Below are 222,307 nucleotides of genomic sequence, written 5' to 3' on the forward strand. Positions count from 1 at the left end.
CTTCAGTTCGCCGTCAGCGACTTCCAGCGGCTTGTATTCTTTACGCAACAACTTGCCGCAATCGCACTTATCTGGAATGGGCCGCTTCCACTGGCGGAAACATCCATCGCACGTCACTGGCGGCGGTGGTGCGTTGTCATTCGCGGCCTTCACTTTAGCGCGGCCATGCCAGTATTCGAACCAGTCGCGCTCGTCTTCTGGGAAGCCGTGCCGATTACTGTTGCCTGCGTGGTCCAGCAGCCTGCCAGTTTCACCTGGTCGCAGCCCACGCCCCCAGCGCTGCAGCACTTGCGACAGCGACGTGGACGGCGCGCAGTCGATGACGACTTTCACCTGCACGTCGCGCTGGGCCACGGATGCGATGTCGAAGCCTTCCGCGAAAAGCCCTTTGTTCCACAGGACTTTAATCTGGCCATCTGCATACGCCTGGATGACGCGGCGGCGCTCGGCCTTGTCGGTGTTGCCGTCCAGGTGTGCCGATGGAATTCCTGCGGCGTTGAACTGGTCGGCCATGTACTGGCTGAAAGCGAGGGACGGCGCGAACGCGATGCCCAGCAGTCCGTCGCCGTGCTGGCGGTAGTGCGTTATGCAGTCGCCCAGAAGCTTCGGCTTATCCACTTTTGCTTCGATGTCTCCCGCGATATACTCGCCCATTCGTTTGCCAACGCCGGTGACATCCATGCCGCCATTCGGGACCCACATACGATAGTCGGACAGAAAGCCTTGCTGCATCAGCCATGCTGGTGTCGGGCCTGGTATCAGTTCGTCGAAGTGTTCGGACAGGCCGCCGCCGTCCAGACGCCAGGGTGTGGCGGACAGGCCGATTACAAGCGTGCCGCTGTCGGTTAACCACTTGATGACGGCAGCCCATCCTGCTGCGCCGCCGTGGTGGCATTCGTCAATGATTGCGATGCGTGGCGCGCGCAGTTTTTGCAGTCGGCCTTTCAGCGTGTCGATGCTGCAGATTTGTACCAGCATGCGATTATCCATCGGCATGCCTGCTGCAATGAAGCCATGCTGGATGCGGAACTTCGCAAAAGTCTTACTTGTCCCGTCCAGCAGTTCGACGCGGTGGCAAATGAACCAGGTGTCTGCACCTCTCGCGGCGGCTTGACCTGCCATGTAAGAGGCCATGACGGTTTTGCCGCTGCCAGTTGGTGACTGCAGCAGTACGCGGCGATTACGTTTCAGCGCGGCGCGTGTTCGGCTTACCAAATCTTCCTGGTCTTCGCGTAGTTGTATCTGCATAATTCTGGCTGTTGGGAAATCACCAATTATAACGCGCAACTAATTCGTGCGAGCAACGTCTATCTGATTTGGGGAGTGCGTGAAATGCCCCAGGCGAGGAAGGACAGGCCCGGATATGTGGTGGCGAAGCTTTTGCTGGACATGTCGCGGCTCATAGCAACTGCGTTCCTTGACTCCGAGTACCCTGCATCCGATGCGGACGCGTTACTGCTGTGCGCGGCTATCTACATAGGTCAATGCGAACGGCGCCCGATGACTGCGGGCAAGCTCGCCGAGTTCATCGGCATGCCGCGTCCAACAGTGACGCGTAAACTCTCCAACTTGGAAGCGCGCGGACTGGTCATAGCCAATAGTCGTAAGCAGTGGTGCATATCGACACATAATCCAAAAGTGACTGCGCGAATTGCCGCGCTCAATAATGCGCCTTTGCAACTTATCCACGGGTCGTCAGCGATGTTGTCCAAAATGGACAGGTCTAAGATTGCGTCGAAACCGCGACAGGAAATAGACAGAAATCAATCGCGGTGATTTGCAAGTAAGCAACAGTGCAACGAAGCACGCATCATTCACGCGAAATAATTTTGCATCGATAAACGTAACCGCACGCAACGGTTGTGCTATCATGCAATCTTTCCAAACATCATTAAGAGGCAGGCGAAAAGTGAATCCGGGTATCTATGACGACATCCCGAACGCCGATTATCACGGCGGTGAGGGCATCAGTAATTCAGGTTTGCGCATCGTGCGCGAAGACACGCCGCTGCATTACTACGCGCTGCGCACGGCTGCGAACGACAACGAGCGCGAACCGACGCCAGCGCAGGCACTGGGGACGGCGTTTCACGCGCTGATTCTGGAGCCAGAACTTTTTTACAAAGAATACTGCCTGGGCATTCGCAAGTCGGATTATCCCGATGCTGTGGATGGCAGCGAACAGCTGAAGGCGATGATTGCCAAGCTGAACGAAGGCCGCCTGCCGAAGCTGTCTACCACTGGCGCAAAATCTGAACTGGTGGACCGCATCATGGAAGTTCAGAAGTTGGCCGACGAAGGCACGCGCATGTCACGCGAAGAACTGGAGGGCCTGAAGGGCGCGGAATTGAAGGCGATACTTGAAGGTGCGAACGCTGGCCGCCAGGGCTTACTGTCCACCAGCGGCACAATTGAGCAGATGGCTACGCTGCTGCGCGCTGAAGGCGTCCAGTTCACGCTGTGGACAGAACTGAAGGACGAATGGCTGCAGAACAACGGCCACCGCAACGTGCTGGAGCCGGAACAGTGGGACCAGCTGATGAACATGCGCGACGCTGTTATGGCACACCCGATTGCGCGCGCCGTATTACTGAAGCCAGGCAAGGCAGAACGGTCTGTGTACTGGGTTGACCCTGAAACTGGCGAACTGTGCCGCTGCCGTCCCGACTGGTGGACAGACGACGACATTGTGCTGGATGTGAAATCAACGGAAGACGCCAGCCTGGAGGGCTTCAGCAAGTCGATTGCGAATTTCGGGTACGACACACAAGACGCGTTTTATCACGATGGATGCGAAGCCGTCGGCCGCCCTCTGCGCGCGTTCCTGTTCCTGGCTTGCGAAAAGACCGCGCGTGTTGTCGATGGTAAGCCGCTCGGCGTCGCGGTGTATTGCCTGGACGAAGCGGGCCGCGAACTGGGTCGCGCAAAAAATCGTGCAGCCCTTGCCACCTACGCGGAATGCAAACGCACCAAAATTTGGCCAGGCTACAGCGAGAAGGTGCAAACCATCAGCCTCCCGCAGTGGCACATGAACCGCAACGCCCACCTGGTCGAAGGCGTCGCATGAAGGGCCGCGTTGACTGGTGCGGCGTCGGCTTCTTTGCGATCTGCCTTGCGTCTGCCGCCGTCACGGTGACGACGCTCTACAAACTCATTTTCTAAACCGAAAGCATCACGACACATGACAATCTTTACTATCGAAGAAGCGCAACGGGAAGGCGCGCGCCTGGTTATCGGCCTGGACGGCATCAGCGGCGGCGGCAAGACGCGCACGGCTGTCGAACTCGCATATGGCCTGGCGAACTACAACGCCAAAAAAGTCGGCTTCATGTGCACGGAAAATAAGCGCGGCCGTCTGTATTCCGACTGCCTGATTGATCCGAAGACCGGCGAAGTGCAGCGTTTCCTGATTGGCGATCTGACTGCGCCGTTCTCGCCGCAGCGCTACATTGATGGCATCCAGGCGTTCGAAAAAGCCGGTGTCGAAGTGCTGGTGATCGACAGCGTTTCGCACGAATGGGAAGGCATCGGCGGCTGCGAAGACATCGCCCAGGCTGGCAATCCGAAGAACCCGAACTGGGCGCGGGCAAAGGGCGAGCACAAGCGCTTCATGAACGCGCTGCTGCAGTCGCCCATGCACATCATCGTGTGCACTCGCGCACGCGAGAAAGTGAAGCTGGTCAAGGATGCCCAGGGCAAGACTCAATACGAACCGCAGGGCGTCCAGCCGATCTGCGAAAAGAATTTCGTGTTCGAACTGACGGCGAGCCTGCGCATGTGGGACGGCGGACGCGCACAGGAAGCGCTGAAGGTGCCCGAAGAACTGATGCCGATCCTGGGCCGTGGCCAGGGTTACATCACTGCCGCCGACGGCGCGGCACTGCGTGCCTGGGTCGATGGTGCAAAGCAGCTGGACAACGAAGTGGAGCGCGCCCGCAGCAACCTGAACTTGGTTTGCGAACAGGGCATGGACGCGCTGGTGAACGCATGGAAGGCGCTGCCTGCCGCGATCCGCAAGGCAATCAGCCCTGACGGCAAGTGCCCTGAAGTGTTCAAGTCCAGTGCTGCTGCCTTCGACAAGCAGCGCACCAGCGACGACCAGGCCGCAGTGAACGACTTGAACGCAGAACTGGCAGGGCAGGCCGCCTAAGATGACCGCAGCAGCACAGAAATATTTGACCAGCAAGGAAGCCGCAGAACTGCTTCGCACGAAGGTGGGCACGCTCGCGAACAAGCGCGTGAAGGGCGAAGGCCCGCCGTTCGTGAAGTTCGGTTCGAAAGTCCTGTACGAAGCCGAAGCGCTGACTGCATGGCTGAAGGCTTCCAATGACCACGCGAACGACAACGAAAAATGAACCATACCCCAGCACTTTCCGTCCAGGTGGGCGGCACTCACTATAAAGACTGCGCCATTCAGCCAATCCAGTATATCGAGGCAAACCGCCTGGACTTCCTGGAAGGCTGCGTGGTCAAGCGCCTGACGCGCCACGACAAGCCGACAGGAAAGGGCCGCCAGGATATCGAGAAGGCGATTCACGAACTGCAGCTGCTGCTGGAAATGCGGTATTCGCTGCCGAAGCAGCCACTGCAATACTGCGATTGCACTGCCAGGACTGGCTGCCAGCGCCAGGATGGTCGCGACTGCCGCAGCGTACCGAAGGCCGCTACCATGGAACACGCGGGCGAAATGCACCGTGGCTGACCTGTACGACCAGGCATCAGAAACTGAAGCGCTGGCGCTGTCTGCAGCGCTTCAGGCCCAGCAACGTAAGGCAGCAGCATCAGTGCAGCCAGAGGCGACAGGCGAATGCCTGAACCCGCTGTGCGGCGAAGAACTGGAACCGCCGAAATTGTTCTGCGGTCCCGATTGCGCGCGTGAACACGCACGGCGCAGCAAGTAATTTCAACCACACGAAAGACACGACACAACATGAAAATGATTGGACTGGCCCGTCTGGGCCGCGATGCTGAACTGCGCTACCTGCCAGACGGCACTGCTGTTGCAAACCTTTCCCTGTCGTACATCTGCGGCCAGAAGAAACAAGGCGATCAGTACCCGCCCAGCCAGTGGATTGACGCCAGCCTCTGGGGCAAGCAAGCCGAAGCGCTCGCGCAGTACCTGGTGAAAAGCAGCGTGCACTGCTTCTGCCTTTCGGATGTTCGCCTGGAAGAATACGAAGGCCGCAACGGCAAGGGCGTCAAGATGGTTGCCCGCGTCGATAACGTCGAACTTGGCCCGCGCGTCGGCGGCAATGACCAGGGCAGCGCACCAGCGCCAGCACAGCGCCCTGCAGCCGCACCAGCTGCACGTCCAGCACCACGTCCTGCGCCGAACTTCAGCGACATGGACGACGACATACCCTTTTGATGGTCGCAGCTTCCGTCGCCTTATGCATCATCCGGAAAGTGACTGCTGGTTTGAAGTATTCAGCCAGCAGGAACTGGAAGGAATGCTGGACAGCGGCGAGTGCAGCGACGTGACAGGCATCCCGCACCACGAAGAAGCGTTCAAGGCAACAAAATAGCAAGCCGCGCAGCAGGGCATCTGCTGCAACTACTCTATGGAAATTTCCTAATATGCGATCCTTTAGCCTCAACGACGAAGTTAAACTGTCCATCAGCGGCGAGCGCGGCCACATCATCGGCATGGCGACCTATGCCGAACACGTTGACCAGTTCCAGGTGCACTACGTGGACGCCCATGGCGCTGCGCGCACTGACTGGTTCACGTCCGGCCAGCTGGCCTTCGCTGATTAATTACTGTCGCATCGCCACAACACAACCCGCTTCGGCGGGTTTTTCTTCGCCGCAATGCGTTTAAACGCAGTAAAATTGCAGCACGTTTAAACAACATGAAAGGCAACTATGAACCGCGAAACTTGGCTAAACCAGCTGGCCGAACTGATGGCCCCACGCTTCGAAGAAATGGGCAAGCCGATTCCAAAATTCCGCGTCGCTGTCGGCTGGACCAGCGCAGGCAAGACTTCCAAGGTTGGCGGCGAGTGCTGGCACAGCAACAACAGCGCTGACAATGTTTTTGAAATCCTTTGCGCGCCGATTGTGGACGACAGCATGGAAGTCGCCGCGATCCTGGCGCACGAACTCAGTCACGCAGCCGCAGGGTTCAAGCACGGCCACAAGGGCGACTTCGCAAAGCTGATGGCGGCCCTGGGCCTGTCGCGCCCGTTTACCAGTTCGATTGCTGGGCCACGGTTCAAAGAATGGGTGCAGCCCTTCCTGGACAAGTTGGGCAACATCCCGCACGCGCGCATCATGCTGAAGCCGGAACGCACGCCGCGCGAAGTGGCGGAAGACGCGGGCGACGAAGGCGTGGACGAGGACGAGGGCGGCAGCAGCAACCAGAAGAAGAAGCAAACCACGCGCATGCTGAAGGCGACGTGCGACAAAGAAGTGGACGGACAGCCATGCGGCTACACCGTGCGCCTGTCGAAGAAGTGGGCGCAGCAGCTGGGCGCGTGCTGCCCGGAGCATGGTGCCATGGAAGTGGAAGGCGCGGACGACGCGCCAGGCGATGACGACGCCGACGCCTGAAACAAAAAACCCGCCAGGCGGCGGGTTCGTTGTCTTGCTGGCGGGAGTTGAACCCGCTTCCTCGGTGGCGCGTCGTTACTGACTACCGCGCATGTCGCCGTGCTCTATCCTGGTGAGCTACAAGCAAAGTTTTGCGCCCAGTCCTATCTGGAAAGTGGCGCTGTTGGAGTGGTGCAGCGCGGTTCGTCATCCGCTTGGCATCGCGACACATGCTGACGAGGCTAATCGCGCATAAATGCCGCACCACACGGCTGGCGACTACCATGCTTGTCTGGCTACTGGACCGGCATTATCCGGTTCGCTGCGCACCAGGGCAGTAATCGCCATGCGTGTGGCGACTGGTTGAGCCAGTCAGGCTTGTGGTGGGCCGGGTCGCAACCGGCTAAGTTTCCAGCATGCTGGGCTAGTCCTTTTGGGATGCACACCACACGGCTGGCGACTAGGCGGCGTTTGTTCATTTAAGCGCCGCTGACAGTTCAGCACCATTGACGCCCTAGATGCCATGCGTGTGGTTTGTGGTGCCGCGCCACCAGTTCGCGGTTTGCCGTGGAAAATCTTTCACCACATCGAGAGACACTAGCGCACTGTGCGCACAGCTAGCCACTTAAGGCCCACTAATGCCCGTCGATGTGGTGCCTGTCTTTCCAGGCTGTCACCTACTTATTCCATGTCCCTGGCATTGGTTCGCCGTTCTTTACGCCGCATGGTAGGGGTCAGGATCGCTAGACCGTTCGCGCCTGAATACTCTGCATTTCTGCATCGGCCTGTATAAATCGTTTGTTCTTGGTCGGGTCGGCTGGACTTGAACCAGCGACTTCCTGCTCCCAAAGCAGGCCACTTGCCACTAGCGTACAACCCGGTGTTGCCGTCTTTCCGGCTGTCATGCCGCTGTTACACCGCTGCAATCGCGTCGCTTACTTTTGCATTCAGCGAAACCAGATTATGCCATCACGCAGCTAACTTGTGTTGTTGTTTCTTCACAACGTTGCGTTCAAACCACTTTTCCCACTTCTTCATGGCTTCGCGCATCTGTGGCAAATAGTCGGCGTGGTCATACACGCGGCTGCCGGTGTCGCCCTTCGCGTGTTGCTGGATCAAGTCACGCGTGAACCTGTCCACGCCTGCGCCGTCGCCCATGCGTGACTTCCACGTGCGGCGCAGGTCACGTGCCTGGAACGGCGCGCAGCACGTCAACGACGCGATGTGATGCGACACGGCCAGGAATCCCATTCGGTCGGCCTTCGACCCTGTGCGCGCTGGGAACAGCGGGCCGTCGCCGTGCCAGCGCTTCAGGCGCTTGAAAATCTCGTTCGCCTGGGCGGGCAGGGGAATGAAGTGCGGTTTCTTCCGGCCCTTCGTCTTGTGTGCTGGGATGGTCCACAGCGCGCGCTTCGTATCGACTTCGCAGCCGTCCACCTTGATGGTTTCCTGCACGCGCTGGCCGCACAACATCACCAGGCGCGCGCAGTCGCCCGATCCTTCATCCGTCAGCGCTTCCCACACGGCAGCCATTTCTTCGGGCGACAGGTTGCGGCTGCGTTCCTTGCTCGCGCGCTTATCCTTCGGCACGGCCATGACGGGGTTCACAACAATGCCCCAGTCGTAGGTAACGTCCTGCGTGTAGTCGTTCGTGGACTTCATGGCCCAGCCGAACGCTGAAGACATATAGGTGCGCTGGATGTCCGCCGTGCGCAGTGCACCGCGCTTGGCTGCTGCCGTCAGCGGCACGCGAATATCCGATGGCGTCACATCGCCTGCCAGCTTGCTGCGGCCCAGCTGGTCGGCTGCGTTGAACTTGCCCGTCAGCAGAACGTTTTCGACGTGGCCAGCCGAACCGGCATCGCGCGCCTTCAGGTGCGCAACGTATTTCGTGAACAGGTTTTCGATGGTCGGCGCTTCGCCTTTGAATTCAATTGCAGCCTTCGGCTTCGGTGACGACTTCACCAGCGGCCTGATGTCGTCGCCGAACTTCGTCCTGGCGTCGGCCAGTGTCATGTCCGGGTATCGCCCCAGCTGCTTTTTGCCGCGCTCGCCCGCCTTCTTCCAGTGCGCAAACCAGATGGCGTTCACGCCCGCGCTGGTCCTGCGGATGCGCAGCCGCAGGCTTCCTTCGCCCTTGTTCCGGTTGCCGTCGTTCAGCACGGTTTCGCCCTGGCAGTCGCGTATCGCGGCATCAATTTGGGTTTTCGTCAGCACGCCTTTGCCCCTCGTTTATTGGTGTTCAGGGTGCCCTACAGGGTGCCCCAGGCGGCCAAGTGACCGCCCTTTGAAGTCATTGCAGTTTCGTCCGCGCGCGTCAATTTCACCTTGTGAATCAACGGCATGCGGTTGTTTGCAGTGATGGGCAATTATAGCCGATTATAGGGCGCAAGCAGCCTTCCAAGCTGAATACGAGGGTTCGATTCCCTTCACCCGCTCCAATTATTTCAATAACTTAGCGCGTTAAGGCCTTTCCATTCTGACAAGCCGCGCATTCTCATTCTGACAAACGTTCACTTTCCTTTCGCTTGTTTTGCACGCCGCTTGATGCATTTCATTTGCGCATCTTGCTTTGCCTGATCGTCGTCGTGCAGATAGTGCGCCATAGCTGCCGTCGACGACCACTGACCCTTCTTCATTAGCTGCGTTTCCGTGAGCCCGGATGTGCCTTGCTTCGGTCGTGCCGCGGTGGCGGCCGAAAGAGGTAAAAGTTAGCTCGGGCCGTAAACCTGCAGCCAAGATAATCTTCTTCGTGATGCGTTGGACTTGAGTCAGCGTCTCGCCCTTGCCAAACCAGGGTAGACTGCTCCCATCACGTCGCAACATCAGACCTCCTGTCGGACGCAGCTCCTTGATCGCGTCGAGCTCTGCCATTAGCAGCGGGTAAAGTGCCTTCCCCTTGGCGTTGAATAGGGGGTCCCAAGATCCAGTGCTGGTCTTGTAGTTGATGACGTAGACGTGGCTCGGGGGGCGGTAGTGATCAGCCGTGGAACCAATGAAAATGTGGGCCTCGCGTTGAAGCAACTCCCAGCCGATCAGTGCACTGGTGGCAAGCGACGGATAACCCATTTCGATCGCTTTCGTCCGGAAAGCTGCAAGCTCCGCAAAGGTCGCGTGCGACGTTTCGCGCGAACTGGACTGCAGGCCCATCTTTTCGAAGGGATTCCGAGGCGGGAGCAAGCCCGGATGTGCTCGGGAAATGGCGTTCCATGCGCTACGTGCGGTCTTCATCGCGTGATTGACCGTCGTACGGCGTTCGATCTTTTCGCCTTTCACTTCTTTGAAGAGCAGTCTTTCGAAGAGCTGATCGACGAAAGCGGTGGCAATACTTGCGACCCGGCGCGTCCCCAGTCGTCGGCCATCTTGCAAGATGTACTCACCGATTATTTTGATGCCAGTCTCATGAACCCGGCACTGACCGGGGCTCAAAGGCTGAAGTCGCTTAGCTGTCTTCTGGGGACCACGTTTGACGGTAGAGATGAAACATCCAATCTACCGTGCCGATGACCACGCCAGTGCCAATCGGATTTTGCGTCCTCGCCGCCCATGCGCCAGCTATCTGAAGCTCGACCTGAACAGCACATCCTGCAAGAACTCATCCTGCAGGATGCGGTGTACATACTGCCAGCAAGAGATGTTAGCGGCAGACGTAGCTGCCGTTAACCAGAACGCGGACACAGGCGGTGCCCACCGCAGCCGCACCAACTGCCGCGCCGCCTACGACCGCACGCCTGGTGGTGCGCCGTGCAACGCCGGCCACTGACACGGGTGTCAAGGGGCGTCCGACCCGTGCTTCTGCCCGGCCTAGCGAGAGCGACAGGCCTTCGTCGGCCGACCAGTCGATGGAGCCGGACACTCCGAGGGCGATCACGGCACCTGCGAGTGATAATCTTGTGAGCATGCCACGCTTCATGATGGTCTCCGTCCTGTGAGAGTGAATTTGGATCGCTCCATGGTTCGCTGCTCGGACCATTGATCAAGGTCAAGGAATCGCAAGAAAACGGTGCAGCTGGTAAGCGCGGGCGACACGCGAAGACGCTTCCAGCAGAATGGGGGCGGGAGCGACAGCTTCTCCGACTCTTTACTTCTGCACGCAGAGCGGTCTCAGCGTCTCGTCGCTGCTGCGCGCTTTCGCGTATTCCATCAACGCCATCCGGGCTACCTCGCAACGCTCTGCGCTTGAAAACTCTTGTGTCGATATGACGGCGCCATTCGCGACGCCAAGCCAGCTGATGACGACCAGAACATAGGTCATGGTATCCTCCCCCTAGGCGTCGATCTCCTGAGCGCAGATTGGCGCGAGAGGCGGCGGCTCAATGAGCGCCGCCCATCGCGCCATCATCAAGCTCTATTGGCAAACATACATGATGCCATCACCGCCCTTCACCAAAACGAGCCTGGGACGCATCCGGTGCAATTGCGCGCCGCATAGTCGGCCAGCCGCTATAGCCGTAACTCCACGATCCGCCGAAGTAATAGGCTCGCACCGCGTACCAGGGCAAACCGTCATTCGTGTAGTAGTGACCGCGATAATAAGGAGTGACGTACAATCGGGCGGCCGCTTGGGCGTTGTCGAGTCGCAGCGAGATCCCGCCTCGGTCGGTCAAGCCAATGAACAGCGTCGTGCCGCATACGAGCGCGGCGACGGCAATCTTCCTTGCGCTTATCGACTTCATGGACGTTCTCAAAAAATGAACTTCAACGCCACAACAGGGCGGCGATTTGCGTTAGATCAAGGGAATCAAACAAATCGAATCTGCTTCTCCTTCGAATTCGCCGGATCAGTTCGGATCAAATAATGCGAATCTGGAGGATAGCGCTCCAGCCTGACAAGTGCGGCCCGCCATCGGAAAGCTCGCTGTCACGGTGGCAGCGCCGGCTCTCTCTGCACTGGAGCCAAGTATGCAATTGTGCGAGTGCTTTTCGCCAGAATGCTTCAGGCAGTCGGGGACGAGCTCGGAGACGGCATCGCGGTTCGGGATCTGCTCTTCATCATCTCTGCCGATCGGTTCGTAGGATCCTGTTGCGCAGCGACCAATTTGCTGAACGCAAAGAAGAATCTGGCGACGATACCCTCGTCCGATCCGCGCTCATCACGAAGCGCCTCTGCCGCCATAAGCGACCAGCTTCTTGCCTCAGCCATCCAGACGGTGCGGTTTGCCGCATCCTCGCTTGCGAGCTGCCGACAAAGTGCTGCGCGCGAACTCAGCTCGAATTGACTCATCATCGTCCCTCCCTGCCAGAAGCTCGATGTACGCGGTGAGAACTCTGCGTTGCGTGCCACATCTCTGCAATTGACCTTCCGGTCATTGTACCAAGGGGCATGTCACAGCCACTGACCAAGCCGCGCGATACTACGCGAGGCGGTGTTGCGAAAATTCAGTTTGTTGATCTGGCTCAAGCGACGCCGCATTCGAACGCGGTGAACATTAGCCTGCTGCAGCGTGCGTGCGCTTACCAGTGAAGCGCCACCGATGCATCAGCAAGTGCTTCACCAGGGGCGCGCCGCGGCGGAAGCAACGGCGGCTCGATTTAGGCAGCCATGCCCATGCAGGTCGCATTTCTTCGCCAATCCTGCCGCCGTGGCCCGTTGCTTGCCAGACGAAGGTCTGCGGCGGCAATGGCGCCGACAATGCCCATCTCGCGATATCTGGTCTATGTCGGCGGTGCGTTGCTCGCGATGCTCTTCGTTGTGGACGCCCTGGTGCAGGATCGGCCCGCCATCCAAGGTGGAGCTGCGCGCTCCGCCACCATCCGCATCCATTCCGATTGGAAATTGCCCGAGCGGGTCGTTCTCGACACTAGCCTGCCCACGATTGTCGCAACCGACATCGCCAAGGTCGAGCTTGGTGCCCTGCCGGGCGCCGACCTCCCACAGGCGCGCGCTCGCGCGGCCTTTGCTCAGCTAGAAGCAGCCGATGCCGAACGACCGCCAGCGCGTCCGTCGACAAAGGCTGATGCGAAGCCGCAGCGTCAGAACAAAAGTGCGAGGAGGCACATCGAAAAACATATCCGGCTCGTCGCGCGGCCGCCGCAGTACGGCTGGTTTGGCAACCAGGTTTGGTGAGCGTCTCCGATCATCGCATCTTCGGCGTGGGGCGCCCGCCATCGATACTTTCAACGAGTGCACGTTGAGGCATTGCCCAATCAGATGTCCTTCAGGATCGGGAGTAACCGACATGAGTGAGACGTCATGGTCTGAACGAATCGATCGTCGCGGGGCTCTTTCATTGCTCGGATGGGCCGCTGTATTCGGATTGGCGACATCCGGCACGGTTCTGTTAGGAACAGAAGCGCCGGCGCAGACGATCGGCATGCAGCGACGCCAGGAGAGGCGGGGAGCCCGCCACGAGCGACGTCAGGAACGGCGCACGGGCCGGACTGAACGCCGCCAGGAAAGGCGTACAGGGCGCACGGAGCGCCGTGAAGAGCGGCGCAACTAGGACGTCAACATGCTCTCACCGATCATCGTTCGCCGGCAGATGTCTGCTTGATCGCGATCCGGAAGCTGGCCGATGCCGCAGACCTGGTACGTCACATTCGAGGTGCACAAGCGTGGGACCTTGCCGAAGCGGCGAAGTCCACGGGAGACACGCACATTCGAGAGCGAAGCCGAGGCGCGGGCTTTCGCGCGAGAGAAGTTCAATGAGGGATTGATCGTGTTTGCAGGCACGCTCAATCCCTTTTTGCCGCGACGGCGGATTCCCTCGAGCGACATCCCGTCCTGGATAGAGCAAGACCGAGGCGACGAGGTTGCCGGCCCCGATGCCAAGCGCGAACCAGAGAAATAGGCAGCATGGCTTGGTGCTTCATGCCGATGTGGGGCCGAAATGTCTTGGGTGTTGCCATTATGGCACGTGGAGTTTTTGCGGTCGCCCGTAGAGTTTCAGCTGGAAGTTGGGGGATGATTGCAGTGCAACAAGCCGCCGTTCGAGCAATCAAAAGCGGCCGGCAAGGAGAGAGCATGATGAAAAGACTTCTACTAGCAACCGTTGGTCTGGTGGCGCTGTGCACGGCGGGGACCGCCATGGCTGCCGATATGGCCGTAAAGGCGCCGCCACCGGCACCGATCGTTCCGATCTACAATTGGACCGGGTTCTACATCGGCGGCAATGGTGGCTGGGCGCAGAACCACAATTGCGTAGATTTCCTTGACGCAGCCGGCGTCGCAGTCGCTTCCGGTTGCCGCGATCGTTCCGGTGGTGTCATCGGTGGCCAGCTCGGTTATCGCTGGCAGGCCAGCCAGTGGGTGTTTGGTCTGGAAGCTCAGGGCGACTGGGCGGATCTCAGCAATCAGCGCGTGATCGGTGCCACGTTGCTCTCAGCTCGCACCAAGACCAGCGCCATCGGCCTCTTCACCGGCCAGATCGGCTACGCCTGGAATGCGTCACTGTTCTACGTGAAGGGCGGCGCGGCCGTGACCGACAACCGCTTGAGCATTCTTGATACGGCCTCCGGCACTGAACTTGCCGCGCAAAGCGCGACCCGCTGGGGTGCTGCCGTGGGTGTGGGTTGGGAGTATAGCTTCGCACCGAATTGGTCAGCCGGTATTGAGTATGACCATCTGTTCATGGGGCACCGCAATAATTCGTTCACTGCCCCTGCTGTTACTGCCGCCTTTGTGAACGACCGGATCAGGCAGGACGTGGACATGCTCACTCTGCGCGTGAACTACCGCTTCGGCAACTACGGTAGCCCGGTCGTCGCGAGGTACTGAGCTCTCCCGGTCTGATGTCTTCAGGGGGCCGGCAGTCATGTCGGTCCTCATTTTTGTGGTCTCATCGTGGAAGCCAGTCAGCGTCTGACAGCGCGATTGACCGGACCGCCGCGGTTGGTCGAAGTGCCGGACCGCATTGCTTCTCGTGCGGCAGCGCGCGCGAAGGGACGCACTCCCGGGACGACGCCCGGTCTTGCGACGCAATGCGCGGGCTAGTCCACATATCGGCAGTATACGGCCGCGTCGGCGCTTTCAGGGCTCGCGAAGACGAGCCCGGGCACCAAGAGCGCGTGCTCAGGAAAATCCGAGGCAGATCTACCAGCCGGAATAGTAGCTCCGCCTCGCATAGTAGCCGCCATAACCGCCATAGCTACCGTAGGCGCTGTAGGCACTGGGCGGACAATATTCATAGCCGTATCCTCCGCCATAAGAGGAGTATCCGCCGCCGTAGGAGGGATATGCACCATAGTAGCCGGAACTCGCGATCGCGCCGCCGACCACAGCGCCCGCGACCACTGCACCGGAGCCCCAGCCGCGGTAGCCTCCATATCCGTAACCTCTGTAGCCATATCCGACGCCGCGATATCCCAAACCGCGATAGCCCAATCCCGCTCCGCGGTAGCCTCCGCCCCATCCGCCGCGATAACCCCAGCCTGCGTAGCGCACCTTCACCAGATCACTATCGAGCGTGGCTCTCATGGCGCCGACGTTGGTCGGCAAGGGCGCTGCTTCGCTTCCGGCTACAAAAATCATGGTGGTCGCGACAGTAAGAATTGCTGCAAATGCTCCTTTGATGAACTTCATCATATCCTCCACTGGTTTAAATCTCGACTGACCGGCGAGAGAAGAATTCCGTCACGCCGGCGGCACGGCCGTGCACGTGAAATGTTTGCGGTCGTTACCGGCTTGGCCTTGATTTGAATCAACGAGCGAGCTTGGAGGCCGTGAGCGGCTCCGGCCGGTCACGGGTCCGCTTGCCCGAGGCGCGGCACCAGATGGATCGTCCTTAGGTCGCAGAGCGCAGCGGGCTTGAAGAACCTGCGAATATCGCGAACATTAATCGCAACGGCTTGATTTGCATCGTCGACGATACCATGGCGGAGAGACCTGATGATCACAGTTCCGGAACTGGTGTCGCAAGCTCTGGGCGCGTTTCTGACAATGGAAACCAAGGACCGGTTCGGTGCCTCCCATGCCGGTCTGACCGAACTGCTTCCGTTCGCGGCCAAGCTCACCATGGAGTGCATCGGCAACAGCGATGCTCTCTATCATAACATCGAGCATACGTTGCTCGTGACCCTTGCCGGGCACGATATCCTGACGGGGCGCGCGCTGCTCCGGCCCACCACGGCAAACGACTATGCGAATTTCATTCTGGCGTGCCTTGCCCATGACATCGGATACGTCCGCGGCGTCGTTCAGGGCGATGAGGACGATCTGTTCATCGCGGACGTCACCGGCAACACGGTTCGTCTGCCGCGAGGATCGTCCGATGCGGCCCTCGCGCCATACCATGTCGATCGGTCGAAACTGTTCGTGCTGGAACGGCTGGATTCCGTTGAACAGCTGGATGCCGACCGGGTCGCCCGGGCGATCGAATATACCCGGTTTCCTTACACGATGTCTTCGAATGACAGCCTCATCGAAGAGGAGGGATTGCTGTTGCGGGCCGCCGATCTCATCGGTCAGCTCGGCGATCCCAACTATCTGAAGAAGTCGAACGCGCTGTTCTACGAGTTCGAGGAGATCGGTCTCAACAAAACCCTGGGCTACGCGACGCCGGCGGATATCGTCTACAAATATCCTCAATTCTATTGGGGCAACGTCGCTCCTCAGATCCAGCAGGCGATACGTTATCTCAATGTGACCTCGCGCGGCCGGCAGTGGATCGCGAGTCTGTACGGCAACGTGTTTCGGGCCGAGCGTGAGCTGAACCTGTCCGGACCGCAGCTGTAGGAGAGCCTGGACGCTTGATCTGGATCAAGCGCATGGCGTGAGAGCGAGGGCCAATTCGCCACAGCATGCGCGGCATGACTGAAGGCGCGACCGTGAAAACACTCCGCCAGATCTTCTCCGAAGACGAGATCATCCAGCTGGTCATCCGGCTCGGACTGCTGGCGCTCCTGCTCGTCTGGGCCTTGCTCCTGGTTCGTCCATTTGTGCCCATATTGGCCTGGAGCGTCGTGCTTGCGGCTGCGCTGAATCCGGTATTCCGGCGCCTGAGTTCTATCCTCGGTGGACGGCCGAAGCTTGCGGCGACGATCCTCACGCTCGTCAATCTCGCTGTGGTGATCGGACCCGCGACCTGGCTGGGCATGGGCGCAATCGACGGGATCACCGATCTCGCCGCCCAGATGACCGCTGGTGAACTGCATGTTCCGTCCGCGCCGCAATCTCTTAAGGAGTGGCCCATCGTCGGGCCTCAGCTGTTCGATCTCTGGGACCAGGCAACGACCAATCTCCGCTCGCTGTTGCGCGCTGTGGTGCCCTACCTGAAGCCATTCGCGGCCACCTTGCTCGGGTTTGCCGGCAATGCCGGTGTGGGGACGGTCAAGTTTCTGCTGTCGGTGGCCGTGGCGGGGGTGCTGTTACCGTATGGACCTGAGCTCGTGGCTGCGGGGCGCAGCTTTCTGTCGCGCATCGTGCCGGACCAGAGCGAGCACTTTCTGGACCTGGCGGGGGCTACGATCCGCGCGGTCGCTCAAGGCGTGATCGGCGTTGCTATCATCCAAGCCTTGCTGGCGGGAATAGGTTTCAAGCTCGCAGGCATCGCCGCCGCGGGACTGCTGGCATTCCTGGTGCTGTTGCTGTCGATCGTGCAGATCGGCGGTACCATCGTCATCCTGCCGGTCATCATCTGGATCTGGGCCGACAAGGAGTTTCCGATCGCGCTCCTGCTGACGGTGTTTCTCGTGATCGTGTCGGTGCTCGACAATATCCTGAAACCGCTCGTCATGGGCCGCGGCCTGACCACCCCGGCGCTGGTCATTCTAATTGGAGTGATCGGCGGAACTCTCTTTCACGGGATCATCGGCCTCTTCATCGGACCGATCATTCTGTCCGTTGTCTGGGAGCTGACAGTCGCGTGGATCCGGGCTGAACGTGCTGCGCCCGCACAGCTGGCGATCGAGCGTTGACCTCCATGCGCTCAATAGAAGCTCTCGGGTGAAGATACCACGACCGGTCGGAGATGGTGGTGGAAATGCCTGGCTCGCCCGCTGACGTCGCTCGGACCGTCAGGGTCGATGCGGGGCCTCGGCATGCTGCAACATTTGCCGTGTGAGTGCCATGGACACCATCCTTGTCGTCAATGCCGGATCCTCTGATCTCCGATTCCATGTCTACTCTGTCGAAGGAGAAGGCAGGCTACGGCAACGGCTCAAGGGGCAGATGAACGGCATCGGGCGCTGCCCGCGCCTGCGGGCGAGCAGGGCCGGCAGCGGTCCGCTCGCCAATCGCGCTTATCCGACCGAAGCAGTGCCGGATGTTGCGGCTGCGATGGACATCATCAGCGCCTGGTTGCAGGACGAGCTTCATATAAATCCGATTGCAGTCGGGCACCGCGTCATTCACGGCGGTACAGAGCATGACCATCCCGTCCTGATCGATCACGAAGTCCTGGCCCGTCTGGAGCGGTTGACCGCGTCGGCGCCTTTTGATCTGCCGCGAAATCTGGCGCCAATCCGTTCGATCCTGGCGAATTTCCTGGCGCCCCCGCAGGTCGCCTGCTTCGACACTGCATTTCACCGAACGCATCCTGCGGTCGCCGACCATTATGCGGTCCCTCGTACGCCCTATGCCGAGGGCGTGCGGCGCTACGGATTGCATGGTCTCGCTTACGAATATATTGCGAAGGCCTTGCCCAAGATTGCGCCGGAAATCGCGATGGGGCGGGTGATCGTCGCGCGTCTCGGGAGCGGAGCATCGATGTGCGCGCTCAGCGGTGGACGGAGCGTAGAGAGCACAATGGGCTTCACCGCGCTTGACGAATTGCCGATGGGAGCGGGGCCGTCGCAGATTGATCAGGGAGTCATGCTCAGCGGTGATATGCGTCAGCTTGAGGCAAGTGAGGATCCCAACGCGAAGTTCGCCATCGACCGTTTCGTCTATCGGATCGGTCTCAACGCGGGCATGCTCGCTGCTGCGTTGCAGGGCCTTGACGCGTTCGTCTTCGCGGCAGAGGTCGGCGAAAACTCCGCATCGCTCCGTTCGCGCGTGGCGGAGCAACTCGCATGGCTCGGTGTCGAGCTCGATGCGAAAGAGAACGCGCTGCAATCGCAGCTGATATCGTCTCCAGCGAGCCGCATCCCGGTCTACGTCGTGCCCTCCGACGAGGATATTATGATCGCCAGGCACACGCTGGCGCTGCTGATGAATGGTAACTCGGGGATGCCAAGCTAAGCGTCATGATCGGCGTTCTTGATGGCCGCGGTGTGGGCAAAGGGCGTACACGCCCGCGGCACGTTGATCTGCATCAAACACCCGCGTCATACCGCGGGCCGGATGGCAGTGCTGACCAACCAAACCCCGGCAGCGTCGGAGGGAGTTCGCGATGGCCGTCCAATTTCTGCTCGGCACTTTTATCAGCGTGATCAACATCATGATTCACGCGCTGGTGACCGTTGCAGCGATCGACATCGCGCGCACAGCGGGGTTGAAGCATACGACGCAGCCCCGATCGCACCTGATGGCGGCGATGGTTACGATAGCTGTCATTTTAATGGTTGCACACACGCTCGAGGTACTTGTCTGGGCGCTGGCTTACGCTCTGGTTGGTGCGGCACCCGAGGGGAGCGAGTTGCTGTATTTCACCTTCGTGAACTACACCACGCTGGGCTACGGGGACGTCACGCCGGTGCAGGCGTGGCGGCTGACAGGGCCGATGACCGCCATGAACGGCATTCTGATGTTCGGCTGGTCGACCGCGGTCCTGTTCGAGGTGCTGCGCAAGACCCTTGAACATCTCTCGGCAATCGCGGCGTCCGGTTTCAATTCTGGAGATCATCAAGAGCTGCGAGCTGATGCCGGTCCAGGAGCATGATCTGGCGCTGGGTATTGCCGATGAAGCCGAGGATGCCCAGGTCGTGAAGGCGGGACAGGGCGCGGGACACGGTCTCCAGGGTCAATCCGAGGTAGTCCGCGATATCGCGCCGCGACATTGGCAGGGCTAGGATCCCTGCGGCCGTTAGCCGCGTGTCCATCTCGAGCAGGAACGCCGCCACCCGCTCCAGCGAGGTCTTGCGGCCGAGCAGCAGCATGTGGTCTTCCGCATGCTGAAGGTTGTTGGTGGTCATGCTGAGCAGGTTTCGGGCAACCATGGCATCGCCTTCTGCGACGAGTTCGAGGCTCTGCCGCTTGACCAGACGCACGGTCGTGTCGACGATCGCTTCCGTTGTGAATCTATGCTCGCTGCCGTTTTCGAGCCCGAAGATGTCGCCAACCAGGTGGAATGCGCCGATCTGGCGACGCCCGTCTGAGAGGAGCTTGTAGCTTCGCACGGCGCCTGATTTGACCTGATAGACGTATTCGGCCGGCTCTTTCTCGCCGTAGATTTCGGTGCCTTTTTTATAGGTAAATTCGTTTAAACTGATGATCGGATTTGAACTGGTATTCAGGCCGAGCTCGCGGAGTGAATGATGCCGCGAGGAAGCGTCGGCAGCGTTGCGAACCAGCATGGTCAACTCCCGAACTGGTGCTGACGCGATAACCGCGAACAGCCTATCTCCATCACCGGGAATACGGAGCCGCCGATAAATCACCCTTCCCGCGAAGGTTGTTTAAGCCAAAAGCGGGCTTTGCAACCATTGTCTGTAAGTGCATTGTACCAAAGTACAGGGACGGCGATGGTGCGCTGGATGAGAAATCTGTCAGGGCGTCTGTCGGATTGCGCGGCGCAGGCTTATGTCGCGCGTTCCGGCTGAGGTCGTGCCACTGCGGGCGGGCTGCTTTCATTGATGTTGACCGCGGGGTGCGAGGCACCTTGAATTGATTCTAAGGCTTGCGCGAGCAGTTGGGAATTCTGCTTGCCAGAACAGGTCGGGAGAAAACATTGTCTGGCTTCGTCTATGTGGTCGATGACGACCCGTCGTTTCGCACTGCCATCCAGCGTCGGCTCAAGCTTGCGGGCTATGAGGTTGTGACCTACGCATCGGCGCAGCAACTGCTCGAGGATCCTCCGGGCTCCGAACATCCGGGCTGCATCCTGCTCGACGTGCAGATCCCCGGCCTGAGCGGCCCCGAGTTGCAAGCGTGCCTCGCCCAACGACCTTCGCCGTTGCCGATCATATTCCTGACGGGGCATGCCGATACCGCAACGACTGTTCGCGCGATCAAGGCTGGCGCGGAAGATTTTCTGACCAAACCAGTATCTTCGGAACAGTTGATCGACGCGATCGAGCGCGCACTGGTTCGACAAGAGGTGGTGCGCGGCCAACAGAGCCAACTGGATTCGTTTCGTTCTCGTTTGACGTCTCTGACGCGGCGCGAACGACAGGTGTTCGACCTGATCGTACGCGGTAAAATCAACAAGCAGATCGCCTATGAGCTTGGAACGACCGAACGCACGGTGAAGGCGCACCGCCACCAAGTGATGACAAAGATGGAGGTACTATCGTTTGCCGAACTGGTGTCCGCTGCCGAGCGGCTCGGCCTTCTGGATTCGGCAAAGGTGTGACGCAGGCCGGTTTTCGTGCGCTTCGTCAGGTCTGCGGCTCAGACCTGTACGATGGGACAATACGAAATGTTATTGACATAATTCGCCCTGGGCCGCCTACATACCGGCGTCATTAGCCGTCGGATTAGCGCAGGAACCTTTGCCGCGTAGCGTCGTTGCGACGCGAGTGCCAGGTTTCCAATCAGAAAGACGGGGTCCATTGTTTGCACGTAAGCCGATTTACGTCGTGGATGATGATTTATCAATGCGCCGAAGCCTAGAGCGGCTGCTTCGAAAGCACGGCTTTGATGCGGTTGCTTTTGATTCCGCGGGTGCGTTGCTTCGTCATGGCTGCATCGAAGAGGCGTGCTGCATCGTTCTGGATATCAATCTGAATGGAGAATCGGGTATCTCACTCCGCCGCAGGCTCGCCAGCGAGGGTGCCACGGTCCCCGTCATCTACATTACCGGCAACGACTGCCAGGCGAATCAGCTTGCGGCGATTCAGTCTGGGTGCGCCGCCTATCTGGCCAAGCCCTTCGCAGCAAGCGAACTCATCGACTCCATTGAACGCGCCTGCGCCGAGCATGGCTGAAGCCGCCGCTGCTCACTCCTCGATGTCCTGCTCAAGAGTCTGTGCGGGCGCGCCTTTGTGAGCCGGGCCGAACTGTGCCAGTGGCAACGATGTCGTCAGAGACAGAAGGTTGGAGTCGGTGAGTTCGAGCACGAGGACCTTGCCACGATCCATGTCGTCGATGAACTTGGGATCCGCGGCGTCGGCTGCAATGCAGGCATTGGTCAGGCACCAGGTGTAGGGCAATGACTGGGCGTTGGCCCCATCGATCGTCAGCTTGGCGGGCCTCCGCAGATACATGCCGACGGGAGCAAACACTTGCAGTCGCGCAATGGGGTCGCCGTCACGCTCGATCAGGTCCACGCGGATTGCCATCTGGCCTGTAGCAAACCGGCCCGTGATTGAAGTCCGGCACAGCGTCGGCGTTCCTCCGGGCTTCACGCAAAGCTTTTTCCAGTCGCCATAGGCGATGTCCTTGGCTTCGCGCTGCCCGCGAGATGCGATTTCGGCGGACTTTACCTCCGGAGCCGGCTTTGGCGCGGCTTCATTCTGCGCCGAAGCTGGTCCGGCAAGGGCCGCGGCGAACAATATCGACAAGCAGACGAGCGCACGCCCAGTCGAAAGTCTTGAAGTTGCTTCAATCATGTTCTGCCTCTGCGGCTATTTCTGCGCGTCAAGAAATCGCTCAACGAGCGGTGACCACATCGGGATCGTGTCGGGCGAGCCGATGAAGAAATGTCCTTCGCTGCCGAAGGGCGGCATCAGATGATATTCGGCCCTGCCGCCAGCCCCGGTGAAGGCCTCATGCATACGCTTCGACAGGGCAGGGCCGAAGAACGTGTCGTTTTCGATATAGATCCACAGCATTGGCACCCGGGAGATCCGGCCGAAATCGGCAGTCGCTTCGACGAGCTTGTCCGGCGCGCAATTGTTATTGGGTTTGCCGTCGACGCGACCGCCGCGTCCAGCCGCGAAGGTGATGATTGCTTTCACCTGCGGCGGGTTTGCGCTCGAGAGCGCAATGGAAGCCCAGCCGCCGGCGGACTGGCCGATCACCACGACGTCCGTTGGCAGAACTCGCTTCTCGGCCACCATGTAGTCGATGATCCAGAGATCGACCTGCGCCACCGCACGTCCGGCGTCGTGGAAGTTCGGATTGGTGCATTTTCCGACCTTGGAGAAGAAGGGGCCATAGAGACCGTGCTCGGGAATGTCGATGGCGGCCGCGCCGTAGCCGGTGCCGACTGGTGCGACCACGAGATAGCCGCGCTTGGCAAACCACTTGGCGGCGTCGCGGAACTCCACCAGCGGGAAGAAGCTGCGGTCAACGGGTTTGAGCGAGACACCATGGTTCATGATCGCCAGCGGGAAGGGACCATCACCGACCGGCCGCACAACGTACGCGAACATCGGCAGCGGTAGCGGCAGCGCCCAGATCTCCTCCTGGATGCGGGCGTTCTCTTCGGCGCGTGCAGGAGCAAGAAGGCACGCCAAGATGCCCAACGCTGTCGATATCCCTTTTAGGTCCAAAACGTGCCGGAGATTCACTTGCGCCTCCTTCAACCGGCAAAAGTGCTGGCCACGATGATCGGGCCGAGCACGGTCAGGACAACGTTGCCGACGGCGTAAGGCACGGCGACCCCGAGCACGGGCGTCTGGCTTTCCGCAACCTCACAAGCCCCGGTCACGGCGGCATCGACCGTCATGGCGCCCGCCAGCGCTCCGCAAATGATGACCGGGTTCATGCGGAGTACGCGATGGGCAAAGAGGGTGGTCACGATCAGCGGCACCAGCGTGACGACCAGGCCCATGCCGACCAGCAGCATGCCGTGTGACTGGATCGCGACCCAGGCCGCGTGGCCGTTGCCGAGCCCGATCGCGGCGATAAAGCCGCCAAGGCCGAGATCGCTCAGCGTCTGCTGCGCTGCAGGCGGCATTGCGCCGATGGTCGGCCGCCGCGACCGCAGCCAGCCGCAGAAGAGCCCCGCAATCAGGGCGCCGCCGCCACCTCCCAACGTCAGGGGCACTGAGCCGATCTTGACGCTCGCGAGACCGGCGAGCAGACCTACGGCAAGAAATGCGATGTCGGTACGGTCTTCGGAGCTCAGGATCTGCCCAACCTGCGAGGCCGCGCGCTCGATGTTGCGGGTGCTGCCGACCAGCGTCATGACGTCACCGACATAGACGCGGGTATCGGCGCTCAGGGGGACCTCGCGTCCCATCCGCGTCAAGGTGCGCAGGAACACGCCGCGCGCGGCGTCGCCGACGCGGTCGGCCACGTCCTTGACGGAGCGGCCGTGGAGCTTGCGATTGTCAACGAGGACGTCGACCACATTGCCTGGAAGAGCCTTCAGGATCTCGTCGGCGTCGATTTCAGTGCCAACAATCGGCTTTGCGGCGACAATGGCCGCCGTGCGACCTGCGATGACGACGTCATCGCTCGCTTCAAGCACCGTGTCGCGATGCGGTTCGACGTCAGCTCCCCCGCGTACGATCCGCTCGATCATGCTCCGGCTGCCGATCTCGTCCTCGACGGCGCCGACGGTCCGTCCCGCCGCGGTCGACACTCGATAGGCGCGGGCCTGGAATTTTCGATAATGCAGATTCTCAGTTTGTGGCGGGTTGCCACCCGAAAGCTCCGCCTCGAGCTTTGCAGCTTCCGCTTTCAGATCGATCCGCATCAATTTTGGTGCGACAAACGGCACGTACAGGAGCGTGAGGATATAGCCGAGCACGTAGGTGACGGCGTAGCCGGCCGCGATATTAGCGTCCTGCTGCTGCAGCAACTCTTTGGGCAGTCCGAGCTGGGCTAGTGCGCCAGACGCGGTGCCGATGACCGACGACTGTGTCAGGGCTCCCGCAGCAAGACCGGAAGCGGTGCCGGGACCGAGCGCGAACACATGGGCAAACATGAGAACGATGATGAGACCGGTACCACCAAGGACGAGCGCGAGCGCGACCTGAGCCAGCGTCCGGATGCTCAGCGAGGCAAAGAATTCGGGTCCGGACCGGTAGCCGATCGTGAACACGAACAGGCTGAAGAGAATGACCCTCAACAGGGAGGGGAACGTGAAGGTGCCGAGCTGCCCGATGAGAACGGCAACGATGAGCGTGCAGGCCGTGGTGCCGATTGAAAAGCCGCGGATCCGGACTCGGCCAAGAATGGTGCCCAGCGCGACCGACAGCAGCAGGAAGATTTCCGGAGCGGCGGAGATGATCCATCTGACCGTGCTCATGGGCGTGCCCTCCAGCGATTTGCGCTAAATCTGGTTCGTCAAACCCGGCGATGCTTGATTCAGATCAACCCCTGCCGGGGGGTAAGCCGCTCCCTCTTGAGCCTCACGATTTGACGTTGAGACATGAGCACGATGGATACCGCCGCTGCTTCGTCGATACGCCGCGACGAAACGGTGCCGATTGCGCTGCTGCTTGCCTTCGCGGGCGGCTATATCGACGCCTATACGTGGATCATCCACGGCGTGATGGCCAATGCCCAGACCGCAAATCTTGTGCTGTTGTGGGTCTATGGCTCGACCGGCAACTGGGCGAAAGCGCTGCATTTCGTCCCGCCGATCCTTGCATTCGCCGCCGGTATCCTGGTCGCCGCATGGCTGCGACGGGTAACCGGAGCGCGCGCCAGTGCGATCGGTACGCTGATCGAAATCCTGCTGCTGGTCACTATCGGCATTCTGCACAACCGCCTGCCGGATCTCGCGGGAACGCTTGGCATTTCCTTCGTCGCCGCCGTGCAGAGCGCCGTCTTCACGAGGGTCGAGGGCGTGGTCTACAGCTCGGTCATGATCACGGGCAACATGCGGCAGGCGATTGAAGGGCTGTTCGCTGCGGCCTCCGGCAATGGGACGCTCCGTCCCCCCGGCATTTTCGCTACTTTATGCGTCACCTTCGGTCTCGGAGCGGCTGTGGGCGGCTTCGCGACCAAGCAAATCCCGAATCTGGCGCTCGGTCTCCCCGTGATCGCACTGCTCGTCGTGCTGTTGCTCTGCGAAGTCTCAAGCGAGGAAGGCAGGCTCTGATGTCTTCCGGACGGAAATGGCGCTGGCTCTTCCTGTTTCCGCCCGCAACCTGGCTGACGCAGTACCAAGGCGCCTGGCTGCGTTCGGACGCCATCGCCGGCATTACGCTTGCCGCTTACGCCATTCCGGTGTCGCTGGCGTATGCCACGCTGGCGGGCCTGCCGCCCCAGATCGGCATCTACGGCTACATGCTCGGCGGCATCGGCTATGCGCTGTTGGGCTCGTCGCGTCAGCTGGCAATCGGTCCGACATCCGCGATCTCGCTGATGATTGCGGCCAGCGTGGGGAGGCTGGCCGGCGGAGACGCGGCCAGATATGCCGAGATCGCGAGCCTGGCCGCATGCGCAGTGGCGCTGCTTTGTCTGATCGCTTGGTTGTTCAAGCTCAGCGTCTTGGTCCGTCTGGTGAGCGACAGCATTCTGGTCGGTTTCAAGGCCGGCGCGGGCCTCACGATCATCATGAGCCAGTTGCCGAGCCTGTTCGGCGTCGCCGGAGGCGGTCACAATTTCTTCGATCGCGCCATCAAGCTCGCCGGCCAGCTCGGCGGCATCAATTGGCTGGTGCTGGCGATCGGAGCCATCGCCCTCTTGTCCTTGCTTGTGGGAGAGCGATGGCTGCGGGGAAAGCCGGTCGGGCTCACGATCATGGCGCTATCGATCATGCTGGCGACACTGCTTGGCTTTCCGTCGCTTGGCGTGCCGGTGACCGGCAAAATTCCCGAGGGATTACCGGCGATCGGATTACCCAGCTTTGGTCTATTGGAGCCGGATGACCTCTTCCCCTTGGCCGCGGGATGCGTCCTGTTGGCCTATATCGAAGGTGTGTCCGCCGCGCGCAGCTTTGCAGCCAAGCATGGCTATGCCCTTGATGTCCGGCAGGAGTTTTTGGGGCTCGGCGCGGCCAACCTCGTCACCGCGTTTGGCCACGGCTACCCAGTGGCCGGCGGGCTGTCGCAATCTGCGGTCAACGACAATGCAGGGGCGCGGACGCCACTGGCGCTGATGATTTGTTCGGTGACGCTGGCGCTGTGCCTGCTGTTCTTCACGGGAGCCCTGACGAATCTGCCCAAGGCGGTGCTGGCGGCGATCGTCTTTGCTGCGGTCTACAGACTGGTGGATATCCGCGCGCTGTTGCGGATGTGGCAAGTCAGCCGCATCGACTTTTACGCTGCGGCGATTGCGCTGGTGTCCGTGTTGCTCCTGGGGATCTTGCAAGGCGTCCTGCTGGCCGCGATTGCGTCGATTGTCCTGCTCCTGGCGCGGGCCTCACGTCCGAATGTCGCTTTCCTCGGCCAGCTTCCGGGCACCGGCCGTTACTCCGACGATGCGAGGCACGAAGGCGTTGAGCCATTGGTCGGCATCATCGCCTTTCGACCGGAAGCCTCGCTGCTTTACATCAATGCTGAAACCATCCTGGACACGGTTTCGGATGCCTTGCTGAAGGCAGCCGATATCAAGCTGGTGGTCTGCGATCTCTCCGCTTCACCCTACATCGATTTGGCAGGGGCCCGCATGTTGCACGACCTTTACGACAAACTCGCCTCGGCGCATATCGCCTTCTGCATCGTCGGCGCGCACGCACAATTGCGCGATCTGCTGCGGGCGGAGGGATTGGCGGAAAAGACCGACAGTGCGGCTTGGCTCCGCTCGGTCGACAGCGTGCTCGGTGAGAACAAGCAATCGTCTGATCCGATATCGCTATTGCCCACCCAGCTCTGATCCGATCTCCCGCCCGAAGTCGGTCGCGCGCAGCCACTTCTGGGGATATTGCATCGCGAGGTACATCGCACCTTCTCCAAGATGCGCGTCCGTTGACTTGGATCAATAGACCGACGTGAGCGGGCATCACGATCCCGGCTGAGACATCGCAAAAAGATCCGGAGAAAGACATGTCCAAGGACGCCAAGGCTGCAGAAAAGCGCATCGATCAGTTCATTTCCGGGCCCGGCGGCCGGGCGGACGACTGGCGCGATCTGGTTGAAGCGGCCAAGGTATGGGCGCGCGGGGGCGACCGCGCCAAGTATGATGCGGCGCTGGCCGATCTCTCCGTCATAGAGGAGTTTCACGGCTATCCCGGGCTGCAATTGATGGCGGCGCTGCGGGAGGCCGCCTCAGGGGGGGATGCGGCGGGTTCACTGAGCCTTGCGACGCGCATCACGCAGGCCCTGATGACGAGATCCTTCCGCCAGCATGCCGGCGATTGGAATCCCGAGGACGACGGCAGTGGCGATGCGCCCGAGCTTGTGTCCTCGACTTTCGGCTCACATGCAGCCCGACGGCCCTATTTCGAAACGCTGGTCGTCACCGGCGTCTCCTCCGACAAATGGCCAGCACTTGCCGCCGAATGGCGCAAGCTGCGGCGCCCGGTCGATTCTTTCGTCTATGAGCCGGTGATCGTCGGCAGCCTCGAAGACGCCTTCTGCGCGACGATGCTCAACCCCAATATCGCCGCCGTCGTCATCAACGAAGGGTTCGGCCTGCGCTCGCGTCACGATGCGCCGATACTCCGCACCGTGACCGCCGCCGCGGGCATCAATGACGAGGCGGACGCGTCCGCGCTCCGGCTAGCGCACGTCATCAAGCGGGTACGTCCCGAGCTCGACATCTATCTGATGTCGAATCGCGACGTGGAGACAATGGCTGGGAACCCCGAGGCCAATGTGGTTCGGCGGATATTCTACTCCATCGAAGAGCTCCTCGAGCTCCATCTCTCCATCCTCGAAGGGATCCAGGATCGCTTCGACACACCGTTCTTCGACAATCTCAAGAAATACGCGCAACGCCCGATCGGGACGTTCCATGCGCTGCCGATCGCTCGCGGCAAATCTGTCTTCAGGTCGGACTGGATCCGCGACATGGGCGAATTCTACGGCCTGAACCTGTTCCTGGCCGAAAGCAGCGCGACCACCGGCGGCCTCGACAGCCTGCTGGAGCCGACAGGCACCATCAAGAGAGCTCAAGACAAGGCGGCACGCGCGCTCGGCGCCGATCGCGTGTTCTTCGTGACCAACGGCACCTCGACATCCAACAAGATGGCGGTGCAGGCGCTGCTCGGGCCGGGCGACATCGCGATCGTGGATCGTAATTGCCACAAGTCGCACCATTACGGCATGGTTCTGGCCGGCGCCCAACCGATCTATGTCGAAGCGTTCCCGATGACCGAGTATTCGATGTACGGCGCGGTGCCGCTGCAGACCATCAAGCAGGCCCTGCTGAATGCGAGGGCCGATGGCCGGCTGGACCGCGTCAAGATGCTGGACCTGACCAACTGCACCTTTGACGGCCACATCTACAACACCCGCCGGGTGATGGAGGAATGCCTCGCGATCAAGCCCGATCTGATCTTCCTGTGGGATGAGGCCTGGTTCGGCTTTGCACGCTTCTCGCCGTTCCTGCGGCGGCGGACAGCGATGGGCGCCGCGAACGAGATCGAGGCCTGGATGCACGACTCGAAATCGGTCGCGGCTTACGAGAAGCAGCAGGCCTACCTCGGCAAGAACCCGTCGGACGAGGTGCTGCTCAAGACCCGACTGATCCCGGACCCGCGCCAGATACGCTTGCGGGTCTACCAGACCAACTCGACCCATAAGTCGATGTCGGCGATCCGGCAGGGTTCGATGCTGTCGGTCAAGGACGTCGAGTTCCACACCGTCGAGCAGCAGTTCAAGGAGGCGGTGTTTACGCACGCGTCGACCAGCCCCAACCAGCAACTTATCGCGAGCCTCGATGTCTCGCGGCGCCAGATGGAGCTTGAGGGCTACGGTCTCGTCGCCAACGCGATCGAAATTGCGTTCGCGATCCGCAAGGCGGTCAATAACAATCCACTGATCTCCAAATACTTCCGGATTCTCGGTGCGGACGCGATGGTGCCGGCGCAGTACCGCCAGAGCGGGTTTACCGACTATCTGGCCGCCGGCACGAACTGGGCGAACGTCGTGAAGAGCCTGGACGACGACGAGTTCTGCCTCGACCCGACCCGGATGACGTTGGTCTGCGGCACCGCCGGCTACGACGGTACGCAGTTCAAGGGAATCCTGGCCAACGAGTACAACATCCAGATCAACAAGACATCGCGAAACTCGGTGTTGTTCCAGTCCAACATCAACAATACCCGCAGCGACGTCGCGCATCTGGTGAGGGTGTTGGCCGAAATCGCGGGCGAGGTCGATCGCGGACTGGTTCAGGGTGGCGCCAATGCGAAGAAGACCTTCGATGCGCGGGTGAAGAGCCTGATGACTGATGTGCCCGATCTGCCGAACTTCTCGCACTTCCACGACAGTTTCCGTGGCGATGCCGGCACCAAGACCAACGAGGGTGACATCCGTAGCGGCTTCTACTCGGCCTATGACGCGGCGGGATGCGAATATATCCGGCTCGGCGATTCCGAGATCGACCGTCGCCTCAAGGCCGGTCCCGACCTCGTCTCTGCCAGTTTCGTGATCCCGTATCCGCCGGGCTTCCCGATCATGGTGCCGGGGCAGGTCATCACCCAGGAAACCATCGACTTCATGCGCAAGCTCGATGTGAAGGAAATCCACGGCTACGACGCCAAGGAAGGGCTGAAGCTCGTACGTGCCGAAGCCCTGGCGAAGATTGGCCGGCCCAAGCCCGGCGCCGCGCCGAAGCTGAAGGCTGCATCGTAATAAAAGGGGACGGACATGCAGAGCTTTTTCACGTTCTTGCAGCAGAACCCGTTTCTGTTGCTGTTCTTCGTCGTTGGCCTCGCCGTCTGGATCGGCCGGGCCAGCATTAAGGGTTACGGCCTCGGCATGGTCGCCGGCGCCATCGTGGTGGGCGCTGGCTTATCTGTGTGGGCGTCGATCTATGGCGTGAAGCTCGAATTGAACAACTTTGCCAAGAGCCTGTTCTACTACCTGTTTATGTATGGCGTCGGCCTGCGTGTCGGCCCGTCCTTTATCAACAGCCTGAAGGGGGATGGGCTCAAATTCTGCATCCTGGCCCTCGTGTCGAGCGTGCTCGGTCTGGCGCTTGTCGTCATATGTGCAAAGCTTTTCGCACTGCCGATCGGAGCTGCCGGTGGCATGCTGGCGGGGTCGCAGACCATGTCGGCCGCGATCGGTTCGGCCGAGCAGGCCATCACCTCCGGCGTTGTCAAGCTGCCTGAAGGCATGAAGCCCGAGGACGCGTCTGGCATGATCGCGCTGTCCTACGGCATCACCTACATCTGGGGCACCGTGGGCATCATCCTGATCTGCAAGTACCTGCCGCGCTGGTGGGGCGTCGACGCCAAGGCGGCAGCCAAGCAGTACGAGCAGGAGTTCGGCGTCAAGGACCTCGAGGGTGGCGGCCTGACCGGTTACCGGCAGTTCGGCCTCCGTGCCTACCGGCTCGACAATCCGGCCCAGGTCGGCATGAGCATTGCCAAATTCCGCACGATGAACCCCGAATACCGCATCGTCAACGTGCTGCGGCGCGGAGAACCCCAGGGCGCCGATCCCGAACTCGTTCTGCAAAAGGGCGACGTCGTCGCGCTCGGCGGCGCGACTGAACATCTGACCGACAAGATGGGCCTGATTGGTCCCGAGGTTGCCGATGCCAAGGCGCTCGGCATTCCCATGGATCAGGCGGACATCCTCGTCACCAACAAGGAGATGGCCGGACGGACCTTTGAATCCTTCCGAGACACGGCCATTGCCGGCCAGTTGCAGGTCACCAAGGTAGAGCGTGGCGGCGTGCAGATCCCCGCCGGTCTCAAGACCGAGTTGCAGCGGATGGACATCGTCTCGGTGGTTGGCATCAAGTCGGCCGTCAACGAGCTCGGCGAGATGTGGGGACGCATTGCGCGGACCAACACCTCGACCGATCTGTTGACGCTCGCCTCCGGCATGATCATCGGTTTCCTGATCGGCATGATCGAATTTCCGGCCTTCGGTGCCAAGATAGGCCTCGGCAATGCCGGTGGATTGTTGCTGTCCGGCGTGATCGTCTCGTCGCTGGTTTCCCGGCTGCGCTTCTTCGGCAACACGCCGAACGCGGCGCGCAATGTGCTCGAGGATCTCGGTCTCGTGGTCTTCGTCGCCATCGTCGGCATCAATGCCGGCGCCGGACTACTGGCGCAGCTGACCGGGGCCGTGGCGTTGAAGATCTTCGTTGCCGGCTTCATTGCCTGCACGATTCCGCCGTTCATCGTCTGGGCGATCGGCTTCCACGTCTTCAAGATCAACCCGGCCGTGCTGATGGGCGGCGTCGCCGGTGCGCGGTCTCACTCCGGGCCGTGCCGTGAGGCCGCGGTGGAAATCCAGAGCTCCGTGCCCTGGATCGGCTTCCCGGTCGGCTACGCAGTATCAGGCATTCTGCTCACCGTGTTCGGCTACTTCGCAATGATCCTGGCTCAATAGCTCGGCGTCACAACCAGAGGAAATAAAACTCATGAGAAAAGTCGCTATCTATGCCGCCCTGGTCGCCTCGCTGGCATGCGTCGCCGGATTCAGCACGCCATCGCGGGCAGAGACCGGCCAAGTTGCCGTTGTCTTCACCAAGGGTGGCTTCATCGTTGGCGTCGGTGGGGGCGAGGGCGTTCTGCTGTATCGCGGCCACAAATACCCCTTCACCGTCTCGGGCATGAGCGTCGGCTTCACCATCGGCGCTTCGACCACCAAACTGGTCGGTCGTGCCCTCAACCTGAGGGGGCCGGAGTCGCTCGAAGGCTCCTACGCTGTCGGCGGTGCGGGCGGTGCCATCGCCGCCGGCGCAGGTGCCGTTCAGCTGCAAAACGGCAACGGCGTGATTCTGCAGCTTAGCGGGCCGAAGGTCGGTGCCGAGCTGTCAGCCGCTGTGGGGGGCGTGACGATAGCTTTGAAGCGGTAGAGCCGCAGTCGCGCCGCTTCGGCGGTCGCGGCGCTCTAGCTGAATGGCGCTGCTTTTCTCATGCACGTAAGTCGGGAAGCGGCCGCAAATCAGTGCCAGGTCGGGTGCAACCGCGTTCCGCGAGGCATCGTCGAAGCGGATCACGGCACCCATATCGAGGGAGGACATGCCATGTTTCGTTATCTTCTCGCTCTGGCTGCGGCCTTCGTTCTTCTCACAGCCACGCTCATTCCAGATGACGCCTACGCCCGCCGGGGCGGCGGTGGTGGCTATCGCGGAGGTGGAGGGGGCATGCGCGCCGGAGGTTTTCATGGCGGTGGCTATCGTGGCGGCGCCGTTCACGCGGGGCGGATCCATGGCGGAGGCGGACGCCATTACGCAGGAGGTCCGCGGCCGAGCCATCCGATCGCCGGTCGTCCGGGTCGTCCTGGTTACCCCGTTGCGGGCCGTCCCGGCCGCCCCGTCGCCGGCTATCCCGGCGGCTATCCGCGATATGGCTACCGAGGCGCGGTTTACGGAGCTGCTGCCGTCGGTGCGGCCGCGGCGGGCGCCTACGGGTACTACAATAACAACTACAACAATGGTTGTTATCAGGACACGTACGGCAATTGGGTTTGCCCCAACCAGTACCCCTATTAAAGGAAAGTGCTGCTGACGGGTCCAGCGGACCCTCAGCAGCATGGTCAGGTGATCGGGCCGAGCCGGGAGCGCGGCGTCAATATCGCTCGCTAACGAAGTTCATTCCACGCAGGCCGGCCTGGTCATTGTAGCGTCCTTTGTCGGAACGCTTCGGCAGCCTCACCTTGTCCTTCTTGATCCGCTTGTGCGGGATAGCCTCCAGGATGTGCGCGATACAGTTCAGCCGCGCCCGCCGCTTGTCGTTGGAGCGAATGATGTACCAAGGCGCGTCCTTCGTGCTCGTCTTCTTGAGCATCAGGTCGCGCGCGCGCGAATAATCATACCAGCGCTTGAAGGATTCCAGGTCCATCGGACTCAACTTCCATTGCCGCACCGGATCGTCGATGCGGGCGTTGAAGCGGCGCTCCTGCTCCTCCATCCCGACCTCGAGCCAGATCTTGATCAGAATGATGCCACCGTCGATGACGTACTTTTCCATCTGCGGGCAGAGCGCGAGGAAACGATCGTGCTCGGCGGGCGAGCAGAATCCCATGACATATTCGACGCCGGCGCGATTGTACCAGCTCCGGTCGAAGATCACGATCTCGCCCCCGGCCGGAAACTGCTTCATGTAGCGCTGGAAGAAAAGCTGCGTCTTTTCGCGATCCGATGGCGCCGGCAGCGCCACCACCCGGAATACGCGCGGGCTGACCTTTTCTGTGATCGCCTTGATCGTGCCGCCCTTGCCGGCAGCGTCGCGGCCCTCAAACAAGACGATCACTCGAAGCCTATTTTCCTTCACATAATCCTGGAGATGGCAAAGCTCGATCTGGAGCTTTTCGAGCTCCTTCTCGTAGTCCTTGCGCTTCATCCGCTCTGAGGCTTCATCCTTTGCCATGCCGCTCCGCCTTCTCTTAGCTCGGCCGAAACGTGATCAATCGCCCCAGGAAATGATGACGCCGATGTCGCCGGGCACGCCGCCGGGAAAATCGATGACCTGATAGCCGATGCGATAGCCGCGAGGCTTGAGGTATTCGGCCCAGAGCTCGAAGATCTCTTTTGGAATTCCCGTCAGCGTTTTCTCCCAGCCAGCCTCCATTTGGTTGATCGCGCGGCCCCTGTCGGTGCACAGGGTGTTCGGGAAGCGATAGACCTGCACTTCGGTCAGGCCGTTGCGAACCGCGCGCTGGATGATGGTCGAGGCGAGCTTGATTTTCTCCTCCTCGGATTTGCCGGACGGTTTGCTCAGCCGTTCGATCAAGTCGCGTTTCTCGGCTTCGGCCGCGGCGGCGAGGCGAACATATTCCTCGGCCTTTCTGGCTTCCTCGAGCGCAGCTTCCTTGCGAATTTGCAGTGCGTTGGGAATGAGCTCATCGATGCCGGGCATGATTGGTGCGTTCCTGGCTTGCTGTGGGATCGGAGTCAGGGCTAAGCTAGGTTTCGCGCCGTTCGGACCTTTGATTCATATCAAGCAATTTTCTCACCTGCGCGGCCACGGTAACGAACCGGCGCGAAAACCGCCCTGATCCCTTCCGTGGAGGCGACCATTGAGCGAGCAACTTCATCCGATGGCTCCGCATCATCTGCCGTTCTATCTCGCGCCGGGAAGTGGCACGGACGTGTTGATGGTGGTGATGGGGATCTTCCTGATCGGCACCGTACTCTGGGTTGGCACGCTCTATTGGAAGCTGCACAGCCTGCCGGAACGAATGGCCCACAAGTCGCAGAAGCTTCAGTTCGAGATCGTGGCCGTGCTGGGCATCATCTCGCTCTTTACGCACATGCACATTTTCTGGGTGGCCGGCCTTCTGCTAGCGATGATCGACTTGCCAGATTTCGGCACGCCGCTACGGAGTATCGCAGGCTCGGTCGAGAGGATCGCCGACGCCGCGCCCGGCGAGGGTCGCGAGCCAGAACTCCCCAGCTTGCCGCCGGTTGAAAAGCCGATCGTCAAGGGAAAGGAACACAGCCATGTTTGAGCTCATGTTCTGCTCCCTCCTGACCATCCTGCCGGACTACCTCTACCGCCGCTATGCTCAGGGCAAACGTTTCGGCAAGGAGATCACCTTCTTTTCCATCTGGTATGAATTGCGATGGGGCATTACCGGCTGCCTGATGCTGACGATTTCGCTGGTCACGATGATCTTCTACTTTCACCCGTCAACGACCTCGGCCGCGCTCTATTTTCGGACGGTCCCCATCCTTCCTGAAGGCTCCGGCCGCGTCGCGGAAGTCAATGTCGGCTACAGCGAGGCGGTGAAGAAGGGCGACGTGCTGTTCAGGCTGGACAGTTCAAAGCAGAAGGCAGCTTTGGAGACGGCCACGCGCAAGATCACCGAGGTGGACGCCGCGATGACAAGCGCCGAAAACGACGTGGTCAAGGCCGAAGCGCAGATCCAGGAAGCGAAGGCCAGCCTTCAGCAGGCGAAGGACGAGCTGGACGTCAAGACGGAGTTGCAGCGCCGCAACCCCGGTATCGTACCGCAACGCGATATCGAGAAACTGCAGGTCGTGGTCAGCCAGCGGCAGGCTGGCGTGGACGCGGCCACCGCGTCCAAGACGTCATCGACGTTGCGGCTTTCAACGCTCTTGCCAGCCGAAAAGGCGAGCGCCCAGGCGGTCCTGGCTGAAGCGCAGGTCGATCTCGACAAGACCTTCGTTCGCGCCGGCGTCGACGGGCGGGTCGAACAGTTCCTCGTTCGGACTGGCGATCTCGTTGCCCAGATCATGCGACCAGCCGGCGTGTTGATACCGGCGGATGCCGGCAGGGGTAGGCTGCAGGCCGGGTTTGGACAGATTGAAGCGGGGGTGGTGAAGGTAGGGATGGTCGCAGAAGCGACCTGCATCTCCAAGCCATGGGTCATCATTCCGCTCATTGTCACCGATGTGCAGGATTACATCGCCGCCGGCCAGGTCCAGGCTGGCCAGGAATTGATTGAAGCTCAGAATGCACGTAAGCCGGGTTCGATCCTCGCCTTCTTGGAGCCGCTTTACAAGAGCGGCCTCGAAGGCGTGACGCCGGGCAGCAGTTGCATCGTCAATGCCTACACCAGCAATCATGAGGAGATCTCAGCCAAGGAGACCAGTACCAGCCGCGCCATTGCCTTGCATGTCGTGGACGGTGTCGGGCTGGTGCATGCGCTGCTGCTGCGCATCCAGGCGCTGCTGCTGCCGATCAAGACGCTCGTGCTCAGCGGGCACTGACTGGGTTCGATCTCGGCTTGAATCGCACTCCGGTTCAGCAATAGGCCGCAGTTGAGCCGGGCGGGGCGTCAATGAGCCCGTGCGGCCGCCGGACGTCCGATTCACTGTGAGCGCCACATGGTCCCTACAAAGATGCCGATCTGGCTTCGATCCTTCATTGTAGCCAGCGCTGTCGTGCTCGTGGTTGGAGCTGGCCTGTTCGGCTACCGGTGGTACTCTCGCCCCACGACGCTGACCATCGCCGTTGGATCGCTGGACGGTGAGGCCGCGCGTCTGGTCTCGGCACTGGCCAGCCGGCTTGCCGTGGTGAACGCCCCGGTCCGGCTCAGGCTGGTGGAAACGACCAATGCGGTTGATGCTGCCGAGCAGTTTGCGGCGGAAAAGGTCGAGCTTGCTGTCGTCCGCGGCGACGTCGGCGACCTGTCGCAGGCGCAGGCCATCGTGGTTCTCGCCCACGCCGTTGTCCTGCTGGTTGCGCCGCCGGGCTCTTCCATTACCGAAATCGCTGGTCTGAAGCGCACCAGCGTCGGCGTGATCGGCGGCGAGATGAATCGCAAGGTCGTCGACGTCCTCAGCGACGAGTACGGCCTTGGACGCGCCAACGTGACATTCCGCAATCTCCAACCGGCAGACGCGCGGCGGGCACTCGATGCCAAGGAGGTACGGGCGATTCTGATCGTCGTTCCTCTTGCCGAAAAGTATCTGGCCCTCTTGCGCGGCCTCTTTCTGCAGACGCCGAAGACCGCGCCGGTCCTCCTTCCCGTCGAGGCGGCTGGTGCCATCGCGGAAAAGCAGCGCGCCTATGAAAGCTTCGATGTCCCGAAGGGCACGCTGCGCGGTTCGCCGCCTGTCCCGAGCGAGGATCTCACCACGCTGCGGGTTTCGTTCTATGTGGTCGCACAAAAGCAGCTCAGCGCAGAGGTGGCGGGCAGCCTGGCCGACGCGCTGATGAAGGCGCGCAGGGACCTGCTCGGCGAATTGCCGATCCTCTCGCAAATGACCGCGCCGAGCACGGATTCGGACGCCTTCCTCCCGGTTCATCCTGGCGCCGCAGCATTCTACAACGGAACGCAGCAGAGCTTTCTGGACGAATGGGGAAACGCGATCTTCCTCGCGCCCATGATTTTCGGCGGCCTCATCTCCGTATTGGCGGCGGCTTGGAAATTCCTTCAGGTGCGTGATCCCTCTAAAGACGAACGGGGCCTGGACTTGCTGTATGCGCTGGGCGCGCGGATACGCAGGACGGAGGCGGAGGCCGAACTGTCCGATATCGAGGTCGAGATCGACCGGGTGCTCCAGGGCCAGCGCGCCAAGGCCGCTGCAGGAGACGAGAATGCGCTCGATGTCACGACATTGAATGTCGCTGCGCATCGTCTTCAAAGCTTGATTCACGACCGTCGGATCCTGCTGTCCGCGCACGGACATGAGCAAGCGCTCGGTCAGCCAGTTGACCGCACCTGACGGTGGTCACTCCAGATCAAGTCGAATCACGGCCGAACCCAAGCTCAGCTACCTTGATCTTGATCAAGCCCTCCGCCGCCAGCCCCGCTTCCTTCAGCAATCGCGTCATGCGAAAGGTGCGGGACATTCGGGGGATTGCGGACGGGCAATGAAGCGCCGTGAGTTCATGGCCTTGGTCGGGGCCGCAGCTGCTTGTCCGGTTTTCGCGCGCGCTCAGGACGGGGCACCGCGGCCGATGCCGTCGGTCGGCGTGCTGACCGGCAATTTGGTGGGCGATGGCGGCGCTCAGATGCGCGTCGATGCCTTTCAGCAGGGTCTCGCCGATCTCGGCTGGATCGCCAATCAGAACTACCGACTCGATGTGCGCTGGCCGGGCCCCAATCCGACATGGCAGGAACGTGAGGCTCGCGAACTTGTTGCCGCCGGACCCCACGTGCTGTTTGCGACCAGCACGGCGACGACACGGGCGTTGCGGGCTGCAACGCAGGTCATTCCGATCATCTTCGCCGGGCTCTCGGACCCGGTCGGGACAGGCCTCGTCGTCGATCTGGCAAGGCCGACCAGCAATGTTACCGGTTTTTCGCTCTACGAGCACGCCATGAGCGGGAAGTGGCTGAGCCTGTTGAAGGACTTGGTGCCCAGCATGAGCAATGCGGTGCTTCTGTACAATCCCGAGACCGCGCCATATGCGCCGCTTTATCTTCAGGCCGCGCACCAGGTGGAAAGTCGCCTGCGAATGACGGTTACCGGCGTCGCCGTCCGCAGCAGCGCCGAGATCGCGGGGGTCATCGACACGGCGGCGCGGAATGGCAGCGGGATCGTCGTGCTGCCGGATGGCGGTTTCTTCAGTACTCAGAGCGCCATCGCAATCCCGTTGCTGGCCCAGCGCCGCGTGCCGGCGATCTTCGCCGTCCGCTTCTATGCTGTGAATGGCGGGCTGATGTCTTACGGTGCCGACCTGACGCAGCAGTTTCGCGATGGCGCGGGCTATGTTGCTCGTATCCTCCGCGGGGCCGATATCCGCAGTCTCCCGGTGCAATTCGCCACGAGGTTCGATCTCGTCATCAACATGAGAGCCGTTCACGCCCTCGGACTGGCGATCCTGGAACGTTTGCTGATGGAGGCCGAGCTGATCGACTAGCTCGTTCGGCGCGCTGTGGGAGACGAGACACCGTTTCTTTGATCTCGATCAACAGATGCCAGGTCTCGGATCAGGATGATCGCCGGGACATGTGTATGGAGGATCTGATGTTTTGCTGCGGCAGGACCTTGATGGCGCTTGCGCTCGTGATCGCGATTCCGCTGGCGGCGGCGGCGCAGACCGCAGATAAGGCGCCGGCCTCCAGCCCGCAGCAGGCAAATGCCCCCGGGCAAGCCGCAGAAATTCTGAAACCGGAGCAGCTCGAAGCTCTGGTCGCGCCGATTGCGCTCTACCCCGACGAGTTGCTTGCCAACGTGCTGGCGGCATCCACCTATCCTCTGGAGGTCGTTCAGGCCGATCGCTGGCTGAAAGAGCGCAAGACTCTGAAGGGTGATGCCCTGAAGACAGAAGTGGAGAAGCAGCCGTGGGATGACAGCATCAAGGCGCTGGCCTCGACTGCTGAGGTCCTGGCCATGATGAGCGACAAGCTCGACTGGACGAAGGCGCTGGGCGACGCCGTGCTCGCGCAGCAACCGGATGTGATGGATGCGGTCCAGCGGCTGCGGACCAAGGCTTATGACAACAAGAAGCTGGTGACCACCACGCAGCAGAAGGTGAGCGTGAAGACCGAGGAAAGCAGGCAGGTGGTCGTGATCGAGCCGGCGGTTCCCGATACGATGTATGTGCCGTACTACGAGCCTGCGACAGTCTACGGCGCGTGGCCCTACACCGAGTATCCACCATATTACTTCGGCTACCCGTCCTACATCGGCGCAGGCGTCGTCGCGGCGGGTCTCGCCTTCGGCACGGCCTGGGCCATCGGTCGCTGGGGCAATTATTGGGGCGGCGGCTGCAACTGGGGCAACCGCAACGTCTATATCAATCACCGCACCACCAACATCGGAACTGGCTGGCAGCATAATCCGTCGCATCGCCAAGGGGTACGCTACAACAACGCCAACGTTCAGCAGCGCTTCGGCAATAGCAATCTGAAGGCCGGCGCCGCCGACCGCATGGATTTCCGCGGCCGCGACGGACAGCAAGTCTTGAAGCCGGGACAGGATCGGCCTGGTGGCGCAGATCGCGCTGGGCCTGGCGACCGAGGTGGCGACCGTCAAGGCGCCGGGGATCGCGCCAAGGCGGGAGGCAATCGCGCCAAAGGCGGTGGCGATCGCGCGGCCAAGGGCGGTGGTGCTAAGAATGCCGGCGCAAAGAGTGCTGGCCCTAAAGCGGGCGGCGCCAAGGGTGGGGGCGCCAAAGCCGCGAACCGCGGTGGTAGCGGAAGCGTGCTGAACGTGTCGTCGGGCCGCTCGGCGGCCGCAGCATCGGCGCGTGGTCATGCGAGCATGGCGAGCATGGGACCGCGCGGTGGCGGCGGCGGAGGTGCGAGCTTCGCCGGCCGAGGCGGCGGCGGAGGCTTCCAGGGTGGCGGAGGCCGTGGTGGTGGTGGTGGCGGCGGACGGCGTTCCGATATCGCGCTGAAGCATGACGTCGTTCTGCTCGGCCATCTCGCAAGCGGTCTTGGTTATTACCGCTTCAGCTATATCGGCAGCGACAAGGCCTATGTCGGCGTCATTGCGCAAGAAGTCGAGGACGTGAAGCCGGTAGCCGTCACCCGCGGAGCCGACGGCTATCTCCGTGTCTATTACGAAAAGCTCGGTCTGAAATTCCGTACCTATCGCGACTGGCTCGAGAGCGGCGCGCGGATTCCTGGCGAGGTGACCCCATGATGGGATTGAAGTCGCTTCGTCTCGCCATCTTGCCGGCCATTATTGCGCTGGGGCTCCTGAGCTCGCCATCCCTTGCGCAGCAGTCCTATCCGACACCGGAGGATGCGGCAGCGGCGCTCGCTGCCGCCGTGAAAAGCGGGCCGGACCGGGCCATCCTGAAAGTCCTCGGCAGCGCTGCCGAGGACATCGTTTCCTCCGGCGACGAGGTCGCCGACGTCGACATCCGGAAACGCTTCACCTCGATGTATGATGCGAAGCATGCGATCAAGGCGGAAGGTAACAGGAAGGCAGTGCTGATGTTGGGTCCGGACGACTTTCCGTTCCCGATTCCGCTCGTCAACACCAGGACCGGCTGGGAATTCGATACCGCCGAAGGCCGCATTGAGGTCCTGTATCGCCGCATCGGCCGCAATGAACTCGACGCGATCCAGACCAGTCTCGCCTTTGTCGATGCCGAGAACGAATACGCCGACAAGGATCGCGGTGAGGGTACTGGCGTGTACGCGCAGTGCATCGTCAGCAGTGCCGGCAAGAAGGACGGGTTGTTCTGGCGCGACGACAACGACCCGAGCCCGCTCGGTGCATTGGCGGCGCAGGCTTCGGCCGAAGGCTACAAGGCCGAGGAGGGGCCGGCGCCCTATCATGGCTACTATTTCCGCATCCTGAAGGGACAGGGATCGAACACGCCAGGCGGCGCGCTGAACTATGTCGTCAACGGCAAGATGATCGGAGGTTTCGCACTGGTCGCCTGGCCGGCCGAGTACGGCAATTCCGGCGTCATGACCTTCCTGGTCAACCATGCGGGCGTTGTCTACCAGAAGGATCTTGGGCCTCGGACGAAGGTCCTCGTTTCCCGCATCAGCGCGTTCGATCCGGACCAGACCTGGAAGAAGCTGGATGGTGCAAAACCCTGAGCGACGCACGCAGATCTTGCGTGGGCTTCTTTGGCGTTTGGCACGCCTCGTGCTGCTCGCACTCCTTATCCCGACGACCCCGTCGTTTGCACAGGCATCCGCGCAGGTCCGGATCAAGATCGTAAAGGCGGGGCTGCTCGTGGGCGGTGGCGCTGGGAGCGGCGTGCTGACCTATCGCGGCCGCCATCATCCGTTCCGCATCAGCGGGGTAAGCCTAGGTCTTACCGTCGGCGCTACCGTTGGGTGGCTCGAGGGCTGGGCTTCAGGCATTCGAGAGGTCAGCGATTTTGCCGGCGCATACAGCTCGGTCGGTGGCGGGGCCGCCCTGATCGGCGGCATCAATGGCGCTCAGCTGCGCAACGACAAAGGGGTCACGATGGTGCTGCAGGGACCAAAAGCCGGGGTGGAATTCGCCGCTAATCTCAGCACAATCATGATCTCTCTGAAGTGAGCGCGCGCGAAAGGCGGAACGATCGTGACGGTCCCGTACCGTCATTGCACTGAAGCGGGCGCGGAGACGGGCAGTTCCAGCTCGAAAACGGAGCCCCTGACGTCCGATTTGACCAGCCTCAGCTTTCCACCGCACCTTCCGACCAGGTTGGAGGAGATGGCCAGCCCCAATCCCATACCGCCTTGTTTCGTCGTGAAGAACGGATCGAAGATGCGCTCTTGATGACGCGGTGTGATGCCGGTGCCGGAGTCTTCTACGGACAAGCGGACCGTTGCGCCACCATCAAGGCTGGTTTTCATACGGAGCTGTCGTTGATCGGCGGGGACAGAACTCATTGCGTCAAGCGCGTTTTTGCAGAGGTTCAGGACAACCTGCTGAAGCTCAGTGCCGCCCAGAGCGACTGGGGGAATGTTGCCCTGAAACTCCGTAATTACTGATACGCCATTGGCAAGAAGATCGTGCCTCAACAGTCTCAGCGCAAGCTCGGCGACATCCTCGACGTTTGCTGAAGCGCCGCCCTGCGCCGTTTTGATTGTCATCTCGCGAATGTTCGATATGATGTCAGCGGCGCGGCTGCTGTCCGCTTCGATGTCAGACAGGATGTTCTCGAGGTCCTCCAGTTCAAGGGGGGCAGCTCGCAGGTGACTTAGGCCTGTCGCAGCATTGAGCGAGATGGCCCCCAATGGCGATCTTAGCTCGTGGGCGATCGCCCCGGTGACCGCGTCGATGCTGAGAAGCCGGTTCGCTCGTTCGCGTCGTTGCAGGGCAATGACGCTGGCAAGGCGCGAATAGATAAACATCGTTTCGATGAGCAATACGGTCAGCAACATGCAACTGCCGACGAGAACGAAACCGCGTGCTGCGTACCAACCGATGGTGAACCGAACCGAGCTGCCGATGATTGCTACCAGAAAATTCGGCAAGTAGGCGAGCAAAGTCACCATCAGCCAAAGGTCAAGAATGGTGCGCATGCGTGCAAACAAAACGGTGAGAGCAGTCAGATTCCATAGCAGAAGCATCAGGTTGACCTGATTGCCGAGAGGGGTCTGGTGCCTGACGTCGTTCACGTAGAAATTAGGAAGCCATTCGGCTTTCGCGTTCACGATCCACGTCAGTCCTGCCACGGCGGCGCCGATGCACCCGACAACTATTATGATCGCGGCTGTTGCAGGTTTGCCTGGTCTGCCGCCGGCGGAATGATCCTTCGTGAACCCGTAGCCGAAAATCGCCGCGGGGAACGTTGCGTGCCATAGCACGTAAAGCCAAGCGGGGCTGTTCAGTGCATCCCCAATGACACCCGCGGAAGCGTATCCGTTCGGAAAGGCGAGCGTTTGCAAGAATGCGAATGATCCGCTGAAAACGTATCCGCTTGCCAGTGCGAGAAGTGCCCGTTGAGGCTGGATCGAAAATTGAGCAAATAGCAGGGCTGCCGTGATGAACTCGGCCAAGGCCAACGCGGTCTGCAACACTGGAACGAAACCATTAATCTGGCCCAATTGGATCCGGGCGAACGGCGCGATGACCGCTGCAAGGACGATGAGCAAGACGGCGACACCCACCGCCCAGGCCTTTTGACGAGGGGTTGCGGGGATGTTCGCGATGATCAGTGGGAATTCTTGCCGATCATCGTAACCGGGCTCGGCGGCTGCGTTGGCTGATCGCTGGCTCGCTAGCGCAATGCCCGGCCCTGATGCTGTCGCACCGCCGACAAGTCCCATGAACTTGCGCTGGCTCATGCCGCCTCCGGGCCACGAGACAGCATCTTACTCGTCCTCACGCCCGTTGAAAGCCCGTAAGGGCAGACCAGGTTGAAGACCCTCCGACGAACGATCTGAAGCTTTGCGCCGCGTATACACCGGAATCCTGCAAGGACTGTGCGAAGCTTGCTAAAGCTTTCCCCAACCTTAATCCACAATAGTGTCGCGCCGGTTCACCGCGCCGGGATAATCATCCGGATCGTTGCTCGCCGGTTGAGCCCGGCAACACACCGGAAATTCGCCATGCGGGGCAATGTGCTGGTGTCGTGTTTGCTGAGTGTAGATTTGAACCTCGATCGATGATTTCGCGGTCTGGATTTCGCCGGCGGCTGCGAGGGCGAGCAAATTGTACGTCGAGCCCAGGCTATTCTGACCGCGGTTGTCGCGAGCTATGCGCCGCGCGCTAGCGACGCAGAAAACAATCTGCCAGGACGTCGATTGCCTGTCGCATGGCGGCCGCGCAATTCTTCTCCGTGTGCTTGCGCTATGAAGCTGACCAGCACGCTGGACAAGTCGTAAAACTACTCTGGAGAGAGGAAGAATGCGCTATCGCACCGCGTCGAATTATCGGCGTGTTGGTGCATCACTTGAGTAAGCTCCCGACCACTCCCTTGCGGCGGACCTACTCCAGGTGCCTTGCGCGCAGATCTTGAAGGTCCTTTTTCAATGCCGCCAGATCCAGCCCGCGAGGAAAAGTGAGGCGTCCAGATCGGATCACGAGCCGGACGTACGGATAGCGTTCCTCGGCAAGCATCGGCAAACTGATTTTGTATTTGTGCCAATCTTCAACGATGTGTGCCTGTTGCTCGACGTTGTATGAGTCCCAGGAGTCGCCGGGCGTGTACTCGTAGCCGGCACCGATTGTCTGCGCCCAGAAGGAGCGCGCCATCGTCCAGTTCGAATCGTTGAACGCCTGCCACACATGGGTCATTTCGTGCACGAAGAGGTCGCAAATTCGACCGAAGTTGTCGCACAGGAGGCCGAAGGTGGGGCTAGGTGATGCCAGGTTACTGAACGCGACATTGCCAAGATTGATGGCATACCGCATGCTCGGCACCATGGGATTGCTTCCTCTAAAGAACGGTCCATCGTTCGTCCACGGTCTTCCGCCTGCTCCCAGGCCATTGGTAATCGCGATCGTCTCCCACGGCGGCAGGGTCGGGCCAAAGACGTTGCGCGCGAAATCCCGTTCGCTGACGTCCAGCACGCGGGCGAAGTCGGGTCGGCTTCCTTCACATGCCGGTGGGATCGGGGCCACTGGTGTGGGCGCAACCGGTGGAATGGGCGCAATCGGCGGGGGAGGCGGCGTACCTGGCGGTAGATAGATGAAGCCGCCTTTCCATCCACCTTTCCCGCCGGTCGTACCGGAAGAAAACGCAAAATTCTGGCGGTCGGGCGATATCGCGCGGCAGCCTACATACTCGGCTAGGTACCAGTTCACCTGCCTTGTGGCTTGTTGGAAATCGCGCTGTTTGACGAGCTTTATGCCCGGAAAATTGAACTCGATGAGGTCCCATGGATCGATGCCGATCCGCTTGGCGAGGGATATCCAGGTCTCGCCTGCCGCCACCGCATGTCGCGTTCCCGCTGGCGGTACGTAGCTTTCGACGACAGGCTTCAAGGGTCTTTCCTGGTTCGGCAATGTAAGGACCTCCCTTGCTGAGTCCTGCAGAACTACTCTTGCCACCAATATTCATTGGTCGCCGTTACCTTGAGGCGGTTCGATGGTTCCATTCATTCGGACCGCGAACAGGTAGGCTAGGGAGGAGCCTCATTCGTAGCTTGGAGGCGTGGACAATCGAACCAGCATTCCCCGCTTTAGCGTCGGCCTTTTGACCTCGAGCCTAGCAGGTCATGCGTGCCGCTGACGCTCACGGTTCCGGAGCACTCGAAACCGCCGAAAATTCCGCAGGAGCCGGTGACCGTGACGCGCAGATCTTTGCGCTGGTACATGTCGACCGAAACGCCCACGCGCGAAAAGTCGTTCGCGCTGTTCGGCAATATCAAGTCGATGTGTTCGGCCGCCCAACGCGGCAGATGTGAGTTGCTCTTCCAGAACAGCTCATTGCCGGCGTGGTGCATGAAGTTCGGCCCGACCGTAAGGGCACCGTCCACGCCCTCGAACACGAAGCCTGTTTCGTCGATGTGCACGTTCACCCGGTCGGGTGCTACTGCGAAATGCAGCGAGGTGATGTCCTGGGGCTGCGGGTCTTTGCCGAATTGCGAGCTGTAGGCATCGCTCCATTGTCCGCGGTCCCGCCCGAGCCCGAAGCCGTGCCGGCCCGGGAGATCCCGCGTTGAGAGTGGCTTGTCGGACAGCTTTGGGCGCCAGATCTCCCGAAACCCCTTGCCGATCGTTGCCGCCATCGACAGATCGAGAGCCCAATGCGACGCCTTTTCCGGGCTTTGCCCTTCGGCGAATGCGTCGAATCCGTCCGTCGTCTTGGCAATGCGCAGCTTCTTGATCAGCTCTTCCCAGTCCTTGGGCAGGAAGGTGACGCCGTCGAGCGTGGTCGTCGCGGCAGCGACACCATACTTCTCGAGTTGGTGTCGGATGTAGGGCTTCTCGTCATAAAGGCGCACATTCGGGTTGGCGCCGGCAAAGTAATTCTTCAAATCGATCTGCGGTCGCAGCATGGTCAATCGCGCCGCGATCTTCCGGTAAGTGTCGGTCGTCGTCGGATCGGTCGTCGTCATGGCGCGCCCTCCGTGGCAATCCTCACCTCAGATTGGTCTCGCCCGAACGGGTTCGGGTTCAATGTCTGCTCGTTCTATGAAGTTGCCGAAGGCCCCATGCCAATTCCGGCAAGAGTCAAACCCCTATTCCCCCAGCACCGATGCAGTTTGAACCCGCCAACTGGAATCGGCGACCACTATGCAGGGGGTACTTTAAGCGGCGAGGACGATCAGATGTCACTGCGAGGCAGGGTATTGGATATACTCAATGGGCCGGCGGTCGCACGCATTCGTTTCCGATTTCCGATCCGCGGCAGCCACGTGACGATTGCGCCGCAAACGTTCCATCACGTCGCCCGCGCGATCCGGTTGGGGCGGGTCACCGTCAGGGCTCCGACGGATCTCGCGGCAGGCGTTGCCGCACAATATAACGATGTGGCGAGAACCAGGGCGGACGGCACAGCGGTCGCTGCGAACACGCTGGAGGTCGTGTCGGCGGCGGGGCGGATGGACGGAGCCTATATCGTCCATGAGAGCCTGCATGCAGCCTACGATCTGTTGCGTACCGGCCTCGACGCCAATGCCGAAGAGGCGTCCGCATACGTCTGCACGGCGCTCTATTGCCGCATGACCGGCCTCCCGCGGCCGCGCTGGGCCAACGGCCCGATTTACGCCAATGCCGCTGAGGTCGCCAAAACGTTACTGTCGCAATACCAAAAGGGTGATCCTGGCATTCCCTGGGTCGGCGAGAGTGAATGGCGGATGCTGCGCGCCGGCGTGGGCCTTCATCCGGTCTATACCAGCGGACCCGGTGGTATTCTCACCGGATGGCTGCTCGGCCAGCAGTACACCCACGATGGCTGAGTGATGGGCACCTCGCCTGTTGGGAGGTAGCAGATCTTCTGGTTCCTTCCGCCACTCCTTCCACGGTGCCCGGCGCACATGAGCGCGTCAGGCGATTAGCAAGCCCAACTTGCCGACCATCGCAAGCGAGCGTTGAACGCTTTCTCGCGTTGATAGCAGCAGCGGCTCGGCGGGCTTCCTGGCACGATCCTTCTGATCTACCTGGATGGTCGGGCCAAATTTCTCAGTCATTTCGGCCGTGATCTGGTCGATGGTCCGCGTACCATCGAGCAATTGCAGGAAATCCCTGGTTCGGTCGTCCTCCAACTGCACGGTTTGGTGGAGGAGATTGGTGACGAGCGGACCTGTTTGCGCTTGTTTTCGCGCGAGCAGGCTCGCCTGCGGATGCTCGGTCGCTTCCGTCAATAAGAAGGGACGCGACAGCAGGAACGAGACCTCGCCGCTGCAAGCCAGGATAAACATCGCCTCGGTTAACGCCTTTTGGTCATCATCTGCCTGCCCGCCGCCAAGCAGCGCTCGCGCCCCATCGAGCAATTCGTCAAATGACAGCGCGCGAGGCCAGGCGCGGCCGAGGCATAGGTGCGCCGCCTTCAAGAGCGAATTGGTCACCGTGATCCTGCTACCGTCCTCATTTTCGAATTCCACCGCTGAATCGTCCGTTACGCAGGCGTCCGGATCAACCGGGCTCGTCGTGCTCAGCAAATAGAACCGGGTGACGAAATCGAGGTCGGTCTGGCGGGAGAGCGAGACGTTGTCGTGGCAGAGCAAGGTACGGCGAAAGCCGTTACCGTCGATGAAGTCCTGATACTGATCGCGTGCCATGAACTCGGTTTCCGGGAAGCGTTGCAACGTCGCGCGTACCTCCTCGGAATAGCCCGCCAGATTGCGTCGCGAGAAATCGGCGTCGCTTAGATATTGCAAGCCATGAGAGCCTGCAAACTCGACAACCTCGTGCAGCAGGAAGGCCTCAGCGCCTTCGTCGAGATCGTCATGAAACAACAGCTCGTCGGGCGCCTTGAGGACGCGGTTGTACTGATCGCGCATGATCGCGCCGTGAACCGAGTTGGCTTTCGATCCCTCGCTCAAGAACTTTAAGATTGCGCGGGCCTGTCCTACTTTTTCTTTCATGCCGGTGAGGCGGCGGGTGTGATACCGCATCATGTCGCGGACCATGTCGCGCATATGTGAGAACGGGTGCGCATTGTAACTGACGTAGCAGACCCCCTGCGGCGCGAGGTTCTGTTTGAAGATCATCATAATCTTCTCGCGCACTGTCGGCGGGACCCAGGAATACACGCCGTGAGCGATGATGTAGTCGAACTCCCCGAAGATTGCGTCGACATTCATGATGTCGCAGTGGAGAAGCTTGATGTTCTCCAGGCCCAATGTAGCGACATTTTGCCGGCCGCGCTCGATCGTCACGCCGCTCAGGTCGACGCCGACGAATTCGCTGTTCGGGTATTGAAAGGCCATCGGCAACAGGTTGCCGCCGACGCCGCAGCCAAGCTCCAGCACCCGGCAACGCTCGACCGGCGCCGGCTGCATGCCGTAAACGGCGGCCATGGTAGCAAGATGGTTGGGATGAGTAAGCCCATAAACATGGCCCGGGTAGTAGACCTCGTCGTATGGCGTTGGACCGATGTTTGGGTGACGATGCTCGGTTTGAATGTTCATCGTGCTCAATTCCACGAATATGCGAACTTGTTGTTGTCGATCGAGACACGTGCTTCCTTCACCTCTTCCTTGGCGAGCGACTTGCTGAGGAATTCGCGCGACAGCTCGGGGAGCAGGGTGTTGGTGATGATGTTGTCAATCATTCGCCCACCAGAGTCGGGGTCGTTGCAGCGCGACACAATGTGCTCGACGACCGCGTCGTCATAACCGAAGGTCGCGTTATGATTGTCACGAAGGCGCCTTCCGATGCGGTCGAGTTGCAAACGCACGATCCCGGACAGCATCTCGTCCGATAGCGGGAAGTACGGTATCGAGACGATGCGTCCGAGCAGCGCCGCTGGGAACACCTTGAGCAACTCCGGCCTTAGCATCCTGGCGAGCTCTTCCGGCTCATCGCGATACTTTGGATCGCGTGATAGGCCCATGATCATATCGGTGCCGACGTTGGTGGTAAGGATGATCAAAGTGTTCTTGAAGTCGATCCGTCGCCCGTTGCCGTCCTCCATGGTTCCTTTGTCGAATACCTGAAAGAAAATCTCATGGACGTCGGGATGAGCTTTCTCCACCTCGTCGAGCAGAATGACGCTATAGGGCTTGCGCCGGACGGCCTCGGTGAGGCGCCCACCTTCGCCATAGCCGACATACCCGGGAGGTGCGCCTTTCAAGGTCGAGACGGTGTGCGCTTCCTGGAACTCTGACATGTTGATCGTAATCATGTTTTGCTCGCCGCCATAAAGAGTCTCGGCAAGCGCCAGGGCGGTTTCGGTCTTGCCCACACCGGATGGGCCAGCCAACATGAATACGCCGATCGGTTTCGACGGGTTGTCCAGCTTAGCGCGGCTGGTCTCAATTCGCTTGGCGATCATTGTCAGCCCATGGGACTGGCCGACGACGCGGCGGTTGAGGATCTCCGGTAGCTTCAGCACGGTTTCGATCTCGTCACGCATCATCCGGCCGACCGGGATGCCGGTCCAATCAGAGACAACGGACGCCACCGACTGCTGGTCTACATGGGCATAGACCATTCGCTTTTCCGGATTGATGGTCTCAAGTGTGTCGAACTTGCCGCGCAGCTCCGCGCGCCTGGCAGCCGGATCTTCGCCTTCCTTGGGCCTGGACAGGATTTCACGAATGCTGCGGATGTCCTTGATGAGCTCCTGCTCGACCGCCCAATCGCCATCGAGGTTCGTCAGCTTGTCTTTCAGTGCGGCGATGTCGTTGTCGATCGCGACAATGCGCTCGTTGTCCTCTATCCCAAGGTCGCCGTCGCTGACGAGCGCAGATCTCTCAGCTTCACGAGCGGCAATCGCCACGCGTGCATCCTCGATCAAGGCCGGCGTCGCGCTCTGGCTGATGGCTACGCGTGCCGAGGCTGTATCAAGCAGGCTAACCGCCTTGTCCGGCAACTGCCGTGAAGGAATGTATCGGTGGGACAGGTTGACTGCTGCGACGATCGCAGCATCCGAAATGCGAACGCCATGGTGCTTTTCCATCGGACCGAGAAGTCCGCGAAGCATGATGCAGCAGGTCTCCACATCAGGTTCATCGATCTGGATTGGCTGGAAGCGCCGGGTGAGCGCGGGATCCTTCTCGATGTACTGGCGATATTCCGCCCATGTGGTGGCGGCGATCGTACGCAGCGTGCCACGGGCGAGGGGAGGTTTCAGGAGATTGGCCGCATCGCCGGTACCGGCGGCGCCGCCGGCGCCGATGAGTGTGTGGGCCTCATCGATGAACAAGATGATGGGAGTAGGTGAGCTCTGGACCTCGTCGATCACCGACCGCAAGCGCTGCTCGAACTCGCCCTTCATGGAGGCGCCGGCTTGCATCAGGCCGATGTCGAGTGTGCAGAGCCTTACACCGCGCAGCGGTGGCGGCACGTCGCCGGCGGCAATGCGCTGCGCGAAGCCTTCGACAACTGCGGTCTTGCCGACGCCAGCCTCGCCGGTGAGAATTGGATTGTTCTGCCGCCGACGCATCAACACGTCGATCAGTTGGCGGATTTCTTCGTCCCGGCCAAGGATCGGATCCATTTCGCCCGATTTAGCCTTGGCAGTAAGGTCCTGGGAGAACCGGTCGAGCGGCGTCGTGCCCTTCGGACCAGCTTGGGCCGCGCCCTGCGTGCCGGCGCCAACCAGGCCCGATCCGTCCATCGGCCGCATGGTCTCCTCATCGGAGCCGGTCCAGACAGCGCGGCGTTCCGCCGCCAGTGCGTCGACGTTGACCTTGGCAAATTCCCGCGAGAGGTTGTTCAGCGCGCGACGAATATCGTTCGATTTCAGGCCGGCAACGAGCAGATGACCGGTGCGGATCTGGGTCTCGCCAAAGAAGAGCGTGGCATAGTGCCAGCCGCGATCGAGCAGATCGATGACCGAATTCGCGACGCCCGGCATGTCGGTCTCGTTCTTAGAAAAGCCGCTGATCACGCCGGCCAGGTCCGACAATAAGCGCGCGCGGTCGAGCTTGTAGTGATCGACCGAGAGGCTGAGATCGTTGCCCTCCTGCTGCAGAATATGAAACAGCCAGTGCGCAAGCTCGACGTTGCGATTGCCGGCGCTCTTTGCGTGGCGCAGGGCCTGTATGAAGGCATCATAGCCGGCCCGGTTCAGCTTGCCCGTTACAGCTTCAATGCTGATGTCGGTCACGGCGGCTCCTCCTGCTCAACTTCTCCGCGGATGCTTGTCATCATGCGGAATTGGCTTCAAATTCCATAGCATTAGGCGATCAGCACTATCGATAGGTTCAAATCGCCGTGGCATTGGCTGCGGCGCTCCGGCGGGATCTCAATCGCTCCCCGAGCTGAAAGCGGGCATCGCGGCGATATTCTTCTGTGGAGGCCCAGTTCGGCGAGACCCAAGAAGTCCATCCAAGTCGACCACTTTGTCCGAGCCTGACCGGTACAACCTCTCCGGCAGGAATCGCGAGCTCTACTTCCCATTCCAATTCGTCGCCGACATAGAAGAAAACGGCGTCGGCCAGTGGCTCCGACAGGTTGGGTGTTTCGGTCGGCAGGAATTGTTCGTACTGAGCAAATGTTCTGACAAAGACCCGAACTCTGATCTTGTCCTCGACGCTGAACACGCGCGAGCCCAGAAGGGCGTCCTGACCGAGCCTCGCATGCGTTCCGCCGAGCCGGCTGCAGTGACTTGGGTCGAACGAGAGCCAAGTGCCGACGAATTCGTCGATCTCGACTTTGACCTCGAACAGTCCTTGCAGGAATCGCGTCAACCGTGATGCACACTTCGCCCTTGGCGCGACCAGCCCAGCGAAGCTGAGCTTCGCCATGTCCGGAACGGTATCGCGATCGGCGAAAACATCGGTGCCCAAGCCGGCGAAGGAGCCGACATAGGCAATGAAGCGATCGTCCGCCGGGCGGTCGTGCTGCGCGATCGGGCGCGCGTCGGCCCAGGCACGAAAGAAGAGTTGCAGGAAGCGCCCGTTAAACAGATCGAGAAAGCGCGGGAAAGCGTCATCCCGCATCAGCCACCAGCTGAGGCTTTCGTCGGTGGTGGCAATGGGCAGGGCGCCCTGCGGGCCCAGGAGGCCGAGAAATTTGACGAGGATCCTGAGCCGGCCACTCTGGTCGTCCACCGCCGCGAGGTTCGAGGCGGGAAACTCCAGATAAGGCACTTGGCCGAGGTCGACATATTCGTCGCGGCGGGCGGCACTGTCACCGATCCGCGGTCGATCCGGGTTGGCGCGCTCGAACTGGCGTAACGTATGGAAAAAATCGAAACGCCAGGGCTCGGCCTTCATCTGGTCGATCAGCGTCATAGCGGTCTCCGCGTGCCCATGCGCGGCGGCCATCGCATGATCTCGCCGCGCTCCGGCGTCGAGATGACCGTCTGGGTGAAGGTGTTGAAGCCGGAATAGTCGGCGAAGAAGCGTTCCAGGATCGCCCCGAGCAAGAACACGCCGCTGCCCTCAAATGCCTTCTCGTCGAGCGTGACGATAATCTCCAAGCCACGTGCTGCGCCGCTGCCGGTGCGCTCACGCACGCGTCGCACGATGGGGCGGCTTTCTATGCTGCGCACGCCGCGGATCTTGCGTTCCGTGGCGTCGTCGAATTGGTCGGCGAACAAGGACAGCATCTCGCGCAGCGCTCCGGCGTTCTTGCCGCCACCGCGCTCGACGAGCCCAAGATAGTTGAGGCTGAGCATGTTGATGAGCCGCCAGCTGACAACGCCGCTGTTGACGATTTCGCTGCGGCTGCGCAATTGGGCCACCACCGGCTCGCGCGGCGGCGTCGGACCGGCGACGCACATCAGATCAAGAGATGTGTCGTCCAGTAAACGAAAATCGGCGCCGCCCTGGCCGACCGGCAAGTGCTCCGTGAGATGGCGATTGGAGCAGAGAGCCCGAACGCTCAGTTCCGCGACAGAGCCTTTTCCGCTCAATTCACCGGGCTCGAGCAGCGACAGGAACATGTCCGTCCCGGTGTAGTCTGAGGAGGCGCCGTATGTCTTTTCTTCCACTGTGCGGCGCCGCGGCAAGCGGCGCACAGTGAAATAAAGCCTGTCGACCGACCCGCCGCTCCGGTCGACGGCGGCCGAATATAGCGGGCGCACGGGCCGCTTATCCTTCTCTGCCGGAAGGTGTGCGTAGACTTCGAGCACCTGGTGCGGTTCGTATTCCAGATAGCGGCTGCGATCTGGCACCACATGGTACTCGTGCGTATTCGACTTGACCGGAATACGATCACTCGTCTTCTCGAACAGATTGATCGCCGGCGCGGTATAGAGCCTGAACGTCTCGGGGCGCACCGAGGCGGCCAATCGTGAACTGTGTTCATCGAATGCGAAGACAATATCGATCGATTTGCTGCGCAGCCGTGACATCACCCCGCGAAGCCCGGTGAGGGTAATGCCGAGGAACTTGCGTGGAAACATGAAATATTCACGCAGCAATTCCGAGCCACGAAAGATCCGGTTATCGTTAGGGAATAGAGACTCATTCTCGTCGAAACCAATTTGCTGCACGCTGTCATGGGGGGCACGAGTCACCACCGGATCGCCGAAGTCGTCGAGATGTCGGAAGTAGACCCCCGTGCAATTCGAGATCAACTGCTCGTAAAGCGCGATGGCGTCGGATTCGGCACCGGACAGGTAGATCGGAAGCTCGCTCACGCGGCAGCCTGCGAACCACGTTTCCGGCTTGGTCCGAGCCTCCGCGTCCGGCGGCTCGTCGTCGAGCCGGGCCGCACTACGATGGGTCAACGATAGCCTCAGCCCCGCGATGACGTCACTGCCGATCGGGATACCGAGCGCCTGCAGAGCGCCCGCCGTCGAGAAATACTCGGCGCTTGTGACGTCAAATGGCCAGAGCACGATGTCGCGGCAAAGTCGAAACCGGCAGGAAAGACTTCGCTCTCTCTCGCGATAGGTCGCGTCGAAATAGGCGCCGCGCGCGATCTTCCTGCCGTCACGCAGCGCCGGGTCGGCATAGGGTGGCCGTGCGGTCACCAGCATGGCCGAAGGTGTCGGCGCAAGATAGTTCGGCACCAGTTGCTCGAGCAGGTTTGCAGTGAATTCCGGGAACTCGTGCTTGAGCTTGAGCTGAACGCGGGCGGCAAGAAAGGCAGCGCCTTCCAGCAGTCCCGTGATCATCGGGTCCGAGCGGTCTCGGATCAGGCCGCCGAGGCGCTCTGCGATGCCTGGATATTCTTCGGCGAAATCTCCCGCCTGCTCGTACAGCAATGACAGTTCACGATTGTAGAAATCGAGGAATTCGCGATTCATGCTAAAGTCGATTGATCTGGATGTCGCCGCTGTCGAGATCGACGTCGGCGACAAATTCCACGGGGACGTTGAGCGGCTCAGCTTTGAGGTCGGCGTGAACGATGAAGCGCAGCTTCAGCTGCTCAGGGCCGACCGAGCCGTCGCGACGAACCCGAATCGTCTTGCGATCGAGTCTGGGCTCGTAGGTCGCTAGCGTCTCGCGCAACGCGTCGGTGAGTTCGTCGTCCGTAACCTCGTCGATCGAGCGGTGGGCGATATCGGGGAAGCCGTAGTTCAAGATCGATCTCCGGACGCAATCCCGGTCGCTCAGATCCAAAGTCGATTCCAGAGCAATGGTATTGAGAAGGGCTTCAAGGTCATGAGAGATTTCCCGCCGCAACAGCGTTTCCGAGATCGGAAAGCGGCCGGCGCTACGCCGTCCGGCAATGACCCGTTCACCGAATTCATCGCGCAAATTGAGCTTCTTGCGCGCATCGCGAGCTTCATGAGCCAAGCGAAAGGCCAGCATTAGCGGGGGAGAGAGACGATCCCTCTTTGGAGTAATGGTCATTTACCTTCCCCAAGATGCCGGGCCCGCTATGCCCTTTCGCGGAGCATCAGCTGGTCTCCAGAATGGTTGTCGCCTCGGCAGGCGGTCGTGCTCGTAACCGCTCCCGCCGAGACGTCAACGCAATCGCACCGTGCGGCGCCGGCTCAGCTAATCGCAACCAACGCCAAGCAGAAGCCGACGATCAGGCCCATTCCTTGTTGGCGGGAACGTCCCAGCCAAACACCGGCGCCGCTCCAGCGCCGCCTTTTTCCGTCTGGGTCTTGTACGTCATCTTGACCTTGGCGAAATTCAGACTCACGTTTTCAGTGAGGCGATCTTCGCCGTGCGATCCGCCCGTCGATACACTCGTGACCAGAATGTGCTTCATCTCGATCTTGAGATACTCCAGCGGATTTTCACCCGCCTTGCGCACCGTGAGGATCGCCGTATCAATGTGCTTGCCGTTCGCACAGACTTTGAAAAGCTCCGGCGTGGCCTTGTCGACGAAGTGCGTGAAGTGCAGGTCCTGGATACTGACCTTGCCGGCACCGCCGCCCGAACCGCTGTGGAAAGTGCCTGACTGGCTCTCGCCGAACGACCAGCTCAAAATATCGATTTCGTCCTTGTGCTTGTCGTCCAGCGACTCGCCCTTAATCGGATCGAGTTTCAGGAAAATGTCAACAGCCATAGCATAGTCCTTTCAAATTTCTGCATGTTACGGTTGCGATGCTGCGGCGTCAGGAGCCGGGGCCGGGAAGGCGCGAAACCAGACTGAGGCCGACGTCCATCGCCTCCAACTGAAAGTGTGGACGAAGAAAGAAGCGCGCGTTGTAATATCCCGGGTTCTCCTCGTTTGCTATGACCTCTACCTTCGCAGCGGCCAGCGGCTTGCGCGCCTTCTGAGCTTCTGACGACAGGGCTGGATTGGCATCAACGTACTCGTTGATCCAGGTCTGCAGCCAGACCGTCAGCTCATCCTTCTCCTTCATGGATCCGATCTTGTCGCGAACCATGCACTTCAGATAGTGCGCAAAGCGAGACACAGCGAACATGTAGGGCAGTCGTGACGACAGGTTATCAGAGGCGGTGGCATCCACGCCTTTCTCGCCGAAATACTTCTTCGGCTTGTAGAGCGACTGAGCGCCGATGAACGCCGCCTTGTCGGTGTTCTTGCGATGGATCAGCGGGATGAGGCCCGCCTTCGCAAGTTCGTGCTCACGGCGATCGCTGATTGCGATCTCGGTCGGGCATTTCAGGTCGACGCCGCCGTCATCGGTCGGGAACGTGTGCGTCGGCAGGTTGATAACTTCACCGCCGGACTGCACACCGCGGATGCGCGTGCACCAGCCAAACTCCTTGAAGGCGCGGTTGATGTTGACGGCCATTGCGTAGGCGGCGTTGATCCAGCCGTATTTGTCGCCGGTGTGTCCGTCCGTCTCCTCTTCGAAGGCGAACTCTTCCACGGGCTCCGATTTCGCGCCGTAGGGGAGGCGGCCGAGCGCGCGCGGCATGCACAGGCCGAGATAGCGCGAGTCGTCCTGATCGCGCAGTCCCTTCCATGCGGCATATTCCGGCGTATCGAACACCTTGCCGATGTCCCGAGGGTTGGACAGCTCGGTCCAAGAGTCCATTCCCATCAGCGTCGGCTCGGCGCCGCTGAAGAAGGGGGCGTGTGCGGCGCCGGCGATCTTGCTGAGATCGCGGAGCAGTTGCACATCGGTGGGGAGGTGACTGAAATAATAGTCGCCGATCAGGCAGCCGAAAGGCTCGCCACCCAGCTGGCCGAATTCATACTCATAGATCTGCTTGAAAAGGGGGCTCTGGTCCCAGCGGGCATCGGGATAAAGCCGCAGATTTCGATACAGCTCGTTCTTTGAGACGTTCATCACCCGGATTTTCAGGTTGGCGTCGGTCTCGGAATTGAAGACGAGGTAGTGGAGACCGCGCCACGCACTTTCGATTGCCTGGAACTCAGGTGTATGAAGAATCTCGTTCATTTGCGCGGTCAGCTTCTGGTCGATCCGCGCGATCATCTCCTCGATGGTGTCGAGGACGTCCGACTTTATGACGCTTGTGTCCTTCAACGCCTCTTGAACGAGCGTGGATACGGCGTTTTCGACTTCGGTCGCTGCACGTTCAGTGCGCGGTTTGAAGCTTTGCTTTAGCAGGCTGGCAAACTCATCAGCTTCGACGGTTTTGACTTGGGTAGGGCTCTCTGTGTGAACAGCTTCTTTTGCCATGGTCCCCATTCCTTCCTTAGCTCTCGGTGCCAGGTTCGCTCGACTGGCTTGTCGCGCGTTCCCGCAGCGCTGCCATCAGTTGAGGATCGGCGAGAAGTTTTTTCAGCTGGTCCTCGGCGGCCACCTTGCCGTCCATGTAGCGCAGCAGGTTGGCGAGTTGTTCGCGTGCCTCGAGCAGCTTGGCGGTGGCCGGCACCTGGCGGGCGACTGCCACCGGAGTGAAGTCTGCCATCTTGTTGAAGCGCAAGTTGACCGAGATCTTTTCGTCGGAACCATCGCTGAGGCGATTGGCGACGCGCGCCGTCACGCCGGGCTGGATTGCGGCCATGCGGTTGTCGAAATTGTCCATATCGAACTCGAGGAACTTACGCTCCTCGACCTTCGACTTCTCGATGCCGGGGTTATTGCCGGAGAGGTCGGAGAGGACGCCCATGACGAACGGCAGCTCGATCAGCCGCTCGGCGTCGTAAGGATCCTCGTATGTTATGTGCACGCGTGGTGCGCGGTTTCGTCGAATGAATTTTTGACCGCTGTCAGTAGCCATGGTTCCCCTCCCTGCGAAATCGCATCAGAAGCCAAATTGCACGACGCAGATTGACTAAGGCGTCTCAACTTGCGGTCGGCAAAACATTCTTATGTCCAGTTAGTGCCTTCGAGAGAAAGGTGGTTCAATACGATTTGTCGATTGTCTTGAGAGCGCCCTCAGGAAGGACATCATTCAGAAGGCTGAGGAAATCCCGCTGTGCGAGGTCGCGCGCGCGATCGACCAAAAAGGGGATCGGGCTGGACGGCTCCGCGGTTCGGAAAAACGACGCCACCTTCGTCAGCAGAACCAAGGCCTGCGCTCTATTTTCCACCGAAAAAACAATATCTTGGGCGCTCTCATCGGTCGTTGATGAGAGCGGGGTCGCGAGCTCCGCCATCCGTTCGATCGGCAGGTCGAAGACTTTGTCCCGCCCGATGTTGATGGCAGCGCTCTCCACGTGGGACGGCACCAGCATCCGCATCACTTCAATAAATGATTTGCCGACCATCTCCTGCGCTTGACGTACCAGCAGCAGCGCCGGGTTGGATGGTTCCATTCGGGCAAAATAGGCGGCCGCTGCGCCGAGCGCTGCGGACGCCTGTGCAGATGAAGCAAACATCGTGGTTGCGTCCAACGGCACCTGCGTATCGACGGGACCGGCATCTTCCGCAGTTGCGGCAATCGCCACCGGGTCACGCAACGCGACAAGACCCGCAAGCCAGGCAGCCATGCCGTCAACCAAGCCGGAGAGCCTGTCGAGGCTGATAGGTTGCCCCGAATTCATCTTCTCACGCCAGGTCGCCTTGATACCTGCGATTTCAGCAGCGACCGCGGAGCACCGCGCGCTGATTGCCTTGAGAGTATCGAGATCCGTCTCGCTGACGATGCGCTCGATGGTCGCGAGATCGAGCCCGTCGGCGTCGGCATCGCCGGCGGGAATTTCGCCTTGCGCGATTTGATAGGCACGGTAGTTGAGGTTGCCGTGTCTGCGGTTCTCGATCAGGGGGAGGAACTGGAGCGGGTTGATCACGGTCGGAAACACGTCGATTGCTTCGACCGTGACGGCCCGAAGCGCGTAGTCGCCGTTCTCGCCCCTCGGATGTACCGCTTCCCACTGCTCGCGCAGCAGCAAGTTGGTCGCCCTCAGGCAGTTAAGAAAGCCGTCGAGATCGCGGTTGAGGATTGAAAACTTCGCGAGCAGCAGGTTTAGGCGCAGATCGCGGGTACGCGCCAGGAGGGGCTGTGCAGCGGCAAATTGGCCGGCAAAATCGACTGCCTTTGGATCGAAGCGTCCACGCTCCCCATTGGCATTGACGACCTCGAAGAACGACATTGGCAGCAGGGATTCCGCACCTGCGAAGAAGTTCAGATATTGGACGTCTCCGATGGCGTCGAGATCCGGCCCGCAGGGATCGTCAGCGGTAATGGGCAGCGTCAGGGAGGCGACATCAAGCATGCGAGGATCGTCCATCTGCTCGGTCACGGCCCCGCTGCCGAGCCGTGACGACTAAGGGATCGCGCGGGGCGCATGATCCGATTCTATACCTATGGGTCAGATGCCTGCTGATCTTGGTTCATTCCCGAAGATCATGCCATTTTCCCGTGAACCGGCAAGCTCTTGGAGCCGACTACTTGATGGCCAGGGTGGTTCTTTGGACGGCTGTCGTGAAACGTCAGGAGGCCAGCCCCGGGGCGGACTTGCCGGCACTGCCAGTTGGCGGGGCAGGATTTCCGCGGATCTTGCATACGTCTGATCAGCTCTTTGCAGCGGGTCATTCGATCGAAGGAGGGAGTTTAAGCCCACATGGGCCAGCTTACTCAGGATACCCGCCTCTGCGAACTCAAGACGCCTCTTGGCAAAGACGTTCTGGTTTTTGCCGGATTCGAGGGCTCGGAGGGTCTCAGCGAACTGTTCGAGTATCGCATAGAGTGTCTCAGTGAGGATGCCGACCTCGACTTCGACCGAGCCATCGGTCAGCAATGCACGCTGACCATAAAGCTGCATGAAAAGGAGCGCGAGTTCAGTGGCATTCTGACGGAGGCCCAGTGGCTCGGGGTAAGGAACGACTATTTCAGCTACCGGATCGTGCTGAGGCCCTGGTTTTGGCTGTTGTCGCGGACCACCGATTGCCGGATCTTTCAGGACAAGAAAGCGCCCGACATCATCAAGGAGGTGTTCAACGAACGCGGCTTCACCGATTATGAATCCAAACTGACCGAAGAAGGGTCCTGTCCGAAGCTCGAATATTGCGTTCAGTACCGCGAGACTGACATGAATTTCGTGTGCCGGCTGATGGAACAGCACGGCATCTACTACTTCTTCAAGCACGAGGGCGGCAAACATACGCTGGTGTTGGCGGACTCCAAATCGTCGCATAGCCCGATCAACGGTCTTGCTACGATTCCCTATATCCCGCTAACGGGGGCCGATCGTCGAGGCGAGCAGCATATCTACGAATGGGTCTCGGAGCGCCGGTTTCGAACCGGCAAGATCGAGCTCAACGACTACAACTATCAAAAGCCCAACGCGCAGATGATCAGCGACGCCAAGGGCTCCGAGCACTACACCCGGTCGGAGATGGAGTTCTACGACTATCCAGGGAAGTTCAAGGAAAAATCCGACGGCGAGCGCTACGCGAAGATCCAGCTCCAGGCCGAGCAGGCAATGGACCGAAGGCGCCGTGGCAATGGCGACGCCGTCAACCTGTTCCCCGGTGGGTTAACGAAGCTTGAAAAGCACTCCAAGGATTCGCAGAACGTGGAATATCTCGTGGTGCGAGCCACGCACTCGTTCTCGATCGAATCTTATCGCACCGGAGGTCCGAGCGACGCCGGGCAACACGTCTATTTCGGCAGCTACGAGTTTCTGCCGAGCGATCGGCCGTTTCGAGCGCCAATGACGACGCCGAAGCCAAGGATCAATGGCATCCAGACTGCCAAGGTAGTGACCAAAGACGACAATTCGAGCGAGGAAATCGACGTCGAGTCGCTCGGCGAAATCTATGTCCGTTTTTTCTGGGATCGCAAGAAGAAGCGGTCGTGCCGGTTGCGGGTGGCCCAGGTTTGGTCCGGCAAGCGCTGGGGCGGTCAGATCATTCCGCGTGTCGGACAGGAAGTCGTTGTCGAATTCCTGGAAGGGGATCCGGACCGGCCCCTGGTGATTGGCACCGTGTACAACGACGAATACAAGCTGCCTTACGATCTGCCGTCGAAAAAGACGATTGGCGGCTTGAAGTCGGACTCCACCAAAGGTGGGGGCGGCTTCAACGAGTGGAGCTTCGAGGACAAGAAGGGGTCCGAGAAGATCACGGTGCATGCCGAGAAGGACCATGACGTGACGGTCCGGGACACCGAGACACGGACCATCGGCGAAGCTGCATTCGGCGGCGATACCCGCAAGACCACGCTCAAGAAAGGCAATGACAAACTCGATATCGAATTGGGCGGTCAACACATCACGCTGGCCATGGACCAGACTGTCAATGCAGGCATCAGCATCACGCTGACGGCGAATGCCAACATCACACTGCAGGTGGGTCCCAGCCAGATTATCCTGACCCCGGGAGGCATCATCATTAACGCGCCGACGATCGCAATGACAGCGCAGGCCGGCATGGCGCTTGCTGCCGGCGGTCCGCTGGTCGCTCACGGCACTCCAACTCTTGTCGGCTGACGATCATGGGGCAGGTTCGATTCGGAACGGTACAGGATCTGTTTCAGGCCTATCCGTTGGCGCGCTATGATGTCGGCAGAGCCGACGCTGACAAGCCTTCGCTGGATTTCCTTCAGGAGGCCGCCGACGCGTGCAATTGGCACGCGGCCGTGTCTTATTGTGCATACCTACTTCCAAGGCGTGTGGCAATTGGCTGGGGATGTCGCTCTCTGCGACGGATGTTCGATCATTTCGATGCCAGCGATAGCAGGTCGCTCAATATTGTGGAGACCTGGGTCCGGCAACCGGACGAGCAGTCCCGGAACAAGGCGCTGGCTGTCGGCAATGCCAACGATCCTGAGCAGCCGGCAACGTGGCTGGCGCTGGCGGCCGGCTGGTCCGGCGGAAGCGTGGTTCCCCCGGAATTTGCGCCCGTGGAAGCCAAGCCAGATCAGGCCGCACGGGCGGTGCGTACAGCACTGCTGATTGGCCTCTGCCGGCTCCCCCGTGACTTCCGGGACCAGATAATGACGTCGTGCCTGGAGGATGGTATTCAATTGGCACGCGGCGAACCGCGCCCTCCGCGCTAACGAGACGATGTGATGGTGCTTCGCTTTAATATCGAGAACGAACCGAATCTTCCGGACGGCGGACCTGTGACGTTTACGGTCACCGGCAGGCGTTCGGTCGATATTGGCCGGGACCGTCACCTCGACTGGACGCTGCCGGATCCGGCGCGGACTATTTCCGGAAAGCATTGCGAGGTGCACTTTCGCGACGGTGGCTATTGGCTGCACGACGTCTCGACCAACGGCACCTTTCTCAATGGTGCCGACCAGCGCATGCGGGGGCCGCACCGCTTGCGCGACGGCGATCGGCTCACGATCGGCCACTACATCATCGGAGTTTCGCTGGAGGATGAGGCTGGCGGGCGTATCCCAAATCAAGCGGCGCAACTGCACGAACCCTCGGTCCAGCAGCATGCGGATTACGGAGAGCTTTGGACGGCCGATCGTGACGTTCCGCCGCCGATCGATCCGCAACTGTTGAAGAAGCCACGCGAGGCGGCGCGGCCCGTCAATCCGGGGTTCCTTGATTGGGCAGCGAGCGTGCCGGCGCCGGGTGTAGACCCATTTCGATGGTCATCGCCGACGTCTCCGTCCCAACCGTCCGTGCAGGACGATGACATGAACTGGGCAGCCGGTCCGGTCACCGCGCCGAAACCGCAAGTCGAGCGCCCGCAAGCCATGCCGACTCCACGCCGGCCGTCGGTTTGGATCGATGATGAACCAGCCGCTGCCCAGCCGCCAGCATCGCCATCGCAGCCGCAGGTCGAGACGGCGCAAGCAGCAGACGAGCGACCTGTCGCGGCCAAGCCAGTCGGTGGTACCGAGTTCGCGCGACTGGTGGCGCGCGCTGCGGGATTGCCGGAGAATTTCTTTTCCAGCAAGTCCGATGCCGAACTCGCCGAACAGCTCGGCATCATCTTGCGTATGACCGTGGACAATCTGATGGCGCTGCTGCAAGCGCGAACCCAAGCCAAGCAGCTGACCCGTAGCACCAGCCAGACCACCGTCCAAGCTCTCGAAAATAATCCGCTGAAATTCTCGCCGACCTCGGAGGAAGCGATGCGCATTCTCTTTGGGCCGCCGACACGCAGCTATCTCGATGCACAGCGCGCCTTTGCACAGGGCTTCAGTGATCTCAAGTCACATCAGTTGAGAACCTATATGGCGATGCAGCACGCTGTCCATGAGCTGATTGCGGGCATAGATCCGACGCTGATGGCGCGCGAGCTCGAGCTTCAGCGTGGCGCAAGCTCCTGGCTCGGCACGAACAAGGGCAAACTCTGGGACGAGTTCTTGACGCGCTGGAAAGCGCATCTTGGCCGCGACAACAACGCCCCGATCGAAACCTTTATGTTGCTTTTCTCGAACTATTACGACCGCGGTGATAAGCCCGGCTCAAAGTAAACTCTCGGCGACCACGAGGTTGCCTACAATTTCTAAGTGGATATAGGAATGTCTTGGTACAGCAAGGTCTTCTGGTCGGAAGGTTTGTTTCTGCGGCCGCATCATCTGCAGCAGAACGACCGCTACATCGAACACTTGCTGGAAAAGCGCGTTCGCTACACGACACCATACCCTTGGGGCTTTGCCGAGCTAGAGATCGATAGGGATCTTACCGAACAGAGCAAATTCGCGGTGCGCAGTGCGTCCGGCCTCATGCCGGACGGTACGCCGTTCGATATCCCTGCGGACAGCCCAATACCCGAATCGATCGAGGTGCCGGAGACGGCTGCAGGCCAGATCGTCTGGCTGATGATGCCGGTCGCGGCGCCAAACACCCGCGAGGTCGACGAGGACCGCACCGACAGCGCCAGTCGTTATGTTCGCACTTCGGAAACCTTCATCGACTCGACCTCGGCGCTCCGCATCGAGGAAGAGATCGACATCGCTTATCCGCGCCTGTCTTTCGAACTGCGCAAGACGAGCAAGCCCGGATACATGGGCCTGGGCATCGCGCGCATTCTGGAGGTGCGCGACAAGAACATCCTGTTCGACGACAAGTTCGTGCCGCCGATGCTGGTCTGCGCCGCGCATCCGATCATCGATGGCTGGCTCAACCGCATCATCGGCTGGGTTGAGACTAAACTCGACGAGTTGGCGCGTTACGCCGTCGATCCGTCATCCGGCGGTGGGTTGCAGAGCGTCGACTATCTGGTCCTGCAAGTGCTGAACCGTACCATTCCCGTGCTGACTCATTTCCAGCGCTCCGGCAGCGTTCACCCGGAGCGCCTGTACGAGGAATTGCTGAGGTTCGCGGGTGAACTTGCGACGTTTTCCACGGCGGAACGGCGGGCGCGCAACTATCCGGCGTACAATCACGACGATCTCGAGAACGTCTTCACACCCTTGGTGAGCGACATCCAGGACTTCTTGAGCGCGCGGCTGGGTCGGCGGGCGATCCGCCTGGAGATCATCGAGCGCGCACAGAATGCGTTCGTATCGCCGATCCGCGATCGAGCGCTATTCCGAAATGCGACCCTGGTGCTGGAAGTTGCCGCACGGCGGCCGCTTGTGGAGATCCAGAACGATTTCCCGCACCTGTTCAAGGTCGGGCCGAACACAAAGATGAACGAGATCGTGCACGCAAACCTGCCGGGCCTCACGTTGGCGCATTTGCCGACGCCGCCGCCGCATATCCGGGCCATCACGGATCACGTCTATTTCTATCTCGACCGCAAGTCACCGCTGTGGCCCGAGTTCAGTACGGCTGCGTCGATCGGAATGCATTTTTCCGGCGACTGGCCCGAGCTTGAGCTGTATCTTTGGGCTATCCTGGAAGACAGGCCATGAGCGACAAGGACAAGCCGGTCAATCCTTTCGGGCGGGGCGAACGGACGATCATCCGTCCCAACCCCGGCGGGAAGTTGCCGCCGGCGCCGATCTCTCAACCTCCGCCGGGTGGGGGGCCCGCAGCACGCCCAGCCTATTCGCCATCACCCGTACCCTCTCCCGGCACGCCGGCCCCACCACCATCCTTTTCGCCCGTTCCACAGGGCTCGAACTACGCCTCCGCGCCGGCCAGCCATCCAGCCGAGGAATGGATTTCGACACCCGCGCAAGGCCAGGTGCCGCAACCCTTGATGCCGCCAGGGCCGCCGTTGCGCGTTGACGATCTGGTCGCGCCAAATGCCAATCCGGTGATGCGCGCTGCGGGCCCGTTGCTGCAACTGCTCGGTCGGTTGCGTGTGGCGCTCATGCGAGCGTCATTCGCCAGCCTGATGGAGCAGGTCGCAGACGCGATCAAATTCTTTGAGAAGGACATCCGTTCAGCGGGCATTTCCGAGCACCAGGCCAACACAGCAAAATACATCCTGTGTGCGACTGCTGACGATATCGTGCAGCACATCCCAACCGAAGAGCGTCACGTCTGGACGCAATATTCGATGCTGAGCCGGTTCTTCGGCGAGCGTGTCGGCGGCGTCCGTTTCTTTGAGATCCTCGACCATTTGAAGGTTGATCCACTGGTCAACTATCCGGTCCTCGAACTTCAGCACGCCTGCCTTGCGCTTGGTTTTCAGGGCATCCACCGGACGTCAGGGGGCGGACTTGCGAACCTGCAACTGATCCAGCGCAACCTCTATGAATTGCTGCGCCGGGTTAGACCGAAAACGATGAGCGACCTGTCGCCCAACTGGCGCGGGCAGGCGCTGGCGGGGCGCCGGCAGCGTCTGCGTGTTCCGGTCTGGCTCGTGGCAGCCGTGGTCGCCGCGCTGCTGACCGGGTCCTATTTCGTTCTGCGGACGCTCCTCGCTGGACGGGCAGAGAATGCTGCTGAGGTGGCGCTCGCGCTCCATCCGGCCGGTCCGATCGAACTCAAGCGTCAGGTCGTTGCACCACCCCCACCGCCGCCGCCTCCGCCGCCGCCGGATCGCATTACCCAGTTGCAACGCATCCGCAATGCGCTCGCGAAGGAGAACACCGCCTGCGCCATGACGGCGGACCAGACCCCCAGCTTCATCGTGATCAGGGTCTGCGACCTGGCCTTGTTTGCATCGGGCCAAGCGACCATCCTCGACGGCTTTAAGCCGATCGCTCTCCGCGTCGCAGCAACCCTCGACAAGGAGCCGGGACGGATCCGGGTCGTCGGCCATACTGACAGTTCGCCGATCCGCACAGTCCGCTTCCCGACCAATTTCGAGTTGTCGGTCGAGCGCGCCAAGGCGGTTGCTGCGGCACTGAAACCTGGCTTGAACGATGGTTCGCGCGTCGACGTCGAGGGCAAAGGAGCAGATGCGCCGATTGCCAGCAACACAACGCCCGAGGGACGTGCCAAGAACCGGCGCGTCGAGATCTTTATCGAACGCAGCGAATAGGCACACACCGCCGGATCAGGTGGTTTTGCGACGGGTACGGTTAGATGCTTGGCAAGGACATTCTTCGCATCGTTCTCTACGGGGTCGGGCTCAGCTCGCTCGGAGCGGTGATCTATTTCGCCGGTCCCTTCATCGCATTCGGCGATTGGCGGCCGCTGGAGAACCATATCGTCCGGCAGATCGCTATTCTGCTGCTCACCACGGCCGTGGCAGGCATCGTTGGCCTCAATCTGTTCAAGCGGCGCAAGGGTGCCAAGGAGATTGCCGATGGTATCGCTGGTGCAGACCAGCCCGTCAGCGATGAACCAGTGCTCAAGGAGCGCATGAAGGATGCGCTCGCGACGCTGAAGACCGCCAGCGGCAACAAGTCGGGCTATCTCTACGATCTCCCCTGGTACGTCATCATCGGTCCGCCCGGCGCCGGCAAGACCACGGCGCTTGTCAATTCCGGGCTCAAATTTCCGCTCGCGCGCGGGGCAACGCCCGCGGCGATCGCAGGGGTCGGCGGTACCCGCTACTGCGATTGGTGGTTTACAGAGGAGGCGGTGCTGATCGATACCGCCGGCCGCTACACCACCCAGGACTCCAACAGCAAGGCCGACAAGGACAGCTGGCTGGCGTTCCTGGATATCCTGAAGAAAAGCCGGTCGCGCCAACCGATCAACGGCGTTCTTGTCGCCATCAGTATCGAAGACATCCTGACGCTGCCGAAGCAGGAGCTCGCACTTCATGCCGATGCCATCAGGATGCGCCTGCTCGAGCTGCATCAGAGACTCAAGGTCAGCTTCCCAGTCTACGCGCTATTTACCAAAGCGGATCTCGTTGCCGGCTTCACCGAGTATTTCGCCTATCTCGGGGAGGCCGGCCGCCGTCAAGTCTGGGGTGCCACGTTCCAGACCGCCGACAAGACCCAGAATCTGGTTGGGCAGATCCCGTTCGAGTTCGACCGTCTGCTGGAGCGCCTGAGCGAAGAGACGCTCGACCGTCTGCAGGACGAGCCGACGCCCCAGCACCGCGTGCAATTGTTCGGTTTTCCGGCACAGATGGCGCGGCTCAAGCCTCAGATCCACGATTTCCTCAACCTGATCTTCGAGCCGACGCGCTATCACGTGAACGCGAACCTGCGCGGATTCTACTTTACTTCGGGTACGCAGCAGGGCACGCCGATCGATCAATTGATCGGGTCGCTGGCGCGCACGTTCGGCGCTGAGGAAGTCGGTTCCGGATCCTATTCGGGCACGGGCAAGAGCTTCTTCCTTGCCGATCTGATTTCCAAGGTCATCATCGGCGAGGCCGACTGGGTCTCGACTGACCGTGCCGCGGTGCGCCGCGCGCTGGTCCTGAAGACCGCAGCCCTGTCATTGATCGGTCTGGTCTCGATCGGGCTGATCGCAGCTTGGCTGGTGAGCTACAAGCGGAACGCCGATTTGATCGAGCAAAGCCTGCAGGCGGATAGCGAGTATGCAACCGCCGGCGCGGCACTTATCAAGCAGACGTTGATTGCCGATCATGATCTCGACAAGGTGCTGCCGCTACTCTACCGGCTTCGCAACGCCCCGGCGGGCTACGGATCGCGCGGCGAATCGGTGCCTCTGTCGGCTCGCTACGGGCTCAGTCAGCGCGCCCGGCTGCTGTCGCCCTCGAAAGCGGCCTATCACACCGCGCTTGAACGCATGTTCCGACCGCGCCTGCTGTATCGCCTGGAAGAGCAGCTCAATGCGCGCATGAACGAGCCTGCCTTCGTCTATGAGGCGCTCAAGGTCTATCTGATGATCGGTGGCCTGCAGTCGCCGGATCGCGAGTTGATCCGCTCCTGGATGCAACGTGACTGGGCGGATAATCTCTATCCTGGCGCCACCAACGCAGAAGGGCGGCGTCTGCTCGACGAGAACCTCGTGGCAATGTTCGACCTCGAGACCGAACAGCCGCCCTTGGTCGAACTCGACGGCCGGTTGATCAAGCAGGCCCAGAACTCCTTGGCGCGCCTGAGCGTGTCGCAACGAGCGTACGAGTTTCTGAAATCGGAGGCTCGCGCGTCGATCGCCGGCGACTGGATCGCCAGCCGCCATGGCGGACCCGACATGGGTGTCGTGTTCGAAACCACGACCGGGCAGCCTTTGGACGCCGTGCGGGTACCTGAGTTCTTCACGTATAACGGCTTCCATCAGAAGTTCGTCGCCCGGCTGTCCGGATTGTCTGAGCGGATGAAGCGGGAGCGATGGGTTTTGGGGGATGCCGGCCAGCAGTCGGCCATCAACCAGCAGTACGACAATCTGGCCGGCGATCTGCTCAGCATCTATTCAAACGATTTCGTGACGACCTGGCGAACGGCGCTCGGGAGCCTGCGCCTGAAGAAGCTGCTCGCCGACAAACCGAAATATGAGGTGCTTCGGGCGCTTTCGGCGCCGACCTCGCCGATGCGGCAAATTCTGGAGTCGGTGCGCGACGAGACGGTGCTGACCAAGGAACGGGCGAAGAGCGCTTCGGCGCCAGCTGCCGCATCGGCGCCAGCACTCTTCACGAATGCTCAGGATGGACCGCCTGGCACGATGATCGAAGCACAGTTCAAGCCTTACCACGCAGCGCTCGAAGGCGAGAGCACCCGCCGGCCAATCGACTCGACCGTCGCGAACCTGAACGACATCGCGCAGAACCTGACGCTGATCATCGAGAATCCCCAACTGACCGCACAAGCCACAGCTGCGCTCCAGAACCAGGTCGCAGCGCTCCGCAACAACGCCTCGCGCATGCCGTCGCCATTCTCCGATATGTTGCGAGCAGCAGCCGCGGAGTTCGAAGGTAGCATCGCGGCTTCAACCGCCGGACAAATCCTGCAAACGTTGCGCGATCAGGTCACGCCGGTCTGCCAACAGACCGTGACTAACCGCTACCCGTTTATCCGCGGCAGCGGCCAGGAAGTTCCGCTCGCGGATTTTGCCAAATTGTTCAGTCCGAATGGCGTTATGGACAGGTTCTTCACCCAGTACCTGGCACCTTATGCCGACACGTCGCGGTCGGACTGGGCTTGGCGAAAGGAGAGCCCCGTTGGTCGGTCGTTCTCGCCCGAGACGCTCAAACAATTCCAGAACGCGGCTTATATCCGGGATGCGTTCTTCCAGACGGGCGGCGGTGTGCCCGCCGTTTCATTCGCGATCCGACCCCCTGGGGCACCGGGACCAGGCGTGACAGTTAAGACCGAGATCGGTGGCACCACAATTGCGAGCCCAACCATTCCCGGATCGGCCCCTCCGTCCTTGTTCGGCGGGCCGCAACCTACGCCACCGCCACCGCCACCGCCGCAGACCAACTCGCCGACTACTATCCTATGGCCGGGCCCAGCGCCGCGAACGGCAATTTCAGTCAGTAACGATACCGGCCCGCCATCCGTGCTTGAGCGCATTGGTCCCTGGTCGTTGTTTCGGATGTTGGAGGCGGGCTCGTTAGTGGTGAAAGCGGAAACCGCCAGCGCGAGTTTCATCGTCGCCGGGCGCGAGCTCAACTATCAAATTTCGACCGGATCGTTGCGCAACCCGCTGAACCTGTCAGTGCTGCGCGAGTTTCGTTGCCCGACCGGGATATGACCATGCGTTGCGGGATATTCGGCAAAATCGGTGCGAAGCGCGATTTCATCGCGATCGCGACCCCGCGCAGCTTCCTGGAAGCCTGGGAGCCGTGGGTACAGGCTGCGCTGTCAGCAAGTCGCCACCAGCTTGGCCCAGGATGGCAACAGGCCTTTCTGACCGCGCCGGTCTGGCGGTTTTGGCTCGGCGCCGCGATCTGCGGCACGACAGTGGCGGGTGCGATCATGCCCTCGCTCGATGGGGTGGGGCGATACTATCCCTTGACCCTGCATGCGGTGACCGGCGAGGCCGCCTCGCTGCCGCCGCCGAGCATTGATCCGCAGGACGAATGGTTCGGGCAAGTGGAGGCGTTCCTGCTTTCGACCCTGGATCGGGCCGCAACCTTCGAGCAGATCTCCGATGCATTGGATCGGCTTTCGGTGCCACGACTGCAGGAGACCATCACCGGCGATCCGCCGGTCACGTCGCTTGGTACTGCGGCAATGGGGAGGGCTTCGGCGGTCGAAGCCTTCGCGGCGTCGTTTGCAGCACTTTGCGCTGCCAACCCACAGGTCTACGCCGCGGCTAGCTTCTGGTGGACCGCCGGAGGGGAAGGCTTCCCGCCAATGGCGCTGAGTTGTCGCGGATTGCCAGATCCGTTTCACTACGTCACGCTGCTGACCGGTGATCTCGGACCCGCGGCATCCGGGAATGGATGACGCGCGATGGTGCATATTCCGTCCTTGTTCGATGTTGGCAGCGTCACCCATGCCGGACGCGTGCGGGAGCGGAACGAGGATTCATGTTTGGTACGAACCGACGTTGGTCTGTGGGCGGTCGCCGACGGCATGGGGGGGCACGAGGCCGGTGATCTCGCCAGTCGCATCGTAGTGCAGTCGCTCGACGCTATCGCTACACCAGAATCAGCCGCAGACCTGCTGGCGGAATGCGAGGAGCGGCTTTTCAGCGCAAACCAGCAGATACTGGCGCTTAGTCATGAACGACAGGGTGCCACCGTCGGGACCACAGCGGCGGTTCTGCTCGTTCGCGATAACTACTATGCCTGCATATGGGCGGGTGACAGCCGGGTCTACCTTATTAGTCGCGGCGCAATTCGCCAGGTCTCGCATGATCACAGCGAACTGGAGGAGCTGATCGCAAAAGGTGCGCTGTCGCGCGAAGACGTGAATGATTGGCCGAGCAATGCCATTACGCGTGCCGTCGGTGTCGCCGATGATCCGGAATTCGAGGTGGTGACAGGCCCGGCCGAGCCAGAAGATATCTTCGTGATCTGCAGCGATGGCCTGACCAGGCACGTGCAGGACGACGAGATCCTGCAGCACGCGGCTACGCGACGCGCCCAGGCGGCTTGCGATGATATGCTCGCGCTGGCTCTTGATCGTGGCGGGCTTGACAATTTGACGATTGTGATCGTGCGACTACTGACGCCACGATCTCAGGGGACGACAAGATCTCCGCTCAATCGGGAGCCGCAACCATGAGTCCGAGCGATCCGTTCCGATCGTCCTATCACGGCGTGCCGCCCGGCACCCGTCTCAATGGCATTTACGAGGTCGAAGCGGTGATCGGCGCGGGCGGCATGGGTGAGGTCTACAAATGCCGTGAGATCCAGACTGGATCGCCTATTGCGGTGAAAATGCTACTGCCCGACGTGGTTGATAACGAGGCCGCGCTCGCGCTGTTCCGTCGAGAGGCCGCGGCACTCCACAATCTTCCGCACGACGCGATCGTTCGCTACTTCCTGTTTACCGTCGAGCCGGTGCTGCAGCGACCTTATCTCGCGATGGAGTTCGTGAATGGCCGCTCGCTCTCGAACATGCTCGATGATGGGCCGTTGACCTTCGAGGCGCTGATCAGGCTGAGGCAGCGTGTCGCATTGGGACTGGAGGCCGCACATGAGCACGGCATCATCCATCGCGACGTGTCTCCGGACAACATCATCATTCCGCTCGACGACGTCAGTCGGGCCAAGATCATCGACTTCGGCATCGCTCGGTCGACCCAAATGGGCGACAAAACCATCATCGGCTCGGGCTTCGCCGGCAAGGACAACTACGCATCGCCGGAGCAAGTAGGGTTGTACGGCAATGACGTGACTGCGAAATCCGATGTCTACAGCCTCGGTCTTGTGCTGTTCCATGCGCTGACCGGACAGAAACTCGACATGGGCGGCAGCCAATTTCAACTGGTTGAGAAGCGCCGGCGTGTGCCCGATCTCGGTGGTGTGGATATGCGCATCCGACCTTTGCTGGAGCGGATGCTGCAGCCTGATCCGGCATTGCGCCCCACTATGGGGGAGGTCGCCAGCTGGACGCCAACCGGTTCCGCCCAGACGCCGGCCGCGCCGTTATATGGCTTCGATCCGCTGCGGCGGCCGGAAAGCGCGTCGCCGGCGCCGCAGGACAGGATGCCGGAGATCGCGCGGAGTCCGCGCCGCCTCTGGCTGGGGGCGGGCGCCGCGGCATTGTTGCTGCTGGTCGGCGGTGGTGGATATGCCTTCTACAAGCTGGTTTGGTCAGCGCCAGGCACCGCGGTCTTGTCGCCACCCCCGAAACTCGCCGGAGCAATGGCGCCGCCGAAGGTCGAGCCCGCTGGACCACAGCCCGGACGCCAAGAGCCGGAGAAGTTGCCCGCGCAGCCGACGGCGACGCAGTCTCCGGCACTCGATGGGCCAGGGCGCGCCGAGCGCATCCGCAAATACGTGGCCCAATATTCCGGCGGTGACTGCTTCTTCGTGTTGCCGATTGCCGTGAGCCCAAATGCCGCTGTCATCGAAGGGTTCGGTGCCTCGACCGTCCCATTCGACACGTTCGACAAAGCGTTTCGGCGTGAGCAGGGTTTCGAGGCTTCGATCGGCGTCAGGCAAGTGACCCAGGCGCAATGCCCAGCCGTCAAGTTCTTGAGTCAGGTCGGGAGCGATCAGGCGCGAATGCCACGCATCACCTTGTCAGCGACAGAGCTGAAGGGCGGTGAAACCCTCAATGGGACCATCGAGAACTTTGCCAACCGCGTGGTGGAGCTCCTGATGGTATCTGATCGCGGCGAAGTTCAGAGCCTGTCTTATCTTCTGAAGCCGGGCATCGACTCACTTTCGTTTACGCTCCCGACAGCGCGCGCGAGCGGTCCGCAACTGCTATTGGTCGTGGCGGTCCCGCAGGTTCTCGACTCGTTGCGCCAGCCGCGACCGATCGCCGCCGACACGTTCTTCCTGCAGGCGCTAAGCGAGGCTCAGCGCAATAAGATGACTGTCATCGCGGCCGTGCGCTACGTGCTGCTCACCAATTGACCGGCACGCTCAGAATGTTCCGATCACCAGGATTTTCAGGTCGGCATCCGGCTTGAAGTCGCTTGCCGTATATTCAAGCGTGTTTCCAGTAGCGGACGATGCCTTTAGCCGCCCAGGACAGAAGCTCACCAAGCGGTCGCTGCCGCCTGGGTCGATAGTCAGCTTGAATGACCGGATCGGCCCAGCCCAATTCGCGCCGGTCTTGAGCACGTACGATATGCGCCGCTCCTGGAGATTTGCGCCGTTGGTCTGGTTATTGCCCGTGCGCTTGTCGAGCTCGGCAAGGAACGTATCCTGGATGCAGTATTCTTTCCGGTAACGCGCAACTTCCTGACCGAGTGCGCTGCTGCGGCGCAGGCTCGAGCGCAGAATGGTGTCAGGACTGGAGCCGACGCTCGGCCGGTACTGGTGTTCGACCGTGACGCTGCGCACGGGCGGAAACAACTGCTGGCGCACAGCCGAGGTCTTGACGGTCCACCCCGGCGCATATTGCTGGCGACCGTTGTCGCTCATTCCGGCAGGCATCAGAAGTCCGTCGTCCACAAGCCGGGTCCGGGTCGCCGCGGGCAGGTCGGTCACCCGGATCTCGCGGCCACCAATCGGCAGCAGCGGCAACTTGAGTTCGCGGAGCAGGGCACTGACATCCCTGTTGCCAACCATGGCGCGCTGATCGACCGTCAGCGGCGCCGGGTTGCCATCGACCTTGGTCTCGAATTCGACGAAGTTGATCGGATCACTTGACGGCAATGCAACATTCTCAGCCTCCGACAGGTCGATGTCGGGCAGCGGAAAGGCAACATTAAGCGTGACCGGCTTGGCGGTGAGGTTCGCGAATTGGTAGCGAACGCTGATTCTGTCGAGCGTGATACGAAGGTTCTCGCTCTCCATGGCCACGTCATTGGTGCGTACGAACTGGAGCCCACCGATCGACAATTCCGCAGCCGAGTCGTTGGCGCGTGCCGGCCAGCCTGTCGCAACGAGCAGCGCGACCATCAGGGCCGGTATAAGGAACGACAGTCGGGCGGAGGGTTCGTTCGGCAAGCTAGTCTGTATGCGGCGTCGCAGCATTTGCCGGCTCCATCCGATGCGGGTCAATCGATCGGTTGATAAAGATCGCCCCATTCGGGCTTCCAGACCCCGTCTGGATCGCACACCACGAGCGCGAGCTTGACGTCGTTAGCCAGCCGGATCGCGCCGCGAAAAGCATCCTGAGCCGGCAATTGCGCGCTGACTTGGTCGGTGGTCAGCCGCCCTTGGCTCGCGGCGGCAGGCAGCACGATCGCTCCGGAGGCACCGTCACTGTCGCGTTTCAGGAGCAGCGTGACCGCGTCGGGCTGGACTTCGTTCACTTGCTCAAATCTATTCCGGGCCATGGTTTTCCTCGGCAAGCTGAAGAAATTTCGGACTATCACCGTCCAGTGATAGAATTGAACGCGATTGAGATTGCTCACCACTAATTGACGCGCGGCATCAACGGCATCTCGGATTAGTCGATCCGACGCGGCGATCGGTTCGGGGTACATTGAGGCGAATATGCTTCGTCCAAAACATTGGGTCTGGGTCTTCATCGTTAGCGCGGGCATTTTCGGAACCAAGGCGCACGCCGACGATACTGTCGTACGCAGCTTTACCGGCGGTTCGGCTGCTTCCATGGTCGGCATAGTCCCGGCCAGCGAGGACGTGGAACTCGCGGGACCGCAAGCACTCAGCGCCGACGGGCAGGGCAACCTGTTTTTGCTCGATCAGATCAACGGTCGCATCATCCAGTTTGACCCGAAACAGCCAAACTCCGATCCCGACGTCCTCAAGATGCCGAAAGACGTCCAGCCGACCGATCTCGTCGTCCATGACGACGACATAATGGTTTGGGACGGTGGCGTACGGACGCTGAAGGCGGCGCCGGGGCAATCCACGCGCGGACTCGGCGGTGACGTGATCCAGCTTGAGGAGGTCTCGAGCCGTGGGGCAGACGACCAGGTTGCCGTCTCCGCTTTCGCCCAGATGGGATCGCAGGCACCCGGCAGCGCGGCGGACCTGCTCGATCAGAACACCCGCGCGGCCATCATCAGGACGACCCGGCAGCCTGACCGGCAATACGTGGCTTCTCGAAGCAAGGGCTCGGTGATCGCCGACATCATTCCGGACAAGGGCAATGCCAGCGTCCGGGTCGAGATCCAGACCATGGTCACCAACGAAACCATCGGCCAACTCGGCCTGCGCGTGCGCAACCAGCTCGGCACGGTGGAGTTTCTCGAGATCGACAACAGCGACCGCTTCTACGTGCTGGCCGAGGACGTTCCGCCATCAGGAAAGAACGCCTCCACGTTCGTCGCACGCTATGCGGCGAACGGGCGTCTCGAGGGAATCTATGAGCTTCCTCTGGAAAATACGCCGCTGACCAGACGGTTTGTCACGGTGTCGGGCAGTGGCGATGTCTATTTCCTGCGAACCAAGCCGGACGGTATCGAAGTGATTGGCGTCGGGTTCCGACCTCTGACAAATGCCTCGATTATCGACGTGCGGCCGTCGCGAACGACGACGGCGCCGGCACCACAATCCGGCGTCAAATTTGACGCTTCGGCCGCCGTGAGGCCGTCCAATCGCCAGCAGGCGATCGAGACCGCGTTTGCGTTCGAGGGTATCCAGTGGAAGCTGACGCAGGCGAACTACGGCAACGATCCCGACAGCCAATGCAGCGGCTTCAGCCGTGTTCGTCGGCCGTGGTATCTGCAGGGAAAAGTGAACCAGGAGGTGCGCGGCGTACCGTATTGCTGGGGCTGCCACGGTTCGCTCGCGAACTTCCGGCAGCGGATCGAGAGCGGAACGCTGGCTGGCAATGTGTGCACCCGCAATGCGCCACGGCCCGATGTGGCGGGCGTCGACTGTTCGGCATTCGTCAGCGCCGCGTGGGGGCTCTCCGTCCACTATACGACTGCAGCCATCCCCGCGATCGCTGCGCCTGTGGCAAATCCTTGGGACCTGAGGCCCGGCGATGCGCTGAACAAGCCAGGCTCGCATGTGATGCTGTTCCTGCGGTTCACGCCTGATCGCAAGGCCGAGGTGATGGAATCCTCGACCGGTGGCTGCAACGGCCGCGTCTGTCGCAACGTCTATCCATTGGCGAGCTTGCTCGCGCGCGGCTATGTTCCGGTCCGCTTTCGAGCGTTCGCGGATGATCAGACGACGGTTTCAGCGGGCGCCTATCAGGAGCAGACTGAACAACCGCCGGCGGGCCGCAAAACGGCAGGCAAAAGGCGCTGAACCCAGTGTGTCGCCAGAGCTACAAAATGGGTAGGCATGATGTCGAGGTGGATCACGATGCGGATGCCCAGAGGACTTGACTGCGGGATCGGGCGGCTGTGCGCCACCATCGGGCTCGCCGCGTTGATCGGACTGACAATCCCGCGGGCGCATGCGGCAGGAGATTTGTCGCTCAGCAATCCAGATGGGGCGGCGGTGCGTGCGCTCGTGATCGGGATCGACGACTACCAGCACGTGCGCAAATTGAAGGGTGCGGTCGCTGACGCTACGGACATCGTGACCAGCCTTAAATCCATGGGGGTTGGCGACGTCGTCGAACTGACTAACGCGCAGGCCGACAGGGCAGGCGTCCTGCGCGAGATCAGTGCACTGGTGGAGCGGACCAAGAACAACGACCTCATCTTTCTGTCGATCGCCGGCCATGGCACCCAGGAGCCGGAGCGCGTCAAGGGCGCGGAGCCGGACGGGATGGAGAACGTGTTCCTGCTGCCAGGCTTTGAAACCACGCCAACCGGGTCCGTTGAGCGGGTTCTGGGCAGCGAGTTCAACCATTTCATACGGCAGTTCGAGCTGCGCGGAGCGAGGGTGATCTTCGTGGCTGACACCTGCCACGGTGGCGGTATGGTGCGCGACATCGATCCGCGTGCCGCTGAGATGAGCTTCCGGCAGGTCCCGCGCTACACGTTGCTGGTCGACGAACTGAAGCCGGTGTCGGACAGCAACGATCCGAAGTCTGAACTTGACCTTGACCACACGGCGTTTCTGGCCGCGGTGGACCGCTACACCAAAGCGCCGGAAGTCCGCATCCCTGGCATCGATGGCCTACGCGGGGCTCTCAGCTATGCGGTCGCGCGTGCGGTGGAAGGTAGCGCGGACATCAATCACGATGGGAAGGTGACGCTTAAGGAGCTTTTCAGCAACGTTCGGCAGGTGGTCTATCAGCTCTCGGACCAGCGCCAGAATATCGTGACTGTATCATCGCCAGCTCAGACGCCGGATACCGACGTCGCCTTCGGATTGACGCGCGGTGTCGTGCTGATTCAGGGGCCGGCCGCGAGAGCGGCCTCGGGTCAGGCCGGAGCCGGGGTGCCCGTCGATGGACAGGCGCCCGCACCGTCGGCTGTCACGGCCAAGGCTCCAACCATTCCGACCCTTGCGGGGGCGGCCAAGGAACTTCCGATCGCCGGCGCGCCGGGGCCTCTACGCCTCGTTGCACCAATCCGGCTGGCGGCGCTGGACGGCAAGACTAGCTATTTTGTAAGCGTGAAGCCAAAAGATGTTTCCGTGCAGGCTGTTCAACCGACGGACAATCCCGACCTGATCTGGGATCCTGTGTCGCACGACGTGATCGCTTGGGGTGATGTGGTCGCCTACGGGATGGACGTTGCCAGCCTGCCGACGGTGATTGATAGGACTGCGGCAATTCGTGAACTCAAGCGCATTGCGACACGGTCGCCGCAGGTGATGCGTATTTGGCCAGACGATCGCCAACAACGTGCTGGCCAGACCATCGAAGTTGACTTGTCTGATGTGGCATCAAGGGCGGTGCTGCTGTTCAATGTGTCCGGCGATGGCACCATCCAATTGTTGTATCCGGTGGGTGCTGATGCGGCGTTGGCCAGATCGGCGAGTTTGCGCCTACCGCTCAGGGTCGGCGAGCCGTTCGGTGCGGAACAGATCGTTGCGGTGACTTCGCAGCAACGCATGGTCGAGCTTGAGACAGCCCTAGTGCAGTTCAACCGGCGTCGCGCCTCGGGGCAGGTGATCAAGAGTCTCGAGCGTTACTTGCCCGCGGACGCGCGAATCGCCTCGATCGGCTTCTTCAGTGCTCCCTGACTCTTAGGGGAGCACGCCATGCCGTCATCGCAGTCGATCCGCCGCAAGCGAGCATGGTTCGCATTCCTGCTGCTACAGGCGGGCAGCGGACCTGCGTCCGCAGCACCGTTGCCGACGGGGGCGTTGCATATCGGCACGACGTACGTACCTTGGATTTGGCCCGCACAAGCGGTGCGCAGGCAGACCAATACCGCGAGTGTGTCCCTTCAGATCCTGCCGAGTCAGACCGTCAACGTCGGCGCCAAGGTCTCGTTCGGCGTCACCGCCAGGAGGCCTGGATATCTCATTCTGGTTGACGTCGACGCGGAAGGGCGGATGTCCCAGATCTTTCCGACCCCCGAGCTATTGGCGCAGTCGAACGAACGCGACATTAATCTCGTCAAGCCGGGTGTCGAATTTGTCGTCCCTGCTCCGGCGGCGCGGCAGCGTGGTTTTGAATATGTCGTCGCACCGCCGACGGGGTCCGCAGTGATGATCGCCATCCTGAGCGAGCTGCGCGTGCAATTGCTCGATTTGCCGGACATGCCTCGCAAGCTGGAAGGTCAGGCGGACGCGTTGAGCTATCTATCGGCCTGGACCAGTGAGCTGCGCGTGCCGGACAACAGCAGCGGAAAGCTTGTGACGAACAATTGGTCGTTCGACGTCAAATCCTATTCCATCAAGTGAGTCCTGTGAGGCTTGGGGCTATAGCTTGCTCAGTCGGCTGAAGAAGCCACCGCGGGCGATCATGTAATGAATGTCCTTTGGAAAGGGAAAAGCACTGCGAATGTTGGAAATCGCGTGCTGGAGGAATTCCCCGTCCAGCGGCGCAGGCTTATGCCGCGGTTGGTCCGCGACCTGCGGTATCATGAAGCGATCCACGAAAGCCGCGTCAAGATCGTTGACCCTGACCATCTGTCCAAATGCCGGGAACAAGTCGTAATGACCCAAGCTTACGTTGAGATTCTTGAGGGCAGGGCGCTGAGGCTGGGTTTGATTGCCATCGGCCGTCGCCAGCCCGCGCCCGATCAGGTCCAGCTTCACCGATTGCGGGAGAGTTGACGGACCATACACGATCTCGAGGGCGTGGCCGCTCTGCCCAGATAGCCACTGGTACCAAAAGGTCGCATCGTCGGGCCGCGCATTGGCACCGTAAAGGCAATCAAATCCCCAACAAGCCGTCAGCTTCCCCTGATACTTTCCGAGGCTCCCGACGAGATTGCGCATGCCGTTACCACCGCCGGAGTGGCATGCGATGATGAGCTTGCCGATCTGGAGCTGAGGAATGGACGTCGAGGAGATACCCAGGAACCTGGCCAGAGCTCCAAGGATCTCCTCGAGATAGCGTTCACCCCAGTTCGCGGTGGCCAGGTCGGACACGCTGTAGTTTCCGGCAAAGGTGTTGCCCACAGCATATTCGTAGCCCAGGAAGGGCGCGATGAGCACCACGTCCTTGCCGGAATCCCGGACCTGTTCGCGCAGCCGCGCTGGATCGTTGTGGAAAAGGAATTCATGGTTTTTGACGTAGAAGCCGTGAAGCCAGATCACGACATCGAACTTGGTGGCGGCTGTTGGGTGCTTTGGCGGAAGATAAACCGCCGTTGGTTTCATGCCGGGCGCCTGCCGCTTCGTGAAGAGCGTCACCCCAGGAAAGGCGTTGGCGTCCTTTTGCTCAAGCTCACACGCAACCACGCAGGCCGCTCCGATTCGGCCACATCAGGCTTGGGACTCTGACGTTAGCTCGGCCACTTGCCATGCTTGCGATCCTAAATCCACCGGGCCTGATGGCTCCGACGCGCCGTGACAACTCGGCGCCCTGCCAGCGCGCAGTTGTGTAGGAGCGGTGAGGCTAATGGCATACCTCGACATTGGCCTCGTTGCCTGGCCCGCCACCGCCGCGATATTCGAGATGGCAGCCGCGCTGGACCGGACGGCAGCTGCTGGCGTTGCATATGATCTGAGGACTGGCCGTCGCATGGCCCACCGCAGCGCCATAGCCGCCTGCGCTCGCCTGCGCCCGCTGACGCAATGGCCGATCCTGCCGCTGACTGTCATTGCTCTTGGCGGCATTGACGGGCCTGGCGCGCTGTTTCTCGCATTCATTGTCGTCGTTGAGGAACGAGCCCCTTGCACAGGAGATTCTGCTGCAGTGGTCGCCGTCAGCCTTGTAGCCATGATCACAGATCAGGGGACAGACCCGGGACGGCTTGAGCTTGATTGCGTCAAGTGCGTCGAGACTTGCGAGCTTGGCGTCAAATTTGGTTCCGGCGTGCTGGTTGAAGAGAGCCAAGGAGCGCTGGGAGGCCGCATTCCATCGGCCATCTACGCTACCGGTGAAGCAGCCGACGCGGTTCAATTCGCTTTGTACGGATTTGGTGATATCGGCTTTTGCGATATCGGTCTGGCGCGGCTCGGCGCTGAGTGCGGCAAGCTTTGGCGGCGTATTGTCGTCAGCCAGCGCAGCGACTGTAGGATTGTCCGCGAAGGCACTCCCAACAGCCGGCTTATTCCCGGAGAGAGCCGCAACGATTGTAGATTCGGACGCAATTCGTTTCCGTTCTGCCTCGGTGGCCTGCTCCTGCGCGGCCTGCTTCGCCTTCTCGGCGGCAATTCGGGCGTCTTCCGCAGCCTTCAGATCCGCGGCCGCCTTCTCTTGGTCGGCATGCTGGGCGCCCTGCGACATCAGCCGAGTTTTCTGCTGTTCCGCCTGCTGCGCCTTCGCTGTTGCCGCGACGCGTGCGTCCTCAGCATCGAGCTGATTAAGCTGCAGCTTGGCAAGATTTGCGTAGTATCCGTCCGGATGCTGGTTCAGGAACGCGTCCAGAGCGGGCTTGTTGCGTAGTTGCAAGGCCAATTCGTAATCACGACGAATTTCTGCCTGGGGGTTGGCTGCTTGCACCGGCTCATCAGCCTTGGCAGCGGGAACAAGTGCAACGTCTTCGCCGCCCAGCGAGCCGTAGACATAGGGCTCCTGTCGGTTGCCGGTGGCTTGCAAGACATCATCGCGGACGAAGCCGAAGGCCCTACGCAAGTCGAGCCCCGGCTTTGCGATGTACTTTACGAGAGCCGTCGCATACGGACTATTCTTGCTGTTGCCATCGAGTGCGGTTAGTCCGGCTTTCGCGGCAAACGCGATCAGCGTGTTGGAGACGGCGGGTTCGACCCTGGCCAGCCCGCGGCTGATTGATCGAGAGGCAACTGTACGCTTCATCGAATCGGCAAACGGATTGTTGCGGCACGCGTCGACGATCACCACGCGCAACTGTCTCGCAGGCTCGATTGCCAGCAGGACGCGGTCGAGTGAGAATGCTTCGTCATAAATATCAGTGTCACGTTCGAGTCTGGCGTCGGTCGGGATCAGATAGTTTGTCCCGTCGATCTCGATGCCGTGGCCAGCATAGTACACCAGGGCTATGTCCGCATTGCGCGCCTGATCGGCGAATTCTCTCAGGGCCCGCCGCATATCGGTCGCGGCGAGGTTGAGCCTTGAGTCAACCACATCGAAACCTGCGCCCTTCAAGGTTTCAGTGATGGCGGCAGCGTCGTTGGCCGGGTTTGGGAGCAGAGGGGCATTCTGATAGTTGGCATTGCCAACCACCAAAGCCACGCGCTTTGTCGCCCAGGCTGGCTGGGCTGCCAGTAACAGCGAAGCGGCAAGAAGAAGCAAAACTCGAAGGTGCCTGTATAACCTCATGGCGAACACCCAACCTATGCTCATCGAATGGTAACGTCGCGAAGATGGCCGCGTAAGGCATGATTACTGAATTCACACGCCACTGGCCGCTGGCCTATCTCCGTACAGTACCAGTTTCGAGCCCGATCCATTCCTATGTGTTGTCTGGCACTGCGCTCGCGTTCAAACGGCACGGAAGAAATCGCGGGCCGGCGCTGTGTGCCGTTTCATGTGGATGATGGGCACCCGCCAGTATCGATGTCTCGCGCTGGCGAATTAAGCTTTTGAAATTATAGGATTATTGCACTTAAGGCGTGTTCGCGGCAGTGCAGCAGAGCCTCTGGCTTGGTTCAAACGAAGATTCCGCGGTCGGCAGATCGAGGGGACGTGAAGTCCAGGACGCCGGCTTGCGGGTCAATCTCTCGGTTACAGCTTGCGCGGAGGTCAGGAGCCCGTCAGTTCGGCTTTCCATGTTCCCCGGTGCTCGATCTTCAGGTTCCTGCCGGACGCTCGCCCCGGAAACTGCTCCTTTGCAATGCGGGAACCAGTCTCCGAGTCGCGAAGGCGGGCCTTGGTCTACCAGTCGATCGCGTCGGTGGCCGCTACCGGAAGTCGTCAGTGCGCAAGTCGCCAGCCGACTTAATCAGAAAGCCCTGAATATAAGCCGCTCTATTTCGAACGATAGCGTACGGAGATACAATCGCAATTCCGAACTTTGGAGAAGTTGATGCCCATTCCGTTGAGGATTTACATCACGCCATTTGCCGAGAGAGGGAGCGTTGAGCCCGGGCAATGGAGCAGCGAGACAGCCAAGAAGGCGCTCGACGTGGTCAATACGATCTGGTCAAAGGCCAAGATCGCGTTCGTGATCAGCGATTGCTTGATGGAGAAGCCGCTCGACATGGCAAAGAGCGCGCGCAGCAATGACCAGCGATTGCTGGGTGTTCTTGCCTCTCGGCACGATCCGGACAATGCCGTCCACGTCTACCTCGTCAATTCGATTGAAAATCTGGCCGCCGGTGGAAGCTCATACCCCAATAGCCAACCGGAGCCGGCAAGCTTCGTCCAATGGTATGGCAATGACCACGCCAATGGACGCGCCTGGGCTCACGAGCTCGGCCATCTAATGAGCCTCGATCACGTCGAGATCGACTATTCCAATGAGAAGCAGGCGGCGCGGCGTGTCAAGAACCTCATGACGATAGGATTGAGCGTCGGTTCTGACCTGACGGGCCAGCAGATTGATGCAGCCAAGGGTTCAAAGCTGGTCAAGCGATTTGGCGGATAAGTCCGCAGCCGGCCGCAGAATTTGTCAGCTCCGTCGTTCTGCACGTTGCGCGCCTTCGCCAGGTTCCTATTCGCGAGATCCTCGTCGCTCCAATCCAGGCGTTGGGCGCAAGAGTCCATGATTGCGATCACGCTGGTTACCACTTCTCCCGCTTTGGGAAAAGCCATCCGCAATTAATATGCAAATGACCCCAACGATGAGATCACCAACGACCATATCAAGTGCTTCCGGGATATTGCAGCTGCGCTAGACGACGCTTACCGTTTCGCTCTATTTTTGATGGGCGATCAGGTAGACGCAGAACAAGCCGGCAAACGTACTATCCAGATGCGCTGCCGATTTAACGTGGTTGGGTAGCGGCCCTCCAAGTCTAGGGCGATCGCGCGAAGTCGTCGTGCTGTACGAATTCCAGGGCCCGTCCTATCGCGACTCTCTTATATCGTAGCTGCTCCGATCGCGACAGTGATGTCGCGTATTGCACAAGGGCATACTCCTTCGGTGCCAGATCGAAATGGGAGCAAGATCACAACCTTCGTTGCAGCTGTCGATTTGAACTTCTCTTTTCCTGCCTGCACTAAAACAAGGTGGTCCTGCGGCCGTCCGGACGATCACCGACGAGTTCCTATTTGTCGATTGCAGGTCGAAGAGAATGTTCCACAAAACCGGTCCGGGCAAGGTTGACGTCGATCTGGATTTTTCGGGAGTGGGGGTTTTGCACGCGCGGCTTTGGAATTTCGATTTCGATGACTTTGCCGGCTACCAGTTTCGGGGCTTGAAGACAGAGCACTTCGAATTTCTCAAGAACAAGGTGGTTCCCCTGGTGGAGCACGACGCTGGTCAGATCTGGATGACGGGATCCGCGAGCCGGATCGGTACGGCTGATTGGAATATGACGACATCAGCCAACCGCGTCATTACGGTCGCGCGGTCTCTGTCAGAGATGGGCATCCGCCCGGAGCAAATGCAGACGCACGCCATCGGCAATACGCAGACGGCAAATCACAGGCTGGACGAAGACAACGATAGATCAGTGGTCCTTTGGGTTCTGCCTAAGGTCTATTTCGAACCGATCATAAAGCCAGACTTGCCCCGACCCGTTCCGCCGAAGCCAAAGGTCAGTCGAAATTTCAAGATAGCCATGCTGCTTGAGGTCGACGGTTCGATCTCGTTTGCAGCGAGAGCGGCCATCAAGCGCATCGTGAAGGGCAGGGCCGGAGCCGGGATTGCGTTTGCCAGCGCGTTGTTCTCCATATGGGACACGGAAAACAATTTGAAGTGCACCTACGTCTATGCCGCGGTCGGCCTAGGCTTCGGCTTGACCCTTCCGAAGACCGGCGGCAGATCGGGGACTCTGCATGGCCCCTGGAATTCGTTTACGACCGAAAAGCCCATCTCCTGTTCGCAGTTCGGCAAGTCAATGCGCTTTACGACTATCGGGATAGGGGACTTAAGCAAGAACTGGATCTTGCTGGAAACGCCCAGAGGAGTGAAGGACGTCTACTTGAGCATCAGCACGGGCACCACCATCGGCGGCGGCGCGTCGACCTACCCAGCCCATTTGAGCGCTTTCGTCCCGCTAGAGCGACCGAAGCCGTTTGGCGGGCCTTGAGTGAATCGGCTCATCATAACCTTTAGCCGGCGTCGGCGAGGGGAGCTCCGGGTTGACCCGCCGTGGTGATCTCAATGGGTCAAAAAAACGCCCAAAATGTCAGAACAGCCTTTGAAGACACTACAGTATTTCGAGACTTCCAAGCTGAATACGAGGGTTCGATTCCCTTCACCCGCTCCATCCCAACAATTGATGCATCTTGATTGACCGACTTTGACCGTCAAGTCGGTCCCGGCGACGGCTGGAGCTTGGAGCGGGCGGCCTTGCGATAACCGGGTGCGTTTCGGGTCGGCAGAGCGGCTCTATTCCTGTTTGCCGTCCTTCTCCTCGCGCTGCTTCCGGGCACGATCGACTGCGCCGCCCTGGGGCTGCCCGCTGACCTTCACGCCGGGGAGATGATCGACCTTGTTGTTGGCGGTATCTTCGGCACGCTGCAATTCACGATCGATGATGTCGCGTGATCCTTCGGCCGGGTCCTTGTCGAATGGGCTCTTGGTATCGGTGCTCATGATTGATCCTGCTCGTCGGCGCGCGTTGATTTGCCGAGGCAAGCTCGGCTCGGGCCCATCGTTCCTGTCGAGGCGGCAGCTTTTGTGCAGGCTCTTTACTCCCTGTGGTCGCGGATTTCGGGGGCGACCTGTCCGTAGTTCAGCAGGGCCACGAGGGTCGTTCCGCCCAGAATATTGCCGAGGAGTGTCGGTACGAAGAAGTCCGAGGCATATTGCGAGAGCGACGCCAGGCCGCTCTGCACCAGGAAGGCGCACTCGACCGAGCCCGCGATGATGTGCGCGAACTGGCCGAGCGCGACCACATAGGTCATCACGACGACGAGGTGCGGGCGCGATCCCTTCACGGCAGGCAGTAGCCACGCCATCAAGGCGATCAGCCAGCCGGCAAAGATCGCCCGGACAAGGGTCGTCGCGAACGTACCCTCGATGGTGTGGCGGCTGAGATCGACGAAGGCGCCCACGATGCGGGGTTCGAAGATGCTGGTGTGCGCGAGCACGGATCCAACGGCCCAGGTTCCTGCGATGTTGGAGGCGAGGACCAGGCCCCAAAGCTTGATCACGCTCCCAAGCGTGCCGAGATCCCTGTTGTGCAACAGCGGCAGCATCGGCGTCAGGGTGTTCTCGGTGAAGAGCTGCTGCCGTCCCAGCACCACGACCAGGAAACCGACCGTGTAGCCGAGCGGAGCCACCAGCCGTCGGGTGGCCTCATCGGAAATCAGCGCGTGAAACTCGCCCTGGACAATCAGGGACAATCCCATCGAAAGGCCGGCGGCGAGGCCGGACAGCACGATGGCCCACCATCGCCGTTCCAGTTCCTGCTCACCCTCGGCGCGGATTGTCTCATGGATCAGCGCTGCGCTAGGCCGGCTCTGGGATTCGATCTGTTTCGTCTGGCGCCGCGAGACGCCGTCGAGCTTTGAGGCTGGATTGAAGGAGGCGCCGTCGCCAGGCTGGTCCACTCCGCGGTCTCCTGAAGGGCAGGTTCATCTCAATGCCGGGATCAAGGCTCGGAGCGGCAAGGGGTTCCTGGTAAGTGCTCGCACGCCGCAGCATTGTTGAGGCACAGCGGCGCCGTGGTCGACCATCAGGAACCTTCGTGGAAAGCGGGTGTTTTCTACCGGGGCGGGGTGGCGATCTGACGAGAGGCCAACCGTGCAAGACAATTTGCGTGTGCGCTCGACCGCGCAGATCGCGGGCCATCCGATTCATCCGATGCTGGTGCCGATACCGATCGCTTGTTTCATCGGAGCGCTGTTGACCGATATTGCCTATGTCGTCAGTGCCGAGATCATGTGGGCGGATTTTTCCGCCTGGCTTCTGGTCGTCGGCGTCATCTTCGGCGTACTGGCGGCGATCGCGGGCCTGACCGATTTTCTCGGCAACCGTCTGGTGCGGGCGCAACCGCCGGCCTGGCCGCATCTGATCGGCAACGCGGTGGCGTTGGTCCTGGCGATCGTCAATGCGTTGATCCATACGCGCGATGCCTGGACCTCGGTGTGGCCGACCGGGCTCATTCTTTCAGCCATCACCGTATTGATCCTGTCGGTCACCGGCTGGCTCGGCTGGGCCATGGTGTATCGCCACGGTGTAGGAGTTGCGCGATGAACTCCGCAATCGTTCGGGTGCTGTTGTGTGCCTCGCTGCTGTGTCTCGCCGGCTGCAATGACGGCAGTGGCGATCCGAAGGCGCAAACCGGCGCCAACCCGACGCTGCCCGACATCCAGCAATACCTGCTGCCGCCGATGCACATCGCCCGTATCGTCGGCTGGAAAAAGGACGAGACCCCGGCCGTCGCGCAGGGCTTGCAGGCCAAGGCCTTCGCGACCGGCTTGCAGCACCCCCGATTCCTCTACGTGCTGCCCAACGGCGACGTGCTGGTGGTGGAATCCAAGGCGCCGAAGGGCGCTCCGATCAAGCGGCCCAAGGAAATCGTGATGGGATACATCGAGTCCTGGGCGACATCAGGCGGCGACACCGGCGCGAGCAACCGCATCACGCTGCTGCGCGACAGCAACGGCGACGGCGTGCCGGACGTGCAGAGCGTCTTCCTCGACCATCTCAACTCGCCGTTCGGCGTCGCGCTGGTCGGCAACGATCTCTATGTCGCCAACACCGATGCGATCGTCAGATATCCCTACACGGAGGGTGATACGAAGATCACCGCGCCGGGCACGGTGCTGACGCCGCTGCCGGGCGGACCGATCGATCATCACTGGACCAAGAGCCTGGTCGCGAGCCCCGACGGTTCAAAGCTCTATGCCGGCGTCGGCTCCAACAGCAACATCACCGAGAACGGCATGGAGGCCGAGCACAATCGCGCCGCGATCCTCGAGATCGACCGTGCCAGCGGCCGCTGGCGCATCTTCGCGAGCGGCTTGCGCAATCCCAACGGCCTCAGCTTCGAGCCGCAGACCGGGACGCTGTGGACGGTGGTGAACGAGCGCGACGAACTCGGTCCCGATCTCGTGCCGGACTACATGACGTCGGTGAGGGACGGCGGCTTCTATGGCTGGCCCTACAGCTATTACGGCCAGCACGTCGATCCTCGCGTCAAGCCGGAGCGTCCTGATCTCGTCGCCAAGGCGATCGTGCCGGACTATGCGCTGAGCTCGCATGTCGCGCCGCTCGGCATGGCCTTCAACACAAGCGCGAGTTTGCCGGCGGCCTATCGCGGCGGCGCCTTCGTCGGCGAGCACGGCAGTTGGAACAGGCAGGTCTTGAACGGCTACAAGGTGGTGTTCGTGCCATTCACGGATGGCAGGCCGAGCGGTCCGCCGCAGGACGTCGTCACCGGCTTCCTCAACAGCGACAACCAGGCGCGCGGGCGGCCCGTCGGCGTCGCCATCGACAAGACCGGCGCGCTGCTGGTCGCCGATGACAGCGGCAACACGGTGTGGCGCGTGACGGCGGCGCACCCGCAGCTCACGCAGCGATAGATAGATCTCGAGGAGTTACACCATGGGCCTTGCTCAATACACGATCGTGCCGGTGCAGGACGAATGGGGCGTGCTGCATGACGGCGACGTCAAGAACAGATACTCCACCAAGGAAGCGGCCTTCGAATCGGCGGTGGCTGCCGCCTCGCTGGCGCTTCGCGAGGGACACGAAGTCCATGTCAGCGTGCCCGGCCGGGAAGCCGGCGAGAACGCGCTGGGAATTTGATGGGACACTCCGAGCAGAACACTTCAGGAGGCTGCGATGACCAAGCCCCGGGAGCCGAACGGCATTGAACCCTCCCGCTCTGAAGACGACATTCAGCGAGACCAGCTCGGGCCGCGCGGCGTGCCGGGTGCGCCGGATCCGGCCAAGATGACACCCCAACGCGACAAGAAAACGCCGAAGCACGTCGATCCCGGCCATACAGCCTGACGGCTGCCCCGCGGCTTTTCTGTTCGGCCGGTAAGTCGCCGCCCGGCCGTCGACTTACGCCGCCGCAACGATATCCGTCTTGGCAAAGTCGTCGCCGACATAAAGAAGTGCGCAGCCATGCTCCTTGGCGACATCGTAGGCGAAGCAGTCACCAAAGTTGAGACCGGCAGGACGAATGCCTTTGCCCCAACGCGAGTAGATTTGCGCCACGCGTTCGGCCGAAGCTTGGGTCACCGAGATCACGTTCAAACCGAGATCGTTAATCAGCTTGTTCATCTCTTCGTCGACGCCCCGCCGTGCCGCGACGATCAGGCTTTCTGCAACGGAGGCCGCCGAGATCAGGATTTCGTCGGCGGTGTCCAGTGCGGTGATGCAAGCATCGGCTTGCGGTTCGTCGAGCACGATCGCCATCAGTGCGGAGGTATCGACTGCGATCATTCCGGCAGTCCGTCATCGCCGAAAAGAAAGTCCTGACTGCGCGCGGCGCTCGGTCCGGGAATAGCTTTGGCCCCGCCGGTCCTTCGCGCCGCATCAAGCGCGGTCCGGCGGGTGGCGCGGTCCGGCGGAAGCTTGACCGGGACGAGCCGCACCGCGGGATGCCCATGTCGCGTCAGGATCACCTCGTCGCCGGCCTCTGCGCGGCGGACAAGATCGGTCAATTGTCCTTTTGCGTCGGTAACGGAGACCCGCATCTCATTGTCCTTCCTCAATTTTCATAAAATGGACCATGCAATGGTCCAATGTCAACCACCTCCCACCCCGCCATCGCCGGACGCGATCTCGCGGTTGATCTCGGCATGAGCCTGCCGGCGGTGTTCGCCGGGACGTGGGCTCTCGCGCGCAAATAACATCATGTTAGGTTTGTCGAATAACTGGGTAATTGTGTTAGCCCGGCGAAAGCTTATCGTCGCCACCAAGCAGACACCCATCGGCAATGACAAGCGCTCGCGAAACTCCGCAGAGCGGCCGGAGAGTGCTGCCCAATTTTGAGCGAAGCCCGTCAACGGGACGTCAGCAAAACCCAAGGGAGGAATCTTGAGATGACCGCGATCCATCAGATGAGTCAGTCCAGGAAAGCCGCTGCCAGCGGCTGGATCGGGTCGGCTCTCGAATATTATGACTTCTTCATCTACGCGACCGCCGCGTCACTGATCTTCCCGCAAATCTTCTTCCCGTCGGAGAATCCCACCGTCGCGATCGTCGCCTCGTTGGCGACCTATGGCGTCGGGTATGTGGCCCGGCCGATTGGCGCGTTTGTCCTCGGGCACTGGGGCGACACCCATGGCCGCAAGACGGTTCTCATCGTCTGCATGTTCTTGATGGGCATCTCGACGATGGCCGTGGGTATCCTGCCGACCTACCAGCAGGTTGGCATCCTGGCGCCAATCCTGCTCGTCATTCTGCGCCTCGTGCAGGGATTTGCCGTGGCCGGCGAAATCTCGGGCGCAAGCTCGATGATCCTGGAGCACGCGCCGTTCGGCCGGCGGGGCTTCTATGCCAGCTTCGCCCTTCAGGGGGTGCAGGCCGGACAGATCCTCGCCGCAGCAATCTTCCTGCCGTTGGCGGCCTATATGCCGACCGAGGCCTTCAACAGCTGGGGCTGGCGGATTCCCTTCCTGCTCAGCTTCTTCGTCATCGTCGCGGGCTACATCATTCGTCGCGAAGTCGACGAGACCCCTGCTTTTGCCCGCGAGGGCGAGCGGGGAGAAACGCCGCGCGCGCCCATCGTTCAGGCGATCAAGCTGAGTTGGCGCGACATGCTCAGGGTCATCTGCATGGCGCTGATGAATGTCATTCCTGTCGTTGCGACCATCTTCGGCGCGGCCTATGCGGTGCAGCCGGCCTACGGCATCGGTTTTGCCAAGGACGTCTATCTCTGGATCCCCGTGCTCGGAAACATGCTGGCCGTGTTCGTCATTCCCTTCGTCGGCAATCTCTCCGACAAGGTCGGCCGCAAGCCCCCGATCATCGTCGGCGCGCTTCTCTCTGGCTTGCTCGCCTTTGGCTACCTCTATGCCATCAGCATCAGGAATGTGCCGCTGGCAATATTGGTGTCGCTCTTGATGTGGGGCGTAGTCTATCAGGGCTACAACGCGATCTTCCCGAGCTTTTACCCGGAGCTGTTTCCGACCCGCACCCGCGTCTCGGCGATGGCGATATCGCAGAACATCGGAACCACCATCACCGCATTGCTGCCCGCCCTGTTTGCGACCGTCGCGCCTCCCGGCTCGACCAACATTCCCCTGACGGTGGGGGCGATTGCCTTCGCTATCACGGTGATCGCCGCGCTGGCCGCCCTGACCGCGCGGGAAACCTATCGGATCAGGATCGACGATCTCGGCAATCCCAATGCCGTTCCGATGCCGCGGGCCGACTATGAGCGGCAGCGTGCGGAGGCGGCGAGCGGTGCGGCCGCAATTCCGATCTGACGGTTACGCAAGGAAGCCATGCCGCTGCGATCGAGGACGTTGCAGCGGCAGGGTTCGAGGCGTTACCTAACTGCCTGCTCGATTCCGCGCGCGAGCGCGATCATCATGAGGTTGCAGAATGAACCCCGTCGTCATTGCCGTCGCAATCACCGGCTCCGTTCCGCGCAAGAAGGACAATCCCGCGGTCCCGATTCTGCCGCCCGAGCAGATCGAGTCGACGCACCAGGCCTTCGAAGCCGGTGCCACGCTCGCCCATATCCATGTTCGCAACGATGACGAGACGCCGTCCTCCGATCCCGAGCGTTTCGCCCTGGTGCAGGCGGGGATCAAGAAGCACTGTCCTGACATGATCGTTCAGTTCTCGACCGGAGGGCGGGGCCGCGATCCCTCGGCGCGCGGATCGTCGCTCTACCTGAAGCCGGACATGGCCTCGCTCTCCACCGGTTCTGTGAACTTTCCGACCATCGTCTACGAGAACAGCGCCGCGCTGGTGGAGACCCTCGCCACCGGGATGAAGGCGAATGGCATCCGGCCGGAAATCGAGATCTTCGATTTGTCGCATCTGCATGGCGCCCGCCGCCTGATCGAGGCGGGGCTGATCGACCAGCGTCCGCACGTGCAGTTCGTCATGGGCGTCAAGAACGCCATGCCCGCGGACGAGCATGTCCTCGACATCTTGCTGGGAGAGCTCAGGCGGCTGATCCCGGAGGCGACATGGACGGCAGCGGGGATCGGACGCCACCAGGCCGAGGTCATGGGCTGGGCGCTCGCGCGGGGCGCCGATGCGGTCCGCACCGGCCTCGAGGACAATATCAGGATCGACAAGGCGCGCCTCGCGGCCAGCAACGCGGAACTCGTGGCCGTCGCCGGTGAGGCTGTCGCGCGTCACGGCCGGCGCGTGGCGACTGCGGCCGAGGCGCGATCCCTGCTCGGGCTCGCGGGGTAGGGCGCTCCTGCCGCCACCTGACATGCTCCCGGCCGCCTGCTGCCATTCGACGGCCGGCGTTTCCCTGCGCTAAGTCCGGGGGTAAGACAGGTGTCACAGGCGTGATCGGCGCCTGCCGGGCAGGCGACGATTGGAATGCGGTTCTTGAAATCTGACAGCAGGCTCATCGGGGTCCTGCTGGTGCTTGCGGTCTCCCAGCTTGTCGGGTGGGGTACGATAGGTCTTCCCGCCATCGTCGGACGCGATCTCGCGGCCGATCTCGGCATGAGCCTGCCGGCGGTGTTCGCCGGGACGTCCGTCCTCTATGTGTCGATGGGGCTATGCGCGCCCTGGCTCGCCAGGTCGTTTGCGCGGCACGGCGCACGAAAGGTCATGATCTCAGGCACGGTCCTCACCGTGCCGGGCTTCATCCTGCTGTCCCTCGCGCGCGAGCCGATGCTGTATTTCGCGGCCTGGATCGTCCTTGGCATCGCCGGCAGCGCCACGCTTTCGACCGGCGCCTATATCATGCTGAACGAGGTCGCCGGGCGGCAGGCCAAGAATGCCATCGGCGCGCTGATGCTGGTGACGGGCCTTTCGAGCAGCATCTTCTGGCCGACGACGTCGTTCCTCAGCGGTTTGCTCGGCTGGCGCGGGACGTGCCTCGTCTATGCAGCCATGATGGTCGTCATCAACCTTCCGCTCTATGCATTCTTTGCACCGCGCCGGAAAATCGTCGGTGATCGTGGCGGCGAGCCGGTGAAATCTTCGCCGCCGCCTGCGATTCCCAGGAGCACCTTCAGCCTCGTCGTTGCCGCGATCACGCTGAATGCCTTCGTCAATTTTGGCATCGGCGCCATCATGATCGAGTTGCTCCGGGCGGAGGGGCTTCCCCCGGCGCAGGCGCTTGCGTTTGGCTCGATGCTGGGCGTGATCCAGGTCAGCGCCCGCGGACTCGATTTTCTCGGCGGAGGGCGGTGGGATGGAATCACGACCGGGCTCGTCGCCGGCACGGCGCTGCCGATCGCCATGCTGCTGCTGATGACGAGCGAGGGCGCGACCTGGGCGGTTGCGGCCTTCATCCTGCTCTACGGCGCCGGCAGCGGCGCGATGGCGGTGGCGCGGGCAACGATCCCGCTCGTGTTCTACGATCAGACCGAGTTCGCCAAGGCGATGTCGATGATCGCGTTGCCGCTCAATCTCGCCTCCGCGGTCTCGCCGCCGCTCCTTGTCGGCCTGCTCACCCAGTTCGGCAGCCGCGGCGCGCTCGGTCTCACCTTCGTCTGCTCCTGCGCCACGGTGCTGATCCTGGTCCTGCTCGGCCGCCGCCGGCCGCAGGTGGCTGCAGCGGCTGCAACCTGAGAATATTCGCCATGCGGAAATTCACCGCGCGGTGACCTGCGCCGGGCGGGCTGGGGGATGGCCGTATGCCCACAGTGCAGTGCTCGGACCGCCAAAATAGTGTATCCGCAGGGAGCGCGTCCCGCGATCTCGCCGCCGCGCCAAGATCCAGTTCCCGGAGGAATTCGACATGTCGGCCCTGCCGCTCTCAGGCATCAAGATCCTTGACCTCACCCGCGTGCTTGCCGGGCCCCTGTCGGCCCAGATGCTGGGCGATTTGGGCGCGGAGGTGATCAAGATCGAGCGGCCGGGCACCGGTGACGACGCGCGCGCCTTCGGCCCGCCTTATCTGACCGACCCCGACGGCAAAGCCAACAACAACAATTCATTCTACCTCTGCGCCAACCGCAACAAGAAGTCGGTCACGGTCAACATCGCCAAGCCCGAGGGGCAGGCGATTATCCGCGAGCTCGCCAAGGATGTCGACGTCTTCATGGAGAACTACAAGGTCGGCGATCTCAAGCGCTACGGCCTCGACTACGAGACCATCAAGGCGATCAATCCCGGCATTATCTACTGCTCGGTGACCGGCTTCGGCCAGACCGGCCCCTATGCGCCGCGCGCCGGCTACGACGCCATCCTGCAGGCGATGGGCGGCCTGATGAGCGTCACCGGCCATATCGACGGCGAGCCCGGCGAGGGCCCGATGAAGGTCGGCCCGTCGATCGTCGACTACATGACCGGCATGAACACCTCGATCGGGATTCTCTCGGCGCTCTATCATCGCGACGCCAATGATGGCGTGGGGCAGCATATCGACGTCTGCCTGTTCGACACCGTCATCGCGTCGTTGTCGCACTGGCTGCAGATCTACCTCGTCAACGGCAAGACGCCGCCGCGCCGCGGCACTTGGGGCAATGGCGGCATGCCGGCCGGCGTGTTCCGCTGCACCGACGGCGAGCTGATGCTGGTGGTCGGCAATGACGGCCAGTTCCAGCGCACCTGCGCCGTGCTCGGCGCGCCCGAACTCGCGAGCGACAAGCGTTTCGTCAGGAACAACGACCGCGTCGTGCACGGCAAGGAGATCATGGCGATCTTCGCCGGCCTGTTCCTGAAGCAGCCGGTGGCCTATTGGCTGGACAGATTGGAGGAGGCCGGCGTGCCCTCCGGCCCGATCAACAATTTCGAGCAGGTGTTTTCCGATCCGCACGTCCAGTCGCGCGGCATGCGGGTGAAGGTCGATCATCCCTTCCAGCCCGATCTCTCGCTGATCCGCAACGCGCTGACGCTCTCGGAAACCCCGATCAAGGATTACCGCGCCCCGCCGCTGCTCGGTGAGCACACCCAGGAGGTGCTCGCCGGCAAGCTCCGCTACGATGCCGGCAAGATCGAGACGCTGAAGCAGCAGGGGATTATCTAGCTTCGGCGAAGCGGCGCGCGCGGTTTGGCCTGATCGCCACTGGATAAAAACGGACGTCAACATGACGCTCCTGCGGCCTTGCGCGAACCTTGCGGGCAATCCCCAGATAATTCCGGTCCGTACTCACACAGGCTTCCGCTCTGCGCGCGACTCAGATTCGATCGGTCCACTCAGTCCGGGAGGGAACGCATGTCCTACACGATCGGGTTTCAGGCCAAGAACCAGAAGGCAATTCTGGCGACCGAGGCGGCAACGGCCAACCAGGCCGTCGCGATCATTGCCGCGTTGCGGCAAAGCGCCGACGAAATAAAGTTCATCCGCTCGCCGCAGGAAGGCGACATGGGCATCGAGATGCTGCTGCTGCTCGCCAAGGAAGAGGCCGAGGAGATGCCGCAGCACGCCTAGGCGGCTCGGCGACCAAACTTCGATCAGAAGCGAAGCATGACGGCTGCAACATGCTGTAGCAAGCCGTCATCTCGCTTGGACCGAAGGTGGCCGCCCATGAATCTCGAAATGAAACGCGAAGCGCTCCGCGTCGAACCGATCTCGACTTTCCTCGATCGTCGGCAGGCGCCGGTCTCGCCGGTCACGCGCGCCGGCAACATGATCTTCGTCGCCGGCCTGCCGCCATTCGACCCCGAGACGGGCGAGATCGCGGACGTGCCGATCGAACGGCAGAGCGAGCTGATCATGGAGCAGATGAAGCTGTGCCTTGAGACGGCGGGCGCGAGCCTCGACAACGTCATGAAGTGCAACGTCTACTGCACCTCGACCAAGCACTTCGCCGCGTTCAACAACGTCTATGCGCGCTATTTCCCGCACGATCCGCCGGCGCGGATCTTCGTCTGTACGCCGGAATGGTTCGGCCCCTTCGACGTCGAGATCGACTGCATCGCGATGATGTGAAGGTTAGCGCGCCGCCACTTTTGACGGCGCCTTCGCCTCCGTCCGTCCCGCCGTCAGCGCCATCGTCGCCACGCTGACGACGCGCGCGACCACGTCCTCGACATCGTCGAGGTCGCATTTGCCCTCCGACAGTTTCGTCAGCCGCTCGCTCTCGCGGATGGTGTGGTGCGCCATGGCGAGCGCGAAGTTCAGGCCCCAGTAAATATCGACGTCGCTGCGGTCGGGCAGGGACCTTCGCATCGCGCCGGCGAATTTGCGCAAATGGTCGATCTCGCGATTCTTGATGCGGCGGATCGGCGGCACGGATTCGATCGAAGCGCGGATCATGAAGCGCGCCGCGCTCGAGCGCTGGTTCTCGGGACCGAGGCAGCCGCGCAGCGTCGGGCCGACCAAGGCATGCAGGATTACCTCGATCGGCGCGCGGCCGCCGCCTTGTTCTTCCGCCGCCTTCAATTCGCGCAGACGCTCGCGATTGGTGGCGATCGAGCGTGTCACGAACAGCTCCGCGATCAACTCGTCCTTCGAGCCGAAATGATAGTTCACCGCCGCGAGGTTGACATTGGCCTCAGCGACGATGTCGCGCAACGTCACGTCGCCGAACCCGCGATCGGCATAGAGCCGTTCGGCAGCGGCGAGAATGGCAGTCCGGGTATGATCGCTGGCCATGGGAGCCCCTCGGGGAGGGAGTTGCAATTCAAACAGTTGTATGAAACTATCGTTTGAAGACCGGGAAAGTCAATCCGCAATCGGGACTCGTTCGCAAACGCGCGAATGGGTTCCGGAGCATCCGCAAGCCGCGCATTCGCACTTGCGGGTCGCACAATGCGGGTGGACAGTCCGGCGCAAAACAAGTTCGCCAAACGAGTTGGCAAAGACGAGGAGCGTCCCATGGATTTCGATCTGTCGCCGAAGCAGAAGGAATGGCTCGACCGCGTGCAGTCCTTCATGGCCAAGCACGTGCGCCCGGCGGTGCCGGTCTATGATGAGCAGGATCGCAGCGGCGAACGCTGGAAGGTGATCCCGGTGCTCGAGGATCTCAAGAAGAAGGCGAAAGCCGAAGGCCTCTGGAACATGTTCATGCCGCCCAACGAGCATGAGGACGACGAATTCCGCGGCGCGGGACTGACCAATCTCGAATACGCGCTGCTCTCCGAGCAGATGGGCCACATCTCCTGGGCTTCGGAAGTCTTCAATTGTTCCGCGCCCGACACCGGCAACATGGAAGTGTTCATGCGCTACGGCTCCAAGGAGCAGAAGCGCAAATGGCTGCGTCCGCTGATGGACGGCGAAATCCGCTCCGCCTTTCTCATGACGGAGCCGGCCGTGGCCTCGTCCGATGCCACCAACATCGAAACCAGCATCGTGAAGGACGGCGACCATTACGTCATCAACGGCCGCAAATGGTGGTCGTCCGGCGTCGGCGATCCCCGCTGCAAGATCGCGATCCTGATGGGCAAGACGGACTTCAAAGCGGCCAAACACCAGCAGCAGTCGCAGATCCTGGTTCCGCTCGACACCCCCGGCATCAGGGTCGAGAAGATGTTGCCCGTGTTCGGCTTCGACGACGCGCCGCACGGCCACGCCCAGGTGCTGCTCGAGAACGTGCGGGTGCCGAAGGAGAACATCCTGCTCGGCGAAGGCCGCGGCTTCGAGATCGCGCAGGGCCGTCTCGGTCCCGGCCGCATCCATCACTGCATGCGCACCATCGGCAAGGCCGAGGAGGCGCTGGAGAAAATGGTGAAGCGGCTCACCTCGCGCACCGCCTTCGGCAAGCGGATCGTCGAGCATTCGGTGTGGGAGCAGCGCATCGGCGAGGCCCGCACCAACATCGAGATGACGCGGCTGTTGTGCCTCAAGGCCGCCGACATGATGGACAAGGTCGGCAACAAGACCGCTCAGGCCGAGATCGCCATGATCAAGGTCGCAGCCCCCAACATGGCGCTGAAGATCATCGACGAGGCGATTCAGGCGTTCGGCGGTGCAGGCGTCTCGGACGAAGCCGGCCTCGCCAAGGACTATGCCCACATCCGCACGCTCCGTCTCGCCGACGGCCCGGACGAGGTGCACAATCGCGCCATTGCCAGGCTCGAGGTTCGGAAGTATGCAAACTCTTCCAGTCATTAAGCGGGAGAGCACGCTGGCGCTCCCGATTTGAAGAAACGACAGGGCATGATCCGTGATCGGATGACCGCTTGACGCAAGTGCGCTGGGGGTTACCGATTAGGATCATGTTCGGACTGAAGAGGGAGCGTCATCGTGGCTGACGGCGTCAGGAAAGACGAAGAGTTCTCGGGCACCAAACCGGTCGAGGAGCGTCATCGCATCGACGAGATGCGGCTCGAAGCCTGGCTGCGCGAGAACGTCGAGGGTTATGAGGGACCGCTGGTCGTGCTCCAGTTCAAGGGCGGCCAGTCCAACCCGACCTATCGGCTCGACACGCCGAACCGCTCCTATGTGATGCGCCGAAAACCGTTCGGCAAATTGTTGCCGTCGGCGCACGCGGTCGATCGCGAATATCGCGTGATCGCGGCGCTGGGAAAGCAGGGCTTTCCGGTCGCGAAGGCCTATGCGCTGTGCCAGGACGACAGCATCATCGGTTCGGCCTTCTACATCATGTCGATGGAAGACGGCCGGGTGTTCTGGGATCCGACGCTGCCGAGCCAGACGCGGGATGATCGTCGAAAGATCTTCACCAGCAAGATCGAGACGCTGGCAAAACTCCACATGTTCGATCCCGTCGCGATCGGTCTTGGCGACTTCGGCAAACCCGGCAACTACTTTGCCCGGCAGATCGACCGCTGGACCAAGCAGTACCGCGCGTCCGAGACCCAGACCATTCCGGAGTTCGAGAAGGTCGCCGAATGGTTGCCGAAGACCGTGCCGGAGCAGGCGCGCGTCTCGATCGTCCACGGCGACTATCGCCTCGACAACATGATTTTCCACGCGACGGAACCACGCGTGCAGGCCGTGCTGGATTGGGAATTGTCGACGCTCGGCGATCCCATGGCCGACTTCACCTATCTGCTGATGCAGTGGGTCATGCCCGGCCTGGACGGCGCCGATCTCAGGGCGCTCAACATCCCGAGCGTGGAGGAGGCCGCGCAGATCTATTGCAACGTCACCAAGATGACGGTGCCTGACCTCAACTGGTATTTCGCCTACAACCTGTTCCGTCTCGCCGGCATCACGCAAGGCATCGCCGGCCGGGTCCGCGACGGCACCGCGGCGAATGCCAAGGCGCTGGAGTCAGCCAAGCGCACCGTTCCGCTGTCGAAGGCGTCTTGGGAGTACGCGCAGAAGGCGGGCGCGGTTTAAGGAATCCGAAGGCGCGGCTGACGGCCGCGCCTTTGCTTGCGTTCCTCTCGTGTCTGGACACGGGACAGAATGACGAGAGAGATGCCCGCATGATCGATCACACCACCCTCATCACCTACATCCTCATCGTCCTCGGCTTCGTCTTCATTCCCGGACCGGCGACACTCCTCACCATGGCGCGCGCCGCGAGCTCGGGGACCAGGGTCGGCATCGCGACGGGCGCGGGAATTGCGGCCGGTGACGTGGTCCACACCACCATGGCGATCGTCGGCCTCTCTGCGATCATCGCAACGTCGGCGCTCCTGTTCAGCGTCGTCAAATACGCGGGCGCGGGCTTTCTGATCTATCTCGGCATTCGCGCCATGCTCGACAAGACGCCGCTCGAGGTGAATGGCGGCGCGCCCGCGATCAGCGCAGTACGGGCATTCCGGCAGGCCGTGCTGACCGAGGTGCTGAATCCGAAGACCGCGCTGTTCTTCCTCGCGTTCCTGCCGCAGTTCGTCCGGCCCGAGCATGGTTCGACGACGCTGCAGCTCGCGCTGCTCGGCGCTGTGTTCGTGTTGCTCGGCCTCCTTAGCACGGTGGTGTTCGCCGTCGGCGCCGGCCGTCTCGGCAATTTGCTACGCCGCCATCCAGCCGTCGTGAAATGGCAGGGCAAGGTGGTCGGGACCATCTACTGCGCCGTCGGCGTGCGGCTGGCTTTGCAGGAGCGATGAGGCGCACCGCTCATTCTAGCCCGGATGAGCGCAGCGATATCCGGGACAGCGGCCCCGCATGTCGCCGCTATGCTCATGCGGACTACGGGTGTCTCCAGACGCTCGTCATTGCGAGCGAAGCGAAGCAATCCAGAATCTTCGCACGGTGGCAGTCTGGATTGCTTCGTCGCAAGAGCTCCTCGCAATGACGCGGAAACACCTCACCCCTTCACGCAATGCGCGATCAGCTTCTCCACGAAGCCTGCGCATTTCTCCAGCTCCGCCATTTCCACGAACTCGTCCGGCGTGTGCGCCTGCGCGATCGAGCCGGGGCCGATCACCACTGACGGGATATCGGCCATGCTGGCGAACAGGCTCGCCTCGGTACCGAAGGCGACCTTGGCGTGGTCGTTGCGCCCCGCGAGGCTCTTGGCCAGCGTGACGATGGTGGCGTCGGCGGCGGTGTCGAGGGCGGGATAATCGAGGATCTCTTCGAAGTCGATGCCGCACTCCGGGTGTCGCGCCCTCATCGCCGGCTCGATCTCGGTCTTGGCCCAGGCGACGATCGCATCCGTCACCTCCCTGGATTCGGTTATGCCGATGCCGCGGCATTCGAAATCCACCGTGCAGGTATCGGGCACGATGTTGAGCGCGGCGCCGCCATGCACGATGCTGGTGAGCAGCGTCGAGTGCGGGACATCGTAGAGGCTGTTCGTTGCTTTCGTGCTTGCGAGTTGCAACGCGCGGCGGCGGATTTCGACGATCAGCTCGGCGGCGTATTCGATCGCGTTGACGCCCTCGGGCGCGATCGAGGAGTGGCGGGCGAGGCCCTGGAACGTGGCGCGCACGCCGTGCTTGCCCTTGTGGCCGATGATGACCTTCATCTCGGTCGGCTCGCCGATGAAGGCGCCGAGCGGCTTGATCCGTTTCTTCGCGACCTCGCGCAGCATCGGCCGCACGCCGACGCAACCGATCTCCTCGTCATAGGAGATGGCGAGATGAATCGGCGTTGCAAGCTTCGCCTCCAGCATCTCCGGCACCATGGCAAGGCACACCGCGACGAATCCCTTCATGTCGGTGGTGCCGCGGCCGTAAAGCTTGCCGTCGCGCTCGATCAGCTTGAAGGGATCGTGGCTCCAGTCCTGGCCGACCACAGGCACCACGTCGGTATGTCCCGACAGCACCAGGCCGGGGCGGTCCTCGGGTCCAATGGTGACCCATAGCGCGGCTTTCTGTCCGGTCTCGTCGACGATGCGCTCACTCTTGACGCCGTGTGCGGCGAGGTAGCTCTCGATATGCGCGATCAGGGGCAGGTTGGAGCGATCGCTGATCGTGTCGAAGCCGACGAGGTCGGCGAGCAGCTTGCGAATACGGTCGGGTCTTGAGCTTGGCATTGTCACGTTCTTGTCAGGGGGATGGAAGCTGAAGTGCTTGCACGAACCATACCAACGTCGCCTCTGGTAGAGCAAATCAACACAGACCGGTAGCCCGGGTGAGCGAAGCGATACCCGGGGCAGCTCGTGGTCGGAATCCCGGATGTCGCTTCGCTCATCCGGGCTACAAGCCCTTGCGTTGAGCGACGGGCAAAACACCCCAATTGCCGGTCAACCCGCGCCGTCGAAAATATTCCACTTTACCGAAATTCGGAAATCACGTATGTGTCGCCGCAACCCGGCCCAAGGAAGAGGGGCGTATCGCGATCGTCACGAACGCGGGCCGGACAGCGGCGGACGCTGGGCCACACCGGCGCGAATGGTTTCGCAGGGCGGGCAACCGTGAGCGAAGGCGTCGCGCACACGACCGGTGCTGACAGCGTACGGCAAAACCGTGTCGTCCTGACGCCCGGGGTCTGTGCGTCAAGTCTTGTGGTGATGTGGCGGCCCGACCGGGTTCGCGCATCAGCCATCCATGAGGCGACGGGGGCAATAGTGCATCGCTCCCCGGGGAGAGCACGGCATAAGCCGTAAAACCGCTGCGCAGGGAAGGCCGGACGTTTTGGCTTCACCTGTATGCCGCTGTGCAGATTTTTTACTGCAACTTCGCACAGTGGACCGCGGGTGCCAGCCGGCGCCCGGTCTTCCCTGCGCCCTCTTTCATTCGAGGGTGAGGCGACCAAGCAAAGCTCGGGCGAACAAGCCGCGAGAGGGCGAAGGTGTGTCTGCGAACGGGAATGCGAATGGAAGCGCGACCCTGCCACCCACAGACTCCGTCATTGCGAGCACAGCGAAGCAATCCAGGCTGACGCCGCGGAAAGACTCTGGATTGCTTCGCTGTGCTCGCAATGACGATGCTGAAGCAGTTGCGCGCCAAAACTTCTGTCTCGTGCCCCGGACGCAGCGCAGCAGCGTGAGAAAGCTGCAGCGCGTCCGGGACGCGAGAGTGCGTGAACTAAACCGGCTTCCCCGTATACGGCATCGACGCCGTCAGTCCGCCGTCCACCGGGAAGGCCTGGCCATTGACGTACGACGCCTCGTCGCTGGCCAAGAACAGTCCCATCGCGGCGAGCTCGTGCGGCTGGCCGGGGCGCTTGAGCGGATTGAGCTGGCCGATCTTGTCGGCGGTGCCGCGCTCCTTGGCGCGGTCGAAGATCGGCTTGGTCATGCCGGTCTCGATCAGGCCCGGGCACACCGCGTTGATGCGCACACCGGTACCGGTGAGCGAATAGGCGGTGGTCTGCACCAGGGAGATGACGCCGGCCTTGCTCGCGGCATAGGGATGTCCGCTGGCGCCGGCCTTGAGGCCCGCGACGGACGCGGTGAGCACGATCGCGCCGGACTGCTGCTTCACCATGTGCGGCATGGCATGCTTCACCGCGAGAAACGGCCCGATCAGGTTGATGCGCAAGACTTCCTGCCATTGCTCGACGGTCTGCTCGCCGAGCGGAACGAGTCCGCCGGAGACGCCGGCATTGGCCCAGATCACGTCGAGCCGGCCGTGCGTCTTCACCGCCTTGTCGATCACGGCCATGACGTCCTTTTCGGAGCCCGCATCCGCCATCATGGCTTCCGCGACACCGCCGGCCTTCTTCACCTCCTCGACCGTCTCCTTCACCGCCTCGCTGCGATCGACCGCGATCAGCTTGGCGCCTTCCCTGGTGAACAGCAGCGCGGCCGCGCGGCCGATGCCGCTGCCGGCACCGGTGATGATGACGGATTTGCCTTGCAGACGGCCCATGCGGTTTCTCCCTTTGGTTCGCGCGCGACGCTTGCCGCGCGACGGAATTTCAAACAAGATTTCAAACGGTAAAGTGTCTTGAGACACGTTCGCTACTGACGTACAGCGACATCAGACGGGATGGAAGGGTTTCGATGGCAGGTGCAGACAAACCCAAAGTGGTCACGACACGCTGGTGGTGGGTCCGTCACGCGCCCGTGCGCAATGACGGTGGCAACATCTACGGTCAGTCCGATCTCGCCTGCGACACCAGCGATACCTACGTCTTCAATGCTGTTGCCAAGGTGCTGCCACGCAAGGCGGTCTGGTATTCGAGCAATCTGATGCGCACCCATCAGACCGCCGAAGCGATCTGGGCGGCCGGATTCCCGAGGCCTGCATCGATGAAATGGGAGGCGGACCTCGCCGAACAGAATCTCGGTCGCTGGCAGGGCATGAACCGCGCCGAGTTCATCGCCAGCCGTCCCGTCGGCTCGAGCTGGTTTGCCGACATCAACGAGCCTGCACCCGGCGGCGAAAGCTTCATGGACCTCTACAACCGCACCCGCCGCACCATCGAGCGGATCAACAATGAGGCCGCCGGGCAGGACGTGATCGCGGTCGCACATGGCGGCACCATCAAGGCGGCGCTGGGGCTGGCGCTCGACAATCAGCCGGAGCGAGGGCTCGCGTTCGATATCGACAATTGCTCGGTGACGCGGCTCGACTATTTCGCAAGCCCCGAACGCAATGTCTGGCGGCTGCCGATGGTGAACCAGCAGCCGTGGATCGCGGACGATGCGCATGCGGCGATGCATCAACCCGCGGGACCGGAAGTCAAGAAGCTCGCCTGAGCAATTGCCCGGTGGCGCGGACGCGGCGTAAGCTTCAAGCAATCAAAACGTACTCTGGGAGAGAAACATGACCTTGTTCGACATGAAGGGGAAAGTCGCCGTCATCACTGGTTCGACGCGCGGCATTGGGCTTGCGATCGCCGAGCGCATGGCCGAGCACGGCGCCAAGGTGGTGATCTCCTCGCGCAAGGCCGACGTTTGCGACCAGGTCGCCAAGAGCATCAACGACAAGTTCGGCAAGGGCACGGCGGTTGCGATCGCCGCCAACATCTCGTCGAAGGAAAATCTGCAGAACCTCATCGACGAGAGCAACCGCGCCTTCGGCAAGATCGACGTGCTGGTCTGCAACGCCGCGTCGAACCCGTATTACGGTCCGCTCGCCGGCATCTCCGACGATCAGTTCAGAAAGATCCTGGACAACAACATCGTGGCCAACAACTGGCTGATCTCGATGGTGGTGCCGCAGATGATCGAGCGCAAGGATGGCTCGATCATCATCGTCTCCTCGATTGGCGGCCTGAAAGGCTCGACCATCCTCGGTGCCTACGCGATCTCGAAGGCCGCTGACATGCAGCTCGCGCGCAATTTGGCCTGCGAATACGGCCCGCACAACATCCGCGTGAACTGCATCGCGCCTGGCCTGATCAAGACCGATTTCGCGAAAGCGTTGTGGGACAATCCGGAGAATTTGAAAGCCTCGACTGCGCGTTCGCCGCTGCTGCGCATCGGGATCCCCGACGAGATCGCGGGCGCCGCGGTGTTCCTGGGCTCGAAGGCCGGCGACTTCATGACAGGCCAGACCATGGTGATCGACGGCGGCGCGACGATCAGTTGAGGCCCCAATAGGTGTCATCGCCCGCGAAGGCGGGCGATCCAGTACTCCGCGGCCTTTCGTTGGAGAGCTCGCTCTCACCACATCCGCCCCGGAGTACTGGGCGGGTTCAAACGGTCGTCGCAACACCAGGAGTTTGGAGGTTGCGATGAACGTTGTAAGGCGCAGATCGGCGCGGTCAGGACGAGCCCCATTGCCGTCGCCGGGACGGCCCTCTATTGCCGGGCGCGATGAACAGAATAAATTTTGGCGGGCGATTGCCGCTGGGTTAAGCAGCGAAGATGCTGCACTCGAAGCCGGATTGTCACAACCTGTCGGAAGCAGATTATTCCGAAAGGCGGGCGGCATCCCACCAGCGATGTTCAGATCTTCGGCAAAGGCTCTCTCCGGGCGGTATCTCTCGTTGAATGAGCGCGAGGAGATCGCACTTCTCAAGGTGCAGGGCCATTCCATACAGGAGATTGGACGTCGCCTGGGGCGGGCTGCTTCCACAGTCTCCCGTGAACTGCGGCGCAACGCGGCCACTCGCGGCGGCGGGTTGGGGTATCGGGCAATAACTGCCCAATGGCATGCGGATCGATCCGCCCGCCGGCCTAAGCCGACCAAGCTTGCGCTCAATGCAACCTTGCGCACTTATGTGGAGGAAAGACTTGCTGGCGGCGTCGTAGCCCCGACCGGCGCTCCCGTTCCTGGTCCCGCCGTTCCGTGGAAGGGGCGGCGGCATGGCCAGCGCAAGGATCGGCGATGGGCCAAAGCCTGGAGCCCTGAGCAGATTGCCCGACGCTTGCCGATCGACTTCCCGGACGACAAGACGATGCGCATCAGCCACGAAGCTACCTATCAAGCCCTCTTCGTTCAGGGCCGTGGCGCGCTACGCCGCGAGCTGACGGCCTGCTTGCGAACAGGGCGTGTGTTACGGATGCCCAGAGCGCGCGTACGCAGGCGAGGCAAGGGCTTTGTCTCGCCGGAGATCATGATCAGTGAGCGCCCTGCTGAAGCTGCCGATCGAGCAGTGCCGGGACATTGGGAGGGGGACCTTATCCTCGGTCTTGGCAGCTCGGCCATCGGCACGCTGGTCGAGCGCACGACGCGCTTTACGATGCTCTTGCACCTTCCACGGTTGGCGGGGCATGGCGAAGCTCCGCGCGCGAAGAACGGGCCAGCCCTTGCGGGACATGGGGCCGAAGCCGTGCGCGACGCGATCACGCGCACCATGATCACTTTGCCCGAAGAGCTGCGCCGTTCGCTAACATGGGATCAGGGAGCCGAAATGGCTAAGCACGATCGTCTCAAGATCGATGCGGGTATCCAGGTCTACTTCTGCGACCCGCAAAGCCCATGGCAGCGCGGCACTAACGAGAACACCAACGGGCTGCTGCGGCAGTACTTCCCGAAAGGCACGGACCTGAGCATCCACAGCGCCGAGGAGATATCCGCTGTGGCAGCGGCCCTCAATGCCCGACCGCGGAAGACACTAGGCTGGAAAACGCCGGCAGAGGCGCTTGACGATCTTCTGTTATGAGTGAAAGTAACTGGTGTTGCGACGACCGTTTGAATCCCCCCTGGATGCCCCGGTCAAGCCGGGGCATGACAGCGAAAATGTGATGCAGCGCCGCGCATAGCGGCGCCGCTTCAATCCACCGCCGCGTACACCAGATCCCGCACCAGCGTCCGCGTAAAATCGCGCTGTCCCGGGCCCTGGCTCATGAATACGACGAACAGATCCTCCTTCGGATCGATCCAGAAGAACGTCCCCGCAATGCCGCTCCAGAAAAACTGGCCAACGCTGCCGGGGAAGGGCGCGATGCCGGCTTCGCGCCGCACCGCGAAGCCGAGGCCGAAACCATGGCCAGGCGACAGCAGCGTGCCATTGGTCTGCACATTCGGGCCGAGATGATCGGAGGCCATCAGCTCCAGCGTCTTGCGGCCGATGATCCTGTTGCCGTCGACCGTGCCGCCATTGCGCAGCATCAGCGCGAAGCGAGCATAGTCCATGGTGGTGGAGACGAGGCCGCCGCCGCCGGACTCCATGATTGGCTGCTCGAGCATGTTGAACAGCGCGACCTTGTCGCCGGTCCAGGGATCGGCCGCGAACGGTTCGGCGAGCCTGTTGGCATTGGCCTCCGCTGTCGAGAAACCGGTCTCGGCCATCTGCAACGGCGCGAGAATGCGCTCGGTGAGGTACGTGCCGAGCGACTTGCCGCTGACGACCTCGATAATGCGCCCGAGGATGTCGGTCGAGCGACTGTAGTTGAACTCGTCGCCGGGATGGCAGACCAGCGGGAAGCTCGCCACCAGGGCGGCGTGCTCGGCATTGGTGATCTTGCGGCTACGCACCCGCGAGTTTTGATAGATCTTGTGCACGGGGCCGTCGCCCTGGTGCTCGTAGGTCAGGCCGGAGGTGTGGCGGAGCAGGTCCTGCACCGTCATCGGGCGCTTCGGCGGAACCAGTTCCAGCTTGCCGCCGCTGACCACGCCGACCTTCTGGTCGGCGAACTCCGGGATGAATTTCGCGATGGGGTCGGCAAGAATCAGGTGCCCATCTTCGACCAGCGTCATGATGCCGACCGACACGATCGGCTTGGTCATCGAGAAGATGCGAAAGATCGAATCTTGCGCCATCGGCGCCGCGCCCGTCGGGCTCTGCCTGCCGAGCGCCTCGAACCAGCCGACCTGGCCGTGCCGTGCCGCCAGCACGGTGACGCCCGGAATGGTTCCCTTGTCGATCTCGCGCTTGAAGGCGTCCGACATGGCCTGGAGGCGAGGGCGCGACAGCCCGAGCGTCTCGGGGCGGGATTCCGGCAGAGGCGGAGTCTTCGGTGCGATCGAGGGCCAAGGGGCGGCTGTCGCGGACGCTTGGGCAGTAGACGCTTGGGCAGTCATGGGCACTCCCGGTGCTTATTATTGTTCGGAGCGGACTGTGGCCCAGAAGGCGCGGCACAAACAAGCGAAGCCAGCGCGCTTCACCCTTGCAATCCGGTCTTGCAATCCGGCCGCCCCCTGTGCTTCAAAGCGGCCTGATCCGGGCGGCAACGCAGGGTCCGTAGGAGTGTAGCTCAATTGGTAGAGCACCGGTCTCCAAAACCGGGGGTCGCAGGTTCGAGCCCTGCCACTCCTGCCAGCGAAATCAAACACTTAGCTAGAACGTGGGCGATCAGCCATCGGCCGGATATTGCTGCCGGACGGCGTGAATCCTAGCCGCTGACCTGCCGTTTCCAGATCGCCTCTGCAAGGGCGATCTCGGCCACGGAATCTGCGCCGGAAGCCACGGCGTCCTCTGCTCCACGATATCGGCGACGAATGCCTCGGCCTGACGCCGAAACGCCCAACTCTTGCCGCGCGACAATTCAGTGGGTTGTCCTTGCTGATGGAGAACGACCTCTGCCTCCTGCTCGGCAAAGGCGGGGGCAATTCGATGGTGAGCGCGCCCAGCTCGAACGCGTTGGGCTGCGACCTTGGGACGGCGCATTGCAGGCGGCAGATAAACCCTTGATCGGCCTGATCTCTGGTCCGTCGCCCGTGGAGGCCGTTTTGCCCACGCCGGCCCTCGCTATCTTGACCTTTGGCCCCATCCGCAGTAGATACCGCGCACTCGCAGCCGGCCCGTTAGACGCGGATCTCCGGCGCGGCTTTGAAATCCCCGAACAATCGAGTCCGGTTTCCGGCTCATCCTTCGAGACAGAGGGCTGGGCCAACGGCGGCTGTTCGGATCCCTGAAATTCATTCGCGTCTGTCGACGGACGTTGGACATCAAACGATGGCAGTCAGCCCGTTCAAGTTCTTGCAGGAAGTCCGCTCGGAGACCGCCAAGGTCACCTGGCCGACCCGCCGCGAGACCACGATCACCACCATCATGGTGTTCGTGATGGTCGCCGTGGCCTCGATCTTCTTCTTCGCCGCCGACCAGATCATCCGCGTCCTCATCACCTTCCTTCTGGGCATTCACTGATGGCAACAGCAACGGCTCAATTGTCTGACAAGCGCTGGTACATCGTCCACGCCTATTCGAACTTCGAGAAGAAGGTCGCCGAATCGATCCGCGAGCAGGCCAAGCAGCGCGGGCTCGAGGAGCTGTTCGAGCTGGTGTTGGTCCCGACCGAAAAGGTCACGGAAGTGCGCCGCGGCCGCAAGATCGACGCCGAGCGCAAGTTCTTCCCGGGCTACGTGCTGGTGAAGATGAAGCTGACCGACGAGGCGTTTCATCTGATCAAGAACACGCCGAAGGTGACCGGCTTCCTCGGCGCGGAAAACAAGCCGATGCCGATCTCGGAAGCCGAGGCCATGCGCATTCTGCACCAGGTGCAGGAGGGCGTGGAGCGGCCGAAGGCGTCGGTGTCGTTCGAAATCGGCGAGAACGTGCGCGTGGCCGACGGCCCGTTTGCCTCGTTCTCGGGTGTGGTCGAGGAAATCGACGAGGCGCGCTCGCGCGTGAAGGTCGCGGTGTCGATCTTCGGCCGCGCCACGCCGGTCGAACTGGAATTCGGTCAGGTCGAGAAGGTCTGATCGGGTAGGCGTGAGGCTTCGGTCTCGCGCAACAAGAGGCCGTGGGAGGGAGAGGGCGGTTGCCAGCCGCATCCGACCCAGACCACGAACCTGAAACCGCCGGCCCAGGCCGGCCCAACAGGAGTGATACATGGCAAAGAAAGTGACCGGATACCTGAAGCTTCAGGTCCCGGCCGGTGCGGCGAATCCTTCGCCCCCGATCGGTCCCGCGCTCGGTCAGCGCGGTCTCAACATCATGGAGTTCTGCAAGGCGTTCAACGCCCAGACCCAGAAGGAAGAGAAAAACACCCCGATTCCCGTCGTGATTACGATCTACGCCGATCGTTCCTTCACGTTCGAGATGAAGACGCCGCCGATGTCCTTCTTCCTCAAGCAGGCTGCCAAGATCCAGTCCGGCTCCAAGGCGCCGGGCCGTGACAAGGCGGGTGCGGTGACCAAAGCGCAGGTGCGCGAGATCGCCGAGAAGAAGATGAAGGATCTCAATTGCGATTCCATCGAAGCGGCCATGAAGATGGTCGAGGGCTCTGCCCGCTCGATGGGTCTGGAAGTGGCAGGGTAAGCGGTCATGGCAATCGGAAAACGTTTGAACAAAGCCCGCGAAGGTATTGATCGCGAAAAGCTTTACCCGCTCGCAGACGCCATCAAGATGGTCAAGGAACGCGCGAAAGCGAAGTTCGACGAGACCATCGAGGTCGCGATCAATCTCGGCGTCGATCCGCGTCACGCCGACCAGATGGTCCGCGGCGTTGTGACCCTGCCGAACGGCACCGGCCGTACGCTCCGCGTCGGCGTGTTCGCCCGCGGCGCCAAGGCCGACGAGGCCAAGGCTGCCGGAGCCGACGTCGTCGGCGCCGAGGACCTGGTCGAGAAGGTGCAGAACGGCACGATCGATTTCGATCGTTGTATTGCGACCCCCGACATGATGCCGCTGGTCGGTCGTCTCGGTAAGGTGCTGGGCCCGCGCGGCCTGATGCCGAACCCGAAGATCGGCACCGTGACCATGGACGTCACCGGCGCCGTGAAGGGCGCCAAGGGCGGCTCGGTCGAGTTCCGCGTCGAGAAGGCCGGCATCCTGCAGGCTGGCGTCGGCAAGGCCTCGTTCACCGAGGAAAAACTGGTCGAAAACATCAAGGCCTTGGCTGACGCTGTGTCCAAGGCCAAGCCGGCCGGTTCCAAGGGCACCTACATCCAGCGCGTTGCGGTGTCCTCGTCGATGGGCCCCGGCGTGAAGGTCGAGCCGGGCACCATTCTCGGCTAAGGTTTGCAAATGACATGAGGCGAGGGGCGGAATTGGGCAACCGATTCCGCCCCTCGTCGTTTGTGACGGCGTTCACCGGAAACAAGAACAATGACTGACAAGGTCCTGATCTACTCGCGCTTTCCCAAGACGATGATGGCGCGCTTCGCCGAGCGGTTCGAGCTGCTCGACACCGGCGGCAAGCCGGCGCGGGAGATGTTTTCGGCCGACGCGCTCGGCGATATCCGTGCAGTGCTCACCGCCGGCGGCACGCCGCTGGGCGCGGAGGCGATGGACCTGTTTCCCAAGCTCGGTGCCATCGTCTGCTACGGCACCGGCTATGACGGTGTTGACCTGAAGGCCGCTGCTGCCCGCAATATTGCGGTCGGACATAGCCCGGGTGCCAATGCGGCCTCCGTCGCCGACATCGCGATGACCCTGATGCTCGCGGCGACGCGGCGAATCCTGGTGGCCGACCAGTACGTCCGAAGCGGCGATTGGGCCGCGTCAAAGCCCTCGCCGAAGATGCGCCCGCAGGCGGGGATGCCGGGCCGCCGCATCGGCGTCTACGGCATGGGCGAGATCGGCCGCAAGATCGCAGCGCGCTGCGCGTCCTTCGAGAGCGAGATCGGCTATTTCAGCCGCAGCAGGTACGATCTGCCCTATCAATATTTCCCGACCTTGGAGGCGCTGGCCGACTGGTGCAGCGTGCTGATGATCGCGGTCCGGGCAGGAGCCGAGACCCAGCATGCCGTCAGCGCCGATATCCTCAGGCGCCTCGGGGCGGACGGCTATGTCGTCAACATCTCCCGCGGCTCGGTGATCGATGAGAAAGCCCTGGTGCTGGCGCTTACCGAGAAGACCATCGCCGGAGCCGGTCTCGATGTCTATGACAAGGAACCGCACGCTCCTGACGCGCTGACGGCACTGCCCAACGTCGTGTTCTCCCCCCATATTGGCGGCCACACCCTGGAATCGCACGTCGCCATGCAGAACTGCGTGCTGGCGAACCTGACCGCGTTTTTCGAGGGCAAGAAGTTGCCTTACGCGGTCAAATGAGCGGAAACCGGCCCTTTTCGGCCATGGTTAAGCGCGAGCGGCAACGGATTGGAACTGGTGTGAATTTTGCTCTTGGCAAGCAGGCCCCGAGCGGTTAAAGAACCGCTTCCGGACGTGCCGGCCTCGGCTGGCGCGTTCGTGCACGCATTCCGAAAACAAGCGATGGAGATCATTCCTTTTCAGGGCGTCCGTGAGGATTTGCTGGAAAGGGAGGGAAAACCGTCGGGTGTGGGGTGCGGGCAGAGGTCGGGCGGTTCGCCGGCTGACCTTGTCCTGTCCAAGACTGCAGGCGCCCGCGGGGAATTCCGATTTCTCAACGGCTCAATCGCATGGCCTGCATAGACGGGTGAAGACCGGATTTCACGTCGTGACCGCCTTAGGGTCGGTTGCGGAATGGGTTTGGTTCGGACCTCGACACGCCGTGGGCTCTAACGGGCTCTCGGAGGGCAGGCTTTGAATTGTCGTCTTGCCCGGCGTGTCCGATGGGTTTGGCCCTGAGGTTCAGGTTTGGGCGGGACGATGGGTGCAACCCGGCGGTCCCGCTTTCGCGATGACCGCCAACCGGAAAGAGCTTGCTGTGGAACGAGCGGCAAAAAAGGAAGCGGTCGAACAGCTCAATGGGGTCTTCAAGACCACGAGCGTCGCGGTCGTTGCCCAATATTCCGGCCTGACCGTTGCCCAGATGCAGAAGCTGCGCTCGCAGATGAAGCAGGCTGGCGCCTCGGTGAAGGTCTCGAAGAACCGTCTCGCCAAAATTGCTCTTGAAGGCACTGACGTCGTTGCCATCGGCCCCATGCTGAAGGGACCGACCGTGATCGCCACTTCGGACGATCCGGTAGCGGCGCCAAAGGTCGCCGTCGAATTCGCCAAGGCGAACGAAAAGTTCGTCATCATTGGCGGCTCGATGGGAACGACCGTCCTGAATGTCGACGGCGTGAAGGCACTTGCCTCGCTGCCGTCGCTTGACGAACTGCGCGCCAAGATCGTCGGCCTGCTTGTGGCCCCGGCGACCAAGATCGCTCAGCTCGCCAACGCGCCCGCGGGCAAGCTCGCGCGTGTCATTCAGGCTTATGCCTCAAAGAGCGAAGCGGCCTGACGCCCTTCGCAAAACTCAAACCCGAACCAGACTTACATTCAAGGAAACTGAACAATGGCTGACCTGCAGAAGATCGTTGACGACCTCTCGAGCCTCACCGTGCTCGAAGCTGCCGAACTCGCGAAGCTCCTCGAAGAGAAGTGGGGCGTTTCGGCTGCCGCGGCTGTCGCCGTGGCCGGCCCGGCTGGTGGTGGCGCTGCCGCCGCTCCGGCCGAAGAGAAGACCGAGTTCACGGTCGTTCTTGCCGCCGCCGGCGACAAGAAGATCGAGGTCATCAAGGAAGTCCGCGCCATCACCGGCCTGGGCCTGAAGGAAGCAAAGGACCTCGTCGAGGGCGCGCCGAAGCCTGTCAAGGAAGGCGTGAACAAGGACGAAGCCGAGAAGCTCAAGGCCCAGCTCGAGAAGGCTGGCGCGAAGGTCGAGCTCAAGTAAGCAGCGCTTACTGACACGAGATCCCGGTGAGCATCATCGCAACCGGGGTCTCGGTCCGCTCTCCGAAAGGGCGGGCCAGATGCAAAAGGCGTGCGACGGAACGACCCGACGCAGGCCGAACACGAAAAAGTGTGGGGATTTGAGGGTTTGTCCCTCGAATCTGCACTAATGTCGCCCCATATCGGGTCGGCAGCACGAAAGCGCGGTGGGCAGGGATGCCGCATTCCCTGTAAGCCGTTGGGAGAGCAAGCTATTTCGGGCTTTTGCAGTCCGTGAAGAGGTTGGTTGTGACGGGCGGGCGCGCTCCTGCGCCCCGCGCGTCGTTTTGCGTTTTGAAGGTCTGAAGAACAGATTCAGGACATTCCTCCCTGAAACTGAGTCTCCGGCCCCCAAGACGGGTTCGAAAAATTCAACCCGGGGAGCGGCGGTCGCCGCGTTCCGGAGGGCGCGCCCAAATCGGGCGACGAAAATGAGAGGCCACGATGGCGCAGCAGACATTCACCGGTCGCAAACGCGTTCGCAAGTTCTTCGGACACATCAAGGAAGTGGCCGAGATGCCGAACCTCATCGAGGTTCAGAAGGCGTCCTATGACCAGTTCCTGATGGTCGACGAGCCCCAGGGCGGTCGATCGGACGAGGGCTTGCAGGCGGTGTTCCGCTCGGTGTTCCCGATCTCCGACTTCTCGGGCACCTCGATGCTGGAATTCGTCCGCTACGAGTTCGAGCCGCCGAAATACGACGTCGACGAGTGCCGCCAGCGCGGCATGACCTTCGCGGCCCCCCTCAAGGTGACGCTACGCCTCATCGTGTTCGATATCGACGAGGAAACCGGCGCGAAGTCGGTCAAGGACATCAAGGAGCAGGACGTCTACATGGGCGACATCCCGCTCATGACGATGAACGGCACCTTCATCGTCAACGGCACCGAGCGCGTCATCGTCTCGCAGATGCACCGTTCGCCGGGCGTGTTCTTCGACCACGACAAGGGCAAGACCCATTCGTCGGGCAAGCTGCTGTTCGCCGCTCGCGTGATCCCATATCGCGGCTCCTGGCTCGACATCGAGTTCGACGCCAAGGACATCGTCTATGCGCGTATCGACCGTCGCCGCAAGCTTCCGGTGACGTCGCTGATGTTCGCGCTTGGTCTCGACGGCGAGGCGATCCTCAGCACCTTCTACAAGAAGATCCAGTACAAGCGGATCAAGGAAGGCTGGCGCGTTCCGTTCGACGCCAATCGTTTCCGCGGCTACTCGACCATCAACGACCTGATCGACGCCGATACCGGCAAGGTCGTGCTCGAAGCCGGCAAGAAGCTCACCGTGCGCGGTGCGCGTCAGATGCAGGAGAAGGGGCTGAAGGCGCTGCGCCTCTCGGATGCTGAGCTCGTTGGCAACTACATCGCTGAGGACCTCGTCAATCCCAAGACCGGCGAGATCCACGCGGAAGCCGGTGAAGAGATCACCGACAAGTCGATCAAGGTTCTCAACGAGCACGGCTACAAGGAGCTGCCGCTGCTCGACATCGACCACGTCAATGTCGGCGCCTACATCCGCAACACCCTCGCGGCCGACAAGAACATGACGCGCGAGGACGCGCTGTTCGACATCTACCGCGTGATGCGTCCCGGCGAGCCGCCGACGCTGGATTCGGCGCAGGCAATGTTCCAGTCACTGTTCTTCGACGCCGAGCGCTACGACCTCTCGGCGGTCGGTCGCGTCAAGATGAACATGCGCCTCGACCTCGATGCGCCCGACACCCAACGCACGCTCCGCAAGGAAGACATCCTCTCCGTCATCAAGACGCTGGTGGATTTGCGCGACGGCAAGGGCGAGATCGACGACATCGACCATCTCGGCAACCGCCGTGTGCGTTCGGTCGGCGAGCTCATGGAGAACCAGTACCGCATCGGCTTGCTCCGCATGGAGCGCGCGATCAAGGAGCGCATGTCTTCGGTCGACATCGACACGGTCATGCCGCAGGACCTGATCAACGCCAAGCCGGCGGCCGCCGCCGTGCGCGAGTTCTTCGGCTCCTCGCAGCTCTCGCAGTTCATGGACCAGACCAACCCGCTGTCGGAGATCACCCACAAGCGCCGCCTGTCGGCACTTGGACCGGGCGGTCTGACCCGCGAGCGCGCCGGCTTCGAGGTCCGCGACGTGCATCCGACGCATTACGGCCGCATCTGCCCGATCGAGACGCCGGAAGGTCCGAACATCGGCCTGATCAACTCGCTCGCGACCTTCGCGCGCGTGAACAAGTACGGCTTCGTCGAGACGCCTTACCGCAAGGTCAAGGACGGCCGCGTCACCGACGAGGTCGTGTACCTCTCGGCGATGGAAGAGGGCCGCTACACGGTCGCGCAGGCCAACGTGCCGCTCGATCCGAAGGGCCGCTTCACCGAAGATCTCGTGGTCTGCCGTCACGCCGGCGAAGTCTTGCCGGTCACCCCGGACAAGGTCGACTACATGGACGTGTCGCCGAAGCAGCTCGTTTCGGTCGCGGCCGCGCTGATCCCGTTCCTCGAGAACGACGACGCCAACCGCGCGCTGATGGGCTCGAACATGCAGCGCCAGGCGGTGCCGCTGGTTCGCGCCGAAGCGCCGTTCGTCGGCACCGGCATGGAAGGCGTGGTTGCGCGTGACTCGGGTGCTGCGATCGCGGCGCGCCGTTCGGGCGTGATCGACCAGATCGACGCCACCCGCGTCGTGATCCGCGCCACGGAAGATCTCGATCCGACCAAGTCGGGCGTCGATATCTACCGGCTGATGAAGTACCAGCGCTCCAACCAGTCGACCTGCATCAACCAGCGTCCGCTGGTGAAGGTCGGCGACATCGTCAAGAAGGGCGACATCATCGCCGACGGTCCGTCGACCGATCTCGGCGAGCTCGCGCTCGGCCGGAACGTGCTCGTCGCGTTCATGCCGTGGAACGGCTACAACTTCGAAGACTCGATCCTGCTCTCCGAGCGGATCGTGAAGGAAGACGTGTTTACCTCAATTCATATCGAAGAATTCGAGGTAATGGCCCGCGACACCAAGCTCGGACCCGAGGAAATCACCCGCGACATTCCGAACGTCTCGGAAGAAGCGCTGAAGAACCTCGACGAAGCCGGCATCGTGTACATCGGCGCGGAAGTACGCGCCGGTGACATCCTGGTCGGCAAGATCACGCCGAAGGGCGAAAGCCCGATGACGCCGGAAGAAAAGCTCCTGCGCGCCATCTTCGGCGAGAAGGCTTCCGACGTCCGCGACACCTCGCTGCGCGTTCCTCCGGGCGTGCAGGGCACCATCGTCGAAGTGCGCGTGTTCAACCGGCACGGCGTCGACAAGGACGAGCGTGCGCTGGCGATCGAGCGGGAAGAGATCGAGCGTCTGGCCAAGGACCGCGACGACGAGCAGGCGATCCTGGACCGCAACGTCTACAACCGTCTTGCCGAGCTGCTCGAAGGACGGCAGGGCATCGCCGGTCCGAAGGGCTTCAAGAAGGACACCAAGATCACCCGTGCGGTGCTCGAGGAGTACCCGAAGTCGCAGTGGTGGCTGTTCGCTTCGCCGAACGACAAGCTGATGGCCGAGATCGAGGCCATGCGGAAGCAGTACGACGAGTCGAAGAAGGGGCTGGAACAGCGCTTCCTCGACAAGGTCGAAAAGCTTCAGCGCGGTGACGAATTGCCGCCCGGCGTGATGAAGATGGTCAAGGTCTTCGTCGCGGTGAAGCGCAAGATCCAGCCCGGCGACAAGATGGCCGGCCGCCACGGCAACAAGGGCGTGGTGTCGAAGATCGTGCCGATCGAGGACATGCCGTTCCTCGAAGACGGTACGCATGCCGACATCGTGCTCAATCCGCTCGGCGTGCCATCGCGCATGAACGTCGGACAGATCCTCGAGACCCATCTCGGCTGGGCCTGTGCCGGCCTCGGCAAGCGTATCGGCCAGACGGTCGATGCCTATTTGTCGAAGCAGGACATCCGGCCGCTGAAGGAAACCTTGAAGAAGGTCTACGGCGAGGACGAGACGATCAAGTCGCTCAACGACAACGAATTGATCGAGCTCGGCCACAATCTGAGCCGCGGCGTTCCGATCGCGACGCCGGTGTTCGACGGCGCCAAGGAAGCCGACATCGAGGAGATGCTGAAGCTTGCCGGTCTGGACGCTTCGGGCCAGTCGACCGTCTATGACGGCCGCACCGGCGACGCCTTCGACCGCAAGGTGACGGTGGGCTACATCTACATGCTCAAGCTGCACCATCTCGTCGACGACAAGATCCACGCGCGTTCGATCGGTCCGTACTCGCTCGTTACCCAGCAGCCGCTGGGCGGCAAGGCGCAGTTCGGCGGTCAGCGCTTCGGCGAAATGGAAGTGTGGGCGCTCGAGGCTTACGGCGCGGCGTACACGCTCCAGGAGATGCTGACCGTGAAGTCGGACGACGTCGCCGGCCGTACCAAGGTGTACGAGGCGATCGTGCGTGGCGACGACACCTTCGAGGCCGGTATTCCGGAATCGTTCAACGTGCTGGTCAAGGAAATGCGCTCGCTCGGCCTCAACGTCGACTTGCACAATTCCAAGGTCGGACCGGGGACGGCGGAAGCGGCCGAGTAATACGACCCTCATGCCCGGCCTGAATGGCCGGGCATCGGCGCCCAGTCCTCGAATCGAGGGCAGGGCGCCCCGCATAGTGATTTTCGAATTTGCTGCCGGAGGCGACCGGCACGCGAGGAGAAGACGATGAACCAAGAAATTATGAATCTCTTTAATCCGACGACGCCGGCTCAGGTCTTCGACCAGATCCGGATCTCGATCGCGAGCCCCGAGAAGATTCTGTCCTGGTCGTACGGCGAGATCAAGAAGCCGGAAACCATCAACTACCGTACCTTCAAGCCCGAGCGCGACGGCCTATTCTGCGCCCGCATCTTCGGGCCGATCAAGGACTACGAGTGCTTGTGCGGCAAGTACAAGCGCATGAAGTACAAGGGCATCATCTGCGAGAAGTGCTCGGTCGAGGTCACGCTGTCGCGCGTCCGGCGCGAGCGCATGGGCCATATCGAGCTCGCGGCCCCCGTCGCCCACATCTGGTTCCTGAAGTCGCTGCCCTCGCGCATCGGCCTCCTGCTCGACATGACGTTGAAGGATCTCGAGCGGATCCTCTATTTCGAATATTACGTCGTGCTCGAGCCGGGCCTCACCGCGCTGAAGGACCGTCAGCTCTTGTCGGAAGACGAGTATCTGAAGGCGCAGGACGAATACGGCCAGGATTCCTTCACCGCCATGATCGGCGCGGAAGCGATTCGCGAGCTGCTCAAGGGCATGGACCTCGAGAAGCTCGAGCTGACCTTGCGTGCGGAGATGCAGGAGACCGACTCCGACATCAAGCACAAGAAGCTCGCCAAGCGCCTGAAGATCGTGGAAGCGTTCCGCCACTCCGGCAACAAGCCGGAATGGATGATCATGACGGTGGTTCCGGTGATTCCGCCGGACCTGCGTCCGCTGGTGCCGCTGGATGGCGGCCGCTTCGCGACCTCGGACCTCAACGATCTCTACCGCCGCGTCATCAACCGCAACAACCGCCTGAAGCGGCTGATGGAGCTGCGCGCGCCGGACATCATCATCCGCAACGAGAAGCGCATGCTTCAGGAGGCTGTCGACGCGCTGTTCGACAACGGCCGCCGTGGCCGCGTCATCACCGGTGCCAACAAGCGTCCGCTGAAGTCGCTCGCCGACATGCTCAAGGGCAAGCAGGGCCGGTTCCGTCAGAACCTGCTCGGCAAGCGCGTCGACTATTCGGGCCGTTCGGTGATCGTGGTCGGTCCCGAGCTGCGCCTGCATCAGTGCGGTCTGCCGAAGAAGATGGCGCTCGAACTGTTCAAGCCGTTCATCTACTCGCGGCTTGACGCCAAGGGCCTGTCCACCACCGTGAAGCAGGCCAAGAAGCTGGTCGAGAAGGAGCGGCCCGAGGTCTGGGACATCCTGGACGAGGTCATCCGCGAGCATCCCGTGCTGCTCAACCGCGCACCGACGCTGCATCGCCTCGGCATCCAGGCGTTCGAGCCCGTGCTGATCGAGGGCAAGGCGATCCAGCTCCACCCGCTGGTCTGCGCCGCGTTCAACGCCGACTTCGACGGCGACCAGATGGCCGTGCACGTTCCGCTGTCGCTGGAAGCGCAGCTGGAAGCGCGCGTCCTGATGATGTCGACCAACAACATCCTGCATCCGGCGAACGGCCAGCCGATCATCGTGCCGTCGCAGGACATCGTGCTCGGTCTCTACTACGTCTCCATCATGCGCGAAGGCCTGCCCGGCGAGGGCAAGATCTTCGGCGAGATGGCGGAGCTCGAGCACGCGCTGCACGCGAAGGTCATCCACCTCCACACCAAGATCAAGTACCGGTGGGAAGGCATCGACGAGACCGGCAAGATCTCCAGGCGCTGGATCGAGACCACCGCCGGCCGCGTCATGCTGGGCAATTTGCTGCCGAAGAACCCGCGCGTTCCGTACGAGATCATCAACAAGCTGATGACCAAGCGCGAGATCTCCGGCGTCATCGACCAGGTCTACCGCCACTGCGGCCAGAAGGAGACGGTGATCTTCTGCGACCGCATCATGGCGCTCGGCTTCTACAACGCGTTCAAGGCCGGCATCTCGTTCGGCAAGGACGACATGGTCGTGCCGCACTCCAAGTGGAAGATCGTCGACGCTACCCGTACGCTGGCGAAGGATTTCGAGCAGCAGTACAACGACGGTCTGATTACCCATGGCGAGAAGTACAACAAGGTCGTCGACGCCTGGTCGAAGGCCACGGAAGAAATCGCCAAGGCGATGATGAAGGAGATCTCCTCGACCAAGAAGACGGCGAGTGGGGCGGATGCCGACATCAACTCGATCTACATGATGGCTCACTCCGGTGCCCGCGGTTCGCCGGCCCAGATGCGCCAGCTCGCCGGCATGCGCGGCCTGATGGCCAAGCCGTCGGGCGAGATCATCGAGACGCCGATCATCTCGAACTTCAAGGAAGGCCTCTCGGTGCTCGAGTACTTCAACTCGACCCACGGCGCCCGCAAGGGCCTCGCGGACACCGCGTTGAAGACCGCGAACTCCGGCTATCTGACCCGTCGTCTCGTCGACGTCGCGCAGGATTGCATCATCACGCAGGACGATTGCGGCACCAAGCTCGGCATCAAGATGCGCGCCATCGTCGATGCCGGCACCGTGGTCGCTTCGCTCGGCTCGCGCATCCTCGGACGCACGGCCTGCGAAGACGTGCGTGACAGCACGGGCAAGGTGATCTTCAAGCGCGGTACGCTGATGGAAGAGAGCCATCTGGATGCCATCCATCAGGGCGGCGTCCAGGAGGTGAAGATCCGCTCGGCGCTGACCTGCGAGCTCGTCAACGGCATCTGCGGCAAGTGCTACGGCCGCGATCTCGCTCGCGGCACGCCGGTCAACCACGGCGAAGCGGTCGGGGTCATCGCGGCCCAGTCGATCGGCGAGCCGGGCACCCAGCTCACCATGCGCACCTTCCACATCGGCGGTGCGGCGCAGCTGAACGAGCAATCTTTCGTCGAATCCAACTTCGACGGCAAGATCGTGATCAGGAACAAGGCCATCGCCCGCAATAGCGAAGGCCACCTGGTCGCGATGGTTCGCAACATGGTGATCGCGATCGTCGATGCCGACGGCACCGAGCGTGCGACGCACCGTATTCAGTACGGTTCGCGCCTGCACGTCGACGAGGGCGACATGGTCAAGCGTGGCCAGCGTATCGTGGAATGGGATCCCTACACCCGTCCGCTCCTCACCGAGGTCGAAGGTACTATCGGCTTCGAGGATCTGGTCGAGGGACAGTCGATCTCGGAAACGCTCGACGAGGCCACCGGTATTGCCAAGCGCGTGGTCATCGACTGGCGCTCGATGCGCGGCGGCGGGGACCTGCGTCCCGCCATCGTGATCAAGGGCAAGGACGGCAAGGTGCTCAAGCTCGCCCGTGGTGGCGATGCCCGCTACATGCTGTCGGTCGATGCCATTCTGTCGGTCGATGTCGGCGCCAAGGTCCAGGCGGGCGACATTCTCGCCCGTGTCTCGACCGAAAGCGCCAAGACGCGCGACATCACCGGCGGTCTGCCGCGGGTGGCGGAACTGTTCGAGGCTCGGCGTCCGAAGGATGCGGCGATCATCGCCGAAATCGCGGGCACCATCCGGTTTGGGCGCGACTATAAGAACAAGCGTCGCATCTCGATCGAGCCGATGGACAAGACCGAAGAGGCGCGCGAGTACCTGATCCCGAAGGGCAAGCACATCCACCTTCAGGACGGCGACGTCGTCGAAAAGGGCGACTTCATCGTGGAAGGCAATCCGGCGCCGCACGACATTTTGGCGGTCAAGGGCATCGAGGAACTCGCGGCCTATCTGGTCAACGAGATCCAGGAGGTCTATCGGCTCCAGGGCGTGCTCATCAACGATAAGCACATCGAGGTGATCGTCCGTCAGATGCTCCAGAAGGTGGAAGTCACCGACCAGGGCGACACGGACATGATCTCGGGCGAGCAGATCGACAAGATCGAGTTCGACCAGATCAACGCGAAGGCCAAGGAAGAGGGCAAGAAGATCGCCACGGGGACTCCGGTTCTGCTCGGCATCACCAAGGCGAGCCTTCAGACCCGCTCCTTCTTCTCGGCGGCCTCGTTCCAGGAGACCACCCGAGTCCTCACGGAAGCGGCGGTCAACGGCAAGGTCGATCCGCTCGAAGGCCTCAAGGAGAACGTCATCGTCGGCCGGCTGATTCCGGCAGGCACCGGCGCCTCCATGGCGAAGATCCGCGAAGTCGCTGTGAAGCGCGACAAGATGATCCTCGACGAGCGCGAGAAGCAGGCGGCGGTCGTGCCGCCGGCGCCGGAAGTGGAGCCGATGGCGCTGCCACCTGCGGAATGATCGGTCATCCGTAGGAATACCGAGGACACTGAAAAGGCCGGCGAAAGCCGGCCTTTTTGCTGCTTTGTTTCCCTGTTGCGGTGCAGGATCAACCTTTGTTCATCTTTCCTTCAGGCGCAAAAGCGCTTCTGCTAGGAGAGCTTAGACCGGTGGTCCCGTGAAGGGGGCGGGCCGGAGACCACGGAATTCTCATGCTTGATCTCGCAATCGTAGGCGGCGGCCCCGGCGGGCTGATGAGCGCTTGGTATCTGAAGCGCAAGCTTGGCGACCTCTGCCGCGTCACCATCTACGAGGCATCCGACCGGCTCGGCGGCAAGATCGTCACGCGCAAATTCGATTCCGCGCCCGCGATGTACGAAGCCGGCGTTGCCGAGATCTACGACTACTCGATGACCGGGCCGGATCCGTTGCGCGAGTTGATCCAGCATTTCGGCCTGCAGACCATTCCGATGGATGCCGAGCAGGTGCAGTTCGGCGGTGAGCTCCTCAACGACGTCGCGGGCATGCGCCGCAAATACGGTGCCAAGACCGCAGCCGCAATCGAGGCGTTCCGTAAGCGCTGCGCCGAGGCGATGACGCCGATCGAGTACTACGAGGGTGTCGGCGCGCACGACAACGAGAATCCCTGGGCCTACAAGACCGCCGAACAGGTGCTCGACGAGGAGGTCGAGGACGAGACCGCAAAGCGATTCTTCAAGGTGATGGCGCGCTCGGACCTCGCGACCGAGAGCCACAACACCAACGGGCTCAACGCGCTCAAGAACTACCTGATGGATGTCGACGGCTATATCGGCCTCTATTCCATCCAGAACGGCAACGAGCAGCTCATCGAGTGCCTCCAGTCGGAGGTCAATGCCGACATCCAGCTCAATCACCGAATCCTCACGGTCGGCAAGGCGCCGACCGGCCGCTATCAACTCAAGATGATGAACGGCAAGGGGCCGGAGACGCGCGACTTCGACCTTGTGCTGGTCTGTCTGCCGCATTCCTGGCTTGGGACCGTCGGCTGGGAAGGCGAACAGCTCCGCAAGTCGATGGTCAAGCACGTCGCGTACTTCGACCGTCCTGCGCACTATTTGCGTGTCTCGATCCTGTTCGACACGCCGTTCTGGGGCGACAAGATCGCCGGCGCCTGGTTCATGTCGGAAGCCTTTGGCGGTTGCTGCGTCTATAACGAGGGCGCCCGCCATGATGTGGGCAAGCACGGCGTGCTGAACTGGCTGATTCCGGGCTCCGATGCGCTGGCCTTTGCGAATCTCTCCGACCGGGAGCTGATCGATGCCGCGCTGAAATCGCTTCCGGCATCGCTCGGCGATGCACGCGCGCATTTCATGGAAGGCAAGATCCACCGCTGGCTGTCCTCGGTGAACGCGATTCCGGGCGGCTTGCCCGTGCGCGACGTCATGACCAACCACCGGCCCGAGCCGAAGGAACATCCCGGAATCGTGGTGGTCGGCGACTATCTGTTCGACTCGACGCTGAACGGCCTGCTCGATTCCTCGGACGCGGCGACCGACATCATCTTGACCGAGATGATGCGCTTGCGCCGCGAGCGTTCGCAGGACGACAAGCCGCTCTCGGACAAGATCGATCGTGCCTATTTTGACAATTATCGCGGCCAGGGCCCCTACAGCGAGGTGTGGCAACACTTCACGGATCCCGACTATCTCACAAAACTGATCGGCATCGTCTGGGGCAAGGCCAAAGGCACGAAGCTCTTGATCGCGGGCTCGGCCAGCGGCGAGCTTGTCGGCGCGCTACGTGATCGCGGCATCGATGCCTTCGGTATCGAGAACAACCGCACCATTCACGCCAGAACGCCGAAGGCGCTGAGGAAGTACAACAAGCTCGGTTCGATCACCGACATGCCGTTCAAGGACGGTGCGTTCGACTTCGTGTTCGAGACCAGCCTCTGCCATGTTTCCCCGAAGCAGGTGGTCCGTGCGATCAGGGAGCTGAACCGTGTGGTCAAGACCGGGCTCGTGTTCGGCTCGATCACCTCGGACATGGCGCCGGCACTGATCGACCGCTACGACCTTCTGCGCGGCGTCAAGAAGCTCGGCACCTGGTGGGAATGGTCCGAACTGTTCTTCGGCAACGGCTTCGAGCTGTCGATGCACCGCAAGGACTGCACCGACGCGCTCTGGGAGACCACGCTCGCCGCCAACAAGGGCCCGGGCCAGTGGTACGCCGACGCCGATTCCTTGCGCTATTCCTTTTTCGACAAGGTCGAGGATGAGGAAGACGACTAGCCGCCTGAAGCGGGCGCCTTCGCCAATTGTTTTGCCGAATTCATCTTGATCGCATAGAATCGATGCAGTAGCGGTTGGCGCTATTTCCTGCTTTCTCTGCGGTCATGCCGGCCGTCAGCATCGGTTGGTTTCATGGCGTCCAAGCCCCTCCCGCCCGACAAACAGAAGCTCGCCGCGGAAGAGGCGGCCGAGCTCGACGACAAGCTTGTCCCTACCGCCAAGCCGGACCTTGAAGACGACGAGGACGATGAAGACGAGGAGGATGGCGGGCTGGAGCTCGATGACGACGATGAGGACGAGGACCTCGTCGTCTTTACCGCGCGCGAGGCCGCCGGCGCGCTCGCGACCATCCTGGGTTTCGTCAAACCCTTCCTGTTCAACTACAAGCAGATGCTGTCCTTCGTGGCGTTCGGCGTCTTCGTCGAGACGCTCTTCAACGTCATCATGCCGCTCAGCCTGAAGTACCTGATCGACGACGCGCTCGGCGAGGAGGATTTTCAGGCGCTGTACAAGATCCTCGGCGTGCTCGCGGTCGCGGGCATATTCACCTCGATCGTCGCGGTCTGGTACGAGCGCTGGGATGCGCGGCTCGCGGCGTGCATCATTTCCGACGTCCGCAAACGGCTGTTCGAGCACGTCCAGGACCTGCCGGCGGCCTATTTCGGCCGCACCAAGCGGGGCGAGATACTGTCGCGCTTCTCAGTCGACCTCGCGGCCTTCGAGGGTTCGGTCAAGACCTTCGCCAACAGCGCGGCATTGCCGTTCCTGGAGCTGATCGCGGGCATCATCCTGATGGTGTTCCTGAACTGGCAGCTCGCGGCGGTTGCGCTGCTGGTGTTCCCGATCACGCTGATCGGTCCCCGCATGCTGACGCCGAAGGCTGTCCAGGCGAATTACGAGCAGAAGCTCAATGAATCTGCGCTGCTCGGCATGGTGCAGGAGAACGTGGCGGCGCAGGCCGTGATCAAGGCGTTCAGCCTGCAACGCCGGATGTTCGGCTTCTTCAAATTCCGCAACGACGAGACGCGAAACAGGATGGCCTCGGCGGCGTTCCTGTCGACCATGGTGGAGCGGACGGTCACCATCTCGGTGCTGCTCTTGCATCTCGTCGTGCTCGCGATCGGCGCATATCTGGCGACGAAGGGGCAGATTACCATCGGCACCTTCGTCACCTTCGAGAGTGCGTTCTGGGAGGTGTCCTACAACATCGCCCATGTGATGCATTTCATCCCCGTGTCGATCTCCGCGGCAGCCGCGATCCGTCATATGCAGGAGTTGCTCGACGAGCCCACGCGCAGCGCCGATCGTGCCGGCGCGCCCGATCTGCCCCGCATCACCAACGACATCACCTTCGATCACGTGACGTTCCAGTACGAAGGCAGCCAGACGCCGGTGCTGGACAATCTCAGCCTCAAGCTCAATGTCGGCAAGCGCATTGCCATCGTCGGTCCGTCCGGCTCCGGCAAGAGCACGCTGCTGAATCTGATCCTGCGGCTCTATGTGCCGGACGAGGGGCGCGTCACCATCGACGGCGTCGACGTCCGCAAGGTGACGCTGGACTCCCTGCGCCGGAGCATGGCGGTGGTGTTCCAGGAGAATATGCTGTTCAACATGTCGATCCGGGAGAACATTCGGCTCGGCAAGGAGGGCGCGACCGATGAGGAGGTCGAGGAGGCGGCCAAGAAAGCCGAGATCCACCGTTACATCATGAGCCTGCCGCAACGATACGACACGCCGGTGGGCGAGCGCGGCGATACCTTGTCGGGCGGCCAGCGCCAGCGCATCGCGATCGCGCGCGCGGTCATCCGTAATCCTTCCGTGCTGCTGCTCGACGAAGCCACTTCGGCGCTCGACCAGACCACGGAAGCTGCGATCAACCGCACGCTGCTGAAGGTCGCCAAGGGCCGCACCATGATCTGGTCGACCCACCGCCTGACCTCGGTGGTCGAGATGGACGAGATCATCGTGATTTCAGGGGGCAGGGCGATCGAGCGCGGCTCGCATGCCGAGCTGCTCGCCAAGAACGGCACCTATCGCAAGCTGTGGAACGACCAGATCCACCAACCGCATGGCGCGCCGGCTCACGTCGACGAGGACAACGACGAAGACGACGAGGATGAAGACGACCTCGACGAGGACGATGAGGAGGAGTGACCGAGGAAGTTCGGCTCCAGATCGAAGGCTGCTCCAAGCGGCCGCAATAGTCCCTGAACCGACCAGGCAATGAAGCGTGCCCAGCGCTGCGCCGTCCAATAAGGGCTTGTCGCAATGGAGACTGAGCGGAAATCGAAGGCCTTCGCGGCCGACCAATCGTCGCACTCGCGCTTGACCGGGTCTGCGTAGAAGGCGGCGATCTTGCTTGTATCCATCCCGTCGGAGGCCAGCCACTGCGGGATATAGACGTTGCAGAGCCGCTCGACGTCGGTGAAGACCTTGTCGCACCCGGTGCCGGCGGCCGGGCAGGAGGTCGAGAAGGCATCGCCCACCAGCACGAGACCCGGCTGGCCGCTGGCATCGTTCACATAGAGATCGACCGGACGGATTTTCAGCTCACTGGGAATGTCGAATGGTCCGGTGATGTGCTTGAGCCGTGGCAGCGCAGCGTTCAACGTCTCGGCCGGCGCGCGGCGCAGCTCACGCAGCCAGGGATCGTCGAAGCTGCGATAGACGAACAGATTGGCGCGCATCCGCGTCCCGATCGGAAAAAGCGTGAGGTAGGGGATGCGGTCGCTCGGCCGTTCCGAGAAATAGGTCAGCGCAGGGAAGTCGAACGAGTCCCGTCCCGCGGGCACCACGTCGAACCCGATCGAAATCGAATGGCAGGCACTGACGACTTTTCGGGCGATTCCCAGCTGGTGGCGCAGGCCGACATTGAGTCCGTTGGCGAGCACGACCAGCCGGGCGGAGACCATCGCGTCGTTGGAGAGAGTGACCTTCTGCCGCTCCGCACTCGTCTCGACCGAGACAGCCTTGGCGCAGATGCGCTCGACGCCGGCAGGAATTTCGTCGCGGACAGCGTTGACGAGGGAATCGTAGAGGATGTTGAACTGCCGGCTCGGCGCCTTGTCGAGAAGGCGGCCGAAGCGCGCGATCCAGTTCTCACCCACAAAGGTCGCGCGGTGCAACACCGATTCGGCGATTCCCGTCTGCAGGAATCGCCCGACCTGCACGTGACCGCTGAGTTTTTCGACCCGAAAGTCCGCCGAATAGCTCTCATGCGGATCGATCAGGATGGTCGAAATGCCGCTACGGCCGAGCATCGCGGCGGCGGTCGAGCCGGACAATCCCCCGCCGATAATGGCAATGTCGGTGTACCGCATGGCGCTAATCTCTGCCCAAGGCGGCACATTGGCGCTCCAACAGGAAAGAAAGCCTTAGCCAATGGTTATAAAAGTATATTTAACCCGGGTATAAATAGGTTTCGAGGTGGCGCGACGCGCTCTTCGTTTCCATCTCACGAAGGCGCAGCGAGCGGCCCAAGAAGCGATTTCGGCAGGTGCGGGAAGCGCTTCTGACTGACGTTTCGCCTTGACTTGACCGACTCCCACTTATAGAACCCCCTCACTTAACGACAGGCGGTGAGCATCGCCAACGTCGGAACGGGCCACCTGTTTGATCCCCTGGGATCACCAAGACAGGCACCAACCTCGACGAATGCCGCTCAAACGCTGTCGATCATAGCTAGGCAATGCCAGTGCGATTTTAGTTCTCTTGAGCATGTTCTCTCGAGATCGAATTCGGATGCATGACCTCGGTTCGCGGGCCGCAGCTTCAAGCTGACCGGTTCAACTACTGCGGTCCTCTGTGGCGTCGAAGCGCTTTCCGCCCGTTGATGGGTGGTTGGCGCGATTTCGCTTTGTGCGGATTGTTCCGCGGAAGGCGGCCTCGTCGGGCGGGTAGCTCGAAAGAATTTGCGGACCCGGTGACGGGCCGCGGCAGAACACAAAGGGTAATGCCAGGATGCCGACGATCAACCAGCTGATCGCTCAACCGCGGGAAGTGCAGAAGTCGCGCAAGAAGGTGCCGGCGCTGCAGCAGTCGCCGCAGAAGCGCGGTGTTTGCACGCGCGTTTACACCACGACCCCGAAGAAGCCGAACTCGGCGCTTCGTAAGGTTGCCAAGGTGCGCCTGACCAACGGCTTCGAGGTGATCGGCTACATCCCCGGTGAGGGCCATAACCTCCAGGAGCACTCGGTGGTCATGATCCGCGGCGGTCGCGTCAAGGACTTGCCCGGCGTGCGCTACCACATCCTCCGCGGCGTTCTGGATACCCAGGGCGTCAAGAACCGTAAGCAGCGCCGTTCGAAGTACGGCGCCAAGCGTCCGAAGTAAGCGGGAACCAGGTCCATGTCTCGTCGCCATTCTGCCGAAAAGCGCGAAGTCCTTCCCGATCCGAAGTTCGGGAATATCATCGTCACGAAGTTCATGAATTCGGTGATGTACGCCGGAAAGAAGTCGGTCGCCGAAGGCATCGTCTACGGCGCGTTCGGCCTCATCGAAAGCAAGACCAAGCAGAACCCGCTCGGCGTGTTCGAGCAGGCACTCGAGAACGTCATGCCGACGATCGAAGTGCGCTCCCGCCGCGTCGGCGGCGCGACCTATCAGGTTCCGGTCGAAGTTCGCTCGGTGCGCCGTCAGGCGCTGGGCATTCGCTGGCTGATCTCGGCTGCGCGCGATCGCAACGAGAAGACGATGACCGAGCGGCTCTCTGCGGAGCTCCTGGATGCGTCGAACAACCGGGGTAACGCCGTCAAGAAGCGCGAAGACGTGCACCGGATGGCGGAAGCCAACCGCGCCTTCTCGCACTATCGCTGGTAACGGCGACACACGGAATCTAAGGAACACTCCATGCCCCGCGTTCATGCCATAGAGAATTACCGCAACTTCGGTATCATGGCGCATATCGATGCCGGCAAGACCACGACCACCGAGCGCATCCTCTATTACACCGGCAAGAGCCACAAAATCGGCGAAGTGCACGAAGGTGCCGCGACGATGGACTGGATGGAGCAGGAGCAGGAGCGCGGCATTACGATTACGTCGGCCGCGACCACCGCGTTCTGGGAAGGCAAGCGTCTCAACATCATCGACACTCCCGGCCACGTCGACTTCACCATCGAAGTCGAGCGCAGCCTGCGCGTGCTCGACGGCGCCGTGTGCGTGCTCGACTCGAACCAGGGCGTCGAGCCCCAGACCGAGACGGTCTGGCGCCAGGGCGACAAGTACAAAGTTCCGCGCATCGTCTTCGCCAACAAGATGGATAAGACCGGCGCTGACTTCTACAAGTGCATGCAGGACATCGTCGACCGCCTCGGCGCAAAGCCGATCGCGATCCAGCTTCCGATCGGCTCCGAGAACAACTTCAAGGGCCTGGTCGACCTCGTTCGCATGAAGGGCGTGGTCTGGGAAGAAGAGAAGCTCGACGCCAAGTTCGTGGACATCGATATTCCCGAGGACATGGTCGAGAAGGCCAAGGAATATCGCGAGAAGTTGTTGGAAGCCGCCGTCGAGCTCGACGACGAAGTTCTCGCCGCTTACCTCGACGGCAAGGAGCCCGATGAGCCGACGTTGAAGCGCTTGATCCGCAAGGCCGTGCTGACTGGCGCGTTCTTCCCGGTATTGTGCGGCTCGGCGTTCAAGAACAAGGGCGTGCAGCCTCTGCTCGACGCGGTCGTGGATTATCTGCCGTCGCCGGTTGACGTGCCCGCCATCAAGGGCGTCGATGAAGACGGCAACGAGGTCGTTCGCCTGCCGGACGACAAGGAGCCGCTGGCTCTGTTGGCCTTCAAGATCATGGACGACCCGTTCGTCGGCACCATCACCTTCTGCCGCATCTATTCCGGCACGCTGCTGTCGGGCACCGGCGTCATCAATTCGACGCGCGACCGCAAGGAGCGCATCGGCCGCATGTTGCTGATGCATGCGAACAACCGCGAAGACATCAAGGAAGCCTATGCCGGCGACATCGTCGCACTGGCTGGCCTGAAGGAGGCGCGCACCGGTGACACGCTGTGCGATCCCGACAAGGCGGTGATCCTCGAAAAGATGGAATTCCCCGAGCCCGTCATCGAGATCGCGATCGAGCCCAAGTCCAAGGCCGACCAGGAAAAGCTGGGCGTGGCGCTGGCGAAGCTCGCCGCGGAGGATCCGTCCTTCCGCGTGTCGACCGATCAGGAGTCCGGCCAGACCATCCTCAAGGGCATGGGCGAGCTCCATCTCGACATCAAGGTCGACATTCTCCGCCGCACCTACAAGGTCGATGCCAACATCGGCGCGCCGCAGGTGGCGTTCCGTGAGCGCGTCACCAAGAGGTCCGAAGTCAAGTACACCCACAAGAAGCAGACCGGCGGTACCGGACAGTTCGCGGAAGTGTCGATCATCGTGGAGCCGAACGAGCCCGGCAAGGGCTACGAGTTCGAGTCCAAGGTCGTCGGCGGTGCGGTGCCGAAGGAATACATCCCCGGCGTCGAGAAGGGCATCAACAGCGTGCTGAGTTCCGGCGTGGTCGCGGGCTTCCCCGTGGTCGACGTCAAGGTTCAGCTCGTCGACGGCAAGTATCACGACGTTGATTCGTCGGCGCTCGCCTTCGAAATCGCATCGCGTGCTGCATTCCGCGAAGCCTTGCAGAAGGGCAAGTCCGTCCTGCTCGAGCCGATCATGAAGGTCGAAGTGGTGACCCCGGAAGATTACACCGGCTCCGTCATCGGCGACCTGAATTCGCGGCGCGGTCAGATCCAGGGTCAGGACATGCGCGGCAACGCCAACGTCATCAACGCGATGGTGCCGCTCATGAACATGTTCGGTTACGTGAATAACCTGCGCTCGATGAGCCAGGGTCGCGCAACCTTCACCATGCAGTTCGACCACTACGCAGAAGCGCCGGCCAACGTGTCGGCAGAAGTCCAGAAGAAGTTTGCCTGATTGTCGTCGGTCTCGAACTGACGATTGAACGGAGAGTCAAATGGCCAAAGCAAAGTTTGAACGTAACAAGCCGCACTGCAACATCGGCACCATCGGTCACGTCGACCATGGCAAGACGTCGCTGACCGCGGCGATCACCAAGGTCCTCGCCGAAGCCGGCGGCGCGACGTTCACCGCGTACGACCAGATCGACAAGGCGCCGGAAGAGAAGGCGCGCGGCATCACGATCTCGACGGCGCACGTCGAATACGAGACCAAGAACCGCCACTACGCGCACGTCGACTGCCCCGGCCACGCCGACTACGTGAAGAACATGATCACCGGCGCCGCCCAGATGGACGGTGCGATCCTGGTCGTGTCGGCCGCCGACGGTCCGATGCCGCAGACCCGCGAGCACATCCTGCTCGCCCGCCAGGTCGGCGTTCCCGCGCTCGTCGTGTTCCTCAACAAGTGCGACATGGTCGACGATCCGGAACTGCTCGAGCTCGTCGAGCTCGAGGTCCGCGAGCTGCTCTCGAAGTACGAATTCCCGGGCGACACCATCCCGATCATCAAGGGCTCGGCGCTTGCCGCCCTCGAAGATTCCGATAAGACGCTCGGCCATGACGCCATCCTCGAGCTGATGAAGCAGGTCGACGCTTACATTCCGCAGCCGGAGCGTCCGGTCGATCTGCCGTTCCTGATGCCGGTTGAAGACGTGTTCTCGATCTCGGGCCGCGGCACCGTCGTGACCGGCCGTGTCGAGCGCGGTATCGTCAAGGTCGGCGAGGAAATCGAGATCGTCGGTCTGCGCGCCACGCAGAAGACCACGGTCACCGGTGTCGAAATGTTCCGCAAGCTGCTCGATCAAGGCCAGGCCGGCGACAACATCGGTGCGCTGCTTCGCGGTACCAAGCGCGAGGACGTCGAGCGCGGCCAGGTGCTGTGCAAGCCGGGTTCGGTCAAGCCGCACACCAAGTTCAAGGCTGAGGCCTACATCCTCACCAAGGAAGAGGGCGGCCGCCACACTCCCTTCTTCACCAACTACCGTCCGCAGTTCTACTTCCGCACCACCGACGTGACCGGTGTCGTGCATCTGCCGGAAGGCACCGAGATGGTGATGCCGGGCGACAACATCGCGATGGAAGTGCACCTGATCGTGCCGATCGCGATGGAAGAGAAGCTCCGCTTCGCGATCCGCGAAGGTGGCCGCACCGTCGGCGCCGGCGTCGTCGCCTCGATCATCGAGTAATTACGAGAATAGGGATCGGCGAATAGCGAATGTGACATTCGCTATTCGCTATTCGCCACCCCATTGAAGAAAGACCACGGCAATGAACGGCCAAAACATTCGCATCCGTCTCAAGGCGTTCGACCATCGTATCCTCGATACGTCGACCCGCGAGATCGTGAACACGGCGAAGCGCACCGGCGCGCAGGTCCGCGGACCCATTCCGCTGCCCACCCGCATCGAGAAGTTCACCGTCAACCGTTCGCCGCACGTCGACAAGAAGAGCCGCGAGCAGTTCGAGATGCGCACTCACAAGCGCCTGCTCGACATCGTCGATCCGACCCCGCAGACCGTCGATGCTTTGATGAAGCTCGACTTGGCCGCCGGTGTCGACGTCGAGATCAAGCTCTAAGATTTTTGGATCACGTTCGCCACTAGCGGACAGAAAGAACAGGAAGCACGCCGATGCGCTCCGGAGTGATCGCACAAAAGGTCGGGATGACGCGGGTCTTTACAGAGGCCGGCGAACATATCCCCGTGACCGTGCTGAAGCTCGGCAATTGCCAGGTCGTAGGCCACCGCACCGAAGAGAAAAACGGTTATGTCGCGCTCCAGCTTGGTTCTGGCAGCCGCAAGACCGTGTACATGCCCAAGGCGGAGCGCGGCCAGTTCGCGGTCGCCAAGGTCGAGCCGAAGCGGCAGGTCGAGGAATTCCGCGTCTCCGCGGATCAGATGATCCCCGTCGGTGCAGAGATCCTGGCCGACCACTTTGTCGTCGGTCAGTTCGTCGACGTCACCGGTACTTCGGTCGGTAAGGGTTTTGCCGGCGGTATGAAGCGCTGGAACTTCGGCGGTCTGCGCGCCACCCACGGCGTGTCGGTCTCTCACCGTTCAATCGGTTCGACCGGTGGCCGTCAGGACCCGGGCAAGACCTGGAAGAACAAGAAGATGCCCGGTCACATGGGCGTTGACCGCATCACCACGCTCAACCTTCGGGTCGTTCAGCTCGATGTCGAGCGCGGTCTGATCCTCGTCGAAGGCGCCGTTCCGGGTTCCAAGGGCGGCTGGATCCGCGTGCGCGACGCCGTCAAGAAGCCGCTGCCTAAGGAAGCTCCGAAGCCCGGCAAGTTCAAGGTTGCTGGCGAAGCGGACGCTGCTCCGGCTGCGCAGGAGGCGTGAGATGGAATTGAAGGTCACGACCCTCGAAGGTAAGGAAGCCGGCTCGGTCCAGCTTTCCGATACCATTTTCGGCCTCGAGCCGCGCCAGGACATCATTGCACGTTGCGTGCAGTGGCAGCTCAACAAGCGCCAGGCCGGTACGCACAAAGCCAAGGGCCGCGCCGAGATCTGGCGCACCGGCAAGAAGATGTACAAGCAGAAGGGTACCGGTGGTGCTCGTCACGGCTCGGCCCGGGTGCCGCAGTTCCGCGGAGGTGGCCGTGCCTTCGGTCCGGTGGTGCGTTCGCACGCCACCGACCTGCCGAAGAAGGTCCGTGCGCTCGCCCTCAAGCATGCGCTCTCGGCCAAGGCCAAGGACGGCGATCTCATCGTGATCGACAAGGCCGCGCTGGAAGCTGCCAAGACCAAGGCGCTGCTCGGTCATTTCTCCGGTCTGGGTTTGACCAACGCGCTGATCATCGACGGCGCCGAGCTCAACAACGGCTTCGCCGCTGCGGCCCGCAACATCCCGAACATGGACGTGCTGCCGATCCAGGGCATCAACGTCTATGACATCCTGCGCCGTCGGAAGCTTGTTCTGACCAAGGCCGCCATCGATGCGCTGGAGGCGCGCTTCAAATGACGAAGAACATCGAGCCTCGCCACTACGACGTGATCCTGTCGCCGGTCGTGACCGAAAAGGCCACGATCGCCTCGGAGCACAACAAGGTGCTGTTCAAGGTGGCCGCGAAGGCGACCAAGCCGCAGATCAAGGAAGCGATCGAGAAGCTGTTCGACGTCAAGGTCAAGAGTGTCAACACGCTGGTCCGCAAGGGCAAGACCAAGATCTTCCGCGGCAATCTCGGCTCGCAGTCGAACTCCAAGCGCGCGATCGTGACTCTCGAAGAGGGTCACCGGATCGACGTGACCACCGGTCTGTAAGGTCGTACGACGATGGCACTGAAGACATTCAATCCCACGACGCCGGGCCAGCGCCAGCTGGTCATGGTCGATCGTTCGGCCCTCTACAAGGGCAAGCCGGTCAAGGCGCTCACCGAAGGCAAGCACTCCTCCGGCGGCCGTAACAACACCGGTCGCATCACCGTGCGCTTCCGCGGCGGTGGTCATAAGCGAACGTTGCGTACCGTCGATTTCAAGCGCGACAAGGTCGATGCGCCCGCGACGGTCGAGCGGCTGGAGTACGATCCGAACCGCACCGCATTCATCGCGTTGGTCAAGTACGAAGACGGCACCCAGGCCTATATCCTGGCGCCGCAGCGTTTGGCCGTCGGTGATTCCGTCGTCGCCGGCAACTATGTCGACGTGAAGCCGGGCAATGTCATGCCGCTCGGCAACATGCCGGTCGGCACGATCATCCACAACATCGAGGTCAAGATCGGGAAGGGCGGCCAGCTCGCCCGTTCCGCGGGCACCTATGCCCAGCTCGTCGGTCGCGACCAGGACTACGTGATCATCCGCCTGAACTCGGGCGAACAGCGCCTGGTGCACGGCCGTTGCCGCGGCACGATCGGCGCGGTGTCGAACCCGGATCACATGAACACGTCGATCGGCAAGGCCGGCCGCAACCGTTGGCTGGGCCGCAAGCCGCACAACCGCGGCGTTTCGATGAACCCGATCGACCATCCGCACGGCGGTGGTGAAGGTCGTACCTCGGGCGGCCGCCACCCGGTTACTCCGTGGGGCAAGCCGACCAAGGGCAAGAAGACCCGCTCCAACAAGTCGACCAACAAATTCATTCTCCTAAGCCGCCACAAGCGGAAGAAGTAAGGAACGCCGGACATGGTTCGTTCAGTCTGGAAAGGCCCGTTCGTCGAGGGTTCTCTGCTCAAGAAGGCAGATGCCGCGCGCTCGTCCGGCCGTCACGACGTCATCAAGATCTGGAGCCGTCGCTCGACGATCCTGCCGCAATTCGTCGGCCTGACCTTCGGCGTCTACAACGGTCAGAAGCACGTGCCGGTGGCCGTCAACGAGGAAATGGTCGGTCACAAGTTCGGCGAGTTCTCGCCGACCCGCACCTTCCATGGCCACTCCGGGGACAAGAAAGCCAAGAAGGCTTGAGGATTAAACGATGAGCAAACCTAAGCGCGAACGGAGCCTCGCCGAGAACGAGGCCAAGGCGGTCGCCCGGATGCTGCGGGTGAGCCCGCAGAAGCTCAACCTGGTCGCCCAGCTCATTCGCGGCCGGAAGGCGGCTGCTGCGCTCGCCGACCTGCAGTTTTCGCGCAAGCGGATCGCGGTTGACGTGAAGAAGTGCCTGGAATCGGCTATTGCCAACGCCGAGAACAACCACGACCTCGACGTCGACGATCTCGTCGTGGCGCAGGCCTTCGTCGGCAACGGCCTCGTGATGAAGCGCTTTGCCGCCCGCGGCCGTGGCCGCTCGGGCCGTGTCTACAAACCATTTTCACAGCTGACGATCATCGTTCGTCAGGTCGAAGCCGCAGCAGCGGCTTAAGGGACGCAGGAGAACACGATGGGTCAAAAGATCAATCCGATCGGTCTGCGTCTCGGCATCAACCGGACCTGGGATTCCCGCTGGTACGCCGGCAAGCAGGAATACGGCAAGCTGCTGCACGAGGACGTCAAGATTCGTGAGATCCTGCACAAGGAGCTCAAGCAGGCAGCCGTTGCCCGCATCGTGATCGAGCGTCCGCACAAGAAGTGCCGCGTCACCATCCACTCGGCTCGTCCGGGCGTGGTGATCGGCAAGAAGGGCGCCGACATCGACAAGCTGCGCAAGAAGGTCGCGGACATCACGGCGTCCGACGTCGTCATCAACATCGTCGAAATCCGCAAGCCGGAGCTCGATGCGACGCTGGTGGCCGAGTCGATCGCACAGCAACTGGAGCGCCGCGTGGCGTTCCGCCGCGCCATGAAGCGCGCCGTCCAGTCGGCGATGCGTCTCGGCGCGGAAGGCATCCGGATCAACTGTTCGGGACGTCTGGGCGGCGCGGAAATCGCGCGCATGGAGTGGTACCGCGAAGGTCGCGTGCCGCTGCACACGCTGCGCGCAGACATCGACTACGGGGTTGCGACCGCGTTCACGACCTTCGGCACCTGCGGTGTCAAGGTCTGGATCTTCAAGGGCGAGATCCTCGAGCACGATCCGATGGCCCAGGACAAGAGAATGGCCGAAGGTGAGACTGGTGGCGGCGGCGATCGCGGCGGCCGGCAGCGCCGGGACAACGCTGCAGCCTGACGCCAGCACAGAGAATTTGAGGGCTTGAAGCCATGATGCAACCTAAGAAAACGAAGTTCCGGAAGGCGCATAAGGGCCGTATCCACGGCGTTGCGTCTTCGGGCGCGACGTTGGCGTTCGGCCAGTTCGGTCTGAAGGCGACCGAGCCTGAGCGCGTCACCGCGCGCCAGATCGAAGCCGCTCGCCGCGCGCTGACCCGCCACATGAAGCGCGCCGGCCGCGTCTGGATCCGCATATTCCCCGACGTTCCCGTGTCGAAGAAGCCTGCCGAAGTCCGCATGGGTTCCGGCAAGGGCGCGCCGGAATTGTGGGTCGCGCGCGTCAAGCCGGGCCGGGTGCTGTTCGAGATCGACGGCGTCAACACCCAGACGGCGCGTGAAGCGCTGACCCTGGCGGCAGCCAAGCTGCCGATCAAGACGCGCTTCGTCGAGCGCATTGCGGAGTAATGGCCATGGCCCAGATGAAAATCGAAGACATCCGCGCGTTGAGCCCCGATCAGCAGGACGACGCCATCCTGAACCTGAAGAAGGAGCGCTTCAACCTGCGCTTCCAGCGCGCCACCGGGCAGCTCGAGAACACCTCGCGCCTGCGCGAAGCCCGCCGTGACATCGCCCGGATCAAGACCGTCGCCGCGCAGACGCGCGCGAAGAAGAAGTAAGAGGCTTACGAAGATGCCGAAACGTACTTTGCAGGGCGTGGTCGTCAGCGACAAGCAAGCCAAGACCATCGTGGTGCGCGTCGATCGCCGCTTTACGCACCCGATCTACAAGAAGACGATCCGCCGTTCGAAGAACTACCACGCGCACGACGAGAGCAACGAGTTCAAGCCGGGCGACATGGTGTGGATCGAGGAATCGAAGCCGATTTCGAAGTTGAAGCGCTGGGTCGTGATCCGGGGCGAACACAAGAAAAGCGCCTGATCTGTTGGCTTTAGCCGACTGACTTCAGGTTAATGTTGAGCGCCGGCTGGGCTGGCGCAAAGAGAAGAGGACGAGGTGCATCAATGATTCAGATGCAGACCAACCTCGACGTGGCCGATAATTCTGGCGCACGCCGTGTCATGTGTATCAAGGTGCTCGGGGGCTCCAAGCGCCGCTACGCCACGATCGGCGACATCATCGTTGTCTCGATCAAGGAAGCTATTCCGCGCGGCAAGGTGAAGAAGGGCGACGTGATGAAGGCCGTCGTGGTGCGCGTCCGCAAGGACATTCGCCGCGCCGACGGTTCGGTCATCCGCTTCGACCGCAACGCCGCCGTTCTGATCAACAATCAGTCCGAGCCGGTCGGTACCCGTATCTTCGGGCCCGTGCCGCGCGAGCTGCGCGCCAAGAACCACATGAAGATCATCTCGCTCGCGCCGGAGGTGCTGTGATGGCTGCGAAGATCCGCAAGGGCGACAAGGTCGTCGTGCTGACCGGCCGCGACAAGGGCCGCACCGGCGAGGTGTTCGAAGTGCGTCCCGACGCCGGTACGGCGCTGGTGCGCGGCATCAACATGGTCAAGCGTCACCAGAAGCAGACGCAGGCCCAGGAGGGCGGCATCATCTCGAAAGAGTCGCCGATCCAACTGTCCAACATCGCGTATGTCGGCAAGGACGGGAAGCCGACCCGCGTCGGATTCAAGATTCTGGCGGACGGCAAGAAGGTCCGCATCGCCAAGAGCTCGGGAGCTGAGATCGATGGCTGAGGCCGCTTACACACCGCGCCTGCGCGCGGAATACGACGCGAAGATCCGGACGGAAATGACCGAGAAGTTCGGTTATGAGAACGTCATGCAGGTTCCGCGCCTGGACAAGGTCGTGCTGAACATGGGCGTTGGCGATTCCGTCAACGACCGCAAGAAGGCCGAGAACGCCGCTGCGGAATTGACCCAGATCGCCGGCCAGAAGGCGATCGTGACCTATTCGCGGATCGCGATCGCGACCTTCAAGTTGCGTGAGAACCAGCCGATCGGCTGCAAGGTCACGCTGCGCAAGGCCCGTATGTACGAGTTCATCGATCGTCTGGTGACGGTCGCGCTGCCCCGCGTCCGCGACTTCCGCGGCTTGAACCCGAAGAGCTTCGATGGCCGCGGCAACTACTCGCTCGGCCTCAAGGAACACATCATTTTCCCCGAGATCGACTTCGACAAGGTCACGGAATCCCGCGGTATGGACATCACCGTCTGCACCACGGCCAAGACCGACGACGAGGCGAGGGCCTTGTTGACCGCATTCAATTTCCCGTTCCGGCAGTGAGACGCTGACCTAAAGCCTCTCAAACGCGGATACCCAGGAGCCAAGCATGGCAAAGAAGAGTTCAATCGAGAAGAACAACCGGCGCAAGCGGATGACGAAGAACGCCGCCCCGAAGCGCGAGCGGTTGAAGGCGATCATCGCCGACAAGACGTTGCCGATGGAGGAGCGGTTCGCTGCGACCCTGAAGCTGGCGGAAATGCCGCGCAACTCGTCGGCGACCCGCATCCGTCTGCGTTGCGAGCTGTCGGGCCGTTCGCGCTCGAACTATCGCTTGACCAAACTGTCCCGCATCGCAATGCGGGACCTTGGCTCCAAGGGCATGGTCCCGGGCCTCGTGAAGTCCAGCTGGTAAGGAGGGTCGTTTAGATGTCTACGCACGATCCAATCAGCGATCTGATCACCCGCATCCGTAACGCGCAGATGCGCTCCAAGAACAAGGTCTCCACGCCTGGCTCGAAGATGCGCGAGAACGTGCTCGAGGTGCTGAAGAGCGAAGGCTACATCCGCGGTTACGCGACGCTCGAGCATTCCTCGGGCCGCAGCGAGATCGAGATCGAGCTGAAGTATTTCGACGGCGAGCCCGTTATCCGTGAGATCGAGCGTGTCTCCAAGCCCGGACGTCGCGTGTACGCCTCGGTGAAGAACCTGCCGCGGGTCAATAACGGACTCGGCATTTCGGTGTTGTCGACGCCGAAGGGAATCATGGCTGACCACAGTGCGCGTGAAGCGAACGTGGGCGGCGAAGTTCTCTTCACGGTGTTCTGAGAAGGATTTTTGATCCATGTCACGTGTTGGCAAAAGACCGGTAGCGGTGCCGTCGGGTGTGACCGCGACCGTCGACGGGCAGACCGTCAAGATGAAGGGGCCGAAGGGCCAGCTTCAGTTCGTCGTCCATAACGACGTCGAGGTGAAGCTCGACAACGGCCAGGTCAAGGTGAACCCGCGGGTTGAGACCAACCGCGCGCGGGCCCTGTACGGGACCGCTCGCGCCCAGGTCGCGAATCTGGTCGAGGGTGTCACCAAGGGTTTCGAGAAGAAGCTCGAAATCACCGGCGTCGGTTACCGCGCGGCGCTGCAGGGCAAGAACCTGCAGCTCGCGCTCGGCTACAGCCACGATGTGGTCTACGCGATCCCGGAAGGGATCACGATCACCGTGCCGAAGCCGACCGAGATCACGGTGACGGGCAGCGACATTCAGCGCGTCGGCCAGGTCGCCGCCGAGATTCGCTCCTATCGTCCGCCGGAGCCCTACAAGGGCAAGGGCGTGAAGTATGTTGGCGAGTTCATCTTCCGCAAGGAAGGCAAGAAGAAGTAACGGAGCCGGTCATGTCGAAAGCCAAGGTTACGAATGCCCGGCGCAAGCGCAGTGTACGTCTGAAGCTGCGCCGCTCGGGTGGCGGCCGTCCGCGCCTGTCGGTGTTCCGCTCGTCCAAGCACATCTACGCCCAGGTCATCGACGACCTGAAGGGCGAAACGCTGGCCTCTGCCTCGTCGCTCGAGAAGTCGATGCGCGATGGCGGCAGGACCGGCGCCGACATCGATGCGGCGAAGGCGGTCGGCAAGCTGCTGGCCGAGCGCGCCGCCGAGAAGGGTGTCAAGGAAGTCGTGTTCGATCGCGGCAGCTATCTCTATCACGGGCGCGTCAAGGCTCTTGCCGACGCGGCGCGTGAAAGCGGGCTGAGCTTCTAACAGAATTTGAGGATTGAGGCGTAAGCCTCTGAAGGACTGGAAAAACCATGGCAGAACGCGAACAACGTGGTGGACGCGATCAACGCGGCGGCGGACGTGAACGCAGGGAAGAGCGCGACAGCGAGTTCGTTGACAAGCTCGTCCACATCAATCGCGTCGCCAAGGTCGTCAAGGGCGGCAAGCGCTTCGGTTTCGCAGCGCTGGTCGTGATCGGCGACCAGAAGGGCCGCGCCGGCTTCGGTCACGGCAAGGCGCGCGAAGTGCCCGAGGCGATCCGCAAGGCAACCGAATCCGCCAAGCGCAACCTGACCCGCGTGTCGTTGCGCGAGGGCCGCACGCTGCATCACGACATCGCCGGCCGTCATGGCGCGGGCCGTGTTTACCTGCGCGCAGCTCCGGCCGGTACCGGCATCATCGCCGGCGGTCCGATGCGCGCCGTGTTCGAGACGCTCGGCGTCCAGGACGTGGTTGCGAAGTCGATCGGCTCGTCGAACCCGTACAACATGGTTCGCGCGACCTTCGATGCGCTGAAGCATCAGGATTCGCCGCGCTCGGTCGCTGCCCGCCGCAACATCAAGGTGTCCACCCTCCAGTCCCGCCGTATCGGTGGTGACGCCGAGGCGGTTGCCGAATAACGGAAGCTTTTCGGAGTAGACGCCTATGGCCAAGAGTGCCGTTACGACCGCAAAGACGATCAAGCTCGAGCAGACCGGCAGCGCGATCCGCCGCCATCACTCGCAGCGTTCGACGCTGATCGGGCTCAAGCTCAACAAGATCGGCCGCATCAGCGAACTGCCGGACACCCCGGCGGTCCGCGGCATGATCTTGAAAGTTCACCATCTCGTTCGCATTGTCGACGAGAAGTAAGCAAAGGCGCACGATCCCGAAGCGGGACCCGTTTTCGGTGAAGGTCATGCGCAAGAAACAAGGAGCAGGGCGATGAAGCTCAGCGATATCGCCGACAATGCCGGCTCGCGCAAGAAGCGTATGCGCGTCGGCCGCGGCATTGGTTCGGGCAAGGGCAAGCAGGCCGGCCGCGGTGGCAAGGGCCAGACCGCGCGTTCGGGCGTGCGCATCAAGGGTTTCGAAGGCGGCCAGATGCCCTTGCATCGCCGTCTGCCCAAGCGCGGCTTCAACAACATCTTCCGCGTGGAGTTCGCCGAGATCAATCTCGACCGGCTCCAGGATGCGGTCGATGCCAAGAAGATCGACGCCGGCAGCGTCGTGAACGTCGAATCCCTGGTCAAGGCCGGCGTGCTGCGCCGCGCCAAGGGTGGCCTGCGGCTGCTCGGCCGCGGCGAGTTCAAGGCCAAGCTCAACATCGAAGTGCACGGCGCCTCGAAGACCGCGATCGCGGCAGTCGAGAAGGCCGGCGGCTCGGTGAAGATCCTCGCGCCTGCCAAGGAAGAAGGCGAGGCGGCGTAACAACTGCGTCATCGGCCCGCGGCTCGCGGGCCTTTACGCACGCGGGACGATGGACTTATCGAAGCCGTAGCCCCAGATAATGTCCGGTGTCCGGTATAATGTAGCCCGGCCGCGGGCATAACGGCGCAATAAGCGGCGGGAGAAAGTCCAAGATGGCCTCTGCAGCGGAACAACTGGCAGCCAATCTCAATTTCGGTGCGTTTGCCAAGGCCGACGAACTGAAGAAGCGCATCTGGTTCACCCTGGGCGCGCTGCTCGTTTATCGGCTCGGGACCTACATCCCGTTGCCCGGCATCGATCCCAACATCTGGGAGCAGGTGTTCCGCTCCCAGGCGGGCGGCATCCTCGGCATGTTCAACATGTTCGCCGGCGGCGGCATTCACCGCATGGCGATCTTTGCGCTGAACATCATGCCGTACATCTCGGCGTCCATCATCATCCAGCTCCTGACCACCGTCTCGCCGCAGCTCGAGGCGCTGAAGAAGGAAGGCGAGTCCGGCCGCAAGCTGCTCAACCAGTACACCCGTTATCTCACGGTGATCCTGGCCGCGTTCCAGTCCTACGGCATTGCGGTGGGCCTCGAAGGCGCCGGCAACGTCGTCAGCGACCCCGGCATGTTCTTCCGCCTGTCCACGGCGATCACGCTGACCGGCGGCACCATGTTCCTGATGTGGCTGGGCGAGCAGATCACGTCGCGCGGCATCGGCAACGGCATCTCCCTGATCATTCTCTCCGGCATCGTCGCCGAGCTGCCCGCGGCGCTCGCCAACATGCTCGAGCTCGGCCGTCAGGGTGCGATGTCGACCGGCCTGATTCTGGTGGTCATCATCATGGCGGTGGCCGTGATCGCCTTCATCGTGTTCGTGGAGCGCGCCCAGCGCCGGCTCTTGATCCAGTATCCGAAGCGCCAGGTCGGCAACAAGATGTTCGAGGGGCAGTCCTCGCATCTGCCGCTCAAGCTCAACACCTCGGGCGTGATCCCGCCGATCTTCGCGTCCTCGCTGTTGCTGCTGCCGACCACGGTTGCGAACTTCAACGCGGGCAGCGGGCCGGAATGGTTCCAGTGGATCAACACCCAGCTCGGCCACGGCCGTCCGCTGTTCCTGATCATGTATCTGGCGCTGATCGTGTTCTTCGCCTTCTTCTACACCGCGATCGTGTTCAATCCGACCGAGACCGCGGACAATCTGAAGAAGCACGGCGGCTTCATTCCGGGTATCCGCCCCGGCGAGCGTACCGCGGAATATATCGACTACGTGCTGTCGCGGATCACCGTGCTCGGCGCGGTGTATCTGGCGATCGTCTGCTTGATTCCGGAAATCCTGATCTCCTACGCGTCGGTGCCGTTCTACTTTGGCGGCACTTCGCTGCTGATCGTCGTCAGCGTCACCATGGATACGGTGGCGCAGGTGCAGGGCTATCTCCTGGCACATCAGTACGAAGGCCTGATCCGGAAGTCGAAGCTGCGCGGCCGCCGCCGTTAAGCGCGGCGTCCCTCGGGCGGCGCGATTGCGCCGCCGATTCGCCGCGCGTGCAATGCGCGCGGACGGCGAGCCGGCCATTCGGTCGCCTCGGCAGAGTCGCTCTTCCTGTCGTGCAAGCATTGATCTCAAAGGCTTCTTGGCGTCCGGCCATTTGCTCCCCTATGATATGGGTAGCGGTGCGGCGCTGATTATGATTTGCACTGTAACTGGACTTCAAAACACGGGCGCGCGACGTATCGCGCACCAATCGGGGGGCGTACGCCGATGAGAATTATACTTCTGGGGCCACCGGGATCGGGCAAGGGCACCCAGGCGCAGCTGCTGGTGCAGCGCTATGGCATCGTCCAGCTCTCGACCGGCGAGATGTTGCGTGCAGCGGTGGCGGCCGGAACGCCGGTCGGGCTCAAGGCTAAGGAGATCATGGCCAGCGGCGGTCTCGTGCCAGACGATGTCGTGGTGGGGATCATCTCCGATCGGATCGATCAGCCGGATGCCAAAAACGGTTTCATCCTTGACGGTTTCCCGCGGACCGTGCCGCAGGCCGAGGCGCTGGATGAGCTGCTCAAGCACAAGCACCTCAAGCTCGATGCCGTGATCGAGCTCCGCGTCAACGAAAGCGCGCTCCTGAATCGCGTCGAGACTCGCGTCGCCCAGATGCGCGAGCGCGGGGAAGAGGTCCGGCTCGATGACACCCCGGAGGTCCTGACCAAGCGACTCGCCAGCTACCGCAGCCAGACGGAACCGCTGATTCACTACTATTCCGAGCGGCGCAAGCTCTCGACCATCGACGGCATGATGGCCATCGATGAGGTCACCCGCGCCATCCATCGCCAGCTCCTGGCGCTCGGGGCGGTCGAGCCCAAGACGCATGGCAAGACGCACGCCCGGAGTGCGACAAAGGCGGCCCCGGCCAGAAAGGCCAAGGCGGCGAAGAAATCGGCCAAAAAGCCTGCGAAAGCGGCCAAAAAGGCTGCCAAATCCAGGAAGGCGGCCAAGAAGGCTACGACGGCAGGCAGGAGAATCGTCAAGAAAGCCGCCAAGAAGGCGGGGAAGAAGAAGGCAGCCAAAAAGACCGCCAGGAAGGCTGTCAAGAAAGGTGCCAAAAAGGCCGCAAAAAAGGTCACGAAAAGGCGAGCTAAGCGCTAGCAGCGGTTGACGAAAGCCCCCTGAATCCCCTAATAAGCCCCGCATCCAAGTCGGATAGTTTCAAACGATGCCGGGCCCCAGGAAGACCAGGGGTGGGCGTCGTGTTCGCGTTTGTGAACACCTGCCCGAGAAACCAAGCACTTAAAGCCCGATTCCTGACGAGGGATTGGCGACAGGAGAGAAGGCCGTGGCCCGTATTGCCGGCGTGAACATCCCGACCAACAAGCGCGTGCTGATCGCGCTCCAGTACATCCATGGCATCGGTCAGAAGATCGCCGGTGAGATTCTGGAGAAGGTGAAGATCCCGGTGGATCGTCGCGTCAATCAGCTCAGCGACGCCGAAGTGCTCCAGATCCGCGAAGTGATCGACCGCGACTATATGGTCGAGGGCGATTTGCGTCGTGAGGTCGGCATCAACATCAAGCGTCTGATGGACCTCGGCTGCTATCGCGGCCTGCGCCATCGTCGCGGTCTGCCGGTGCGTGGCCAGCGTACCCACACCAACGCGCGTACGCGCAAGGGTCCGGCCAAGGCCATCGCCGGCAAGAAGAAGTAAGTTTTCGCATCCAATCACGGCGTGTGGCGACCCGGGGATGACCCGTTCGCCACGCGCCTTTCGTTCCACAGGTGTAGCCGCTGGCATTACGGCGGCGTTGAGATCTTCAGGAAAGGTAGTCTATGGGCAAGGAAGCCACCCGCGTTCGTCGTCGTGAGCGCAAGAACATCGCCTCCGGCGTCGCGCACGTGAACTCGTCGTTCAACAACACGACCATCACCATCACCGACGCGCAGGGCAACACGATTGCCTGGTCCTCCGCCGGCACGATGGGCTTCAAGGGCTCGCGCAAGTCGACCCCGTATGCCGCACAGGTTGCCGCCGAGGACGTGTCGAAGAAGGCGCAGGAGCACGGCATGCGCACGCTGGAAGTCGAAGTCGCCGGTCCCGGTTCGGGCCGCGAATCGGCGCTCCGGGCGCTGCAGGCCGCGGGCTTCACCGTCACCTCGATCCGCGACGTGACCACGATCCCGCACAACGGTTGCCGTCCCCGTAAGCGTCGGCGCGTTTGATACCAGATTGCGGGCGCATTGGCGCCCGCGATGATTTTTTGCAAAGCCGTGGAAATGATCTGCGGCCTTTCTCCAACGCCAGTGCCTGCAACAGCAGTCTGACTGGCCTGTATGGGTGAAACAGTGACGATCCAGAAAAATTGGCAAGAACTGATTCGGCCGAACAAGCTGCAGGTACAGCCCGGCAGCGATCCGACCCGTTTCGCGACCATCGTCGCCGAACCGCTCGAGCGCGGCTTCGGCCAGACGCTCGGCAACGCGCTACGCCGCATCCTGCTGTCCTCGCTCCAGGGCGCGGCAGTGCAGTCGGTGCACATCGACGGCGTGCTGCACGAGTTCTCCTCGATCGCGGGCGTCCGTGAGGACGTCACCGACATCGTGCTCAACATCAAGGACATCTCGATCAAGATGCAGGGCGAAGGCCCCAAGCGCATGGTCGTCAAGAAGTCCGGACCGGGCGTCGTCACCGCCGGCGACATCCAGACCGTGGGCGACGTCGTCGTGCTCAATCCCGACCTGCAGATCTGCACGCTCGATGAGGGCGCCGAGATCCGCATGGAGTTCACGGTCGCAACCGGCAAGGGCTACGTTCCCGCCGAGCGCAACCGCCCCGAGGACGCACCGATCGGCCTGATCCCGGTCGACAGCCTGTACTCGCCGGTCCGCAAGGTCTCCTACAAGGTCGAGAACACCCGCGAGGGCCAGATCCTCGACTACGACAAGCTGACCATGACGATCGAGACCAACGGCGCACTGACGCCGGATGATTCCGTGGCCTACGCGGCGCGCATCCTGCAGGATCAGCTCAACGTGTTCGTCAACTTCGAAGAGCCGCGCAAGGAAGTCGCCCAGGAGATCATCCCGGACCTCGCCTTCAACCCGGCCTTCCTCAAGAAGGTGGACGAGCTCGAGCTGTCGGTGCGCTCGGCCAATTGCTTGAAGAACGACAACATCGTCTACATCGGCGACCTCGTGCAGAAGAGCGAAGCGGAAATGCTCCGCACTCCGAACTTCGGCCGCAAGTCTCTGAACGAGATCAAGGAAGTGCTGGCCCAAATGGGTCTGCACCTCGGCATGGAAGTGCCGGGCTGGCCGCCGGAGAACATCGACGAGCTCGCCAAGCGCTTCGAGGATCACTACTGATCCGAGCGACAACAGGCTGAGGCGCGAATTCATCGCGCCTTAGCGGGCGAACGCAGGCAGCCCACCTGAGCAACTGGTCCGACGAACCGTCGCGACGAATGAAATTCAAGGAATAGATAAATGCGTCACGGCAAGGTTCATCGCAAGCTCAACCGCACCGCTGAGCATCGCCGCGCGATGTTCGCCAACATGTGCGCCGCGCTGATCAAGCACGAGCAGATCGTCACCACGCTGCCGAAGGCGAAGGAATTGCGTCCGATCGTCGAGAAGCTGATTACCCTCGGCAAGAAGGGCGGGCTGGCCATGCGCCGTCAGGCCATCTCGGAGATGCGTGACAAGGATCAGGTCAGGAAGCTGTTCGACACGCTCGCGCCCCGCTACAAGGATCGCCAGGGTGGCTACACCCGCATCATCAAGGCCGGCTTCCGCTACGGCGACAACGCCCCGATGGCCGTGATCGAGTTTGTCGATCGTGATGTCGATGCCAAGGGCCTGGATTCCGGTCCGGTGCAGGAAAAGGAAGCCGAGGCGGCGTAAGCCGACCGGCAGAGAGTTTTCAGAAAGCGGCGCCTTCGGGCGCCGCTTTTTTATTGGCCGTCCTGTTGGTTACGTCCCGCTCCTCACGCGTCGGTGAGTGCCGATTGCTATCGTGCCGGCAGCGCCCAATATCTCCGCAAGCATCAACGGAGATCACGCATGAACATCGACCTATCCGGAAAGACCGCTCTCGTCACCGGCTCGACTGCCGGCATCGGCCATGCCATCGCCAAGGGCCTTGCCGGCTCGGGTGCGAGCGTCGTGATCAACGGACGCGGCCAGGACAAGGTCGATGCGGCCGTGCGCAAGCTGGAAGGGGCGGGCGGAAAGGTCCGCGGCATCGCCGCCGACGTCTCGACCGCGGCGGGCTGCAAGGCGCTGGCCGCGGCGCTGCCAGACGTCGACATCCTCATCAACAATGCCGGCATCTTCGAGCCGAGGGACTTTTTCGACATTCCGGACGAGGACTGGAGCCGCTTTTTCGAGGTCAACGTGATGAGCGGCGTGCGTCTCTCGCGTGCGTATATGAAAGGCATGCTCAAGCGCAACTGGGGCCGAATCGTCTTCATCTCCTCGGAGTCCGGGCTCAACATTCCCGTCGAGATGATCCACTACGGCATGAGCAAGACGGCGCAGCTCTCGGTCGCGCGGGGCCTGGCGCAGCTCACACGGGGCACCGGCGTCACCGTCAATTCCGTGCTGCCGGGCCCGACAATGTCGGAGGGCGTCGAGACGTTCGTGAAGGATCTTGCCAAGCAGAACGGCCAGTCGGTCGATGAGGCCGCGGCCAATTTCGTCAAACAACATCGCCCAAGCTCGCTGCTCCAGCGCTTCGCCAGCGTCGATGAGATCGCCAACATGGTGGTTTATGCGGCTTCGAAGGAAGCGTCCGCGACCAACGGTGCGGCGCTGCGCGCGGAGGGCGGCATCGTCAACACGATTGCCTAGAGCATGATCCGGAAAAGTGTGACGCGGTTTTCCGAAAAGATCATGCTCAAAACAAAAGGATCAACTCATGCCGGCCTATGTGATTTCGGAGGTCGAGGCGCGCGATCAAGCCACGATGGAAGCCTATCGCGAGCTGGCCGCGGCAACCATCGCTCAATATGGCGGCCGCTATCTCGTGCGTGGTGGCGCCACTGAGGTGGTGGAGGGCGGCCCGCGGCCCAAGACCATCATCATCGTGGAGTTCCCATCGATGGCGCGGGCGCAGGAATGGTACGCGTCGGCGGAATATGCCGAAGCGCTGAAGCTGCGGCAGGCGGCGCTGGAGCGACGGTTGATGTTCGTCGAGGGCGTGGTTCCAGTCTAGCTGGTCTGCTCGATAGCCCCTTCAATTCGCGGCGGGACCGGCTAAACCTCGATTTTATGCTCTGGCCCCTGTCGACCCGCCACAAACGCCTGTTCAGGCTGACATCCGCGCGATGGCAGCGGCGGGCGATCTTCGTGCTCGGTGGGATCGGGGTTGGCGCCGCGGCGGTGGCGCTGGCGCAACTCGCCGATCTCGCCCAGCACGCCTTCACGCTGCTGTTGGCCAAGTCGCGCTACGCCGTGCTCGCGGTGACACCTCTCGGCTTCATGCTCTCGGCGTATCTGACCATCCGGCTGTTCCCGAATGCACAGGGCAGCGGCATTCCCCAAGCGATCGCTGCGCGGCATCTGACCGACCAGGCGGCGCGCGAGAGCCTGGTCTCGATCCGAATCGCGATCGGAAAGGTGATCCTCACCTTGTTCGGCCTGCTGTGCGGCGGCTCCGTCGGCCGGGAAGGACCGAGCGTTCAAGTCGGCGCTTCCATCATGTTCGCGCTCGGCCGCGTCTCGCCACGCCGCCAGCCCGGATTAATCCTGGCCGGCGCGGCCGCCGGCGTCGCGGCCGCCTTCAACACACCGCTGGCGGGGATCGTCTTCGGCATCGAGGAGATGAGCCGTGCTTTCGAGACGCGCACCAGCAGTCTCATTATCGCGGCGGTGATAGCGGCCGGCCTGACCTCGCTCGCGCTGATGGGCAACTACGCCTATTTCGGCAGCAGTGCGACGGCGCTGGCCCCCGGCGTCGACTGGCTGGCGGTTCCGGTGTGCGGCGTGGTCGGCGGTTTGGCTGGCGGCATCTTCAGCCGTATCGTCATCGTGATGGCGCGCGGCTTCGCCCATCCGCTAGGGCGTTCGGTCAAGGGCCACCCCTTGTGGTTTGCGCTCGTGTGCGGCTTCGCAGTCGCGATCTGCGGCATTGTCTCCGGCGATACGATCTATGGCACAGGCTACCAGCAGGTAAAGACGGCCCTGGAGCAGGGCGCACCACTGCCGCAGGACTTCGGCATCCTCAAGCTTCTCGCCACCACCTTCGCGGCAATCAGTGGCATACCCGGCGGAATTTTTTCGCCGTCACTCGCCGTTGGAGCCGGCCTCGGCAGCAATATCGCGTCCTTCTTCCACGACGCTCCGCTCGGTGCGATCATGTTGCTCGGCATGGTCTCCTATTTTGCCGGTGTGGTGCAGGCGCCGATCACCGCTTTCGTCATCGTGACCGAGATGACCGACAACCACGCCATGGTGGTGCCGTTGATGGCCGCCGCCCTGATTGCACATGCCACATCGCGGATGATCTGCGAGGAAGGGATCTACCACGCGCTCGCGAAGGGCTTTATCGAGCGGGCGACGCGTCCGCCTCAGACGAATGCGGCGCCCTCTTGAGCCTTCGGCCTACCACCCCTCCAGCACGATCTTACCGCGCGACTTGCCGCTCTCCAAGAGCGCGTGCGCGCGCTTGAGATTGGTCGCGCTGATTGTGCCAAAGGTCTGGTCGAGCGTCGTGCGCAAGACGCCCTTGTCGATGAGGTCGGCGACATCGTTGAGCAGATGATGCTGCGCGATCATGTCGGCGGTCTGGAACGAGGAGCGCGTGAACATCGATTCCCAATGCACCGAGATTGCCTTGCCCTTGAACGCGCTCACAGTGAATTCCGGGGGATCGTCGATCAGGCCGAACTTGCCCTGCGGCGCCATGAAGTCGGCAATGCTCTTGTAGTGCTGGTCGGTGAAGGTGAGGCTCGCCACCAGCGCGACCGGCGGCAGCTTGAGCTTCTCGATCTGCTCCTTCATCGGTTGGCCGTGGTCGATCACCGCATGGGCGCCGAGATCGAGGCACCATTTTTGCGACTCCGGCCGCGTCGCGGTCGCGACCACCGTCAGCCCGGTGAGGCGGCGGGCGAGCTGGATCAGGATCGAGCCGACACCGCCGGCGCCGCCGGTGATCAAGAGCGTGCGCGGATCGACAATCTTGCCGGGCACCGCACCAAGCCGATCGAACAACAGCTCCCAGGCGGTGATGGAGGTGAGGGGAAGAGCCGCGGCCTGCGCGAACGACAGGCTCTTCGGCTTGTTGCCGACGATGCGCTCGTCGACAAGGTGGAATTCTGAATTGGTGCCCTGGCGCAGGATCGAGCCGGCGTAAAATACCTCGTCGCCCGGCTTGAACAGCGTGACGTCGGGACCGACGGCGTCGACCACGCCGGCCGCGTCATAGCCCAGAATCTTCGTCTCGCCCTCGGGCGGAGCGGCGCGCTTGCGCACCTTGTAGTCGACCGGGTTGGCCGAGATCGCCTTTACGGCGACACGGATATCACGGCCCTTGGGTTCGGGCTTGGCGGTCTCGAAATCGAACAGCGCGTCCTGATCCTCGATCGGAAGCGATTTCTTGTAGCCGACGGCCTTCATGGCTTGTCTCCTTCGATAGTGTTGCAGGTGCTGGGTCCCGGGTTCGCGTTTTTTGCGCGCCCCCGGGACGACAGGCGAGACCTAGAACGCGAACTGCGTCCGCATCGCGACCGCATCGAACTTCGAGCCGACATCGGCGGTCGAGACCGGCGAGGCCTGCCTCGATACCGTGCCATGCAGATAGTCCAGCATGAAACGGACGTTGCCGTTGACGTACCAGTTCAGCGCCGCGGTGTAGACGGTCTGCCGGCCGCCCGCGATGCCGGTGGCGGTCCCGAGCTGATCGTTGAGGTCGATCGTGGAGAAGCGTCCCGCGACTTCCCACGCGCCCCAGCCGCCGCCCTCGAGCGAGAACGGGTGCGCCGGCTTGACGCCGCCATAGGCCGCATTCGCCGCATTGTAGCTGCGACCCTCGCCCGTCAGCACGTAACCGGCCTGCGCGTAGCCGCCCTGGAATTTGAGGCTCGGCGCACCCAGCGGCGGCAGGCCGGTATTGGCGCTGCGATCGATGTTGTACCAGAAATACTCGCCTTGCAGGATCAATGGCCCATAGGTGGCGGCCGCTTCGACGCTGTAGACCTGCGCGCCGGAGGCATTGGCGATTGCGCCGGTCGTGGCCAGTGCCGTCGGATCGATGCGCAGTTCCGGACGATCGTTAAGCGTCACCGTCTGCGCACCCGTCACCATGTTGCGCGACGGCTGGATCAGCCATTCGGCATTGCCGCCAAGATGCAGCGAGTAATCCTTGCCGCTGACGGCCTGGCCCGCAACGCGGGCGACGGCGCCATACTGCTCGGAGGCACCGTTCGGTGCTGCGCTCGACGCCGAATGGATCGCGCCGGTCGAGGGCCCCGTGACATAGCCGCCGATCCAGAGCTGGTCGTTGTACCAGCGCGTGCCGACAGCCGAGCGGAAGTCGCCCGCGGCGATGCTGGTGGCGACGATGCCGGCCGAGGCGCGCTCCATGAACATGATGTCGTTGGAGCTCGTGGCTTCATCGAGAGTGTAGGGCAGGTCCATGATGCCGCCTTCGATGGCCATCTTACCGCCGAACGGTTTCAGGCCGGTATAGCTGAGATAGGCGTTCTCGACGCCGGAGACGCCGCCGCCGGGCAGCGAACCCGGAGCTGCGCCGCCAAACCCATCGGAGGAGCCGCCGAAGTCGTAGACCAGCGCGAAATTCCAGTCGTTGAAGAACTTGCCGGCGAGACCGATGCGCGCGCGGCGGACATTCTCGCCGCTATCGAGTTTCTGCGGCACGGTTGCGGCCGTGTTGGGCCGATAGTCGTAGCCGCCGACGTCCCAATGCACGCGACCTGTGATCCCGACGCAGTTTACCCCATCGGCAGTGCAGATGGTCGGCCGGTTGTTCGGCATCGTCACGACAACGCCGGAGGCAGGCGCCGGTCCCTTGAGCGGGATCGCCGCGTTGGCGTTGGCGACGACGGCCTTCGCTTCGGACCGCGCCTCAGCTTTCGCCTCAAGCCTGGCCTTCGCCGTGGCCGCGGTATTCGCTGCGGTCTGGCTCTGGAGCTTGTCGAGCTTCTGCTCCAGCATTTTCAACTGCTGCTTCAGGAGCGCGATCTCCTGCTCGCTGCTGCTGGCCGATTGGGCCTGGGCATGCGGGGCCGCCAGTGCGGCGGCGAGACCAATCGCCGTGGCTGCAATTCTTGTCCTGCTCACGTCATGACTCCATCGTTTGACGAACTTCCCCAAAGTCGCTGGCGGAGAGCCTAGGTGTGATCGATGACTACCCCGCGACGCCGCGTCCGGTTGTGCGGTTCCCACTGGTGTAAATTCGCCGCAACCGAATCCGCGTTGCACCACCATGCAAGATGACGCACATCATGCCAATCGGCAGCCCCGGCAAATTGCCATTTCGCACGCAGAGCTTGCAGGCTGGACACACCAAAAAGGGGGTCGAATAGGCCGCCGGGCGCCCTTCTATTGGGGGGCGAACGCGCCTATATTCCGGCGTCTTTTCCAAGAGGTAGGAATGTTTCGATCGACCTGGACCGCCGTCGTCACGGCACTGTGCATAGCCTTTTCGGCCAACTTCAATCCGGCCGCCGCGCAAGACCGCCGCGTGCCGTCCTCGCCCGCCGAACTGCGGCTGTCCTATGCGCCGATCGTGCAGCGGGTGCAGCCGGCGGTCGTCAACGTCTATGCTGCCAAGGTGGTGCAGAACCGCAACCCCCTGCTCGACGACCCGATCTTCCGCCGCTTCTTCGGCGTGCCCGGCCAGCAGCAGGAGCAGGTGCAGCGCTCGCTTGGTTCGGGCGTGATCGTCGATGCGTCCGGGCTCGTCGTCACCAACGTCCACGTCATTGAAGGCGCCGACCAGGTCAAGGTGTCGCTGTCGGACAAGCGCGAGTTCGAGGCCGAGATCGTGCTGAAGGACTCTCGCAGCGATCTCGCGGTGCTGCGTCTGAAGGACACCAAGGAGAAGTTTCCGGCACTCGAATTCACCAATTCAGACGAGCTGATGGTCGGCGACGTCGTGATGGCGATCGGCAATCCCTTCGGCGTGGGCCAGACCGTCACCCACGGCATCATCTCGGCCTTGGCGCGCACGCAGGTCGGCATCACCGACTACCAGTTCTTCATCCAGACCGACGCGGCGATCAATCCCGGCAATTCCGGCGGCGCGCTGGTCGACATGAACGGCAGGCTCGCGGGCATCAACACCGCGATCTATTCGCGCTCCGGCGGCTCGCAGGGCATCGGCTTCGCGATCCCCGCCAACATGGTGCGCGTCGTCGTCGCCTCCGCCAAGGGCGGCGGCAAAGCGGTGAAGCGGCCCTGGTTAGGGGCGAAATTGCAGGCGGTGACGCCGGAGATCGCCGAGAGCCTCGGGCTGCGTTCGCCGACCGGTGCGCTGGTCGCAAGCGTCGTTCCGAACGGACCGGCGGCCAAGGCCGGGCTGAAATCCTCCGACCTGATCGTCTCGATCGACGGCCAGACGGTGGATGATCCCAACGCCTTCGACTATCGCTTCGCCACACGGCCGCTCGGCGGCACGGCGCAGATCGACGTGCAGCGCGGCGGCAAGCCGGTCAAGCTGACGGTGGCGCTGGACGCCGCGCCCGATACCGGCCGCAACGAGCTCGTCATCACCGCGCGCTCGCCTCTCCAAGGTGCGAAGGTCTCGACCATCACCCCCGCGCTCGCCGACGAGCTGCATCTGGACGCCGATACCGAAGGCGTCGTGGTCACCGATCTCGGGGGCGACAGCGCGGCGGCGAATGTCGGCTTCCAGAAGGGCGACGTTATCCTGGCGGTCAACAACCAAAAGATCAGCAAGACCAGCGACCTCGAAAAAGCGGCGGCCGAGCGCCAGCGGATCTGGCGCATCACGCTGGTGCGCGGCGGCCAGCAGATCAACGTCACGCTGGGCGGATGAGTCCGAAACGACCACAGGGGACGCCAACTCTCTTCGCCGCGGCGGGGCTCGATCACGAGGCTCCGCATCCGCTGCCGGATCGGCTGCGGCCGCGCGCGCTCTCGGAGGTCGTCGGCCAGGATCACATCCTGGGTCCCGACGGCGCGCTGACGCGCATGCTGGAGACGCGCACGCTAGGCTCGCTGGTGTTCTGGGGCCCGCCCGGCACCGGCAAGACCACGGTCGCGCGGCTGCTCGCGGACGCCACGGATTTGCATTTCGAGCAGATCTCCGCGGTGTTCTCCGGCGTCGCCGATTTGAAGAAGGCCTTTGAGGCCGCGCGTGCACGCCGCGAGATGGGCAAGGGCACGCTGCTGTTCGTCGACGAGGTGCATCGCTTCAACCGCGCCCAGCAGGATTCCTTTCTGCCCGTCATGGAAGACGGCACGGTGGTGATGGTCGGCGCCACCACCGAAAATCCGTCCTTCGAGCTCAACGCGGCGCTTCTGTCCCGCGCGCGTGTGCTGGTGTTTCGCTCGCTCGACGCGGCCGCGATCGAAAAGCTGTTTGCGCATGCCGAGGAGGTCGAGGGCCGCAAGCTGCCGCTCGACGAGGAAGCGCGCGCCGTGCTGGTGCGCATGGCCGATGGCGACGGCCGCGCGTCGCTGACGCTCGTCGAGGAAGTCTGGCGCGCCGCGCGCAAGGACGAGATTTTCGACGCCGCGCAATTGCAGGAGATATTGCAGCGCCGCGCGCCGATCTACGACAAGTCGGCAGACGGCCATTACAATTTGATCTCGGCGCTGCATAAGTCAGTGCGGGGCTCCGATCCCGATGCCGCGCTGTATTATCTCGCGCGCATGCTCGATGCCGGCGAGGATCCGCTGTTTCTGGCCCGCCGCGTCGTGCGCATGGCGGTCGAGGATATCGGGCTTGCCGATCCGCAGGCGCTCGTCATCGCCAACGCAGCCAAGGACGCTTTCGACTTCCTCGGTCATCCCGAGGGCGAGCTCGCGATCGCGCAGGCGGTGGTCTATCTCGCCACCGCGCCAAAATCGAACGCCGTCTACACCGCCTTCGGCAAGGCAATGCAGGTCGCAAAGCAGGCCGGCTCGCTGCTGCCGCCGAAACATATCCTCAACTCGCCGACCAAGCTGATGAAGTCGGAAGGCTACGGCGCATCTTACGAATACGACCACGACACGCCCGACGCCTTCTCCGGCCAGGATTATTTCCCGGAAGCCCTGGGCCGCCAGACCTTCTACGACCCGCCCGATCGCGGGTTCGAGCGGGAGATCAGGAAGCGGCTGGATTATTGGGCCAAGTTGCGCAAGGAGCGGGGTGGCTGAAGCCAAAATCGCCATTTCGCCGTGACGTGAGGCCGGTTTTGAGCTAGGCAGGCACCATGAGCCGCCGCATCAAAAGAACCGATCCAAAGCCCCGTTCGCGCGACGAGCGCAAGGAGGCGCGCCCGTTCAAGGCGCGCAGCGCGAAGCCTGCTGGGCTGCGGCCGGGCGGCAAGCCGGGCGCGAAGGCGCCGCGCTTTGCGAGCGAGCGCGTCGAGCGGCGCGCGCCCAAAGCTGAACCAGAAAAGGCTGCACCGGCAAAGCCCGTCGAGGCATTGCTGCCGACCAAGGTGCAGACCGTCAAGGTGACGGCCGACGAGAACAACATGCGCGTCGATCGCTTCCTTGAAGCGCACTTTCCCGGCCTGTCGTTCTCCCACATTCAGCGCGTCGTTCGCAAAGGCGAGCTGCGCGTCGACGGCAAGCGCGTCGACAGCAAGGATCGGCTGGAGGAGGGCCAGAGCGTCCGGATTCCGCCGCTGAAGCTCGACATGCCGAAGGCACCCAATCCGCAGTCGGAGGCGGCGCAAAAGACACTTGCGGCGCTGAAGGAGATGACGATTTACGAGGACGACGACGTTCTCGTGCTGAACAAGCCGGCCGGACTTGCCGTGCAGGGCGGTTCGGGCATGACCCGACACATCGACCAGATGCTGGAGGTGATGCGCGATTCGAAGGGCCAGAAGCCGCGCCTCGTGCACCGCATCGACAGGGAGACGTCGGGCTGTCTCCTGGTCGCCAAGACCCGCTTTGCCGCCTCGCATCTGACCGGCGCGTTCCGGTCGCGTTCGGCGCGAAAAACCTATTGGGCGCTGGTGCCCGGGCTACCGAAGCCGAAGCAGGGCCGCATCTCGACATTCCTTGCCAAGGAGGAGAGCGAGGACGACACCATCATGCGCATCGCCCAGCATGGCGACGAGGGCGCAAGCCACGCTGTCACGTACTATGCGGTGGTCGAGACCGCCGGCAACAAGCTGACCTGGGTGTCGCTGAAGCCGGTGACGGGGCGCACCCACCAGCTGCGCGCCCACATGGAACATATCGGCCACCCCATCGTCGGCGATCCCAAATATTTCAACATCGAGAACTGGCAACTGCCGGGCGGCCTGCAAAACCGGCTGCACCTGCTGGCGCGCCGCATTGTCATCCCGCATCCCCGCGGCGGCTTCATTGATGCGACCGCGCCGCTGCCGCAGCACATGCAGCAGTCATGGAACCTGCTCGGGCTCGATGCGAGCCGGTTTGATCCGATCGAGAACGCGCCGGAAGAGTAATTGAGTTTGCAATCGGGTTGCTTCGCTGCGCTCCGAATAATGAAGCCCGCTCAATTCCGAAACTGCTCTAGAAACGTCCGCAGGCTATCGTGCGGGCTCTCGACATCCGTGATCAACCAGCCCTCGGGCCCGCTGACCAGGATGAAGTTCAGAGTCACCGGCCGGCCGCGGTTGTCGAAATTCGCCGCGACATAGGTCTTGTCGTATTGCCTGCGAATGACCGCGATCGCGACCGGGCCGAGCTTCCAGCTCGGGCTCTGCACCAGGAAATCGTAGGGCTCGACCCGCGGCGCGGACCACACCTTGCGCAAAGAGGGGGCGAAGAATTGCCGGGCGGTGGCGCCATCCTGCGGCAGGCCTTTTGAGAGCTCCGGCGCGCCCTGGCCGTAATGAGCGTAGACGTTGCGGACCACCGATTCCGGAGTCCGAAAGCCGCCCTGCGCCGCGGCCGGCCAAAACCCGGCGACCAGAGCCACAATGCCCGCAAGTTCCCTCATACCTGCCGCTCGCTTTATCGGTCGTCGCTCTTACCTTACAAGCCTAGCATTGAGTGATCAGGGCCGAAAACCAGATGCGCGAATTGTTCGATGAAGCTGCGGGGCGATTCCCGCTTGATCCGCAGGAGTTGGTCCGCCAGGCCTCGCGCGTGCCGCTGCGCAAGCGCTTCTACAAGGAGGTGGGGGTCGCTGAGGCTGAGGGCGGCTTTGCCATCACGCTTGACGGCAAGGCGATCCGCACGCCGTCCGGCCGCCAGGTGATCATCCCTGCGCGCGTGCTAGCCGACGCAGTGGCTGCCGAGTGGGCGGATCAGAAAGAGACGATCAATCCCATGACGATGCCGCTGACGCGGATCGCCAATAGCGTGGTCGAGGGCGTCGTCGACTGCGTCGATCTCGTCAGCGACGACCTCGCAAAGTATCTCCAGTCCGATCTGCTGTTCTATCGCGCCGGCCATCCCGAGGGGCTCGTCGCCCGCGAGGCCGCGCATTGGGACCCCGTGTTGTTCTGGGCCGCGGAGACGCTGGGAGCGCATTTCATCCTGTCGGAAGGCGTCATGCCTGTGACGCAGCCGGAGGCGGCCGTCCAGGCCGCGCGTGCGGCGCTGCCGGGGGATGCCTGGTCGGTCGCCGCCCTCCACGTGATCACCACCCTGACCGGCTCGGCCCTGCTGGCGCTGGCGCTGGCCCATGGCGTGCGCGATGCCGGCCAGGTCTGGGCGGCGGCTTATGTCGATGAGGACTGGAACGACGAGAAATGGGGCGTGGACGAGGAAGCGGCCGGCCGCCGCGCCGCCCGCCTCAGGGACTTTCAGGCCGCCGTGACGGTTTTGGCCGCTGTGAACCCGCCGGCGGCCAAAGGTCCTTAACGAGAGGTTTACGAGGGCGGCCTTAGGGTAGGGCCTACGCTCCCCGGGCCCCTCGCCATGCCGACGCCGATAAGCTCGATCGTTCCCGTCAGTGCCGCCAGCCCTGTTGCTGACGCGGTGACGCCCGATCTTGTGCTGCAGGCCGGCAGCATCGTCGACGCAAGAGTCGTCAGCGTGCTCGCCGATAATCTGGTGCGGATCGCGATCGCCAACCTGTCGATGGATGTGATGTCCGAGGTGGCGCTGGCACCAGGCCAGAATCTCCAGCTTGCGGTGTCGCAGAACGGCGGCACCATCCGGCTCGCCGTCATGGGTGGGGGAGGCGAGGCGACCGCCGATCAGGTCACGCTGACGCCGGCTGCGGCCTCGCTGGTTGACAGCCCCCCGATTGCTCCGTCGGCGAGCGCGGGACGCAACGTGCTGACGCCATCGGAGCAGGTCGCCGTTACCGCAGCTTCGGTCGAGGCGGTCACAAAGCAGGGCAGCCAGGCGCCGCTGTTCGCCAATCTGGCCGCGGTCGTCACCGGTAGCGATCTTCCGGCGGGGCTGAAGCAGGCGATGCTGGGCGTGCTGGCGCAGCAGACGCCGCTCAACACCGGGCTCGATGGCGGCGACATTGAATCCGCATTCCAAAAATCCGGCCTATTCCTCGAAGCCTCGCTCGCCGAGGGCGCGACGCCGTCCTCCGGCACGATGCCAGACCTGAAGGCGGCATTGCTGGTGCTGCGCCAAACGCTGACGACGCTCGAGGCGATTGCGCCACAGGCGCAAGGTGCCGCCCTTCCGGCTGGTACCGTGGCGACACCGCAGCTCACTGCCGCGGAGACGCAGGCCGCATTGCCGGCAACCGAACCCGAGATCGCCCAATCACCGCAAATGCCGCGCAGCGTCAATATCGCAGCCTCTGTGTTGGCGGACATCGCTGGCGGTGCTCCGCAGGCCGCGGTGCCGCGGGCCATGACCGCAGGCCTTGCCGCGACCCTCCTGCAAGAGATCACGCAAGGTCTGCCGCGAATGACGGGAAACGTGCCGGGCTCGAACAAGGCCGTACCCGACGGACATATTTTCGAAGCCGCCGCGCGCGCGACGCCACCACCGGTTCGCGGCGCGCTGCCGTCGCCGCAATTCATTGCCTCGCCGTCACTCGTACCGGATACGCCGCTCGCTGCGACCGTGCATCGCCTGCTCGATGACACCGATGCCGCTCTCGCGCGCCAGACGTTGCTCCAGGTTGCTTCGCTCCCCGATCGCACCGACGCCAGCGGTCACAAGATTGATCCGAGCGTGCCGCAGTGGAATTTCGAGATTCCATTCGCAACGCCGCAGGGCACGGCAATGGCGCAGTTCGAGATCTCGCGCGACGGCGGCAATGAATCCGCCGATCCCGCCAGGCGCGCCTGGCGCGCGCGCTTCACGCTGAATGTCGAGCCGGCCGGCCCCGTGCACGCTTTGATTACGCTCAACGGTGACAAGACCTTCGTGCTGCGGATGTGGGCGGAGCGGCCGACGACCGCACAGCAGCTTCGCGCCGGAATCGGCGAGCTCAACCAGGCACTGACCAGGGCCGAGCTCAAGCCCGGCGACATCCTGGTCCGCGATGGCACGCCGCCACAGCCCGCACCGGCCCGCGCCGGCCACTTTCTGGATCGCGCTACATGAGCGACCCGTCGAAGCTTGCGATTGCGCTGCATTACGAGAGGGGCAGCAACGCGCCGGTCGTCGTCGCCAAGGGCAAGGGCACGATCGGCGAAAAAATCGTCGAGATCGCCAAGGCCAACGACATCCCGATCGAGGAGAACGAGATCCTGGCCGGTGCGCTCTCCAAGGTCGAACTCGGCGAGGAGATCCCGCCGGACCTCTACAAGGCCGTCGCCGAGGTGCTGGTGTTCGTGCTGCGGCTGTCGGGCAGGCGGTAGCTGTCATCGTTTCACCACTTAGCGGCTGCATGGTCGCGGCCATCTTCATCGCGTAACGGACATCGCCAGTGCTTACCCGCCGTTCCACTCTCGGCCTTCTCGCCGCAACCGCGATCCTGCCATCGCGTGCATTCGCTCACGTCGCGCCACCGCGAAATGAAATCCGTGACAGCCTCGCAAAGCGCTTCACTGACCTCGGCACGGCGGGGACGTTCGTCGGCTACAAGGTCGAGGACTATCTGGTCGTCGCCAGCGACAAGGAACGTTCGGGCGAGGCGAAGCTGCCGGCTTCGACCTTCAAGATTCCGAACTCGTTGATTGCGCTCGAAACCGGCGTGGTCACTGACCCCGACAAGGACGTATTTCCCTGGGACGGCGTGAAGCGTCCGATCGAGGCCTGGAACAAGGACCACACGCTGCGCAGCGCGATTCTCGTCAGCGCGGTGCCGGTCTATCAGGAGATCGCGCGCCGGATCGGGCAAGAACGCATGCAAAAGTACGTCGATCTGTTCGACTATGGCAATCGCGACATCGGCGGCGGCATCGACCAGTTCTGGCTCACCGGCGCCTTGCGCATCGATCCGGTCGAGCAGGTCGATTTCATCGACCGGCTGCGCCGCCGCGCACTGCCGATCTCGAAACGCAGCCAGGATCTCGTCGCTGACATCCTGCCGGTGACCAAGGTCGGCGATAGCGTCATTCGCGCCAAGTCCGGGCTGCTTGGCGCTGAGCGCGGCGAGCCATCGCTTGGCTGGATGGTGGGCTGGGCCGAGAAGGGCGAAGCGCACACCGTGTTCGCGCTCAACATGGACTGCAAGGAGCCGCGCCTGGTCGGAGAGCGCATGCCGCTGACGCAAGCCTGCCTTGCCGAGATCGGCGCTATCTAGCGATACCGCGCTGGCGCCGCTCGACTAGCATCCCCCGGGTCAAGAAAAACCGGGAGGAGAAGATGAACTCAACGCCACTCTGGCTGCCGTCGCTCACGCTTGCCGCCGCAGGCGGCTGGCTCGCCGCCACGATGTTTGCCGGTCCCGCCACCAGCAGGGAGCCGCGCTTTCCTCAGCTCACCATGGACCAGCTCGACGCCAAGCAGAAGCCCCTCGGCGAGCAGATCATGAAGGTCTCGAGCGTCGGCATCGGCGGTCCCTACAATCCGATGATCCGCAGCCCGGTGCTCGGCCAGCGCCTGTTCGACCTATTCCACTATCTGCGCTGGGAGACCTCGGTCCCGACAAAACTCAACGAGTTCGCGATCCTGATCATCGGGCGGCAATGGCGCTCGCAGGTGGAGTGGTACGCCCATGCGCCGCTCGCGGCGAAAGCGGGCCTGTCGCCCGACATCGTCGCGGAGCTGAAGGCCAATAAGCGGCCTGCGAACATGGCCGAGGACGAGGCCGTCGTCTACGACTTCGTCACCGAGCTCACCGCGACGAAGAAGGTCGGCGACGAAACCTTCGCGCGCGCGAAGAAGGTCTTCAACGACCAGCAGATCGTCGACCTCACCGCGGTCGCCGGCAATTACGTGATGGTCGCGATGTTGCTCGCAATGGCCGAAGAGACCGTGCCGCCGGACAAGCAGGAGCCGTTCAAGCCGGGCGAGCCGTAGCCTTCGTCATTGCGAGGAGCGAAGCGACGAAGCAATCCAGAATGCCTCGGCGGAAAGATTCTGGATTGCTTCGCTGCGCTCGCAATGACGGAACATGTCGCGCTGGCCTAACCCAGCTTGAACAGCGCCTGCAAAAACTCCTCAACGGCCTTGCGCGACTCGGCGGCAGTCGTTGGATTGCCGCCGACATGCGGATTGAGCTCGACGCAAGCGTCCTGGTAGGTGAACGGCGCTTTCGTATCGGCGTTCATCAGGACGCCGCCGTCGCCTTCGCGGATCTGGCAGTTGCGCACGGTCTGCGCACCCGTGGACACGGTGACCGTATTGACGCCGAGCAGCCCACTGTCAAAGCCGTGCGCGCTGTCGGGGTATTCGGTCAGCACCACGTCGCGGCCGGCCGTCTTGAGCCGCTCGACGAAAGCCTTGCAGCTCTTCACGGGATTGTAGTCGTCGGGCGTGCCGCGGAAAATGCGGATCGGGCGCGCGGCGATGTCCGTGTCGTTCTGATAGGTCGTGGAGCAGTCGGGATAGAAGGGAATGTAAGCGGCGAACTGGACGCCGGACTTGTTCCAGAGCTTGTGGAAGCGGTTGAGGCTCGCATAAAGCGTCGCCTGTCCGCCGCGTGAGAAGCCCATCAGCACGATGCGATCAGGATCGACGCGGGAATGTTTTGCGAGGATCTCCAGCGAGCGGTAGATGTCGATGACGAGGTTGAGCCGGCCGAGCAGGGCCTGGTTCGGCCCCACCACCGTCAGCCCGCGGCCGGTAAAGCCGTCGATCACGAGGGTCGAGATGCCCATGGCGTTGAACGCGTGCACCCAGGCTTCGGTCGTTGCGCCGACGCCGCTCGAGCCGTGCATCAGCACCACGACCGGAAGTTTTCCGCTGCCTTGCGCCACGCGCAGTTCGCCGGCGACTGTCACCGGCTTTCCGGCCGCGGCGTCGCCGCTGAGGAATTGCTGGTCGGAGAGGGTGAGCGAGGGGATCGGATAGATCTCGGCGCGGGTGGCGACTTCCCTGGGAAGCGATTGTGCGTTGGCGCCCATGCCGACGAACAGCGTTGAAATGCAGAGCGCCATGGCGACGCGGAATGCCGTCGGCATCGGATCCTCCCCCGTGATTTTCAGTGAGTAGAACAACAGGGCCGCGCGCTGTCAAATTGACGCAAGCCGGCGGTTCGCCTCAGGCGGTGTCAGGCTTCTTCACCGTCAGTGCCTGGTCGATCGCAAAACCGCCAATCTCGCTCATCGCCTGCGAGATCACGTCGCCCTTGCGGGCAAAGCCGGCAGAGAGGACATCGAACTGGGTGCGCGCCAGCCGCAGCACCTCGATTGGCACGGAGATGACGGTCTCGTTGAAATTGTCGATCGAGGCGTGCAGCGTCTCCAGCTCGCGTGTGAGCTGGCCGATATGGCTCTCGGCGTGCTGCATCAGGCCGAGCAGCTTGCCGCGCTCGGCGTCGAATGCCGCGCGCTCGGCCGCCGCGGCCGCGGTGATTTCGGCAAGCTGGCTGCGCAGCCCGTCGATTTGCTTGACCATGGCGTCGGACGCCATCTCACCGGCCTCGCGCAGCTCGCTGTTGCGCGTGTTCTCTTCGTGCTCCCGGTGATAGAGGCGTTCCGCCGACATCGCCCGTTGCGCCAGCGACTCGATCAGCGCGGCGGCGCGCAGCAGCATTTCGCCGTTCCGCCCCGACACCATGCTGGCCATGCGCCGCAGGAAGTCGGTGGTTTCGGACGATGGGTTCGGCGGCAGGGGAACGACCGTCGCGGACATGGGGGTGATGCTTGCAGCCGGAAATGATGACCGCCGCCGTACCGACTGAGCTCACGCAACATTCGGCGCCTGATCGCAAGCCTGGAGCAAGCCTGAATCGCCGCGCCCGGTCAACCGGGCCAGGGCCAGATTTGCAACTGCGTCACGTATCCTTCTGCCGGCCGATCCGGCCGAGATGGGTGAAGCCGAACCCGGCCGAATATTTCAGGCCGTAGCCCAGTGCCCGATCGATGCCGATATGGGCGAGCCAGATCAAGGCGATGGACAGGGTGAGTGGCGAGGCGAGGCCGAAGCCGAGCGTCAGCAGCGCGACCGGCGCCATGTAGCTGTGGGCGGCGTTGTAGACCATCGCGCCGAGTTTGGCGTCGGCAAGATAGGCGAGGAAGCTCAGATCGGGGACAAGGAAGAGCAGGGCAAAGACTGCCCAAGAGCCGTCCCAGGTCCAGTAGAGCATCACCATCCCCACAAACAGCGTCAGGCCCTCCAGCCGCAGCAGGATGTTGACGCCGCCCGTCGCCGCGCCGGTCTCCGCCGCTCCTTCGGTCATGCTCGTCTCCCAGGCAAAACTTTGAAATTCCTTGCGCTTTCCCGCTGCGGCAAGGCAGCCCTGCGAGACCGAAAGCCGCTTCCCGGCCCGCAAAATGCCGTGTTAGAACCCCCGGCAATCGCATTTAGGCTAAGAACTGGCGGGAGCAAATGAAGAATATCCTGGACGCCCTTGAAGACCGTCGCGCCGGCGCAAAGCTCGGCGGCGGCGAGAAGCGCATCGAGGCGCAGCACGCCCGCGGCAAGCTGACCGCACGTGAGCGCATCGAGCTCTTGCTCGACAAGGGATCGTTCGAGGAATTCGACATGTTCGTCGAGCACCGCTCCACCGAGTTCGGCATGGAGAAGAGCAAGGTGCCCGGCGACGGCGTCGTCACCGGCTGGGGCACCGTCAACGGCCGCAAGACGTTTGTCTTCGCCAAGGATTTCACGGTGTTCGGCGGCTCGCTGTCGGAAACGCACGCGCTGAAAATCACAAAGCTCCAGGACATGGCGATGAAGGCGCGTGCGCCCATCATCGGCCTGTATGACGCTGGCGGCGCCCGCATCCAGGAGGGTGTCGCCGCGCTCGCCGGCTATTCCTACGTGTTCCGCCGCAACGTGCTCGCCTCCGGCGTGATCCCGCAGATCTCTGTCATCATGGGTCCCTGCGCTGGCGGCGACGTCTATTCGCCGGCGATGACCGACTTCATCTTCATGGTGAAGAACACCAGCTACATGTTCGTCACCGGCCCCGACGTGGTGAAGACCGTCACCAACGAGGTCGTCACGGCGGAAGAGCTCGGCGGTGCCTCGGTGCACGCCACGCGCTCCTCGATCGCCGACGGCGCCTTCGAGAACGACGTCGAGACGCTCTTGCAGATGCGGCGCCTGATCGACTTCCTGCCGTCCAACAACACCGACGGCGTGCCGGAATGGCCGAGCTTCGACGACATCGGCCGCGTCGACATGTCGCTCGACACTCTGATCCCCGACAATCCGAACAAGCCCTACGACATGAAGGAGCTGATCCTGAAGGTCGTGGACGAGGGCGACTTCTTCGAGATCGCGGATGCTTTCGCCAAGAACATCGTCACCGGCTTCGGCCGCATCGCGGGCCGCACCGTCGGCTTCGTCGCCAACCAGCCGATGGTGCTCGCCGGCGTGCTCGACTCCGACGCTTCGCGCAAGGCGGCACGCTTCGTTCGTTTTTGCGATGCCTTCAACATCCCGATCGTCACCTTCGTCGACGTGCCGGGCTTCCTGCCGGGCACCGCGCAGGAATATGGCGGCCTGATCAAGCACGGCGCCAAACTGCTGTTTGCGTACTCGCAGTGCACCGTGCCGCTGGTCACCATCATCACCCGCAAGGCCTATGGCGGCGCCTTCGACGTCATGGCTTCCAAGGAGATCGGCGCCGACATGAACTATGCCTGGCCGACCGCCCAGATCGCGGTGATGGGCGCCAAGGGCGCGGTCGAGATCATCTTCCGCGCCGACATCGGCGACCCCGACAAGATCGCCGCGCGTACCAAGGAATACGAAGACCGTTTCCTCTCCCCCTTCATCGCCGCCGAGCGCGGCTACATCGACGACGTCATCATGCCGCACTCGACCCGCAAGCGGATCGCGCGGGCGCTGTCGATGCTGAAGGACAAGAAAGTGGAAACGCCGGCGAAGAAGCACGACAATTTGCCGTTGTGACGCCTCGTAGCCCGGATGAGTGAAGCGACATCCGGGTTCTTCGTCAAGCTTCCCGCATGTCGCTTTGCTCATGCGGGCTACCGATTCTGTTTCTGAGTTGGCATCCTCGATCCAAATCCAATGACCGAAGACGATCCGACCGACGAGATTTCAGACATCGAAGCGCGGATCGAGGCTTTGGCCGAGATCGCCGAACGATGTCGGAAGTACATCCTGGCATCCAAGCTCGCGATCGGTGGCGGTGCTGCGCTGTTGCTGATCACGATCCTCGGCTTGCTCGGAATGGGCCAGACCGCCGCGCTCGGATCGATCGCTCTGGTGCTCGGCGGGATCGTCTCGCTCGGTTCGAACGTCAGCACGCTGCGGCAGACGGAGAGCGCGATCGGGGATGCGGAGGCGCTTCGGTCTCAACTGATCAGCCGCATTGACCTTCGCGTGGTCGCCGATGCGCCGATGAAGCTGGTGTGACGCGGCGCTCGCAGGCCAATGTCACGCCGCAGCCCTGCGCGACAGCACCTGCAGCTCCTCGCGGCATTCGGCTGCGAACGCCTGAAGCTGCTCCGCGGTTTGCCGGTCGAGGATCGCCTTAGCCAGTCTTTCAGCGCGGGCAAGCTGGTCTCTGAGATATGCGATGCGGGCCATGTGTCACCTTCCGCAGGGATGATTTGATGGCCGTGACCCTACGGCCATCGCCGGATTCATTATGTGAGGCACGTCACATCTGACGCGGGCGCCGCGTCAGCGGGTCGCGTCCGCCGCAGCGAAATGCGCCATCTGGTCGGCGTGGGCCTTGGCGAAGGCCGGGCGGGCGGTGGCGCGCGCGACGTAGGCGCGGCAGGCGGGACTGTCCGCGAGCCCATCGAACTGATCGATGATGCGCAGCACGTCTGACATCAGGATGTCGGCGACGGAGAACTTGCCTGCCAGCCATTCGCGGCTGGCCAGCACCGCCTCCATGTGCTTGAGGCGGAGTTTTAGGAAGTCGTCGACAAATTTCCACGCGGCCGTATCGCTCGGATGACCCATGAACTTCGACATCGTCCAGGGCAGGCTCGCCATCTCCACCGAATTGAGCGCGGCGAACAGCCATTCCGTGGCTTGGTTGCGGCCGCGCGGATCTGATGGCATCAGCTTCGCGCTGAGGCCGCCGAGATGCAGCAGGATCGCGCCGCTCTCGAAGATCGAGAGATCGCCGTCGGTCAGCCACGGCACCTGCCCGAACGGCTGGTGCGCAAGATGCTCGGCGCCGCGCCCGTCGAACGGCGCGCTCGCGACGCGATAGGGCAATGCGGCCTCTTCGAGCGCCCAGCGCACCCGAAGGTCGCGCACGAAACCGCGCGGGGGCGGGGGAACCCAGTCGAAGGTGGTGAGCGTGAGGTCGGGCATGTGGTGTCTCCGTCTGCTGTTCAGGCATAGGACGGGTGAGAGATGCGCGTTCCGACACCGGTGCCGTCCTTTTTTGTCGTCGCCGACGTCATCGGCTAGTCTCACCCCAAACAACAGGAGGAAAATCCGATGCCATCAGCCTTCTTCGTCGTCCGCGCCGTCGTCACCGATGCCGGCAAGCGCGCCGCCTTCGACAGGTGGTACGAGACCGAACATCTGCCCGACGCGATGAAGGCCTTCGGCGTGAGCAAGGCCTGGCGGTTCTGGAGCCTCGACGATCCCTCACTGCATCAGGCGATGTATCAGTTCGCGAGCGAGGCTGCGCTGCACGCCATGCTGAAGGGCGAAGCGCTGACGCAACTGGTGGCCGATTTCAACCGCGATTGGCCCGACGTGACGCGCACGCGCGAGTTGCTGGTGCTGGCGCAGGAGTTTGGCAAGTAGCGCCCGGCGGCGGGCTGTCACACGGAGTCGCAGCGAAGCTGAACGCGCGATTCAGCTTCGGTTCATGTCGTCACCACGACACTCGCCTCTGCATCACTGGCACGACCATCCAAGAGGAAAGAAGTCATGGAGCGCCGGAACTTTTTAAAATTTGCAATCGGTGTCGCGGCCGGAGCTGCCGCGTTCACGACCGCCGCAAAGGCTGCGCCGCTGGCGCCGCAGCCGCTCGGTGACCCCCGCATGCCGCAAGGCAATCCCGACGCTCATCCCGCAGTCACCAGCAGCGAAGAAGCCGCGCAGTTGAAGCCGGAGCAGGTGCACTGGCACGGCCGCCATCGCCATTGGGGTTGGCGCCGCCGTCACTGGGGCTGGCATCGCCGGCGATGGCACCGCCGCCATTGGTAAGCTTCGCGCACCAGGCTTGAACGGGGACCGCGATCGCGGTCCCCGTTCTGATTCGAAACATCCCGGTGCGACGTCAGGCGCTCAAAAAGAAAATGGCCGCGCAGGCTTTCGCCGCGCGGCCATTTCGCAATGCGAAAAAAAGAGATCAGAACGGGCGGCAGCGGCCGGCGTACCAGCGGAAGCCGTAGGGGCACACGCGGGCGCGCGGCACGACCACGACAGGGGCCGGCGCAACCACGATCGGACCCGGGCGGACAACGACCGGACCGCGCATCGGGCGGCAGCCGCCATAGGCGCCGCGGTACCAGCCGGGGCCGCAACCGCCGGCGGCGCTCGCCGCCTCGCTGAAACCAACGACCGCGCTGGCGAGCATCACGGCGGCAAACAGGTATTTCATTTGATCTTCCTTCTCGTCCTTGGGTGTAGGTTTTGGGGGCAGGTAGGAGGGCTTGGCGCTTTTCGGCGCACCATGAATCAAAAGACACGATTCGACACGTAAAATCGCAACATGCCGACACGACGCCAGCCAAATCTGCCAATCATGACCTGAATGCGGCATGAACATTCCCCGCACGCGGCTCCGGACGACAGCAATGACGCTAGCGGCCGAGAAAGCCCAGGACTAGCTCCCTGTACTTCTCAGGCGCCTCGAGGAAGACGAGATGGCCGGTGTCCGGGATCACCTCGGCCCGCGCATTCGGCATCTTCGCCGCGAGTGCCTTCGCCAGCTCGGCGTTCTCTCCCATTTTCGCGCGCAGCGCCTCCGGCGCGTTCGGCCGGCCCGGAGCGTTGTGGTCGTCGGCGCCCATGATGAATAGCGTCGGCTCGGTGATCAGTGCGATCTCGTGCGCCACCGGCTCACGATAGATCATCTGGCCGGAACTGACGAAGGCACGCAGCCAGCGCGGATAATCCGGGCTGCCCTTGATGTTGAAGCGGGCGTCGATGAACGGCGTGATCGCGTCCGGCGGCAGCTTGATCGCATAGTTGGTCTGAAGCTGCTTGCGATAGCCATCGGCCGTGAGCTTGTCCTCGGTCTCGATGATCTTCTCGGTCGGCGTCGGCGGTACATAGAGGCGGTAATCTTCCAGCCCGATCGGGGCCGTCAGAACAAGGTGGGCGACGCGGTCGGGAAAGGCGCGGGCGATGCGGACGCCCAGCATGCCGCCGAGCGAATGGGCGACGATCTCGGCCTTGTCGATGTTGAGGTGATCGAGCAGCGCGATGGTGTTGCGCGCCAGATTGTCGAAATGCAATTCGCCGATCGGCTTGGAAGATTTGCCGAAGCCGATCTGGTCCGGCACCACAACGCGGAAGCCGGCCTCGCTCAGCATCTTGATAACAGGCGCCCAGTAGCTCGACGGGAAATTGCGCCCGTGCAGCAGCACGACGGTGCGGCCGTTCGGCTGCGCAGGCGGCACGTCCATATAGGCCATGCTGAGCTGCTCGCTGTCATTGATCAGAGGCAGCAGGTGCACGGGATAGGGATAGGCAAAGCCTTCGAGCGCGATGCCGTAGGGTTCGCGCGGGGCGGTGTCGGCGGCGTGGGATGTAAGAGGAGCGGCGAGAAGAGCCGTGCAAAGCACGGCCGGGAGGAGGCGGATCATTGAAGGCTCTGAGTCATGTTGGCGCTAGGAGACACATTCTCCGTCATGCCCGGGCTTGGCCCGCCTGCGCGGCCGAAGCCGCTTCGGCGAGGCGAAGGCCCGGGCATCCACGTGGTGCCACGCAAACTGCACTAAAGACGTGGATGGCCGGGTCAAGCCCGGCCATGACGACGAGAGACGCTTACACGCGCTTGTGTTCAGTCCTTCGCAGTCCCGAACAACGCGGCAAACTGCTTCTCGCCGGTGCGCGTAAAATTCACCACGCGGCTGCCGGGCGTGGCGTCGCGGGCAGCCCATTTCAGCTCGGCGAAACGCTGCATCATGGCGGCGCCCAGCGTGCCCGCGAGATGGTGACGCCGCTCGCTCCAGTCGAGGCAGGCCTTGCAGACCGGCCGGCGGGGATGGGCGAGCATGTCGGGCGAGATCTGCAAATGCTTCGCCAGGAACCGCTCGCCCTCGGCCGTCAGCTCGATCTCTTGCTTCTTCTGCCTGACCAGGTTTTGCGCGCGGAGGGTGTCGAGCATCTGCACGCCGAGATCGCCGGCGAGATGGTCGTAGCAGATCCGGGCACGCCGCAGCGCCGGATCCTTCGGCCCGGTGCGCACGCGCATATGGCCGGTCCGCGCGGCGAGGCCCGCAAGCCCCTCCAGCACCCCGGCGACATCGTCGTCGGTGAGGCGGTAGTAGCGGTGGCGGCCCTGCTTCTCCGGCTCGATCAGGCCACCGGCCTCGAGCTTGGAAAGATGCGAGCTCGCGGTCTGCGGCGTGATGCCGGCCTCCTGCGCCAGCTCGCTCGCGGTGAGCGCGCGGCCGTTCATCAGCGCCGTGAGCATGTTGGCGCGTGCGGGATCGCCGACGAGCGAGGCGATCATGGCGATGTCGGGACCTGATTTCATGCTTCGATGGTAGCCGAAGCATTGCGGTCGGGCAAGCGCGTAGCGTGGGGTTGTTCGTCATTGCGAGGCGCGAAGCGACGACGCAATCCAGGCTGCCTCCGCAGAGGGATTCCTGGATTGCTTCGCTGCGCTCGCAATGGCGGTGTGGAACCAGAGGAGCCCATCATGTCCGTCACCGTCTTCATCCGCTACCAGCTCGATCCCTTCAAGCGCGCGCAGTTCGAGGAGTATTCGAAGCGCTGGCTCACCATCATCCCGAAATGCGGCGGCGATCTGATCGGCTATTTCATGCCGCACGAGGGCACCAACAACATCGCGTTTGCGCTGATTACCTTCGAGAGTCTGGCTGCGTATGAGGCCTATCGCGCCCGGCTGCGTCAGGATACGGAAGGCATGGCCAACTTCCACTTCGCCGAGGAGCACAAATTCATCCTCGCGGAAGAGCGCACGTTTCTGCGCCAAGTGGTTTTGTAAGTGCTATCGTAGGCCATCAACGACAGGAGAGACGCCCATGATCGCCGTGATCTTCGAGGTCTGGCCGAAGCCGGAACACCGCCAGGATTATTTCGACCTCGCGGCCGACCTCAAGCCGATCCTGCAAACCATCGACGGCTTCATCTCGGTCGAGCGTTTCGAAAGCCTGACCGAGAAGGGCAAGATCTTATCGGTGTCGTTCTGGCGGGACGAGGCGGCCGTGCAAGCCTGGCGCAACACGATGGAGCATCGCCGCACCCAGGCCAAGGGCCGCGCGAAAATCTTCGCCGATTATCACTTGCGTATCGCCAGCGTCATCCGTGACTACAGCATGAATGATCGCGAGCAGGCGCCGAAGGACAGCCGCGCGGTGCACGACGCGCACTAGCGCTCGTGGCGGCACGTCCCCATCTCTGCGCGGCCAACAAGGGAGAGAAACATGCACGTGACAACTGCTGACAAGCGCGCGGCCTTCAGGAAGCTGCACGAGAGCGGCTGCTTCATCCTGCCCAATCCGGTCGACGTCGGCAGCGCGAAAGCGTTGCAGCATCTCGGTTTCAAGGCACTCGCGTCGTCGAGTGCGGGCTTTGCCTGGACCATCGGCAAAGCCGACAACCACGTCACCGTCGAGGACGTCTGTCAGCATCTGGCGGCATTGAGCACGTCGGTCGACATCCCCGTGAACGCTGATTTCGAGGGCGGCTTTGCGGTCGAGCCGGACAAGGTCGCGGAGAATGTCGAGCGCTGTGTGCGCACCGGCGTTGCCGGCCTGTCGATCGAGGATTCCACCGGCGACAAGGACAAGCCGATCTACGAGCGCGCGCTCGCAGTCGAGCGCATCAAGGCATCGCGCAAGGCGATCGGCGATAGCGGCGTGCTGCTGGTCGGCCGCTGCGAGGCCTATCTGTGGGGCGTGACCGACCTCAAGTTGGTCATCGACCGGCTGACGGCCTACGCAGATGCTGGCGCCGATTGCCTTTACGCGCCGGGCCTGAAGAGCCGCGAGGACATCGCCGCGGTGGTGAAGGCTGTTGCACCCAAACCGTTCAACCTGTTGATCGGCGGCTCCGGGCTGTCATTGCAGGAAGCTGCCGATCTTGGCGTGCGCCGGATCAGCGTCGGCGGTTCACTCGCTCGCGCCGCCTGGGGCGGCTTCATGCGGGCCGCGAAGGAAATGGCGGAGAAGGGGACCTTCGCGGAGCTGGCGGGCGGCTATCCCGGCGGCGAGCTCAACAAGATGTTCAGCTAAGACAAACGAAAGCGGCAGGATGTGAATCCCGCCGCTGTCGCATATTGTTGCAATTCGTTACTTCGCGCCGTCAGCGGGTGCCGGCGTATCCGGGGCCGCCTTGCTCGGCGCGGCGCCCGTGGTCACGCCCGGTCCGGTGTTGGTGCGCGGCGTCACGTCGCGCATGCCGGGAGGTGCGGCCGGATTGGTAGCCGGTGCCTGCTGCGCTGTCTGCGTCGCCGGCGTGGTGCTGGCCTGGTTGCTGGTGCCGGTGTTGTTCAGGCCGTAGAATACGGCACCCAGCACCAAGGCGATTGCCACTGCGAACAGGGCTACTTTGCCGCTGGAGGCGGGGCCTTCGCCAAGCTCCGGGTCGACCTGAAGCTGGGCATCCCGTCGCGCCGCATTGCGATACTCATCATCGGCGAGATTCGGGCGGTACGGATCGTTGATAAAACGGTCGTCAGCCATCGATTGGTTCTCCTCGATCATTGCGGCGGGACAACCCGTGGATGCGAGATTCTGTTCCGCCCTCCTTAATGCTTTCGTCGCATGTTGCGCCCGCGGCGGGAATCGGGAACCTGTTCGCTGGGGAACCTGACGCGTAAGCTCCGCTGACGGAAGGGAACAAAGCGATGTGGAGCTTGCCGCCGAGCGATTATAGCGTGCTGCATCTGTTGTCGCTGGTTGCGGTCGCGGCGCAAGGCATGACCGCCGCGCTCGCTGCCGGCCGCCGCAGCATGGATTGGCTCGGCGTCTGCTTCCTCGGCTGCATCACGGCGCTCGGCGGCGGCACCTTGCGCGATCTCTTCCTGGGGCATTATCCGTTGGCCTGGGTGCAGAACCCCATCTACCTCGCACTGGCCGGAGGCGCCGCCTTCCTCACCATCCTGATGGCGCGCCTGGTGCACCGGCTGAAACTGGCCTTCATCGTGCTCGATGCCATCGGCCTCGTCGTCTTCACCATGACCGGCTGCGACATCGCCTGGCAGATGGATGCCACGCTGCCGATCGTCATCGTCTCCGGCATGGTGACCGGTTGCGCCGGCGGCGTGTTGCGCGACGTGCTCTGCAACGACGTGCCGCTGCTGTTCCGCTCCGAGCTCTACGCCAGCGTCTCGGTGGTGACGGGATTGTTCTATGCCACCGCGTTCGGTCTTAAGCTGAACGCCGAGCTCTGGACCATTTTGACATTCGTCCTCGGCATCAGCTTCCGCCTGCTCGCGGTGCGCTACAAATGGGAGATGCCGAAATTCGTCTTCACGGAAGAGGAGGAGCGGGAGCCTTGAGCTACGGCTCCTGCTTCCGCGCCCTCGCCACCTGCGCCGGCGTCACCAGCGGCGCGGCGTTGCCCCAGGAATTGCGGATGTAGTTCGTCACCGCCGCGATCTCTGCGTCGGACAGCTGGTTGGAATAGGCCGGCATCTCCCCGGTGTTGGGCGCGCGCGGGGTCGTCACGGTGTGGGCGCCGTCGAGGATGATGCGCAAGGTCGAGGACGGATTGACCGATTGCAGCAGCGCGTTGGCGGGCAGCGGCGGATAGATGCGCGGTGCGCCGGATCCGTCGGCCTCGTGGCAGGCGATGCAGAACTTGGCGTAGATGGCCTGGCCGGCCTTCATCTCGGCATCGTCAGGCGGCGTCACGATCGTCTCACGCCGTGCCGGCGGCAGGTTCTTCAGGTAAACCGCGATCGCGCGCACATCGGCATCGCTCATCTTCGAAGTCGAATTGACGACCACCTCCGCCATCAGCCCGCTGGCATGGCTCCTGGCGTTGCGCCCGCTCTGAAGATATTCCGTGATGTCTTCGACACTCCACGATTTCAGCCCGGTGCGGGCGGCGCCATCGAGCCGTGGCGCGTACCAGCCGCCCACCTCGTTGCCCGCGAGGGCCTGCGCCTGCTTGTCCGCGCCAAAATAGTTCTTCGGCGTATGGCAGGCGCCGCAATGACCGAGCCCGGTGACGAGATAGCCGCCCCGATTCCACGCCGCGCTCTGGCTCTGGTCCGGTTCGAACAGGCCGGGTTTGAAATAGACCATGTTCCAGATCCGCATCAGGCCGCGATAGCCAAACGGCCAGCGTAGTTCCGGCGGCTTGTTGCGGCTGGTGACGGCCGCGAGCGTTCCGAGATAGGCCCGGATCGCCAGCGTGTCGTCCTTCGTCATCCGCGTGAAATAGGGGTAGGGGAACGCCGGGTAATAGTTGGAGCCGTCTGGGGCGACACCGGTGCGCACGGCGCGAGTGAAATCGGTGTCGGTCCAGGCGCCGATGCCGGTGTCGCGGTCCGGCGTCAGGTTCGGGGCATAGATCGCGCCGAATGGTGTGTCGATGCGCTTTCCGCCCGCGAACGGTTTGGCGGGATCGGCGGTGTGGCAGCCGGCACAGTCGCCGGCCTCCACCAGCGACTTGCCGTAGGCGATCAGCTCCGGTGACGGCTCGGCGGCGCCGGCCGCGCTCGCAACCGCACTGCACAACGCCAGGCCCACGAGAGCCAGGCCAGTGAGAATCGTCCGCATCGAAAGCCTCTCCTGCGACCCATCGACGCCGTCCCGGATGACGGGCGTCAATTCGTTGCGCGACGGCGGGGGTATGGTGACACAAAATGAAAATCGCGGATGCCAATGCAGCCACGAAATTGCGATTTTTACCCGGCGCTCCCTTTGGTCCAGAATTGTGATGCGGAGCGTGAAATATCCGACATAGAGTGGCGGAAATGGTCGGCGCGCCCTAGCTAAAAACAACGGGCAGGCAACGGCTTAAGCAGCCAAGCGCTCAAAAGGGCGGAAGAGGACATAATGGGCATCAACCAGGGTCCGATCAGTCTCGATCAGAAATACACCCAGGACACCGGACATATTTTCACGACGGGCATTCAGGCCCTGGTCCGGCTGCCGATGGCCCAGATCCGGCGCGACCGTGCCGCGGGATTGAACACCGCCGGCTTCATCTCCGGCTATCGCGGCTCGCCGCTCGGCGGCTATGACCAGCAGCTCTTCGCCGCGCGCAAGCATCTCGAGCAGTACAACATCAAGTTCCAGCCCGGCGTGAACGAGGATCTGGCCGCGACCGCGGTCTGGGGCTCGCAGCAGCTCAACCTCTCGCCGGGCGCCAAGTATGACGGCGTGGTCGGCATCTGGTACGGCAAGGGCCCCGGCGTCGATCGCTGCGGCGACGTCTTCCGCCACGGCAATGCCGCGGGCTCCGCCAAGAACGGCGGCGTCTTGTGTCTCGCCGGCGACGACCACGGCGCAAAATCCTCGACGGTCCCGCATCAATCCGACCACGCCTTCATGTCGGCGCTGATGCCCTATCTCTACCCGTCGAGCGTACACGAGATGATCGAGATGGGTCTTCTGGGTATCGCGATGTCGCGCTACTCGGGCTGCTGGGTCGGCATGAAGGTGATCACGGAGACGGTGGAGACCACCGCCGAGATCGACCTCACCGACGAGATGACGCCGTTCGTGATCCCGACCGATTTCGAGATGCCCGAAGGCGGCCTCAATCTGCGCTGGCCCGACGACCGCTTCGCCCAGGACCGCCGCCTGCAGGACTACAAGGGCTTTGCCGCGATCGCCTTTGCACGCGCCAACAAGGTCAATCGCGTCACCATGGACTCGCCCAACGCCCGCTACGGCATCATGGCGTCCGGCAAGAGCTACGAGGATATCCGTCAGGCGCTGCGCGAGCTCGGGATCACGCCCGAGGTCGCCGCCAAGATCGGACTTCGATTGTACAAGATCGGCATGCCGTGGCCTCTGGAGCCGGAAGGCGTCAGGCAATTCGCTGTAGGACTCGAGGAAATCTTCATCATCGAAGAGCGCCGCGAGATCGTCGAGAACCAAGTGAAGCAGGAGCTGTTCAACTGGCGCGACGATGTCCGTCCCCGCATTATCGGCAAGATGGACGATCACGACAAGCGCTTCCTTCCCTTTGCCGAAGAACTCAGCGTCGCCTCGCTGGCGAGCTCGCTGACCGAGCGGCTGCTTCGACTTGATCTCAATCCCGAAATTGCAACGATGCTGCGCGCCAAGGCCGATTGGTTCAACGGCCGCCAGGCGTCGCAAATGCAGGCGACCGCGCCTGTCGCCCGCACCCCGTATTTCTGCTCCGGCTGCCCGCACAACACCTCGACCAAGGTGCCCGAAGGCAGTCGCGCCTTTGCCGGCATCGGGTGCCACTTCATGGCACTGTGGATGGATCGCTCCACCGAGACCTTCACCCACATGGGCGGCGAGGGTGTGCCGTGGGTCGGCGTTGCCCCCTTCACAAAGGAAGAGCACGTCTTCGCCAATCTCGGCGACGGCACGTATTTCCACTCCGGCAGCCTCGCGATCCGCCAGGCGATCGCCTCCGGCGCCAACATCACCTATAAGATCCTCTACAACGACGCGACCGCGATGACCGGCGGCCAGCATGTCGACGGGGAATTGTCGCCGCAGCAGATCACCTTCCAGCTACACAGCGAAGGCATCCGCGAGATCTATCTGGTCTCAGAAAATCCCGACGCCTATCCGGCGAACGAGATCGCGCCCGGCGTCAAGACCGCGCATCGTGACGAACTCGACGCGGTCCAGAAGACCCTGCGGAAGGTCAAGGGCGCGTCCGCGATCGTGTTCGTGCAGACTTGCGCCGCCGAGAAGCGGCGCCGCCGCAAGCGCGGCACGATGGAGGATCCGGCGCGCCGTGTGCTGATCAATCCTGCAGTGTGTGAAGGCTGCGGCGATTGCTCGGTGCAATCGAACTGCATTTCGGTCGAGCCGCTCGAGACCGAGTTCGGCCGCAAGCGCGCCATCAACCAGTCGACCTGCAACAAGGATTATTCCTGCGTCAAAGGCTTTTGCCCGTCCTTCGTCACCGTCGATGGCGGCAAGATGCGCAAGCGCGCGCCGGCGGGCGTCGGCGATATCGGCGATCTGCCTGAGCCGGCATCGCGCCCCAACCTGGACAAGCCCTACAACATCGCTGTCGGCGGCGTCGGCGGGACCGGCGTGCTGACGATCGGCGCGCTGCTCGGCATGGCCGCCCATATCGAGGGCAAGGCCTCGATGATCCTCGATATGTCGGGCCTGGCGCAAAAGGGTGGGGCGGTGCTGAGCCACGTCCGCCTGTCCGATCATCCGGCCGAGGTGACCTGCTCGCGCATCGTCACGGGCACGGCGGATGTCGTGCTCGCCGCCGATGAGGTGGTCGCGGTTGCCAAGGACACCATCTCACTCTGCGACAGCAGCCGCACCCGCGGCATCATCAACAGCCACGTCATTCCCACCGCCGACTTCGTCCTCAACCGCGATTTCAACTTCCAGACCCGCAAGCTGAACGGGTTGCTGGAAACCGCGCTGCACAAGGACTCGGTATTTTTCGACTTCACCAAGCCGGCCGAACAGCTGCTCGGCGACAGCATCGCCACCAACATGATGATGATGGGCTACGCCTATCAGAAGGGCCTCTTGCCGTTGTCAGCGGAGTCGATCGAGCAGGCGATCGAGGTCAACGGCGTCTCGATCAAGATGAACAAGGAAGCCTTCCGCCTCGGCCGCCTCGCGGTCGCCGATCCCGCACGGCTTGCCGGCATGCTGAAGGGAACGGATGAGGTCGTTGCGCCCAAGTCACTGGACGCAATGACGCTCGACGAGGTCATCGAGCATCGCACCAGGCATCTCACGGCGTACCAGAACGGCCGCCTCGCGAAACGCTACCGCAAGCTGGTCGATCAGGTCAGCGACGTCGCCAGGCAGGGCGGCTATGACGAGGCGCTGACCCGCGCCGTTGCGGTCAACTACGCCAAGCTGCTGGCCTACAAGGACGAATACGAGGTCGCGCGCCTCTACACCGATGGCGCCTTCGAAAAGCAGCTCCGCGACCAGTTCGAAGGCGACTTCAAGTTCAACTTCAACCTGGCCCCGCCCATTCTGAGCAGGGGCGTCGATGCGCTCGGCCGCCCGAAGAAGCGCGCCTTCGGCCCGTGGATGCTTCCGGTGTTCCGCGTGCTGGCAAAATTCAAGTTCCTGCGCGGCACGCCGCTCGACATCTTCGGTCGCAGTGCCGACCGCAAGCTCGAGCGCGATCTGATCGCCGGCTACGAGAAGGACGTCGCCACCGTGCTCGGCCTGCTGTCGCCGCTGACGATCGATACCGCGGTGGAGCTGCTCTCGCTGCCCGACCGCATCCGCGGCTACGGCCCGGTGAAGGAGAAGGCCGTAGCAGACGCCAAGGCCCGCTACGCCCAGCTCGCCGCCGACCTCGCGAACCCGCCGCCGGCGCCGAGGCAGATCGCGGCGGAGTAGAATTTTCGTGGGGTGGACTCGCTAATCCACCCTGCAAATTCCTGTTTGAAATCAACCACCGTTCTACTGTGCATGGGGTTGTTTCCGCGAAAAAACATTTTTCGATAAAACGAAATCACTTGTGCCGTCGGGCAAAACAGCTTTAGGGTTCTGCCCGTCGTTCCCATCATTGCGAGCGCAGCGAAGCAATTCCAGAGTGCGTCCGCGGAAAGATTCCTGGATTGCTTCGCTGCGCTCGCAACGACGACTGCGGCAGCAGGGCCTTCCACCGCACCTCGGATGATGCGGCGGCCATTTGCGCCAGCCCGCTGCCCTCTCGCCCGACGGAATATTTCCGCGCTTGCCAACAGGGCGGCAGCGGTTCAGAAAAAACCGGAAGTGAGAAACGCCAGCGGAGACCTTATTTGACCATCAAGGGCAAGGCCTACATTGCCGGGATCTACGAACACCCGACCCGGCACGCGCCGGACAAATCCACCGCGCAACTCCATGCCGAGGTCGCCAAGGGCGCGATCGAGGATGCCGGGCTCAGCAAGGACGATGTCGACGGCTATTTCTGCGCGGGCGACGCCCCGGGCGGCGCCTGGCCGATGGTTGATTATCTCGGGCTGAACACCAAAAAACTCCGCCATGTCGATTCCACCGAGACCGGCGGCTGTTCCTACATCATCCATCTCGGCCATGCCGCTGAAGCGATCGCCGCGGGCAAGTGCTCGATCGCGCTGATCACGCTGGCCGGCAAGCCGCGCACCGGGGCGATGCCGCCGCGCGCGGCGGGCGCCGAGGCCGATTTCGAGACGGCTTACGGCGCGACCACGCACAATGCCTATGGCATGTGTGCCATGCGCCACATGCACGACTATGGCACCACCAGCGAGCAGCTCGCCTGGATCAAGGTCGCGGCCTCGCACCATGCGCAATACAATCCGCATGCGATGCTCAAGGACGTCGTGACCGTCGAGGACGTCCTGAACTCGCCGATGATCTCTGATCCCTTGCATCGCATGGATTGCTGCGTGGTCTCCGACGGCGGCGGCGCGCTGATCGTGACCACGCCTGAAATCGCCAAGAGCCTGAAGAAGCCTTTGGTCAAGCTGATCGGACATGGCGAGGCGATGAAGGGCCCGCGCGGCGGCAAGGATCTCGACCTCACATACTCCGCCGGCATCTGGTCCGGCCCGCGTGCCTTCGAGGAAGCCGGCATCACGCCGAAGGACATCAAATACGCCTCGATCTACGACAGCTTCACCATCACCGTCCTGATGCAGCTCGAAGACCTCGGCTTCTGCAAGAAAGGTGAGGGCGGCAAGTTCGTCGCCGACGGCAATCTGATCTCGGGCGTCGGCAAGCTGCCGTTCAACACCGATGGCGGTGGCCTCTGCAGCAACCATCCCGTCAATCGCGGCGGCATGACCAAGATCCTCGAGGCCGTGCGGCAACTGCGCGGCGAGGCGCATCCGAAGGTGCAGGTCAAGAATTGCGATCTCGCCATCGCCCACGGCACCGGCGGGCTTTTGGGTGTTCGCCACGCCGCCTCGACGGCCATTCTGGAGCGCGTGTGATGAGCGAAGCCAAGAAATATCCGGCCCCGGTGACGAACCCTGAGACAGCCGCGTTCTGGGATGCGGCCAAAGAGGGCAGGTTCATGATCAAGCGCTGCACCGCGTGCGGCGAGGCGCACTATTTCCCGCGTGCGATCTGCCCGTTCTGCTACTCCGACAAGACGGTGTGGGAGGAGTCTTCGGGCGAGGGTACGATCTACACCTACAGCTTGATGCGGAAGTCGCCGACCGGCCCTTACGCGATCGGCTACGTCACGCTGAAGGAAGGCCCATCGCTCCAGACCAATTTCGTCGATTGCGATTTGACGACGTTGAAGATCGGCCAGAAGGTGAAGGTGGTGTTCAAGCCGACCGACGGCGCGCCATTGCCGTTCTTTACGCCGGCGTAGTCGCTTTCTTCCCTTCTCCCCTTGCGGGAGAAGGTGGCGCGAAGCGCCGGATGAGGGGTCTCTCTCCACCGAGAGATTGTTCGATGCGGAGCGAACCCCTCACCCAAACGAGTTTGTTGCGAGCACCTTGGAGCCCTCTCCCGCAAGGGGAGAGGGCGCATCAATGGGCGCCGCCATTCGCTGAAACTGCCGGGAGGAAACAACAAAAATGTCCGCCAGATACAACGAACTCAAAGGCCTCAAAAACCTCGGCCAGAAATATGCCTACACCGACCGCGAAGTGATGCTCTATGCCTACGGCATTGGGCTGGGCGCCGATCCGATGGACGAGAACGAGCTCGCCTTCGTCAACGAGGGCACGCTGACGCCGCGACCGCTCAAGGTGGTGCCGACTTTTGCATCCGTCGCCGCGTGGGGCGCGGGGCCTGGCGAGATGAACCTCAACCGCGTGATGGTGGTGGACGGCGAGCGCGACATCACCTTCCACCAGCCACTGCCGGTCGCCGCGCACATCACCGCCGATTCCTCCGTGGTCGAAGTCTACGACAAGGGCAAGGACAAGGGCGTGGTCATCAGCCATCAGACCGTGCTCAAGAACGAGAAGGGCGAGAAGCTGGCAACTCTGGTCGCCTCCCGCTTCGCCCGCGGCGACGGCGGCTTTGGCGGGCCGAACCTGACCCAGCCGGATCCGCACAAGAGCCCGTCCCGCGCACCCGACACGACCATCGACATCGTGACGCGTCCCGACCAGGCGCTGGTCTATCGTCTCTGCGGCGATCGCAACCCGCTGCACTCCGACCCTGAGTTCGCGAAGAAGGCCGGCTTCCCACGTCCGATCCTGCACGGCATGTGCACGTACGGCATCACCTGCCGCGGCGTGCTCCAGACCTATGCCGATTACGACGCTTCCGCCTTCCGCCAGCACGTCGCGCGGTTCTCCTCGCCGGTCTATCCCGGCGAGACCGTGACCATGGACCTCTGGAAGGACGGCAGCGTGATCTCGTTCGAAGCCAAGGTAAAGTCGCGCGGCGTCACTGTGATCAAGAACGGCAAGACGGTGCTGGGGTGATGATGCCGCTCGACGCGCTCTGAGTTATTTCGTCATGCCCGGGCTTGTCCCGGGCATCCACGTTCTTCGCGCGGTTGGCGATCAAGTTCGTGGATGGCCGGGACAAGCCCGGCCATGACGGAGCAAAAGAACAAAACAGGGAGAGCCACCATGGGACTACTCGACGGCAAGGTTGCGCTGATCACCGGCGCGGGCGGGGGGCTCGGTGAGGCCTACGCAAAGCTGTTCGCGCGGGAAGGGGCCTCCGTCGTCGTCAACGACCTCGGTGGGCCCCGTGACGGCTCCGGCGCCGACACATCGATGGCCCAGCTCGTGGTGGATGCGATCAAGGCCGAAGGCGGCAAGGCGGTCGCCAACGGCGCCGACATCTCCACCATGGAAGGCGGCCAGTCGGTGTTCGACGACGCCATCAAGCATTTCGGCCGCGCCGACATCCTCGTCAACAATGCCGGCATTCTGCGCGACCAGACCTTCGCCAAGGCGTCTGAGTCCGACTGGGACAAGGTCATCAAGGTGCATCTGAAGGGCACCTTTTGTTGCACCATGCCGGTATTTCGCTGGATGCGGGAAAACGGCGGCGGCGTCATCGTCAACACCTCGTCGACCTCGGGCCTGATCGGCAATTTCGGCCAGAGCAATTACGGCGCGGCCAAGGGCGGCATCTGGGGCCTGTCCAACGTGCTGGCAATCGAGGGCCGCAAATACAACATCCGGATCTGGACGCTTGCGCCGGGCGCGCTGACCCGCATGACCGCAGACCTGCCCCGCTATAAGGAGAACCCCGGCGCGGCGCTGGGTCCGGACGGCATCGCGCCGGCCGTGCTATACATGGTCAGCGACTTGTCCGGTGACCAGACCGGCAAGGTGCTGGGCGTGTCCGGGCCCCGCGGCGTGCGCGAAATGCGGATGATGGAAATGGACGGCTGGAAGCCGCCGCACACGGGCTGGAAGGCCCAGGACATCGCCGATCATGCCAAGGAGATCTTCTTCTCCGAAGAGCAGATCAAGATGGGGGCGCGGCGGTTTTAGCCATCGACAGAGAGAAACAAGGACAACGATGAAACTTACCGCCGACGCCAAGGGCACCTTCGCAATCGCGCCGACGCCGTTCCACGATGACGGCCGGATCGACGAGCGCTCGATCGACCGCCTGACCGATTTCTACGAGGAGGTCGGCTGCGACGGCGTCACTGTGCTGGGCATCCTCGGTGAGGCCCCGAAGCTCGATGCCGCCGAGGCCGAACAGGTGGCGGTACGCTTCGTCAAGCGCGCCAAGAAGATGCAGGTGATCGTCGGCGTCTCCGCGCCGGGCTTTGCCACCATGCGCTCGCTGGCGAAGGCCTCGATGGATGCGGGCGCGGCCGGCGTCATGATCGCGCCGCCGCCGTCGTTGCGGACCGACGACCAGATCGTCGGCTATTACAAGCAGGCGGCCGAGGCCATCGGCCCCGACGTGCCCTGGGTGCTCCAGGACTTTCCGCTGACCTTGTCGGTGGTGTTCACCCCGGCCGTGATCCGCAAGATCGTCACCGACAATCCGAACTGCGTGATGCTCAAGCACGAGGACTGGCCGGGGCTGGAAAAGATCTCGACGCTGCGCAATTTCCAGAAGGACGGCTCGCTGCGGCCGCTTTCGATCCTCTGCGGCAATGGCGGGCTCTTTCTGGACTTCGAGATGGAGCGCGGCGCCGACGGCGCCATGACCGGCTATGCCTTCCCCGAACTCCTGATCGACGTCGTGCGGCTTTCGAAGGAAGGCAAGCGCGACGCCGCCCATGATCTGTTCGACGCGCATCTGCCGCTGATCCGCTACGAGCAGCAGCCCGGCGCGGGCCTTGCCGTGCGCAAATACGTGCTGCAGAAGCGCGGCATCATTGCCTCCAGCGCCCAGCGCAAGCCCGGCGCCACCATCACCCCGATGGCGAAGGCGGAGGTCGATTACCTGCTGTCGCGCGTCGCCCGCGTCGACAAGCGCGCCAATCTCGGCCCGCAATCCAGCGCCGCAGGTTAGTCGAATGGCCGAGGCATCAGCATCACGCCCTGCGTCGACGATCCTCCTGCTGCGCGACGGCGTGACGGTCGACGGCAAGAGCCGCGACGAAATCGAAGTCTTCATGATGGTTCGCCATCATCAGATCGAGTTCAATTCGGGCGCGCTGGTGTTTCCTGGTGGCAGCGTCGATGCCGGCGATCAGGAGATCGTCAAGCGCTCCGACCTGTATTCGGGCGGCGAGGGGCTGAGTGAAGCGGACCGCGGATTTCGAATCGCCGCGATCCGCGAGACCTTTGAGGAAAGCGGCATCCTGCTGGCGCGGTCGAAGGATTCGGACACGCCTGTTGACGCCAGGCGCGCCGGCGAAATCGCCGATGCGCATCGCGTCGCGCTCAACGAGCACAAGGTCAGCTTCCTGAGCATTCTGGCCGATAACGGGCTCCAGCTCGCGCTCGATACGCTCGTGCCTTACGCGCACTGGATCACGCCCGAGGGGATGCCAAAACGTTTCGACACATGGTTCTTCCTTGCGGCCGCGCCGCCCGACCAACTCGGCGCACATGACGGCCGGGAATCGACCGACTCGATCTGGGTCTCGCCACGCGAGGCGGTGGAGGGCGGCGAGAGCGGCCGCTTCAAGCTGCCGTTCCCGACCACGCGCAATCTGATCCGGCTCGCCAAGCAGGGCCGCGTGAGCGCCGCGCTCGAGCACGCCCGCGGCATGTCCGTCGTGACGGTGATGCCTGTTATGACCAAGACCGAAACCGGCCGTCAGCTCCGCATTCCCCGCGAGGCCGGCTATGACGGTGAGGTGTTCGAGGTCGGGGCCATCGGCTAGGACACTTCGATACAAAGCGAAGTATCGGCGAGGGCAGACGCGCTAGGTTCCGTCCCTGACAACGGGATCGAGCGCGCGACATGGACAACCGACCGGGCAATCGGGAGAACAACAACATCGCCGTCGAGCTGGCGCTGCTGCTGGCGCTCGCAACGCTCTGGGGCGGCTCCTACACCTTCATCAAGCTCGGCGTCGCCACCATTCCTCCGATCACGCTGATCGCGGCGCGCACCACGATTGCGGGCCTGCTGCTGCTCGCGATCATGTGGGCGCGGGGCATCAGGCTGCCGACGGATGTCGCGACCTGGCAACGCTTCGCCTTCCAGGCCGTGCTCAATAGCGTGATCCCCTGGACATTGATCGCCTGGGGCGAGCGCCACGTCGATGCCGCGCTTGCGACCATCCTCAACTCGGCCGGCCCGATCTTCACCTTCCTGCTCACGGCGGTCGTGACGCGTCACGAGGCGACGACACCGCGAAAGCTGGTCGGGGTGGTCGCCGGCATGGCCGGCATCCTGCTGATCGTCGGCGTCGATGCCTTCCATAATGTTGGAAGCGGCCTCGTCGCGGAGGCCGCGATCGTTGCCGCCACCATCTGCTACGCCTGCGCCGCGATCTTCGGTCGCGGCTTCAAGGGCCTCGATCCCATGGCGCCCGCGGCCGGCTCGTTGCTGGCGGGGGCGGCGGCGCTGCTCCCGGCCTCGCTCATCGTCGAGCAGCCCTGGACGCTGTCGCCCTCGCTGAGTTCCGTGCTGGCGCTGCTCGCGCTGGCGACCTTCTCGACGGCCGCGGCCTTCGTGATCTATTTCCGCCTGATCCAGACCCTGGGCTCGGTCGGCACCACCGCGCAGGCCTATCTCCGCGTGCCGATCGGAGTTGCCATCAGCGTCGCCTTCCTCGGCGAGAGCCTGAGCCGGACCGCCTGGATCGGTCTTGCCTGCGTCGTCCTCGGCGTCGCCGCCATGACTATCCCGGCGCGGCGGCCGGCCGACGTCAAAACGTCATAAAACCGGGGCCAAGGAGGCCGGCAGGGCTTCAACATTAAGGATATTCGGCGGCCAGACGCATGTTCCCCCGGGACTGCAATACGTCGTATATTGGAGCTCCAATGGCCCGGTCCACACATCACCAATGTCCGCCGAATTGACGCCGACCCCTGAGAAAAAGCGAACTTTCTCGCTCTCCATCGGCCAGCTCACGTTCGGCAGCTTCCTTCTGGTGCTGGCGGTGATCATCGTCACCTCGACCGCGAGCGTGATTGCGATCCGGCACATCGACACGACCTTCGCCGAGCTGCAGCGGCTGCAGAGCGTCGGCGACCTCGCCGAGGACATCGACCGCCGCATGAACGAGCTGCGGCTCGCCGCGCGCGACTTCGTCACCGACCCTGGCGCCGGCATCCAGTTCAAGCAGGTGGGCGAGGCGGCATCGACGCTCAGTGACATCCTGAAGAAGACCCGCATCGAGCTCGTGCCCGAGCAGCAGGATATGATCGACGGCGTCAGCGAGCGGCTTGCGACCTATCGCAGCGGCCTGGAGCGGATCTCGACCTTGATCGACCGCCGCGCCCAGCTGCTTGCCGGGCTGCCGCCGCTCCGCGACCAGTTCGACGCAGCTGTCTCCGGCACTGCGGACCGAGAGCTGGCGTCCCGCCTGTCGGAAGCGCAGAGCCGGATCGCGCTTGGGTTGCTTGCGCGCAACCCGTCCGCGGCCGAGCAGGCGGCGCAGAGCATGCGGGCGATGGGCGTCACTGATCCCAAGCTCAGATCGGCGGTCAACGAGTACGCCGAGGCGATCATCGCGGTCGCGGTCCGTGAACGGCAGATCGCCGACATCGACCGCGAGGTGCTGGGAACCGAGGGTCGGCTGATCGGCCGCGTCACCGAATTGCTGCGCGAGGTCAGCGCCCGGCGCGGTCACGTGCTGTCGCGCGACTTTGCCCGCACGCTGACGGAGGCGCGCTGGCAGAGCATCGTGCTCGGTACCGTCGGTGTGCTGATCGGCATTCTCGCGGCCGGCTTCGTGGTGCGGCGGACGGTCCGTCCGCTCGCCCAGATCGCGCGGTCGATCCGCGCGCTCGCAGCCGGCGAGAAGAACACCTCGATCCCGTCCGCCGACCTCGACAACGAGATCGGCGACATCGCGCGGGCGGCCGAAGTGTTCCGCCGTGCGCTGGAGGAAGCCGACACGGCACGCGAGGCGGCGGTGCGCGCACTGACCGAGCAACGCCTTGCCGAAGAGAGCTACCGGAAACTGTTCGAGGGCTCGGTCGACGGCATCTATGTCACGACGCCGGCCGGCGACCTCCTCAACGCCAATCCGGCGCTGGCGCGGATGATGGGCTATGACAGCCCCAAAGACCTCATCGACAGCATCAACGACATCGCCCACACCATCTACGTCAATCCCGAGGCTCGCGTCGAATATCAGCGGCTGATGGCACGCGACGGCATGGTGCGCGAGTTCGAATACCAGGTGCGCCAGCGCGGCGGCGACATCCTGTGGCTGTCCGACAGTGCCACCGGCGTCCGCGACGAGGCGGGCAACATCGTCCGCTATGAGGGCACGCTGCGCGACATTACCGACCAGAAGCGCGCGGAAGACGCCATTGCCGAAGGACGGCGCCTGCTCCAGCAGGTCATCGACACCGTGCCAGCGGTCATCAACGTCAAGGACCGCGACCTGCGCTACGTGCTGATGAACCGTTACATGGCCGGCATCTTCGGAATCGAGCCCGGCGATGCGCTCGGCCGCACCACGGCCGACCTGATGTCGCGCTACGGCGCGGCCAAGTCCGACGAGAGCGACAAGCGCGTGCTGACGCTGCGAAAGGGCCTCGGCTTCTACGAAGAGGAGTACATTGATTCTTCCGGCCACATGCGGCAATGGCTCGTCAACAAGCTGCCGTTGCTCGATGCCGAAGGCGAGATCGAGCGGATCGTCACCGTGGCGCTCGACATCGGCGAGCGCAAGCGCGGCGAGCAGGAGATGCGGAAAGCCAAGGAATCCGCCGAGACCGCGCTGCGCAATCTGCGCGAGACCCAGGCCTCGCTGATCGAGGCGGAGAAGCTGGCGGCGCTCGGGCGCCTCGTCGCCGGCGTCGCGCACGAGGTCAACAATCCCGTCGGCATCAGCCTCACGGTCGCCTCCGCGCTGGAGCGCAAGACCGCGATGTTTACCGCCGAAGTCGAACGCGGCGAGCTGCGCCGCTCCACGCTCAACGACTTTCTCCATACCAGCCGCGACGCGTCCTCGCAGCTCGTCGCCAATCTCAATCGCGCCGCGGAGCTGATCCAGTCGTTCAAGCAGGTCGCCGCCGACCGCAACTATTCGGACCAGCGCAGCTTCGATCTCGGTGACCTCACCGAGCAGGTGGTGATGAGTCTGCGGCCCGGCCTTCGCAAGCACAATCTGACGCTCAATGTCGAGTGCCAGCCTGATCTGACCATGAACAGCTATCCCGGACCCTACGGCCAGGTGCTGACCAATCTGTTTCTCAACGCGGTGGCGCACGCCTTCCCGGACGGCCGGCCGGGGACCATCGACATCCAGGTGCGCGAGTCCGGCAAGGACAATGTCGAGATCATCTTCTCCGACAATGGCTGCGGCATGTCGCTCGACGTCCGCCGCCGTGCCTTCGATCCGTTCTTCACGACGCGGCGCGATCAGGGCGGCACCGGCCTCGGGCTGCACATCGTCTACAGCATCGTCACGAACAGGCTCGGCGGACGGCTCGATCTGGATTCCGAACCGGGCAGCGGCACACGTATCCAGATCATCCTGCCGCGCGTGGCGCCGCTCGAGCAGGCCGCGGAATAGCTCACGCGTTTTCGAGCGAAGTGGATGCCGGTCCGCGTGACGAAAATGCGTCGAAACAACAATTGAGAGCTTCAGTTCTGATTTAATCAGAACCGAAGCTCTAGTCGGCCTCTGCAAGCTTATGCAGCGTCGCGCCGAAAATCTGGCTGGCCTTTCCGACCAGCGCGGTGCCCGTCATGTCCCCGCGCGTCTCCGTGAACGTGCCGCTGAGGCCGATGCCGACCGCGGCAGGCCCGCCGAACAGCGGATTGTCGTCACCCCGCGGCGAGGTGTGAGGCTGGACCAGCACCTCGCCCTTGAAGGTGTTGTCCTTCACCGTGTAGCTGCCGGTGTAATAGAGATAGGCGTCGCCGCCAAGAATCTTGCCGTCGCGAAAAAGAATCACGCCGCTGCCCTTGCCGACCCGACCATCGAGCAGGTTCACGTGAATCGAATAGAGGCCGTTCTTCATAACGTCCCGAGGCCGGCCGCCATCGCCCAATGGCGTAACCGGTGGTGCATTTATGCCAAAGGGCATGCGGCCACGCAACGCGGCAGTTTGGCCGCCGACCTTGCGAGCCTGCCCGTGAGCCGTAATTGTCCCGGCTTGTCTATGACACCGCCATGACGGTCTGATCATGAAGCGAGGCCAGTCGTTGCGAATCAAGTTGGCCCGCGAAATGCATAACCATTGTTGCACTGGCCGCGGGGTGCTGGAGCAAGACAAACGTGAGCAACTGGATCGATTCCGGCGGCGAGAAGCCGCGTCTGTACAGTGTGCGTCCCACGATTTGCGAAACACGACAACGGCGGATCGGCGGCGCAGCACGCTGGCGAACCGTGGCGAACCTAGCATGCGTCCTGGCCCTGATCGCACTCGCGGCCCCCTTCGGCCACGCGCGCGACCGCGGCCAGTTCGTCAACACCAATGCCGAATTGAAGGCCTGGTTCGACGGACTGCGAAGCGGCAAGGGGCCTTGTTGCTCCGATGCCGACGGCTCGGCGCTCTCGGACGCCGACTGGGACAGCAAGGACGGGCACTATCGGGTCCGCGTCCCGCGTTATGGCTACGTGATCGACGGCCGACCGCAGGAGCTCGTCTGGGTCGAGGTGCCCGAGGAGGCCGTGATCTCGGAGCCGAGCCGGGTGGGGCGCACCATGGTCTGGCCGATCTATGGCTACATGGGCGTCGCCGTCCGCTGCTTCATGCCCGGCAGCATGACTTGAGGCACGCCGGGCGGCAACGTCGCCCGGTGAGCGGCGCGCGCCGTGTCAGGTATATTTCTTGTCGCGCTCGAGCAGCTCGATGGAGATGCCTTCGGGGCCGCGGATGAAGCAGATGCGCACGCCGGGGCGGATCGTGGTCGGTTCGCGCGTGAAAGTGACGCCCTTGGCCTTGAGCTCGGCGGCGACGGCGTCGATGTCCTTCACCGTGAGACCGAAATGGTCGAGGCCTTGATGCGGGTGCGGCGGCGGCGGGTTGACCGCATTGTCGCCCTCGAGGGGCGCAATGAAGATCCTTGCGCCGCCGAGATTCACGTCGATCCGTCCGGGCGCTTGCACGATCTCGCCACCGAGGATGTCCCGCAACCAGGCCGCCGTGGCCTCCGGATCGGGGCTGCGCAGATGGACGTGATCCCAAGTGACGACTGGCATTTCGTGTTCTCCCGACGGATATTGATGTTGCAGCGCATGTTAGCGGGCTCGGCCCGTGACCGCCACCGCTCTTGCCGACTCGGCAGCTGCGCGGGAACCTTAGTTCGCCTTCCGGATTAAGTAAGCAGTGGCCGAATCCGTTGTCGAAACGTGCTTCCGCTGCGATCGGTGAGGCAACCATGAGCGCTGGGTTTGACCGCATCGGGTTAGGGCGTTTCGCCGGGACCGGCGAACGACTGGCGCGGGCGGTGACGATCGCGAGCGTTTCATTTGGGCGAGGCCTGCTGTGGCTGTTGGCGGCCATCATCGTCGGTTGCGGCATCTGGATGCTGCTCCCCGTCTCCAGAGGCAACAGTGCCGAACCGGTGAGGTCTGACGTGGCAGCCGTCGAGACGGCGGCTTCGCGCGATGCGGTCGCCGTGTCGCCGGCCTCCGAAGCTCAGATTCCGACAATGGCAGAACTCGGCCGGATCAGGATTTCATCTCAGACCTGGCGCCGCGGCGGCCTTGGATCGAAGGCGCTGGTGACGCTCACGCTGCGCAACGACAACGACTATGCCGTAAAGGATGTCGAGATCGTCTGCGCTTTTGCGCGGCGTGATGGCAGTCATCTCACCGACCGCACCCGCGTTCTGGCGGATCCGGTCAGCATGAAGAGCCGCAAGACTTTTGCGCGCATTCCTGTCGGCTTCGTCAACGTGAATGCCGATCAGGCGAAGTGTTCGCTTGTGGCAGCACGCCGGACCTAAGGCCGGCAGTGCCGGGTAGCGGAAAAGTTACTGTCCTGGGGGTTGGCCGAAAAACTTGGTGTCGCCATTTGAACCGAACGGCTGGGCCAGGAACTAATTAAATGATCGCCTGTTAAGGCGGAGAGCCCACGCGGGGATGCGGCGGGCGGAGCGTGGCCAATGCCCATCTTTCGGTATTTCTTCTTTGTCGGTGGAGCCTTGCTCGCACTGCTGTTCGCGGCGAACTACGTTCTGCCGACTTCGCCTGTGACGCAGTCTATCGCAACCGCAAGCAACGAACAGCCGTTGATTCGGATCCGGTCCGATCGCCACCTGCCGGAGCGTGTCGTACTCGACACCAGTCAGCCGACGCTTGCCGCCCCTGCGGCGAAGATCGCCGCCGTCGCGGCTCCCCAGCCGCCCGTGGAGAGCATGTCACCCGCTTTGGCCGAGATATCAGCCAAGGCGCGGGTCCGCGAGACGTTCGCCCAATTCACGCCGGCCGCGAAGGCCGATACCGCTGCGGTCAAGAAGACCGAGGCCAAGACGCAAATTCAGCCGCAAGTTCAGGCGCAGGCCCAGCCTCCTCAGACCCCGGCGCAGCAGCCCAAGCGCAAGGTCGCCAGAACGCATCCGGTGCCGCAGCAAGGGCGGCCGATGATGGTGATGGCGCAGCAGCCGCATTTCGGCTTCTTCAACAGCACCTGGTGAGGGCGGGTCTGACCCGTCTCGAATCGAGGCCGGAAGGGCTTTTTATTGGCCGGCCTCTCTGCTAATTCGAACCCATCCGAACGTCGCCCGGCCTGCTGGCTCGCCAGCAGCTATCTGGGGCGTCTCGGTTACGGTCCAAGATCTGGGCCAGGGCGCTCGTAGCTCAGCTGGATAGAGCATCGGATTTCGATTCCGAGGGTCGGGAGTTCGAATCTCTCCGAGCGCGCCACTTGCAGGGCCAGAGTTTTCTCGGATCTGGCGCGAGGCCGTGAGCCGCCTCTATTTGCCTTGGATCTTCAGCCCGTTGGGACCGACATTGATTTGCAGGCCATCGGGCTGCTTCTTCGTCTGGTAGAGATTGTAGCCGAGCACGGCCGCCGTGACGACCAGAGCACCGATGATCAGAAACAATACGTTGCGGCTAATAGACATTTTCTTCCTGAACCACTTGGTTGACGGCGAGAAAAACCCCGCGCGTAGGGCGCGCGGGGTGCTTCAGTGCGCTGCCGGCGCACCGCTCGGATAATGCAGCTCGAGGGAACTGGTTCCCTTTGGGCGCGCGCCGCACCGGAAAAGACTTGAGCCGTGTCTGGTCAGCCAGCCGTCGGACCGGCTTGCCGGCCCCGTGCCAGCGTGTCGGACGGCGCTTCGTGGAAGGTCGCGCGGTAAGCTGCGGCAAACTCCCCCAAATGGTGAAAGCCTTGGGCGCGCGCGCATGTGGCGACGTTGGCACCCCCGCCTTTGAGAAGGCGAGACCGCGTCGGCCACAATTTTTTCAGGCGAATGTATTGATGCAGGCTCATGCCACGCACCTTGCTGACGGCGCCGCCGAGCGTCCGGATCGAGACGCCAAACTCGCCGGCGAGATCGGCGGTATAGATCGGAGCAGTCGGATGTGCTGCGACGTAATCGTCGATCCGCTGCACGAGTTTGATCGACCGCTCGCCCTGGACGGAGGCACTCCGGTCCGAGAGCGAATCAATGCGAAACAGATCGTCGAGCGCGAGCAGCAGGCCTTCCTGGAGATGGGCGGCGACCTCGGTCGTTTCGAACAGGGCCGGCTGCACCGACGCGGTTCGCAGAATGTCGAGCAGGAGCTGCCGAATGTGGAGCAAAGCGGGGCGGTTCGCGACATAGGCCCGCAAGTCGTCCGCCTGATCGAACCAGCCCCGGTCGCTCATGCCGGGTGAGAAGATGATCATCGCATGATGATTGGTCCGGCGCTCGACGAAATGGCATTCATCGCTGCCGCGGAGCGCGATGAAGAAGCGCGTGTCCAGATCCATGCCCTTGGAATTGACCTGAAGGTCGTCCGTCATGGGCAGGATCACCATCCCCCCGGGCATCCGATAGGCGGCGTCGAGGATGCGCGCGAACGAGCGCATCATGACGATGCGGCAGCCGGGCAGGGAGACGACAGCACGAGCCGCCGCGAAATTCCGGACGTCGAGCGGAATGCTTCTCGCATCCTCCATCGACTCGATCGGCCGAAACGCATCGACGTCGGCAAAGCCGATCAATTGAAGCGCCGAGGATGGGGCGAGGGCGTCGAACAACATGCGTGCGACCGGCTGCTGCAATATGACAATCAAATGAACGTCGGAACATCGCCATCAATGGCGAAACATCGCGCTTCAGTAAACCGGATTCCGGGCCGTAGTATTGCGGACATCATGGCATGAAGCTTGGCGGATCGGTGTCGTCGTCAACGATCTCGAGTCATCGGCTGGCCGGAGGCGAGGTCGATGAAATGCAGCCGCGTGCAGGCGGGACAGGCGAAGGAGGCGAAGCTCTGTGCCTCCTGTCTCAGTTGCTTCTCCAGATGTGTCTGCACATTCATGCCCGTCTGGGGACATCGAAAAACGATCAAATCGACCATCGTCGGAGAATGACGGCGTGGCGGATTGCGTCTTTGATCTAGATCAGTTTTGGAATGACTCCAGACCAACATCCTTGATCTCGCAAAAGCGAAGGGGCCCCGAAGGGCCCCTTTAGAATCACCAGCGGCGATAGCGTGGTCCGTAATAGCGAGGGCCACCGTAAAAGCGCGGTGCATATCGGGGACCGTAATAGGGCCGCGGGGCGTAGTATCCATAGTAGTTCGGGCGCCAGAAGCAGCGTCCCCAGGCGTCACAGACCATGCGGACCTGCTCGACGTCGGAGACCTGCGGCATCGCAGGAGCAGGCGCGATGGGCATGGCAGACGCCGCCGATGATGCGACCAACGCACCCAACAGGGACGCGGCGACGAGGCCAATTCTAAGCTTCATGATGTCTTTCTCCGCTTACGCAATACAGGGATATCGAAGTTTGTTCTGATCAAATTGTGGCGGGACCGAAATGTAATGCTGATGAACAGGTCTTCAGCCCAGCCCGCCGCAGGCCTGACCTTTAGCTCCGCCAGACTATCCCAGGTTCGCGCTCTTGACCAATGCAACGCTTGCGTTGCGCTCCGCAGGACATCGCCGCCATCCTTGATCCCGCGCAATTCGTCGGTGCAGCTTCGTCCCTAAGCTTGGCGTGGTGGCCAGCTTTCGAGCATTTCGATGAGCTGGCTAGCGAGGTGGCTTTGGAGCTGTGCAATGGACCAAATGAGAATCGACAAGGGTGACTGGCTGGTCGTGTGCGACGGGCGCAAGGCGCTTATTCTGGAAAACCTCGGCGACGAGATGTTTCCGAACCTCCACACCAGGGAGGTGCACGAACAGCCCAATCCCTCGACCGGTGCGCAAGGGACCGACGCGCCGGGCAGGCTCCACGGCGCGGCCGGTAGCACGCGCAGCTCGGTGGAGCAGACTGATTGGCACGACGAGGCCGAGCGCGCCTTCCTGCGCGGCCTGGCCGGACGGCTCGATGCCGCCGTCAGCTCAGGCGAGAACCTCGGCCTTGACCATGGTGGCCTCGCCGCGTGCGCTTGGGATGATTCGCGCCGATTGTTCGGATGTGGTGCGCAAGGCACTCCAGGGCGAGGTCGGCAAGGACCTCGTCAAACTGCCGGTCTACGAGATCGAGAAGCAATTACTGCTGTCCGCGCCGCCAAATAGCGGCCCCCGCAGAGGACCCGCCTGCACCCCTCAGAAGCAGGGGTGCCGACGGCGGTCCTGGCCGACATAGGCGGCTGCGCTCTGGTAGCAATGGTTGGTCGACGAGCCGTCGTAAAAGGCGAACGTCCCGGGCGTGATGCCGGGCCCGTAATTGTGCAGATAGCTGATCGGGTAGGGCAGCGGGTTCGTGTAGTGGCGATGGTACCGGTGGTATCCCCGCGCCTCTGCGAGGCCAGGGGCAAGGATTGCGGCCGACAGGACAGCAACCGCGGCTACAAGCTTCTTCAACTTGCTCATCTCGAATCTCCGGAACCCGCACGAATAGGTCAGCCGTTTATAGCCAGTTCGGGCGGCCGGAACACCCGTCTGCAGCCCGGAAATCGACGCCAATCCCGCAGATTCCGGGGTGGGTGTGACAGAATTGCCGGTTCTGTGGTCCGGACTTGCCCATTTTTGGCCTTTTCGAGATGCTTAACGAATTCCCCACACAAGTATGACCAAAGAGAATTAGCTCAAGACTCCTGTTGCCGGCTTCTCGGGGTTCATAGACCGGTCCATTCCTGAAGGCTTTCGCCGTCACCTCGCCATGCGCATCACGCTTCTGAGCCTGCTGTTGCTCTCGGTCGTCGCCGCCACGCCGGCGCGGGCCGAGCTGCATATTACCCGCGACCACGGCGGCTATGTCGAGGAGTACAAGGCCAAGTACAAGCGCGTCCGCGAGAAGGGCGAACGCGTCATCATCGACGGCATCTGCAACTCGGCCTGCACCCTGGTGCTCGGCATCGTGCCGATGAACAAGATCTGCGTGACGCCGCGCGCCAGCCTCGGCTTCCACCAGGCTTACTACGACAAGGCCTTCACTTTCGGCATCAAGGTCACCAGCGCGGAGGGGACGTCCGACCTGATGGCCTACTACCCCGACACGGTGAAGGACTGGATTCGCCGCAATGGCGGGCTCACCACCGACATGAAAAAGATCAAGAACGGCGTCGAGCTCTGGAAGATCATCGATCCCTGTCCGGACGAATGGTGAGCCGCTGAGCCGTCCGGTCCGTCGCAGCGCAGCATCGCCCGGACGAAATTGGCCGAAATTCGCATTGCCGCATCGGCCCCCTGTGAGGCAATGAGGTCGGCAATGAACCACAATCAAGAAGCCCTGGCCGCCCGCGCCGCGCCGATCCTGTTCGTCCTGCTCTGGAGCACGGGCTTCATCGGCACCAAATACGTCGTCAACAATGCCGATCCCTTGACCTACCTCGCCATCCGCATGGCGTTCGTGGTCGGTCTGATGGCGATCATCGTCGCGATCGCGCGACCGAAATGGCCGGATCGTATCGGCATCGCGCACAGCGCAGTCGCGGGCATTCTCGTCCATGGCTTCTATCTCGGCGGCACCGCAATCGCGATCGCTCACTCGATTCCGGCCGGGCTGTCCGCGCTCATTCCGGGCCTTCAGCCGATCCTGACCTCGACCATCGCCAACCGCTGGCTCGGGGAGAAGGTGACGCCGGTGCAATGGGCGGGGCTCGTGCTTGGCCTCGGCGGCGTGGTGCTGATCCTGCACGGCCGTCCCATGACCGGCGAAGCCGGGCTCGGCTGGCTCGCCTCGGTGGTCTCGCTGATCAGCATCACGCTCGGCACGCTCTATCAGCGCCGCTACTGCAACCACATCGACTGGCGCGCCGGCAATCTCGTGCAGTACGTGTCCGTCACGATCTTCTTCGCGATCGGCGCGTTCCTGTTCGAGGACCGCGTGGTGCACTGGACGCGCGAGTTCATGCTCGCGCTGGCCTGGCTCGCCGTGGCGCTCTCGATCGGGTCGATCGGGCTGCTGTACTGGCTGATCCGCCACGCCGCCGCCACGTCTGTTGCAAGCCTGTTCTATCTGGTGCCCGCCGTGACGGCGCTGATGGCTTATCTGCTGTTCGGAGAAAAGCTCGATGCGCTGGCGATCGCGGGCATGGTGATGTGCGCGGCCGCGGTGTTCGTGGTCAACCGACGCTTCTAGGGCCGGCGGGCCAAGCCGCTCGAATACATCCCTGACGTGCGCGGCGCGTTCGTGCTAGGGTCGGCGCATTTCAGTGCCCCTTTCACAGGTGATTTTCCATGAAGAAGGCGAGACGCGCATTGCTTGGCAGGTCCCTGAAGCCAGTCCGGATTGCCTGCATTAATTATGCAGAGGAGATGATGAGCGAGCAGGTGATGGCGCGGCTCACGGCCGCGCTGCAGAAATGCTATGACGAGCACTTCCTGCCGGTCTGGGGCTACCCCGTCGATCTCGACGTTACCCGCAAGCCGAAGCCCACTGACTGGCAGTTGGTCTATTTCGACGATGCGACCCACAAGAATTTCCTCGGGCGGCATGAATTGACGCATCGGGGACAGCCGATCTCGAAGATCTTCCTCAAGGCGCTGTCCAAGGACGATCCGGTCAGTCTGGCAGCCTCGCATGAGCTGTTCGAGATGGTGCTCGACCCTATGGCCAATCTGTGGGCCGACAAGACCCGGCACACCCAATACGCCTACGAGGTCTGCGACGCAGTGGAAGAGGACGCCTTCGTCGTCAACGATCTCCCGATGTCGAACTTCGTTTATCCGTCCTGGTTCGAACCCTTCAAGCATCCCCGCGGCACGAAGTTCGACCACATGGGATTGCTCAAGGAGCCGTTCTCGATGACCGAGGGCGGCTACGTCATCAAAAAGGTGAACGGCAGGAGATTGATCAAGCAGTTCGGCTCGCCCGAGAAGCGCCGGCGCTTCAACGCCGAGGACCGGCGCGGCCATCGCAGCGAATTTCGCGATCCGCAAGGCGAGCATCACCCGGGCCGGCGCGCAGCCAAGCGGTGAGGGTAGGGTATCGCTGGAGCCGTCTCCGGGCGCGTCCGCCCCCGGAGACTTGAGCGTTGCGATCAGCGCTTGGCCTTCGTGGCCTTCTTTTTCGACTTGGCAGCTTTCTTGGTGGCCTTCTTTGCTGTTTTCTTGGCCGCCTTCTTCGACGACTTCTTTGCAGCTTTCTTCGAAGTCTTCTTGGTGGCCTTCGAAGTTTTCTTCGGAGCCTTCTTGGCTTTCTTCTTGGACGCCTTCTTCGGCGCTACCTTCTTCGCAGCCTTCTTGGCGGCTTTCCTGACCTGCTTCACCGCAGTGACAGCGGCGTCCTTGGTCGCTTCCACGGCGGTGGTGATCGTGTCCATCGCCTGTTCGGTGATCGGCTTGTCGTCGTCCATATCGTCCCCCACGGTTTGCATGGAGCGGTGACGATAGCGCGTTTCATAATTGTGTCAAAGCAACGCTCAACCTTTGCGGATCTTTGCGTAGGCGGTGAGCGCGCGCTCTCGTCCCTTGGCATGATCGACGATCGGATGCGGATAGCTCTTGCCGAGCGTGACGCCGGCGCTCGCAAGCTCGATCGGTGTCGCCTGCCAGGGCTGATGGATCAGCTCGGGTGGCACATCCTTCAACTCGGGCACCCAGCGTCGCACATAGGCTCCATCCGGGTCGAACCTCTCGCCCTGGAGCACCGGATTGAACACGCGGAAATAAGGCGCCGCGTCGGCGCCGCAGCCGGCGACCCACTGCCAGTTGGCGGGATTGCTGCCGGCATCCGCATCGACCAGCGTGTCCCAGAACCAGCTTTCGCCGTCGCGCCAGTCGATCAGGAGGTGCTTGACCAGGAACGAGGCGACGACCATTCGCACCCGGTTGTGCATCACGCCAGTGTGCCAGAGCTCGCGCAGGCCGGCGTCGACGATGGGATAGCCGGTGCGGCCGCGCTGCCAGGCGGAGAGCGCCTTGGCGTCGGGCTTCCATGGGAAGCCGTCGAAATTCGCTTGCAGGTTTTCGGTTGCAAGATTGGGGTGGTCGTGCAGCAGGTGCCGGCAGAACTCACGCCAGCCGAGCTCGCTCAGGAACTTGTCGACGCCGGGTCCGATCGCGGGATTTTCCGCCGCGGCGAACCGCGCGGCGTGCCAGACCTGGCGCGGGCTGAGCTCGCCGAACCTCAAATGCGGTGACAGGCGTGAGGTGCCCTCTCGGTCCGGGCGGTCGCGATCGCCGACATAGCCTTGTGCGGTGTGCTTGAGGAAGTCGCGCAGGCGAGCGCGGGCGGAAGCTTCGCCCGGGGTCCATGTCTCGCGCAGGCCGCCGGCCCAATCTGGCTTGCCAGGCTCGAGCTTCCAGGTCTCCAGCGTGTCACTGGCGACCGTCGGCGCAGGACGCAGGTCCTTCGGCGCCGGCAGGGGCTTTGGCGGATCGCCGAGCGCCAGCACGCGCCGCCAGAATGGCGTGAACACGCGCAAGCCGCGGCCTTCCTTGTTGCGGATTACCGCGGGCGGAACGAGCAGGTCGCCGGGGAAACATTGCGAGTCCACGCCGATCTTTGCCAGCGCGGATTCGAGCTGCCGCTCAATCGCCTGATGCGGCGCCTGTGCGATCCCGTTCCAGTGGACCGTGCGGGCTCCGCTCTCACGCGCCACCTCCGCGATCACCCTGGCTGCCGGCCCCTTGCGCAGGATCAGCGATCCGCCGCGGGTGGCAATGTCCGCGCCGAGCGCCCGCAGTGACTGCGCCAGCCACCAACGCGCCGCGGCGCCCGGCGCTCGCCCGGCCGCATCGTCCAGCACATAGAGGCAGATCACCGGCGCGCCGGTCTTCGCAGCGTTCTTGGCGGCAGCGCGGAGGGCGGGGTGGTCGGACAGGCGGAGGTCGTCGCGAAACCAGACGATGCTGGACGGAGCGCTTGGCGTAGTCCTTAGCGTAGTTCTGGGCGTGGTCAGGGCGTCCTCGTTAACGATTTGGCAAGCATGTCGCGGGGGCGGCGATTGGAACCGCCGTTAATGTGACCGTAAGCCGCTTGCACGAATATGCAGGAATTACAGGAGTCATTCCCTTCATGTCTAATCGTGCAACGGCGAAGTTTCTGCCGCAATTCAAACTTGGCACCAAGGCGCTCCTGTGCGCGGTGTTGCTGATCGCCATGAATACGGCGCTCGTGGTTGGCGCCGGCTATTGGTCGCTCAGCTCCGCTTTCAACGATCGCGCGCTCCGCGACATCGAGGTTAGCCTGCGGACGCTGGCCCTGGCCTTTGCCGAAATCGTTCCCGATGCGAAGATCACGATGCGGGATGGCGCGGTGGCGCGCGCCGAGATTCCCAAGATGCCGGACTTTAGGGATCACGCCATCGTCGATCGCGCGGTGTCCTATGTCGGCGGCAACGCGACCCTGTTCGTGTTCGACGATGCGAGCGGGCAGTTCGTGCGGCGGTCGACCAACGTGAAGAAGGAAAATGGCGACCGCGCCGTCGGGACCCAGCTTGCCGCCGATCATCCGGCGCAGGCGCTGCTGCGTCGTGGGGAGGCCTACAAGGGCCCGGCCACCCTGTTCGGCAAGTCCTTCATGACCGCCTATTTCCCGATCGCCGACGCCAGCGGCAAGGTCGCCGGCATCCTCTATGTCGGCATCCCGATGGCCCAATTCGAGAGCATGCTGGCCCACACCATCGAAAGCATGGCGATCGCCGCCGGGCTCGCGGCGCTGCTGGTGCTGGTTCTGACCTTGCTGGTCGTCCGCCGCGTCACCAAGCCGCTCACCTCAGTGACGCGCTCGCTGACCGCGCTCGCCGAAGGCCAGAGCGACGTCGAGATCGATTGCGAGAATCGCGCCGACGAGCTCGGCGAGATCGCCCGCACGGTCGCGGTGTTCAGGAGCAATTCGCAGGAGCGGGCGCGGATGCGCAGCGAGCAGGCGGCCGCTTCGGCTGCGGCCGCCGAGCAGCGCAAATCCGAGCTGCGCAATTTCGTCGAGGAGTTCCGGGGCGGTGTCGGCGGCATTCTCGACAAGGTGCTGACATCGTCAGGCGAATTCGAGCGGACGGCGCGGCAGCTCACCGACACTGCGCGCTCCACCGCCGATCGGTCGGCGCGGTCGGCCGGAGCTTCCGAAAGCGCCTCCGAGCACGTGCGTTCGGCGGCGTCGGCCTCGGACGAGCTGTCTCAATCGATCTCCGAAATCACCCGGCGGGTGCAGGAATCGAACGTCATTTCCGCTGAGGCCGTGCGGCAGGCCGAGGCGACCGATCAGCGCATCGCGCAGCTCTCCGAGGCGGGCGCGCGCATCGGCGATGTCGTCAAGCTGATCACCTCGATCGCCGAGCAGACCAACCTGCTGGCACTGAACGCGACCATCGAGGCCGCGCGCGCGGGCGATGCCGGCCGCGGTTTTGCGGTGGTGGCCCAGGAGGTCAAGACGCTCGCCGGCCAGACTGCCAAGGCGACCGACGAGATCTCGAACCAGATCGCCAGCATGCAGCTTGCGACCGAGGAATCGGTTGTCGCCATCAAGGCGATCAGCCAGACCATCGAGCGCATCAGCGGCATCGCGGGCTCGATCTCGGCGGCGGTCGAGCAGCAGAAGAGCGCGACCCAAAACATCGTCGCCAGCGTTCGCGCGGCGGTATCGGGCACGGCCGATGTCGCCGTCAACGTCCGTCAGGCCGCCGAGGGTGCGAACGAGACCGGTGAGACGTCCAGCCGGATGTTTGCTTCCGCTCAGGCGTTGTCGGGCGAGAGCCTGCATCTGAAGGCCGAGGTCGAGGGCTTCCTCGAACGCGTGCGCGCGGCGTAAGAGCTAACATCGTCGTCCCGGGCGGCGCTGACGCATCGCCCGGAATGACAGTTCCGTTATTTCGGCTGCGGCACGATCCGGATGTAGGGCTTCGGCTCCTTCCAGCCTTGCGGGTAGATCGTCTTGGCCTCGTCGTTGGAGACCGAGCCCGCGATGATGACGTCGTCACCCTGCGACCAGTCGGCCGGGGTCGCGACGCGGTGCTTGGCGGTGAGCTGGAGCGAGTCGATCACGCGGAGGATCTCCTGGAAGTTCCGACCCGTCGTCATCGGATAGACCAGCACCAGCTTGATCTTCTTGTCCGGCCCGATGATGAAGACGTTGCGGACCGTCTGGTTGTCGGCGGCCGTGCGGGTGAGGGGATCGCCCGAAATCGCGGCCGGCAGCATGCCGTAGAGCTTGGAGACGTTGTAATCGGTGTCGCCGATCATCGGATAGTTCGGGGCCGCGCCTTGCGTCTCCTTGATGTCCTCCGACCATTTGGAATGGCGGTCGACCGGATCAACCGAGAGGCCCATCAGCTTGACGCCGCGCTTGTCGAATTCCGGCTTCAGCTTGGCCAGCGCGCCGAGCTCGGTCGTGCAAACCGGTGTGAAGTCCTTCGGGTGCGAGAACAGCAGCGCCCAGCTATTGCCGATCCAGTCGTGGAACTTGATCTTCCCTTCGGTGGTCTCGGCTTCGAAGTCGGGGGCGGTGGTGCCAATCGGAAGTGTCATGGTTCTACCTCATGTTATTGAATTTACTTGCGAATTCATCTTTGACCGTCGCGGCCATTATAGGGTCTCCGCGATCCCAAGTGAACGCTAACTGAACCGCTTCAAGTAAAATGTGAATTCCTTCTTTGAAGGCCTGATTTCCTAGCACCTTTTTGTTACAGCCGCGCCCGCGGCGAAACATCTCCACCGGGGCTATACGGGCGTGATTGCCCCGAGAAAGCCTTTTATGACTTCCATCACGCTCGCCCGGCGCTCGCCAGAACCAAAATGGTCCTGACAGCGACCAATTGGCAACTATCTCAAAGAGTCGCGATCCCGGTGCCGAATCATTAACCACCCCTTTACGCCGGCATGAAAATGCTGGCCGATCAGAAGAAATCTGGAAGTGAACTATGTCTGCCGCTGCGCATAAGTCTGTTGAGTCACCGTCCCTCGAACCATCCTGCCGCGATACCTCGACCCATGCACTGACCATCGTGCGCGACGGCGTGATCACGGGCGAAGGCCCGACCACCAAGGGAAGGGTGCACTTCTCCCGCTCGCTCGATGCCGATGACACCGCCTGGTGCGCCCGCATCCTCACCGCCACGGCCGTCAACGACCAGCCGGTCAGCCGCACTGAGGCCGAAGTGCTGTTCGAGATCAACGAAGCCGCCACCGAGCGCACCGATGGCGGCCGGTTCGACGACCTGCTCGCCAAGGCGGTAGCTCATTATGCGGCGAGCGCCTCCGGCCTGAAGGTGCCGCCGCGCAGCGTGGCGCTGTCGGCCGAGTCCGACATCGAGAGCTGGGCGCCGTCCTATGCCTCCAAGGTCAACAGCGAAATGCTGGAGTGGATCGCCGGCCAGATGCGCGGCAAGCGCCAGAACAACCGTCGCCTGATGGCGATGGTGGCGACCTTCCTGGGCGCCACCGCGCTGCCTCTGGCGGGCCAATTGCCGAACGTGTTCGACATCGGCATGTAAGATTTTGGGCATGTAAAATTCTGCGCCTTTCACGAAGGACGCATTTGAACGGCGGGGTTATTTCCCCGCCGTTTTTTGTTTGCCGGCGTCCGGCTCCAGCCCGAGCGTGCGGCCGGGGAAGCCGGCCGTGTCGAAATAGCGCTGGCTGCCGACGCGCTGGAAGTTCAGCACGGTCTGCAGGCCGTTCTCGGACTTCTTCGACTTCTCGACCCCCTTGTAGGCCTTCGGCACGATGCCGTTGGACAACGCCTCCGACATCACGCGGCCGACGAGACCGCCGTTCTGAGAAGCGCGCAGACCGAGGAGCTGAGCGGCCGTCATGCCGACGTCGGCATTGCTGACCGGGATCTCGCTGACATACCCGGCTTTGAAGTCCGGACCGATCGCGGCCATGAAGTTCATGGTGTCGCCCCGGCTGAAGCTGCCATGCATGCCCTGGCCCTGGCGCAGCACGGTGTCGGCGACCTGCACCGAGCAGTTGGTCGGCGCCTCGCCGCAATCGCTGGCATAGGAGCGGAAGTTGACCACGATCGCCGGCGTCGGCGTCGCCGCCTTGCCGCGCAGGTTGATGCTCGACAGCGGCAGCGTGCCGGGGAAGCGGCCGAGCGAGTCATCGACGAACAGGCCGGAGACGTAATCCTGCTCAAGCAGCAGCTTGACGGTCTTGGCCGCCAGCTTCTTGTCTTTGGTCGGCAAATAGATCAGGTCAGAGCCGCCATTGGTGGCGACGACGAGATCGGGCTTTTCCGGATCCTTGCCGAGCACGCCGTTGCCGGCCTTGGGATGCTTGTTGCCCTCGACCTTGGCGTTCTTGTCGTTGGGATCGAACAGCGGCAGGTCGAGCGCCTTCGCCAGATCGAGCGCCAGAAAACCCATCGGCAAAAAGTCCTTCGGCGTGTCGTCATAACTGACCTTGGCCGAGAGGCTGGTCTTGCTTTCCTTGGAGATGGTCGAGAAGCCGTGGTCGGCCTGGACCATGATGTTGGTGGTGGCGGCAAGGCCGAGCTCGTCCAGCGCCTTGCGGAGCTGGGCGAGGTTGTTGTCGGCATTCTTGATGCCGGCCATCGAGGTCGGCCCGTTGATGCCGGGCATGATCTGGTTGAGGCTGTCGCCGGTGTTGTGCTGACTGCCATCGGGGTCGCGCGACCAGAACACCAGCACGAACGGCTTGTTGCGCGCCTTGAACATCGGCAGCACGACCTTGGCCGCGACGTCGGCGAAATAGGCCTGCTGCGCGACGTTGGCCGCCGTGGTGCCGGGCGTCTTGGCATCGCCCGCCTTGGAGTTGTCGCCGCGCGGCGGCGTGGCGAGGGGCAGGCCGGCCTTGGTGAGAGCGGCCTTGACCTCGTCCGACAGCGCCACGCCGTTCTTGCCGCCGGTCGCATCGTCGAACACGACCGAATGCAGGCCGGCCTTTTCGGGCTTGTCGGTGTGGTCGAACTGATAGGTCGGACCATGCTTGCCGAGCGCGGCGGTGCTGTAGCCCTTGTCGCGGGCCAATTTCAGGATCGTGTCCTCGTTGAGGTAGTCGCCCTTGAAATGCTCGTCGATGTCGCCAAGCACGGCGTCGTTCTCGATGAAGGGGACCACGGTGTCGCCGGCGGGTACCGAGGTGTAGTTGGTCCAGATCGTATTGGAGAACACGCCGGTATCGCCGAGATAATGGCCGGTCGACATCGCCGAGCCGTTGGCCATGGTGAAGGTCGGGAACAGCGAATGCGAATTCTTGAAGTTGACGCCCTTGTCGCGGATTTCGGCCATTGCGGGGGCGGTCTCAGGCGTGACCTTCAGCGCCCGCAGACCGTCCGGAATGAACAGGATCAGGTTACCGGGCGTGTTGTTCTCTGCGGAGGCAGGTCCGGTCGAAAATCCTGCGGACAACACTGTCAGTCCGGCTGACAGCAACACCAGCGAACGGCGCATCAAAATCTCTCCCTGCGAGGCGGCTTGGCCGCCAACCGCGGCCCCCGGCTTCATTTAGTTTCGCTGCATGACGGTTTTGTTACAAGAGCGGAGCGCCATGTAAAGAAGGACAGGGGCCCCGCTCTGCGCGGCGTCCGGCGGCACGAGATCGCGGTGTCGGCACGCGCTGCTTCAGCATCGTTATTGCGAGCGCAGCGAAGCAATCCAGAATCTTTCCCCGGCGGCAGACTGGATTGCTTCGCTGCGCTCGCAATGACGGAGTGAGTGGCTGGCAGCGTCGCGCTTCGATTCGCATTCCGAGTGGCAGACACACCTTCGCCCTCTCGCGGCGCATTTCGCCCGAGCTTTGCTTGGTCGCCTCACCCTCAAAATGAAAGAGGGCGCAGGGAAGACCGGGTGCCGGCTGGCACCCGCGGTCCACTGTGCGAGATTGTCGTAAGAACAATGCACAGCGGCATACAGGTGAAGCCCAACATCCGGCCTTCCCTGCGCAGTGGCTTTACGGCTTATGTCGTGCTCTCCCCGGGGAGCGATGCACTATTGCCCCCGTCGCCTTGCGGATGGCTGATGCGTGTGCCCGGTTGGGCAACCCACATCACCGCAACGCTTGACGCACAGACCCCGGGCGTCAGGACCACACGATTTTGCCGTACGCCGATCGCACCGGTCGTGTGCGCGACGCCTTCGCTCACGGTTAGCCGCCCTGCGAAGCCATTCGCGCCGATGTGACTAACGTCCACCGCCGTCCGGCCCGCGTTCGTGACGATCGCGATACGCCCCTCTTCCTTGGGCCGGGTTGAGAAATTCCTAACAAAAATCCGAATTCTAATAAAGAGAAATATTTTGTCGCCGTTGCGTCGACCCCGGACTTGGGTGTTTCGCCAGAAATGACGCAAGGGATTGTGGCCGAGCGGTCAATCCGGTGCCGTCGGCACCGGCGTATTCTGAGCGACCGCCTTGGCCGGCGCGGCCGTCGTGGAATTGCGGCCGCCATTGGCCAGGTTGCGGCGAAGCGATGGCGGCGCCGCCCGCAGGGCAAAGATGATCGCGATCTGGGTCCGGTTCTGAAGGCGGTATTTGCGCATGATGTTGCCGATATGCGCCCGCACCGTGTTCTCCGAGATCTTGAGCTCGTACGCGATGTTCTTGTTCTGCATTCCGCGTGCGATCAGCATCATCAGGTCCCGCTCGCGCGGCGTTGGTGTGATCGAATGTTTCGGATCCCGACTCATAACTGCTCCTTCGTGGCCTTTGGTCGATGCGAACACCCCAGAATGTTCTCACTCCGTCTTGAGTGCCTCGATCGGGCTGAGCTTGGATGCCTTGTGGGCGGGATAAAAGCCGAAGATCAGGCCGGTCGCGATCGAGAAGGCGAGGGCAAGGCCGATCGCCTGACCGTCGATCGAGGTGATCCATCCTGCCATGCGAGCGACCGTCATCGAGAGCGTGACGCCGGCACCGACGCCGATCGCGCCGCCGAGCAGGCAGAGCACGAGGGCCTCGCAGAGAAACTGAAGACGGATGTCCCGCATCCGCCCGCCAAGCGCGCGGCGGATTCCGATCTCGCGCGTGCGCTCGGTGACCGAAACGATCATGACGTTCATGATGCTGATGCCGCCAACGAGCAGCGAGACCGAGGCGATGGCGACGAGCAGGAGCGCGACGGTGCGGATCGCTCCCTGCTGCGCTTCCATGGCGGCGGCCGGATCCTGGACCTTGAAGTCGTCCTCCTGGCCAGCGGGAATACGGTGGCGCTGCCGCAGCAGGTTTTCGATCTCCGTTCGCGCCCCCGCCATCTGTCCGTCCGCGGCCACCTTGGCGATGATATAGGCGACCGAATCCCGGTTGATGTTGCTTGCGCTGCCGAGGAAGCGCAGCTTGGCCGTGGTGAGCGGCACGAAGGCGACGTCGTCCTGCGCCGGTCCCTTGCGATCGAGAACGCCGACCACTTCGAGCGGCACCTTCATGATCCTGATCTGTGCGCCGATCGGGTCTTCGCCGGGCGCGAACAGCTCATGCGCCACCGTGCTGCCGAGGATCACGACCTTGCCGGCTGCTGCCTCCTCGCTGCCGGAAAAATAGCGGCCGGTCGCAAGCTGCCAGTCGCGCACCATGAAGTGCCCGGTCGTCGTCCCGTTGATGGTCGTGTTCCAGTTCTTGCTCTCGTGAATGACCTGGGCCGTTCCTGCAATCGAACCGGCCGCTGCCTGGATCTCGGGGATCTGCTCGAGGATCGCCTGCACGTCGCTCTCGGTCATGGTCAGCTTGCTGCCATCCTTGAGACGCACGCCGCCCTGGTAGACCGCGCCGGGGTTGATCATCAGCACGTTGGCGCCGATTGACCGGATCTGCTCCTGTAGGCGAAGCTGCGCGCCGGATCCGATCGCAAACACCGTCACGATCGAGGCGACGCCGATCACGATGCCGAGCATGGTGAGGATGCTGCGCAACGGATTCAGGCGCAAGGCGTGCAAAGCGATCTGAAAGCCCTGGAGCATGGTCATGGCGCAGCGTTCCGTTTCGGCAGGATCGGGACCAGCGTTTCGTCCGCGACGAGCTCGCCGTCGTGCAGGCGGATCGTGCGCCGGCACTGGGTCGCGATGCCGGGGTCATGCGTGATCATCACGATGGTCTGGCCGGTCCGGTTCAGCGCGGCGAACAGGGCCAGTATCTCGGCGCCGGTACGGCTATCGAGCGCGCCAGTCGGCTCGTCGGCGAGCACGATCAGCGGGGAGGCGATCAGGGCGCGCGCGATCGCGACGCGCTGCTGCTCACCGCCCGAAAGCTGTCGCGGGAAGTGGTGGGCCCGGTGCACCATGCCGACGGCCTCCAGGCTCTGCTCGGCGCGGGCCAGACGCTCCTTGCGGCTGATGCCGCAATAGACCAGCGGCAGCGCGACGTTCTCAATCGCATTGTGGCGAGCGAGCAGATTGTAGGACTGGAACACGAAGCCGATGCTGCGGGCGCGCAGGGACGACCGGTGGTTTTCCGAGAGATCGGCGACGTCGGCTCCCTCGAGATAGAGCGCGCCCTCGCTCGGCAGGTCGAGCAGCCCGATCATGTTCATCAGCGTCGATTTTCCGGAGCCCGAGGGTCCCATCACGGCGACGATCTCGCCTCGTTCGATGTCGAAGCTGACATTGCGCACCGCAGTCACCGCTACTCCGTCGGCGCGATAGGTCCTGGAGACCGACTGCAGGCTGATGAGGGGCGGGAGGGCCGTCATGATCCGAACCTTATGCCGAGAAATTCCATGCCGGCCGGCCGGATGGCCTGACCCACGGCGACCTGGCTGCCCTCGACGAGGTCTCCGCTCCTGAGTGCGACCTGTTCGGTGCCGGCCGCGCCGACGGTCACCGGAATACGCCGGAGTGAGCCGCTGGCGGTGCGCGCCCACACGGCGCTGCGCGCCGCGGCGTCCGGCCGCGTGCCCGAGGGCTGGAAGCGCAATGCAGCAAGCGGCACTTTCAGCACGTCGTCCTGCCGCTCGATCACGATCTTTACCAGGGCGGTCATGCCGGGCAGCAACGCGCCGTCGAGATTGGAGGTGGCCAGGACGACGGTGTAGGTCACGACGTGCTGCTGGTTCTGCGGTGCCTTGCGCACCTGCCGCACCACCGCCTCGAAGCGACGGTCCGGGTAGGCATCCACCGTGAAATGCGCGCGCTGGTCGGGGGCGATGCGTCCGATATCGGCTTCGTCGACCTGCGCGTGGATTTCCATGTCCTCCAGTCGATGCGCGACCACGAACGTGGTGCGCGATTCCAGTCCGACCGCGAGCGTCTGGCCCTCGTTGACGAACCTGCCGACGACGACGCCATCGATCGGCGAGCGGATCACGGTGCGGTCGAGATCGGCCTGGGCCGCAGCGAGAACGGCCGCCTTTTCCGGCACGGCCATGCGTGCCTGCTGCAATTCCGCCTCGATCCGGCGGACGTCGGCCTGCGCCCCATCCACCGCATAGGAGTTGAGGGACATCAGAACCTCGGCCTCGCGTTCCTGGGCCAGACGTGCGGTGAACTCCGTCTGCGCGTCGTCGACCGTCGTCGTGGCCACCACGTTTTGCGACTGGAGCGCTTGCTTCCGCTGCAAGGTCTTTTGCGCCGAGCTCTTGACCGCCTGGGCGCTCTCGAGCTTGGCAGCGAGCACGTCCCGGCTACCCCTTGCGTTTTGCAGATCGATCCTGGTGCGATCGAGCTTGGCCCGTGCGACGTCGACCAGAGAATTGGCAACGGCCAGAGAGGCCCGGGCTTCGTCGACCTTGGCCGCAAAGCTGCGCGGATCGATCAGGGCGAGCGGCTGATCCTTGCTGACCGTGTCGTTGAAATCGACATAGACCCGGGCGAGCTGCCCGGACAGCTGGGAACCCACCTCGATCGTCTTGACCGGCTGCAGGGCTCCGGTGACGGTGATGGTCTGCTCGATGCTGCCGCGCTGGATTGAGGCGAAGCGGAATACGGGGGCGTCCGATCCGAAGCTCCGTGCTTCCAGCCCCACGGGTCTGAGCAGCCGTTGGCTCGATGCGTAGGCGAGGGCCGCCTTCTGCGCCGCGGCCCCGGCCGCGTCGGTGATGACGGCCGGCCCCGCGGCGTAGACCGCGGCGAGGCCACATGCAGTGCCGAGCAAGGCAATAACTGGCACAAATCGCATATCAAAAACCCGCCTCTTGAAATGGCATCGTTGGCGGCAAAGGCAGAGATCGCGCTATGGTTGTAAACCCGCTATGGTTGTAAATCTTGAAAAACGCAGGCGATCGTCAGTGTGTCGCCGCTGCCGGGGCGACGGTCGGGTGCGCTTGATGATCCAGAAGTAAAGTCCGCGGGTGCTATTTTTCACGACTTGCCCGAAATGCATACGGAGCGTATCGATATGACGCGCGCGGTATCGAACTCGACAAGCTGACTGAACGTCTCGTCTGCTCTGGCCGAAGCGGCCAGCGCCCGGCGTTCAAGTCGGCACGTGGGTGGCGACGCCATGACGCACTCGGCGATACCGAAGTTCCCACGCCAGATCGTCGCGTTTCCGGTCGTCGCATTCCCAATCGCAGCATTGCCGATTTCGCGCCTCGCCATGATGCCGCAGGTCGCGAGGGCGCATCCCCGCAATCACGAAACCCGATGTGTGAACACCTTCACTCGTATTGAACGGGTGTTGGGCCTAAGACGTCGAAGCGGCGGATCGGAGCGACTCGCTCGATCCCCGCGAATTCATCCAAGCACCTTGATCTCGCTTGCAAGAAGAATGGATGGCTCGTTGCTTGTTCATCGAGCCCCAATCCGGGAGCGCGTTTCCATGAGTTCAGGCCAAGCCACAGTTTATGTCATTGACGACGAGATCCAGATTCGAACCGCGATAGGAAGTCTCTGTGAGGAGACCGGGCATCAGGTGAAATTGTTTGCGTCGACCGACGAGTTTCTCGGGGAGACTATTTCCGGCGGGCCTTCATGCCTTGTGCTCGACGTCCGCTTTCCCGGCACGGCGCCGACCGGCCTCGAGCTTCAGCGCCGGCTCGCCGAGACGGGCGTGCTTATCCCGATCGTCTTCATCAGCGGCCATTCCGACGTCCGCGTCTCGGTCGAGGCCATGAAGCGCGGCGCAGTCGAGTTTCTTCCAAAACCCTTTCGCGAACAGGAGATCCTCGACGCGATCAGGCACGGCATCGAGCGCGACCGCAGGCGGCTCGAACGCGAAGATAGCGTGCGCGAAGCGCGCCAGCGCGTCGAGACGCTGACGGCGAGGGAGCGGGAGATCATGCTGTTGATGGCCGAAGGTCTCGTCGCCAAGCAGATCGCGGCGAGGCTCGGGGTGAGCGAAGTGACGGCCAAGGTCCATCGCACCAGGATGATGCGAAAGCTGGAGCTTCGCTCGCCGATCGAGGTGGTGCGGTTGGTCGACAGCATGGGACGCGAAGAAGAGACGACACGAACCGGCACGGGACAACCGTACAGCTAGTGCCGCAGGCACCAAGGCGCCGCGCAACGTCTAGTCCGTACCGATTAGCATGAACTGCAGTCTGTCGCACGCAGCACGATCGGTTCAAAGTCGGTCCTGCGATGTCGGCCTCCTCCAAGACGGCATCCGAACCCAGTCAGAGATCTTAGCCAGAAAGGATATTCCATGCGCAAATTGTTTTTTGCTTCCGTTGCCGTGCTCGCCCTCTCCTCCGCCGCGCAGGCCGCCAACACTGCGACCACGGTGCAAGTGGGCGTCGTGAATGGTTCCAGCGTCTCGCAGCAGGGCCTCACCAACGACAGCTCGTCAACCAGCCAGCTCGGCATCATCAACAGCGCGACCACGATGCAGGGCACCAGCGCGGCCTCCCTCAACAACGGCAGCACGGTCAACCAGGTCGGCGTGCAGAACTCGGCGACGACCGGCCAGGTGGCGTTCGGCAACAACGGCAGCGCGATTACCCAGAACTCGTTCGGGCCTGCCGCGCTTCAGAACAACGCCGCCGCCGTCGGACAACTCAGCGTGTTCGGCGTCAACAGCAGCACCGTCTCGCAGACGGCGCACTAAGCCAGCCCCGTTTGGCCGGACGCGTCATCTGCGGCGCGTCCGCGCCATCCTTGAAAGCACCGCCTCGGGCGGGACGACTCGGTGAGAGCTTGTCCGCCGACTTTCGCGGAGGAAATGTCATGCATCAAAAATATCTCGTTGCCACGATCGTCGCGTTCGGCTTGCTGACCGCTGTCGATGCCCAGGCCGGCAACTCGGCCACCGTGCTGCAATTCGGCACCACCAACAACTCCTTCATCTCGCAGAGTGGCGGCACCAACAACAGCGCCACCACGATGCAGTTCGGCGCCACCAATACTGCGACCACCCTGCAGACGGGCTCGCTCCTGACCGTCAACACCTCAGTGATCGGGCAGGGCGGCACCACCGCGACGGCGTCCAACACCGCGTTACTCGGCCAGGCCGGTGGCTCCAATTCGAGCCTGATCGGCCAGATCGGCGCGAACAACGCGGCGGCCGTCGGACAGCTCGGAATCCTGAACGGCTCGGCGATTTTGCAGCAGACTCCTTGATCGCAAATCCATTTTCAGTCGCGAGGCATGTCATGAGACATTTTTCCGGCGCCGCCTGCGGCGCGTTTCTCACCTTGTGTTGCATAGGCGCCGGATCGGCCGGTGCCCAGACCGCCGACATCAAGACCATCGTGTCGCTCGGCGGCCCGCCGGTCGTGCTGAACCAGAACAGTCAACTCAACATGGCCGGCGTGTTCATGATAGGCGGCAGCACCAGCGCGACCGTCACTCAAAACGGCACGAACAACGCGACCGGAATCCTGCAATTCGGCGGGACGACGTCGGCATCGGTCGGGCAGGCGGGCGTGAACAATGTCGCGTTTGTCGGCCAGGCCGGCCAGTCGACCAGCAGTTTCCTGTCCCAGTTCGGTGCGTTCAACTCGGCGACTGTTGTCCAGAATAGCCATTGAGTTTGGCGCGACCTCAGCGTCGTCAGAAATGCAATGGGGGCAAGGCAATGATATGCGGTAGACTGCTCCTGGCATTGGCGGCATTGCTCGCCGCCGTCAGCGTCGCGTCCGAGGCATCCGCCGGATCCGTCCAGCGCGGCGTGACGAACCGCAACGTGAGCATCGAAACGATCGTGCAATTCGGCAACGACGTCCAGCCGGTCACGATCGAGGAGAACAGCAGCATCAATATTGCGCGTGTCATCCAGATCGGTGGCACGGGAACGGTCGATGCGACGATCATCCAGAACGGCACGCGAAATTATGTCGATGTGATCCAGGTGGGTGGCACCACCAATTTGGCGATCGGTCAGTCGGGCGTGAGCAACATCGCCGATATCACTCAGGTCGGCAATTCCACCAATGCCCTCCTGCTCCAGATCGGCGATATGAACACGGGAACGGTGCGACAATTCGGGCGCTTCAACTGGCTGTCGATATTTCAGTTCAGCCGGTGATCAGAAGGTGAGGTGCAACATGAGGTTCATCGTACTTGCAGCAGGAATGAGCATCATGACGGCGATGACAGCCGGGCCGGCCGGAGCTGGCGAGTCAGGTGACGGCCATACCACAATGGTTCAGGACGAGAATGGCACATCCGTCATCACCCAGAGCGGCGATCCGGCGCAGGCTGAGGTCAAGATCGAGAAGGAGCCTGGGCGCACGATGGTCTATCGTCGCAGCGGCGGCAACACCGCCATTGTGACGCAGAGCACCGGAAATCCACAGGACATGCTGGACTGGCTACGCAAGCAGCAGGGCCGCTGACGCACGAAGGCCCATCGTCCGTGATGGACGATGGGCTCATCGTGAGCGGGCGTTACCAGCTGCGATAGACGCCGGTCAGGGTGCCGTTGTTGTTGCCCTCCGGGCCGACATCGCCCTGCGTCGAGCTCGGCGCGGGATGGTTGGTGCCGTTGAGCGCACTGTAAGGTCCGGCCACATCAGGATAGTACGCGCGTGGCTGAACCGGTTGGTAAGCGGGGGCGGTGCGATCCCAACCCGCGCGGGATCCGTTCCAATCATAGCCCTGGGCCGAGGCGGCCGTCGTGCCCGCGACGAGGGAAGCCGTGATCAGGCAGAGGAGTTTCGATTTGTTCTGCATTGGAGATGCTCCTTGCTGGTGTCGGGAGCCAACGACCGCAGTGCGGGAGCGTTCCGGGTGTTGTCGGCCGAAGCGATCAACTCCGATCAACTGGTTATGAAGTCCGTTTCCCGGGAACACGAGCGACATCAGCCGGAATCCCGGGCGTCTTGCCGCAGCTTGTTCCCTGTTCATCCCGTGCCTTAACCAATAATTAATTATACGTTTGCGGGTGGGCGACAGCCCGGCCTAGCGTGCGGTGGGGAGCCGCTATTCGCGAAGCCAAACGAGTTGGTGCGTATCATGATGTCGAGATCATTTGGGGCGTTGCTCGCCTCGCTCAGCGCAGCCGCGCTGCTCCTTGCCCCCAGCGTCGGTTTTGCCAGGCCCGGTGGCACCGTCGCGCATGCCGCCACGCCTTCCGGTCCGGCGGCGCGTCCGCCGATTGCGCCGGGCGCCAGGTTCCGTGGCCGCAACACGCCCTGGGTCTACTGGCCGGGCGGCGGCGGGTTCTACTATGACAATGCTGGCTACGGCCAGCCTTTCGCCGAGACCGCCCAACCCGTCTCCAGCGACGTGCGCTACACCTATACGTACGACGTTCCCTGGGACTGGACGCATCGCTTCCCGCCCAACGTGGTGCCGTCAGACCGGCCCTACGTGCCGAGCTGTCCGACGGAGCAGGTCACTGTGCCCGGCCGCGGCGGCGGCGAGCACACCGTCAACATCATGCGCTGCTACTGAGCAGCGAGTTCGGCTCAGCTAGCCCAGCTCAAAACTGGTCACGCCGAAGACGCGGTCGGTCCGCAGCGGCGCGATCGGCCCCGTGTACATCCGCGCCGTCTCGAACACCGGCTTCAGCCCGAGTGATTCCACAAGCGCAATCGCCTCGCGATTGACGGCGGGGACGTCGAGGAAGATCTCGCCGCCGTTTGCGCTTTCCAGCAAGGCCTGCACGATCGCTTCCGCCGCCGCGCGGTCGTCGGCGACGAGCGGGCCGATCTTGCGGCCGATCCGGCACGGCCGGATCACGCCCCATGCAGCGAGCTTGCCGTCGCGCAGCAGCGCGCGCCCGACATGTCCTGATGTGCCGATCCAGGCACGCAGGAAGGCACTGCGCGGAGCCGGAAAAACCGTTGCATCGTCGGCTTCAACGAGCGCGAGCGGGATCGTGTCGAGCGCAACGACATCGGCGGGCGGCCTCGATGGCGCGGCGACGAAGCCGCCATAGCGGACATTGGCGTGAGCAAGCTGGAAGCCGGACTTTCTGTAATTGTCCTGCTGTGCCACGACGCCGTCGAGGCCGATCACGCGAGCGCCCGCATGCGCGATCGCCGCGTTCCACATGCGCAGGCCGTGGCCTCTGTCGCGAAAACCCGATCGCACGATGTAGAAGCCGAGAAACGCGAAGCGATCGTCGTAGTTGACGCAGGAGACGGTCGCGACCGGCTCGCCGTCGATCTCGCCGACGAAGAAGCCCTTCGCGTCCGGGATCGCGAAACAGGCGGCGTCGGAGAGGCCCGGATTCCAGCCCTCGGCCGCGGCCCAGTCGACGGCGATGGCGATCTCCTCGGGGCGCAAATTGCGGATCTCCAAATCGCTCATCTTTCAAGTCGCCTTCGACGGTGGACCTTCCGGCCGGTCCGGCGGTAGAAGGCCTCATGATAGGCCGGGCCCACGGCTCGCCTCCACGATATCACAAAGGATGATCGCTCATGGCAGCAGAGATGGCAGCAGAGAAGGTCGCACTCGTGACCGCCGGCGGCAGCGGCATGGGGGCAGGGGCTGCGCGCCGGCTCGCAGCCGACGGCTTTCGCATCGCCATCCTGTCTTCTTCCGGCAAGGGCGAGGCGCTGGCAGCCGAGCTCGGTGGGTTAGGGATCACCGGTTCCAACAAGTCGAACGACGATCTGAAGCGGCTTGTGGACGGGGCGCTTGCCCGATGGGGACGCATCGACGTGCTCGTCAACAGCGCGGGCCATGGGCCCCGGGCGGCGATCACCGAGATCACCGACGAGCAGTGGCACACCGGCCTCGACACCTATCTGCTCAACGTGATCCGTCCGACCCGGCTGGTGATGCCGATCATGCAGACGCAGAAGGGCGGCGCCATCATCAACATCTCGACCGCCTGGGCGTTCGAGCCGAGCGCGATGTTTCCGACCTCTGCGGTGTTCCGCGCTGGCCTCGCCGCCTTCACGAAGATCTTCACCGACACCCATGCCGCCGACAACATCCGGATGAACAATGTGCTGCCGGGCTGGATCGACAGCCTGCCGCAGCTGGATGCACGCCGCGACAGCGTGCCGATGCGGCGCTACGGCAAGGTCGAGGAGATCGCCGCGACGATCTCGTTCCTGGCGTCCGATGGCGCGGCCTATATCACGGGACAGAACATCCGCGTCGACGGCGGACTGACGCGTTCGGTCTGAGACGCGGAGCGTCGGATCGCGCGCGGGTTGTCGCGATGCGACAGTGGTGTGCGTCGCGCGTCACGGAGGAGGGATGACGCGTGGCCCTCCAGTCACACCCGTCACGCGTTCGCGTGCCGCACGGCTCACGCTACGTCACAGTCCCTATGAACTTCGCCGCAGCCCAAGACGGCGAGGGACCGGCAGCCTATGCCCAATCTGCGCCGGACAACTTCCGCCCGCGCATTCGAAACGCGAGATCAATCGCGCGGGGCAAGGAGACTGGAATGAAGAAGTTTTTGCTGGCGGTTGCCGCGGTTGTTTTGGGCTCCGCATCCGTGCAGGCGGCCGACCTCGCGGCGCACTACACCAAGGCGCCGATGATGGCGACGGCCTACAGCTGGACCGGCTTTTACGTCGGCGGCAATGTCGGCGGGCAATGGGGCAGCGCCGATCCGGCCACCTCGACCGCGTTCGATCCCGCCGGCTATTTCGCGGACACCAGTGTTACCGCGATTGCTGCAGTCGGCGCCCAGCGTGTCAACAGCTCCAGCGTCACCGGCGGTCTTACCGCCGGCTATAACTGGCAACTCAACAACGCCGTGCTCGGCCTGGAAGGCGATATCAACTATTTCGGCTTCAAGGGCAGTGCGACGGGTTCGGCGCTCTATCCGTGCTGCGCACCGACCGGCTTCACCGTGTCGTCGTCGGTCTCGGCCGACTGGCTCGCCACCATCCGCGGCCGCATCGGTTTCCTCGCTGCTCCGACCTGGCTGCTCTACGCCACCGGCGGTGCGGCGATCGCCGAGGTGAAGGGCATTTTCAACTTCGTGGACACGTTCGCTGCGGCGACTGAGTCGGCCGCGTTCCGCGACACACGCTTGGGCTGGACCGCAGGTGTCGGCACCGAATATGCCTTCGGCGGTGGCTGGTCGCTCAAGGCGGAATATCTCTACGTCGACCTCGGACGCAGCACCGTGACCAGCACCAATCTGCTTGGCGGCGCGTTTCCGACCAACGTCTTCACCCACTCGGTCGATCTCAAATCGAACATCGTGCGCGTCGGCGTGAACTATAAGTTCGGCGGACCCGTCGTTGCCAGGTACTGAGCATTCCCGTTCCGACCTGGCGTGGAAAGCCCGGCTTAGCCGGGGCTTTCTGTTTTTCGCTAGGCGGACTCAGTGCGATGCCACCAGATGCGCCAATGCTGGCAGGATCCTGTAGCGCGCGATCTCGTGCGGATATTCGCCCCGATTGGCGAGCAGGACGATCCCGATCCGCTGCGCCGGCACCAGGCCGATATAGCCAGAGGCGTTGTTGAGCCCACCCGGCTTGTCGACGACGGTGACGCCCGGCAGACGCACCGTCTCCCAGGCCATTCCCTGCCCAAACTTGTCGTCGACGCGGAAAATCTCGTGCTGCGTCATCCGCAGGGCCTCGCGCAAGTGAGGCTCGGTCGACCGCCCATCGACGCAGGCCGCAACGAATGCGGCGAGATCCCGCGGCGAAGAAAACATCTGGCCGGTGCCGGGGAAATCAAAATAACTCTGCTGGTTGCCGATGGGGCCGATTGCCATGCCCTGATCCGAGTAGCCCTGGACCGCGAGCTGCATCCAGGCGTCGTCCATGACGGCACGGCTGTCCTCGCCGCGTTCGGGCACGGAGGTCGCATCCATGCCGATCGGCTTGAGGATGTGTTGTTCAAACAGGGTTGCGATCGGAGCGCCGTAACAGCGCTCGAGCACGAGTTGAAGCAGCACGTAGCCGGCGTGGCTGTAGACGCGCTGCTTGCCGGGCGCTTCGCCGGCTTGCGGTCTCCAGCTGTTGAACATGTCGATGAGCTGCGCGCGGGAAAACGTGTCGCTCGGCCACGGCGGATGATCGGTCGGCAGCAGCATGCCTGAGGTGTGCGTGACGAGTTCGCCGACAGTGATGCGGCGAACATAGTCGCCGGTGAGCTCCGGCTGATATTTCGCCAGACGATCGTCGAGCCGCAGTTCGCCGCGGAGGGTGCCGAGCGCAACCAGCGTCGCCTCAAACGGCTTGCGTAGGGAACCGAGGTTGAACAGCGTGTCCGGCGTGACCGGCCTTCGCGTGGCGCTGTCGGCAAAGCCGTAATTGAAGTACTCGACATGGCTGCCGGCATAAAGTGCAGCGGCGAGACCGCCCGGCTGGTCCGGCGTCGCGGTCGGCGTCAGTTCGTTCGCAACGATGTCGCGCATCTGCGCGATCATGTCGGAATCCGCGGCGGCCCCGCGCGGCCATGCAAGCGCAAGGGGAACGAGCGCGGCCCGGGCGAGCGCCCGTCGGGTGAGATACGATGAGGTGACAACAGACGACACGGCTCTGGCGCAAGATTCGATGCGCCCCCAGTCTCTTGTAGTGGGAAGGGCCGATCCTCCCTATTCACGATTGCGCGTGGTGGGTTCCGCGCGAATGGTCCGTTAGCCCGGATGGAGCGAAGCGCAACCCGGAAAGTGCCGCAGCCGAGCGAGCGGCCCCGATTACGCTTCCCTTCATCCAGGCTACCAGTCGGCAAAATTAACTTAGCTAATTGGCTAACAATTGTTGACGCGAGATCATGGCAGCCCTATAGTTAGCCCCATGGCTAACCAACTATCCCGGCTCGATCAGGTTTTCGCGGCCCTTGCCGATCCCACCCGGCGGGCGATCGTGATGCGGCTCTGCGCCGGCGAGGCGTCGGTCGGCGAACTCGCCGATCCCTTCGCGATGGCGCTGCCGAGCTTCATGAAGCACATCCATGTGCTGGAGACGAGCGGTCTCGTCCTGTCGGAGAAATCCGGCCGCGTGCGCACCTGCCGCCTCAGTCCTGACGCGCTCCTCACTGCGGAGGACTGGTTCCAGCACCAGCGTGCGATCTGGGAGGCGCGGCTCGATCGCTTCGAAACCTATGTAATGAAGCTGAAGAAAGAGCGGGCGGCTGCCAAACGGGCGACCAAGACAAGTAACAAGCCGATCGACAAGACAACCAGACGGAAAGGTTCCTGACGATGACGAATTCTGCCAATCCCGCTCTGTCGCAATGGTCGCTCGACCGTGAGATCGTGATGTCGCGCGTGATCGACGCGCCGCGCGATCTGGTGTTCGAAGCGTGGTCCGACCCGAAGCATCTGCCGCAATGGTTCGGCCCGAAGGGCTTCAAGCTCGAGACCTTCGAGATCGACGTGCGGGTCGGCGGCGTCTGGCGCTTCAACATGATCGGCCCGGACGGCACGGTCTACCCGAACCGCATGCGCTTTCGCCGCATCGAACGGCCGTCGCTGATGGAGATGGATCACGGTACCGACCAGGACGAGGATCCCGGAATGTTCCGTTTCACCGTCACCTTCGCCGAGCAGAGCAACGGCAAGACGGTTCTGATGATGCGGCAGCTGGCGTCGAGCGCGGCGCAGCGCGACGGCATGATCAACTTCGGTGCCGTCGAATACGGCTACCAGACACTCGACAAGCTCGCGGCCTATGTGAGTGGGATGAAGAGGTAGGGCGAGCAGCCACTTCCTCTCTCATGCGGAGGAGGCCGCGGAGCGGCCGCCTCGAAGCACGAGGACCATTGGTGAAGCCTTCATTCTTCAAGGCGCGCGCCCCTCGGGATGAGGGGCGCTTCATTCCTTCGCGTCGTCCGTGACGATGTCGCCGAGTTTCTGCCAGCGCTGGCCGTCGAACTGCACCATCTGGAACTGCTTGTTGACGCGGTAGTCCGTCGGCGTCGTCGTCACCGAGATGCCCGGCAGCGTCAGGTCGAGTGCGATGTTGTTCAGGCTGGCGGCCTGGCGCATCACGTTCTCGCGCGTGAGATCGTCGCCGCATTGCTTCAGCACCTGCACCAGCAGCTGCGCGGTGATATAGCCGTAGACGTTCAGGTTCGAATCCTTGTCGCCCTCCGGGTAGTACTTGGCCATGAAGGCGAGATATCGCTTCATGCCGGGATCGTCCTTCCATTCGGGATCGGCTGAATCCTTGACATAACCGACGCTGACGACGCCCTTGGCGTTGTCGAGTCCGGCAGGTTTCAGCACCGCGCTGACCGAGGAGGCGTTGATGTCGATGATGTGCAGCGGCTTCCAGCCGATCTCGGCCACCTTCTTGATCGCCTGCGCGGCCTGTTTCGGCGTGGTGGCGCTGAACAGCACATCGGCACCGGCATCCTTCAACCGCAGGATCTGCGAGTCGATGGTCGGCTCGGTGATCTCGTAGGACGTCTCGGCGACGATCATCTTCGCTTTGTCACCGAGACCTGCCTTGAAGCCGGCGAGGTAATCCTTGCCGAGATCGTCGTTCTGATAGAGCACGCCGATCCTGGCGTTCGGATGGTTCTTCAGAAGATATTGCGCGTAGATCCGGCCCTCGACGAGGTAGGACGGATTGAAGCCCATGGTCCAGGGGAAGTTCTTCGGATCGGTGAAACGCGCCGCGCCCGTTGCCGCGAAGAGCTGCGGGACCTTCTTGGCGTTGAGATATTTTTGCACGGCGACATTGGGCGCCGTGCCAATGATCTGGAAGGTCAGCAGCACCTCGTCGCTTTCGACAAGCTTGCGGGTCTGCTCAACCGTCTTCGGAGGCGAATAGGCATCGTCATACTGGATCAGATTGACCTTGCGGCCGTTGACGCCGCCCTGGTCGTTGATCATCTTCATGTAGGCGGCCTGGGTCTTGCCGATGACGGCATAGGCCGAGGCCGGCCCGCTGAGCGGGACGGTCTGGCCGACCTTGATCTCGGTGTCGGATGCGCCGGGATCGTATTTCTTCTGGGCCTGTGCCGCCGGGATCGATAGCGCGAGAAGGATCGCGACTGCCGCGACACGTTTGAGAAGTACGTTTTTCATTTCCATTCCCTGTTCGTGACTGTCACTCGCCCTTGAGGCCGGCCTCGCGGATCAGCCCGGTCCACTTTCTTGTTTCGTTGTCGATGAACTGGCCGAATTCGGCCGCGGTGCCCGCGCGCACTTCGAGGCCCTGGGCCGTCAGCTTGTCCTTGATCGCCGGCTCGGCCAGCGCGCGCAAGACTTCGGCCTGCAGCTTGTCGACGATCGCCCGCGGCGTCGTCGAAGGCGCCATGAAGCCGTACCAGCCGGCCGCGGCCACGTTGGGAAAACCCTGCTCGCGCAGGGTCGGCGCCTGCGGGTAAAGCGCGCTGCGTTCGGCCGAGGCGACGCCGAGCACGATGAACTTGCCGCTCTGGATGTAGGGCAGTGCGGTCGGCAGCGCCGTCAGCGTGGCATCGACGCGGCCGGCGAGCAGCTCGGTGTAGGACGCCGCATCGCCACGGAAGGGAATGTTGAGCCCCTTGACACCGGCATCCCTGAACAGGAGTTCGCCGGCAAGATGCGGCTGCGATCCGGCGCCGGGCGAGGCGAAGGTCAGGCCATCCGGCTTCGATTTGCCGTAGGCGATCAATTGGGGGAGCGTCTTGAACGGCGCGTCCGCGCTGATGATCAGGAACAGTGGCGCGATCACAGCCATGGCGACGGGCTGCAGATCCTTGCGCTCATAGGTCAGCTTGCCGAACAGCGCTTCGGCGGTCGCATAGGGGGCCGCGACATAGAGGAGGGTATAGCCGTCGCCCGGCGCATGCGCGACCGTGTCGTTGGCGATGCGCGTGCCGGCGCCCGGCTTGTTCTCGACGATGAATTGCTGGTGCAGGTTGCGGCCGAACTCTTCGGCCAGCAGCCGCAGCGAGATGTCGTTGGAGCCGCCGGGCCCGTAAGGCGAGATCAGCCGCACCATACGCGACGGCCAGGCGTCCTCAGCGCGTGCGGCGAATGGAAGTCCGGATATCGAAAGAGCGAGGGTGCCCAAAAATGTTCGCCGTGTGATGGTCATGGTGGCCTCCCGATGGTGGAGCGCCGATTGTCTTGTTCATCGCCTGGCGCTCTTCTTGTTCTGCTTTTGTGTTTCGGTCGCCGGTGCCGCCCCAATCATGGTGCGGATGCTGTCGGCAAGAGCGGCAATGCGCGGGCCGATCTCGCCCTCCAGCTGGCCGGGCTGGAGCCGGAATGCGGGGATGCCGCAATTGATCGAAAAGGCCTGCTTCGCCTCACGCGCATGAAACAGCGGCGCGGCGACGGCATGGATCGAGGCGATGTACTCGCCGAAGCAGGTGCAGAAGCCGCGGCTGATGCATTGTGCGAGGCCGGCGCGGTATGTCTCGCGGAAGGCCAACCACAGCTCGGTATCCTCGCTTGCAATGCGCTCTTCGAGCAGCGCGGCATCGGCCTGCGGCAAGGTCGCCGCCGCGGCACGGCCCATCGCCGTCATCACCACGGAAATGGGCATGCCGATGTCGGGGACGTGCGGGCCGACGTCGCCGGAGCGCGCAGTCTCGACATAGATCATGGAGGTCGCATCGAGCAGGCCGATCGAGACCGTGCCGCGCACGCTTTGCGCGAGCTCCTGCATCATGGGCCGCGCGACCTGGCGGAACTGCATGTCGGCGAGCAGCGGATGCGCCATGCGAAGGGCGCGCGCGCCGACGCGATATTTGGCGCGTTCGGAATCGTAGCGGAGGTAGCCGAGCTCGGCGAGCGTATGCGTCAGCCGCGCCACCGTTGGACGCGGAATCCCGGTCAGCGTCGA

General features: G+C 62.6%; 223 protein-coding genes, 3 tRNA genes and 1 pseudogene (2 of these 227 running past the window's edge). 154 read left to right on the top strand and 73 right to left on the bottom strand.

Annotation, left to right across the window (positions count from 1 at the left end; translation table 11 throughout):
* Window positions 1-1,248: the 5' portion of a DEAD/DEAH box helicase gene (locus tag RX329_RS18380; protein WP_317246262.1), read on the bottom strand. Its footprint begins 162 nt before the window's first position; only the first 1,248 of its 1,410 coding nucleotides appear in the window; it begins with the start codon at window positions 1,246-1,248; its stop codon lies off the left edge, out of view.
* An 84-nt stretch (window positions 1,249-1,332) separates the two neighbouring features.
* On the opposite strand from RX329_RS18380, the gene RX329_RS18385 reads away from it, so the two are divergent.
* From RX329_RS18385 to RX329_RS18425, 9 genes are all read left to right on the top strand, one after another.
* Window positions 1,333-1,776, top strand: a complete 444-nt coding sequence (locus tag RX329_RS18385) for a helix-turn-helix domain-containing protein (RefSeq protein WP_317246263.1) — start codon at window positions 1,333-1,335, stop codon at window positions 1,774-1,776.
* A 133-nt stretch (window positions 1,777-1,909) separates the two neighbouring features.
* Window positions 1,910-3,067, top strand: a complete 1,158-nt coding sequence (locus RX329_RS18390; protein WP_317246264.1) for a PD-(D/E)XK nuclease-like domain-containing protein — start codon at window positions 1,910-1,912, stop codon at window positions 3,065-3,067.
* Between the two features lie 114 nt (window positions 3,068-3,181).
* A complete protein-coding gene (locus RX329_RS18395) occupies window positions 3,182-4,150 on the top strand; it encodes an AAA family ATPase (RefSeq protein ID WP_317246265.1) in 969 nt (322 codons plus the stop codon).
* Between the two features lie 25 nt (window positions 4,151-4,175).
* The gene (locus RX329_RS18400) at window positions 4,176-4,355 is read left to right on the top strand and encodes a helix-turn-helix domain-containing protein (protein ID WP_317246266.1); all 180 of its coding nucleotides are present in this window, start codon (window positions 4,176-4,178) and stop codon (window positions 4,353-4,355) included.
* Complete coding sequence (locus RX329_RS18405; RefSeq protein WP_317246267.1) at window positions 4,352-4,702, top strand: hypothetical protein; 351 nt, start codon at window positions 4,352-4,354, stop codon at window positions 4,700-4,702. Before RX329_RS18400 ends, RX329_RS18405 begins: the two co-directional genes overlap by 4 nt.
* Window positions 4,695-4,901, top strand: a complete 207-nt coding sequence (locus tag RX329_RS18410; protein WP_317246268.1) for a hypothetical protein — start codon at window positions 4,695-4,697, stop codon at window positions 4,899-4,901. Before RX329_RS18405 ends, RX329_RS18410 begins: the two co-directional genes overlap by 8 nt.
* Before the next feature lie 29 nt (window positions 4,902-4,930).
* Window positions 4,931-5,368 (top strand): single-stranded DNA-binding protein, encoded by a 438-nt coding sequence (gene ssb / locus RX329_RS18415; protein WP_317246269.1) that lies wholly within the window; start codon window positions 4,931-4,933, stop codon window positions 5,366-5,368.
* Window positions 5,369-5,577: 209 nt separating this feature from the next.
* A complete protein-coding gene (locus tag RX329_RS18420; protein WP_317246270.1) occupies window positions 5,578-5,757 on the top strand; it encodes a hypothetical protein in 180 nt (59 codons plus the stop codon).
* Window positions 5,758-5,865: 108 nt separating this feature from the next.
* Complete coding sequence (locus RX329_RS18425) at window positions 5,866-6,552, top strand: transcription elongation protein SprT (protein ID WP_317246271.1); 687 nt, start codon at window positions 5,866-5,868, stop codon at window positions 6,550-6,552.
* 784 nt (window positions 6,553-7,336) lie between these two features.
* Here the strand turns inward: RX329_RS18425 and RX329_RS18430 are convergent.
* From RX329_RS18430 to RX329_RS18455, 6 genes are all read right to left on the bottom strand, one after another.
* Window positions 7,337-7,411: transfer RNA gene (locus tag RX329_RS18430), tRNA-Pro, on the bottom strand.
* A gap of 89 nt (window positions 7,412-7,500) precedes the next feature.
* The gene (locus tag RX329_RS18435; RefSeq protein WP_317246272.1) at window positions 7,501-8,748 is read right to left on the bottom strand and encodes a site-specific integrase; all 1,248 of its coding nucleotides are present in this window, start codon (window positions 8,746-8,748) and stop codon (window positions 7,501-7,503) included.
* A gap of 246 nt (window positions 8,749-8,994) precedes the next feature.
* Window positions 8,995-9,900 carry a hypothetical protein gene (locus tag RX329_RS18440; RefSeq protein WP_317246273.1) on the bottom strand — a complete coding sequence of 302 codons (906 nt, stop codon included), beginning with the start codon at window positions 9,898-9,900 and terminating at the stop codon, window positions 8,995-8,997.
* A 268-nt stretch (window positions 9,901-10,168) separates the two neighbouring features.
* Window positions 10,169-10,444 carry a hypothetical protein gene (locus RX329_RS18445; protein WP_085351254.1) on the bottom strand — a complete coding sequence of 92 codons (276 nt, stop codon included), beginning with the start codon at window positions 10,442-10,444 and terminating at the stop codon, window positions 10,169-10,171.
* 168 nt (window positions 10,445-10,612) lie between these two features.
* Entirely contained in the window at window positions 10,613-10,786 is a 174-nt protein-coding gene (locus RX329_RS18450; RefSeq protein ID WP_162847287.1) for a hypothetical protein, read from the bottom strand.
* A 118-nt stretch (window positions 10,787-10,904) separates the two neighbouring features.
* Window positions 10,905-11,207, bottom strand: a complete 303-nt coding sequence (locus tag RX329_RS18455; RefSeq protein WP_317246274.1) for a hypothetical protein — start codon at window positions 11,205-11,207, stop codon at window positions 10,905-10,907.
* Window positions 11,208-12,079: 872 nt separating this feature from the next.
* On the opposite strand from RX329_RS18455, the gene RX329_RS18460 reads away from it, so the two are divergent.
* The 3 genes from RX329_RS18460 (at window position 12,080) to RX329_RS18470 (ending at window position 14,248) form a co-directional block, all read left to right on the top strand.
* Window positions 12,080-12,598 (top strand): hypothetical protein, encoded by a 519-nt coding sequence (locus RX329_RS18460; RefSeq protein WP_317246275.1) that lies wholly within the window; start codon window positions 12,080-12,082, stop codon window positions 12,596-12,598.
* A gap of 448 nt (window positions 12,599-13,046) precedes the next feature.
* Window positions 13,047-13,322: a hypothetical protein gene (locus RX329_RS18465; protein ID WP_317246276.1), complete on the top strand. Its 276-nt coding sequence runs from the start codon at window positions 13,047-13,049 to the stop codon at window positions 13,320-13,322.
* A 173-nt stretch (window positions 13,323-13,495) separates the two neighbouring features.
* The gene (locus RX329_RS18470) at window positions 13,496-14,248 is read left to right on the top strand and encodes an outer membrane protein (protein ID WP_317246277.1); all 753 of its coding nucleotides are present in this window, start codon (window positions 13,496-13,498) and stop codon (window positions 14,246-14,248) included.
* Window positions 14,249-14,563: 315 nt separating this feature from the next.
* Here the strand turns inward: RX329_RS18470 and RX329_RS18475 are convergent, their stop codons facing one another.
* Window positions 14,564-15,052, bottom strand: a complete 489-nt coding sequence (locus tag RX329_RS18475) for a hypothetical protein (RefSeq protein WP_317246278.1) — start codon at window positions 15,050-15,052, stop codon at window positions 14,564-14,566.
* Between the two features lie 306 nt (window positions 15,053-15,358).
* Between RX329_RS18475 and RX329_RS18480 the strand changes: the two genes are divergently transcribed.
* From RX329_RS18480 to RX329_RS18495, 4 genes are all read left to right on the top strand, one after another.
* Window positions 15,359-16,204: a metal-dependent phosphohydrolase gene (locus RX329_RS18480; RefSeq protein WP_317246279.1), complete on the top strand. Its 846-nt coding sequence runs from the start codon at window positions 15,359-15,361 to the stop codon at window positions 16,202-16,204.
* 65 nt (window positions 16,205-16,269) lie between these two features.
* A complete protein-coding gene (locus RX329_RS18485) occupies window positions 16,270-17,385 on the top strand; it encodes an AI-2E family transporter (RefSeq protein ID WP_317246280.1) in 1,116 nt (371 codons plus the stop codon).
* 151 nt (window positions 17,386-17,536) lie between these two features.
* A complete protein-coding gene (locus tag RX329_RS18490) occupies window positions 17,537-18,649 on the top strand; it encodes an acetate kinase (RefSeq protein WP_317246281.1) in 1,113 nt (370 codons plus the stop codon).
* 151 nt (window positions 18,650-18,800) lie between these two features.
* A complete protein-coding gene (locus RX329_RS18495; RefSeq protein ID WP_317246282.1) occupies window positions 18,801-19,289 on the top strand; it encodes a potassium channel family protein in 489 nt (162 codons plus the stop codon).
* Here the strand turns inward: RX329_RS18495 and RX329_RS18500 are convergent.
* Entirely contained in the window at window positions 19,237-19,923 is a 687-nt protein-coding gene (locus RX329_RS18500) for a helix-turn-helix domain-containing protein (RefSeq protein WP_247362263.1), read from the bottom strand. The two genes, RX329_RS18495 and RX329_RS18500, sit on opposite strands and share 53 nt — an antisense overlap.
* A gap of 374 nt (window positions 19,924-20,297) precedes the next feature.
* Here RX329_RS18500 and RX329_RS18505 point away from each other — a divergent pair, with 374 nt between their 5' ends.
* Together RX329_RS18505 and RX329_RS18510 are read left to right on the top strand one after the other, a co-directional pair.
* Complete coding sequence (locus tag RX329_RS18505) at window positions 20,298-20,921, top strand: response regulator transcription factor (protein ID WP_317246427.1); 624 nt, start codon at window positions 20,298-20,300, stop codon at window positions 20,919-20,921.
* Window positions 20,922-21,120: 199 nt separating this feature from the next.
* Entirely contained in the window at window positions 21,121-21,495 is a 375-nt protein-coding gene (locus RX329_RS18510) for a response regulator (protein ID WP_317246283.1), read from the top strand.
* 12 nt (window positions 21,496-21,507) lie between these two features.
* Here the strand turns inward: RX329_RS18510 and RX329_RS18515 are convergent, their stop codons facing one another.
* The 3 genes from RX329_RS18515 to RX329_RS18525 are packed head-to-tail and all read right to left on the bottom strand — an operon-like array spanning window position 21,508 to window position 24,710.
* Window positions 21,508-22,119, bottom strand: coding sequence for an invasion associated locus B family protein (locus RX329_RS18515; protein WP_317246284.1), 612 nt, complete (start codon window positions 22,117-22,119; stop codon window positions 21,508-21,510).
* Between the two features lie 15 nt (window positions 22,120-22,134).
* A complete protein-coding gene (locus tag RX329_RS18520; RefSeq protein ID WP_317246285.1) occupies window positions 22,135-22,977 on the bottom strand; it encodes an alpha/beta hydrolase family protein in 843 nt (280 codons plus the stop codon).
* Window positions 22,978-23,033: 56 nt separating this feature from the next.
* Window positions 23,034-24,710 (bottom strand): transporter, encoded by a 1,677-nt coding sequence (locus RX329_RS18525; protein WP_317246286.1) that lies wholly within the window; start codon window positions 24,708-24,710, stop codon window positions 23,034-23,036.
* A 123-nt stretch (window positions 24,711-24,833) separates the two neighbouring features.
* Here RX329_RS18525 and RX329_RS18530 point away from each other — a divergent pair, with 123 nt between their 5' ends.
* The 6 genes from RX329_RS18530 to RX329_RS18555 all read left to right on the top strand — a co-directional run bounded on the left by RX329_RS18530 (window position 24,834) and on the right by RX329_RS18555 (window position 32,974).
* Window positions 24,834-25,508, top strand: a complete 675-nt coding sequence (locus RX329_RS18530; protein WP_317246287.1) for a YoaK family protein — start codon at window positions 24,834-24,836, stop codon at window positions 25,506-25,508.
* Complete coding sequence (locus RX329_RS18535; protein WP_317246288.1) at window positions 25,508-27,226, top strand: SulP family inorganic anion transporter; 1,719 nt, start codon at window positions 25,508-25,510, stop codon at window positions 27,224-27,226. Before RX329_RS18530 ends, RX329_RS18535 begins: the two co-directional genes overlap by 1 nt.
* Window positions 27,227-27,396: 170 nt before the next feature.
* Window positions 27,397-30,150 carry a decarboxylase gene (locus tag RX329_RS18540; protein ID WP_317246289.1) on the top strand — a complete coding sequence of 918 codons (2,754 nt, stop codon included), beginning with the start codon at window positions 27,397-27,399 and terminating at the stop codon, window positions 30,148-30,150.
* 15 nt (window positions 30,151-30,165) lie between these two features.
* Window positions 30,166-31,866 (top strand): transporter, encoded by a 1,701-nt coding sequence (locus RX329_RS18545; RefSeq protein ID WP_317246290.1) that lies wholly within the window; start codon window positions 30,166-30,168, stop codon window positions 31,864-31,866.
* Window positions 31,867-31,897: 31 nt separating this feature from the next.
* On the top strand, window positions 31,898-32,335 hold the full coding sequence (locus RX329_RS18550) for a hypothetical protein (protein ID WP_317246291.1): 438 nt from the start codon (window positions 31,898-31,900) through the stop codon (window positions 32,333-32,335).
* Between the two features lie 171 nt (window positions 32,336-32,506).
* Window positions 32,507-32,974, top strand: coding sequence for a hypothetical protein (locus tag RX329_RS18555; RefSeq protein WP_317246292.1), 468 nt, complete (start codon window positions 32,507-32,509; stop codon window positions 32,972-32,974).
* 76 nt (window positions 32,975-33,050) lie between these two features.
* On the opposite strand, the gene ppk2 is transcribed toward RX329_RS18555, so the two are convergent.
* Window positions 33,051-33,851, bottom strand: coding sequence for a polyphosphate kinase 2 (gene ppk2, locus RX329_RS18560; RefSeq protein WP_317246293.1), 801 nt, complete (start codon window positions 33,849-33,851; stop codon window positions 33,051-33,053).
* Window positions 33,852-33,887: 36 nt separating this feature from the next.
* Entirely contained in the window at window positions 33,888-34,340 is a 453-nt protein-coding gene (locus tag RX329_RS18565) for a hypothetical protein (RefSeq protein ID WP_317246294.1), read from the bottom strand.
* A gap of 181 nt (window positions 34,341-34,521) precedes the next feature.
* Between RX329_RS18565 and RX329_RS18570 the strand changes: the two genes are divergently transcribed.
* The 7 genes from RX329_RS18570 to RX329_RS18600 all read left to right on the top strand — a co-directional run bounded on the left by RX329_RS18570 (window position 34,522) and on the right by RX329_RS18600 (window position 41,854).
* On the top strand, window positions 34,522-34,932 hold the full coding sequence (locus RX329_RS18570; RefSeq protein WP_007592955.1) for a hypothetical protein: 411 nt from the start codon (window positions 34,522-34,524) through the stop codon (window positions 34,930-34,932).
* Window positions 34,925-36,157, top strand: coding sequence for an HlyD family secretion protein (locus tag RX329_RS18575; protein WP_317246428.1), 1,233 nt, complete (start codon window positions 34,925-34,927; stop codon window positions 36,155-36,157). Before RX329_RS18570 ends, RX329_RS18575 begins: the two co-directional genes overlap by 8 nt.
* Window positions 36,158-36,274: 117 nt before the next feature.
* A complete protein-coding gene (locus tag RX329_RS18580) occupies window positions 36,275-37,618 on the top strand; it encodes a TAXI family TRAP transporter solute-binding subunit (protein ID WP_317246295.1) in 1,344 nt (447 codons plus the stop codon).
* A gap of 148 nt (window positions 37,619-37,766) precedes the next feature.
* Window positions 37,767-38,759, top strand: a complete 993-nt coding sequence (locus RX329_RS18585; protein WP_317246296.1) for an ABC transporter substrate-binding protein — start codon at window positions 37,767-37,769, stop codon at window positions 38,757-38,759.
* Between the two features lie 107 nt (window positions 38,760-38,866).
* Window positions 38,867-40,489: a DUF3300 domain-containing protein gene (locus RX329_RS18590; RefSeq protein WP_317246429.1), complete on the top strand. Its 1,623-nt coding sequence runs from the start codon at window positions 38,867-38,869 to the stop codon at window positions 40,487-40,489.
* The gene (locus RX329_RS18595; RefSeq protein ID WP_317246297.1) at window positions 40,486-41,403 is read left to right on the top strand and encodes a DUF2950 domain-containing protein; all 918 of its coding nucleotides are present in this window, start codon (window positions 40,486-40,488) and stop codon (window positions 41,401-41,403) included. Before RX329_RS18590 ends, RX329_RS18595 begins: the two co-directional genes overlap by 4 nt.
* Window positions 41,387-41,854 carry a hypothetical protein gene (locus RX329_RS18600; RefSeq protein ID WP_317246298.1) on the top strand — a complete coding sequence of 156 codons (468 nt, stop codon included), beginning with the start codon at window positions 41,387-41,389 and terminating at the stop codon, window positions 41,852-41,854. Before RX329_RS18595 ends, RX329_RS18600 begins: the two co-directional genes overlap by 17 nt.
* A gap of 41 nt (window positions 41,855-41,895) precedes the next feature.
* Here the strand turns inward: RX329_RS18600 and RX329_RS18605 are convergent, their stop codons facing one another.
* The 4 genes from RX329_RS18605 to RX329_RS18620 all read right to left on the bottom strand — a co-directional run bounded on the left by RX329_RS18605 (window position 41,896) and on the right by RX329_RS18620 (window position 46,308).
* Window positions 41,896-43,590 carry an MASE4 domain-containing protein gene (locus tag RX329_RS18605; protein ID WP_317246299.1) on the bottom strand — a complete coding sequence of 565 codons (1,695 nt, stop codon included), beginning with the start codon at window positions 43,588-43,590 and terminating at the stop codon, window positions 41,896-41,898.
* A 168-nt stretch (window positions 43,591-43,758) separates the two neighbouring features.
* Window positions 43,759-43,956: a hypothetical protein gene (locus RX329_RS18610; protein WP_317246300.1), complete on the bottom strand. Its 198-nt coding sequence runs from the start codon at window positions 43,954-43,956 to the stop codon at window positions 43,759-43,761.
* Window positions 43,957-44,233: 277 nt separating this feature from the next.
* Window positions 44,234-45,232: a hypothetical protein gene (locus RX329_RS18615; protein WP_317246301.1), complete on the bottom strand. Its 999-nt coding sequence runs from the start codon at window positions 45,230-45,232 to the stop codon at window positions 44,234-44,236.
* A gap of 197 nt (window positions 45,233-45,429) precedes the next feature.
* Window positions 45,430-46,308: a hypothetical protein gene (locus tag RX329_RS18620; RefSeq protein ID WP_317246302.1), complete on the bottom strand. Its 879-nt coding sequence runs from the start codon at window positions 46,306-46,308 to the stop codon at window positions 45,430-45,432.
* A 234-nt stretch (window positions 46,309-46,542) separates the two neighbouring features.
* Between RX329_RS18620 and RX329_RS18625 the strand changes: the two genes are divergently transcribed.
* Window positions 46,543-47,151 (top strand): hypothetical protein, encoded by a 609-nt coding sequence (locus tag RX329_RS18625; protein WP_231190730.1) that lies wholly within the window; start codon window positions 46,543-46,545, stop codon window positions 47,149-47,151.
* A gap of 87 nt (window positions 47,152-47,238) precedes the next feature.
* Here the strand turns inward: RX329_RS18625 and RX329_RS18630 are convergent, their stop codons facing one another.
* From RX329_RS18630 to RX329_RS18670, 9 genes are all read right to left on the bottom strand, one after another.
* Window positions 47,239-48,825, bottom strand: coding sequence for a class I SAM-dependent methyltransferase (locus RX329_RS18630; RefSeq protein ID WP_317246303.1), 1,587 nt, complete (start codon window positions 48,823-48,825; stop codon window positions 47,239-47,241).
* Between the two features lie 5 nt (window positions 48,826-48,830).
* Window positions 48,831-51,470, bottom strand: coding sequence for a type VI secretion system ATPase TssH (gene tssH / locus RX329_RS18635; RefSeq protein ID WP_317246304.1), 2,640 nt, complete (start codon window positions 51,468-51,470; stop codon window positions 48,831-48,833).
* Window positions 51,471-51,567: 97 nt separating this feature from the next.
* Entirely contained in the window at window positions 51,568-52,632 is a 1,065-nt protein-coding gene (tssG, locus tag RX329_RS18640; protein ID WP_018457638.1) for a type VI secretion system baseplate subunit TssG, read from the bottom strand.
* Window positions 52,596-54,563: a type VI secretion system baseplate subunit TssF gene (gene tssF, locus RX329_RS18645; RefSeq protein ID WP_317246305.1), complete on the bottom strand. Its 1,968-nt coding sequence runs from the start codon at window positions 54,561-54,563 to the stop codon at window positions 52,596-52,598. The genes tssG and tssF overlap by 37 nt, the downstream gene beginning before the upstream one ends.
* Window position 54,564: 1 nt before the next feature.
* Window positions 54,565-55,071, bottom strand: coding sequence for a type VI secretion system baseplate subunit TssE (gene tssE, locus RX329_RS18650; protein ID WP_018457636.1), 507 nt, complete (start codon window positions 55,069-55,071; stop codon window positions 54,565-54,567).
* 223 nt (window positions 55,072-55,294) lie between these two features.
* Window positions 55,295-55,780, bottom strand: a complete 486-nt coding sequence (locus tag RX329_RS18655; protein ID WP_018457635.1) for an Hcp family type VI secretion system effector — start codon at window positions 55,778-55,780, stop codon at window positions 55,295-55,297.
* 49 nt (window positions 55,781-55,829) lie between these two features.
* Window positions 55,830-57,332, bottom strand: a complete 1,503-nt coding sequence (gene tssC / locus RX329_RS18660) for a type VI secretion system contractile sheath large subunit (protein WP_018457634.1) — start codon at window positions 57,330-57,332, stop codon at window positions 55,830-55,832.
* 16 nt (window positions 57,333-57,348) lie between these two features.
* Window positions 57,349-57,876 carry a type VI secretion system contractile sheath small subunit gene (gene tssB, locus RX329_RS18665; protein WP_026233414.1) on the bottom strand — a complete coding sequence of 176 codons (528 nt, stop codon included), beginning with the start codon at window positions 57,874-57,876 and terminating at the stop codon, window positions 57,349-57,351.
* Between the two features lie 124 nt (window positions 57,877-58,000).
* Window positions 58,001-59,314 carry an ImpA family type VI secretion system protein gene (locus RX329_RS18670; protein WP_410706498.1) on the bottom strand — a complete coding sequence of 438 codons (1,314 nt, stop codon included), beginning with the start codon at window positions 59,312-59,314 and terminating at the stop codon, window positions 58,001-58,003.
* Window positions 59,315-59,662: 348 nt separating this feature from the next.
* Between RX329_RS18670 and RX329_RS18675 the strand changes: the two genes are divergently transcribed.
* From RX329_RS18675 to RX329_RS18715, 9 genes are all read left to right on the top strand, one after another.
* A complete protein-coding gene (locus tag RX329_RS18675) occupies window positions 59,663-61,531 on the top strand; it encodes a type VI secretion system Vgr family protein (RefSeq protein WP_317246307.1) in 1,869 nt (622 codons plus the stop codon).
* A gap of 5 nt (window positions 61,532-61,536) precedes the next feature.
* Window positions 61,537-62,100, top strand: a complete 564-nt coding sequence (locus RX329_RS18680; protein WP_085383668.1) for a DUF6931 family protein — start codon at window positions 61,537-61,539, stop codon at window positions 62,098-62,100.
* 12 nt (window positions 62,101-62,112) lie between these two features.
* On the top strand, window positions 62,113-63,483 hold the full coding sequence (gene tagH / locus RX329_RS18685; protein ID WP_317246308.1) for a type VI secretion system-associated FHA domain protein TagH: 1,371 nt from the start codon (window positions 62,113-62,115) through the stop codon (window positions 63,481-63,483).
* Window positions 63,484-63,531: 48 nt separating this feature from the next.
* Window positions 63,532-64,869 carry a type VI secretion system baseplate subunit TssK gene (gene tssK / locus RX329_RS18690; RefSeq protein ID WP_018457628.1) on the top strand — a complete coding sequence of 446 codons (1,338 nt, stop codon included), beginning with the start codon at window positions 63,532-63,534 and terminating at the stop codon, window positions 64,867-64,869.
* A gap of 368 nt (window positions 64,870-65,237) precedes the next feature.
* A complete protein-coding gene (gene tssL, locus RX329_RS18695) occupies window positions 65,238-66,392 on the top strand; it encodes a type VI secretion system protein TssL, long form (RefSeq protein WP_317246309.1) in 1,155 nt (384 codons plus the stop codon).
* A 44-nt stretch (window positions 66,393-66,436) separates the two neighbouring features.
* Window positions 66,437-69,973 carry a type VI secretion system membrane subunit TssM gene (gene tssM, locus RX329_RS18700; protein ID WP_317246310.1) on the top strand — a complete coding sequence of 1,179 codons (3,537 nt, stop codon included), beginning with the start codon at window positions 66,437-66,439 and terminating at the stop codon, window positions 69,971-69,973.
* Window positions 69,970-70,671 carry a type VI secretion system-associated protein TagF gene (gene tagF / locus RX329_RS18705; protein ID WP_317246430.1) on the top strand — a complete coding sequence of 234 codons (702 nt, stop codon included), beginning with the start codon at window positions 69,970-69,972 and terminating at the stop codon, window positions 70,669-70,671. Before tssM ends, tagF begins: the two co-directional genes overlap by 4 nt.
* 6 nt (window positions 70,672-70,677) lie before the next feature.
* Window positions 70,678-71,454, top strand: a complete 777-nt coding sequence (locus tag RX329_RS18710) for a PP2C family protein-serine/threonine phosphatase (protein WP_085348552.1) — start codon at window positions 70,678-70,680, stop codon at window positions 71,452-71,454.
* A complete protein-coding gene (locus RX329_RS18715; RefSeq protein WP_085348553.1) occupies window positions 71,451-73,259 on the top strand; it encodes a serine/threonine-protein kinase in 1,809 nt (602 codons plus the stop codon). The genes RX329_RS18710 and RX329_RS18715 overlap by 4 nt, the downstream gene beginning before the upstream one ends.
* Before the next feature lie 9 nt (window positions 73,260-73,268).
* Here the strand turns inward: RX329_RS18715 and RX329_RS18720 are convergent, their stop codons facing one another.
* Both RX329_RS18720 and RX329_RS18725 read right to left on the bottom strand, forming a co-directional pair.
* Window positions 73,269-74,252: a DUF4424 domain-containing protein gene (locus RX329_RS18720; RefSeq protein WP_018457622.1), complete on the bottom strand. Its 984-nt coding sequence runs from the start codon at window positions 74,250-74,252 to the stop codon at window positions 73,269-73,271.
* Between the two features lie 98 nt (window positions 74,253-74,350).
* Entirely contained in the window at window positions 74,351-74,782 is a 432-nt protein-coding gene (locus RX329_RS18725) for a hypothetical protein (RefSeq protein ID WP_317246311.1), read from the bottom strand.
* A 10-nt stretch (window positions 74,783-74,792) separates the two neighbouring features.
* Here RX329_RS18725 and RX329_RS18730 point away from each other — a divergent pair, with 10 nt between their 5' ends.
* The 3 genes from RX329_RS18730 to RX329_RS18740 are packed head-to-tail and all read left to right on the top strand — an operon-like array spanning window position 74,793 to window position 79,022.
* A complete protein-coding gene (locus RX329_RS18730; RefSeq protein ID WP_317246312.1) occupies window positions 74,793-76,520 on the top strand; it encodes a hypothetical protein in 1,728 nt (575 codons plus the stop codon).
* 57 nt (window positions 76,521-76,577) lie between these two features.
* On the top strand, window positions 76,578-78,356 hold the full coding sequence (locus tag RX329_RS18735; protein WP_039800154.1) for a caspase family protein: 1,779 nt from the start codon (window positions 76,578-76,580) through the stop codon (window positions 78,354-78,356).
* Between the two features lie 18 nt (window positions 78,357-78,374).
* Window positions 78,375-79,022: a DUF4384 domain-containing protein gene (locus tag RX329_RS18740; RefSeq protein WP_317246313.1), complete on the top strand. Its 648-nt coding sequence runs from the start codon at window positions 78,375-78,377 to the stop codon at window positions 79,020-79,022.
* Window positions 79,023-79,040: 18 nt separating this feature from the next.
* Here the strand turns inward: RX329_RS18740 and RX329_RS18745 are convergent, their stop codons facing one another.
* Together RX329_RS18745 and RX329_RS18750 are read right to left on the bottom strand one after the other, a co-directional pair.
* Window positions 79,041-80,027, bottom strand: coding sequence for a hypothetical protein (locus RX329_RS18745; RefSeq protein WP_026233408.1), 987 nt, complete (start codon window positions 80,025-80,027; stop codon window positions 79,041-79,043).
* A 157-nt stretch (window positions 80,028-80,184) separates the two neighbouring features.
* The gene (locus RX329_RS18750; protein WP_317246314.1) at window positions 80,185-82,029 is read right to left on the bottom strand and encodes a caspase domain-containing protein; all 1,845 of its coding nucleotides are present in this window, start codon (window positions 82,027-82,029) and stop codon (window positions 80,185-80,187) included.
* 706 nt (window positions 82,030-82,735) lie between these two features.
* On the opposite strand from RX329_RS18750, the gene RX329_RS18755 reads away from it, so the two are divergent.
* Both RX329_RS18755 and RX329_RS18760 read left to right on the top strand, forming a co-directional pair.
* Window positions 82,736-83,296 carry a hypothetical protein gene (locus RX329_RS18755; RefSeq protein WP_317246315.1) on the top strand — a complete coding sequence of 187 codons (561 nt, stop codon included), beginning with the start codon at window positions 82,736-82,738 and terminating at the stop codon, window positions 83,294-83,296.
* 649 nt (window positions 83,297-83,945) lie between these two features.
* Window positions 83,946-84,905 carry an OmpA family protein gene (locus tag RX329_RS18760; protein WP_018457614.1) on the top strand — a complete coding sequence of 320 codons (960 nt, stop codon included), beginning with the start codon at window positions 83,946-83,948 and terminating at the stop codon, window positions 84,903-84,905.
* A 302-nt stretch (window positions 84,906-85,207) separates the two neighbouring features.
* On the opposite strand, the gene RX329_RS18765 is transcribed toward RX329_RS18760, so the two are convergent.
* Together RX329_RS18765 and RX329_RS18770 are read right to left on the bottom strand one after the other, a co-directional pair.
* Window positions 85,208-85,414 carry a hypothetical protein gene (locus tag RX329_RS18765; protein ID WP_247335912.1) on the bottom strand — a complete coding sequence of 69 codons (207 nt, stop codon included), beginning with the start codon at window positions 85,412-85,414 and terminating at the stop codon, window positions 85,208-85,210.
* Window positions 85,415-85,509: 95 nt separating this feature from the next.
* Window positions 85,510-86,373: a formate/nitrite transporter family protein gene (locus tag RX329_RS18770; protein ID WP_204511540.1), complete on the bottom strand. Its 864-nt coding sequence runs from the start codon at window positions 86,371-86,373 to the stop codon at window positions 85,510-85,512.
* 193 nt (window positions 86,374-86,566) lie between these two features.
* On the opposite strand from RX329_RS18770, the gene RX329_RS18775 reads away from it, so the two are divergent.
* From RX329_RS18775 to RX329_RS18790, 4 genes are read left to right on the top strand one after another with little or no spacing between them, the layout of a single operon-like run.
* Entirely contained in the window at window positions 86,567-87,019 is a 453-nt protein-coding gene (locus RX329_RS18775) for a DUF2231 domain-containing protein (RefSeq protein ID WP_317246316.1), read from the top strand.
* A complete protein-coding gene (locus RX329_RS18780; RefSeq protein WP_247362342.1) occupies window positions 87,016-88,350 on the top strand; it encodes a PQQ-dependent sugar dehydrogenase in 1,335 nt (444 codons plus the stop codon). Before RX329_RS18775 ends, RX329_RS18780 begins: the two co-directional genes overlap by 4 nt.
* Window positions 88,351-88,372: 22 nt before the next feature.
* Complete coding sequence (locus tag RX329_RS18785; protein ID WP_007611681.1) at window positions 88,373-88,576, top strand: hypothetical protein; 204 nt, start codon at window positions 88,373-88,375, stop codon at window positions 88,574-88,576.
* A gap of 36 nt (window positions 88,577-88,612) precedes the next feature.
* Complete coding sequence (locus tag RX329_RS18790; RefSeq protein WP_166520788.1) at window positions 88,613-88,783, top strand: hypothetical protein; 171 nt, start codon at window positions 88,613-88,615, stop codon at window positions 88,781-88,783.
* Window positions 88,784-88,837: 54 nt separating this feature from the next.
* On the opposite strand, the gene RX329_RS18795 is transcribed toward RX329_RS18790, so the two are convergent.
* Together RX329_RS18795 and RX329_RS18800 are read right to left on the bottom strand one after the other, a co-directional pair.
* Window positions 88,838-89,221, bottom strand: coding sequence for a type II toxin-antitoxin system VapC family toxin (locus tag RX329_RS18795; RefSeq protein ID WP_085351261.1), 384 nt, complete (start codon window positions 89,219-89,221; stop codon window positions 88,838-88,840).
* Window positions 89,218-89,475: a type II toxin-antitoxin system prevent-host-death family antitoxin gene (locus RX329_RS18800; RefSeq protein ID WP_317246317.1), complete on the bottom strand. Its 258-nt coding sequence runs from the start codon at window positions 89,473-89,475 to the stop codon at window positions 89,218-89,220. The genes RX329_RS18795 and RX329_RS18800 overlap by 4 nt, the downstream gene beginning before the upstream one ends.
* Before the next feature lie 348 nt (window positions 89,476-89,823).
* Here RX329_RS18800 and RX329_RS18805 point away from each other — a divergent pair, with 348 nt between their 5' ends.
* From RX329_RS18805 to RX329_RS18830, 6 genes are all read left to right on the top strand, one after another.
* Window positions 89,824-91,212, top strand: coding sequence for an MFS transporter (locus RX329_RS18805; RefSeq protein WP_317246318.1), 1,389 nt, complete (start codon window positions 89,824-89,826; stop codon window positions 91,210-91,212).
* A gap of 118 nt (window positions 91,213-91,330) precedes the next feature.
* Window positions 91,331-92,158: a 3-keto-5-aminohexanoate cleavage protein gene (locus tag RX329_RS18810; protein WP_317246319.1), complete on the top strand. Its 828-nt coding sequence runs from the start codon at window positions 91,331-91,333 to the stop codon at window positions 92,156-92,158.
* A 135-nt stretch (window positions 92,159-92,293) separates the two neighbouring features.
* A complete protein-coding gene (locus RX329_RS18815; RefSeq protein WP_247377499.1) occupies window positions 92,294-93,499 on the top strand; it encodes an MFS transporter in 1,206 nt (401 codons plus the stop codon).
* Window positions 93,500-93,668: 169 nt separating this feature from the next.
* Window positions 93,669-94,898: a CaiB/BaiF CoA transferase family protein gene (locus RX329_RS18820; RefSeq protein WP_085357978.1), complete on the top strand. Its 1,230-nt coding sequence runs from the start codon at window positions 93,669-93,671 to the stop codon at window positions 94,896-94,898.
* Window positions 94,899-95,087: 189 nt separating this feature from the next.
* Window positions 95,088-95,303 (top strand): hypothetical protein, encoded by a 216-nt coding sequence (locus RX329_RS18825; RefSeq protein ID WP_018457601.1) that lies wholly within the window; start codon window positions 95,088-95,090, stop codon window positions 95,301-95,303.
* Window positions 95,304-95,411: 108 nt separating this feature from the next.
* Complete coding sequence (locus tag RX329_RS18830) at window positions 95,412-95,804, top strand: RidA family protein (protein WP_162847229.1); 393 nt, start codon at window positions 95,412-95,414, stop codon at window positions 95,802-95,804.
* Window positions 95,805-95,807: 3 nt separating this feature from the next.
* On the opposite strand, the gene RX329_RS18835 is transcribed toward RX329_RS18830, so the two are convergent.
* On the bottom strand, window positions 95,808-96,470 hold the full coding sequence (locus RX329_RS18835; RefSeq protein ID WP_085351267.1) for a TetR/AcrR family transcriptional regulator: 663 nt from the start codon (window positions 96,468-96,470) through the stop codon (window positions 95,808-95,810).
* A gap of 222 nt (window positions 96,471-96,692) precedes the next feature.
* Here RX329_RS18835 and RX329_RS18840 point away from each other — a divergent pair, with 222 nt between their 5' ends.
* The 3 genes from RX329_RS18840 to RX329_RS18850 all read left to right on the top strand — a co-directional run bounded on the left by RX329_RS18840 (window position 96,693) and on the right by RX329_RS18850 (window position 99,835).
* Window positions 96,693-97,928 (top strand): acyl-CoA dehydrogenase family protein, encoded by a 1,236-nt coding sequence (locus RX329_RS18840; protein WP_317246320.1) that lies wholly within the window; start codon window positions 96,693-96,695, stop codon window positions 97,926-97,928.
* Window positions 97,929-98,060: 132 nt separating this feature from the next.
* Window positions 98,061-99,119, top strand: coding sequence for a phosphotransferase family protein (locus RX329_RS18845; RefSeq protein WP_085396314.1), 1,059 nt, complete (start codon window positions 98,061-98,063; stop codon window positions 99,117-99,119).
* A gap of 89 nt (window positions 99,120-99,208) precedes the next feature.
* On the top strand, window positions 99,209-99,835 hold the full coding sequence (locus tag RX329_RS18850) for a LysE family translocator (protein WP_018460215.1): 627 nt from the start codon (window positions 99,209-99,211) through the stop codon (window positions 99,833-99,835).
* A 200-nt stretch (window positions 99,836-100,035) separates the two neighbouring features.
* On the opposite strand, the gene argE is transcribed toward RX329_RS18850, so the two are convergent.
* Both argE and RX329_RS18860 read right to left on the bottom strand, forming a co-directional pair.
* Window positions 100,036-101,208, bottom strand: coding sequence for an acetylornithine deacetylase (gene argE / locus RX329_RS18855; protein WP_085357974.1), 1,173 nt, complete (start codon window positions 101,206-101,208; stop codon window positions 100,036-100,038).
* 994 nt (window positions 101,209-102,202) lie between these two features.
* Window positions 102,203-102,988: an SDR family NAD(P)-dependent oxidoreductase gene (locus RX329_RS18860; RefSeq protein WP_085395573.1), complete on the bottom strand. Its 786-nt coding sequence runs from the start codon at window positions 102,986-102,988 to the stop codon at window positions 102,203-102,205.
* Window positions 102,989-103,122: 134 nt separating this feature from the next.
* On the opposite strand from RX329_RS18860, the gene RX329_RS18865 reads away from it, so the two are divergent.
* From RX329_RS18865 to RX329_RS18875, 3 genes are all read left to right on the top strand, one after another.
* Window positions 103,123-103,821 (top strand): histidine phosphatase family protein, encoded by a 699-nt coding sequence (locus tag RX329_RS18865; protein ID WP_018456439.1) that lies wholly within the window; start codon window positions 103,123-103,125, stop codon window positions 103,819-103,821.
* Between the two features lie 67 nt (window positions 103,822-103,888).
* Window positions 103,889-104,656 (top strand): SDR family NAD(P)-dependent oxidoreductase, encoded by a 768-nt coding sequence (locus RX329_RS18870; RefSeq protein WP_085395575.1) that lies wholly within the window; start codon window positions 103,889-103,891, stop codon window positions 104,654-104,656.
* Between the two features lie 145 nt (window positions 104,657-104,801).
* Window positions 104,802-106,175 carry an IS30 family transposase gene (locus RX329_RS18875; protein ID WP_317246321.1) on the top strand — a complete coding sequence of 458 codons (1,374 nt, stop codon included), beginning with the start codon at window positions 104,802-104,804 and terminating at the stop codon, window positions 106,173-106,175.
* Window positions 106,176-106,285: 110 nt separating this feature from the next.
* Here the strand turns inward: RX329_RS18875 and RX329_RS18880 are convergent, their stop codons facing one another.
* A complete protein-coding gene (locus tag RX329_RS18880) occupies window positions 106,286-107,536 on the bottom strand; it encodes a serine hydrolase domain-containing protein (RefSeq protein WP_085351273.1) in 1,251 nt (416 codons plus the stop codon).
* A gap of 162 nt (window positions 107,537-107,698) precedes the next feature.
* Between RX329_RS18880 and RX329_RS18885 the strand changes: the two genes are divergently transcribed.
* The 12 genes from RX329_RS18885 to RX329_RS18940 all read left to right on the top strand — a co-directional run bounded on the left by RX329_RS18885 (window position 107,699) and on the right by RX329_RS18940 (window position 126,307).
* A tRNA-Trp gene (locus tag RX329_RS18885) sits at window positions 107,699-107,774 on the top strand.
* A 636-nt stretch (window positions 107,775-108,410) separates the two neighbouring features.
* Complete coding sequence (gene secE, locus RX329_RS18890; protein ID WP_007602984.1) at window positions 108,411-108,602, top strand: preprotein translocase subunit SecE; 192 nt, start codon at window positions 108,411-108,413, stop codon at window positions 108,600-108,602.
* Window positions 108,602-109,156: a transcription termination/antitermination protein NusG gene (gene nusG, locus RX329_RS18895; protein WP_007602985.1), complete on the top strand. Its 555-nt coding sequence runs from the start codon at window positions 108,602-108,604 to the stop codon at window positions 109,154-109,156. Before secE ends, nusG begins: the two co-directional genes overlap by 1 nt.
* A gap of 130 nt (window positions 109,157-109,286) precedes the next feature.
* Window positions 109,287-109,715 carry a 50S ribosomal protein L11 gene (gene rplK / locus RX329_RS18900; protein ID WP_018456444.1) on the top strand — a complete coding sequence of 143 codons (429 nt, stop codon included), beginning with the start codon at window positions 109,287-109,289 and terminating at the stop codon, window positions 109,713-109,715.
* 6 nt (window positions 109,716-109,721) lie between these two features.
* Window positions 109,722-110,414 carry a 50S ribosomal protein L1 gene (gene rplA, locus RX329_RS18905; protein WP_007602988.1) on the top strand — a complete coding sequence of 231 codons (693 nt, stop codon included), beginning with the start codon at window positions 109,722-109,724 and terminating at the stop codon, window positions 110,412-110,414.
* Between the two features lie 90 nt (window positions 110,415-110,504).
* Complete coding sequence (locus RX329_RS18910; protein ID WP_317246322.1) at window positions 110,505-111,452, top strand: 2-hydroxyacid dehydrogenase; 948 nt, start codon at window positions 110,505-110,507, stop codon at window positions 111,450-111,452.
* 577 nt (window positions 111,453-112,029) lie between these two features.
* A complete protein-coding gene (gene rplJ, locus RX329_RS18915) occupies window positions 112,030-112,548 on the top strand; it encodes a 50S ribosomal protein L10 (protein WP_026233178.1) in 519 nt (172 codons plus the stop codon).
* Between the two features lie 54 nt (window positions 112,549-112,602).
* The gene (rplL, locus tag RX329_RS18920) at window positions 112,603-112,980 is read left to right on the top strand and encodes a 50S ribosomal protein L7/L12 (protein WP_007602994.1); all 378 of its coding nucleotides are present in this window, start codon (window positions 112,603-112,605) and stop codon (window positions 112,978-112,980) included.
* Between the two features lie 482 nt (window positions 112,981-113,462).
* On the top strand, window positions 113,463-117,578 hold the full coding sequence (gene rpoB, locus RX329_RS18925) for a DNA-directed RNA polymerase subunit beta (RefSeq protein WP_018456447.1): 4,116 nt from the start codon (window positions 113,463-113,465) through the stop codon (window positions 117,576-117,578).
* A 126-nt stretch (window positions 117,579-117,704) separates the two neighbouring features.
* Window positions 117,705-121,901 carry a DNA-directed RNA polymerase subunit beta' gene (gene rpoC, locus RX329_RS18930; RefSeq protein ID WP_026233179.1) on the top strand — a complete coding sequence of 1,399 codons (4,197 nt, stop codon included), beginning with the start codon at window positions 117,705-117,707 and terminating at the stop codon, window positions 121,899-121,901.
* Window positions 121,902-122,092: 191 nt separating this feature from the next.
* Window positions 122,093-124,153, top strand: coding sequence for an FAD-dependent oxidoreductase (locus RX329_RS18935; RefSeq protein ID WP_018456449.1), 2,061 nt, complete (start codon window positions 122,093-122,095; stop codon window positions 124,151-124,153).
* Window positions 124,154-124,285: 132 nt separating this feature from the next.
* Window positions 124,286-126,307, top strand: a complete 2,022-nt coding sequence (locus RX329_RS18940; RefSeq protein WP_247491345.1) for an ABC transporter ATP-binding protein — start codon at window positions 124,286-124,288, stop codon at window positions 126,305-126,307.
* Here the strand turns inward: RX329_RS18940 and RX329_RS18945 are convergent.
* Window positions 126,235-127,473, bottom strand: coding sequence for an FAD-dependent oxidoreductase (locus tag RX329_RS18945; protein ID WP_085351283.1), 1,239 nt, complete (start codon window positions 127,471-127,473; stop codon window positions 126,235-126,237). The genes RX329_RS18940 and RX329_RS18945 overlap by 73 nt on opposite strands.
* Window positions 127,474-128,113: 640 nt before the next feature.
* On the opposite strand from RX329_RS18945, the gene rpsL reads away from it, so the two are divergent.
* The 34 genes from rpsL to RX329_RS19115 all read left to right on the top strand — a co-directional run bounded on the left by rpsL (window position 128,114) and on the right by RX329_RS19115 (window position 150,081).
* A complete protein-coding gene (gene rpsL / locus RX329_RS18950; RefSeq protein ID WP_007603006.1) occupies window positions 128,114-128,485 on the top strand; it encodes a 30S ribosomal protein S12 in 372 nt (123 codons plus the stop codon).
* A gap of 15 nt (window positions 128,486-128,500) precedes the next feature.
* Entirely contained in the window at window positions 128,501-128,971 is a 471-nt protein-coding gene (gene rpsG / locus RX329_RS18955; protein ID WP_007603009.1) for a 30S ribosomal protein S7, read from the top strand.
* 30 nt (window positions 128,972-129,001) lie between these two features.
* Window positions 129,002-131,074 (top strand): elongation factor G, encoded by a 2,073-nt coding sequence (gene fusA / locus RX329_RS18960; protein WP_026233180.1) that lies wholly within the window; start codon window positions 129,002-129,004, stop codon window positions 131,072-131,074.
* Window positions 131,075-131,114: 40 nt separating this feature from the next.
* Entirely contained in the window at window positions 131,115-132,305 is a 1,191-nt protein-coding gene (gene tuf, locus RX329_RS18965) for an elongation factor Tu (RefSeq protein ID WP_018456453.1), read from the top strand.
* 82 nt (window positions 132,306-132,387) lie between these two features.
* A complete protein-coding gene (rpsJ, locus tag RX329_RS18970) occupies window positions 132,388-132,696 on the top strand; it encodes a 30S ribosomal protein S10 (protein ID WP_002712302.1) in 309 nt (102 codons plus the stop codon).
* A gap of 53 nt (window positions 132,697-132,749) precedes the next feature.
* Window positions 132,750-133,463, top strand: coding sequence for a 50S ribosomal protein L3 (gene rplC / locus RX329_RS18975; RefSeq protein ID WP_007603016.1), 714 nt, complete (start codon window positions 132,750-132,752; stop codon window positions 133,461-133,463).
* Window position 133,464: 1 nt separating this feature from the next.
* Window positions 133,465-134,085: a 50S ribosomal protein L4 gene (gene rplD, locus RX329_RS18980; protein ID WP_007603018.1), complete on the top strand. Its 621-nt coding sequence runs from the start codon at window positions 133,465-133,467 to the stop codon at window positions 134,083-134,085.
* Window positions 134,082-134,384 (top strand): 50S ribosomal protein L23, encoded by a 303-nt coding sequence (locus RX329_RS18985; RefSeq protein ID WP_007603019.1) that lies wholly within the window; start codon window positions 134,082-134,084, stop codon window positions 134,382-134,384. The genes rplD and RX329_RS18985 overlap by 4 nt, the downstream gene beginning before the upstream one ends.
* Window positions 134,385-134,396: 12 nt before the next feature.
* On the top strand, window positions 134,397-135,230 hold the full coding sequence (gene rplB, locus RX329_RS18990; protein WP_007611609.1) for a 50S ribosomal protein L2: 834 nt from the start codon (window positions 134,397-134,399) through the stop codon (window positions 135,228-135,230).
* A gap of 12 nt (window positions 135,231-135,242) precedes the next feature.
* Window positions 135,243-135,521 carry a 30S ribosomal protein S19 gene (gene rpsS, locus RX329_RS18995; protein ID WP_007603021.1) on the top strand — a complete coding sequence of 93 codons (279 nt, stop codon included), beginning with the start codon at window positions 135,243-135,245 and terminating at the stop codon, window positions 135,519-135,521.
* Window positions 135,522-135,531: 10 nt separating this feature from the next.
* A complete protein-coding gene (rplV, locus tag RX329_RS19000; protein WP_007603022.1) occupies window positions 135,532-135,918 on the top strand; it encodes a 50S ribosomal protein L22 in 387 nt (128 codons plus the stop codon).
* Between the two features lie 18 nt (window positions 135,919-135,936).
* Entirely contained in the window at window positions 135,937-136,662 is a 726-nt protein-coding gene (rpsC, locus tag RX329_RS19005) for a 30S ribosomal protein S3 (RefSeq protein WP_007603023.1), read from the top strand.
* Window positions 136,663-136,694: 32 nt separating this feature from the next.
* Window positions 136,695-137,108 (top strand): 50S ribosomal protein L16, encoded by a 414-nt coding sequence (gene rplP / locus RX329_RS19010; protein WP_007603024.1) that lies wholly within the window; start codon window positions 136,695-136,697, stop codon window positions 137,106-137,108.
* A 5-nt stretch (window positions 137,109-137,113) separates the two neighbouring features.
* Complete coding sequence (gene rpmC / locus RX329_RS19015) at window positions 137,114-137,320, top strand: 50S ribosomal protein L29 (RefSeq protein WP_007603026.1); 207 nt, start codon at window positions 137,114-137,116, stop codon at window positions 137,318-137,320.
* A gap of 13 nt (window positions 137,321-137,333) precedes the next feature.
* Window positions 137,334-137,582, top strand: coding sequence for a 30S ribosomal protein S17 (gene rpsQ / locus RX329_RS19020; RefSeq protein ID WP_007603028.1), 249 nt, complete (start codon window positions 137,334-137,336; stop codon window positions 137,580-137,582).
* A gap of 83 nt (window positions 137,583-137,665) precedes the next feature.
* Window positions 137,666-138,034 (top strand): 50S ribosomal protein L14, encoded by a 369-nt coding sequence (gene rplN / locus RX329_RS19025; protein ID WP_007603030.1) that lies wholly within the window; start codon window positions 137,666-137,668, stop codon window positions 138,032-138,034.
* Window positions 138,034-138,348: a 50S ribosomal protein L24 gene (gene rplX / locus RX329_RS19030; RefSeq protein WP_007603031.1), complete on the top strand. Its 315-nt coding sequence runs from the start codon at window positions 138,034-138,036 to the stop codon at window positions 138,346-138,348. The genes rplN and rplX overlap by 1 nt, the downstream gene beginning before the upstream one ends.
* Window positions 138,341-138,898 carry a 50S ribosomal protein L5 gene (gene rplE / locus RX329_RS19035; RefSeq protein ID WP_007603032.1) on the top strand — a complete coding sequence of 186 codons (558 nt, stop codon included), beginning with the start codon at window positions 138,341-138,343 and terminating at the stop codon, window positions 138,896-138,898. Before rplX ends, rplE begins: the two co-directional genes overlap by 8 nt.
* 46 nt (window positions 138,899-138,944) lie before the next feature.
* The gene (gene rpsN / locus RX329_RS19040) at window positions 138,945-139,250 is read left to right on the top strand and encodes a 30S ribosomal protein S14 (RefSeq protein WP_007611604.1); all 306 of its coding nucleotides are present in this window, start codon (window positions 138,945-138,947) and stop codon (window positions 139,248-139,250) included.
* Window positions 139,251-139,264: 14 nt separating this feature from the next.
* The gene (gene rpsH, locus RX329_RS19045; RefSeq protein WP_007603034.1) at window positions 139,265-139,663 is read left to right on the top strand and encodes a 30S ribosomal protein S8; all 399 of its coding nucleotides are present in this window, start codon (window positions 139,265-139,267) and stop codon (window positions 139,661-139,663) included.
* A 16-nt stretch (window positions 139,664-139,679) separates the two neighbouring features.
* Window positions 139,680-140,213 (top strand): 50S ribosomal protein L6, encoded by a 534-nt coding sequence (rplF, locus tag RX329_RS19050; protein WP_007603035.1) that lies wholly within the window; start codon window positions 139,680-139,682, stop codon window positions 140,211-140,213.
* A gap of 11 nt (window positions 140,214-140,224) precedes the next feature.
* Entirely contained in the window at window positions 140,225-140,587 is a 363-nt protein-coding gene (rplR, locus tag RX329_RS19055; protein ID WP_085395578.1) for a 50S ribosomal protein L18, read from the top strand.
* 47 nt (window positions 140,588-140,634) lie between these two features.
* Window positions 140,635-141,222 carry a 30S ribosomal protein S5 gene (rpsE, locus tag RX329_RS19060; RefSeq protein ID WP_007603037.1) on the top strand — a complete coding sequence of 196 codons (588 nt, stop codon included), beginning with the start codon at window positions 140,635-140,637 and terminating at the stop codon, window positions 141,220-141,222.
* Between the two features lie 25 nt (window positions 141,223-141,247).
* A complete protein-coding gene (gene rpmD / locus RX329_RS19065) occupies window positions 141,248-141,454 on the top strand; it encodes a 50S ribosomal protein L30 (RefSeq protein ID WP_018456457.1) in 207 nt (68 codons plus the stop codon).
* Window positions 141,455-141,526: 72 nt separating this feature from the next.
* A complete protein-coding gene (gene rplO / locus RX329_RS19070) occupies window positions 141,527-142,012 on the top strand; it encodes a 50S ribosomal protein L15 (protein WP_027518586.1) in 486 nt (161 codons plus the stop codon).
* A gap of 152 nt (window positions 142,013-142,164) precedes the next feature.
* Window positions 142,165-143,496: a preprotein translocase subunit SecY gene (gene secY, locus RX329_RS19075; RefSeq protein ID WP_007611601.1), complete on the top strand. Its 1,332-nt coding sequence runs from the start codon at window positions 142,165-142,167 to the stop codon at window positions 143,494-143,496.
* A 264-nt stretch (window positions 143,497-143,760) separates the two neighbouring features.
* Window positions 143,761-144,642: an adenylate kinase gene (locus RX329_RS19080; protein WP_085351285.1), complete on the top strand. Its 882-nt coding sequence runs from the start codon at window positions 143,761-143,763 to the stop codon at window positions 144,640-144,642.
* 187 nt (window positions 144,643-144,829) lie between these two features.
* Complete coding sequence (gene rpsM, locus RX329_RS19085; RefSeq protein ID WP_018456460.1) at window positions 144,830-145,198, top strand: 30S ribosomal protein S13; 369 nt, start codon at window positions 144,830-144,832, stop codon at window positions 145,196-145,198.
* Between the two features lie 122 nt (window positions 145,199-145,320).
* The gene (gene rpsK, locus RX329_RS19090) at window positions 145,321-145,710 is read left to right on the top strand and encodes a 30S ribosomal protein S11 (RefSeq protein ID WP_007603045.1); all 390 of its coding nucleotides are present in this window, start codon (window positions 145,321-145,323) and stop codon (window positions 145,708-145,710) included.
* Window positions 145,711-145,821: 111 nt separating this feature from the next.
* Entirely contained in the window at window positions 145,822-146,853 is a 1,032-nt protein-coding gene (locus RX329_RS19095) for a DNA-directed RNA polymerase subunit alpha (RefSeq protein ID WP_007603046.1), read from the top strand.
* Window positions 146,854-146,973: 120 nt separating this feature from the next.
* Window positions 146,974-147,390 (top strand): 50S ribosomal protein L17, encoded by a 417-nt coding sequence (gene rplQ, locus RX329_RS19100; RefSeq protein WP_018456461.1) that lies wholly within the window; start codon window positions 146,974-146,976, stop codon window positions 147,388-147,390.
* A 159-nt stretch (window positions 147,391-147,549) separates the two neighbouring features.
* Window positions 147,550-148,338, top strand: coding sequence for an SDR family NAD(P)-dependent oxidoreductase (locus RX329_RS19105; RefSeq protein WP_085351286.1), 789 nt, complete (start codon window positions 147,550-147,552; stop codon window positions 148,336-148,338).
* A gap of 67 nt (window positions 148,339-148,405) precedes the next feature.
* Window positions 148,406-148,702 carry a DUF1330 domain-containing protein gene (locus RX329_RS19110; RefSeq protein ID WP_085351287.1) on the top strand — a complete coding sequence of 99 codons (297 nt, stop codon included), beginning with the start codon at window positions 148,406-148,408 and terminating at the stop codon, window positions 148,700-148,702.
* 56 nt (window positions 148,703-148,758) lie between these two features.
* On the top strand, window positions 148,759-150,081 hold the full coding sequence (locus tag RX329_RS19115) for a chloride channel protein (protein WP_085351288.1): 1,323 nt from the start codon (window positions 148,759-148,761) through the stop codon (window positions 150,079-150,081).
* A gap of 9 nt (window positions 150,082-150,090) precedes the next feature.
* On the opposite strand, the gene RX329_RS19120 is transcribed toward RX329_RS19115, so the two are convergent.
* Window positions 150,091-151,104 carry a zinc-binding alcohol dehydrogenase family protein gene (locus tag RX329_RS19120; RefSeq protein WP_085360809.1) on the bottom strand — a complete coding sequence of 338 codons (1,014 nt, stop codon included), beginning with the start codon at window positions 151,102-151,104 and terminating at the stop codon, window positions 150,091-150,093.
* 81 nt (window positions 151,105-151,185) lie between these two features.
* Window positions 151,186-152,787 (bottom strand): OprO/OprP family phosphate-selective porin, encoded by a 1,602-nt coding sequence (locus RX329_RS19125; RefSeq protein WP_085360811.1) that lies wholly within the window; start codon window positions 152,785-152,787, stop codon window positions 151,186-151,188.
* A gap of 313 nt (window positions 152,788-153,100) precedes the next feature.
* Between RX329_RS19125 and RX329_RS19130 the strand changes: the two genes are divergently transcribed.
* From RX329_RS19130 to RX329_RS19140, 3 genes are read left to right on the top strand one after another with little or no spacing between them, the layout of a single operon-like run.
* Complete coding sequence (locus tag RX329_RS19130) at window positions 153,101-154,507, top strand: DegQ family serine endoprotease (protein WP_162496373.1); 1,407 nt, start codon at window positions 153,101-153,103, stop codon at window positions 154,505-154,507.
* Window positions 154,504-155,835 (top strand): replication-associated recombination protein A, encoded by a 1,332-nt coding sequence (locus tag RX329_RS19135; protein WP_085351291.1) that lies wholly within the window; start codon window positions 154,504-154,506, stop codon window positions 155,833-155,835. Before RX329_RS19130 ends, RX329_RS19135 begins: the two co-directional genes overlap by 4 nt.
* A gap of 56 nt (window positions 155,836-155,891) precedes the next feature.
* Window positions 155,892-157,106: an RluA family pseudouridine synthase gene (locus RX329_RS19140; protein ID WP_317246323.1), complete on the top strand. Its 1,215-nt coding sequence runs from the start codon at window positions 155,892-155,894 to the stop codon at window positions 157,104-157,106.
* A 50-nt stretch (window positions 157,107-157,156) separates the two neighbouring features.
* On the opposite strand, the gene RX329_RS19145 is transcribed toward RX329_RS19140, so the two are convergent.
* A complete protein-coding gene (locus RX329_RS19145) occupies window positions 157,157-157,603 on the bottom strand; it encodes a hypothetical protein (protein WP_085351293.1) in 447 nt (148 codons plus the stop codon).
* A 74-nt stretch (window positions 157,604-157,677) separates the two neighbouring features.
* On the opposite strand from RX329_RS19145, the gene RX329_RS19150 reads away from it, so the two are divergent.
* The 5 genes from RX329_RS19150 (at window position 157,678) to RX329_RS19170 (ending at window position 161,994) form a co-directional block, all read left to right on the top strand.
* Window positions 157,678-158,472: an ATP12 family chaperone protein gene (locus tag RX329_RS19150; protein ID WP_317246324.1), complete on the top strand. Its 795-nt coding sequence runs from the start codon at window positions 157,678-157,680 to the stop codon at window positions 158,470-158,472.
* A gap of 57 nt (window positions 158,473-158,529) precedes the next feature.
* Complete coding sequence (locus RX329_RS19155) at window positions 158,530-160,131, top strand: flagellar hook-length control protein FliK (RefSeq protein WP_317246325.1); 1,602 nt, start codon at window positions 158,530-158,532, stop codon at window positions 160,129-160,131.
* The gene (locus RX329_RS19160) at window positions 160,128-160,388 is read left to right on the top strand and encodes an EscU/YscU/HrcU family type III secretion system export apparatus switch protein (RefSeq protein WP_085351295.1); all 261 of its coding nucleotides are present in this window, start codon (window positions 160,128-160,130) and stop codon (window positions 160,386-160,388) included. Before RX329_RS19155 ends, RX329_RS19160 begins: the two co-directional genes overlap by 4 nt.
* A gap of 68 nt (window positions 160,389-160,456) precedes the next feature.
* Window positions 160,457-161,275, top strand: coding sequence for a penicillin-binding transpeptidase domain-containing protein (locus tag RX329_RS19165; protein ID WP_085364670.1), 819 nt, complete (start codon window positions 160,457-160,459; stop codon window positions 161,273-161,275).
* Between the two features lie 62 nt (window positions 161,276-161,337).
* On the top strand, window positions 161,338-161,994 hold the full coding sequence (locus RX329_RS19170; protein WP_085384236.1) for a carboxymuconolactone decarboxylase family protein: 657 nt from the start codon (window positions 161,338-161,340) through the stop codon (window positions 161,992-161,994).
* Between the two features lie 107 nt (window positions 161,995-162,101).
* Here the strand turns inward: RX329_RS19170 and RX329_RS19175 are convergent, their stop codons facing one another.
* The 3 genes from RX329_RS19175 to RX329_RS19185 form a co-directional block, all read right to left on the bottom strand.
* Window positions 162,102-163,097, bottom strand: coding sequence for a dienelactone hydrolase family protein (locus tag RX329_RS19175; RefSeq protein WP_317246326.1), 996 nt, complete (start codon window positions 163,095-163,097; stop codon window positions 162,102-162,104).
* A gap of 79 nt (window positions 163,098-163,176) precedes the next feature.
* The gene (locus RX329_RS19180; RefSeq protein WP_085395583.1) at window positions 163,177-163,770 is read right to left on the bottom strand and encodes a hypothetical protein; all 594 of its coding nucleotides are present in this window, start codon (window positions 163,768-163,770) and stop codon (window positions 163,177-163,179) included.
* Between the two features lie 142 nt (window positions 163,771-163,912).
* On the bottom strand, window positions 163,913-164,317 hold the full coding sequence (locus tag RX329_RS19185; protein WP_317246327.1) for a DUF4260 domain-containing protein: 405 nt from the start codon (window positions 164,315-164,317) through the stop codon (window positions 163,913-163,915).
* A gap of 149 nt (window positions 164,318-164,466) precedes the next feature.
* On the opposite strand from RX329_RS19185, the gene RX329_RS19190 reads away from it, so the two are divergent.
* Entirely contained in the window at window positions 164,467-165,999 is a 1,533-nt protein-coding gene (locus RX329_RS19190) for an acyl-CoA carboxylase subunit beta (RefSeq protein ID WP_085384238.1), read from the top strand.
* A gap of 120 nt (window positions 166,000-166,119) precedes the next feature.
* Window positions 166,120-166,467, top strand: coding sequence for a hypothetical protein (locus tag RX329_RS19195; RefSeq protein WP_085351300.1), 348 nt, complete (start codon window positions 166,120-166,122; stop codon window positions 166,465-166,467).
* A 21-nt stretch (window positions 166,468-166,488) separates the two neighbouring features.
* On the opposite strand, the gene RX329_RS19200 is transcribed toward RX329_RS19195, so the two are convergent.
* Window positions 166,489-166,641 carry a hypothetical protein gene (locus RX329_RS19200; RefSeq protein WP_018456483.1) on the bottom strand — a complete coding sequence of 51 codons (153 nt, stop codon included), beginning with the start codon at window positions 166,639-166,641 and terminating at the stop codon, window positions 166,489-166,491.
* A gap of 96 nt (window positions 166,642-166,737) precedes the next feature.
* Entirely contained in the window at window positions 166,738-167,385 is a 648-nt protein-coding gene (locus RX329_RS19205) for a glutathione S-transferase family protein (protein ID WP_317246328.1), read from the bottom strand.
* 129 nt (window positions 167,386-167,514) lie between these two features.
* Here RX329_RS19205 and RX329_RS19210 point away from each other — a divergent pair, with 129 nt between their 5' ends.
* Window positions 167,515-167,829, top strand: a complete 315-nt coding sequence (locus RX329_RS19210; protein WP_018456485.1) for a hypothetical protein — start codon at window positions 167,515-167,517, stop codon at window positions 167,827-167,829.
* Window positions 167,830-167,955: 126 nt separating this feature from the next.
* Window positions 167,956-168,234: a twin-arginine translocation signal domain-containing protein gene (locus tag RX329_RS19215; RefSeq protein ID WP_018456486.1), complete on the top strand. Its 279-nt coding sequence runs from the start codon at window positions 167,956-167,958 to the stop codon at window positions 168,232-168,234.
* Between the two features lie 145 nt (window positions 168,235-168,379).
* Here RX329_RS19215 and RX329_RS19220 read toward each other — a convergent pair whose 3' ends face one another.
* The 3 genes from RX329_RS19220 to RX329_RS19230 all read right to left on the bottom strand — a co-directional run bounded on the left by RX329_RS19220 (window position 168,380) and on the right by RX329_RS19230 (window position 170,737).
* A complete protein-coding gene (locus RX329_RS19220) occupies window positions 168,380-168,631 on the bottom strand; it encodes a GCG_CRPN prefix-to-repeats domain-containing protein (RefSeq protein WP_007603074.1) in 252 nt (83 codons plus the stop codon).
* Window positions 168,632-168,833: 202 nt separating this feature from the next.
* Window positions 168,834-169,841: an alpha/beta fold hydrolase gene (locus RX329_RS19225; RefSeq protein WP_085384240.1), complete on the bottom strand. Its 1,008-nt coding sequence runs from the start codon at window positions 169,839-169,841 to the stop codon at window positions 168,834-168,836.
* A 197-nt stretch (window positions 169,842-170,038) separates the two neighbouring features.
* On the bottom strand, window positions 170,039-170,737 hold the full coding sequence (locus tag RX329_RS19230; RefSeq protein WP_018456488.1) for a winged helix-turn-helix domain-containing protein: 699 nt from the start codon (window positions 170,735-170,737) through the stop codon (window positions 170,039-170,041).
* A 165-nt stretch (window positions 170,738-170,902) separates the two neighbouring features.
* On the opposite strand from RX329_RS19230, the gene RX329_RS19235 reads away from it, so the two are divergent.
* From RX329_RS19235 to RX329_RS19245, 3 genes are read left to right on the top strand one after another with little or no spacing between them, the layout of a single operon-like run.
* On the top strand, window positions 170,903-171,211 hold the full coding sequence (locus RX329_RS19235) for an NIPSNAP family protein (RefSeq protein WP_007603076.1): 309 nt from the start codon (window positions 170,903-170,905) through the stop codon (window positions 171,209-171,211).
* A gap of 37 nt (window positions 171,212-171,248) precedes the next feature.
* Entirely contained in the window at window positions 171,249-171,599 is a 351-nt protein-coding gene (locus tag RX329_RS19240; protein WP_018456489.1) for an antibiotic biosynthesis monooxygenase family protein, read from the top strand.
* A gap of 51 nt (window positions 171,600-171,650) precedes the next feature.
* Window positions 171,651-172,460, top strand: a complete 810-nt coding sequence (locus tag RX329_RS19245; protein WP_085395587.1) for an oxaloacetate decarboxylase — start codon at window positions 171,651-171,653, stop codon at window positions 172,458-172,460.
* A 57-nt stretch (window positions 172,461-172,517) separates the two neighbouring features.
* Here RX329_RS19245 and RX329_RS19250 read toward each other — a convergent pair whose 3' ends face one another.
* On the bottom strand, window positions 172,518-172,910 hold the full coding sequence (locus RX329_RS19250; RefSeq protein ID WP_018456491.1) for a hypothetical protein: 393 nt from the start codon (window positions 172,908-172,910) through the stop codon (window positions 172,518-172,520).
* 164 nt (window positions 172,911-173,074) lie between these two features.
* Here RX329_RS19250 and RX329_RS19255 point away from each other — a divergent pair, with 164 nt between their 5' ends.
* Window positions 173,075-173,728, top strand: a complete 654-nt coding sequence (locus RX329_RS19255) for a trimeric intracellular cation channel family protein (protein ID WP_085351305.1) — start codon at window positions 173,075-173,077, stop codon at window positions 173,726-173,728.
* Between the two features lies 1 nt (window position 173,729).
* Here RX329_RS19255 and RX329_RS19260 read toward each other — a convergent pair whose 3' ends face one another.
* Complete coding sequence (locus RX329_RS19260; protein WP_018456493.1) at window positions 173,730-174,956, bottom strand: c-type cytochrome; 1,227 nt, start codon at window positions 174,954-174,956, stop codon at window positions 173,730-173,732.
* A gap of 279 nt (window positions 174,957-175,235) precedes the next feature.
* Between RX329_RS19260 and RX329_RS19265 the strand changes: the two genes are divergently transcribed.
* The 9 genes from RX329_RS19265 to RX329_RS19305 all read left to right on the top strand — a co-directional run bounded on the left by RX329_RS19265 (window position 175,236) and on the right by RX329_RS19305 (window position 188,397).
* On the top strand, window positions 175,236-178,727 hold the full coding sequence (locus RX329_RS19265; RefSeq protein ID WP_085360841.1) for an indolepyruvate ferredoxin oxidoreductase family protein: 3,492 nt from the start codon (window positions 175,236-175,238) through the stop codon (window positions 178,725-178,727).
* Between the two features lie 404 nt (window positions 178,728-179,131).
* On the top strand, window positions 179,132-180,289 hold the full coding sequence (locus RX329_RS19270; protein WP_085360843.1) for a thiolase domain-containing protein: 1,158 nt from the start codon (window positions 179,132-179,134) through the stop codon (window positions 180,287-180,289).
* Window positions 180,289-180,678 (top strand): Zn-ribbon domain-containing OB-fold protein, encoded by a 390-nt coding sequence (locus tag RX329_RS19275; protein ID WP_085360844.1) that lies wholly within the window; start codon window positions 180,289-180,291, stop codon window positions 180,676-180,678. Before RX329_RS19270 ends, RX329_RS19275 begins: the two co-directional genes overlap by 1 nt.
* Window positions 180,679-180,886: 208 nt before the next feature.
* Window positions 180,887-181,747, top strand: coding sequence for a MaoC family dehydratase (locus RX329_RS19280; protein ID WP_085395590.1), 861 nt, complete (start codon window positions 180,887-180,889; stop codon window positions 181,745-181,747).
* A gap of 150 nt (window positions 181,748-181,897) precedes the next feature.
* Window positions 181,898-182,776: an SDR family oxidoreductase gene (locus RX329_RS19285; RefSeq protein WP_018455294.1), complete on the top strand. Its 879-nt coding sequence runs from the start codon at window positions 181,898-181,900 to the stop codon at window positions 182,774-182,776.
* A 28-nt stretch (window positions 182,777-182,804) separates the two neighbouring features.
* Window positions 182,805-183,758, top strand: a complete 954-nt coding sequence (locus tag RX329_RS19290) for a dihydrodipicolinate synthase family protein (RefSeq protein WP_085395591.1) — start codon at window positions 182,805-182,807, stop codon at window positions 183,756-183,758.
* Window positions 183,759-183,762: 4 nt separating this feature from the next.
* Window positions 183,763-184,578 (top strand): NUDIX hydrolase, encoded by an 816-nt coding sequence (locus tag RX329_RS19295; RefSeq protein ID WP_247455484.1) that lies wholly within the window; start codon window positions 183,763-183,765, stop codon window positions 184,576-184,578.
* A gap of 80 nt (window positions 184,579-184,658) precedes the next feature.
* Entirely contained in the window at window positions 184,659-185,585 is a 927-nt protein-coding gene (locus RX329_RS19300; protein ID WP_317246329.1) for a DMT family transporter, read from the top strand.
* Window positions 185,586-185,709: 124 nt separating this feature from the next.
* Entirely contained in the window at window positions 185,710-188,397 is a 2,688-nt protein-coding gene (locus tag RX329_RS19305) for a PAS domain S-box protein (protein ID WP_085395593.1), read from the top strand.
* 100 nt (window positions 188,398-188,497) lie between these two features.
* On the opposite strand, the gene RX329_RS19310 is transcribed toward RX329_RS19305, so the two are convergent.
* Entirely contained in the window at window positions 188,498-188,848 is a 351-nt protein-coding gene (locus RX329_RS19310) for a GrlR family regulatory protein (protein WP_317246330.1), read from the bottom strand.
* Between the two features lie 257 nt (window positions 188,849-189,105).
* Between RX329_RS19310 and RX329_RS19315 the strand changes: the two genes are divergently transcribed.
* Window positions 189,106-189,603 carry a hypothetical protein gene (locus RX329_RS19315; RefSeq protein ID WP_247370533.1) on the top strand — a complete coding sequence of 166 codons (498 nt, stop codon included), beginning with the start codon at window positions 189,106-189,108 and terminating at the stop codon, window positions 189,601-189,603.
* Window positions 189,604-189,648: 45 nt separating this feature from the next.
* Here the strand turns inward: RX329_RS19315 and RX329_RS19320 are convergent, their stop codons facing one another.
* Window positions 189,649-190,032, bottom strand: a complete 384-nt coding sequence (locus tag RX329_RS19320) for a VOC family protein (RefSeq protein ID WP_018455287.1) — start codon at window positions 190,030-190,032, stop codon at window positions 189,649-189,651.
* A gap of 179 nt (window positions 190,033-190,211) precedes the next feature.
* Between RX329_RS19320 and RX329_RS19325 the strand changes: the two genes are divergently transcribed.
* From RX329_RS19325 to RX329_RS19335, 3 genes are all read left to right on the top strand, one after another.
* Window positions 190,212-190,781, top strand: a complete 570-nt coding sequence (locus RX329_RS19325; protein ID WP_085395596.1) for a hypothetical protein — start codon at window positions 190,212-190,214, stop codon at window positions 190,779-190,781.
* A 159-nt stretch (window positions 190,782-190,940) separates the two neighbouring features.
* Entirely contained in the window at window positions 190,941-191,471 is a 531-nt protein-coding gene (locus RX329_RS19330) for a hypothetical protein (RefSeq protein ID WP_085351315.1), read from the top strand.
* Window positions 191,472-191,623: 152 nt separating this feature from the next.
* Window positions 191,624-191,700 (top strand) — tRNA-Arg (locus RX329_RS19335).
* Between the two features lie 50 nt (window positions 191,701-191,750).
* On the opposite strand, the gene RX329_RS19340 is transcribed toward RX329_RS19335, so the two are convergent.
* The 3 genes from RX329_RS19340 to RX329_RS19350 form a co-directional block, all read right to left on the bottom strand.
* Window positions 191,751-191,903 (bottom strand): hypothetical protein, encoded by a 153-nt coding sequence (locus tag RX329_RS19340; RefSeq protein WP_018455284.1) that lies wholly within the window; start codon window positions 191,901-191,903, stop codon window positions 191,751-191,753.
* Between the two features lie 161 nt (window positions 191,904-192,064).
* Window positions 192,065-193,030: a helix-turn-helix domain-containing protein gene (locus tag RX329_RS19345; RefSeq protein ID WP_317246331.1), complete on the bottom strand. Its 966-nt coding sequence runs from the start codon at window positions 193,028-193,030 to the stop codon at window positions 192,065-192,067.
* Window positions 193,031-193,468: 438 nt separating this feature from the next.
* A complete protein-coding gene (locus RX329_RS19350) occupies window positions 193,469-193,741 on the bottom strand; it encodes a hypothetical protein (RefSeq protein ID WP_085351316.1) in 273 nt (90 codons plus the stop codon).
* Between the two features lie 312 nt (window positions 193,742-194,053).
* Between RX329_RS19350 and RX329_RS19355 the strand changes: the two are divergent.
* Window positions 194,054-194,495: pseudogene (locus RX329_RS19355) on the top strand (host attachment protein); the annotation flags it as partial.
* A gap of 50 nt (window positions 194,496-194,545) precedes the next feature.
* Here RX329_RS19355 and RX329_RS19360 read toward each other — a convergent pair.
* Window positions 194,546-194,812: a hypothetical protein gene (locus tag RX329_RS19360; RefSeq protein WP_085351317.1), complete on the bottom strand. Its 267-nt coding sequence runs from the start codon at window positions 194,810-194,812 to the stop codon at window positions 194,546-194,548.
* 289 nt (window positions 194,813-195,101) lie between these two features.
* Between RX329_RS19360 and RX329_RS19365 the strand changes: the two genes are divergently transcribed.
* The 3 genes from RX329_RS19365 (at window position 195,102) to RX329_RS19375 (ending at window position 197,362) form a co-directional block, all read left to right on the top strand.
* Window positions 195,102-195,548, top strand: coding sequence for a hypothetical protein (locus RX329_RS19365; protein ID WP_007603109.1), 447 nt, complete (start codon window positions 195,102-195,104; stop codon window positions 195,546-195,548).
* 102 nt (window positions 195,549-195,650) lie between these two features.
* Window positions 195,651-196,523 (top strand): DMT family transporter, encoded by an 873-nt coding sequence (locus RX329_RS19370; protein ID WP_018455279.1) that lies wholly within the window; start codon window positions 195,651-195,653, stop codon window positions 196,521-196,523.
* Window positions 196,524-196,621: 98 nt separating this feature from the next.
* The gene (locus RX329_RS19375) at window positions 196,622-197,362 is read left to right on the top strand and encodes a hypothetical protein (RefSeq protein WP_085351318.1); all 741 of its coding nucleotides are present in this window, start codon (window positions 196,622-196,624) and stop codon (window positions 197,360-197,362) included.
* Window positions 197,363-197,424: 62 nt separating this feature from the next.
* On the opposite strand, the gene RX329_RS19380 is transcribed toward RX329_RS19375, so the two are convergent.
* On the bottom strand, window positions 197,425-197,739 hold the full coding sequence (locus tag RX329_RS19380) for a hypothetical protein (protein WP_018455277.1): 315 nt from the start codon (window positions 197,737-197,739) through the stop codon (window positions 197,425-197,427).
* 66 nt (window positions 197,740-197,805) lie between these two features.
* Window positions 197,806-199,209, bottom strand: a complete 1,404-nt coding sequence (locus RX329_RS19385) for a cryptochrome/photolyase family protein (protein ID WP_245329524.1) — start codon at window positions 199,207-199,209, stop codon at window positions 197,806-197,808.
* Window positions 199,210-199,403: 194 nt separating this feature from the next.
* On the opposite strand from RX329_RS19385, the gene RX329_RS19390 reads away from it, so the two are divergent.
* On the top strand, window positions 199,404-201,134 hold the full coding sequence (locus RX329_RS19390) for a methyl-accepting chemotaxis protein (protein WP_317246332.1): 1,731 nt from the start codon (window positions 199,404-199,406) through the stop codon (window positions 201,132-201,134).
* A 56-nt stretch (window positions 201,135-201,190) separates the two neighbouring features.
* On the opposite strand, the gene RX329_RS19395 is transcribed toward RX329_RS19390, so the two are convergent.
* Complete coding sequence (locus RX329_RS19395) at window positions 201,191-201,850, bottom strand: peroxiredoxin (RefSeq protein WP_018455274.1); 660 nt, start codon at window positions 201,848-201,850, stop codon at window positions 201,191-201,193.
* 392 nt (window positions 201,851-202,242) lie between these two features.
* On the opposite strand from RX329_RS19395, the gene RX329_RS19400 reads away from it, so the two are divergent.
* Window positions 202,243-202,815: a hypothetical protein gene (locus RX329_RS19400; protein ID WP_085360898.1), complete on the top strand. Its 573-nt coding sequence runs from the start codon at window positions 202,243-202,245 to the stop codon at window positions 202,813-202,815.
* A gap of 57 nt (window positions 202,816-202,872) precedes the next feature.
* Here RX329_RS19400 and RX329_RS19405 read toward each other — a convergent pair whose 3' ends face one another.
* The 5 genes from RX329_RS19405 to RX329_RS19425 all read right to left on the bottom strand — a co-directional run bounded on the left by RX329_RS19405 (window position 202,873) and on the right by RX329_RS19425 (window position 209,388).
* On the bottom strand, window positions 202,873-204,738 hold the full coding sequence (locus RX329_RS19405; RefSeq protein WP_085351437.1) for an alkaline phosphatase family protein: 1,866 nt from the start codon (window positions 204,736-204,738) through the stop codon (window positions 202,873-202,875).
* Window positions 204,739-205,652: 914 nt separating this feature from the next.
* Window positions 205,653-205,970 carry a response regulator transcription factor gene (locus tag RX329_RS19410; RefSeq protein WP_085351323.1) on the bottom strand — a complete coding sequence of 106 codons (318 nt, stop codon included), beginning with the start codon at window positions 205,968-205,970 and terminating at the stop codon, window positions 205,653-205,655.
* Window positions 205,971-206,018: 48 nt separating this feature from the next.
* Window positions 206,019-207,242 (bottom strand): ABC transporter permease, encoded by a 1,224-nt coding sequence (locus RX329_RS19415; protein ID WP_018455269.1) that lies wholly within the window; start codon window positions 207,240-207,242, stop codon window positions 206,019-206,021.
* Complete coding sequence (locus RX329_RS19420) at window positions 207,239-207,964, bottom strand: ABC transporter ATP-binding protein (protein WP_085351324.1); 726 nt, start codon at window positions 207,962-207,964, stop codon at window positions 207,239-207,241. The genes RX329_RS19415 and RX329_RS19420 overlap by 4 nt, the downstream gene beginning before the upstream one ends.
* Window positions 207,961-209,388: an efflux RND transporter periplasmic adaptor subunit gene (locus tag RX329_RS19425; RefSeq protein WP_085351325.1), complete on the bottom strand. Its 1,428-nt coding sequence runs from the start codon at window positions 209,386-209,388 to the stop codon at window positions 207,961-207,963. The genes RX329_RS19420 and RX329_RS19425 overlap by 4 nt, the downstream gene beginning before the upstream one ends.
* 642 nt (window positions 209,389-210,030) lie before the next feature.
* Here RX329_RS19425 and RX329_RS19430 point away from each other — a divergent pair.
* The 6 genes from RX329_RS19430 to RX329_RS19455 all read left to right on the top strand — a co-directional run bounded on the left by RX329_RS19430 (window position 210,031) and on the right by RX329_RS19455 (window position 212,986).
* Window positions 210,031-210,690: a response regulator transcription factor gene (locus RX329_RS19430; protein WP_018455266.1), complete on the top strand. Its 660-nt coding sequence runs from the start codon at window positions 210,031-210,033 to the stop codon at window positions 210,688-210,690.
* A gap of 165 nt (window positions 210,691-210,855) precedes the next feature.
* The gene (locus RX329_RS19435) at window positions 210,856-211,257 is read left to right on the top strand and encodes a hypothetical protein (protein WP_018455265.1); all 402 of its coding nucleotides are present in this window, start codon (window positions 210,856-210,858) and stop codon (window positions 211,255-211,257) included.
* 119 nt (window positions 211,258-211,376) lie between these two features.
* Window positions 211,377-211,769 carry a curlin gene (locus RX329_RS19440; protein ID WP_085351327.1) on the top strand — a complete coding sequence of 131 codons (393 nt, stop codon included), beginning with the start codon at window positions 211,377-211,379 and terminating at the stop codon, window positions 211,767-211,769.
* A 32-nt stretch (window positions 211,770-211,801) separates the two neighbouring features.
* The gene (locus RX329_RS19445) at window positions 211,802-212,179 is read left to right on the top strand and encodes a curlin (RefSeq protein ID WP_018455263.1); all 378 of its coding nucleotides are present in this window, start codon (window positions 211,802-211,804) and stop codon (window positions 212,177-212,179) included.
* An 83-nt stretch (window positions 212,180-212,262) separates the two neighbouring features.
* Window positions 212,263-212,676 (top strand): curlin, encoded by a 414-nt coding sequence (locus RX329_RS19450; protein WP_274535547.1) that lies wholly within the window; start codon window positions 212,263-212,265, stop codon window positions 212,674-212,676.
* Between the two features lie 19 nt (window positions 212,677-212,695).
* A complete protein-coding gene (locus RX329_RS19455; RefSeq protein ID WP_026232912.1) occupies window positions 212,696-212,986 on the top strand; it encodes a hypothetical protein in 291 nt (96 codons plus the stop codon).
* Window positions 212,987-213,038: 52 nt separating this feature from the next.
* On the opposite strand, the gene RX329_RS19460 is transcribed toward RX329_RS19455, so the two are convergent.
* Complete coding sequence (locus RX329_RS19460; protein WP_018455258.1) at window positions 213,039-213,323, bottom strand: hypothetical protein; 285 nt, start codon at window positions 213,321-213,323, stop codon at window positions 213,039-213,041.
* A 282-nt stretch (window positions 213,324-213,605) separates the two neighbouring features.
* Here RX329_RS19460 and RX329_RS19465 point away from each other — a divergent pair, with 282 nt between their 5' ends.
* A complete protein-coding gene (locus RX329_RS19465; RefSeq protein ID WP_026232911.1) occupies window positions 213,606-214,046 on the top strand; it encodes a hypothetical protein in 441 nt (146 codons plus the stop codon).
* Window positions 214,047-214,064: 18 nt separating this feature from the next.
* Here the strand turns inward: RX329_RS19465 and RX329_RS19470 are convergent, their stop codons facing one another.
* Complete coding sequence (locus tag RX329_RS19470) at window positions 214,065-214,907, bottom strand: GNAT family N-acetyltransferase (protein ID WP_085351329.1); 843 nt, start codon at window positions 214,905-214,907, stop codon at window positions 214,065-214,067.
* 122 nt (window positions 214,908-215,029) lie between these two features.
* On the opposite strand from RX329_RS19470, the gene RX329_RS19475 reads away from it, so the two are divergent.
* Both RX329_RS19475 and RX329_RS19480 read left to right on the top strand, forming a co-directional pair.
* Entirely contained in the window at window positions 215,030-215,734 is a 705-nt protein-coding gene (locus RX329_RS19475; RefSeq protein ID WP_085384467.1) for an SDR family oxidoreductase, read from the top strand.
* 266 nt (window positions 215,735-216,000) lie between these two features.
* Window positions 216,001-216,822, top strand: a complete 822-nt coding sequence (locus RX329_RS19480; protein WP_085351330.1) for an outer membrane protein — start codon at window positions 216,001-216,003, stop codon at window positions 216,820-216,822.
* 69 nt (window positions 216,823-216,891) lie between these two features.
* Here RX329_RS19480 and RX329_RS19485 read toward each other — a convergent pair whose 3' ends face one another.
* Window positions 216,892-217,947 carry a serine hydrolase gene (locus tag RX329_RS19485; RefSeq protein WP_162496375.1) on the bottom strand — a complete coding sequence of 352 codons (1,056 nt, stop codon included), beginning with the start codon at window positions 217,945-217,947 and terminating at the stop codon, window positions 216,892-216,894.
* Between the two features lie 370 nt (window positions 217,948-218,317).
* Between RX329_RS19485 and RX329_RS19490 the strand changes: the two genes are divergently transcribed.
* Window positions 218,318-218,722 (top strand): ArsR/SmtB family transcription factor, encoded by a 405-nt coding sequence (locus RX329_RS19490; RefSeq protein ID WP_094183458.1) that lies wholly within the window; start codon window positions 218,318-218,320, stop codon window positions 218,720-218,722.
* A gap of 2 nt (window positions 218,723-218,724) precedes the next feature.
* The gene (locus tag RX329_RS19495) at window positions 218,725-219,216 is read left to right on the top strand and encodes an SRPBCC family protein (RefSeq protein WP_018455251.1); all 492 of its coding nucleotides are present in this window, start codon (window positions 218,725-218,727) and stop codon (window positions 219,214-219,216) included.
* A 120-nt stretch (window positions 219,217-219,336) separates the two neighbouring features.
* Here RX329_RS19495 and RX329_RS19500 read toward each other — a convergent pair whose 3' ends face one another.
* The 3 genes in view from RX329_RS19500 to RX329_RS19510 are tightly spaced (at most 36 nt apart) and all read right to left on the bottom strand, a layout consistent with a single transcriptional unit that may run on beyond the window.
* Window positions 219,337-220,557, bottom strand: coding sequence for an ABC transporter substrate-binding protein (locus RX329_RS19500; protein ID WP_162496376.1), 1,221 nt, complete (start codon window positions 220,555-220,557; stop codon window positions 219,337-219,339).
* A gap of 22 nt (window positions 220,558-220,579) precedes the next feature.
* A complete protein-coding gene (locus RX329_RS19505) occupies window positions 220,580-221,554 on the bottom strand; it encodes a Bug family tripartite tricarboxylate transporter substrate binding protein (RefSeq protein ID WP_085351334.1) in 975 nt (324 codons plus the stop codon).
* A gap of 36 nt (window positions 221,555-221,590) precedes the next feature.
* Window positions 221,591-222,307, bottom strand: the 3' portion of a protein-coding gene (locus RX329_RS19510; RefSeq protein WP_085351335.1) for an IclR family transcriptional regulator. 162 nt of this gene lie beyond the right edge of the window; the window shows 717 of its 879 coding nt (coding positions 163-879); its start codon lies off the right edge, out of view; the stop codon is at window positions 221,591-221,593.

The sequence above is a fragment of the Bradyrhizobium sp. BWC-3-1 genome, from assembly GCF_032917965.1.
GTDB lineage: Bacteria > Pseudomonadota > Alphaproteobacteria > Rhizobiales > Xanthobacteraceae > Bradyrhizobium > Bradyrhizobium canariense_D.

What these genes read in the sequence shown, in the direction of transcription:
- RX329_RS18555 (WP_317246292.1), top strand. Translation starts at nt 32,507, where the DNA reads ATGTTTCGTTATCTTCTCGCTCTGGCTGCGGCCTTCGTTCTTCTCACA.
- rplR (WP_085395578.1), top strand. Translation starts at nt 140,225, where the DNA reads ATGTCGAAAGCCAAGGTTACGAATGCCCGGCGCAAGCGCAGTGTACGT.
- RX329_RS19105 (WP_085351286.1), top strand. Translation starts at nt 147,550, where the DNA reads ATGAACATCGACCTATCCGGAAAGACCGCTCTCGTCACCGGCTCGACT.
- RX329_RS18655 (WP_018457635.1), bottom strand. Translation starts at nt 55,780, where the DNA reads ATGGCTGTTGACATTTTCCTGAAACTCGATCCGATTAAGGGCGAGTCG.
- RX329_RS18680 (WP_085383668.1), top strand. Translation starts at nt 61,537, where the DNA reads ATGGGGCAGGTTCGATTCGGAACGGTACAGGATCTGTTTCAGGCCTAT.
- RX329_RS18825 (WP_018457601.1), top strand. Translation starts at nt 95,088, where the DNA reads ATGTCCTACACGATCGGGTTTCAGGCCAAGAACCAGAAGGCAATTCTG.
- rplV (WP_007603022.1), top strand. Translation starts at nt 135,532, where the DNA reads ATGAGCAAACCTAAGCGCGAACGGAGCCTCGCCGAGAACGAGGCCAAG.
- RX329_RS18540 (WP_317246289.1), top strand. Translation starts at nt 27,397, where the DNA reads ATGTCCAAGGACGCCAAGGCTGCAGAAAAGCGCATCGATCAGTTCATT.
- RX329_RS19225 (WP_085384240.1), bottom strand. Translation starts at nt 169,841, where the DNA reads ATGATCCGCCTCCTCCCGGCCGTGCTTTGCACGGCTCTTCTCGCCGCT.
- RX329_RS19485 (WP_162496375.1), bottom strand. Translation starts at nt 217,947, where the DNA reads ATGATCGCGCAGATGCGCGACATCGTTGCGAACGAACTGACGCCGACC.
- RX329_RS19195 (WP_085351300.1), top strand. Translation starts at nt 166,120, where the DNA reads ATGACCGAAGACGATCCGACCGACGAGATTTCAGACATCGAAGCGCGG.
- tssB (WP_026233414.1), bottom strand. Translation starts at nt 57,876, where the DNA reads ATGGCTACTGACAGCGGTCAAAAATTCATTCGACGAAACCGCGCACCA.
- RX329_RS18735 (WP_039800154.1), top strand. Translation starts at nt 76,578, where the DNA reads ATGCGGATGCCCAGAGGACTTGACTGCGGGATCGGGCGGCTGTGCGCC.
- rplN (WP_007603030.1), top strand. Translation starts at nt 137,666, where the DNA reads ATGATTCAGATGCAGACCAACCTCGACGTGGCCGATAATTCTGGCGCA.
- RX329_RS19255 (WP_085351305.1), top strand. Translation starts at nt 173,075, where the DNA reads ATGTGGAGCTTGCCGCCGAGCGATTATAGCGTGCTGCATCTGTTGTCG.
- RX329_RS19405 (WP_085351437.1), bottom strand. Translation starts at nt 204,738, where the DNA reads ATGCGCCGTTCGCTGGTGTTGCTGTCAGCCGGACTGACAGTGTTGTCC.
- RX329_RS19490 (WP_094183458.1), top strand. Translation starts at nt 218,318, where the DNA reads ATGGCTAACCAACTATCCCGGCTCGATCAGGTTTTCGCGGCCCTTGCC.
- RX329_RS18875 (WP_317246321.1), top strand. Translation starts at nt 104,802, where the DNA reads ATGAACGTTGTAAGGCGCAGATCGGCGCGGTCAGGACGAGCCCCATTG.
- RX329_RS19470 (WP_085351329.1), bottom strand. Translation starts at nt 214,907, where the DNA reads ATGAGCGATTTGGAGATCCGCAATTTGCGCCCCGAGGAGATCGCCATC.
- rplF (WP_007603035.1), top strand. Translation starts at nt 139,680, where the DNA reads ATGTCACGTGTTGGCAAAAGACCGGTAGCGGTGCCGTCGGGTGTGACC.
- RX329_RS19480 (WP_085351330.1), top strand. Translation starts at nt 216,001, where the DNA reads ATGAAGAAGTTTTTGCTGGCGGTTGCCGCGGTTGTTTTGGGCTCCGCA.
- RX329_RS19505 (WP_085351334.1), bottom strand. Translation starts at nt 221,554, where the DNA reads ATGACCATCACACGGCGAACATTTTTGGGCACCCTCGCTCTTTCGATA.
- RX329_RS18935 (WP_018456449.1), top strand. Translation starts at nt 122,093, where the DNA reads ATGCTTGATCTCGCAATCGTAGGCGGCGGCCCCGGCGGGCTGATGAGC.
- RX329_RS19210 (WP_018456485.1), top strand. Translation starts at nt 167,515, where the DNA reads ATGCCATCAGCCTTCTTCGTCGTCCGCGCCGTCGTCACCGATGCCGGC.
- RX329_RS19455 (WP_026232912.1), top strand. Translation starts at nt 212,696, where the DNA reads ATGAGGTTCATCGTACTTGCAGCAGGAATGAGCATCATGACGGCGATG.
- RX329_RS19285 (WP_018455294.1), top strand. Translation starts at nt 181,898, where the DNA reads ATGGGACTACTCGACGGCAAGGTTGCGCTGATCACCGGCGCGGGCGGG.
- RX329_RS19275 (WP_085360844.1), top strand. Translation starts at nt 180,289, where the DNA reads ATGAGCGAAGCCAAGAAATATCCGGCCCCGGTGACGAACCCTGAGACA.
- rplE (WP_007603032.1), top strand. Translation starts at nt 138,341, where the DNA reads ATGGCTGAGGCCGCTTACACACCGCGCCTGCGCGCGGAATACGACGCG.
- RX329_RS19140 (WP_317246323.1), top strand. Translation starts at nt 155,892, where the DNA reads ATGAGCCGCCGCATCAAAAGAACCGATCCAAAGCCCCGTTCGCGCGAC.
- RX329_RS19280 (WP_085395590.1), top strand. Translation starts at nt 180,887, where the DNA reads ATGTCCGCCAGATACAACGAACTCAAAGGCCTCAAAAACCTCGGCCAG.
- rplQ (WP_018456461.1), top strand. Translation starts at nt 146,974, where the DNA reads ATGCGTCACGGCAAGGTTCATCGCAAGCTCAACCGCACCGCTGAGCAT.
- RX329_RS19300 (WP_317246329.1), top strand. Translation starts at nt 184,659, where the DNA reads ATGGACAACCGACCGGGCAATCGGGAGAACAACAACATCGCCGTCGAG.
- rpoC (WP_026233179.1), top strand. Translation starts at nt 117,705, where the DNA reads ATGAACCAAGAAATTATGAATCTCTTTAATCCGACGACGCCGGCTCAG.
- RX329_RS18515 (WP_317246284.1), bottom strand. Translation starts at nt 22,119, where the DNA reads ATGATTGAAGCAACTTCAAGACTTTCGACTGGGCGTGCGCTCGTCTGC.
- RX329_RS18730 (WP_317246312.1), top strand. Translation starts at nt 74,793, where the DNA reads ATGCTTCGTCCAAAACATTGGGTCTGGGTCTTCATCGTTAGCGCGGGC.
- RX329_RS18465 (WP_317246276.1), top strand. Translation starts at nt 13,047, where the DNA reads ATGCCGCAGACCTGGTACGTCACATTCGAGGTGCACAAGCGTGGGACC.
- RX329_RS18985 (WP_007603019.1), top strand. Translation starts at nt 134,082, where the DNA reads ATGACGAAGAACATCGAGCCTCGCCACTACGACGTGATCCTGTCGCCG.
- RX329_RS19415 (WP_018455269.1), bottom strand. Translation starts at nt 207,242, where the DNA reads ATGACCATGCTCCAGGGCTTTCAGATCGCTTTGCACGCCTTGCGCCTG.
- RX329_RS19155 (WP_317246325.1), top strand. Translation starts at nt 158,530, where the DNA reads ATGCCGACGCCGATAAGCTCGATCGTTCCCGTCAGTGCCGCCAGCCCT.
- RX329_RS19220 (WP_007603074.1), bottom strand. Translation starts at nt 168,631, where the DNA reads ATGAAATACCTGTTTGCCGCCGTGATGCTCGCCAGCGCGGTCGTTGGT.
- RX329_RS18750 (WP_317246314.1), bottom strand. Translation starts at nt 82,029, where the DNA reads ATGAGGTTATACAGGCACCTTCGAGTTTTGCTTCTTCTTGCCGCTTCG.
- RX329_RS18830 (WP_162847229.1), top strand. Translation starts at nt 95,412, where the DNA reads ATGAAACGCGAAGCGCTCCGCGTCGAACCGATCTCGACTTTCCTCGAT.
- rplL (WP_007602994.1), top strand. Translation starts at nt 112,603, where the DNA reads ATGGCTGACCTGCAGAAGATCGTTGACGACCTCTCGAGCCTCACCGTG.
- rpsE (WP_007603037.1), top strand. Translation starts at nt 140,635, where the DNA reads ATGGCAGAACGCGAACAACGTGGTGGACGCGATCAACGCGGCGGCGGA.
- RX329_RS19205 (WP_317246328.1), bottom strand. Translation starts at nt 167,385, where the DNA reads ATGCCCGACCTCACGCTCACCACCTTCGACTGGGTTCCCCCGCCCCCG.
- RX329_RS18490 (WP_317246281.1), top strand. Translation starts at nt 17,537, where the DNA reads ATGGACACCATCCTTGTCGTCAATGCCGGATCCTCTGATCTCCGATTC.
- RX329_RS18605 (WP_317246299.1), bottom strand. Translation starts at nt 43,590, where the DNA reads ATGAGCCAGCGCAAGTTCATGGGACTTGTCGGCGGTGCGACAGCATCA.
- RX329_RS18675 (WP_317246307.1), top strand. Translation starts at nt 59,663, where the DNA reads ATGGGCCAGCTTACTCAGGATACCCGCCTCTGCGAACTCAAGACGCCT.
- RX329_RS18755 (WP_317246315.1), top strand. Translation starts at nt 82,736, where the DNA reads ATGCCCATTCCGTTGAGGATTTACATCACGCCATTTGCCGAGAGAGGG.
- tssG (WP_018457638.1), bottom strand. Translation starts at nt 52,632, where the DNA reads ATGGCCGCCGCGCATGGGCACGCGGAGACCGCTATGACGCTGATCGAC.
- RX329_RS18725 (WP_317246311.1), bottom strand. Translation starts at nt 74,782, where the DNA reads ATGTACCCCGAACCGATCGCCGCGTCGGATCGACTAATCCGAGATGCC.
- RX329_RS18815 (WP_247377499.1), top strand. Translation starts at nt 92,294, where the DNA reads ATGCGGTTCTTGAAATCTGACAGCAGGCTCATCGGGGTCCTGCTGGTG.
- tagF (WP_317246430.1), top strand. Translation starts at nt 69,970, where the DNA reads ATGACCATGCGTTGCGGGATATTCGGCAAAATCGGTGCGAAGCGCGAT.
- ssb (WP_317246269.1), top strand. Translation starts at nt 4,931, where the DNA reads ATGAAAATGATTGGACTGGCCCGTCTGGGCCGCGATGCTGAACTGCGC.
- RX329_RS19265 (WP_085360841.1), top strand. Translation starts at nt 175,236, where the DNA reads ATGGGCATCAACCAGGGTCCGATCAGTCTCGATCAGAAATACACCCAG.
- nusG (WP_007602985.1), top strand. Translation starts at nt 108,602, where the DNA reads ATGGCAACAGCAACGGCTCAATTGTCTGACAAGCGCTGGTACATCGTC.
- RX329_RS19260 (WP_018456493.1), bottom strand. Translation starts at nt 174,956, where the DNA reads ATGCGGACGATTCTCACTGGCCTGGCTCTCGTGGGCCTGGCGTTGTGC.
- rpsC (WP_007603023.1), top strand. Translation starts at nt 135,937, where the DNA reads ATGGGTCAAAAGATCAATCCGATCGGTCTGCGTCTCGGCATCAACCGG.
- RX329_RS18630 (WP_317246303.1), bottom strand. Translation starts at nt 48,825, where the DNA reads ATGAACATTCAAACCGAGCATCGTCACCCAAACATCGGTCCAACGCCA.
- rplB (WP_007611609.1), top strand. Translation starts at nt 134,397, where the DNA reads ATGGCACTGAAGACATTCAATCCCACGACGCCGGGCCAGCGCCAGCTG.
- RX329_RS18470 (WP_317246277.1), top strand. Translation starts at nt 13,496, where the DNA reads ATGATGAAAAGACTTCTACTAGCAACCGTTGGTCTGGTGGCGCTGTGC.
- RX329_RS18780 (WP_247362342.1), top strand. Translation starts at nt 87,016, where the DNA reads ATGAACTCCGCAATCGTTCGGGTGCTGTTGTGTGCCTCGCTGCTGTGT.
- RX329_RS19460 (WP_018455258.1), bottom strand. Translation starts at nt 213,323, where the DNA reads ATGCAGAACAAATCGAAACTCCTCTGCCTGATCACGGCTTCCCTCGTC.
- RX329_RS18765 (WP_247335912.1), bottom strand. Translation starts at nt 85,414, where the DNA reads ATGAGCACCGATACCAAGAGCCCATTCGACAAGGACCCGGCCGAAGGA.
- RX329_RS18790 (WP_166520788.1), top strand. Translation starts at nt 88,613, where the DNA reads ATGACCAAGCCCCGGGAGCCGAACGGCATTGAACCCTCCCGCTCTGAA.
- RX329_RS18525 (WP_317246286.1), bottom strand. Translation starts at nt 24,710, where the DNA reads ATGAGCACGGTCAGATGGATCATCTCCGCCGCTCCGGAAATCTTCCTG.
- RX329_RS19360 (WP_085351317.1), bottom strand. Translation starts at nt 194,812, where the DNA reads ATGAGCAAGTTGAAGAAGCTTGTAGCCGCGGTTGCTGTCCTGTCGGCC.
- RX329_RS18795 (WP_085351261.1), bottom strand. Translation starts at nt 89,221, where the DNA reads ATGATCGCAGTCGATACCTCCGCACTGATGGCGATCGTGCTCGACGAA.
- argE (WP_085357974.1), bottom strand. Translation starts at nt 101,208, where the DNA reads ATGCCAAGCTCAAGACCCGACCGTATTCGCAAGCTGCTCGCCGACCTC.
- RX329_RS19420 (WP_085351324.1), bottom strand. Translation starts at nt 207,964, where the DNA reads ATGACGGCCCTCCCGCCCCTCATCAGCCTGCAGTCGGTCTCCAGGACC.
- RX329_RS18850 (WP_018460215.1), top strand. Translation starts at nt 99,209, where the DNA reads ATGATCGATCACACCACCCTCATCACCTACATCCTCATCGTCCTCGGC.
- RX329_RS18535 (WP_317246288.1), top strand. Translation starts at nt 25,508, where the DNA reads ATGTCTTCCGGACGGAAATGGCGCTGGCTCTTCCTGTTTCCGCCCGCA.
- RX329_RS19390 (WP_317246332.1), top strand. Translation starts at nt 199,404, where the DNA reads ATGTCTAATCGTGCAACGGCGAAGTTTCTGCCGCAATTCAAACTTGGC.
- rpmC (WP_007603026.1), top strand. Translation starts at nt 137,114, where the DNA reads ATGGCCCAGATGAAAATCGAAGACATCCGCGCGTTGAGCCCCGATCAG.
- RX329_RS18575 (WP_317246428.1), top strand. Translation starts at nt 34,925, where the DNA reads ATGTTTGAGCTCATGTTCTGCTCCCTCCTGACCATCCTGCCGGACTAC.
- tssM (WP_317246310.1), top strand. Translation starts at nt 66,437, where the DNA reads ATGCTTGGCAAGGACATTCTTCGCATCGTTCTCTACGGGGTCGGGCTC.
- RX329_RS19310 (WP_317246330.1), bottom strand. Translation starts at nt 188,848, where the DNA reads ATGAAGAACGGCCTCTATTCGATTCACGTGAACCTGCTCGATGGTCGG.
- RX329_RS19410 (WP_085351323.1), bottom strand. Translation starts at nt 205,970, where the DNA reads ATGAGTCGGGATCCGAAACATTCGATCACACCAACGCCGCGCGAGCGG.
- RX329_RS19345 (WP_317246331.1), bottom strand. Translation starts at nt 193,030, where the DNA reads ATGTTGTTCGACGCCCTCGCCCCATCCTCGGCGCTTCAATTGATCGGC.
- RX329_RS19135 (WP_085351291.1), top strand. Translation starts at nt 154,504, where the DNA reads ATGAGTCCGAAACGACCACAGGGGACGCCAACTCTCTTCGCCGCGGCG.
- RX329_RS19330 (WP_085351315.1), top strand. Translation starts at nt 190,941, where the DNA reads ATGCCCATCTTTCGGTATTTCTTCTTTGTCGGTGGAGCCTTGCTCGCA.
- rplO (WP_027518586.1), top strand. Translation starts at nt 141,527, where the DNA reads ATGAAGCTCAGCGATATCGCCGACAATGCCGGCTCGCGCAAGAAGCGT.
- RX329_RS19115 (WP_085351288.1), top strand. Translation starts at nt 148,759, where the DNA reads ATGCTCTGGCCCCTGTCGACCCGCCACAAACGCCTGTTCAGGCTGACA.
- RX329_RS19170 (WP_085384236.1), top strand. Translation starts at nt 161,338, where the DNA reads ATGAACTCAACGCCACTCTGGCTGCCGTCGCTCACGCTTGCCGCCGCA.
- RX329_RS19175 (WP_317246326.1), bottom strand. Translation starts at nt 163,097, where the DNA reads ATGCCGACGGCATTCCGCGTCGCCATGGCGCTCTGCATTTCAACGCTG.
- RX329_RS19425 (WP_085351325.1), bottom strand. Translation starts at nt 209,388, where the DNA reads ATGCGATTTGTGCCAGTTATTGCCTTGCTCGGCACTGCATGTGGCCTC.
- RX329_RS18710 (WP_085348552.1), top strand. Translation starts at nt 70,678, where the DNA reads ATGGTGCATATTCCGTCCTTGTTCGATGTTGGCAGCGTCACCCATGCC.
- RX329_RS19080 (WP_085351285.1), top strand. Translation starts at nt 143,761, where the DNA reads ATGAGAATTATACTTCTGGGGCCACCGGGATCGGGCAAGGGCACCCAG.
- RX329_RS19435 (WP_018455265.1), top strand. Translation starts at nt 210,856, where the DNA reads ATGCGCAAATTGTTTTTTGCTTCCGTTGCCGTGCTCGCCCTCTCCTCC.
- RX329_RS19095 (WP_007603046.1), top strand. Translation starts at nt 145,822, where the DNA reads ATGGGTGAAACAGTGACGATCCAGAAAAATTGGCAAGAACTGATTCGG.
- RX329_RS18545 (WP_317246290.1), top strand. Translation starts at nt 30,166, where the DNA reads ATGCAGAGCTTTTTCACGTTCTTGCAGCAGAACCCGTTTCTGTTGCTG.
- RX329_RS18865 (WP_018456439.1), top strand. Translation starts at nt 103,123, where the DNA reads ATGGCAGGTGCAGACAAACCCAAAGTGGTCACGACACGCTGGTGGTGG.
- RX329_RS18595 (WP_317246297.1), top strand. Translation starts at nt 40,486, where the DNA reads ATGATGGGATTGAAGTCGCTTCGTCTCGCCATCTTGCCGGCCATTATT.
- RX329_RS18530 (WP_317246287.1), top strand. Translation starts at nt 24,834, where the DNA reads ATGAGCACGATGGATACCGCCGCTGCTTCGTCGATACGCCGCGACGAA.
- RX329_RS18910 (WP_317246322.1), top strand. Translation starts at nt 110,505, where the DNA reads ATGACTGACAAGGTCCTGATCTACTCGCGCTTTCCCAAGACGATGATG.
- RX329_RS18600 (WP_317246298.1), top strand. Translation starts at nt 41,387, where the DNA reads ATGGTGCAAAACCCTGAGCGACGCACGCAGATCTTGCGTGGGCTTCTT.
- RX329_RS19370 (WP_018455279.1), top strand. Translation starts at nt 195,651, where the DNA reads ATGAACCACAATCAAGAAGCCCTGGCCGCCCGCGCCGCGCCGATCCTG.
- RX329_RS18715 (WP_085348553.1), top strand. Translation starts at nt 71,451, where the DNA reads ATGAGTCCGAGCGATCCGTTCCGATCGTCCTATCACGGCGTGCCGCCC.
- rpsH (WP_007603034.1), top strand. Translation starts at nt 139,265, where the DNA reads ATGTCTACGCACGATCCAATCAGCGATCTGATCACCCGCATCCGTAAC.
- RX329_RS19200 (WP_018456483.1), bottom strand. Translation starts at nt 166,641, where the DNA reads ATGGCCCGCATCGCATATCTCAGAGACCAGCTTGCCCGCGCTGAAAGA.
- RX329_RS18760 (WP_018457614.1), top strand. Translation starts at nt 83,946, where the DNA reads ATGTTCCACAAAACCGGTCCGGGCAAGGTTGACGTCGATCTGGATTTT.
- RX329_RS19120 (WP_085360809.1), bottom strand. Translation starts at nt 151,104, where the DNA reads ATGAAGGCCGTCGGCTACAAGAAATCGCTTCCGATCGAGGATCAGGAC.
- RX329_RS19340 (WP_018455284.1), bottom strand. Translation starts at nt 191,903, where the DNA reads ATGTCTATTAGCCGCAACGTATTGTTTCTGATCATCGGTGCTCTGGTC.
- RX329_RS18720 (WP_018457622.1), bottom strand. Translation starts at nt 74,252, where the DNA reads ATGGTCGCGCTGCTCGTTGCGACAGGCTGGCCGGCACGCGCCAACGAC.
- rpsK (WP_007603045.1), top strand. Translation starts at nt 145,321, where the DNA reads ATGGGCAAGGAAGCCACCCGCGTTCGTCGTCGTGAGCGCAAGAACATC.
- RX329_RS18570 (WP_007592955.1), top strand. Translation starts at nt 34,522, where the DNA reads ATGGCTCCGCATCATCTGCCGTTCTATCTCGCGCCGGGAAGTGGCACG.
- RX329_RS18860 (WP_085395573.1), bottom strand. Translation starts at nt 102,988, where the DNA reads ATGGGCCGTCTGCAAGGCAAATCCGTCATCATCACCGGTGCCGGCAGC.
- rplA (WP_007602988.1), top strand. Translation starts at nt 109,722, where the DNA reads ATGGCAATCGGAAAACGTTTGAACAAAGCCCGCGAAGGTATTGATCGC.
- RX329_RS18620 (WP_317246302.1), bottom strand. Translation starts at nt 46,308, where the DNA reads ATGACGACGACCGATCCGACGACGACCGACACTTACCGGAAGATCGCG.
- RX329_RS18395 (WP_317246265.1), top strand. Translation starts at nt 3,182, where the DNA reads ATGACAATCTTTACTATCGAAGAAGCGCAACGGGAAGGCGCGCGCCTG.
- rpsQ (WP_007603028.1), top strand. Translation starts at nt 137,334, where the DNA reads ATGCCGAAACGTACTTTGCAGGGCGTGGTCGTCAGCGACAAGCAAGCC.
- RX329_RS19400 (WP_085360898.1), top strand. Translation starts at nt 202,243, where the DNA reads ATGTCTGCCGCTGCGCATAAGTCTGTTGAGTCACCGTCCCTCGAACCA.
- RX329_RS19320 (WP_018455287.1), bottom strand. Translation starts at nt 190,032, where the DNA reads ATGCCAGTCGTCACTTGGGATCACGTCCATCTGCGCAGCCCCGATCCG.
- RX329_RS18940 (WP_247491345.1), top strand. Translation starts at nt 124,286, where the DNA reads ATGGCGTCCAAGCCCCTCCCGCCCGACAAACAGAAGCTCGCCGCGGAA.
- RX329_RS19395 (WP_018455274.1), bottom strand. Translation starts at nt 201,850, where the DNA reads ATGACACTTCCGATTGGCACCACCGCCCCCGACTTCGAAGCCGAGACC.
- RX329_RS19110 (WP_085351287.1), top strand. Translation starts at nt 148,406, where the DNA reads ATGCCGGCCTATGTGATTTCGGAGGTCGAGGCGCGCGATCAAGCCACG.
- RX329_RS19500 (WP_162496376.1), bottom strand. Translation starts at nt 220,557, where the DNA reads ATGAAAAACGTACTTCTCAAACGTGTCGCGGCAGTCGCGATCCTTCTC.
- tssE (WP_018457636.1), bottom strand. Translation starts at nt 55,071, where the DNA reads ATGCTGGCCTTTCGCTTGGCTCATGAAGCTCGCGATGCGCGCAAGAAG.
- RX329_RS19160 (WP_085351295.1), top strand. Translation starts at nt 160,128, where the DNA reads ATGAGCGACCCGTCGAAGCTTGCGATTGCGCTGCATTACGAGAGGGGC.
- rplC (WP_007603016.1), top strand. Translation starts at nt 132,750, where the DNA reads ATGCGCTCCGGAGTGATCGCACAAAAGGTCGGGATGACGCGGGTCTTT.
- RX329_RS18810 (WP_317246319.1), top strand. Translation starts at nt 91,331, where the DNA reads ATGAACCCCGTCGTCATTGCCGTCGCAATCACCGGCTCCGTTCCGCGC.
- RX329_RS18450 (WP_162847287.1), bottom strand. Translation starts at nt 10,786, where the DNA reads ATGACCTATGTTCTGGTCGTCATCAGCTGGCTTGGCGTCGCGAATGGC.
- RX329_RS19145 (WP_085351293.1), bottom strand. Translation starts at nt 157,603, where the DNA reads ATGAGGGAACTTGCGGGCATTGTGGCTCTGGTCGCCGGGTTTTGGCCG.
- RX329_RS18480 (WP_317246279.1), top strand. Translation starts at nt 15,359, where the DNA reads ATGATCACAGTTCCGGAACTGGTGTCGCAAGCTCTGGGCGCGTTTCTG.
- RX329_RS18670 (WP_410706498.1), bottom strand. Translation starts at nt 59,314, where the DNA reads ATGCTTGATGTCGCCTCCCTGACGCTGCCCATTACCGCTGACGATCCC.
- RX329_RS18495 (WP_317246282.1), top strand. Translation starts at nt 18,801, where the DNA reads ATGGCCGTCCAATTTCTGCTCGGCACTTTTATCAGCGTGATCAACATC.
- tssF (WP_317246305.1), bottom strand. Translation starts at nt 54,563, where the DNA reads ATGAATCGCGAATTCCTCGATTTCTACAATCGTGAACTGTCATTGCTG.
- RX329_RS18405 (WP_317246267.1), top strand. Translation starts at nt 4,352, where the DNA reads ATGAACCATACCCCAGCACTTTCCGTCCAGGTGGGCGGCACTCACTAT.
- RX329_RS18945 (WP_085351283.1), bottom strand. Translation starts at nt 127,473, where the DNA reads ATGCGGTACACCGACATTGCCATTATCGGCGGGGGATTGTCCGGCTCG.
- RX329_RS18820 (WP_085357978.1), top strand. Translation starts at nt 93,669, where the DNA reads ATGTCGGCCCTGCCGCTCTCAGGCATCAAGATCCTTGACCTCACCCGC.
- tagH (WP_317246308.1), top strand. Translation starts at nt 62,113, where the DNA reads ATGGTGCTTCGCTTTAATATCGAGAACGAACCGAATCTTCCGGACGGC.
- RX329_RS19350 (WP_085351316.1), bottom strand. Translation starts at nt 193,741, where the DNA reads ATGAAGCTTAGAATTGGCCTCGTCGCCGCGTCCCTGTTGGGTGCGTTG.
- rpmD (WP_018456457.1), top strand. Translation starts at nt 141,248, where the DNA reads ATGGCCAAGAGTGCCGTTACGACCGCAAAGACGATCAAGCTCGAGCAG.
- RX329_RS19130 (WP_162496373.1), top strand. Translation starts at nt 153,101, where the DNA reads ATGTTTCGATCGACCTGGACCGCCGTCGTCACGGCACTGTGCATAGCC.
- rpoB (WP_018456447.1), top strand. Translation starts at nt 113,463, where the DNA reads ATGGCGCAGCAGACATTCACCGGTCGCAAACGCGTTCGCAAGTTCTTC.
- tuf (WP_018456453.1), top strand. Translation starts at nt 131,115, where the DNA reads ATGGCCAAAGCAAAGTTTGAACGTAACAAGCCGCACTGCAACATCGGC.
- RX329_RS19465 (WP_026232911.1), top strand. Translation starts at nt 213,606, where the DNA reads ATGATGTCGAGATCATTTGGGGCGTTGCTCGCCTCGCTCAGCGCAGCC.
- RX329_RS18785 (WP_007611681.1), top strand. Translation starts at nt 88,373, where the DNA reads ATGGGCCTTGCTCAATACACGATCGTGCCGGTGCAGGACGAATGGGGC.
- RX329_RS19325 (WP_085395596.1), top strand. Translation starts at nt 190,212, where the DNA reads ATGAGCGCTGGGTTTGACCGCATCGGGTTAGGGCGTTTCGCCGGGACC.
- RX329_RS18455 (WP_317246274.1), bottom strand. Translation starts at nt 11,207, where the DNA reads ATGAAGTCGATAAGCGCAAGGAAGATTGCCGTCGCCGCGCTCGTATGC.
- RX329_RS19250 (WP_018456491.1), bottom strand. Translation starts at nt 172,910, where the DNA reads ATGGCTGACGACCGTTTTATCAACGATCCGTACCGCCCGAATCTCGCC.
- RX329_RS18740 (WP_317246313.1), top strand. Translation starts at nt 78,375, where the DNA reads ATGCCGTCATCGCAGTCGATCCGCCGCAAGCGAGCATGGTTCGCATTC.
- rpsG (WP_007603009.1), top strand. Translation starts at nt 128,501, where the DNA reads ATGTCTCGTCGCCATTCTGCCGAAAAGCGCGAAGTCCTTCCCGATCCG.
- RX329_RS18840 (WP_317246320.1), top strand. Translation starts at nt 96,693, where the DNA reads ATGGATTTCGATCTGTCGCCGAAGCAGAAGGAATGGCTCGACCGCGTG.
- RX329_RS18585 (WP_317246296.1), top strand. Translation starts at nt 37,767, where the DNA reads ATGAAGCGCCGTGAGTTCATGGCCTTGGTCGGGGCCGCAGCTGCTTGT.
- rpsN (WP_007611604.1), top strand. Translation starts at nt 138,945, where the DNA reads ATGGCAAAGAAGAGTTCAATCGAGAAGAACAACCGGCGCAAGCGGATG.
- RX329_RS18425 (WP_317246271.1), top strand. Translation starts at nt 5,866, where the DNA reads ATGAACCGCGAAACTTGGCTAAACCAGCTGGCCGAACTGATGGCCCCA.
- RX329_RS18565 (WP_317246294.1), bottom strand. Translation starts at nt 34,340, where the DNA reads ATGCCCGGCATCGATGAGCTCATTCCCAACGCACTGCAAATTCGCAAG.
- rplP (WP_007603024.1), top strand. Translation starts at nt 136,695, where the DNA reads ATGATGCAACCTAAGAAAACGAAGTTCCGGAAGGCGCATAAGGGCCGT.
- RX329_RS19430 (WP_018455266.1), top strand. Translation starts at nt 210,031, where the DNA reads ATGAGTTCAGGCCAAGCCACAGTTTATGTCATTGACGACGAGATCCAG.
- RX329_RS19375 (WP_085351318.1), top strand. Translation starts at nt 196,622, where the DNA reads ATGAAGAAGGCGAGACGCGCATTGCTTGGCAGGTCCCTGAAGCCAGTC.
- RX329_RS18485 (WP_317246280.1), top strand. Translation starts at nt 16,270, where the DNA reads ATGCGCGGCATGACTGAAGGCGCGACCGTGAAAACACTCCGCCAGATC.
- RX329_RS19380 (WP_018455277.1), bottom strand. Translation starts at nt 197,739, where the DNA reads ATGGACGACGACAAGCCGATCACCGAACAGGCGATGGACACGATCACC.
- RX329_RS19235 (WP_007603076.1), top strand. Translation starts at nt 170,903, where the DNA reads ATGTCCGTCACCGTCTTCATCCGCTACCAGCTCGATCCCTTCAAGCGC.
- fusA (WP_026233180.1), top strand. Translation starts at nt 129,002, where the DNA reads ATGCCCCGCGTTCATGCCATAGAGAATTACCGCAACTTCGGTATCATG.
- RX329_RS18385 (WP_317246263.1), top strand. Translation starts at nt 1,333, where the DNA reads ATGCCCCAGGCGAGGAAGGACAGGCCCGGATATGTGGTGGCGAAGCTT.
- rplD (WP_007603018.1), top strand. Translation starts at nt 133,465, where the DNA reads ATGGAATTGAAGGTCACGACCCTCGAAGGTAAGGAAGCCGGCTCGGTC.
- RX329_RS19305 (WP_085395593.1), top strand. Translation starts at nt 185,710, where the DNA reads ATGTCCGCCGAATTGACGCCGACCCCTGAGAAAAAGCGAACTTTCTCG.
- rpsL (WP_007603006.1), top strand. Translation starts at nt 128,114, where the DNA reads ATGCCGACGATCAACCAGCTGATCGCTCAACCGCGGGAAGTGCAGAAG.
- RX329_RS19440 (WP_085351327.1), top strand. Translation starts at nt 211,377, where the DNA reads ATGCATCAAAAATATCTCGTTGCCACGATCGTCGCGTTCGGCTTGCTG.
- RX329_RS18580 (WP_317246295.1), top strand. Translation starts at nt 36,275, where the DNA reads ATGGTCCCTACAAAGATGCCGATCTGGCTTCGATCCTTCATTGTAGCC.
- RX329_RS18800 (WP_317246317.1), bottom strand. Translation starts at nt 89,475, where the DNA reads ATGCGGGTCTCCGTTACCGACGCAAAAGGACAATTGACCGATCTTGTC.
- RX329_RS19295 (WP_247455484.1), top strand. Translation starts at nt 183,763, where the DNA reads ATGGCCGAGGCATCAGCATCACGCCCTGCGTCGACGATCCTCCTGCTG.
- RX329_RS18460 (WP_317246275.1), top strand. Translation starts at nt 12,080, where the DNA reads ATGCAGGTCGCATTTCTTCGCCAATCCTGCCGCCGTGGCCCGTTGCTT.
- RX329_RS18805 (WP_317246318.1), top strand. Translation starts at nt 89,824, where the DNA reads ATGACCGCGATCCATCAGATGAGTCAGTCCAGGAAAGCCGCTGCCAGC.
- RX329_RS19290 (WP_085395591.1), top strand. Translation starts at nt 182,805, where the DNA reads ATGAAACTTACCGCCGACGCCAAGGGCACCTTCGCAATCGCGCCGACG.
- tssC (WP_018457634.1), bottom strand. Translation starts at nt 57,332, where the DNA reads ATGGCAAAAGAAGCTGTTCACACAGAGAGCCCTACCCAAGTCAAAACC.
- rpsJ (WP_002712302.1), top strand. Translation starts at nt 132,388, where the DNA reads ATGAACGGCCAAAACATTCGCATCCGTCTCAAGGCGTTCGACCATCGT.
- rpsS (WP_007603021.1), top strand. Translation starts at nt 135,243, where the DNA reads ATGGTTCGTTCAGTCTGGAAAGGCCCGTTCGTCGAGGGTTCTCTGCTC.
- RX329_RS19215 (WP_018456486.1), top strand. Translation starts at nt 167,956, where the DNA reads ATGGAGCGCCGGAACTTTTTAAAATTTGCAATCGGTGTCGCGGCCGGA.
- RX329_RS18500 (WP_247362263.1), bottom strand. Translation starts at nt 19,923, where the DNA reads ATGCTGGTTCGCAACGCTGCCGACGCTTCCTCGCGGCATCATTCACTC.
- RX329_RS19245 (WP_085395587.1), top strand. Translation starts at nt 171,651, where the DNA reads ATGCACGTGACAACTGCTGACAAGCGCGCGGCCTTCAGGAAGCTGCAC.
- RX329_RS19475 (WP_085384467.1), top strand. Translation starts at nt 215,030, where the DNA reads ATGGCAGCAGAGAAGGTCGCACTCGTGACCGCCGGCGGCAGCGGCATG.
- RX329_RS19190 (WP_085384238.1), top strand. Translation starts at nt 164,467, where the DNA reads ATGAAGAATATCCTGGACGCCCTTGAAGACCGTCGCGCCGGCGCAAAG.
- RX329_RS19495 (WP_018455251.1), top strand. Translation starts at nt 218,725, where the DNA reads ATGACGAATTCTGCCAATCCCGCTCTGTCGCAATGGTCGCTCGACCGT.
- RX329_RS19150 (WP_317246324.1), top strand. Translation starts at nt 157,678, where the DNA reads ATGCGCGAATTGTTCGATGAAGCTGCGGGGCGATTCCCGCTTGATCCG.
- secE (WP_007602984.1), top strand. Translation starts at nt 108,411, where the DNA reads ATGGCAGTCAGCCCGTTCAAGTTCTTGCAGGAAGTCCGCTCGGAGACC.
- RX329_RS18475 (WP_317246278.1), bottom strand. Translation starts at nt 15,052, where the DNA reads ATGAAGTTCATCAAAGGAGCATTTGCAGCAATTCTTACTGTCGCGACC.
- rplK (WP_018456444.1), top strand. Translation starts at nt 109,287, where the DNA reads ATGGCAAAGAAAGTGACCGGATACCTGAAGCTTCAGGTCCCGGCCGGT.
- rplX (WP_007603031.1), top strand. Translation starts at nt 138,034, where the DNA reads ATGGCTGCGAAGATCCGCAAGGGCGACAAGGTCGTCGTGCTGACCGGC.
- tssK (WP_018457628.1), top strand. Translation starts at nt 63,532, where the DNA reads ATGTCTTGGTACAGCAAGGTCTTCTGGTCGGAAGGTTTGTTTCTGCGG.
- RX329_RS19180 (WP_085395583.1), bottom strand. Translation starts at nt 163,770, where the DNA reads ATGTCCGCGACGGTCGTTCCCCTGCCGCCGAACCCATCGTCCGAAACC.
- secY (WP_007611601.1), top strand. Translation starts at nt 142,165, where the DNA reads ATGGCCTCTGCAGCGGAACAACTGGCAGCCAATCTCAATTTCGGTGCG.
- RX329_RS19365 (WP_007603109.1), top strand. Translation starts at nt 195,102, where the DNA reads ATGCGCATCACGCTTCTGAGCCTGCTGTTGCTCTCGGTCGTCGCCGCC.
- RX329_RS19240 (WP_018456489.1), top strand. Translation starts at nt 171,249, where the DNA reads ATGATCGCCGTGATCTTCGAGGTCTGGCCGAAGCCGGAACACCGCCAG.
- RX329_RS18870 (WP_085395575.1), top strand. Translation starts at nt 103,889, where the DNA reads ATGACCTTGTTCGACATGAAGGGGAAAGTCGCCGTCATCACTGGTTCG.
- RX329_RS18550 (WP_317246291.1), top strand. Translation starts at nt 31,898, where the DNA reads ATGAGAAAAGTCGCTATCTATGCCGCCCTGGTCGCCTCGCTGGCATGC.
- RX329_RS18880 (WP_085351273.1), bottom strand. Translation starts at nt 107,536, where the DNA reads ATGACTGCCCAAGCGTCTACTGCCCAAGCGTCCGCGACAGCCGCCCCT.
- RX329_RS18590 (WP_317246429.1), top strand. Translation starts at nt 38,867, where the DNA reads ATGTTTTGCTGCGGCAGGACCTTGATGGCGCTTGCGCTCGTGATCGCG.
- RX329_RS19445 (WP_018455263.1), top strand. Translation starts at nt 211,802, where the DNA reads ATGAGACATTTTTCCGGCGCCGCCTGCGGCGCGTTTCTCACCTTGTGT.
- RX329_RS19230 (WP_018456488.1), bottom strand. Translation starts at nt 170,737, where the DNA reads ATGAAATCAGGTCCCGACATCGCCATGATCGCCTCGCTCGTCGGCGAT.
- RX329_RS18445 (WP_085351254.1), bottom strand. Translation starts at nt 10,444, where the DNA reads ATGAAGCGTGGCATGCTCACAAGATTATCACTCGCAGGTGCCGTGATC.
- RX329_RS19185 (WP_317246327.1), bottom strand. Translation starts at nt 164,317, where the DNA reads ATGACCGAAGGAGCGGCGGAGACCGGCGCGGCGACGGGCGGCGTCAAC.
- ppk2 (WP_317246293.1), bottom strand. Translation starts at nt 33,851, where the DNA reads ATGGCAAAGGATGAAGCCTCAGAGCGGATGAAGCGCAAGGACTACGAG.
- RX329_RS18835 (WP_085351267.1), bottom strand. Translation starts at nt 96,470, where the DNA reads ATGGCCAGCGATCATACCCGGACTGCCATTCTCGCCGCTGCCGAACGG.
- RX329_RS18420 (WP_317246270.1), top strand. Translation starts at nt 5,578, where the DNA reads ATGCGATCCTTTAGCCTCAACGACGAAGTTAAACTGTCCATCAGCGGC.